This window comes from Streptomyces sp. BPTC-684, from assembly GCF_030028635.1.
GTDB lineage: Bacteria > Actinomycetota > Actinomycetes > Streptomycetales > Streptomycetaceae > Streptomyces > Streptomyces noboritoensis.
The window spans coordinates 2152532-2380052 of record NZ_CP124863.1 but is presented as its reverse complement, the minus strand read 5'-3'; the positions used below and the strand labels follow the sequence as shown (position 1 = coordinate 2380052).

General features: G+C 70.4%; 217 protein-coding genes, 4 tRNA genes and 1 pseudogene (2 of these 222 cut by a window edge). 157 read left to right on the top strand and 65 right to left on the bottom strand.

The features are described from left to right. Positions 1 to 386, bottom strand: the 5' end (the start) of a protein-coding gene (locus tag QIY60_RS10630; protein WP_283142180.1) for a DUF4232 domain-containing protein. It extends 388 nt beyond the left edge of the window; 386 of the gene's 774 nt are visible here — the first part of the coding sequence; the start codon lies at positions 384 to 386; its stop codon lies off the left edge, out of view. Positions 387 to 742: 356 nt separating this feature from the next. Between QIY60_RS10630 and QIY60_RS10625 the strand changes: the two genes are divergently transcribed. Next, a complete protein-coding gene (locus tag QIY60_RS10625) occupies positions 743 to 2119 on the top strand; it encodes a helix-turn-helix transcriptional regulator (RefSeq protein ID WP_283142179.1) in 1377 nt (458 codons plus the stop codon). Between the two features lie 21 nt (positions 2120 to 2140). Here QIY60_RS10625 and argS read toward each other — a convergent pair whose 3' ends face one another. Continuing rightward, positions 2141 to 3901 carry an arginine--tRNA ligase gene (gene argS, locus QIY60_RS10620; RefSeq protein ID WP_283142178.1) on the bottom strand — a complete coding sequence of 587 codons (1761 nt, stop codon included), beginning with the start codon at positions 3899 to 3901 and terminating at the stop codon, positions 2141 to 2143. 191 nt (positions 3902 to 4092) lie between these two features. Between argS and lysS the strand changes: the two genes are divergently transcribed. Continuing rightward, entirely contained in the window at positions 4093 to 5829 is a 1737-nt protein-coding gene (gene lysS, locus QIY60_RS10615) for a lysine--tRNA ligase (protein WP_283142177.1), read from the top strand. Between the two features lie 133 nt (positions 5830 to 5962). On the opposite strand, the gene QIY60_RS10610 is transcribed toward lysS, so the two are convergent. From QIY60_RS10610 to QIY60_RS10600, 3 genes are all read right to left on the bottom strand, one after another. Further along, positions 5963 to 7243, bottom strand: a complete 1281-nt coding sequence (locus QIY60_RS10610; RefSeq protein WP_283142176.1) for a DUF2637 domain-containing protein — start codon at positions 7241 to 7243, stop codon at positions 5963 to 5965. A 136-nt stretch (positions 7244 to 7379) separates the two neighbouring features. After that, positions 7380 to 8135, bottom strand: coding sequence for a DUF3558 family protein (locus QIY60_RS10605; protein ID WP_283142175.1), 756 nt, complete (start codon positions 8133 to 8135; stop codon positions 7380 to 7382). Positions 8136 to 8206: 71 nt separating this feature from the next. Continuing rightward, positions 8207 to 9091 carry a DUF3558 domain-containing protein gene (locus QIY60_RS10600; protein WP_283142174.1) on the bottom strand — a complete coding sequence of 295 codons (885 nt, stop codon included), beginning with the start codon at positions 9089 to 9091 and terminating at the stop codon, positions 8207 to 8209. 235 nt (positions 9092 to 9326) lie between these two features. Between QIY60_RS10600 and QIY60_RS10595 the strand changes: the two genes are divergently transcribed. Then, positions 9327 to 10520 carry an RtcB family protein gene (locus QIY60_RS10595; RefSeq protein ID WP_283142173.1) on the top strand — a complete coding sequence of 398 codons (1194 nt, stop codon included), beginning with the start codon at positions 9327 to 9329 and terminating at the stop codon, positions 10518 to 10520. An 84-nt stretch (positions 10521 to 10604) separates the two neighbouring features. On the opposite strand, the gene QIY60_RS10590 is transcribed toward QIY60_RS10595, so the two are convergent. Together QIY60_RS10590 and QIY60_RS10585 are read right to left on the bottom strand one after the other, a co-directional pair. Next, positions 10605 to 11369, bottom strand: coding sequence for an SDR family NAD(P)-dependent oxidoreductase (locus tag QIY60_RS10590; protein WP_283142172.1), 765 nt, complete (start codon positions 11367 to 11369; stop codon positions 10605 to 10607). A gap of 102 nt (positions 11370 to 11471) precedes the next feature. Continuing rightward, positions 11472 to 11807: a YnfA family protein gene (locus tag QIY60_RS10585; protein ID WP_283142171.1), complete on the bottom strand. Its 336-nt coding sequence runs from the start codon at positions 11805 to 11807 to the stop codon at positions 11472 to 11474. Between the two features lie 67 nt (positions 11808 to 11874). Between QIY60_RS10585 and QIY60_RS10580 the strand changes: the two genes are divergently transcribed. Further along, complete coding sequence (locus QIY60_RS10580; RefSeq protein WP_283142170.1) at positions 11875 to 12513, top strand: hypothetical protein; 639 nt, start codon at positions 11875 to 11877, stop codon at positions 12511 to 12513. A 34-nt stretch (positions 12514 to 12547) separates the two neighbouring features. Here the strand turns inward: QIY60_RS10580 and QIY60_RS10575 are convergent, their stop codons facing one another. After that, positions 12548 to 14041: an FAD-dependent oxidoreductase gene (locus QIY60_RS10575; RefSeq protein ID WP_283142169.1), complete on the bottom strand. Its 1494-nt coding sequence runs from the start codon at positions 14039 to 14041 to the stop codon at positions 12548 to 12550. A 101-nt stretch (positions 14042 to 14142) separates the two neighbouring features. On the opposite strand from QIY60_RS10575, the gene QIY60_RS10570 reads away from it, so the two are divergent. Further along, positions 14143 to 14721: a TetR family transcriptional regulator gene (locus QIY60_RS10570; RefSeq protein WP_283142168.1), complete on the top strand. Its 579-nt coding sequence runs from the start codon at positions 14143 to 14145 to the stop codon at positions 14719 to 14721. Between the two features lie 87 nt (positions 14722 to 14808). Further along, positions 14809 to 15288, top strand: a complete 480-nt coding sequence (locus QIY60_RS10565; protein WP_283142167.1) for a MarR family transcriptional regulator — start codon at positions 14809 to 14811, stop codon at positions 15286 to 15288. Positions 15289 to 15321: 33 nt separating this feature from the next. On the opposite strand, the gene QIY60_RS10560 is transcribed toward QIY60_RS10565, so the two are convergent. The 3 genes from QIY60_RS10560 to QIY60_RS10550 all read right to left on the bottom strand — a co-directional run bounded on the left by QIY60_RS10560 (position 15322) and on the right by QIY60_RS10550 (position 17957). Next, positions 15322 to 16065: a Mut7-C RNAse domain-containing protein gene (locus QIY60_RS10560; protein WP_283142166.1), complete on the bottom strand. Its 744-nt coding sequence runs from the start codon at positions 16063 to 16065 to the stop codon at positions 15322 to 15324. Positions 16066 to 16136: 71 nt separating this feature from the next. Then, a complete protein-coding gene (locus QIY60_RS10555; protein ID WP_283142165.1) occupies positions 16137 to 16976 on the bottom strand; it encodes an NAD(P)H-binding protein in 840 nt (279 codons plus the stop codon). Positions 16977 to 17168: 192 nt separating this feature from the next. Continuing rightward, positions 17169 to 17957, bottom strand: a complete 789-nt coding sequence (locus QIY60_RS10550; protein ID WP_283142164.1) for a metallophosphoesterase — start codon at positions 17955 to 17957, stop codon at positions 17169 to 17171. A 215-nt stretch (positions 17958 to 18172) separates the two neighbouring features. Here QIY60_RS10550 and QIY60_RS10545 point away from each other — a divergent pair, with 215 nt between their 5' ends. Then, positions 18173 to 18604 carry a GNAT family N-acetyltransferase gene (locus tag QIY60_RS10545; RefSeq protein WP_283142163.1) on the top strand — a complete coding sequence of 144 codons (432 nt, stop codon included), beginning with the start codon at positions 18173 to 18175 and terminating at the stop codon, positions 18602 to 18604. 621 nt (positions 18605 to 19225) lie between these two features. Here the strand turns inward: QIY60_RS10545 and mgtA are convergent. The 5 genes from mgtA to QIY60_RS10520 form a co-directional block, all read right to left on the bottom strand. Beyond that, positions 19226 to 21802 carry a magnesium-translocating P-type ATPase gene (mgtA, locus tag QIY60_RS10540; protein WP_283142162.1) on the bottom strand — a complete coding sequence of 859 codons (2577 nt, stop codon included), beginning with the start codon at positions 21800 to 21802 and terminating at the stop codon, positions 19226 to 19228. Beyond that, entirely contained in the window at positions 21786 to 22148 is a 363-nt protein-coding gene (locus QIY60_RS10535; protein WP_283145890.1) for a metalloregulator ArsR/SmtB family transcription factor, read from the bottom strand. Before QIY60_RS10535 ends, mgtA begins: the two co-directional genes overlap by 17 nt. Before the next feature lie 154 nt (positions 22149 to 22302). After that, positions 22303 to 24297, bottom strand: a complete 1995-nt coding sequence (locus QIY60_RS10530) for an ABC transporter permease (protein ID WP_283142161.1) — start codon at positions 24295 to 24297, stop codon at positions 22303 to 22305. An 82-nt stretch (positions 24298 to 24379) separates the two neighbouring features. After that, positions 24380 to 25186 (bottom strand): molybdate ABC transporter substrate-binding protein, encoded by an 807-nt coding sequence (gene modA, locus QIY60_RS10525; protein WP_283142160.1) that lies wholly within the window; start codon positions 25184 to 25186, stop codon positions 24380 to 24382. A 124-nt stretch (positions 25187 to 25310) separates the two neighbouring features. After that, positions 25311 to 25706 (bottom strand): helix-turn-helix transcriptional regulator, encoded by a 396-nt coding sequence (locus QIY60_RS10520; protein WP_283142159.1) that lies wholly within the window; start codon positions 25704 to 25706, stop codon positions 25311 to 25313. A gap of 277 nt (positions 25707 to 25983) precedes the next feature. On the opposite strand from QIY60_RS10520, the gene QIY60_RS10515 reads away from it, so the two are divergent. After that, positions 25984 to 28416: a DNRLRE domain-containing protein gene (locus tag QIY60_RS10515; RefSeq protein WP_283142158.1), complete on the top strand. Its 2433-nt coding sequence runs from the start codon at positions 25984 to 25986 to the stop codon at positions 28414 to 28416. A gap of 50 nt (positions 28417 to 28466) precedes the next feature. Further along, positions 28467 to 28649 (top strand): hypothetical protein, encoded by a 183-nt coding sequence (locus QIY60_RS10510; RefSeq protein ID WP_283142157.1) that lies wholly within the window; start codon positions 28467 to 28469, stop codon positions 28647 to 28649. A gap of 59 nt (positions 28650 to 28708) precedes the next feature. Here QIY60_RS10510 and QIY60_RS10505 read toward each other — a convergent pair whose 3' ends face one another. Then, positions 28709 to 29290: a hypothetical protein gene (locus QIY60_RS10505; protein ID WP_079125728.1), complete on the bottom strand. Its 582-nt coding sequence runs from the start codon at positions 29288 to 29290 to the stop codon at positions 28709 to 28711. 142 nt (positions 29291 to 29432) lie between these two features. Between QIY60_RS10505 and hemL the strand changes: the two genes are divergently transcribed. From hemL to QIY60_RS10465, 8 genes are all read left to right on the top strand, one after another. After that, positions 29433 to 30755 (top strand): glutamate-1-semialdehyde 2,1-aminomutase, encoded by a 1323-nt coding sequence (gene hemL, locus QIY60_RS10500; protein WP_283142156.1) that lies wholly within the window; start codon positions 29433 to 29435, stop codon positions 30753 to 30755. Then, on the top strand, positions 30752 to 31438 hold the full coding sequence (locus tag QIY60_RS10495) for a histidine phosphatase family protein (protein ID WP_283142155.1): 687 nt from the start codon (positions 30752 to 30754) through the stop codon (positions 31436 to 31438). Before hemL ends, QIY60_RS10495 begins: the two co-directional genes overlap by 4 nt. A gap of 263 nt (positions 31439 to 31701) precedes the next feature. Continuing rightward, positions 31702 to 32931 carry a hypothetical protein gene (locus QIY60_RS10490; RefSeq protein ID WP_283142154.1) on the top strand — a complete coding sequence of 410 codons (1230 nt, stop codon included), beginning with the start codon at positions 31702 to 31704 and terminating at the stop codon, positions 32929 to 32931. A 119-nt stretch (positions 32932 to 33050) separates the two neighbouring features. Then, positions 33051 to 33659, top strand: coding sequence for a TlpA disulfide reductase family protein (locus QIY60_RS10485; RefSeq protein WP_283142153.1), 609 nt, complete (start codon positions 33051 to 33053; stop codon positions 33657 to 33659). A 16-nt stretch (positions 33660 to 33675) separates the two neighbouring features. After that, positions 33676 to 34464 carry a cytochrome c biogenesis protein CcdA gene (locus tag QIY60_RS10480; RefSeq protein ID WP_283145889.1) on the top strand — a complete coding sequence of 263 codons (789 nt, stop codon included), beginning with the start codon at positions 33676 to 33678 and terminating at the stop codon, positions 34462 to 34464. A gap of 2 nt (positions 34465 to 34466) precedes the next feature. Next, positions 34467 to 36230 (top strand): cytochrome c biogenesis protein ResB, encoded by a 1764-nt coding sequence (locus QIY60_RS10475; protein ID WP_283142152.1) that lies wholly within the window; start codon positions 34467 to 34469, stop codon positions 36228 to 36230. Continuing rightward, entirely contained in the window at positions 36227 to 37318 is a 1092-nt protein-coding gene (ccsB, locus tag QIY60_RS10470) for a c-type cytochrome biogenesis protein CcsB (RefSeq protein WP_283142151.1), read from the top strand. The genes QIY60_RS10475 and ccsB overlap by 4 nt, the downstream gene beginning before the upstream one ends. A 55-nt stretch (positions 37319 to 37373) precedes the next feature. After that, positions 37374 to 37874: an SRPBCC domain-containing protein gene (locus tag QIY60_RS10465; RefSeq protein ID WP_283142150.1), complete on the top strand. Its 501-nt coding sequence runs from the start codon at positions 37374 to 37376 to the stop codon at positions 37872 to 37874. A 329-nt stretch (positions 37875 to 38203) separates the two neighbouring features. Here QIY60_RS10465 and QIY60_RS10460 read toward each other — a convergent pair whose 3' ends face one another. Further along, entirely contained in the window at positions 38204 to 38482 is a 279-nt protein-coding gene (locus QIY60_RS10460; protein ID WP_283142149.1) for a PLD nuclease N-terminal domain-containing protein, read from the bottom strand. Positions 38483 to 38571: 89 nt separating this feature from the next. Between QIY60_RS10460 and QIY60_RS10455 the strand changes: the two genes are divergently transcribed. From QIY60_RS10455 to QIY60_RS10445, 3 genes are read left to right on the top strand one after another with little or no spacing between them, the layout of a single operon-like run. After that, positions 38572 to 40026, top strand: a complete 1455-nt coding sequence (locus QIY60_RS10455) for a menaquinone biosynthesis decarboxylase (RefSeq protein WP_283142148.1) — start codon at positions 38572 to 38574, stop codon at positions 40024 to 40026. After that, positions 40026 to 40928 (top strand): menaquinone biosynthesis prenyltransferase MqnP, encoded by a 903-nt coding sequence (gene mqnP / locus QIY60_RS10450; RefSeq protein ID WP_283142147.1) that lies wholly within the window; start codon positions 40026 to 40028, stop codon positions 40926 to 40928. Before QIY60_RS10455 ends, mqnP begins: the two co-directional genes overlap by 1 nt. A 38-nt stretch (positions 40929 to 40966) precedes the next feature. After that, entirely contained in the window at positions 40967 to 41704 is a 738-nt protein-coding gene (locus tag QIY60_RS10445) for a UbiX family flavin prenyltransferase (protein WP_283142146.1), read from the top strand. Here the strand turns inward: QIY60_RS10445 and QIY60_RS10440 are convergent. Next, complete coding sequence (locus QIY60_RS10440; RefSeq protein WP_283146147.1) at positions 41701 to 41826, bottom strand: hypothetical protein; 126 nt, start codon at positions 41824 to 41826, stop codon at positions 41701 to 41703. The two genes, QIY60_RS10445 and QIY60_RS10440, sit on opposite strands and share 4 nt — an antisense overlap. A gap of 144 nt (positions 41827 to 41970) precedes the next feature. Here QIY60_RS10440 and QIY60_RS10435 point away from each other — a divergent pair, with 144 nt between their 5' ends. The 4 genes from QIY60_RS10435 to QIY60_RS10420 all read left to right on the top strand — a co-directional run bounded on the left by QIY60_RS10435 (position 41971) and on the right by QIY60_RS10420 (position 44547). Then, positions 41971 to 42420 carry an Lrp/AsnC family transcriptional regulator gene (locus tag QIY60_RS10435; RefSeq protein ID WP_067160265.1) on the top strand — a complete coding sequence of 150 codons (450 nt, stop codon included), beginning with the start codon at positions 41971 to 41973 and terminating at the stop codon, positions 42418 to 42420. A 54-nt stretch (positions 42421 to 42474) separates the two neighbouring features. Further along, on the top strand, positions 42475 to 43653 hold the full coding sequence (mqnE, locus tag QIY60_RS10430) for an aminofutalosine synthase MqnE (protein ID WP_283142145.1): 1179 nt from the start codon (positions 42475 to 42477) through the stop codon (positions 43651 to 43653). 11 nt (positions 43654 to 43664) lie between these two features. After that, the gene (locus QIY60_RS10425) at positions 43665 to 44189 is read left to right on the top strand and encodes a GNAT family N-acetyltransferase (RefSeq protein ID WP_283142144.1); all 525 of its coding nucleotides are present in this window, start codon (positions 43665 to 43667) and stop codon (positions 44187 to 44189) included. Between the two features lie 61 nt (positions 44190 to 44250). After that, the gene (locus tag QIY60_RS10420) at positions 44251 to 44547 is read left to right on the top strand and encodes a DUF4229 domain-containing protein (protein ID WP_283142143.1); all 297 of its coding nucleotides are present in this window, start codon (positions 44251 to 44253) and stop codon (positions 44545 to 44547) included. Between the two features lie 390 nt (positions 44548 to 44937). On the opposite strand, the gene QIY60_RS10410 is transcribed toward QIY60_RS10420, so the two are convergent. Beyond that, a complete protein-coding gene (locus QIY60_RS10410; RefSeq protein WP_283142142.1) occupies positions 44938 to 45144 on the bottom strand; it encodes a hypothetical protein in 207 nt (68 codons plus the stop codon). A gap of 13 nt (positions 45145 to 45157) precedes the next feature. Beyond that, positions 45158 to 46255, bottom strand: coding sequence for a glycosyltransferase family 2 protein (locus QIY60_RS10405; RefSeq protein ID WP_283142141.1), 1098 nt, complete (start codon positions 46253 to 46255; stop codon positions 45158 to 45160). A 477-nt stretch (positions 46256 to 46732) separates the two neighbouring features. On the opposite strand from QIY60_RS10405, the gene QIY60_RS10400 reads away from it, so the two are divergent. Continuing rightward, positions 46733 to 48142 (top strand): cellulose binding domain-containing protein, encoded by a 1410-nt coding sequence (locus QIY60_RS10400; RefSeq protein ID WP_283142140.1) that lies wholly within the window; start codon positions 46733 to 46735, stop codon positions 48140 to 48142. A gap of 70 nt (positions 48143 to 48212) precedes the next feature. Here QIY60_RS10400 and QIY60_RS10395 read toward each other — a convergent pair whose 3' ends face one another. Continuing rightward, positions 48213 to 51521 carry a ricin-type beta-trefoil lectin domain protein gene (locus QIY60_RS10395; protein WP_283142139.1) on the bottom strand — a complete coding sequence of 1103 codons (3309 nt, stop codon included), beginning with the start codon at positions 51519 to 51521 and terminating at the stop codon, positions 48213 to 48215. 624 nt (positions 51522 to 52145) lie between these two features. Between QIY60_RS10395 and QIY60_RS10390 the strand changes: the two genes are divergently transcribed. From QIY60_RS10390 to QIY60_RS10380, 3 genes are all read left to right on the top strand, one after another. Continuing rightward, positions 52146 to 58628: an RHS repeat-associated core domain-containing protein gene (locus QIY60_RS10390; RefSeq protein ID WP_283142138.1), complete on the top strand. Its 6483-nt coding sequence runs from the start codon at positions 52146 to 52148 to the stop codon at positions 58626 to 58628. Continuing rightward, on the top strand, positions 58625 to 58987 hold the full coding sequence (locus tag QIY60_RS10385; protein ID WP_283142137.1) for a hypothetical protein: 363 nt from the start codon (positions 58625 to 58627) through the stop codon (positions 58985 to 58987). The genes QIY60_RS10390 and QIY60_RS10385 overlap by 4 nt, the downstream gene beginning before the upstream one ends. A gap of 320 nt (positions 58988 to 59307) precedes the next feature. Continuing rightward, positions 59308 to 59751 (top strand): RICIN domain-containing protein, encoded by a 444-nt coding sequence (locus QIY60_RS10380; protein ID WP_283142136.1) that lies wholly within the window; start codon positions 59308 to 59310, stop codon positions 59749 to 59751. A 94-nt stretch (positions 59752 to 59845) separates the two neighbouring features. On the opposite strand, the gene QIY60_RS10375 is transcribed toward QIY60_RS10380, so the two are convergent. Continuing rightward, on the bottom strand, positions 59846 to 60757 hold the full coding sequence (locus QIY60_RS10375) for a helix-turn-helix domain-containing protein (RefSeq protein WP_283145887.1): 912 nt from the start codon (positions 60755 to 60757) through the stop codon (positions 59846 to 59848). Positions 60758 to 60896: 139 nt separating this feature from the next. On the opposite strand from QIY60_RS10375, the gene QIY60_RS10370 reads away from it, so the two are divergent. Beyond that, complete coding sequence (locus QIY60_RS10370) at positions 60897 to 61490, top strand: MBL fold metallo-hydrolase (RefSeq protein ID WP_283142135.1); 594 nt, start codon at positions 60897 to 60899, stop codon at positions 61488 to 61490. Here QIY60_RS10370 and QIY60_RS10365 read toward each other — a convergent pair. The 3 genes from QIY60_RS10365 to QIY60_RS10355 form a co-directional block, all read right to left on the bottom strand. After that, positions 61487 to 62413: an alpha/beta hydrolase gene (locus QIY60_RS10365; RefSeq protein WP_283142134.1), complete on the bottom strand. Its 927-nt coding sequence runs from the start codon at positions 62411 to 62413 to the stop codon at positions 61487 to 61489. The two genes, QIY60_RS10370 and QIY60_RS10365, sit on opposite strands and share 4 nt — an antisense overlap. 283 nt (positions 62414 to 62696) lie before the next feature. Next, a complete protein-coding gene (locus tag QIY60_RS10360; RefSeq protein WP_283142133.1) occupies positions 62697 to 63851 on the bottom strand; it encodes a lipase family protein in 1155 nt (384 codons plus the stop codon). A 91-nt stretch (positions 63852 to 63942) separates the two neighbouring features. Continuing rightward, complete coding sequence (locus QIY60_RS10355; RefSeq protein WP_283142132.1) at positions 63943 to 64950, bottom strand: AraC family transcriptional regulator; 1008 nt, start codon at positions 64948 to 64950, stop codon at positions 63943 to 63945. Between the two features lie 95 nt (positions 64951 to 65045). Between QIY60_RS10355 and QIY60_RS10350 the strand changes: the two genes are divergently transcribed. Further along, a complete protein-coding gene (locus tag QIY60_RS10350) occupies positions 65046 to 66671 on the top strand; it encodes an AMP-dependent synthetase/ligase (RefSeq protein ID WP_283142131.1) in 1626 nt (541 codons plus the stop codon). A 100-nt stretch (positions 66672 to 66771) separates the two neighbouring features. On the opposite strand, the gene QIY60_RS10345 is transcribed toward QIY60_RS10350, so the two are convergent. Continuing rightward, on the bottom strand, positions 66772 to 66975 hold the full coding sequence (locus tag QIY60_RS10345; protein WP_008738468.1) for a cold-shock protein: 204 nt from the start codon (positions 66973 to 66975) through the stop codon (positions 66772 to 66774). A 260-nt stretch (positions 66976 to 67235) separates the two neighbouring features. Here QIY60_RS10345 and QIY60_RS10340 point away from each other — a divergent pair, with 260 nt between their 5' ends. After that, positions 67236 to 68084 (top strand): menaquinone biosynthesis protein, encoded by an 849-nt coding sequence (locus QIY60_RS10340; RefSeq protein WP_283142130.1) that lies wholly within the window; start codon positions 67236 to 67238, stop codon positions 68082 to 68084. A 12-nt stretch (positions 68085 to 68096) separates the two neighbouring features. Here the strand turns inward: QIY60_RS10340 and QIY60_RS10335 are convergent, their stop codons facing one another. Then, the gene (locus tag QIY60_RS10335) at positions 68097 to 69149 is read right to left on the bottom strand and encodes an alpha/beta hydrolase-fold protein (RefSeq protein WP_283142129.1); all 1053 of its coding nucleotides are present in this window, start codon (positions 69147 to 69149) and stop codon (positions 68097 to 68099) included. Between the two features lie 210 nt (positions 69150 to 69359). Between QIY60_RS10335 and QIY60_RS10330 the strand changes: the two genes are divergently transcribed. From QIY60_RS10330 to QIY60_RS10310, 5 genes are all read left to right on the top strand, one after another. Further along, positions 69360 to 71123: a serine/threonine-protein kinase gene (locus QIY60_RS10330; RefSeq protein ID WP_283142128.1), complete on the top strand. Its 1764-nt coding sequence runs from the start codon at positions 69360 to 69362 to the stop codon at positions 71121 to 71123. Between the two features lie 141 nt (positions 71124 to 71264). Beyond that, a complete protein-coding gene (gene mqnC / locus QIY60_RS10325) occupies positions 71265 to 72464 on the top strand; it encodes a cyclic dehypoxanthinyl futalosine synthase (RefSeq protein ID WP_283142127.1) in 1200 nt (399 codons plus the stop codon). Positions 72465 to 72480: 16 nt separating this feature from the next. After that, positions 72481 to 73017, top strand: a complete 537-nt coding sequence (locus QIY60_RS10320) for a hypothetical protein (protein ID WP_283142126.1) — start codon at positions 72481 to 72483, stop codon at positions 73015 to 73017. A 296-nt stretch (positions 73018 to 73313) separates the two neighbouring features. After that, positions 73314 to 74009, top strand: coding sequence for a demethylmenaquinone methyltransferase (locus QIY60_RS10315; RefSeq protein ID WP_283142125.1), 696 nt, complete (start codon positions 73314 to 73316; stop codon positions 74007 to 74009). A gap of 19 nt (positions 74010 to 74028) precedes the next feature. Beyond that, complete coding sequence (locus QIY60_RS10310; RefSeq protein ID WP_283142124.1) at positions 74029 to 74940, top strand: glutaminase; 912 nt, start codon at positions 74029 to 74031, stop codon at positions 74938 to 74940. A gap of 321 nt (positions 74941 to 75261) precedes the next feature. Here the strand turns inward: QIY60_RS10310 and QIY60_RS10305 are convergent, their stop codons facing one another. Continuing rightward, entirely contained in the window at positions 75262 to 75804 is a 543-nt protein-coding gene (locus QIY60_RS10305) for a GNAT family N-acetyltransferase (protein ID WP_283142123.1), read from the bottom strand. 100 nt (positions 75805 to 75904) lie between these two features. Between QIY60_RS10305 and QIY60_RS10300 the strand changes: the two genes are divergently transcribed. After that, entirely contained in the window at positions 75905 to 77191 is a 1287-nt protein-coding gene (locus tag QIY60_RS10300; RefSeq protein WP_283142122.1) for a geranylgeranyl reductase family protein, read from the top strand. 93 nt (positions 77192 to 77284) lie between these two features. Here the strand turns inward: QIY60_RS10300 and QIY60_RS10295 are convergent, their stop codons facing one another. Next, positions 77285 to 78121, bottom strand: coding sequence for a C40 family peptidase (locus QIY60_RS10295; protein WP_283142121.1), 837 nt, complete (start codon positions 78119 to 78121; stop codon positions 77285 to 77287). An 818-nt stretch (positions 78122 to 78939) separates the two neighbouring features. On the opposite strand from QIY60_RS10295, the gene QIY60_RS10290 reads away from it, so the two are divergent. The 15 genes from QIY60_RS10290 to recQ all read left to right on the top strand — a co-directional run bounded on the left by QIY60_RS10290 (position 78940) and on the right by recQ (position 97077). Beyond that, entirely contained in the window at positions 78940 to 79299 is a 360-nt protein-coding gene (locus QIY60_RS10290) for an NADH-quinone oxidoreductase subunit A (protein WP_007383963.1), read from the top strand. A 17-nt stretch (positions 79300 to 79316) separates the two neighbouring features. Beyond that, positions 79317 to 79871 (top strand): NADH-quinone oxidoreductase subunit B, encoded by a 555-nt coding sequence (locus tag QIY60_RS10285; protein WP_067163033.1) that lies wholly within the window; start codon positions 79317 to 79319, stop codon positions 79869 to 79871. Next, positions 79868 to 80593: an NADH-quinone oxidoreductase subunit C gene (locus QIY60_RS10280; protein WP_190093170.1), complete on the top strand. Its 726-nt coding sequence runs from the start codon at positions 79868 to 79870 to the stop codon at positions 80591 to 80593. Before QIY60_RS10285 ends, QIY60_RS10280 begins: the two co-directional genes overlap by 4 nt. Beyond that, the gene (locus QIY60_RS10275; RefSeq protein WP_283142120.1) at positions 80593 to 81927 is read left to right on the top strand and encodes an NADH-quinone oxidoreductase subunit D; all 1335 of its coding nucleotides are present in this window, start codon (positions 80593 to 80595) and stop codon (positions 81925 to 81927) included. Before QIY60_RS10280 ends, QIY60_RS10275 begins: the two co-directional genes overlap by 1 nt. Before the next feature lie 26 nt (positions 81928 to 81953). Next, complete coding sequence (nuoE, locus tag QIY60_RS10270) at positions 81954 to 82766, top strand: NADH-quinone oxidoreductase subunit NuoE (protein WP_283145886.1); 813 nt, start codon at positions 81954 to 81956, stop codon at positions 82764 to 82766. Next, the gene (gene nuoF, locus QIY60_RS10265; protein WP_283142119.1) at positions 82766 to 84136 is read left to right on the top strand and encodes an NADH-quinone oxidoreductase subunit NuoF; all 1371 of its coding nucleotides are present in this window, start codon (positions 82766 to 82768) and stop codon (positions 84134 to 84136) included. The genes nuoE and nuoF overlap by 1 nt, the downstream gene beginning before the upstream one ends. Next, a complete protein-coding gene (locus tag QIY60_RS10260; protein WP_283142118.1) occupies positions 84133 to 86685 on the top strand; it encodes an NADH-quinone oxidoreductase subunit G in 2553 nt (850 codons plus the stop codon). Before nuoF ends, QIY60_RS10260 begins: the two co-directional genes overlap by 4 nt. 61 nt (positions 86686 to 86746) lie before the next feature. After that, complete coding sequence (gene nuoH, locus QIY60_RS10255; protein WP_283142117.1) at positions 86747 to 88105, top strand: NADH-quinone oxidoreductase subunit NuoH; 1359 nt, start codon at positions 86747 to 86749, stop codon at positions 88103 to 88105. Next, positions 88098 to 88739, top strand: a complete 642-nt coding sequence (gene nuoI / locus QIY60_RS10250) for an NADH-quinone oxidoreductase subunit NuoI (protein ID WP_283142116.1) — start codon at positions 88098 to 88100, stop codon at positions 88737 to 88739. Before nuoH ends, nuoI begins: the two co-directional genes overlap by 8 nt. Then, entirely contained in the window at positions 88739 to 89551 is an 813-nt protein-coding gene (locus QIY60_RS10245) for an NADH-quinone oxidoreductase subunit J (protein ID WP_283145885.1), read from the top strand. The genes nuoI and QIY60_RS10245 overlap by 1 nt, the downstream gene beginning before the upstream one ends. Further along, positions 89548 to 89847: an NADH-quinone oxidoreductase subunit NuoK gene (nuoK, locus tag QIY60_RS10240; RefSeq protein ID WP_067163047.1), complete on the top strand. Its 300-nt coding sequence runs from the start codon at positions 89548 to 89550 to the stop codon at positions 89845 to 89847. The genes QIY60_RS10245 and nuoK (QIY60_RS10240) overlap by 4 nt, the downstream gene beginning before the upstream one ends. A 14-nt stretch (positions 89848 to 89861) precedes the next feature. Beyond that, on the top strand, positions 89862 to 91745 hold the full coding sequence (gene nuoL, locus QIY60_RS10235; protein ID WP_283142115.1) for an NADH-quinone oxidoreductase subunit L: 1884 nt from the start codon (positions 89862 to 89864) through the stop codon (positions 91743 to 91745). 3 nt (positions 91746 to 91748) lie between these two features. Next, on the top strand, positions 91749 to 93320 hold the full coding sequence (locus tag QIY60_RS10230) for an NADH-quinone oxidoreductase subunit M (protein WP_283142114.1): 1572 nt from the start codon (positions 91749 to 91751) through the stop codon (positions 93318 to 93320). Continuing rightward, entirely contained in the window at positions 93317 to 94972 is a 1656-nt protein-coding gene (nuoN, locus tag QIY60_RS10225) for an NADH-quinone oxidoreductase subunit NuoN (RefSeq protein ID WP_283142113.1), read from the top strand. The genes QIY60_RS10230 and nuoN overlap by 4 nt, the downstream gene beginning before the upstream one ends. 215 nt (positions 94973 to 95187) lie before the next feature. Then, positions 95188 to 97077: a DNA helicase RecQ gene (recQ, locus tag QIY60_RS10220; protein WP_283142112.1), complete on the top strand. Its 1890-nt coding sequence runs from the start codon at positions 95188 to 95190 to the stop codon at positions 97075 to 97077. 33 nt (positions 97078 to 97110) lie between these two features. Here the strand turns inward: recQ and fahA are convergent, their stop codons facing one another. Then, positions 97111 to 98334, bottom strand: a complete 1224-nt coding sequence (gene fahA / locus QIY60_RS10215) for a fumarylacetoacetase (protein ID WP_283142111.1) — start codon at positions 98332 to 98334, stop codon at positions 97111 to 97113. A 181-nt stretch (positions 98335 to 98515) separates the two neighbouring features. On the opposite strand from fahA, the gene QIY60_RS10210 reads away from it, so the two are divergent. After that, complete coding sequence (locus tag QIY60_RS10210) at positions 98516 to 99766, top strand: ATP-grasp domain-containing protein (protein WP_283142110.1); 1251 nt, start codon at positions 98516 to 98518, stop codon at positions 99764 to 99766. A gap of 68 nt (positions 99767 to 99834) precedes the next feature. Continuing rightward, on the top strand, positions 99835 to 101034 hold the full coding sequence (locus QIY60_RS10205; RefSeq protein WP_283142109.1) for an FAD-dependent oxidoreductase: 1200 nt from the start codon (positions 99835 to 99837) through the stop codon (positions 101032 to 101034). Positions 101035 to 101044: 10 nt separating this feature from the next. Here QIY60_RS10205 and QIY60_RS10200 read toward each other — a convergent pair whose 3' ends face one another. Together QIY60_RS10200 and QIY60_RS10195 are read right to left on the bottom strand one after the other, a co-directional pair. After that, positions 101045 to 103042 (bottom strand): CocE/NonD family hydrolase, encoded by a 1998-nt coding sequence (locus tag QIY60_RS10200; RefSeq protein ID WP_283142108.1) that lies wholly within the window; start codon positions 103040 to 103042, stop codon positions 101045 to 101047. 17 nt (positions 103043 to 103059) lie between these two features. Beyond that, positions 103060 to 103569 carry a hypothetical protein gene (locus QIY60_RS10195; protein WP_283146146.1) on the bottom strand — a complete coding sequence of 170 codons (510 nt, stop codon included), beginning with the start codon at positions 103567 to 103569 and terminating at the stop codon, positions 103060 to 103062. 178 nt (positions 103570 to 103747) lie between these two features. On the opposite strand from QIY60_RS10195, the gene QIY60_RS10190 reads away from it, so the two are divergent. After that, positions 103748 to 104758 carry a polyprenyl synthetase family protein gene (locus QIY60_RS10190; protein ID WP_190093190.1) on the top strand — a complete coding sequence of 337 codons (1011 nt, stop codon included), beginning with the start codon at positions 103748 to 103750 and terminating at the stop codon, positions 104756 to 104758. Between the two features lie 9 nt (positions 104759 to 104767). Here the strand turns inward: QIY60_RS10190 and QIY60_RS10185 are convergent, their stop codons facing one another. Further along, positions 104768 to 105334, bottom strand: coding sequence for a hypothetical protein (locus QIY60_RS10185; protein ID WP_283142107.1), 567 nt, complete (start codon positions 105332 to 105334; stop codon positions 104768 to 104770). Between the two features lie 506 nt (positions 105335 to 105840). On the opposite strand from QIY60_RS10185, the gene QIY60_RS10180 reads away from it, so the two are divergent. The 4 genes from QIY60_RS10180 to QIY60_RS10165 all read left to right on the top strand — a co-directional run bounded on the left by QIY60_RS10180 (position 105841) and on the right by QIY60_RS10165 (position 109915). Beyond that, positions 105841 to 107106: a DUF2092 domain-containing protein gene (locus QIY60_RS10180; RefSeq protein WP_283142106.1), complete on the top strand. Its 1266-nt coding sequence runs from the start codon at positions 105841 to 105843 to the stop codon at positions 107104 to 107106. Between the two features lie 137 nt (positions 107107 to 107243). Then, positions 107244 to 108191: an ABC transporter ATP-binding protein gene (locus QIY60_RS10175; RefSeq protein WP_283142105.1), complete on the top strand. Its 948-nt coding sequence runs from the start codon at positions 107244 to 107246 to the stop codon at positions 108189 to 108191. Then, positions 108178 to 109158: an ABC transporter permease gene (locus tag QIY60_RS10170; RefSeq protein ID WP_283142104.1), complete on the top strand. Its 981-nt coding sequence runs from the start codon at positions 108178 to 108180 to the stop codon at positions 109156 to 109158. The genes QIY60_RS10175 and QIY60_RS10170 overlap by 14 nt, the downstream gene beginning before the upstream one ends. A 151-nt stretch (positions 109159 to 109309) precedes the next feature. Further along, positions 109310 to 109915: a TetR/AcrR family transcriptional regulator gene (locus tag QIY60_RS10165; RefSeq protein WP_283142103.1), complete on the top strand. Its 606-nt coding sequence runs from the start codon at positions 109310 to 109312 to the stop codon at positions 109913 to 109915. On the opposite strand, the gene QIY60_RS10160 is transcribed toward QIY60_RS10165, so the two are convergent. The 4 genes from QIY60_RS10160 to QIY60_RS10145 all read right to left on the bottom strand — a co-directional run bounded on the left by QIY60_RS10160 (position 109881) and on the right by QIY60_RS10145 (position 114337). Next, positions 109881 to 110456, bottom strand: coding sequence for an NAD(P)H-dependent oxidoreductase (locus tag QIY60_RS10160; RefSeq protein WP_283142102.1), 576 nt, complete (start codon positions 110454 to 110456; stop codon positions 109881 to 109883). The genes QIY60_RS10165 and QIY60_RS10160 overlap by 35 nt on opposite strands. Before the next feature lie 115 nt (positions 110457 to 110571). Further along, a complete protein-coding gene (locus QIY60_RS10155; protein WP_283142101.1) occupies positions 110572 to 111891 on the bottom strand; it encodes a M28 family metallopeptidase in 1320 nt (439 codons plus the stop codon). 478 nt (positions 111892 to 112369) lie between these two features. Then, entirely contained in the window at positions 112370 to 113257 is an 888-nt protein-coding gene (rarD, locus tag QIY60_RS10150; protein WP_283145884.1) for an EamA family transporter RarD, read from the bottom strand. 222 nt (positions 113258 to 113479) lie between these two features. Next, positions 113480 to 114337: an NAD(P)H-binding protein gene (locus tag QIY60_RS10145; protein ID WP_283142100.1), complete on the bottom strand. Its 858-nt coding sequence runs from the start codon at positions 114335 to 114337 to the stop codon at positions 113480 to 113482. A 106-nt stretch (positions 114338 to 114443) separates the two neighbouring features. Between QIY60_RS10145 and QIY60_RS10140 the strand changes: the two genes are divergently transcribed. Next, positions 114444 to 114836, top strand: a complete 393-nt coding sequence (locus QIY60_RS10140; protein WP_283142099.1) for a helix-turn-helix domain-containing protein — start codon at positions 114444 to 114446, stop codon at positions 114834 to 114836. A gap of 16 nt (positions 114837 to 114852) precedes the next feature. Here the strand turns inward: QIY60_RS10140 and QIY60_RS10135 are convergent, their stop codons facing one another. The 6 genes from QIY60_RS10135 to QIY60_RS10110 form a co-directional block, all read right to left on the bottom strand. After that, positions 114853 to 116808: an APC family permease gene (locus QIY60_RS10135; protein WP_283142098.1), complete on the bottom strand. Its 1956-nt coding sequence runs from the start codon at positions 116806 to 116808 to the stop codon at positions 114853 to 114855. A gap of 60 nt (positions 116809 to 116868) precedes the next feature. After that, entirely contained in the window at positions 116869 to 117918 is a 1050-nt protein-coding gene (locus tag QIY60_RS10130; protein WP_283142097.1) for a 2-oxoacid:ferredoxin oxidoreductase subunit beta, read from the bottom strand. Next, positions 117911 to 119848 (bottom strand): 2-oxoacid:acceptor oxidoreductase subunit alpha, encoded by a 1938-nt coding sequence (locus QIY60_RS10125; protein WP_283142096.1) that lies wholly within the window; start codon positions 119846 to 119848, stop codon positions 117911 to 117913. Before QIY60_RS10125 ends, QIY60_RS10130 begins: the two co-directional genes overlap by 8 nt. Before the next feature lie 250 nt (positions 119849 to 120098). Then, positions 120099 to 120758 (bottom strand): response regulator transcription factor, encoded by a 660-nt coding sequence (locus QIY60_RS10120; RefSeq protein ID WP_283145883.1) that lies wholly within the window; start codon positions 120756 to 120758, stop codon positions 120099 to 120101. Between the two features lie 406 nt (positions 120759 to 121164). Beyond that, complete coding sequence (locus tag QIY60_RS10115; RefSeq protein ID WP_283142095.1) at positions 121165 to 122478, bottom strand: sensor histidine kinase; 1314 nt, start codon at positions 122476 to 122478, stop codon at positions 121165 to 121167. 188 nt (positions 122479 to 122666) lie between these two features. Then, positions 122667 to 123959: a sensor histidine kinase gene (locus tag QIY60_RS10110; protein ID WP_283142094.1), complete on the bottom strand. Its 1293-nt coding sequence runs from the start codon at positions 123957 to 123959 to the stop codon at positions 122667 to 122669. Positions 123960 to 124272: 313 nt separating this feature from the next. Here QIY60_RS10110 and QIY60_RS10105 point away from each other — a divergent pair, with 313 nt between their 5' ends. From QIY60_RS10105 to QIY60_RS10045, 13 genes are all read left to right on the top strand, one after another. After that, entirely contained in the window at positions 124273 to 124671 is a 399-nt protein-coding gene (locus QIY60_RS10105) for an NADH-quinone oxidoreductase subunit A (RefSeq protein ID WP_190092168.1), read from the top strand. A gap of 35 nt (positions 124672 to 124706) precedes the next feature. Beyond that, on the top strand, positions 124707 to 125438 hold the full coding sequence (nuoB, locus tag QIY60_RS10100) for an NADH-quinone oxidoreductase subunit NuoB (RefSeq protein ID WP_283145882.1): 732 nt from the start codon (positions 124707 to 124709) through the stop codon (positions 125436 to 125438). Next, complete coding sequence (locus tag QIY60_RS10095) at positions 125435 to 126745, top strand: NADH-quinone oxidoreductase subunit C (protein WP_283142093.1); 1311 nt, start codon at positions 125435 to 125437, stop codon at positions 126743 to 126745. The genes nuoB and QIY60_RS10095 overlap by 4 nt, the downstream gene beginning before the upstream one ends. After that, positions 126742 to 127710: a complex I subunit 1 family protein gene (locus QIY60_RS10090; RefSeq protein ID WP_283142092.1), complete on the top strand. Its 969-nt coding sequence runs from the start codon at positions 126742 to 126744 to the stop codon at positions 127708 to 127710. Before QIY60_RS10095 ends, QIY60_RS10090 begins: the two co-directional genes overlap by 4 nt. After that, positions 127710 to 128285 carry an NADH-quinone oxidoreductase subunit I gene (locus QIY60_RS10085; protein WP_283142091.1) on the top strand — a complete coding sequence of 192 codons (576 nt, stop codon included), beginning with the start codon at positions 127710 to 127712 and terminating at the stop codon, positions 128283 to 128285. The genes QIY60_RS10090 and QIY60_RS10085 overlap by 1 nt, the downstream gene beginning before the upstream one ends. Next, entirely contained in the window at positions 128282 to 128881 is a 600-nt protein-coding gene (locus QIY60_RS10080) for an NADH-quinone oxidoreductase subunit J (protein ID WP_283142090.1), read from the top strand. Before QIY60_RS10085 ends, QIY60_RS10080 begins: the two co-directional genes overlap by 4 nt. Next, on the top strand, positions 128881 to 129240 hold the full coding sequence (nuoK, locus tag QIY60_RS10075; RefSeq protein ID WP_101389566.1) for an NADH-quinone oxidoreductase subunit NuoK: 360 nt from the start codon (positions 128881 to 128883) through the stop codon (positions 129238 to 129240). Before QIY60_RS10080 ends, nuoK (QIY60_RS10075) begins: the two co-directional genes overlap by 1 nt. Next, the gene (locus QIY60_RS10070; RefSeq protein ID WP_283142089.1) at positions 129237 to 131237 is read left to right on the top strand and encodes an NADH-quinone oxidoreductase subunit L; all 2001 of its coding nucleotides are present in this window, start codon (positions 129237 to 129239) and stop codon (positions 131235 to 131237) included. Before nuoK (QIY60_RS10075) ends, QIY60_RS10070 begins: the two co-directional genes overlap by 4 nt. Before the next feature lie 27 nt (positions 131238 to 131264). After that, positions 131265 to 132821, top strand: a complete 1557-nt coding sequence (locus QIY60_RS10065; protein WP_283145881.1) for an NADH-quinone oxidoreductase subunit M — start codon at positions 131265 to 131267, stop codon at positions 132819 to 132821. Then, positions 132818 to 134446: an NADH-quinone oxidoreductase subunit N gene (locus QIY60_RS10060; protein WP_283142088.1), complete on the top strand. Its 1629-nt coding sequence runs from the start codon at positions 132818 to 132820 to the stop codon at positions 134444 to 134446. The genes QIY60_RS10065 and QIY60_RS10060 overlap by 4 nt, the downstream gene beginning before the upstream one ends. 163 nt (positions 134447 to 134609) lie before the next feature. Next, positions 134610 to 135065 (top strand): MscL family protein, encoded by a 456-nt coding sequence (locus QIY60_RS10055; RefSeq protein WP_283142087.1) that lies wholly within the window; start codon positions 134610 to 134612, stop codon positions 135063 to 135065. Positions 135066 to 135213: 148 nt separating this feature from the next. Next, positions 135214 to 136077 carry a zinc metalloprotease HtpX gene (gene htpX, locus QIY60_RS10050; RefSeq protein ID WP_266982521.1) on the top strand — a complete coding sequence of 288 codons (864 nt, stop codon included), beginning with the start codon at positions 135214 to 135216 and terminating at the stop codon, positions 136075 to 136077. After that, the gene (locus QIY60_RS10045) at positions 136074 to 136463 is read left to right on the top strand and encodes a YccF domain-containing protein (RefSeq protein WP_190092178.1); all 390 of its coding nucleotides are present in this window, start codon (positions 136074 to 136076) and stop codon (positions 136461 to 136463) included. Before htpX ends, QIY60_RS10045 begins: the two co-directional genes overlap by 4 nt. A 217-nt stretch (positions 136464 to 136680) precedes the next feature. Here the strand turns inward: QIY60_RS10045 and QIY60_RS10040 are convergent, their stop codons facing one another. Continuing rightward, the gene (locus QIY60_RS10040) at positions 136681 to 137898 is read right to left on the bottom strand and encodes an amino acid permease (RefSeq protein WP_283142086.1); all 1218 of its coding nucleotides are present in this window, start codon (positions 137896 to 137898) and stop codon (positions 136681 to 136683) included. A gap of 106 nt (positions 137899 to 138004) precedes the next feature. On the opposite strand from QIY60_RS10040, the gene QIY60_RS10035 reads away from it, so the two are divergent. After that, a complete protein-coding gene (locus QIY60_RS10035; protein WP_283142085.1) occupies positions 138005 to 138277 on the top strand; it encodes a GlsB/YeaQ/YmgE family stress response membrane protein in 273 nt (90 codons plus the stop codon). 25 nt (positions 138278 to 138302) lie between these two features. Here the strand turns inward: QIY60_RS10035 and QIY60_RS10030 are convergent, their stop codons facing one another. The 3 genes from QIY60_RS10030 to QIY60_RS10020 all read right to left on the bottom strand — a co-directional run bounded on the left by QIY60_RS10030 (position 138303) and on the right by QIY60_RS10020 (position 140137). After that, complete coding sequence (locus QIY60_RS10030) at positions 138303 to 138968, bottom strand: alpha-ketoglutarate-dependent dioxygenase AlkB (protein WP_283142084.1); 666 nt, start codon at positions 138966 to 138968, stop codon at positions 138303 to 138305. Positions 138969 to 138977: 9 nt separating this feature from the next. Continuing rightward, entirely contained in the window at positions 138978 to 139520 is a 543-nt protein-coding gene (locus QIY60_RS10025; RefSeq protein WP_283142083.1) for a methylated-DNA--[protein]-cysteine S-methyltransferase, read from the bottom strand. Between the two features lie 128 nt (positions 139521 to 139648). Continuing rightward, complete coding sequence (locus tag QIY60_RS10020; protein ID WP_101389577.1) at positions 139649 to 140137, bottom strand: YajQ family cyclic di-GMP-binding protein; 489 nt, start codon at positions 140135 to 140137, stop codon at positions 139649 to 139651. A gap of 192 nt (positions 140138 to 140329) precedes the next feature. On the opposite strand from QIY60_RS10020, the gene QIY60_RS10015 reads away from it, so the two are divergent. Beyond that, positions 140330 to 140411, top strand: a tRNA-Tyr gene (locus tag QIY60_RS10015). A 150-nt stretch (positions 140412 to 140561) separates the two neighbouring features. Here QIY60_RS10015 and QIY60_RS10010 read toward each other — a convergent pair. Both QIY60_RS10010 and QIY60_RS10005 read right to left on the bottom strand, forming a co-directional pair. Then, positions 140562 to 141218: an NAD(P)H-binding protein gene (locus QIY60_RS10010; RefSeq protein ID WP_283142082.1), complete on the bottom strand. Its 657-nt coding sequence runs from the start codon at positions 141216 to 141218 to the stop codon at positions 140562 to 140564. Between the two features lie 187 nt (positions 141219 to 141405). Next, the gene (locus QIY60_RS10005) at positions 141406 to 142674 is read right to left on the bottom strand and encodes an amidohydrolase family protein (protein ID WP_283142081.1); all 1269 of its coding nucleotides are present in this window, start codon (positions 142672 to 142674) and stop codon (positions 141406 to 141408) included. A 564-nt stretch (positions 142675 to 143238) separates the two neighbouring features. Here QIY60_RS10005 and QIY60_RS10000 point away from each other — a divergent pair. The 8 genes from QIY60_RS10000 (at position 143239) to QIY60_RS09965 (ending at position 148286) form a co-directional block, all read left to right on the top strand. Then, positions 143239 to 143311 (top strand) — tRNA-Thr (locus tag QIY60_RS10000). 44 nt (positions 143312 to 143355) lie between these two features. Next, positions 143356 to 143428, top strand: a tRNA-Met gene (locus QIY60_RS09995). 97 nt (positions 143429 to 143525) lie between these two features. After that, positions 143526 to 143690: a 50S ribosomal protein L33 gene (gene rpmG, locus QIY60_RS09990; RefSeq protein ID WP_003956487.1), complete on the top strand. Its 165-nt coding sequence runs from the start codon at positions 143526 to 143528 to the stop codon at positions 143688 to 143690. A 127-nt stretch (positions 143691 to 143817) separates the two neighbouring features. Then, on the top strand, positions 143818 to 144270 hold the full coding sequence (locus QIY60_RS09985; RefSeq protein ID WP_283142080.1) for a MaoC family dehydratase N-terminal domain-containing protein: 453 nt from the start codon (positions 143818 to 143820) through the stop codon (positions 144268 to 144270). Between the two features lie 2 nt (positions 144271 to 144272). Continuing rightward, a complete protein-coding gene (locus QIY60_RS09980) occupies positions 144273 to 144707 on the top strand; it encodes a MaoC family dehydratase (protein WP_283142079.1) in 435 nt (144 codons plus the stop codon). Between the two features lie 86 nt (positions 144708 to 144793). Next, the gene (locus QIY60_RS09975; RefSeq protein ID WP_283142078.1) at positions 144794 to 145360 is read left to right on the top strand and encodes a TetR/AcrR family transcriptional regulator; all 567 of its coding nucleotides are present in this window, start codon (positions 144794 to 144796) and stop codon (positions 145358 to 145360) included. A gap of 79 nt (positions 145361 to 145439) precedes the next feature. Then, positions 145440 to 146924 carry a DHA2 family efflux MFS transporter permease subunit gene (locus tag QIY60_RS09970; RefSeq protein ID WP_283142077.1) on the top strand — a complete coding sequence of 495 codons (1485 nt, stop codon included), beginning with the start codon at positions 145440 to 145442 and terminating at the stop codon, positions 146922 to 146924. A 306-nt stretch (positions 146925 to 147230) separates the two neighbouring features. After that, positions 147231 to 148286, top strand: a complete 1056-nt coding sequence (locus QIY60_RS09965; RefSeq protein WP_283142076.1) for a UDP-N-acetylmuramate dehydrogenase — start codon at positions 147231 to 147233, stop codon at positions 148284 to 148286. 16 nt (positions 148287 to 148302) lie between these two features. Here the strand turns inward: QIY60_RS09965 and QIY60_RS09960 are convergent, their stop codons facing one another. The 3 genes from QIY60_RS09960 to QIY60_RS09950 form a co-directional block, all read right to left on the bottom strand. Then, complete coding sequence (locus tag QIY60_RS09960) at positions 148303 to 148941, bottom strand: NAD(P)-binding oxidoreductase (RefSeq protein WP_283142075.1); 639 nt, start codon at positions 148939 to 148941, stop codon at positions 148303 to 148305. Positions 148942 to 149019: 78 nt separating this feature from the next. Further along, positions 149020 to 150039, bottom strand: coding sequence for an adenosine deaminase (locus QIY60_RS09955; RefSeq protein WP_283142074.1), 1020 nt, complete (start codon positions 150037 to 150039; stop codon positions 149020 to 149022). Positions 150040 to 150161: 122 nt separating this feature from the next. Continuing rightward, positions 150162 to 151388, bottom strand: coding sequence for a pyridoxal phosphate-dependent aminotransferase (locus QIY60_RS09950; RefSeq protein ID WP_283142073.1), 1227 nt, complete (start codon positions 151386 to 151388; stop codon positions 150162 to 150164). 226 nt (positions 151389 to 151614) lie between these two features. Between QIY60_RS09950 and QIY60_RS09945 the strand changes: the two genes are divergently transcribed. The 18 genes from QIY60_RS09945 to tuf all read left to right on the top strand — a co-directional run bounded on the left by QIY60_RS09945 (position 151615) and on the right by tuf (position 172499). Beyond that, a tRNA-Trp gene (locus QIY60_RS09945) sits at positions 151615 to 151687 on the top strand. Between the two features lie 106 nt (positions 151688 to 151793). Beyond that, positions 151794 to 152096, top strand: a complete 303-nt coding sequence (gene secE, locus QIY60_RS09940; protein ID WP_283142072.1) for a preprotein translocase subunit SecE — start codon at positions 151794 to 151796, stop codon at positions 152094 to 152096. Between the two features lie 76 nt (positions 152097 to 152172). Further along, complete coding sequence (nusG, locus tag QIY60_RS09935) at positions 152173 to 153084, top strand: transcription termination/antitermination protein NusG (protein ID WP_283142071.1); 912 nt, start codon at positions 152173 to 152175, stop codon at positions 153082 to 153084. Positions 153085 to 153252: 168 nt separating this feature from the next. Continuing rightward, positions 153253 to 153687 carry a 50S ribosomal protein L11 gene (gene rplK, locus QIY60_RS09930; protein WP_053731185.1) on the top strand — a complete coding sequence of 145 codons (435 nt, stop codon included), beginning with the start codon at positions 153253 to 153255 and terminating at the stop codon, positions 153685 to 153687. A gap of 86 nt (positions 153688 to 153773) precedes the next feature. Continuing rightward, a complete protein-coding gene (rplA, locus tag QIY60_RS09925; RefSeq protein WP_283142070.1) occupies positions 153774 to 154496 on the top strand; it encodes a 50S ribosomal protein L1 in 723 nt (240 codons plus the stop codon). Positions 154497 to 154671: 175 nt separating this feature from the next. Further along, on the top strand, positions 154672 to 155583 hold the full coding sequence (locus tag QIY60_RS09920; RefSeq protein WP_283142069.1) for a hypothetical protein: 912 nt from the start codon (positions 154672 to 154674) through the stop codon (positions 155581 to 155583). A gap of 99 nt (positions 155584 to 155682) precedes the next feature. Further along, positions 155683 to 156651, top strand: a complete 969-nt coding sequence (locus QIY60_RS09915) for a hypothetical protein (RefSeq protein ID WP_283142068.1) — start codon at positions 155683 to 155685, stop codon at positions 156649 to 156651. Positions 156652 to 156930: 279 nt separating this feature from the next. Beyond that, positions 156931 to 157461, top strand: coding sequence for a 50S ribosomal protein L10 (gene rplJ / locus QIY60_RS09910; RefSeq protein ID WP_283142067.1), 531 nt, complete (start codon positions 156931 to 156933; stop codon positions 157459 to 157461). Positions 157462 to 157571: 110 nt separating this feature from the next. After that, positions 157572 to 157955 carry a 50S ribosomal protein L7/L12 gene (gene rplL, locus QIY60_RS09905; RefSeq protein WP_283142066.1) on the top strand — a complete coding sequence of 128 codons (384 nt, stop codon included), beginning with the start codon at positions 157572 to 157574 and terminating at the stop codon, positions 157953 to 157955. A 631-nt stretch (positions 157956 to 158586) separates the two neighbouring features. Further along, positions 158587 to 162072: a DNA-directed RNA polymerase subunit beta gene (gene rpoB, locus QIY60_RS09900; protein WP_283142065.1), complete on the top strand. Its 3486-nt coding sequence runs from the start codon at positions 158587 to 158589 to the stop codon at positions 162070 to 162072. A gap of 99 nt (positions 162073 to 162171) precedes the next feature. Beyond that, positions 162172 to 166071 carry a DNA-directed RNA polymerase subunit beta' gene (locus tag QIY60_RS09895; RefSeq protein WP_266982605.1) on the top strand — a complete coding sequence of 1300 codons (3900 nt, stop codon included), beginning with the start codon at positions 162172 to 162174 and terminating at the stop codon, positions 166069 to 166071. A 110-nt stretch (positions 166072 to 166181) separates the two neighbouring features. Further along, the gene (locus tag QIY60_RS09890; RefSeq protein WP_283142064.1) at positions 166182 to 166466 is read left to right on the top strand and encodes a hypothetical protein; all 285 of its coding nucleotides are present in this window, start codon (positions 166182 to 166184) and stop codon (positions 166464 to 166466) included. 186 nt (positions 166467 to 166652) lie between these two features. Then, positions 166653 to 167081 (top strand): helix-turn-helix transcriptional regulator, encoded by a 429-nt coding sequence (locus tag QIY60_RS09885; RefSeq protein ID WP_283142063.1) that lies wholly within the window; start codon positions 166653 to 166655, stop codon positions 167079 to 167081. A 209-nt stretch (positions 167082 to 167290) separates the two neighbouring features. Then, on the top strand, positions 167291 to 167863 hold the full coding sequence (locus QIY60_RS09880) for a hypothetical protein (RefSeq protein WP_283142062.1): 573 nt from the start codon (positions 167291 to 167293) through the stop codon (positions 167861 to 167863). A gap of 269 nt (positions 167864 to 168132) precedes the next feature. After that, on the top strand, positions 168133 to 168504 hold the full coding sequence (rpsL, locus tag QIY60_RS09875) for a 30S ribosomal protein S12 (RefSeq protein WP_007265893.1): 372 nt from the start codon (positions 168133 to 168135) through the stop codon (positions 168502 to 168504). A gap of 2 nt (positions 168505 to 168506) precedes the next feature. Continuing rightward, a complete protein-coding gene (rpsG, locus tag QIY60_RS09870) occupies positions 168507 to 168977 on the top strand; it encodes a 30S ribosomal protein S7 (RefSeq protein WP_101389595.1) in 471 nt (156 codons plus the stop codon). A gap of 39 nt (positions 168978 to 169016) precedes the next feature. Then, positions 169017 to 171143: an elongation factor G gene (fusA, locus tag QIY60_RS09865; RefSeq protein WP_283142061.1), complete on the top strand. Its 2127-nt coding sequence runs from the start codon at positions 169017 to 169019 to the stop codon at positions 171141 to 171143. Between the two features lie 162 nt (positions 171144 to 171305). Further along, positions 171306 to 172499, top strand: coding sequence for an elongation factor Tu (gene tuf / locus QIY60_RS09860; RefSeq protein WP_101389597.1), 1194 nt, complete (start codon positions 171306 to 171308; stop codon positions 172497 to 172499). Positions 172500 to 172583: 84 nt separating this feature from the next. Here the strand turns inward: tuf and QIY60_RS09855 are convergent, their stop codons facing one another. Beyond that, positions 172584 to 174731 (bottom strand): PIG-L family deacetylase, encoded by a 2148-nt coding sequence (locus QIY60_RS09855; protein ID WP_283142060.1) that lies wholly within the window; start codon positions 174729 to 174731, stop codon positions 172584 to 172586. 912 nt (positions 174732 to 175643) lie between these two features. On the opposite strand from QIY60_RS09855, the gene rpsJ reads away from it, so the two are divergent. From rpsJ to truA, 31 genes are all read left to right on the top strand, one after another. Beyond that, positions 175644 to 175952 carry a 30S ribosomal protein S10 gene (gene rpsJ / locus QIY60_RS09850; RefSeq protein ID WP_003948644.1) on the top strand — a complete coding sequence of 103 codons (309 nt, stop codon included), beginning with the start codon at positions 175644 to 175646 and terminating at the stop codon, positions 175950 to 175952. A gap of 14 nt (positions 175953 to 175966) precedes the next feature. After that, complete coding sequence (rplC, locus tag QIY60_RS09845; RefSeq protein ID WP_067163147.1) at positions 175967 to 176611, top strand: 50S ribosomal protein L3; 645 nt, start codon at positions 175967 to 175969, stop codon at positions 176609 to 176611. 7 nt (positions 176612 to 176618) lie between these two features. Further along, positions 176619 to 177269 (top strand): 50S ribosomal protein L4, encoded by a 651-nt coding sequence (rplD, locus tag QIY60_RS09840; protein WP_067163149.1) that lies wholly within the window; start codon positions 176619 to 176621, stop codon positions 177267 to 177269. Beyond that, on the top strand, positions 177266 to 177586 hold the full coding sequence (gene rplW, locus QIY60_RS09835; protein ID WP_266988295.1) for a 50S ribosomal protein L23: 321 nt from the start codon (positions 177266 to 177268) through the stop codon (positions 177584 to 177586). Before rplD ends, rplW begins: the two co-directional genes overlap by 4 nt. 39 nt (positions 177587 to 177625) lie before the next feature. Further along, the gene (rplB, locus tag QIY60_RS09830; RefSeq protein WP_101389600.1) at positions 177626 to 178462 is read left to right on the top strand and encodes a 50S ribosomal protein L2; all 837 of its coding nucleotides are present in this window, start codon (positions 177626 to 177628) and stop codon (positions 178460 to 178462) included. 12 nt (positions 178463 to 178474) lie between these two features. Further along, positions 178475 to 178756: a 30S ribosomal protein S19 gene (gene rpsS / locus QIY60_RS09825; protein ID WP_266785550.1), complete on the top strand. Its 282-nt coding sequence runs from the start codon at positions 178475 to 178477 to the stop codon at positions 178754 to 178756. A 43-nt stretch (positions 178757 to 178799) separates the two neighbouring features. Then, positions 178800 to 179147 carry a 50S ribosomal protein L22 gene (gene rplV / locus QIY60_RS09820; protein WP_030359020.1) on the top strand — a complete coding sequence of 116 codons (348 nt, stop codon included), beginning with the start codon at positions 178800 to 178802 and terminating at the stop codon, positions 179145 to 179147. Next, on the top strand, positions 179147 to 179977 hold the full coding sequence (gene rpsC, locus QIY60_RS09815) for a 30S ribosomal protein S3 (RefSeq protein WP_101389601.1): 831 nt from the start codon (positions 179147 to 179149) through the stop codon (positions 179975 to 179977). The genes rplV and rpsC overlap by 1 nt, the downstream gene beginning before the upstream one ends. A 5-nt stretch (positions 179978 to 179982) precedes the next feature. Further along, on the top strand, positions 179983 to 180402 hold the full coding sequence (rplP, locus tag QIY60_RS09810) for a 50S ribosomal protein L16 (RefSeq protein ID WP_101389602.1): 420 nt from the start codon (positions 179983 to 179985) through the stop codon (positions 180400 to 180402). Continuing rightward, on the top strand, positions 180402 to 180626 hold the full coding sequence (gene rpmC / locus QIY60_RS09805; protein ID WP_067163159.1) for a 50S ribosomal protein L29: 225 nt from the start codon (positions 180402 to 180404) through the stop codon (positions 180624 to 180626). Before rplP ends, rpmC begins: the two co-directional genes overlap by 1 nt. Continuing rightward, complete coding sequence (gene rpsQ / locus QIY60_RS09800; protein WP_283142059.1) at positions 180626 to 180910, top strand: 30S ribosomal protein S17; 285 nt, start codon at positions 180626 to 180628, stop codon at positions 180908 to 180910. The genes rpmC and rpsQ overlap by 1 nt, the downstream gene beginning before the upstream one ends. Before the next feature lie 98 nt (positions 180911 to 181008). Next, positions 181009 to 181377 carry a 50S ribosomal protein L14 gene (gene rplN / locus QIY60_RS09795; RefSeq protein ID WP_053727611.1) on the top strand — a complete coding sequence of 123 codons (369 nt, stop codon included), beginning with the start codon at positions 181009 to 181011 and terminating at the stop codon, positions 181375 to 181377. A gap of 2 nt (positions 181378 to 181379) precedes the next feature. After that, the gene (rplX, locus tag QIY60_RS09790) at positions 181380 to 181703 is read left to right on the top strand and encodes a 50S ribosomal protein L24 (RefSeq protein ID WP_101389603.1); all 324 of its coding nucleotides are present in this window, start codon (positions 181380 to 181382) and stop codon (positions 181701 to 181703) included. Beyond that, positions 181703 to 182260 carry a 50S ribosomal protein L5 gene (gene rplE, locus QIY60_RS09785; protein WP_101389604.1) on the top strand — a complete coding sequence of 186 codons (558 nt, stop codon included), beginning with the start codon at positions 181703 to 181705 and terminating at the stop codon, positions 182258 to 182260. The genes rplX and rplE overlap by 1 nt, the downstream gene beginning before the upstream one ends. A gap of 5 nt (positions 182261 to 182265) precedes the next feature. Then, positions 182266 to 182451 carry a type Z 30S ribosomal protein S14 gene (locus QIY60_RS09780; RefSeq protein ID WP_004571834.1) on the top strand — a complete coding sequence of 62 codons (186 nt, stop codon included), beginning with the start codon at positions 182266 to 182268 and terminating at the stop codon, positions 182449 to 182451. A gap of 212 nt (positions 182452 to 182663) precedes the next feature. Then, the gene (gene rpsH / locus QIY60_RS09775) at positions 182664 to 183062 is read left to right on the top strand and encodes a 30S ribosomal protein S8 (protein ID WP_101389605.1); all 399 of its coding nucleotides are present in this window, start codon (positions 182664 to 182666) and stop codon (positions 183060 to 183062) included. 21 nt (positions 183063 to 183083) lie between these two features. Continuing rightward, the gene (gene rplF / locus QIY60_RS09770) at positions 183084 to 183623 is read left to right on the top strand and encodes a 50S ribosomal protein L6 (protein WP_101389606.1); all 540 of its coding nucleotides are present in this window, start codon (positions 183084 to 183086) and stop codon (positions 183621 to 183623) included. A gap of 3 nt (positions 183624 to 183626) precedes the next feature. Continuing rightward, positions 183627 to 184010 carry a 50S ribosomal protein L18 gene (rplR, locus tag QIY60_RS09765; protein ID WP_101389607.1) on the top strand — a complete coding sequence of 128 codons (384 nt, stop codon included), beginning with the start codon at positions 183627 to 183629 and terminating at the stop codon, positions 184008 to 184010. A 45-nt stretch (positions 184011 to 184055) separates the two neighbouring features. Next, positions 184056 to 184658 (top strand): 30S ribosomal protein S5, encoded by a 603-nt coding sequence (rpsE, locus tag QIY60_RS09760; protein WP_017239585.1) that lies wholly within the window; start codon positions 184056 to 184058, stop codon positions 184656 to 184658. Next, complete coding sequence (gene rpmD, locus QIY60_RS09755) at positions 184658 to 184840, top strand: 50S ribosomal protein L30 (protein WP_005313525.1); 183 nt, start codon at positions 184658 to 184660, stop codon at positions 184838 to 184840. Before rpsE ends, rpmD begins: the two co-directional genes overlap by 1 nt. Position 184841: 1 nt before the next feature. Then, on the top strand, positions 184842 to 185297 hold the full coding sequence (gene rplO / locus QIY60_RS09750) for a 50S ribosomal protein L15 (RefSeq protein ID WP_067163177.1): 456 nt from the start codon (positions 184842 to 184844) through the stop codon (positions 185295 to 185297). A gap of 213 nt (positions 185298 to 185510) precedes the next feature. Beyond that, positions 185511 to 186824, top strand: a complete 1314-nt coding sequence (secY, locus tag QIY60_RS09745; RefSeq protein WP_283142058.1) for a preprotein translocase subunit SecY — start codon at positions 185511 to 185513, stop codon at positions 186822 to 186824. Next, on the top strand, positions 186824 to 187483 hold the full coding sequence (locus QIY60_RS09740; RefSeq protein ID WP_283142057.1) for an adenylate kinase: 660 nt from the start codon (positions 186824 to 186826) through the stop codon (positions 187481 to 187483). The genes secY and QIY60_RS09740 overlap by 1 nt, the downstream gene beginning before the upstream one ends. 126 nt (positions 187484 to 187609) lie before the next feature. Continuing rightward, positions 187610 to 188455, top strand: a complete 846-nt coding sequence (gene map, locus QIY60_RS09735) for a type I methionyl aminopeptidase (protein WP_101389610.1) — start codon at positions 187610 to 187612, stop codon at positions 188453 to 188455. 163 nt (positions 188456 to 188618) lie between these two features. Then, the gene (gene infA, locus QIY60_RS09730; protein ID WP_003956442.1) at positions 188619 to 188840 is read left to right on the top strand and encodes a translation initiation factor IF-1; all 222 of its coding nucleotides are present in this window, start codon (positions 188619 to 188621) and stop codon (positions 188838 to 188840) included. A gap of 28 nt (positions 188841 to 188868) precedes the next feature. Beyond that, positions 188869 to 188982 carry a 50S ribosomal protein L36 gene (gene rpmJ / locus QIY60_RS09725; RefSeq protein ID WP_003956441.1) on the top strand — a complete coding sequence of 38 codons (114 nt, stop codon included), beginning with the start codon at positions 188869 to 188871 and terminating at the stop codon, positions 188980 to 188982. Positions 188983 to 189185: 203 nt separating this feature from the next. Further along, the gene (rpsM, locus tag QIY60_RS09720) at positions 189186 to 189566 is read left to right on the top strand and encodes a 30S ribosomal protein S13 (protein ID WP_101389611.1); all 381 of its coding nucleotides are present in this window, start codon (positions 189186 to 189188) and stop codon (positions 189564 to 189566) included. A 66-nt stretch (positions 189567 to 189632) separates the two neighbouring features. Then, a complete protein-coding gene (gene rpsK, locus QIY60_RS09715) occupies positions 189633 to 190037 on the top strand; it encodes a 30S ribosomal protein S11 (RefSeq protein ID WP_003956432.1) in 405 nt (134 codons plus the stop codon). Positions 190038 to 190162: 125 nt separating this feature from the next. Further along, positions 190163 to 191185, top strand: coding sequence for a DNA-directed RNA polymerase subunit alpha (locus tag QIY60_RS09710; protein WP_003956430.1), 1023 nt, complete (start codon positions 190163 to 190165; stop codon positions 191183 to 191185). A 172-nt stretch (positions 191186 to 191357) separates the two neighbouring features. Further along, a complete protein-coding gene (gene rplQ / locus QIY60_RS09705; RefSeq protein WP_283142056.1) occupies positions 191358 to 191846 on the top strand; it encodes a 50S ribosomal protein L17 in 489 nt (162 codons plus the stop codon). Between the two features lie 85 nt (positions 191847 to 191931). Further along, complete coding sequence (gene truA, locus QIY60_RS09700; protein ID WP_283142055.1) at positions 191932 to 192795, top strand: tRNA pseudouridine(38-40) synthase TruA; 864 nt, start codon at positions 191932 to 191934, stop codon at positions 192793 to 192795. Positions 192796 to 192953: 158 nt separating this feature from the next. Here truA and QIY60_RS09695 read toward each other — a convergent pair whose 3' ends face one another. Beyond that, positions 192954 to 193811 carry a hypothetical protein gene (locus tag QIY60_RS09695; protein WP_283142054.1) on the bottom strand — a complete coding sequence of 286 codons (858 nt, stop codon included), beginning with the start codon at positions 193809 to 193811 and terminating at the stop codon, positions 192954 to 192956. Between the two features lie 56 nt (positions 193812 to 193867). Here QIY60_RS09695 and QIY60_RS09690 point away from each other — a divergent pair, with 56 nt between their 5' ends. The 4 genes from QIY60_RS09690 (at position 193868) to glmM (ending at position 198387) form a co-directional block, all read left to right on the top strand. Continuing rightward, entirely contained in the window at positions 193868 to 195490 is a 1623-nt protein-coding gene (locus QIY60_RS09690) for an ATP-binding cassette domain-containing protein (protein ID WP_283142053.1), read from the top strand. Positions 195491 to 195895: 405 nt separating this feature from the next. Then, the gene (rplM, locus tag QIY60_RS09685; RefSeq protein ID WP_101389615.1) at positions 195896 to 196339 is read left to right on the top strand and encodes a 50S ribosomal protein L13; all 444 of its coding nucleotides are present in this window, start codon (positions 195896 to 195898) and stop codon (positions 196337 to 196339) included. A 42-nt stretch (positions 196340 to 196381) separates the two neighbouring features. Next, positions 196382 to 196900: a 30S ribosomal protein S9 gene (gene rpsI, locus QIY60_RS09680; protein WP_283142052.1), complete on the top strand. Its 519-nt coding sequence runs from the start codon at positions 196382 to 196384 to the stop codon at positions 196898 to 196900. A 128-nt stretch (positions 196901 to 197028) separates the two neighbouring features. Then, entirely contained in the window at positions 197029 to 198387 is a 1359-nt protein-coding gene (glmM, locus tag QIY60_RS09675; RefSeq protein ID WP_283142051.1) for a phosphoglucosamine mutase, read from the top strand. 84 nt (positions 198388 to 198471) lie between these two features. Here the strand turns inward: glmM and coaA are convergent, their stop codons facing one another. Then, positions 198472 to 199464: a type I pantothenate kinase gene (coaA, locus tag QIY60_RS09670; RefSeq protein WP_283142050.1), complete on the bottom strand. Its 993-nt coding sequence runs from the start codon at positions 199462 to 199464 to the stop codon at positions 198472 to 198474. Positions 199465 to 199585: 121 nt separating this feature from the next. On the opposite strand from coaA, the gene glmS reads away from it, so the two are divergent. Together glmS and QIY60_RS09660 are read left to right on the top strand one after the other, a co-directional pair. Next, positions 199586 to 201433 (top strand): glutamine--fructose-6-phosphate transaminase (isomerizing), encoded by a 1848-nt coding sequence (gene glmS / locus QIY60_RS09665; protein WP_283142049.1) that lies wholly within the window; start codon positions 199586 to 199588, stop codon positions 201431 to 201433. Continuing rightward, positions 201430 to 201798 (top strand): holo-ACP synthase, encoded by a 369-nt coding sequence (locus tag QIY60_RS09660; protein WP_101389619.1) that lies wholly within the window; start codon positions 201430 to 201432, stop codon positions 201796 to 201798. The genes glmS and QIY60_RS09660 overlap by 4 nt, the downstream gene beginning before the upstream one ends. Positions 201799 to 201966: 168 nt before the next feature. On the opposite strand, the gene QIY60_RS09655 is transcribed toward QIY60_RS09660, so the two are convergent. Further along, a complete protein-coding gene (locus QIY60_RS09655) occupies positions 201967 to 203397 on the bottom strand; it encodes an NAD(P)H-hydrate dehydratase (RefSeq protein ID WP_283142048.1) in 1431 nt (476 codons plus the stop codon). A 309-nt stretch (positions 203398 to 203706) separates the two neighbouring features. On the opposite strand from QIY60_RS09655, the gene QIY60_RS09650 reads away from it, so the two are divergent. The 5 genes from QIY60_RS09650 (at position 203707) to QIY60_RS09630 (ending at position 207890) form a co-directional block, all read left to right on the top strand. After that, positions 203707 to 204660: a L,D-transpeptidase gene (locus tag QIY60_RS09650; protein WP_283142047.1), complete on the top strand. Its 954-nt coding sequence runs from the start codon at positions 203707 to 203709 to the stop codon at positions 204658 to 204660. A 41-nt stretch (positions 204661 to 204701) separates the two neighbouring features. Beyond that, positions 204702 to 205853: an alanine racemase gene (gene alr / locus QIY60_RS09645; RefSeq protein WP_283145880.1), complete on the top strand. Its 1152-nt coding sequence runs from the start codon at positions 204702 to 204704 to the stop codon at positions 205851 to 205853. 25 nt (positions 205854 to 205878) lie between these two features. Continuing rightward, positions 205879 to 207090: an alpha/beta hydrolase gene (locus QIY60_RS09640; RefSeq protein WP_283142046.1), complete on the top strand. Its 1212-nt coding sequence runs from the start codon at positions 205879 to 205881 to the stop codon at positions 207088 to 207090. Next, positions 207062 to 207568, top strand: a complete 507-nt coding sequence (tsaE, locus tag QIY60_RS09635) for a tRNA (adenosine(37)-N6)-threonylcarbamoyltransferase complex ATPase subunit type 1 TsaE (protein ID WP_283142045.1) — start codon at positions 207062 to 207064, stop codon at positions 207566 to 207568. The genes QIY60_RS09640 and tsaE overlap by 29 nt, the downstream gene beginning before the upstream one ends. 142 nt (positions 207569 to 207710) lie before the next feature. Further along, positions 207711 to 207890 carry a hypothetical protein gene (locus QIY60_RS09630; protein WP_283142044.1) on the top strand — a complete coding sequence of 60 codons (180 nt, stop codon included), beginning with the start codon at positions 207711 to 207713 and terminating at the stop codon, positions 207888 to 207890. Between the two features lie 140 nt (positions 207891 to 208030). Here QIY60_RS09630 and QIY60_RS09625 read toward each other — a convergent pair whose 3' ends face one another. Next, a complete protein-coding gene (locus tag QIY60_RS09625) occupies positions 208031 to 208615 on the bottom strand; it encodes a hypothetical protein (protein ID WP_283142043.1) in 585 nt (194 codons plus the stop codon). Between the two features lie 135 nt (positions 208616 to 208750). Here QIY60_RS09625 and tsaB point away from each other — a divergent pair, with 135 nt between their 5' ends. The 8 genes from tsaB to QIY60_RS09585 all read left to right on the top strand — a co-directional run bounded on the left by tsaB (position 208751) and on the right by QIY60_RS09585 (position 214679). Then, positions 208751 to 209404 (top strand): tRNA (adenosine(37)-N6)-threonylcarbamoyltransferase complex dimerization subunit type 1 TsaB, encoded by a 654-nt coding sequence (gene tsaB, locus QIY60_RS09620; RefSeq protein WP_283142042.1) that lies wholly within the window; start codon positions 208751 to 208753, stop codon positions 209402 to 209404. A 17-nt stretch (positions 209405 to 209421) separates the two neighbouring features. Next, positions 209422 to 209895: a ribosomal protein S18-alanine N-acetyltransferase gene (gene rimI, locus QIY60_RS09615; protein WP_283145879.1), complete on the top strand. Its 474-nt coding sequence runs from the start codon at positions 209422 to 209424 to the stop codon at positions 209893 to 209895. Next, positions 209895 to 210992, top strand: a complete 1098-nt coding sequence (gene tsaD / locus QIY60_RS09610) for a tRNA (adenosine(37)-N6)-threonylcarbamoyltransferase complex transferase subunit TsaD (RefSeq protein WP_283142041.1) — start codon at positions 209895 to 209897, stop codon at positions 210990 to 210992. Before rimI ends, tsaD begins: the two co-directional genes overlap by 1 nt. Continuing rightward, on the top strand, positions 210989 to 211255 hold the full coding sequence (locus QIY60_RS09605; RefSeq protein ID WP_283142040.1) for a hypothetical protein: 267 nt from the start codon (positions 210989 to 210991) through the stop codon (positions 211253 to 211255). Before tsaD ends, QIY60_RS09605 begins: the two co-directional genes overlap by 4 nt. A 61-nt stretch (positions 211256 to 211316) precedes the next feature. Then, positions 211317 to 212177, top strand: a complete 861-nt coding sequence (locus QIY60_RS09600; protein WP_283142039.1) for a polysaccharide deacetylase family protein — start codon at positions 211317 to 211319, stop codon at positions 212175 to 212177. A gap of 150 nt (positions 212178 to 212327) precedes the next feature. Continuing rightward, a complete protein-coding gene (locus QIY60_RS09595) occupies positions 212328 to 212684 on the top strand; it encodes a YciI family protein (protein ID WP_283142038.1) in 357 nt (118 codons plus the stop codon). Between the two features lie 140 nt (positions 212685 to 212824). Then, positions 212825 to 214075, top strand: a complete 1251-nt coding sequence (locus tag QIY60_RS09590) for an RNA polymerase sigma factor (RefSeq protein ID WP_283145878.1) — start codon at positions 212825 to 212827, stop codon at positions 214073 to 214075. A gap of 112 nt (positions 214076 to 214187) precedes the next feature. Further along, complete coding sequence (locus tag QIY60_RS09585; protein WP_283142037.1) at positions 214188 to 214679, top strand: VOC family protein; 492 nt, start codon at positions 214188 to 214190, stop codon at positions 214677 to 214679. Between the two features lie 7 nt (positions 214680 to 214686). On the opposite strand, the pseudogene QIY60_RS09580 reads toward QIY60_RS09585, so the two are convergent. Continuing rightward, a pseudogene (locus QIY60_RS09580) lies at positions 214687 to 215556 on the bottom strand (NAD(P)-binding domain-containing protein); the annotation flags it as partial. A gap of 167 nt (positions 215557 to 215723) precedes the next feature. On the opposite strand from QIY60_RS09580, the gene QIY60_RS09575 reads away from it, so the two are divergent. Continuing rightward, complete coding sequence (locus QIY60_RS09575) at positions 215724 to 216353, top strand: hypothetical protein (RefSeq protein WP_283142036.1); 630 nt, start codon at positions 215724 to 215726, stop codon at positions 216351 to 216353. A gap of 45 nt (positions 216354 to 216398) precedes the next feature. Beyond that, positions 216399 to 216764 (top strand): hypothetical protein, encoded by a 366-nt coding sequence (locus QIY60_RS09570; protein ID WP_283142035.1) that lies wholly within the window; start codon positions 216399 to 216401, stop codon positions 216762 to 216764. A 70-nt stretch (positions 216765 to 216834) separates the two neighbouring features. Here the strand turns inward: QIY60_RS09570 and QIY60_RS09565 are convergent, their stop codons facing one another. After that, complete coding sequence (locus QIY60_RS09565) at positions 216835 to 218040, bottom strand: class I SAM-dependent methyltransferase (protein WP_349253911.1); 1206 nt, start codon at positions 218038 to 218040, stop codon at positions 216835 to 216837. Between the two features lie 133 nt (positions 218041 to 218173). Between QIY60_RS09565 and QIY60_RS09560 the strand changes: the two genes are divergently transcribed. Then, positions 218174 to 219079, top strand: coding sequence for a polysaccharide deacetylase family protein (locus QIY60_RS09560; protein ID WP_283142033.1), 906 nt, complete (start codon positions 218174 to 218176; stop codon positions 219077 to 219079). 494 nt (positions 219080 to 219573) lie between these two features. On the opposite strand, the gene QIY60_RS09555 is transcribed toward QIY60_RS09560, so the two are convergent. Further along, positions 219574 to 220992 carry an FtsW/RodA/SpoVE family cell cycle protein gene (locus QIY60_RS09555; RefSeq protein WP_283142032.1) on the bottom strand — a complete coding sequence of 473 codons (1419 nt, stop codon included), beginning with the start codon at positions 220990 to 220992 and terminating at the stop codon, positions 219574 to 219576. Between the two features lie 352 nt (positions 220993 to 221344). Here QIY60_RS09555 and groES point away from each other — a divergent pair, with 352 nt between their 5' ends. After that, positions 221345 to 221653 carry a co-chaperone GroES gene (groES, locus tag QIY60_RS09550; protein WP_101389639.1) on the top strand — a complete coding sequence of 103 codons (309 nt, stop codon included), beginning with the start codon at positions 221345 to 221347 and terminating at the stop codon, positions 221651 to 221653. Positions 221654 to 221767: 114 nt separating this feature from the next. After that, positions 221768 to 223396: a chaperonin GroEL gene (groL, locus tag QIY60_RS09545; protein WP_283142031.1), complete on the top strand. Its 1629-nt coding sequence runs from the start codon at positions 221768 to 221770 to the stop codon at positions 223394 to 223396. A gap of 117 nt (positions 223397 to 223513) precedes the next feature. Here groL and QIY60_RS09540 read toward each other — a convergent pair whose 3' ends face one another. The 4 genes from QIY60_RS09540 to QIY60_RS09525 form a co-directional block, all read right to left on the bottom strand. After that, complete coding sequence (locus tag QIY60_RS09540; RefSeq protein WP_283142030.1) at positions 223514 to 224206, bottom strand: ester cyclase; 693 nt, start codon at positions 224204 to 224206, stop codon at positions 223514 to 223516. A 92-nt stretch (positions 224207 to 224298) separates the two neighbouring features. Continuing rightward, the gene (locus tag QIY60_RS09535; protein WP_283142029.1) at positions 224299 to 225327 is read right to left on the bottom strand and encodes a hydroxyacid dehydrogenase; all 1029 of its coding nucleotides are present in this window, start codon (positions 225325 to 225327) and stop codon (positions 224299 to 224301) included. Between the two features lie 131 nt (positions 225328 to 225458). Beyond that, on the bottom strand, positions 225459 to 226232 hold the full coding sequence (locus tag QIY60_RS09530) for an SDR family oxidoreductase (protein ID WP_283142028.1): 774 nt from the start codon (positions 226230 to 226232) through the stop codon (positions 225459 to 225461). A 49-nt stretch (positions 226233 to 226281) separates the two neighbouring features. Further along, positions 226282 to 226962 (bottom strand): MOSC domain-containing protein, encoded by a 681-nt coding sequence (locus tag QIY60_RS09525; protein WP_283142027.1) that lies wholly within the window; start codon positions 226960 to 226962, stop codon positions 226282 to 226284. Between the two features lie 80 nt (positions 226963 to 227042). On the opposite strand from QIY60_RS09525, the gene QIY60_RS09520 reads away from it, so the two are divergent. After that, positions 227043 to 227521 carry the 5' portion of a LysR family transcriptional regulator gene (locus QIY60_RS09520; protein ID WP_190092252.1) on the top strand. It continues 418 nt past the right edge of the window, so the window shows 479 of its 897 coding nt (coding positions 1-479); the start codon lies at positions 227043 to 227045; its stop codon lies off the right edge, out of view.

The window sequence follows — 227521 nt, the reverse complement described above, 5'->3', positions numbered from 1 at the left end:
GTCAGCTTGACGTTGGAGCCGGTGCAGGTGACGCGCTTGGCCGAGCCCGAGCCCGAGCCCGAGCCCGACTGGCCGCCCGACTGCTTGCCGTTCGCCTTGGCGGGCTTGGCGGTGCCCTGGCCGCCGGTGGCCGAGCCCGACCCGCCGGACCCGCCGGTGCCGCCGGAGGTGCCGCCCGTGCCGCCCGTCGTCCCGGCCGAGTCGCCGCCGGTCGTGGCGCCCAGGCGGCCGCCGTCCGTGCTGGAGGTGGCGGGCGCCGAGACGGACGGCTTCGACGCCGCCTTGTCCGACTCCTTCGAACCGGAGTCGCTGCCGCAGGCGCTGAGGGACAGCGCGGCGACGAGGGCGGTGGTCGCGGCGGCGGTGATGCGGAGGTTGGTGCGCATGGTGGATCGAGCTCCCCGTTGGTCGGTGCGTGAGTGGTGCGTGCTGAGCGGTACGTGTGTGGCGTGGGTCAGGTGTGAAGGCTGAGGACCAGCGCGACGACCGTGACCACCGAAGCGGCCAGCATCGCGGCGGCCATCGAGTCCGCCAGGTTGACCCGGATGCGGAATCGCATTGCCTGCTCCCCCGGTGGTGCCGGTGTGGCTGGTTGCTGCACCTACCTTGCGGGCCGGGCGGCGGCGATCGCAATCAGCAGGGGACAATGGGGGAAGCTGGAACGGGGGAACACGCTCTGACCTGGGGAAACTTACTTCCCCTGGAACGCGTTTCCGGGACGGACAGGGGAGGGAAACGGCTCGTGGCTACGGCTGAGTCCGAGGATTTCGCGGCGTTGCTCAGGGAGTTGAAGGACCGTTCGGGACGGAGTTACGGAGTCCTCGCGGGCAAGCTCCACGTGAGTACGTCGACGCTCCACCGGTACTGCAACGGTGACGCCGTGCCCAATGAGTACGCCCCCATCGACCGGCTCGCCCGGCTCTGCGGGGCCACCCGGGAGGAGTCGGTCGAGCTCCACCGCCGCTGGATCCTGGCGGACGAGGCGCGGCGCCGGTCACGGGGTGCGGCAGCGGCGGAGGCGGCGCGTCCGGCTGCGTCGGCGGTGACCGCCGGGACCGAGCCGAAGGCCGCCGGGACCGAGGCCGGAACGAGCCCCGCACCCGAGGCGGAGTCCCCGCTCGCGGCCGCCGGGGCCCCCGAGCCGGAACCCGGGGCCGAGCCGGAAGTCGTCGCCGTGGTCACCGACGCGGGCGCCCCGCGCCGTACGTCCCGTATCACCAAGCGCACCCGCCTCGTGCTCATCGGGGCCGCCGTCGTGGCGCTCGCCGTTCCGGCCGTGGCCGTCGCCGCGCTCTCCGGCGGGTCCGGGGACGACGACGGTGGCAAGAGCTCGGCCGTCGCCGATGCCAAGGAGACCGGGCGCACCCTGCCGAAGGCCACGCCCCCCAAGTCCCCCGCGCCCAGCCCGGACGCCTCCTCCGCGAGCCCGTCCGGCAGCGGCAGCCCGTCCGCCCGCACCCCGTCGGCGCCCGCCCCCCGCAAGCACGCCCCGCCCGCCGCCGACCCGCTCGCCGTCGGCGTCAGCTCGTACCAGTGGGACGGGCCCTGCGGGAAGTTCTACCTGCTCGACCAGAAGCCGGGCTCGGTGCCGAAGCCGCCCGCCCCCGAGGAGAGCCGCCCTTGGGCGGGGCTGCTCGGCGGCGTCGACGGAGGGCACCTGACGCTCCAGCTCACCGCGACCGGCAAGACGGCCGAGTCGGTCGTCATCAACGCCGTGCACGTACGGGTCGTGGACCGCGGGGCGCCGCTCGACTGGACCGCGTACTCGATGGGTTCGGGGTGCGGCGGCGCGGTCACCCCGGGCTTCTTCGACATCGACCTGGACGCGGCCCAGCCGCGCACCAAGCCGGTCGGCGGCACGCAGGGCGAGATGAAGGTGCCCGCCACGGACTTCCCGTACAAGGTGTCCACGACCGATCCGCAGGTGCTCAACCTCGATGTGCACACCGACGCGCACGACGTGACCTGGTACCTGGAGATCGACTGGAGCAGCGGCGACCGCTCCGGCAGGATCCCGGTCTACGACAACGGCAAGCCGTTCCACAGCAGCGCCATCAAGGGCCGCCCGGCCTACGAGTACCGGTTGGACACCAACGTGTGGGAGCGGCTCACCACGTGAGCCGCTCCCACACGGGGTCGATCAGAGGCGCTCGGGCGTCCGGATGCCGAGCAGGGCCATGCCCTGGTGGAGCGTCCGGGCGGTCAGGTCGCACAGGAACAGCCGGTTCTCGACCACGTCCTGCGCCGGGCGCGGCTTGATCACCGGGCACTGGTCGTAGAACGTCGTGAACAGCGACGCCAGCTGGTACAGGTACGCCGCCAGCTTGTGCGGCGCGTACTCGGCGGACGCCTCGTAGACCAGCTCGCCGAACGCGTCCAGGTGCAGGCAGAGGGCCCGCTCCGCCGGGGCGAGTTCGAGCTCCGGGTGTGCGGCAGCGGTGTCGCCCTCGGACTTGCGCAGGATCGACTTGATCCGGGCGTACGCGTACTGGAGGTAGACGGACGTGTCGCCGTTCAGCGACACCATCTGGTCCAGGTCGAACTTGTAGTCCCGGTTCGCCGACGTCGACAGGTCCGCGTACTTCACGGCGCCGATCCCGACGTACCGCCCGTTCTCGACGATCTCCTCCTCGGTCAGGCCCACCTTCTCGGCCTTCTCGCGGACGACCGCCGTGGCCCGCTCGACGGCCTCGTCGAGGAGGTCCTCCAGCTTGACCGTCTCGCCCTCACGGGTCTTGAACGGCTTGCCGTCCGCGCCGAGCACCGTGCCGTAGCCCATGTTGTGCGCGGTGACCTCGTCGCCGAGCCAGCCCGCCCGGCGGGCCGTCTCGAAGACCATCTTGAAGTGCAGCGACTGCCGTACGTCGACGACGTAGATCAGCGACGTCGCGTGCAGGTCCCCGACACGGTTGCGGATCGCGGAGAGGTCGGACGCGGCGTAGCCGAAGCCGCCGTCCGCCTTCTGCACGATCAGCGGCACCGGCTGGTCGTCCTTGCCGCGGATCTCGTCGAAGAAGACCACAAGGGCGCCCTCGGAGCGCACGGCGACACCGGACTCCTCAAGGAGCCGGGCCGTCTCCGGCATCAGGTCGTTGTACGCGGACTCGCCGACGATCTCCTCGTCCCGGACCTCCATGTCCAGCTTCTCGAAGACCGAGTAGAAGTAGACCTTCGACTCGTCCACGAACTGCTGCCACAGCTCCAGGGTCTCCTTGTCGCCCGACTGGAGGGCGACGACCCGCTTGCGCGCCCGCTCCTTGAACTCCTCGTCGGAGTCGAAGACCGCGCGCGAGGCCTTGTAGACCCGGTTCAGGTTCGACATGGCCTGCTCGCCGTCGACCTGGTCCGCCGGGGCCAGCTCGCCCGGGTTCTCGATCAGGTACTGGATGAGCATGCCGAACTGGGTGCCCCAGTCGCCGATGTGGTGCCGGCCGATCGTCTGCTCGCCGGTGAAGTCGAGCATGCCGCGCAGCGCGTCGCCGATGACCGCCGAGCGCAGATGGCCGACGTGCATCTCCTTCGCCACGTTCGGCTGGGCGTAGTCGACGACCGTGACGCCCGGGTTCTCCTTCAGCGGCACGCCGAGCCGGTCGTCGGCGGCGCGGGCCGCCAGCGTCTCGGTGATCGCCTTGTCGGTGAGCGTGATGTTGAGGAAGCCGGGTCCGGAGACCTCGATCTCCTTGATCGCGTCGCCCTGGACCTGGTCGACGACCTTGGTCGCCAGCTCGCGCGGGTTGCCCTTGAGCTTCTTCGCGAGCGCCAGGATGCCGTTGGCCTGGAAGTCGGCCCGGTCGCTTCGTCGCAGCAGCGGGTCGGTGGAGCCGGCCTCCGGCAGGGCTGCCGAGAGGGCGTCCGCCAGGCGCTGCTGGACAGTGGAAGCGAGGGAAGGGACCGAAGCCATGGGTTCCGTTTCCTGTCGGTTGGCCGCTCATATCCGGATCTGCTCCGGGATGCGGGCGGGATGCGTTCAAGCCGATTCTCCCACGCGGGCGTCTTCCGTTTCTCCGGGAAAACCGCGCAACCCCGGAGGCGGTGGTTCCGTCTGGGACAATGGGCGGGCCAGCTTCTTCAAGGCGTACGAGAAAGAAGGACGTGCCGACCGTGGCTCAGAGCAGCACCGAGACCGACTGGGTCTCCCGTTTCGCGGACGAGGTCATTGCCGACTCGGAGCGTCGTGCGCCTGGCAAACCGGTCGTCGTCGCGTCCGGCCTCTCTCCCTCCGGCCCCATTCACCTGGGCAACCTCCGCGAGGTCATGACCCCGCACCTGGTCGCGGACGAGATCCGCCGGCGCGGGTACGAGGTCCGCCACCTGATCTCCTGGGACGACTACGACCGGTACCGCAAGGTGCCCAACGGCGTCCCCGGCATCGACGAGTCGTGGGCCGAGCACATCGGCCGCCCGCTCACCTCGGTCCCGGCCCCGGCCGGCTCCGCGTACCCGAACTGGGCCGAGCACTTCAAGGCCGCGATGACCGAGGCCCTGGCCGAGCTCGGCGTCGAGTACGACGGGATCAGCCAGACGGAGCAGTACACCTCCGGCGCCTACCGCGAGCAGATCCTGCACGCGATGAGGCACCGCGGCGACATCGACGCGATCCTGGAGCAGTACCGCACCAAGAAGGCCCCCGCCAAGAAGGGCCAGAAGCCGGTCGACGAGGCCGAGCTGGAGGCCGCCGAGGGCTCCGGCGCGGCCGCCGAGGACGACGGCACGGGCTCCGCGGGCTACTTCCCGTACAAGCCCTACTGCGGTGGCTGCAACAAGGACCTCACCACGGTCTCGGCCTACGACGACGAGACCACCGAGCTCACCTACACCTGCTCGGCCTGCGGCTTCGCCGAGACCGTCCGGCTCAACGAGTTCAACCGCGGCAAGCTGGTCTGGAAGGTCGACTGGCCGATGCGCTGGGCGTACGAGGGCGTGATCTTCGAGCCGTCCGGCGTCGACCACTCGTCCCCCGGCTCCTCGTTCCAGGTCGGCGGCCAGATCGTCTCGATCTTCGGCGGCGAGCAGCCGATCGGGCCGATGTACGCGTTCGTCGGCATCAGCGGCATGGCCAAGATGTCGTCGTCGAAGGGCGGAGTGCCGACCCCGGCCGACGCGCTGAAGATCATGGAGCCGCAGCTGCTGCGCTGGCTGTACGCGCGCCGCAGGCCCAACCAGTCCTTCAAGATCGCCTTCGACCAGGAGATCCAGCGGCTGTACGACGAGTGGGACAAGCTGGAGGCCAAGGTCGCCGACGGCACCGTGCTGCCCGCCGACGCCGCCGCCTACGCGCGCGCCGCCCGCACCGCCGCCGGTGAGCTGCCGCGCACCCCGCGCCCCATGCCGTACCGCACGCTCGCCTCGGTCGTCGACATCACCGCCGGCCACGACGAGCAGACCGTCCGCATCCTCAGCGACCTGGACCCGGCCAACCCGCTGTCCTCGCTCGACGAGGTGCGGCCGCGGCTCGACCGGGCCGAGGCGTGGATCAACACGCAGGTCCCCGCCGACCAGCGGACCGTGGTGCGCGAGGAGCCTGACACCGAGCTGCTCGCCACGCTCGACGACCAGGCCCGCGAGTCGCTGCGGCTGCTCGTGGACGGCCTCGACGACCACTGGTCGCTCGACGGCCTGACCCACCTGGTCTACGGCGTGCCGAAGGTCCAGGCCGGGTTCTCCCCGGACGCCACCCCCAAGGAGCTCCCGCCGGAGATCAAGACCGCCCAGCGGACGTTCTTCGCGCTCCTGTACCACCTGCTGGTCGGCCGCGACACGGGCCCGCGCCTGCCCACGCTGCTTCTTGCCGTGGGCGCGGACCGGGTGAGGAAGCTGCTGGCGGCGTAGTTTCGCCTGCGGACCGTGCTGGGTTGCTCGCGCAGTTCCCCGCGCCCCTGGTAGTTAGGGGCGCGGGGAACTGCGCGCTCAGCCACAGACGGCCCGCAGACGCACAACGGCACCCCCGCGGAGCGCGCCGCGGCTACGCGATGTGGTCCGCCTCAAGCTCCGCGTGGTAGCGCTGCTTGAACTCCGGCATCAGACGGCGCAGCAGCGCCGCCCCGCGCGGATGCGTCACGCCGTGCCCGTCCGCGAGGTGTATCTCCAGCGCCTCGACGTTCGGATAGTCGCTGAGCTCGTTCACGTACTCGACGAAGACCTTGTACGCCATGTCGGCGAACACGGAGTCCTCCGGCTGCCACGACTCCTCGGCCGCCGTCGGCGCCATGTGCGGCAGGTGCTGCTCGGGCGCGCTGCCCAGCGGACGGGTGCGGCCCGGGCCCGCCGGGACCATCACCGGGGTCGGCTCCAGACCCTCGACGTACTGGGGGTCGTACGTGCCCTCGTACGCCTCCGGGCCGAGCTGCTGGGCGGCGAACCAGGGGCTCTCGGCCGGAACGGTCTCGTCCGGCTGAGGCTGCGGCTGCGGGGCCTGCTGCTCCTGGACCTGCGCGGGTACGGGCGCGGGCACCGGCTCGGGCTGCGGCTCGGGCGTGGGTGCCGCCGGGAGCTCGACCGGCTGGGGGGTCGCGCTCACCACGGGAGTCACCGGCGGAGCCGTGGGCAGCAGCGTCGGCTCGATGCCCGCGGCGGCGAGGCCCGCGGGGCCGGTGTCCGCGAGCGGGACGCCGAACTTGGCGAGCCGCAGCGGCATCAGCGATTCGACGGGGGCCTTGCGGCGCCAGGCGCGGCCGTAGCGGGCCTGGAGGCGGGCGCGGTAGACGAGGCGGTCCTGTTCGAGCTTGATGACCTGCTCGTAGGAGCGCAGTTCCCACAGTTTCATGCGGCGCCACAGCTTGAAGGTGGGGATGGGGGAGAGGAGCCAGCGGGTGAGGCGGACGCCTTCCATGTGCTTGTCGGCGGTGATGTCCGCGATGCGGCCCACGGCGTGGCGGGCGGCCTCGACGGCGACGACGAACAGGACCGGGATGACGGCGTGCATGCCGACGCCGAGCGGGTCGGGCCAGGCGGCCGCGCCGTTGAAGGCGATGGTCGCGGCCGTCAGCAGCCAGGCGGTCTGGCGCAGGAGCGGGAAGGGGATGCGGATCCAGGTCAGCAGCAGGTCGAGCGCGAGGAGCACACAGATGCCCGCGTCGATGCCGATCGGGAAGACGAGGGAGAAGTTCCCGAAACCTTTCTTTTCCGCGAGCGCGCGCACCGCCGCGTAAGAACCCGCGAACCCGATCCCGGCAATGATCACCGCACCCGCGACCACCACCCCGATGAGTATGCGATGCGTGCGCGTCAGCTGCGTCGCGGCCACCCGCGATCCCCCTCCGTTGTCGACAACCGGCGCGCAAAGCCTGGCACATGAACACGGAGTCCTGCCCACAGGGGAGGACAGGACTCCGTATCGAGCCCGGCTCGTTACCGGCCGCTGCTGCTGAAACCGGCTGCCGCTACTGCTTGCCGCCGTTGGCCGTGACCACCGAGGCCACCGCCTCCTTGGCCGCGCCCTGCGCGTCCTTCATCAGATCACCGGCGTCCGGCGCGTCCGCGCCCTGGTAGCCCGCGCCGTTGTAGTCGAGCACGACCACCGCGTTCGCCGTACGGGCCACGATCACCGCGTACTTGAAGTCCTCGTCGGTCTTGTGCAGGTCGTAGCTGATGGCCGTCGCCTCGTCGCCGATGCCGCTGACCGGCGTCGCCTTCACGTTCTTGGCGCCGTCCGCCGCCTTCGTCGAAGTGAGCAGACGGGCGTACTCCTTCGCCGCGCGCTGGTCGCCGCTGCCGATCGCCGCGTCCGAGCCGTACCGCTTGAACGAGACGTCCAGCCAGCGGTACTGCGAGCCCTTCACGCCCTTGTCGTCCAGGCCGTTCCACGAGCAGGTGCCCTGCGAGGCCACGTCCGTCGACTTGCCCGCCGTGCCCGACTTCGACTTCGCCTTCGGCACCAGGTTGTCGATCGTCTTCTCCGCCAGCGCCTTGCACGGGTCGGGCAGCTTGGCGTACTTGGCCGGGGCGACGGACGGCGACGCGGACTGCTTGCCGCTCGGCGTGGCGGCCGAGGACGAGGACCCCGAGTCCTTCTTCTTCTCGTCGCCGCCGGAGTCCGACGAGCAGCCGGCGGCGACGAGCATCACGGGGACGGCGGCGCAGGCGAGCACACGGGCGAGCCGCGTGCGCGGGGCGGTGGCGGGGGCGGGTCGGTGCATGGTTCTACGCGTTCCTTCGCTGGTCGCTGCTGGCTGGTCGCTCATGAGGTCGCTCACTCGGCCCGGCGGGCTCAGTCGCCGAAGAGCTCGGCGAGCTTGGCGGCCAGGGCCTGGGTCTTCTCCTGGAGTTCCTGGCTGTCGGGGGCGGCGGCGTCCGGGGAGCCGGGCTGTTCCGTGTACTCGACGGTCACGATCACATTGGACGTACGGAAGACGACGGTGACGGTACGGCGCTGGGCGGCCGACCCGCTCGCCGTGAGCGCGTCGTCCAGATACGCGGCGTCGCCGAGCCCGGTGAGGATACGCGGCTGGAGCCCGTCGGGGGTGGTGGCGGGCGGGCCGGAGGAGGCGGGCGGGGTGGTGGGGGCGGCGGGGGAGGCGGCCTGGCTCTGGACGCGCAGCCCGGTGGAGGGGGTGCCGGAGGGCTTGCCGCTGGGGGTTCCGCTGGGGCTCCCGTGGGGGGTCGCGGACTTGCCGGCGCCGCCCGGGCGGGGGGTGTCCTTGCCGCCGTCCTTCGGGGCGGGCAGCTTGGCGGCCGACTCCTTCTTCCCGTAGACGGCCTTCGCCCGGTCGTCGTCGCTGACGGCCGGGTCGTACGACACGACCCGCTCGAAGTCGACGTACAGCCGGTGCACCCCGTCCGGCGCCTCGTCCTTCCAGCGGCAGCCCACGCGCCGGTCCGTGTCGTACGTGAGCTCCGCGGCCCCCGCGTACGCCTTCGCCTTCTGGTCGTCCGGCAGGTCGGCGGCGCCCGGCAGCATGTCCTTGAGGACGCCCTTGTTCACGGCCCGGCACGGCTCGGGCAGCGTGCGGTACCGGCCGGGCGGCGCGGCGGCCGCCTTGGGTACGCCCGCTTTGGAGTCCGTGTCGGTGCCGTCGGTGCCGGAGCCCGAGGAGCAGCCCGCGACGAGCACCACGAGGAGCGCCACACCCGGCACGTACGCCTTTCGCTGCACGGTTCCCAGGCTCCTTTCGGGAGAAAAGCGGTTGCCGCCGGAAGGCGGCGGCTGGACACAATGTCTATCGCACGCGCTGCCGTGAACGCCGGTCCACTGTCCTGTTTGTGGTCTTTGGTGACGGTTTTTGCGCACCAGGCGCATGATGGCGCAAAGGAATGTTTCGGGAAAACCAGTCAAATCACCCAACTGGGGTGACTGTGGAGACTCGGGAGACTCGGGGGAACGAGGAATTATGTCGTACGTAGAGGTGCCGGGCGCGCAGGTTCCGATCCGGATGTGGGCGGACCCGGCGACGGTCGAGGACGGCGCGATGCAGCAGCTGCGCAACGTCGCCACGCTGCCGTGGATCAAGGGCCTGGCCGTGATGCCGGACGTCCACTACGGCAAGGGTGCGACGGTGGGCTCGGTCATCGCCATGCACGGCGCGGTCTGCCCGGCGGCGGTCGGGGTCGACATCGGCTGCGGCATGTCCGCGGTCAAGACGTCCCTGACCGCGAACGACCTCCCGGGCGACCTCTCCCGCCTCCGCTCCAAGATCGAACAGGCCATCCCGGTCGGCCGCGGAATGCACGACTCCGCAGTAGACCCGACCCGCTTCTTCGGCTTCGCCACGGCGGGCTGGGACGACTTCTGGGGGCGGTTCGAGGGGGTGGCGGACGCGGTCAAGTTCCGGGAGGAGCGGGCCGTAAAGCAGATGGGAACGCTCGGCTCCGGAAATCACTTCATCGAGTTCTGTCTCGATCAGTCGGATTCGGTCTGGCTGATGCTGCACTCCGGATCCCGGAACATCGGCAAGGAGCTGGCCGACTTCCACATCGGCGAGGCTCAGAAGCTCCCGCACAACCAGGGCCTGGTCGACCGCGACCTGGCGGTGTTCATCGCGGACACCCCGCAGATGGCGGCGTACCGGAACGATCTCTTCTGGGCGCAGGAGTACGCGAAGTACAACCGCGCGATCATGATGGCGCTCTTCCAGGACGTGGTCCGGAAGGAGTTCAAGAAGGCGAAGGTGGCCTTCGAGCCGGTGATCAGCTGCCACCACAACTACGTGGCGGAGGAGCGGTACGACGGCATGGACCTGCTGGTCACGCGGAAGGGTGCGATCCGCGCCGGTTCCGGCGACTACGGGATCATCCCGGGCTCGATGGGTACCGGCTCTTACATCGTGAAGGGCCTCGGTAACGCGGCGTCCTTCAACTCCGCCTCGCACGGCGCGGGCCGCAAGATGAGCCGGAACGCGGCGAAGCGGACGTTCACGACCCGCGACCTGGAAGAGCAGACGCGGGGCGTGGAGTGCCGCAAGGACTCCGGCGTCGTGGACGAGATCCCGGGCGCGTACAAGCCGATCGAGAAGGTCATCGACCAGCAGCGGGACCTCGTCGAGGTCGTGGCGAAGCTGAAGCAGGTCGTGTGCGTGAAGGGCTGAGGCGCTGAGGCGCTGAGGGGCAGAAGGACCGAGGGGGGCGTCGGGCAGTGGTCCGGCGACCCCCTCAGCCGTGGTGCCCGCGGGCTACAGCTCCCGGTGGACCTTCGTGTTGGAGGCCTGGGCTCGGGGGCGGACCACCAGGAGGTCGATGTTGACGTGCGGGGGGCGGGTGACCGCCCAGGTGATCGTTTCCGCTACGTCGTCGGCCGTCAGGGGCTCCGCCACGCCCGCGTAGACCTTCGCGGCCTTCTCGTCGTCGCCGCGGAAGCGGGTCGTGGCGAACTCCTCCGTCTTCACCATGCCGGGCGCGATCTCGATCACCCGGACCGGGCGGCCCACGATCTCCAGGCGCAGGGTCTCGGCGATGACCCGGGCGCCGTTCTTCGCGGCGACGTAGCCCGCGCCGCCCTCGTACGTGGCGTGGCCCGCCGTCGACGAGAGGACGACCACGGTGCCGTCGCCGGACGCGTCGAGCGCGGGCAGCAGGGCCTGGGTGACGTTGAGCGTGCCGATGACGTTCGTCTCGTACATCTGGCGCCAGTCGGCCGGGTCGCCGGTGGCGACGGGGTCGGCGCCGAGCGCGCCGCCCGCGTTGTTGACGAGGACGCCGATGGTGCGGAAGGCGCTCGCGAAGGCGTCCACGGCCGCGCGGTCGGTGACGTCGAGGGCGTACGCCGTGGCCTGGTGGCCCGCCTCGTTGATCTCGGCGGCCAGCGCCTCGATGCGGTCCTTGCGGCGCGCGGTGAGCACCACGCGGTAGCCGGCGGCGGCCAGTTGCCGCGCGGTGGCGGCGCCGATACCGCTGCTCGCGCCCGTGACGACGGCGATGGGGGTCCCGGTGGCGGTCATGGCGTACTCCTCGCGCGAATGATCGGAATGCGGTCAGGATAGGCCGGGCGGGTGTGGGCCGGGCGCTGAGGTCTCCCGTTGCCGGGCAGGGGCGTGCTGTCCTCAGCGGCCGCGTGGCGCGTACACGATGACCGCCATCCCGGCCAGGCAGATCAGCGCCCCGGTGATGTCCCAGCGGTCCGGGCGGTAGCCGTCGGCGACCATGCCCCAGGCCAGCGAGCCCGCGACGAACACTCCGCCGTACGCGGCCAGGATCCGGCCGAACTCGGCGTCCGGCTGGAGGGTCGCCACGAACCCGTACACGCCGAGCGCGATCACCCCCGCGCCGATCCAGATCCAGCCCCGGTGTTCCCTGACGCCCTGCCAGACGAGCCAGGCCCCGCCGATCTCGAAGACGGCGGCGAGGAGGAACAGGAGCACGGAGCGGGCGACGAGCATGGGGACAGCGTGGCACGTATCGGGGTGGCAACCCGGGAATATAAGCCGTTAAAGGTATCTTTCGGGCATGGTTGGGATGCGTAGGGGGCTGAAGCGGTTCGAGCAGTTCAAGCGGCTTAAGCCGTTCACGGGAGTCTCGGTGGGGGTCGCCGCCGCGCTGGTGGCGGTGTGCGGGCCGTCGGCCGGAGTGGCCCATGGCGGCGCCGCGCACGGTGGTGTGGGCGATCCCGTGGGGCGCATGGGTGTCGGGATCGAGCCCGTGCTTGCTTCGCGCGGCGGCCTCGGTGCCGGGGGCGCCCCGGTCGCACCGCCCGTGCCCGGCGCCGAGGCCGATCTCGCCTACCACGGGCACGTCTCCCTCTGGGCCGGGCGCGTCGGTGTGTGGGTCGAGCCGTCGAACCACGGGCCCGCCGCCGTCCCGGACACCACTGTGCGGCTGCGGTTCTCCGCGCCGCTCGCCGGCGCCGAGCAGCTGCCGCCGGGGTGTCTGCGCGGCAGTCCGGAGACCGTGCTGTGCTCCACGGGCGCGATGCGGGCCGCCGGGGCGGGGCGGCCGATCGCGCTGGACCTGCGGGTCGCGGGCAGCCCGGCCGAGGTCGTCGTGAACATCAACACCTCCTGGAGCGGTGGCGCGGGCGACCGCAACCCGGACAACAACACGCACCGGGTGCTGGCGCCCGCCACGGGGGACAAGTACGCGTACTGAGCGGGATTCCGGGGGCCTCGGCCTGTCCAGCTGCTTACGCCCGCCCCGCCGCGACAGCCCTCCGCTCGCCCGTCCAGTGGCGCAGGGCCTCTTCTAGGGCGGCGGTGTCCGGGCTCTCGCTCGCCCACGCCACGTACCCGTCGGGGCGGACCAGGAGCGTGGTGCGGCGGGCGCCGTTCCAGTGCGCCCGTATGAGCCGCCGCGCGGGTGACGTGTGTCCCTCGCCAGGTGTCACCAGGACGAACTCGCCCTCGCGCAGCAGCTCGTACAAGCGGCCCTCCGCCAGCGCCAGGTCGGGGACGCGCGTCCCCGTGAGGCGGTGGGCGCCGCGCCCCGCCGGGTAGGCGATCCCGATGCCGCTGATCCGGCCCATCGCCTTGTCCCGCGCGGGCCGCACCCCGTTCAGCAGGCGGGTCACGAGGGAACGGGCCGTGCGCTGCACGGGGTTGTGCGCCATGGCGAGGCGGACGATCGCGCCGCTGGTGCGCAGCACCGCCGCGCCGACGGGGTGCCGCTCCTCGTGGTAGCTGTCGAGCAGCGCCTCGGGTTCGCAGGTGTCGCCGCGCAGTACGGCGGCGAGCTTCCAGGACAGGTTGGCGGCGTCCTGGATGCCGGTGTTGAGGCCCTGTCCCCCTGCGGGGGAGTGGACGTGCGCGGCGTCGCCCGCGAGGAAGACGCGGCCCGTCCGGTACCGGGGGACCTGGCGCTCGTCGCTGTGGAAGCGCGAGAGCCAGCGGGCGTCGTGCATGCCGTAGTCCGTGCCCAGGGCCTGGCGGGTGATCTCGCGGACGTCGTCGAGGTCGATCGGGGCGCTGTCGGGGACCTGGTGCTTCCTGTTCCACCCCATCACCCGGTGGTAGCCGTCGCCGAAGGGGACGATGAAGGCGAACGCCTCGTCCGAGCCCGCCACGCTGAGCGATCCGGTGGGCTCCTCGGCGAGCTTCACATCGGCCAGCACGATGGAACGGATCACCGAGGTGCCGGGGAAGGGCAGGTCCAGGGCGTGGCGCACGGCGCTGCGCACGCCGTCGGCGCCGACGAGGTAGCGGGCGCGGAGGCGGGACCCGGCGCGGTCGCCGCCTTCCTCGGCTCCCCTCACTTCGGCCGTCACCCCGTCCTCGTCCTGCCGCAGGCCCAGCAGCTCCGTCTCGTGGCGGAACTCCACCCCCGCCTCCCGCGCCCGGCGTTCAAGGAGGCGCTCCACCTCGTACTGCGGTGTCACCAGCAGATACGGGAAGCGCGAGCGCAGGCGGCCGAGGTCGAGGGAGAGGTGGCGGAACAGGCTCATCCGGTCGACCGTCGTGCCGGTGGCGAGCAGCTCGTCCGCCAGGCTCCGGGCGTCGAGCAGCTCCAGGGTGCGGGCGTGGACACCGAAGGCGCGCGTCATCGTGCTCGTGCCGCGCGGGCGGCGCTCTATGAGCGTGACGCTCAGGCCCGCCGCCGCGAGGTCCCCCGCGAGCAGCAGCCCGGTCGGGCCCGCGCCCACGACGAGAACATCGACAGGGGTGGTGTCGGTGGTGCTGTTCATAGCGACCTCCTCGGTGCCAACGCTTGTTGGTCAACGCTTGTTGGCAAATGTAGAGTCGTCGGGTCTGGCGTGTCAACACCTGTTGGCCTACAGTTGTTGACATGACGACCGACGCCCCCGCCGCCGGGCCCCGCCGCTCCGACGCCACCAAGGCCGCGATCCTCGAAGCCGCCCGCGAGCGCTTCGCGGCCGACGGGTACGAGCGCGCGACCATCCGCGCCATAGCCCGTGACGCGGGCATCGACCCGTCGATGGTGATGCGCTACTACGGGAACAAGGAGGGCCTGTTCGCCGCCGCCTCCGAACTCGACCTGCGCTTCCCGGACCTGGGCGCACTGCCGGACAAGCACATCGGGGCCGTCCTCGTCACCCACTTCCTCGACCGGTGGGAGGGGGATGACGTGCTGACCGCGATGCTGCGCGTCGGCGTCACCAACGCGGCCGGGGCCGAGCGGATGCGGGCCGTCCTCGGCGACCAGCTGGGGCCGGTCGCGGCCGGTGTCTGCCCCGACCCCGCCGACGCGCCGCGCCGCGCGGCCCTGGCCGCCTCGCAGATGCTCGGGATGGCGCTCGCGCGGTACGTACTGAAGTTCCCGCCCGCCGTGGAGATGACCCGCGAGGAGGTGGTCGCCTGGCTCGCGCCGACCGTGCAGCGCTATCTCACGGCGGAGACGCCCTGACGCCGCCGCGCGCGTACGCCACCGCGCGGGCAACGGAGTACGTCGGGTCGGCCCCCGGCGGAGGCCCCTGCGTCGTACAATCTCTGCATGCCGCAGAAGAAGGACGGCCGGGCCCGTCTCATGACCGAGCTCGGCGTCGAGTCGCGCCGCTACATGGCCTCGTACGCCCTGTTCAACCAGGCGCTCGCGGACCATCTGCGGCTGCACCCCACCGACCTCCAGTGCCTCAACCTGCTGGGCCTGGAGCCCGGGCCCGTCACCACGGGGCGGATCGCGGAGCTGACCGGGCTCACCACCGGGTCGGCCACCCGGCTCGTCGACCGCCTGGAGAAGGCCGGATACGTCACGCGCAGGCGCGACACCGAGGACCGGCGCAAGGTCCTGGTCGAGGCCGTGCCCGAGCGGATGGCCGAGCTGGGCGCGGTGTGGGGGAAGCTGAACGGGGCGTGGTTCACCATGTTCGACGCGTACGGCGACGGCGAGATCGAGCTGCTCATCGCCCATATGCGGCGGACGGTGGAGCTCTCCGGGGCGCAGATCGAAAGGCTCAGGAGCGGGCGGTTCTGAACCGGCGTACGACTCAGAGGGTCTGACGAGACGTCACTGCCGGCCCGTCGCCGCCCCGCCGAACTCCGCCATCGCGTCCTCGACGATCGCCTCCAGGCGGGCGTGGTGGGCGCCGCGCCAGTACACGCGCTCGCACGCCGTGCACTGGGCGAAGACGTCGTACGCACTGCGCGTCCCGTGTTCCAGGAGCTCGCGGACGGAGTCCTTGTCGGCCTCCCGGAGCGGCGCGTTGCAGGCGGTGCAGCGGGTCCACGGGGCGAGGGCCGGCGCGAACCGCTCCAGCACGTCCCGGAGTTGCTCCTCGGGGCGGTGGCTGTACACGTACGCGCCCGCCCAGAGTTCGCGGCGCCGCAGCAGCCCGCGGTCCCGGGAGAGCAGTACGCGCCGTTCGGTCGCCGAGAGCGTGGCGAGCGCGGGGTCGCCGATGTCCTCGCTCTCGTACGCCGCGTCGACGCCGAGGAGCCGCAACCGGCGGGCCAGCGTGCCCAGATGGACGTCGAGGAGGAAGCGGAGCGGGGCGCCGGGGACCTGCTGGGGGCGCTCGACGGCGTACACCTCGACACTCTCGTCCGCGCGCGGGATGTGCGAGACGGGCACCTCGTGGCCGTCGACGAGCAGTCGGCCGACCTCGGTCAGCGGGACGCCGAGCGACTCGACGACGTGGCCGAGCGTGGACGAGCCGTCCGTGACCACGGCCGTACGCCCCGCGCGGCGCTCCGCCGGGACGAAGAGGTGCAGCTCGGGGGCGAATCGACAGTGGATCTCCGGTCCGTTCACGACGCCAGGATGCCATCGGGTGGCAGGTGGGAGCCACGTATTTGGGCGGGCCGGGGAGGCGTACCGGCGGGCTACGGGCGGAACGCGTCGGCGTTCTCCGCCGCCCAGGCCGCGAACGTACGGGACGGGCGGGCCGTCAGTTCCTCGACGCCGCGCGTGACGTAGTCGGGGCGCCCGTCGTACGAGGCGAAGTAGCCGAGCAGCGCGTCGGCGACCTCGGCGTCCATGTACGCGGCCATCGACTCCTTCCACGCCTCGGGGCTCACCGTCTCGACGGCGATCTCGCGGCCGGTCGCGGCGGCGAGCGCGGCGATCTGCTCGGTGGCGGTGAGGGATTCGGGGCCGGTCAGGTGGTACGCGGCGCCGCGCAGCCGGGGCTCGGCGAGCACCGCGTACGCGGCGTCGGCCACGTCCGCCTCGTGGATGGGGCTGGCCTGGGTGCCGGGGTAGGGGAGGGCGACCGTGCCGGTGGACTTGATCGACCAGGCCCAGCCGGCCGCGTTGCCCGCGAAGGCGCCGGGCCGCAGGAACGTGGCGTCGATGTCCGAGGCCTTCAGGGCCTGTTCGACGGCGAGGTGGTGGCGCGCGATCGGGTTGCCCTCGGCGCCGGCGTACAGGACGGAGCTGGAGGAGAGCAGCACGATGTGCTCGACCCCGGCTGCGTTCGCCTCGGCGAGGAAGGCGCCGATGTGCGCGGGATTGGCGTACAGGAAGACCTGGCGGGCTCCGGCGAGCGCGGCGGGGAAGGTCGCCGGATCGTCGAGGTCGAGCCGTACGGTTTCGACGTCCGGGGGCAGATCGAGCTTCTCGGGGGCGGCGGAGGCGGCGCGCACGGGGGTGCCGGCGGCGCGGAGCAGGGAGATGAGGGTGGAGCCGACGGTGCCGCGGCTGCCGGTGACGAGGACGGTCATGGGTTCGGTTCGCCTTCGGGTGAGGTTCGGGTGAGGTTCGGGTGAGGGAGGTGGGTGGGTTCCCGGTGTGTGGGATGCGTTTCGCAGGAACTGTGTTTCGCAAAATCTGCGTCACGCAGATAAATATCCGCGAAGAAGGCCCACCGGTCAAGTGGATTCCGGTGGGCCTTCGCCGGCGCGTGGCTGCGCGGGTTACTCGGCGGGTTGTGTGTCGGGGCGCTCCACGACCCGGAAGTGGCTCATGATCCGCCGGTCCTCGTCGAGGACGTGGAAGGCGACCCCGGGCGGCGAAACGATGTTGACCAGGTCTTCTCCGGTCTCCCACGGCATCCGCAGCGTCGACGTCACGCCCGGCGCGATCAGCAGCGGCAGTCCGGCGAAGGTGGTCGCGGCGGAGGTGTGGGCATGGCCGACGAGTATGGCGGGCACCTGGGTGCGCCCCGCCAGGAGCTCGGCCAGCCGGTCGGCGTTGGAGAGGTTGATCGAGTCCAGGTACTCGTGGTGGATCACGGTCGGCGGGTGGTGGAAGGCGATCAGCGCCGGGGTGTCGCCGAGCGTGTCGAGCGTACGGGCCAGCCACTCCAGGGTGCTGTCCTCCAGGGCGCCCCCGTCCTCGCCGGGGATCGTCGAGTCGCACATCAGGATCGCGTAACCGCCCACCCGGTGCAGGCGGTTGACCGGTGCGTACGGCTCCGGGGCCGTGCCGCCCGGCTCGCCCGGCAGGTCGAGCAGGCCCTTGCGGTACGCGGCGCGGTCGTCGTGGTTGCCGGGGCAGGTGAGGACCGGTGCGTCGATGCGGGCGAGGAGTTCGGCGGCCTCGGCGTACTCGGCCGGGGCGCCGTGGTCCGCGATGTCGCCGGTGACCAGGACGGCGTCCGGGCGGCGGGACATCGCGTTGATGTACGTGACGACCCGCGCGGCGCGTTCGGCGGCTCGCGCGCCCCCTTCGAGGTGCAGATCGCTGATGTGGGCAAGCAGCACGGGAATCCCCCCTGGATGACCTGATTGACCTGGTTCGCGTGGCGGGTGAGCCACCTGGGTAAGCTCGCGAGCTAATGGTTGAGTCGCTTGCTTCCATTAGGACCCTTGGACTCTAGGGGGTGCCCGGCGGTCCGTACAAGGGCCGATCGCGGGTCGGTGGCCCGGTCCGGGGGCGGCACTGGTCGGCCGGGGCGCGGCGCGCCTACAGTGCTCTGATGAAGATCATCGACCTTGAGCCGGGCGATCCGCGCCTGGTGGACGACCTGCTGCCGGTCCTGCGCGAGCTGCGCCCGCACCTCACCGAGGAACTGTTCGGCGAGATCTACGCCGAGGGGTACGGGCAGGGGCTGCGCTTCTCCGCCGCGTACGGCGAGGACGGGGTGTGCGTGGGCGCGGCCGGGTGGCGGATCGTCGCCACGACGGTCGCGGTGCGCAAGCTGTACGTGGACGACCTGGTGACGGCCGAGGGGGCGCGGTCGCGGGGCGTCGGCCACGCGCTCCTCGCCCATGTCGAGGGGATCGCGCGGGCCGCCGGGTGCACGTCCCTGAACCTGGACTCCGGTACGCACCGGACGGATGCGCACCGCTTCTACTTCCGTGAGCGGATGGCGGTCACGGCGTTCAACTTCGACAAGAAGCTGGGCTGAGGGGCGGGTTGGCGGTGCCCTAGCTGAGGGGCTGCCCTCCGAGCGGCTGCTCCCTGAGAGGCTGTTCTCCGAGCGGCTGCTTCCCCAGGTCGAGGCACCAGTCGTTGGACTTGAGCGGGTGGCCCGGCGGGTACTCGAACTCGACGGGCGACTGTAGGTGGGGGGTGTGACAGTGGGGGTCTTCCCCGCCCCGCCCCTTCCCGAAAGCCCTCCGGCGGGCGGCCGGAGGCTTCGCCCCGGGCCCCGTTCGTCTGCGGGCCGGGGCGAAGCTGGTCGCGCAGTTCCCCGCGCCCCTAAAGACAGAACGGGGCCCGGCCACATTTCAGCCCCTCCGGCGTTTGAGGAGCGGAGCCCTGAAGCGGGGGCAGGGGCCGCAGACCCCGCCCCGCAGGGGCGCGGGGAACTGCGCGACCAGCCACAGACGCCTCGCAGACGAACGGGGCCCGGGGCGAAGCCTCCGGCAACCCACCCACTCCCTGCCCGGGGTCCGGGGCGTAGCCCCGAAGCGGGGTGCAGGGGCCGCAGGCCCCGCGAGGGGGTCTGGGGGCGTAGCCCCCGGGAGAGCCACCTCCGTCCCCACCCACCCCCGGAGGGTTAAGGGAACGGGCGGGGTGGGGGAAATCAGCGGCGGACCCGGCCCCACCACCCCAATCCCCCCGCGTACAACCCCAACACCACTCCCACCAACGGGTAGTACACCGCCGGCAGCGCAGCCATCCCCAGAGCCGTGCCCAGGGGTGTCAGCGGCAGCAGCAGGCCCGTCGCCGCGAGGGCGGACGCCGCCAGGGGGACCGGGCCCCGGCCGCCCCGGCCCGCGCGGAGCAGCAGCATCACCAGCGCCTGAGTGAGCAGGTTCTCCGTGAACCACCCGGTGTGGAACGACGCCTGGCCCTCCGCGTCGCTGCCCGCCCGCACCGCCCACGCCAGCACCGCGAACGTCGCGAGGTCGGCGGCGGCGTTGAGCAGACCGAAGCCCGTGACGAAGCGCAGCACCTCGCGCGGGCGCAGCCGCAGCGGGCGGCGCAGGGCCGCCGGGTCCTGCCGGTCGTACGCGAACGCCAGCTGCGCCGCGTCGAAGCACAGGTTCTGCACCAGGACCTGCGCCGGGAGCATCGGCAGGAACGGCAGCAGCAGCCCCGCCGTCAGCATCGCTATGACGTTGCCGAAGTTGGACGACAAGGTGATCCGCAGGTAGCTGGCTATCGTGCCGCCACTGCGGCGGCCCGCCGCGATCGCGTGGTCCAGGGACGTGAGGTCCTTCGCCGCGAGCACCACGTCCGCCGCCTCGCGCGCCACGTCCACCGCGTCGCGCGGGCAGATCCCGACGTCCGAGGCGCGCAGCGCGGGCAGGTCGTTGACGCCGTCGCCGAGGAAGCCGGTGACATGCCCGCGCTCGCGCAGCACCCGCACGATCCGGGCCTTCTGCCCGGGCGTACAGCGGGCGAACACCGTGGTACGGGCGGCCAGTTCGGCCAGGGCGGCGTCCGTCAACCCGTCGGTCCGCTCGGCGGTGACCACGTCACCCGGCGCCAGGCCGAGCTCGCGGCACGCGCGCGCGGCCGTCCCCGGGTGGTCCCCGGTGAGGACCTTGACCTCGACGCCGCTGCGGGCCAGCGCGGTCAGCGCGGCGGCGGCCGTCTCGGCGGTCGCGTCGCGCAGCCCCACCAGGCCGACGAAGGTGAGCCCGCGCTCGTCGGCCGTCGTGTACGCGCGCGTCCGCGCGGGCCGTTCGCCGAGCGCCACGGCCAGCACCCGCAGCCCGTCGTCGGCGCGGGCGGCGGCGAGCGCGGTGATGCGGGAGCGCTCCCCGGCGCCGAGCGCGCACCGCTCCAGGACCTCCTCGACCGCGCCCTTGACGATCAGGGTGTGGCTGCCGAGGCGGTCCGGGGTGCGGACGACGGCGGTGGAAAGGCGGCGCACCGGGTCGAAGGGGAGGGCCGCGACGGGGTCGTGCTCCAGCGCGTCGAGCCCGCCCGGCAGCCGCTGCTCGGCGGCGTCGAGGAGGGCCTCGTCGAGGGCGTCGGCGGCCGGCACCTCGGCGAGCTGGAGCGTCCACAGGCTGTTGGCGGCCGCCCAGCGCAGCACGTCGGGGTCCTCGGCGCCGGACGCGTCCAGGGCGCAGTCGAGGACCGGGCGGTCCTGGGTGAGCGTGCCCGTCTTGTCGACGCAGACGACGTCGACGGCGCCCAGGTCGTGCAGCGCGGGCAGCCGTTTGACGATCACCTCGTGCGTACGGGCCAGGGTGGCCGCGCCCCGGGCCAGCGCCGTGGTGACGATCACCGGCAGCATCTCGGGGGTCAGCCCGACGGCCACCGCCACGGCGAACGGCAGGGTCTCCAGGCCGCGCCCGCGCAGCGCCGCGTTCGCCATCAGGACGAGCGGCGGCGTGAGCAGCATGAATCTGATCAGGATCCAGGAGATGCCGTACACGGAACGGTCGAAGGCGGTCGTACGGCGGTCACCTCCGCGCACTTTGCCGCGAGCCGCCTCCCCGTGGACCGCCCCGTCCCCGCCGTACGCCGTCGCGAACCGCGTGTCCGCGCCGGTCGCGACGACCACTCCCGTACCGCTGCCGGAGGCCACACTGCTGCCCTGGAAGCACAGCTCCGGGCGGTCGAAGCCGGCCCCGTCCGGGGACGGCTCGTCGGCCGGGTGCTTGCGGACCGGGGCCGACTCGCCGGTCAGCGCCGCCTGGTGCATCGTCAGCCCGGTCGCGCGCAGCAGCCGCAGATCCGCCGGGACCAGGTCGCCCGGCCCGAGCCGGACCACATCGCCCACCACCACCTGGTCCACCGGGATCTCGCGCGGCGCCGGGTCCGCGTCCGGGCCCGCCCGGCGCACCACGGTCGCCGTGGTCGCCACCAGCTCGCGCAGCCCGGCCGCCGAGCGGTCCGCCCGGTACTCGCCGGCCGCCCGCAGGACGCAGCTCACCGCCACCAGGACCGCGATGACGGCCGCCGTGCCCCACGCCGCGACCAGCGCCGACACCACGGCGAGCGAGGCGAGCACCGCCGTGAACGGGTCCCGCAGGCTCCGCACCAGCCGCAGCGGCCAGGACGGGGTGCGCCGGGTGGGCAGCACGTTCTCGCCGTCGCGCGCGAGGCGGGCGTCGGCCTCGGACTCAAGGAGGCCGCGCGGCCCGGATTCGAGCGCGCGCAACACCTGCAGCGGGGTCCGCCGCTCAGGCGCCCAGGTCACGGACGAGTCCCGCGGTCGCGCCCGCCCCGCGCCGGTCGCCCAGGCGCGCCACGAGCCAGCGCACCAGCTCGGCCACCTCCGGGTCGTCCACCAGGTAGACCACCCGGCGGCCCTCGCGGCGGGAGCGGACGAGCCCGGCGAGCTTGAGCTTCGCCAGGTGCTGGCTGACGGCGGGCAGCGCCCCGCCGACGCGCTCGGCGAGCCCGGTCACGTCCGACTCGCCGTGGCTGAGCGCCCAGACGATGTGCAGCCGCGCGGGCGAGGCGAGCAGCCCGAAGACCCCGGCGGCCTCGCCGAGCACCTCGGCGGACGGGTCGGCGGACGCGTCGCCCGACGAGCTGGTCAGCTTCTTCACCGGCGCCTCCTGCCCGTGTCCGTTCCGTACGTACTCGCCCTCGTGATCACGTCACGTACGCGAGGAAGTCAGGCGGCCAGTCTAGGCGGGGCCACTGACAGCGAGCCTTGCCGTCGGCTCCCGCCCCCGTGCCGAGCGGCGCGCTCTACAGCGGTACGAGCGTGACCTCCGTCGCCTTCACGCTCGACCAGACCGCCACGCCCTCCGCGAGGCGCAGCTCGGCCGCGGCCTGCGGGGTGATCTCCGCGACCAGGTCCGGGGCGTGGGGCGAGCCGATCAGGACGCGCAGCCGGCTGCCGGTCGCGGTGATCTCGCGGACCGTGCCGGGCCAGGTGTTGCGGGGGCTGCCGCCGGGCCGGTCGCGGTGGACCGAGACCGACTCCGGCGCGATGATCGCCAACGCGCGGCTGCCGGCGGGCAGTTGCTCGGCCGCGACGATCCGGCCGCCGCCGGGCAGCGCGAGCCCGTCCGCGCCGGCCTCGCCCGGCCAGGCGTTGCGGCCGAGCATCCGGGCCACCCACGGGGAGCGGGGGTGGCGGGTCACCTCGGCGGGCGGGGCGTCCTGGAGGGCGCGGCCGCCGTCGAGCACCAGGACGCGGTCGGCCAGCGACACCGCCTCGACCGGGTCGTGGGTGACGATCAGGCAGACCCCGCCGAAGCCGTCGAGGTGGGTGCGCAGGGTGTGGCGCACGCGCGCGCGGGTCGTCTGGTCGAGGGCCGCGAGCGGCTCGTCGAGCAGGAGCAGCCGGGGCCGGGCCGCGAGCGCCCGGGCCAGCGCGACCCGCTGGGCCTGGCCGCCGGAGAGCTGGCCGGGCCTGCGCTGGGCGAGGCGGCCGACGCCGAGCCGGTCCAGCCACGCCTGCGCCTCCCGCCGGGCCTCGGCGCGTGCGACGCCCTGGGCGCGCAGCCCGTACGCCGTGTTGGCGAGCGCCGTCATGTGCGGGAACAGCGCGCCGTCCTGCGGCACCCAGGCGACCCCGCGCCGGTGCGGCGCCAGGCCGGTGACGTCCTGGTCGCCCAGGCGCAGTGCGGCACGCGCGCGTGGGGTGAGGCCGAGCAGGGCGCGCAGGAGGGTGGTCTTGCCCGCGCCGTTCTCGCCGACGACGGCGATGGTGGTGCCGGGCTTGGCCTCCAGGGTCAGCTCGGTGAACCCGCTGACCTCGGCGTGCAGCGCCCAGCTCCCGGTGGGGGAGGGGGACCAGGGCGCGTCGGTGGGCGCGGGCTCGTCGGACTCGTACGCGCGGCTCTCCTCCGTACCGGGGCTGTCTTCCGTACGTAGTACGGATACGGGACGTACGGACACGGAACGCGTTCCGCCGCCCGTCCAGCGGCCGCGCAGGGCGACCAGGACCGCCATCGCGATGGCGAGCAGCAGCAGGGAGACCGAGGTCGCGGCCTCGGGGGAGTTCTGGAGCAGCAGATAGACCTGGAGGGGAAGGGTCTGGGTGGTGCCCGGGAGGTTGCCCGCGAAGGTGATCGTGGCGCCGAACTCGCCCAGCGCGCGCGCCCACGTCAGCGCGGCCCCGGCGGCCAGGCCCGGCGCGACCATCGGCAGCGTGACGGTCAGGAACACCCGGAACGGGGAGGCGCCGAGGGAGGCCGCGGTCTCCTCGTAGCGGGGGCGCAGCCCGCCGAGCGCGCCCTCCAGGCTGATCACCAGGAACGGCATGGCCACGAAGGTGGCGGCGACGACCGCGCCGGAGGTGTGGAAGGGCAGCGTGATGCCGAAGGTGTCCTCCAGCCACGGCCCGAGCAGCCCGCGCCGCCCGAAGCCGAGCAGCAGCGCCACACCGCCGACGGTCGGCGGCAGCACCATCGGCAGCAGCACCAGCGAGCGCACCAGCGCCTTGCCGGGGAAGTCCACGCGCGCGAGGAGCCACGCCAGCGGCACCCCCAGCAGGAGGGAGAGGCCGAGTGCCCAGAAGGAGACGAGGAGGGACAGTTTCAGCGCCTCGGTGACGCCGGGGCTGCTCAGATGCGTACCGAGGTCGCTCCAGGAGGTGCGGGCCAGGATGCCGACGAGCGGCATCAGCAGGAACGCCACGGCGAGCAGCGCGGGCACCAGCAGGGTGACGGGGGCGCGCAGGCCGCGGGAGCGGGCGCCCGGACTCCAGTGGTGCGACCGGCTGCTGTTCTTCATCGCGGCTTCCTGGGGCTTCCTGGGGTGGTGCGGGGCCGCCCGTTCCGTCCCCCGCTCGGAACGGGCGGCCCCGGCAGGGGGGTTACGGCTTCTGGAAGCCCGCGTCCTGGAGGATCTTCTGCGCCTCGGGGCCGCTGAGCCACTGCACGAACGCGGCCGCCGCGCCGGCGTTCTTGGAGGCCTTCAGGGTGGCGGCCGGGTACTGGGCGACCGCGTTCTGCGCGTCCGGGATCTCCACGGCGTCGACCTTGCCGGTCGCGCCGGCGGCGTCCGTCTTGTAGACGATGCCCGCGTCGGCCTCGCCGAGCTCGACCTTGGTGAGGACGGCCCGTACGTTCGGCTCCTGCGAGACCGGCTTGACGGTGATCTTCTGCGCGTCCAGGACCTTCTTGCTGTAGCGGCCGACCGGCACCTCGGGCGCGGCGAGCACGACCTTCAGCTTGGTGTCGGCCAGGTCCCCCAGCGCGCCGACCTTCTTCGGGTTGCCCTTGCTGGTGGCGATGACCAGCCGGTTCCTGGCGATGACGGTGGCCGCGCCGGTGTCCGACTTGAGGCCGTCCATGGTCTTGGTGTCGGCGGTGACCAGGGCGTCGGCAGGAGCGCCCTGCTTGACCTGGGCGGCGAGCTCCTGCGACCCGGCGAAGGAGAACGTCACCTTGGTGCCCGGGTGCTCCTTCTCGTACGCGGCGCCCGCCGTCTTGAAGACGTCGGTGAGCGAGGCGGCGGCGAGGACCGTGAGCTTGGCCGCCGACGCGCCGGTGGAACTCTTCGCGGTGCCCGGGTCGTTCTTCTTGTTGTCGTCGTCCTTGCCGCAGGCGGCGAGGGGGACGAGCAGGGCGGCGGTGACGACGGCGGCCGCGGCGCGGCGCCGGGCGAGGAAGGGGGCCATGGGGGCGGATCTCCTTGGGTGCTGAGCCGCGCCGGTGACGGCGACGCCGCTGGGAACGTGGACGTGGACGTACTGCGGGGACGTACGGCGACGTCCCCGCGTGGGTGTGTCCTGAGCGGTGTGCTTAAGCGCGGTCGATGTGCACGCTGGTCGACTTCACGCGGGCGGTGGCCTGCATGCCGACTTCGAGTCCCAGCTCCTCGACGGCCTCCCGGGTGAGCAGCGAGACCAGCCGGTGGGGACCGGCCTGGATCTCGACCTGGGCGGCGACGTCGCCGAGCTTCACGGCGGTGACGATGCCCGGGAAGGCGTTGCGGGCGGAGGTGTACGAGACGTCGTCCTCGCCGGTGCCGTTCTGGGCGACCTCGACGGAGAACGCGGCCAGGTCGCGGCCGTCGATGAGACGGCGGCTGCTGTCGTCGCGGTGGGTGGCGACGCGGCCCGCGTCCGCCCAGCGGCGGGCGGTGTCGGGGCTGACCCCGAGCAGGCGGGCGGCCTGGCCGATCGTGTAGGACTGCATGTGCCACAAGATAGGCCAGATCAGGCCGCATTTACAGATGCTTTGGGTGTATGCACATCGCAGATGAGATATCCGATGGAGGAACCTCCAGGGGGAGTACGACCCGGGACGACCGCCCCCCCGACAGGGGACTTTAGTCTCTGTTTGCCATTGCTTTACCTACGCTTGGATCTTGCTCGGTAGTTGAAACCGGATCTTGCTCCCCTGGTCTTCCGTCGCGCCCCCGCGGATGACTGACGGGCGCTCAGGGGGCGGATCGTGATCACGAGGACCGTGCATGTCGCTACGCCGCGGGCGTTCCAGATCCGTTGCCGCGGGCGGGATTTCCACGCTCACCGCACTCGCCCTGCTCGGGGCGGCCGCCCCGGCCGTGGCCGACGAGGGTGGGCCGGAGGGCGCCGCCACACCGGCCGAACTGCTCGACGCCGTACGGGCGAAGAACCCCGTCGGACCTCCGGTGAAGGAAGCCGTCGCGGCCGACTCGGCGCTGCTCGCCGCGCAGGTGTACGGCCACCGGGTGGAGGTCCTGGACCGCAGGACCGAGACGTCCACGACCTGGGCGAACCCGGAGGGCACCCTCACCACGACACTGAGCGGCGGGCCCGTACGGATGATGCGGGACGGCAAGTGGGTCGACGTGGACGCCACGCTGAACAGGCGGGCGGACGGCGCGGTGGAGGCCGAGGCGCACCCCGGCGGGCTGCGTCTGGCCGGTCCCGGCGGGGCCAGGGCCCGGTCGGCGAAGGCCGCAGCCCAGGCCCCGGCCTCGGCCGCGCGCGATCTGATCACCCTCGGCGCGGGCAGCCGGAAGATCGGCGTCCAGTGGAAGGGCGGGCTGCCCGCGCCGGTCCTGGACGGCCCCCGGGCCACCTACCCCAATGCCGTCCCCGGCGCCGACCTGGTCGTCGACGCCACCCGTACCGGCTTCGAGCAGTATCTGAACCTCAAGGAGCGGCCCGCCGACGGCGCCGCGCCGATGACGCTGCCGCTGCGCATCCCGGGTCTGACGGCCACTCAGCAGGCGGACGGATCCGTGGCGTTCACCGACTGCGAGAGCGGCGAGCGGGTCGCCACGATGCCCGCGCCGGTGATGTGGGACGCGCAGGTCGACGAGCTGGGCTGGCCCGGCGACCACTCGGGCACCACCAAGCGCACCGCGCGCTCCTTCATCACCTGGGAGACCGGCCAGTTCGCGGACGCCCTGGTCACCGACGCCAAGCTGGCGCTGTACAACTACCACTCCTGGTCGTGCGAGAAGCGCGGCTGGGAGGTGTGGGCGGCCGACCCGGCCGACACGGGCAGCCGCTGGACCAAGCAGCCCGCGCTCAAGCAGAAGATGGCGACCTCGACGGAGACCCGCAGCACCGCGTGCGGCAACGCGGGCCGGGTGAGCGCGGATGTCACCGAGCTCGCCAAGACCTGGGCGAGCGCCAAGGCGGCGACGGGTTCGGTGGCGCTGAAGGCGGCCGACGAGTCGGACACGTACGCCTGGAAGCGCTTCTACTCCTCGGAGGCCACCGAGGACAAGATCCCGCAGCTCACGGTCACCTTCAACTACCGCCCGAAGACGGGCACCAACCTCCAGGCGGGTACGCCCTTCTACAGCGAGGGCGGCGTCTACAAGGTCAACAGCCTGACGCCGACGCTGAGGTTCACGACGCAGGACGTGAACGAGGACGACGAGGTCCAGGGCACCTTCGAGGTGAAGGACAAGGCGACGGGCGAGGTCGTGGCCCTGTTCAACTCCCCGTTCGTACGCTCCGGTTCGACCGCGTCGGCCAAGGTCCCGGCGGGCAAGCTGGCCACCGGCCGCGCGTACACTTTCCGTACGACGACGTACGACCGCCAGCACTACGCCAACGGCTGGTCGGACCCGGTGACGTTCACCGTGGACACGGCGTGGAAGCCGGGCGCGGCGATCGACGCGTTCGGCGCGGCGAACGCGGCGCTGGAGGCGGCGGACGTGGCCCCGGCGACGACGAGTACCTCTGACTTCGCGGCGATAGCGGAGGCGGCGACGGGCACGGTCACCGTCCCGTGGGACGCGAACGGCAGGATCGAGGTGAAGCCGGACGACATCGCGGCGGTGGGCATCGGCTCGGGCGCGCGGAAGCAGCGGGGCGTCAACGTCAACGGCAGCGTCGTCCACGCGGACGCCGCGTCCCCGGTCGACACGGTCGTCCAGCCCACCCCGGAGGGCGGCAGCCGTACGCTCCAGATCATCAAGAACGCCCAGGCGCCCCGCGAGTACCGGGTCCCGGTGGACCTCCCCCCGGGCGCGAAGCTCCGCCAGGAGCCGGACGGCTCGGTGGTGATCGTCCCGGCGAACCCGGACGAGCCGGTGGCCCCGATCAACGCGCCGTGGGCGAAGGACGCGACGGGCAAGCCGGTCCCGACGTCGTACCGCGTGGAGGGCGACACGCTGATCCAACTGGTCTCGTTCGACGCGACCACGGCGTTCCCGGTCGTGGCCGACCCCTGGTGGAACCCGTTCAGCTGGAACTGGAAGCGGATCGGCAAGAAGGTCAAGAGCGCCGCGAAGAAGTGCGGCGTGGGAGCCCTGGCCGCGTACGTCCCGGTCCAGTCCCACCACGTCTCGGTCAACATCCAGCGCGCGAGGGCGGGCCTGCGGATGGTGAAGTTCGCGGGCGGCCCGTGGGGGTACGTGTCGGTGGCGGTGGCGGGTTGCTTGATGGGCCAACTGTCATGAGCCGGGGACGGTCGGTACTGGGCTGGTCGGGCGAGCCGGGAAACCGTCGGGTGGCAGCGGTCGACTTGACCCTCCTCCTGGCAGTCCTGACAGGCGCGGCACTGCTCTGCATCGCTCTGGGGGCGCCGACGTGGCTGTCCCTGCTGATCGGCGGCGCGATCGGGGCGGCGAGCACGCGACTGCGGGCGGGGGAGCGGATCACCGGGTCCGCGCCCCGGAAGAAGCGGGGCTGAGGGCCGCGGCTGCGGATGCCGCGTGGGGGAGGGGCGCTACCGGGAGCCGGTGGCGCCCCTTACGGCCACACCAGGCAGTACGGCTGATGCCCAGCCTCATGCAGCCGCACAGAAAAGTCCTGCCACTCGTGCAGCAGCTGGTACACGTTGAACGCGTCGCGCGGGCCGCCGCGGTCCGGGACCGTGGACCAGATGAAGGCCGCCGCGCCCACCGTCTCCTCGCCGACGCCCCGCAGCGGGTCCACGACCGTCATCGGGAGCTTGACCACCGCGTAGTCGGGGTGGAGGACCACCAGCTCCAGCGGGGGGACCTTGTGCAGCGGTATGCCCTGGATGCCGGTGAGGACCATCGCGGCCACCGTCTCCGGCTTGATCTTGGTGAACATGCCGCCCATGCCCAGCTCGTCGCCGCCGAGCTCCTCGGGGCGCATCGAGATCGGCACCCGGGCCGCGGTGGCTCCGTCGGGCGCGCCGAAGTACTTGTAGGTCACCCCCACTCGGCCACTCCCGTTTCCCGGACCCGTGACGCGGTCGATCCGTTCGATCCGTTCCTCCGCGTCGCGCCGGTGCCGTCCCCGCCGACGGGCGCGCTCGGGACCCCGGTCATCGGTCCCCTCGCCCAGTCCGCCACCGCGATGCATATCTTTCACCCGATTGCTTGTAGCCCGACTGCTTTGTAGACGGCGCGACCCCCGCCGCGCAACCCGATCATCGTGTCAGTGACCTCCCCCGCCGGGGTGCGGTGAAACACCTGTCCGCAAGAACGTCCGGGCCTCTGCCACCATGGCCTGTGTGAGCTATCCGTACGAATACGACGCCCCAGTTTCGCAGACGCTATTCGACCGCGCGTCCCTCGTGACGCCCGGCGGCGTGAACTCCCCCGTCCGTGCCTTCCGCGCCGTGGGCGGTACGCCCCGGTTCATGGTGTCCGGTACGGGGCCCTATCTGACCGACGCCGACGGGCGCGAGTACGTCGACCTGGTGTGTTCCTGGGGTCCGATGATCCTCGGGCACTCGCACCCGGACGTGATCGCCGCCGTGCAGGAGGCCGTCGCGCGCGGCACCTCCTTCGGTACGCCCGGTGAGGGCGAGGTCGCGCTCGCCGAGGAGATCGTCGCCCGGATCGAGCCCGTCGAGCAGGTCCGCCTGGTGTCCTCGGGCACCGAGGCGACCATGTCCGCGATCCGGCTCGCCCGCGGCTTCACCGGCCGCGCCAAGGTGATCAAGTTCGCCGGTTGCTACCACGGTCATGTCGACGCGCTGCTCGCCGCCGCCGGTTCCGGCGTGGCCACGTTCGGGCTGCCGGACACCCCGGGCGTCACCGGCGCCCAGGCCGGCGACACGATCGTGCTCCCGTACAACGATCTGGACGCGGTCCACGCGGCCTTCCACGCCCACCCGGGCGAGATCGCCTGTGTGATCACCGAGGCCTCGCCCGGCAACATGGGCGTCGTGCCCCCGGCGGACGGCTTCAACGCCGGGCTGAAGGCCGCCTGCGCCAAGAACGGCGCGCTCTTCATCTCCGATGAGGTCATGACCGGCTTCCGGACCAGCAAGGCGGGCTGGTACGGCGTCGACGGCGTCAAGCCCGACCTCATGACCTTCGGCAAGGTCATGGGCGGTGGCTTCCCCGCCGCGGCCTTCGGCGGCCGCGCCGACGTGATGGCCCACCTCGCCCCGGCCGGACCCGTCTACCAGGCGGGCACCCTCTCCGGGAACCCGATCGCCACCGCCGCGGGCCTCGCCCAGCTGCGGCTGCTCGACGACGCCGCGTACGAGAAGGTCGACGCGGTCTCCAGCGAGATCCAGGGGCTCGTCACGGCCGCACTGAGCAAGGAGGGCGTCGCCCACCGGCTCCAGACGGCGAGCAACATGTTCTCCGTCTTCTTCACCCCCGACGAGGTGCGCGACTACGAGGACGCGAAGAAGCAGGAAGCCTTCCGCTTCACCGCCTTCTTCCACGCGATGCTGGCGAACGGCGTCTACCTGCCGCCGTCCGCCTTCGAGTCCTGGTTCGTCTCGACCGCCCACGACGAGCGCGCGATCGAGCGCATCGCGGCCGCGCTGCCCGCCGCCGCCCGTGCCGCAGCGGAGGCCACCGCATGAGCCAGCACCCCGAGGACATCACCGTCGTCCATCTGATGCGGCACGGCGAGGTCCACAACCCCGACGGCGTGCTCTACGGCCGCCGCCCCGGCTACCACCTCTCCGAGCTCGGCCGGCAGATGGCCGACCGGGTCGCCGAGCACCTGGCGGGCCGCGACATCACGCACGTCGTGGCGTCCCCGCTGGAGCGCGCCCAGGAGACGGCCACCCCGATCGCCAAGGCGCACGGCCTCGACCTCGGCACCGACGAGCGGCTGATCGAGGCGGGCAACGTCTTCGAGGGCAAGACGTTCGGCGTCGGCGACGGCGCCCTGCGCAAGCCCGCCAACTGGAAGCACCTCACCAACCCGTTCCGCCCGTCCTGGGGCGAGCCGTACGTCGAGCAGGTCGTACGGATGATGGGCGCCCTCGACGCGGCGCGCGACGCGGCCCGCGGCCACGAGGCGGTCCTGGTCAGCCACCAGCTGCCGATCTGGACCGTGCGCTCGTTCGTGGAGCGGCGGCGGCTGTGGCACGACCCGCGCAAGCGGCAGTGCACGCTCGCCTCGCTGACGTCGTTCACGTACCGGGGCGACAAGATCGTCTCGGTGGGCTACAGCGAGCCCGCCCGCGATCTGGTCCCGGCGCACTTGCTGGCGGGCGCCAAGCCGGTTCAGGGGAAGTCGAAGGCGTTCGGCGCCTAGGGCTTCGCCTTTGAACGGAGTGCGTTGTCCGCGGGCCGTGCTGGGTTGCTCGCGCAGTTCCGTGCGCCCCTGGGCATCCAGGGGCGCAGGGGGCCGTCACCGCCTTGTCACCCTGCGTGCAAGAAAACTGACGACCCGTACGATTTGCGAAGATTTGTATGACCGTACGGAACCATCGCGCACCCACAGGCATCTCAGGTGATGTCCACAGGCTGTGGCCGGTGTGGACACCGGGGACGACGATGCGATGGGGACGAACGGTTATGCGTGGGATCAGTCGAAGGGGAATGCTCGGGCTGGGACTGGGGGCCGCCGCGGCAGTCGGTGTGGCCGGTTGCGGCGGCGACTCGGACGGCGGCAAGGCCGGCAACGGCAACGGCAAGGGCGCCCAGGGCTCCGGCAAGAAGGCGGACGCCAAGCTCATCGGCGACGGCTCCACCGCCGACACCGGCAAGCAGCCGCACCAGCCCGCCAAGCCCGTCCCCCTCGAACCCGGTCAGACCCCGCCGCAGTTCGTGGTCTTCTCCTGGGACGGCGCCGGCGAGGTCGGCAACGGCCTCTTCCCGCGCTTCCTGGACCTCGCCAAGGACCACGGCGCCGCGATGACCTTCTTCCTCTCCGGGCTCTACCTGCTGCCCGAGTCGAAGAAGCGGCTCTACCAGCCGCCGAACAACAAGGTCGGCGCCTCGGACATCGGCTACCTCAGCGACGACCACGTCAAGGCGACCCTCACCAACGTGCGCCGGGCCTGGAACGAGGGCCATGAGATAGGCACGCACTTCAACGGCCACTTCTGCTCCGGCCGCGGCACCGTCGGCAACTGGACCCCGGCCCAGTGGCAGAGCGAGATCGACCAGGCGATGTCGTTCGTCACCAACTGGAAGACCAACACCGGCTGGACCGACGAGGACCCGCTGCCGTTCGACTACAAGCGCGAGCTCGTGGGCGGCCGCACCCCGTGTCTGCTCGGCCAGGACAACCTGCTGCCGACCGCGCAGAAGCTCGGCTGGCGCTACGACGCCTCCTCGCCCGGCGGCACCCAGGTCTGGCCGGTCAAGCGCCACGGCATGTGGGACCTGCCGCTCCAGCAGATTCCCTTCCCGGGGCACTCCTTCCAGGTCCTCTCGATGGACTACAACATCCTCGCCAATCAGTCGAAGAATTCGACCAAGGCGCCGCCGGCGAACTACCCGGGCTGGCGCAAGCAGGCCACCGAGGCGTATCTCCAGGGATTCAAGCGCGCTTACGAGACGAATCGCGCGCCCTTCTACATAGGCAACCACTTCGAGCAGTGGAACGGCGGCATCTACATGGACGCCGTCGAGGAGGCCCTGAAGGGGATGGCGGGCAAGAAGGACGTACGCCTGGTCTCCTTCCGGCAGTACTGCGACTGGCTCGACGTCCAGGACCCGAAGGTCCTCGCGAAGCTGCGTACGCTGGGGGTCGGCCAGAAGCCCGCCGGTGGCTGGAACACGTTCCTCCAGCAGGCGTGAGGCGCGGAGCAGGCACTACGCGTGCGCGGCGCGGCTCTTTAGGCGGCCTTGACAAGGGTCTTTACGGGCACTCAGGGGGGTGCCCAAGATCCCCCAAACGGTCATGCGAAACTTTTCACATGTCCGTGAGTCCTGCCCTTTCCCGTCGCCGCGCCTTCCTGCTGGTCACGGCAGTCGCGGCCACCGGTGCGCTGACCCTCACGTCGTGCGGCTCCGGTGGCACGTCCGGCGGCTCGGGCGACACCAAGTTCGTCACCGGAACCGGCGGCATCTCCACCGTCGCCAAGAGCGGCCGCCACGCCGCGCCCAAGCTCTCCGGCGAGACCGTCGACGGCAAGCAGCTCGACGTCGCCGATCTCAAGGGCAAGGTCGTCGTGCTGAATGTGTGGGGCTCGTGGTGCGCGCCCTGCCGGGCCGAGGCGCCCTATCTCAGCAAGGTCGCCAAGGAAACCCGCTCGAAGGGCGTCGAGTTCGTGGGAATCAATACCCGCGACACCGACAAGGGCCCGGCCGTCGCGTTCGAGAAGCAATTCGACGCGGACTATCCGAGTCTGTACGACCCGATCGGCAAGCTCATTCTCCGCTTCCCGAAGGGAAGCCTGAATCCGCAGGCCATTCCGTCGACCATCGTGCTCGACAAGGACGGAAAGATCGCGGCCCGGGCGCTGATGGCGCTCGACGACAAGAAGCTCCACCAGATGATCGACCCGCTGATCGCGGAGAAGTGATTCCGTGGACGCGTCCCTGACCGTACTCGCCGCGCAGTCGACACTCGCCGCCCAGGCGACGCCCGGTGTGAACGACACGGTCCTGAGCGGGGCCCTGCTCGTCGCCCTGCCGGTCGCCGTGCTCGGCGGGCTGATCTCGTTCTTCTCGCCCTGCGTCCTGCCGCTGGTGCCCGGCTACCTCAGTTACGTCACGGGGGTCACCGGCACCGATCTCGCGGAGGCCAAGCGCGGCCGGATGGTCGCCGGGGCGAGTCTGTTCGTCCTCGGGTTCACCGCCGTCTTCGTCTCCGGCGGGGCCCTGTTCGGCTTCTTCGGCCAGACGCTCCAGGACCACAACAACACGCTCTCCAAGATCCTCGGCGTGCTGATGATCCTGATGGGCGTCTTCTTCATGGGCCTGATGCCCTGGCTCACCCAGCGCGAATTCCGGTTCCACAAGCGGCCGGTGACCGGGCTCGCGGGGGCGCCGATACTCGGCGCCCTCTTCGGCGTCGGCTGGACGCCGTGCCTGGGGCCGACGCTCACCTCGGTGAACGTGCTGGCCATGGACCAGGCGAGCGCCGGCCGCGGAGCCATACTGACCGTCGCCTACTGCGCCGGTCTCGGACTGCCGTTCGTGCTGGCGGCGGTCGCCTTCCGCAAGGCCCTCGGCGCCTTCGGCTGGGTGAAGCGGCACTACGCGTGGGTGATGCGCACCGGAGGCGTGATGATGATCGCGACCGGTCTGCTGCTGCTCACCGGGGCCTGGGCGGAGCTCATCCAGCAGGTGCAGGTGTGGTCCAACGGCTTCCAGGTGGGTGTCTGAACATGAGCAAGACCGAAGCGGCCCCGGAAGAGGCGCCGCGTACGGTGGCGGAACCGACCAAGGCCGAGCGGGCCGCCGACGAGCAGGAACTCGGCGCGGCCGGGTCGCAGCTCTCCACGGCCCCGGCCGAGGACCTGTCGAACGGCCCCGTCGGCATCGGCGTGCTCGGCTGGGCGCGCTGGTTCTGGCGGCAGCTGACCTCGATGCGGGTCGCCCTCGTCCTGCTGCTGCTGCTCTCCCTCGGCTCGATCCCCGGCTCGCTGATCCCGCAGACCAATGTGGACGAGCTGAAGGTCGCCGACTTCCAGAAGCGGCACGACACGATCTCGCCGATCTACGAGAAGCTCGGCATGTTCCACGTCTACAGCTCGGTGTGGTTCTCCGCGATCTACATCCTGCTGTTCGTCTCCCTCATCGGCTGCATCGTCCCGCGCACCTGGCAGTTCGTCGGCCAGCTGCGCGGCCGCCCGCCGGGTGCGCCCCGGATGCTGACCCGGCTGCCCGCGTACACCACCTGGCGCACCGAGGCCGATCCGGAGCAGGTGCGCGAGGCCGCGGCCGCGATGCTGAAGAAGCGCCGCTTCCGTACGCACGTCGTCGGGGACGCGGTCGCCGCGGAGAAGGGCTACCTCCGCGAGGCCGGAAACCTGATCTTCCACGTCTCGCTGATCCTGATCCTGGTGGCGTTCGCCGTCGGCCAGCTCTTCAAGTCCGAGGGCGGCAAGCTGATCGTCCAGGGCGACGGGTTCTCCAACACGCTCACCCAGTACGACGACTTCAAGTCCGGCTCGCTGTTCAAGACGGACGACCTCGCGCCGTTCAGCTTCACCCTGGACCGCTTCGACGCCACGTACGAGCGCAGCGGGCCCAACCTCGGCACCGCCCGCGAGTTCGTGGCGCACGTCACCTACTCCGAGGGCGCCGACGGCAAGCCGAAGAAGAAGGACATCGAGGTCAACAAGCCGCTCGTGGTCGACGGCTCCAAGGTCTACCTCCTGGCCCACGGCTACGCGCCGACCGTCACCGTCAAGGACGGCCGCGGCAAGGTCGTCTTCCACGGCGCCGTGCCGCTGCTGCCCATCGACAACAACATCTCCTCCAGCGGCGCGATCAAGGTGTACGACGGCTACACCGACGCCAAGGGCAAGTGGGACCAGCTGGGCTTCGCCGCGTTCTTCGTGCCGACCTACGGCGGCAAGGGCAACGGGACGATGTTCTCCCAGTTCCCGGCGCTGGACTTCCCCGTCCTCAACGTCGGCGCGTACCACGGAAGCCTCGGGGTCAACTCCGGGCTGCCGCAGAACGTGTACCAGCTCGACACCGACAAGATGAAGCCCTTCAAGGACGACCAGGGCAAGGTCCTCAAGAAGACCCTGCTGCCCGGCGAGACGCTGACGCTTCCCGAGGGCGCCGGGTCGATCACCTTCGACAAGGACGGGATCAAGCAGTGGGCGAGCTTCCAGATCTCCCAGCAGCCCGGCAACGACCTCGCCCTGACCGGCTCGGTCCTGGCGATCGCCGGCCTGGCCGGCTCGCTGTTCATCCAGCGGCGCCGGGTGTGGGTCCGCGCCGTACCCGGTAAGGACGGCGTCACCGTCGTCGAGATGGCGGGGCTTGGGCGGAGCGAGTCCGCGAAGCTCCCCGAGGAGCTGGCCGATCTCGCGGTCACGCTCATTCCAGAGGCGCCGACCGCGCCTGATCCCGCACCTGAGCCCGCCAAGGACCAGGTGGCAGAACCTGCCGAAGCTGAAGGGGCCGAGAAGTGATGCTCGCCGCCACAACCAACGAGAGCCTGGCGCACACCAGTAACTACCTGATCTATTCGGCGATGGCGGTCTATCTGCTGGCCTTCTTCGCGCACATGGCGGAGTGGATCCTCGGCAGCCGCAGCAAGGTCGCCCGCACCGCGGCCGCGCTCACCGCCGACGCCTCTTCGGCGGCGGACTCGGGCACGGTGAAGGTGCAGGTCACCAAGAAGGGCGGCGGCACCGCGGTGCTGGAACGGCCCAAGGTCGTCACCCGCTCCTCGTCCGGCAACCGCGACGTGCCCGACGGGCCGGGCGCGGCGGGCGGCGATGTGAAGGGCGACCTCTACGGCCGTATCGCCGTGTCCTTCACCGTCCTCGCGTTCCTCGTCGAGTTCTCCGGTGTGCTCACCCGCGCGCTGTCCGTGCAGCGGGCGCCGTGGGGCAACATGTACGAGTTCAACCTCACCTTCTCCACTGTCGCCGTCGGTGTGTACGTCACGCTGCTCGCGCTGAAGAAGAACGTGCGCTGGCTGGGCCTTCCCCTGGTCACCTCGGTCCTCCTCGACCTCGGCCTCGCTGTCACTGTCTTGTACACCGCCAGCGACCAGTTGGTTCCCGCCCTGCACTCGTACTGGCTGTGGATCCACGTCTCCACCGCGATCTTCTGCGGCGCGGTCTTCTACGTGGGCGCCGTCGCCACGATCCTGTACCTCTTCCGGGACCGGTACGAGGCGAAGCTCGCGGAGGGCGGCAAGCCGGGCGACTTCGCCACCTCGGTCCTGGAGCGGCTGCCCGCCGCGGCCTCCCTGGACAAGTTCGCGTACCGGGTCAACGCGGCGGTCTTCCCGCTCTGGACGTTCACGATCATCGCGGGCGCGATCTGGGCGGGCGACGCGTGGGGCCGCTACTGGGGCTGGGACCCCAAGGAGGTCTGGTCCTTCATCACCTGGGTCGCGTACGCCTGCTACCTGCACGCGCGCGCCACGGCGGGCTGGAAGGGCCGCAAGGCCGCGACGCTGGCGCTGCTGGCCTTCGGTTGCTGGCTCTTCAACTACTACGGCGTCAACATCTTCGTGAACGGCAAGCACTCGTACGCGGGCGTGTAGCCCTTCACCGCGGCGTGCGCGGGCGCCGCGCGCCCGTTCGGGTGACACTGGTGCCATGACGGATGTGATCCCTCATGGCACCAGTGAGACCCACGACGGCGCCTGGCTCCTCCGCTACGAGCTCCATCTGCCCCACCCGCAGGAGCGGGTCTGGGCGGCCGTGGCCACCGCCGAGGGCCTGCCCGGGTGGCTCTGCGCGGCGGATGTGCTGGAGCCGCGTCTTGGCGGTGCGGTGACGCTGCGCTGGCTGAACGCGGGGCCGGAGGGGGTGCACTCCGGGCACGTCACGGCGTGGGACCCCGATCGGGTCGCCGAGTACACGGTCGATCTCCATGGCCGGATCCGCTTCCATCTGGAGCCCGCGTCCCCGTCGGCGACGGTGCTGCGCTTCACCAACGAGTTCCCCGGGGACGATGCGCTGCGGCTGGACTGCCTGGCGGGGTGGCACAACCACTTCGAGTTCCTGGCGGACGCTTTGGCGGGCCGCCCGAAGGAGTGGTCGACGTGGGCGTCGGGGCGGTGGCAGGAGCTGCGGGGGGAGTACGCGGGGGGTTAGGGCGGCGGGTCCGTGTGCGGGTGGCTGCGCCCTCCGGGCCCGAATCCCCCACCCCGCCCCTCCCCGAAAGCGCTCAGCCGCGCGGCTTGGTTCTTCGGCTGCGGGTGGGTGGGGGCTGGTCGCGCAGTTCCCCGCGCCCCTTGAATGCCGCTGCGCGGCATCCCCGGGGCGCCCCGAAGGGGCGCTTCTAGGGGCGCGGGGAACTGCGCGACCAGCCACAGACAACTCGCAGATGAACGGGGTCCGGGGCGTAGCCCCCGGGAGACGCCTCCGCCCCCACCCACCCCCGGAGGGTTCAGGGAAGGGGCGGGGTGGGGGCTAAAACCCCGCTACGGCTGTGGGTCGTCCTTCGGGGGCCGGTTCAGGCTCGCCAGGAACTCCGGGTTGTCGTCCGGGGCCGTCCAGGTGGGGCCCGGGGCCGGGCGGCGAGGGCGGCCCGCGAACAGCCAGGCGACCGGGCCGATCAGCACCTCGCCGAAGAGCAGGATCACAATGACCCACACCACCTTGGGAAGGCCCCGCACCTCCTCCTCCGGCGTGTTCAGACAGTCGATGAACGCGTAGATCCACAGCGCCAGGACCAGCAGGAACGGCAGATACCTGAGCATGTTCGGGTGGTCCCCCCAGGGAACGGCGGCGGGGCGTCCGGCAGCCCCGGTGACCGGCCCAGGGTAACCGGTGCCCGATACTTGACCCCATGGCTTATGACGATCTTCGCTCGCTCCTGAGGGCGCTGGAGCGCGAGGGCGACCTCATCCGCATCAAGGCCGAAGTCGACCCGTACCTGGAAGTCGGGGAGATCGTCGACCGCGTCAACAAGGCCGGCGGGCCCGCGCTCCTCTTCGAGAACGTCAAGGGTTCGGCGATGCCCTTGGCCATGAACGTGTACGGCACCGACCGCCGCCTCCTCAAGGCCCTCGGGCTCACGTCGTACGAGGAGATCAGCGAGAAGATCGGCGGGCTGCTCAAGCCCGAGCTCCCGCACGGCTTCGTCGGCGTCAGGGAGGCCTTCGGCAAGCTCGGCTCGATGGTCCACGTCCCCCCGAAGAAGGTGAAGGACGCCCCCGTCCAGGAGGTCGTCCTCACCGGCGACGACGTCGATCTGGACGCGCTCCCCGCCCTGTTCACCTGGCCGGAGGACGGCGGGTCCTTCTTCAACCTCGGCCTCACCCACACCAAGCACCCCGAGACCGGCGTCCGCAACCTCGGGCTCTACCGGCTCCAGCGCCACGACAAGCGCACCATCGGCATGCACTGGCAGATCCACAAGGACAGCCGCAACCACTACGCCGTGGCGGCCAAGAAGGGCGAGCGGCTGCCCGTCGCCATCGCCTTCGGATGCCCGCCCGCCGTCACGTACGCCTCCACCGCGCCGCTGCCCGGCGACATGGACGAGTACATGCTCGCCGGGTTCATCCAGGGCAGGCGCGTCGAGATGGTCGACTGCAAGACCGTGCCGCTCCAGGTCCCGGCGCACGCCGAGGTCGTCATCGAGGGGTGGCTGGAGCCCGGCGAGATGCTGCCCGAGGGGCCGTTCGGGGACCACACCGGCTTCTACACGCCGCAGGAACCGTTCCCGGCGCTCACCATCGACTGTGTGACCATGCGTCGGCGCCCGCTGCTCCAGTCCATCGTCGTGGGGCGGCCCCCGACCGAGGACGGGCCGCTGGGGCGCGCCACCGAGCGGTTCTTCCTGCCGCTGCTCAAGGTGATCGTGCCGGACATCGTCGACTACCACCTGCCGGAGTCCGGCGGCTTCCACAACTGCGCGATCGTCTCGATCGAGAAGAAGTACCCCAAGCACGCGCAGAAGGTGATGCACGCGATCTGGGGAGCGCACATGATGTCGCTCACCAAGCTCATCGTGGTCGTCGACGCCGACTGCGACGTGCACAACCTGCACGAGGTGTCCTGGCGGGCCCTCGGCAACACCGACTACGCCCGTGACCTCACCGTCGTCGAGGGCCCGGTCGACCACCTCGACCACGCCTCGTACCAGCAGTTCTGGGGCGGCAAGGCGGGGATCGACGCGACCGCGAAGTGGCCCGAGGAGGGCTACACCCGGGACGGCGGCTGGCCGCACATGGTCGAGTCGGACCCGGACACGGCGGCGAAGGTCGACCGCCGTTGGAAGGAGTACGGGCTCAAGTGATGAGCGCTTCTGCCGCTGCGGTTCCGCAGCCGGGCCGGACCAAAGCCTTTCTGCGCCTGGTCATGATCGAGCACTCGGTCTTCGCGCTGCCCTTCGCCTACATCGCCGCCCTCACTGCGATGTTCCAGCTGGACAAGGACATCCACTGGGGCAAGCTGCTCCTGGTCACCATCGCCATGGTGGGGCTGCGGACGTTCGCGATGGCCTGCAACCGGATCATCGACCGCGAGATCGACGCCCGCAATCCCCGCACCGCCTCGCGCGAGCTGGTCACCGGCGCGGTGACCGTGCGCTCGGCCTGGACCGGCGCGCTCGTCGCCGTCGTCGTCTTCCTCGGCGCGGCCGCCCTGCTCAACCCGCTCTGCCTGGCCCTCGCGCCGATCGCGGTGATCCCGATGGTCGTCTATCCGTACGGGAAGCGGTTCACCAACTTCCCGCACGCGATCCTCGGTCTCGCACAGGCGATGGGCCCGGTCGGCGCCTGGCTCGCCGTCACCGGCGAGTGGTCCGGGGACGCGGTGATCCTCGGGCTCGCCGTCGGCGTCTGGATCGGCGGGTTCGACCTGATCTTCGGCAGCCAGGACGTCCAGGCCGACCGCGCCCACGGCGTGAAATCGGTGCCGGCCCGCTTCGGCGTCCCGGCCGCGCTGTACGGGGCGCGCGCCTGTCACGTCGTCACCACGGCGCTGCTCGTCTGGTACGCGCTGGCGACCGACGCCGGGGCGTTCTTCTGGATCGGCCTGGTGGTCGTGGCGGTGGCGTTCGTCTACGAGCACACGATCGTCAAGCCGCACGACCTCTCCCGCCTCAACCGGGCGTTCTTCACCACGAACGGGTTCATCGGGATCTCGCTCTTCGTCTGCGCGCTCCTCGACCTGCTGGTGCGCGGGCTCTCGGTGTGACCGTTACCGCCCCCGGATGGCCGGATAGGCTCGGACACGTGGAGCAGGTGAACGTACACAGTCAGCGAGAGGCGGCGCCGCGCACGCCCTGGGTCGTCGGGGTCTCCGGCGCGTCCGGGACGCCGTACGCCGCCGCCGTCCTGCGCGGCTTGCTGGACGCGGGCGAGAGCGTGGACCTGGTGGTCTCGCGGGCCTCGCGGCTGACGCTGCTCGACGAGACGGGGATCGCCTTCCGTGACGCGCACTGGCGCGAGGATCTCGCGACGTGGCTGGCGCGGGGGGCGGACGGGAAGCCGGGCACCTTCGAGGTGGACGTGGCGCGCGTACGGCACTGGAGCGCCGGTGATCTCGGCGCCGGGCCGTCGTCCGGGTCGTACCCGGTCAAGGGGATGCTGATCGTGCCCGCCAGCACGGCCTGTGTGGCCGGGGTGGCGCTGGGGCTTTCGAAGGACCTGTTGCAGCGGGCCGCGAGCGTGACGCTCAAGGAGCGGCGCCGGCTGGTGGTCGCGGTGCGGGAGACGCCGCTGAACGGGCAGACGCTCAAGCACCTGGTGGCGCTGGACGAGGCGGGCGCCGTGGTGCTGCCCGCCTCTCCGGCGTTCTACGCGGGGGCGACGCACATCCAGGATCTGGTGGACTTCGTCGCGGGGCGGGTGCTGGATGCGGCGGGTGTGCCGCACAGCTTGTACCGCCGTTGGGAGGGAGAGCTGGGTGGGGGTGCCCCCAAGGTCGAGCGAAGTCGAGACCTAGGGGGAGGCTCTCGGCCTTCCGGTTAGCGCTTCTTGGCGGCGCGCTTCGGAGCGCGGCGCTTCGTCGCGGTGGGCTGGTGGGCACGCGAGCGGTTGGCCAGGTCCTGAAGCTCGCGCATACGGGCGTAGGCCATCTCGATCGTGTACACGGTGTCGACACTCCTGAAAGATCGTCTTTGATCTGCTGGAAAATGATGCAAGCAGCTGAATGATTCGCAGGGCCTCGACCCTGTGTACCTTAGATTCTACACCTAAACTCGCGGTATTGCTGAACAATGGAAGGCTTCAGGCATATGGACGCCGTGGACAGGCAGCTCATCCAGGCCCTGCGGGAGAACGGCAGGGCCTCGTACGCCGAGCTCGGCCGGCTCGTCGGTCTCTCCGGGCCCAGCGTCACCGACCGCATCAACCGTCTTGAGGCGGCCGGGGTGATCACCGGCTACCGCGCCACCGTCAACGCCGCCTCGCTCGGCCTCGGCGTGACCGCCCTCATCGGCATCTCGCTCTCCGACGCCGCCGACCACGAGGACGTCGCCCGCCGGCTGCGCGACCTGGAGGAGATCGAGGACTGCTGGTTCATCGCCGGCGACGACTCGTACATGCTCAAGATCCGCGCCTCGGACGTCGACGGACTGGAGAAGACCATCCGCCGCCTCGGCTCCACCAAGGGCGTCTCGCGCACCCGGACGACGATCGTCCTCTCCACCAAGTGGGAGAACCGGGTCGGCGAATTGCCCGAGTAGTCGGGGGCGTAACGTGGGTGAGGCTGTGTACGGAGATATTTGGGAGGCCGCCGCATGACCGCGTCCATCGCCGATGTGGGCTTCAAGCGCGAGCTGGAGGCGAAGGTCCGGGCCGGTGAGCGGCTGTCCCGCGAGGACGGCATCGCGCTCTACGAGTCGGACGACCTGGCCTGGCTCGGCGGCCTCGCGCACGAGGTGCGCACCCGTAAGAACGGTGACGTCGTCCACTTCAACGTCAACCGGCACCTCAACATGACGAACGTGTGCACCGCGTCCTGCGCGTACTGCTCGTTCCAGCGCAAGCCGGGCGAGAAGGACGCGTACACGATGCGCATCGAGGAGGCCGTCAAGCTCGCCAAGGCGATGGAGAGCGAGAACCTCACCGAGCTGCACATCGTCAACGGGCTCCACCCGTCGCTGCCCTGGCGCTACTACCCGCGTTCGCTGAAGGCCCTCAAGGAGGCGCTGCCGAACGTCGGTCTGAAGGCGTTCACGGCGACGGAGATCCACCACTTCGAGACGATCTCGGGGCTGACCGCGTCCGAGATCCTCGACGAGCTCATCGAGGCGGGCCTCGAATCGCTCACCGGCGGCGGTGCGGAGATCTTCGACTGGGAGGTCCGTCAGCACATCGTCGACCACGCCACCCACTGGGAGGACTGGTCGCGGATCCACCGCCTCGCCCACGAGAAGGGTCTCAAGACCCCCTCGACGATGCTGTACGGGCACATCGAGGAGCCCCGCCACCGCGTCGACCACGTACTGCGCCTGCGCGAGCTCCAGGACGAGACCGGCGGTTTCCAGGTCTTCATCCCGCTGCGCTACCAGCACGACTTCGTGGACATGAAGGACGGCAAGGTCCGCAACCGCCTCCAGGCGCGCACCACGATGGCGACCGGCGCGGAGGCCCTGAAGACCTTCGCGGTCTCCCGCCTCCTCTTCGACAACGTGCCGCACGTGAAGTGCTTCTGGGTGATGCACGGTCTCCAGACCACCCAGCTCGCGCTCCAGCACGGCGCGGACGACATGGACGGCTCGGTCGTCGAGTACAAGATCACGCACGACGCGGACAACTACGGGACGCCCAACAAGCTCACCCGGGACGACCTGCTCGACCTGATCCGCGAGGCCGGGTTCCGGCCGGTGGAGCGCAACACCCGGTACGAGATCATCCGCGAGTACGACGGCCCGGACCCGGCGCTGCGCGAGTCGCCGCAGGCGATGCGGCTCTGAAGGCCGGCTCTGTGGGGCTGATGTTCGAGCTCGACCCGCCGGTCACCCGTGAGCTGCGCGACGGCGTGCTCGCGCTGTGGGCGGACGTGTCGAACGCCGGGGGAGCCGTCGGGTTCGTGCCGCCGGTGTCCGCCGAGGACGTACGGCCCGAGCTCGTGCGGCACCTCGTCGGGATGGCCGAGGGACGCGTCCGGCTGCTGGTCGGGCGCGACGGGGACGGGGCCGTCGCCGCGGCCGCGTTCCTCGCGGCCAACACGCACGCGCTGATGCGGCACTGGATCTGGGCGTACACCGTCATGGTGCACCCCCGCCACCAGGGCAGCGGCTGCGGCCGCGACCTCATGGACGCGGTGGCCGACGCCGCCCGGTCCCTGGACGGGATCGAGGCGATACGGCTGACCTGCCGGGGCGGCGTCGGTCTGGAGCGGTTCTACGCCTCCTGCGGATACAAGGAGGTCGGGCGCGTGCCCGGCGCCATCCGGGTCGCGGACGGGGACGACCGCGACGACATCACGATGCTGCTCCCCCTGAATTGATCGAATAACGGGCGTGCTTCACTAGTCGGGCAGGATCGCCGTACGAGAGAGAAGGTCAGCCGTGAACATCGCCAAGCCGAGCGCAACCGTCCGGTACACCGCGATGCGCGTCGCCGTCTTCGTCGGCTGCCTGGTGTTCGTCGCCGCCCTGGTCCACTTCGGGATCATGCCCGCCGGCCTCGGGGACGCCAACGCGATCTGGGTGGTCCTGCTCGCGCTGGTCCTCTCCGCGCCGCTGAGCTTCGTGCTGCTGCGCAAGCAGCGCGACGAGATGTCGGCGCAGATCGTCACCAAGGTCGAGTCGGCAAAGTCCCGCCTGGAGGCGAACCGCAGCCAGGAGGACGGCGCGGTCCAGTAGCCGGGGCGTACGTAACTCTTTCCCGGGACAGGGGACGAGATAGCCGAACCGGCCGGAGTCTCCAAGCCCCTCGTCTACCTCTGCCTGAACTCCAAGGAAGACCTCTTCACCGCCGTGACCCGGCGGGAGGCCCGTGCGCTCGTGGAGGCGGTACGGGCCGGGGCCGAGCCGACACTGCCCGCCGACGCCCAGCTGTGGGCCGGTCTGCGGACCTTCTTCGTCCAACGTGGCAGGCCTCACCCAGGCCCTGGTGGGCGCGGCTGAGTCCCTGGCGGCTGGGGTCAACGAGACGGAGGACGTCTCGGCGAAGGAGGCGGCGGCGACGCTGATGAACTTCGCTTGGGTGGGGTTGGGGAGCCTGATGTGCGGGGCGCGTTGGTCGCCGTCCACCTAGCCGCGGGCGTGCCTCTGCTCGCCCGCGGCGATGCGCCGGTCGTGTCGGCGGCGGCGGGCGGATGCCGCGTAGGTGAACAGCGATACGGATATGACCACGACGGTGAACGCCAGCAACAGCTGGTCGACGTCGGCCACTTGCGTCAGCGCGTAGGCAATGCCCGCGAGCACCGCGCAGACCCCCAAACCCTTGAGGGAATTCATTTCTCTCCTCGACTCATTTCCACGCGGATACGCGGGTCACATACGACTTCACGATGGATGAGACAAGCCAGTAGCTCCGCACCACGGTGAACACCAGCTCGGGAATGAGCGCGGCCTCGACGAGCATCGCCTTCCAGCCCAGATTCCTCACCCGGAGCGCCGGATAGACGATCCAGAAGGCAAAGAGCAGCAGAAAGACGAGTGGCATGTTGGTGAAGCCTTGCTTGACGGCCATCACCAAGTGGGTCGAACCCCAGCCCAGCACATAGGCGGAGCCCAGGATTCCGAGAATCAGTGTCGTGATGGAGTGCCAGGTGAACTTCGTCCAGCCGCGTCGGCGCAGGGTGTCCACGGTTCCTCGGCTCCACCGCTCGCGCTGCTGGATCAGCTCGCGGAGCGTGGGCATGAGGTCGGTGTACGCGATGCAGAGCTGGTTGGCCGTGACCTTCCAGCCGGACTCCTTGAGTGCCAGCGTGGTCTCGTAGTCCTCGACCAGGTTGCGGTGGTCCTCCCAGAAGACCTGGCCCCGCCAGTCGAGCAGGCTCTGCAGGGCCTCGCTCCGGTAGAACGAACCGGCCCCGGACATGGTGTGGATGTCCTTGCGGTACCGGGCGTTCGCGGCCCGGCCGTACTCGATGATCTGCATCCCGAGGAGGTAGCGCTGCCACGGGTTGCGCCACAGGTCGGTGCGGCCGAGGCAGGCGGCGCTGACGCCGCCGATCTGCGGGTCCGAGGCGATGACGTTGCGGGCCCGCTCGATGAACTTCGGGTGCAGCTCGGTGTCGGCGTCCATCACCAGGACGTGCCGGACCTGGCTGGTCAGCCGCCCTCCGACGGCCTCCCTGAGCCAGTCCAGGCCGTAGTTGAGGGCGCCCGCCTTCTTGTGCGGGTTGTCGTCGAGGGTCAGGACGACCGTGGGCGGCGTCTGCGGGTCGTCCGCGAACTGGTTCGCGTACTCCTCGGTGCGGTCCGTGGAGTTGTTGACCACCACGACGATGAGGTCGGGGCGGCGGCTCTGGGCGGCCAGGGACCTCAGCGAGGTGAAGACGCCGACCTCCTCGTTCCGGGCCGGAACGAGGATCACAGTGTCGTACAGGGCGTTGCCGCCCACCTCTTCGGGGGAGACGCGACCTCTGCGGTGCCGGCTCCGCGACGCGCGCGGGTCCCCAGTGCGCGCGCGGCGGCGCGCAGTAGTGCCCGACAAGGTCTCCCCCACTCAGAAACGAAAGTACAGGCTCCGTTTGGTCTGGACCTGTGAAAGCTCAACGAGAAGGTACATCACGTCCGCGCGCCCGCCCGATCGAGTTCGGCCACGTAGGCAGTTGTTCATCGTTTCGCAATTGAAGGGCCTCGAATCGCTATCCGGCAAAACTGGACAAGTGGGGCACTCTGTCTGCTTACCGCAGGTAAAGCGGTGACCAAGGCCACGTTTGGAAGAGGCCATTCCGTGACCTTTGGTCGGCCGATATTGGCGGCGCGGCCGGTTGGGGGCCGTGGTTACGATGGTGCGGAATACGACCAGCAGTGAATCGGAGCGTCAGTGAGCAGTCCCCGCCGCACTCCCCGTCGTGGGTGGACCGTGCTGAAAATGGTGCTCGTCATGGCGATAGTCGCCGCCGGTGGCACCGCGGCCTATTACCAGTGGGGTTCCGGAGATGGAGATTCCCCCTCCGGATCCGCTTCCGCGGAACTGACCGTTCGTTACCGGAATGACGCCCCCGCCACCGGCGCAACGGCCAAGCCTTGGCTGGAAGTCATCAACAATTCCAAGAAGTCCGTGGCACTGACCGATGTCACCCTGCGGTACTACTTCACGGCGAACGACGCGGCCGCGTACGGAGCCAACTGCGTCCAGACGAGCCTGCGCTGCTCCAACGTCACCCAGAAGATCGGCGCGCTCGCGGGATCGGCTCCCAAGGCCGACCACTACCTCCAGATCGGCTTCACCGAGGGCGCGGGCAGCCTGAAGCCCGGCGGCACCACCGAGGCGATCGGGCTCCAGCTCTACCGCCTCGACCACAAGGCGCTGGACCAGTCGGACGACCGCTCCTTCGACGCCGGGGTTACCCACTACGCGCCCTCGAAGCTGGTCACCGCGTATCTGCGCGGCGCGCTCGCCTGGGGCGAGGAGCCGGGCAGCCGCACTGGGGGCCAGGACCCGGCCGCGCCGACGCCGGTCGCGGCCGCGCCCGAGGGCGTCCTGTTCGACGACTTCCACTACAGCGGTCCCGCGGACCCCGCGCTCGCCTCCAACGGCTGGCGCGTGCGCACCGACGGCGGCGGCCCCGGTATCCGCGGCACCTGGTCGGCCGCCAACGTCAGCTTCCCGGCCGCGACCGGCGGCAAGGACTCGGGGGACAGGGCGGAGCAGGCGCTCCAGCTGCGGGTCACCAGCGACGGGACCAAGGGCGGCACCAAGCAGGCCGAACTCCAGCGCGCGGAGCCCGACTTCTTCACGGGGACCGTCGCCGCCCGGGTCTACTTCAGCGACAAGCCCACCAGCGGCCGCAACGGCGACCACATCAACGAGTCCTTCTTCACCATTTCCTCGATAGGCAAGTCGGAGAAGCAGAGCTACAGCGAGCTCGACTACGAGTACATGCCGAACGGCGGCTGGGGCGCCCCGGGCCCCCGGCTCGACACCACGAGCTGGCGCAGCGGCAAGCAGGGGGACCGGACCACCCGCACCCAGAAGCTGAGCCTCAAGGGCTGGCACACCATGATGATCACTGCGGCGGACGGGAACGTCACCTACTCGGTGGACGGCCGCAAGCTCTTCACCCACGGCGGCAAGTACTTCCCGCGCGAGCGCATGGGCATCCACTTCAGCGCCTGGCTCGTCGACCTCCCCTTCAAGGGGAAGCGCACCTGGGACATGAAGGTGGACTGGCTCTACTGCAAGGCCGGGCAGGCCGTCTCCCTGGCCGAGGCCGAGAAGGCCGCGGCGGGCTTCTCCGGGGCCGGTACGAACTACGTGAACACCCTGCCCAAGTCCTGACCCGCTGAACGGCCGTGCGCCCGCCCCCGGTTGTCCGGGGGGCGGGCGCACGGCCGTTTCAAGGGGAGAGCTAGAACAGCCCCACCAAGTCCTGCACCAGCGCCGCGTCCCCCACGATCGAAGACGTCCCATGCGTCGTCGCCGTGCCCGGGTAGAAGCGCAGGCCTCCCGGGGTCGCCTTGAAGACCGCCCAGAAGTCCGGGGTTTCCTGGCCTGGCGTCGGGACGAACTTCAGGTACGTGCCGGTGTCGACGACCGTGCCCTGGGCGTTGCCCGCGCTCGCGAAGAACGGGATGTTCGTCGACTGCCAGGCGCTCGGGCCGTAGGTGGTGCGGGTGCCGATGCCGTACGTCGTGTTGCCCGAGGTGTCCGTGGCGCGGGTGCCCGGGTACAGGTACAGCTTGCCGTAGTCGGTGCTCGCCGGGTCCGTGGTGACGTGGCGGCCGAGCAGGTCGGGGATGCCGTCGCCGTTCACGTCACCGGGCGCGGTGAAGTCGAAGCGGTCCCAGGACGTGAAGCCGAACTGCTTCGCCGGGAGCAGCTTGTACGAGCCGGGCTCCGCCGCCAGCGGGCCCTCGGCCGTGCCGGAGTACAGCCACATCCCCTCGCCCTCCTGGACGATCAGGTCGGCGCCGGGCATGCCGTCGGCGTCGCCCGGGGCGAGGATCTGGCCGGTGCCCGCCCAGGTGCCCGGGACCGTCCAGTCCTGGGTCGCGTCGCCGTCGCACGCGAGGATCTGGACGGCCGTGGCCTTCACCACGGCGCCGCCCGCCACGTCCAGGCAGCGGCCGGAGCCCTGGTTGAGCAGGGAGCCGTCGCCGCGGTCGAGCCACTGCTGGGCCGGGCCGCCGTCGCAGTCGGCCAGCTGGACCGGCGAGGCGAGGTCGGTGCCCGCGGCGGCCGCGCACTTGCCGAGCACCTTCAGGGCGCCGCCGGTGAGCTGGAAGTCCTGCGCGGCGGTGGCGTTGCAGGTGTAGATCTGGAGCGGGGTGCCGTTGGCGGTGTTCGCCGACTTCACGTCGAGGCAGAGTCCGCCGGGGCCGGTCAGCGGGCCGTTGTCCTTGCCGGCCGGACGCAGCAGCTCCTTGCGCTGGCCGGTGACGGGCACACCGTTGCCGTCGCCGGGGTACAGGTACAGCTTGTTGCCGACCTTGGCGAAGAAGTCCTCGTACCCGTCCATCGTCTGGCCGTCGGTGGCCGCGATGAAGTCGCCCCGGTGGGCGACGCGCGCGCCGTTCCAGCCGCCCGAGGCGACCGTGCGCGCCGTCTTCAGGGTGCCGTCGCCCTTGCCGCCGAGCAGCCGCAGGGTGCCGTCGGTGGCGGTGGCCAGCAGGTCCGACTGCCCGTCGCCGTCGAGGTCGCCCGCCAGGTCGCCGTGGACCCGCCCGGCCGTGTCGTGCACGAACGCGGGGTTGTCGGTGACGATCAGGGTGGTGTCGGTCGGAGCCGAACCGCCGCTGTACGCCGAGGTGTTGCCCGCCTTGTCGTACGCCTCCACGTGCAGCTTGTTGTTGGGCCACAGGCTCGGCTTGACGGTCACCGTGGCGGTGCCGTCGGCGGCCGCCTTCACGTACGTACCGTTGGGGCACTTGAGGTTCGAGACGGACAGCGGCTGGTTGAGCGCGTAGCAGAAGCCGTCGACGCCGCCGGTGTCGGTGTCGGTGGAGGCGAACTTGACCGTACGGTCGGTGCGCGCGGGCACCTCCGCCACGTCCAGGGCGTGGCCGTCGGTGGCGGTGACGGTGGGCTTGGCGGGCGCGGTCTTGTCCACGCCGAAGCCGCAGGCCGTGGTCCACGCCGAGGTGTCCAGGCCGTCACGGGACTGGACGGACCAGGTGTAGCGCTTGCCGGTGGTGAGCAGGGAGCCGTCGATCCGGGCCTGGGCGGTGCCGCCCGCGGTCACCGTCGAGGTGGGCGAGGCGACCACCGCGCCCGTGTCGTAGTCCTTCAGCTGGAAGGCGCCGGTGATCTGGCCGCCCTCCGGGTCGGAGATCTTCGCGGTGAGGGTGAGGCCGGTGTTGCCGACGACCGGGAACGCGGCCGGGTCTGTGGCGCAGGCGACCTGTACGAGCCCGCTCGCGCCGGGCGCCCAGGAGCCCTGGTAGGCGGCCGAGGAGTCGACCTTCGGCGCGGTGTTGTACGTGATCTCCAGGCTCGGGTCGTTCTGGAACTTCTTCCAGCTCTGCTCGTTGCCCTCGAAGTCCTGGCGTGAGCGCAGGCCCAGCGTCATGTCGTTGTCGCCGGCGTCCGCGACCGCCTGCACGGCGGTCTTGATCGTGGCGGCGTCGAAGTCCTCGCCGGCGGCGGCGCACTGGGTCGAGGACCAGCCGTGCGCGAACGTCTTCTCCTGGAGGGTCTGCTTCCAGGCGGGCTGGTTGTTCCAGGTGGTGGAGGAGGAGATGGGGCCGGTCAGGCCCAGCTCCACCGGGGTCTTGGTGCACGACCACGAGTAGCTGTTGAAGACGTTGAACTTGGCCGAGATGATCTTCGATCCGGCCAGGCCCTTGGTGTTCAGCTGGAAGTACGAGCGGGCGGTGCCGTTGGTCGACGTCTCGTGGCCGACCCGGGCGAGCTTGTCGCTGAACGTGCCGCCGTTCCAGTACGCGGTGTTGGCGATCGAGGAGTTGCCCGACTGCTTGTAGGCCATGGCCCAGTTGTTGCGGCCGCCGCCGGAGAAGATCGGGTCGATGACGACCGGGAAGACCGTCTTGGGGTCCTTCAGCATCGCCGCGTCGGGGGTGATCCGCAGCCGGTCGGCGGTGACCTTCGTACCCATCGCCACCAGCTTGGGCGGCGCGGTCTCGGCGGCGGTCGGCCGGGCGCCGCGTACCAGCTGGGCCGCCGCCTGCTTCGGCAGGTGCGAGGAGTCCCACATGGTCGGCGCGGGGGCGCTGAACAGCCGGGCGCCGGAACGGGTGTCGGTGGCCGTCAGATTGCCCTTGGCGTCCGCCTTCAGGCTGGCGCCCGCCGTGTGCAGCGCGAGCGACAGCTCGGCGAGGCGCGGGTTGGCCGCCGCTTCACGGGTCTTGACGATCAGGTGCTGGGCGAAGCCGTCGACGTCGGCGCGCAGGGTGAGGTCGACGCCGGGCAGCACCTCGGGGTAGAGGGCCGTGTCGCCCTCGACGCGGGGCTGCGGCAGCGCGTCCGGCCAGGAGACCGAGAGGGTCCTGCCGTCCTTCGTCATCGTGGCGAGCGGGCCGGTGCCGCCGCCGGAGAAGGAGATGCCGAAGGTGGCGGCGGCCGGGGCGAGGCGGCCGTCGGCGCCCTGCTCCAGCGTGGCGTCGGCCGTGCGCCAGGCGCCGTCGACGCGGGCGAAGGCGGGGCGTACGTACTGGCGCATGGTGAGCGACCCGTCCGGGTTGGCCAGCACCTGCGTCATCTCGTCGCGACGGTCCAGGATCTCGACCTGGCGGCCGGACTTCTTCGCCTGCGCGAGGGCCTGGGCATCGCCCGTACCGGAATTCTCAATTCCGGAAGTGCTGGCTCCGGAAGTGGTAGTTCCGGAAATGACGGTTCCGGAATTGCCAATTCCGTCCACGGAACCCTTGATTCCATGCGCACTTGTCCGGCTCCGCGTGCCGCTGTCGGCGGTCTCGTCCGCAAACGCCGCGTGTGCCGCGGCCAGTTGAACAAGGCCGCCCGCGCCGAGCGCGGCTGCCATCAGCGCGGCCGGCAGCCGTCTGCCCCGGCGCATGTGATGTCCCCTCACCAGTCCCCACCCTCGTATCAGTTAATGCTGCTTGCAGAGCGGGAGCGTAACGCCGGAATAACGTCCGAACTGGCCCCTTCGCACCCTTGGCTGCGCCTTTGAGTACGTATGGTTCGGCGATCGTTCTCCTCTCGTTATATACCCTCCCAACTGCGATGTTCGCACTCCGAATTGTTCTTCCGCCCGTAAATTCCTTGGTGTTAAGTTCCCCCAGGCGCCCCTCCCTTGGGGCGCCTTTTGAGCTGAATACGGAGAGTTGGAGAGTTCCACGTGACTCGTTCAAGGGTGGGGACATTGAGATACGACGAGGACTCGGGAGGGGGCAGACGCCGCCGCGCCACGGCGGCGCTCGGTGCGCTCACGGCGAGCGCGGTGCTGGTCACGCTGCTGCCGAGCGTCGCGGCGGCGGCCGGGAAGGTCGATTTCTCGGTGCGTTCGGTGCAGAAGACGGCCTCGGTGCCGGGCTCCGAGCTGGGCAAGGGCGGTTCCGCCGCCAAGAGCGAGACCGCGCGGCGGCCCTGGCGGGCGCCGAAGGTGACCTGGCCGAAGGCCGGGGACAGCGAGGTCGACCTGGGCGGGGTCGCGGCCGATGCGTTGGCAAAGAGTGCGGCGGGGCGGAGTGTGGCCGGATCGCGTCATGCGGTCGCGCCGGGGAGTCCGGTCGGGGTCGCGCCGCTCGCGCCCAAGTCCCGCGCGGGGGGTGCGCCTGCCAAGGTCCGGGTGCGGATGGCGGACCGGAAGGCGGCGGACCGGCTGGGCCTGGACGGTGTTGTCCTCGGTGTCGCGCGCGACGACGGCAGGGCCGTGCCGGGGCAGGCGTCCGTGCAGCTCGACTATCGCGCCTTTCAGGGCGCGTACGGCGCGGACTGGGCGTCCCGGCTGCGGCTCGTGCAGCTGCCGGCGTGTGCGCTGACGACGCCGGAGAAGGCCGAGTGCCGTACGTTCACGCCGCTGGCGACGCGTAACGACTCCAAGTCCGGGTTGCTCAGCGCCGAGGTCGAGGTAGCGCCGGACGCCGTCGTGGGCGCGGGTAGTGGAGCGGCTGCACGCCGTGGGTCCGCTGTGCCCACCCGTTCCGCCCTTGCGGAACGTATGCCCACAGCGGACGCGGGTGCCTTCACCGTCCTCGCCGCCACCGCCACCCCCGACGGCGCAAACGGGGACTTCAAGGCGACCTCGCTCTCGCCGTCAGGGAGTTGGGCCGCGGGGGGCAACGAAGGCGGGTTCTCCTGGGAGTATCCGCTTCAGGTGCCGCCCGTGCCCGGGGATCTCACCCCCAAGCTCGCCCTCGGGTACTCCTCCTCCGGGGTCGACGGCCGTACCGCCGCCACCAACAACCAGCCCTCCGCTCTCGGCGAGGGCTGGTCGATGGAGATGGGGTTCATCGAGCGGCAGTTCATGGGCTGCAAGGACGACAACGGGACCGGGACGAACGCCCCCGCCAAGTCCGGGGACCTGTGCTGGCGTTCGGACAACGCCGTGATGTCGCTGAACGGGTCCTCGACCCCGCTGGTCAAGACCGGGACCGGTGACGTCTGGCGGCCCGCCGACGACGACGGCAGTCGCATCGAGCGGGTCAAGGGCAGCGCCACCGATACCAACAACGGCGACGACGACAACGAGTACTGGAAGGTGACCACGCTCGACGGCACCCAGTACTGGTTCGGCAAGAACCGCCTCCCCGGCTGGGCCACCGGTAAGACCGAGACGGGTTCTACCTACACCGTTCCGGTCTACGGGAACCACGCCAACGAGCCCGGTCACGCCACCGCCTTCACGGACTCCGTCCGCAACCAGGCCTGGCGCTGGAACCTCGACTACGTGGTCGACCCGCACGGCAACGCGATGGCGCTCTTCTACACCCAGGAGAAGAACGCGTACGCCAAGAACTCCGGCGGCTCCACGACCACCAAGCCCAAGGCGGACGCGAGCTACACGCGCGGCGGCTACCTCGACCACATCGAGTACGGCCACCGCGCCGGGCAGGTCTACGCGGCCCAGCCCGCCGCCAAGGTGAACTTCGCCATGGCCGACCGCTGCCTGGGCACGGCCGCCGACTGCGCCTTCGACAAGGCGCACGCCTCCAACTGGCCGGACACGCCGGTCGACGAGGTCTGCACGGTCGGCGCGGACTGCCTCAACGGTTCGCCCTCGTTCTGGTCGAAGAAGCGGCTGACCTCGGTCTCCACCCAGGTGCTCAAGGGCACGGGCTACTCCGACATCGACACCTGGACCTTCGGCCAGAGCTTCCCCGGCACCGGTGACACCGGCGGCAACGGCCTGTGGCTCGACTCGATCGTGCGCACCGGCAAGGCGGGCGGCACCGCCCTGTCGAACCCGGCGGTGACGTTCGGCGGCACGCTGATGCCCAACCGCGTGGACGCCTCCGAGGGCCGCCCGCCGCTGAACAAGTACCGCATCACGCGGGTGACTTCGGAGTACGGCGGCGACACCCTGGTCGAGTACTCGCCCACCGAGTGCACCTATGCCGCCCCGCCCGCCGAGGCGACCAACACCAAGCGCTGCTACCCGAACTGGTGGACCCCCGAGGGGGGCTCCCAGCCGGTCAAGGACTGGTTCCACAAGTACGTGGTGACCAAGGTGACCGAGGACGACAAGGTCGCGGGCACCGACTCGGAGGTGACCGAGTACGAGTACCTGGGCGGCATCGCCTGGGCCAAGGACACCAGCGAGTTCACCCTCGACAAGCACCGCACGTACAGCGACTACCGGGGCTACGGCAAGGTCCGCACCCGCACCGGCACGTCCAACAGGACGCTGTCGGAGACGACGTATCTGCGGGGCATCGACGGCGCCCAGGTGGCCGACTCCTTCGGCACCCTGTACACCGACGCCGAGCAGTACAGCGGCAAGGAGCTGGAGAGCGCCAGCTACGACAAGGACGGCGGCAAGATCGTCGAGTCGTCGGTGGAGAAGCCGTGGTCGAAGCTGACCGCGACGCAGACCCGCCCGGGCACCACCGATCTGCACGCCTACCAGTCGGACACCGAGACCACCACCGGCCGGTCCCTGATGGACGACGGCAGCTGGCAGACCACGCGCTCCACGGACACCTTCGACGCCTACGGCCAGACCCTCACCACCTCGGACGAGGGCGACCTGGCGGTCTCCGGTGACGAGCAGTGCACCCGCACCAGCTACGTGACCCCGGACACCACCAACTACCTGGTCTCCTACATCGCCTCCGAGCAGAAGACCTCCACCGTCTGCGGCACGGCCCCCTCGGCGGGCACCATCACGGCCGAGACCCGCACCACGTACGACACCAGCGCGTACGGCGCCGCGCCCGTCGCGGGCAAGGCGCTGGCCTCCAGGATCGAGGAGCTCGACCGCTACAACGCCGGCCTGCCGGTGTTCGTCACCACCTCCACCGCGCTGTACGACGCGTACGGGCGGATGACGCAGACCGTCGACGCCGCCAACGCCAAGACCACCACGGCGTACACGCCCCCGACCGGCGCCCAGCCGACGACGGTGAAGACCACCGACAACAAGGGCTTCACCACCAGCGTCGACCTCGACGGGCTGCGCGGGCTCACGGTGAAGGCGACCGACGCCAACGGCCGCGTCACCAGCCAGGAGTACGACGCGCTCGGGCAGCTCACCGCCGCCTGGAAGCCGGGCCGGGTCAAGCCCGCCTCGGCCGACGTCACCTTCTCCTACCAGGTGCGCAACGACGGCCCCACCGCCGTCACCTCCAACACGCTCCTGGAGAGCGGCAAGTACCGCAAGGCGGTCACCCTCTACGACGGTCTGCTGCGCAAGCGGCAGATCCAGACCGAGGCGTACGGCGGCACGGGCCGGCTGATCACCGACAGCTTCTACGACAGCCAGGGCCGCACCTACAAGGACAACGCCGAGTACTACAACGACCAGCCGGTCGCGGCGGGCCTCTTCTCGGTGGCCGACAGCCAGGTCCCGGCGCAGACCGTGACCGAGTTCGACGGCATGGGCCGCGCCACCGCGTCCATCGCGCTCACCAAGGGCACCGAGCGGTGGCGCACGACCACCACGTACGGCGGCAACTGGACGGCGACCGTCCCGCCGAGCGGGGCCACCGCCACGCTGGTGGTCAGCAACGCCCACGACAAGCCGGTCGAGCTGCGCCAGTACAAGGACGGCAACCCGGTCATCGGCGCGAGCGCCGACAAGTACGAGGCGCTGAAGTACACGTACGACACCGCCAACCGCCTCACCAAGGCGGTGGACGCGGCGGGCAACACCTGGTCGGCCACGTTCGACCTGCGCGGCCGCCAGATCACCTCGTCCGACCCGGACAAGGGCGCCGTCTCCACGACGTTCACGCCCGACGGCAAGACGGCGACGACGAAGGACGCCCGGGGCACGGTCCTCGCGTACACCTACGACGAGATCGGCCGTCCCACCAGCCTGCGCAAGGACAGCGACACCGGCCCCAAGCTGGCCGAGTGGACGTACGACACGCTGACCGGCGGCAAGAAGATGCTGAGCTCGTCGACCCGCTGGGACAACGGCAACGCGTACACCACGGCCGTGAAGGGCTATGACGCGGCGGGCCGGGCCACCGGTTCGGTGATCACGGTCCCGGCGGCCGAGGGCAAGCTCCAGGGCACCTACGAGTTCGGCTCCACCTACACGCCGGTCACGGGCCTCGCCAACACCACGGCCTTCCCGGCCGGCGGCGGGCTGCCCGCCGAGACGGTCCGCCAGGGCTACACGGACTACGGCCTGGCGACCACGGTCGGCAACGGCACGGACGTGTACTCGCTGGGCAACCAGTACTCGCCGTCCGGCGACATCCTGCAGACCGTGCTCGGCGCGGTCGGCGCCCGCACGGTCCAGACGTTCACCTACGAGGAGGACACCCACCGGCTCAGCAGCGTGGTCAACGACCGCGAGTCGCAGGGCCCGCAGACCATCGACAACAAGGTCTACGGCTACGACCCGGCGGGCAACATCACCCGCATCCGCAACGACCGCGACGACAAGTCGGTCACCGACACGCAGTGCTTCACGTACGACTTCGCGGCGCGGCTCTCGCACGCGTGGACCGGCACGGACGACTGCGCGCTGAAACCGTCGACGGACGTGCGCCCGAAGGTGGGCGGCGTCGACCCGTACTGGTACTCGTACACGTACGACACGGTCGGCAACCGGGCCTCCGAGGTCCAGCACGACGTCACCGGCGACACCGGCAAGGACGTCCGGCGCGGCTACTCCTACCCGCAGCCGGGCGAGACCCGGCCGCACGGCATGGACTCGGTCGGCATCACCGGCCCCGGGGCGCGCACCGACTCGTTCGAGTACGACGCCTCCGGCAACACCACCCGCCGGGTGACGTCCGCCGGTGACCAGAGGCTGACCTGGGACGCGGAGGGCAACCTCGCCTCCTCGACGATCGGCGGCCAGACGTCCACGTTCCTCTACGACGCGGACGGCTCCCGGCTGCTGCGCCGGGACCCGGGCGCGGTGACGCTGTACCTGGGCGCCGAGGAGCTGACGCTGACGAAGTCCAGCAATTCGGTGAGCGGCGTGCGCTACTACACGGCGGGCAACGCCACGGTCGCGCGCGGCTCGGACGGCTCGATCACCTATCTGCTCGGTGACCACCAGGGCACCGACGAGGTGGCGGTCGACTCGGTGACCCTGTCGGTCACCCGGCGCGCCTCCGGCCCGTTCGGCACCCCGCGCGGCACCCAGCCGCAGACGGGCTGGCCGGGCGACCGGGGCTTCGTGGGCGGCACCGCCGACAAGTCGACGGGCCTGACCCACATGGGGGCGCGCGAGTACGACGCGGCCAACGGCCGGTTCGCCTCGGTGGACCCGGTCATGGACCTGTCCGACCCGCAGCAGATCAACGGGTACGCCTACGCCAACAACTCACCGGTCACCGACAGCGACCCGAGCGGCGCCTTCCACATCGGCAAGATCTTCAAGAAGATCAAGCACGCGGTGAAGAAGATCTTCCACCGGATCAAGCGGATCGTCCGCCACATCGTGCACAAGGTCGCCCACCACATCAGGTCGTCCTACGCACGAGCCCTGCGGGCGATGTGGTCGCACGGCGAGAAGGGCACCCAGTTCGGCCACTTCAACGTGGGCAAGGGGCCCGACCGGGGCATCATCATGATGAAGTTCTTCATCCACACGAAGGACGCGATGAAGATCCCGGGCCTGGGCTACCAGCTGCTGGGCGACAACCGCGAGTACTCGAACGACCCGGACGCGGCCTACCGCATGGTCCTGTTCTGGGACACCGCCACGGGTGACGTGACCTTCAAGGTCTCGCCGTCCCACACCAAGCCGTCGACCAAGCACGTCTCCTCGTACCTGCTGAGCCAGGGCGGCGGCGGTGGCGCGGGCTACGACATCGAGTCCCCGTCGCGGATGATCCCGGCGTACCCGCTGTCGCTCAACGAGTACCCGTCGGAGAGCATCACCGGACGCAACATCGTGAACTACAGCTTCCTCGGCCAGTACCACTCGAACTCGTCCAAGCTGGACCTGGGCATAGCGGGGGTGAACAGTCTGATGCCCCTGTTCTCGGTCGACACACACGTGACGATCGCCGCCAACAAGGGCTCGGTGACGGTGACCCGGAAGGGCGATCACTACCCCGACATGGAGGTCGTCCAGTACCGTCGGTCGCAGAAGCCGCAGGTCGTGGCCCACGACCGGATGGACAACGTCTCCGGTCTGGACTCGATGCCCGGGTACGGCAACAAGGACATGCGGTACTGGAACTCCGCCCAATGCCTGAAGGACCCGCCGAAGTGACCCACGCACCCTGGTTCCCGCGCTGCGCGGCTCGCTACGTTCCGCTCTGCGCGGCCGGCTGGTTCCTCGCGATGGCACTGACCCCGCGAGGGGCGCTCTCCTTCGGGGAGCAGTTGGCGGACGGTGTGAACCTGATGCTGTTCGTGGCGGCGGTCTCGCTGTTCCTGCTCCTCCTCCTGGGCGTGCTCAAGAGGTACGGAACACCGGGCGGCTTCCGCACGGCGGCGGTCTTCCTCCTGCTGATGCCGGTGCTGCCACTGGCACTGGGCGGCGGGGGAGCGCTGTTCGGGATCATGCTCCTCACCCAGGTGGTCTTCGCGACGGCGGTCATGCCGAAGCCGGAGCTGCTGGCGGTGTAGGCGGTTGAGCGAGTGAGGGGCCCGGCGCCGAGGGTGGCGCCGGGCCCCTCTTCGTTTCGGAAGACGGCCGACGGCCGAAGAGGTTCCGGGGCGGGAGCAGTTCCGCTTACCCGCCTTGACGGCGGCGAGCTCGCGGTTTACGAAAACGTGGAGAAGTATCCCGGCCAGCGGGGCCGGAAATACGTGGGTGAATGGCATACCGCCCCGGCCATCCTGAATTGCGCCGTACGTCTTGAAGTCCCGGTTACGGTATGGGCCCACGCCACCTAGGTTGGGGCTCGCTCGATCGAAGCCGTCCCCTTGTACACCCAGGAGGATTCATGGCCGAGACGTTTTTCCTCACCCCCGGCTTGTACGTGATCAAGAACGTCGCGTACGACGACCGCGTGATCGACATCAGCGACGCCCGCACCGAGCCCAACACGCCCATCATCGGTTACTCGTACCACAAGGGTGACAACCAGCAGTGGGAGATCGAGTTCCTGCCGGGCAACGTGTACCACCTGAAGAGCAAGCTCTCCGGCGGGGAGTTCGGTATACCGTTCTTCGCGCTGAGCGAGAAGAAGATCTTCCCGCAGCTCGTCGCCACGCAGCCGTATCCGCAGCAGTGGTCGATCGAGCCGGTCGGCAGCGGCCAGTTCCGCATCCACTTCCCGTACATAGACGGCGTGGTGACCCTGCGCCAGGAGACGGAGAAGACGCAACTCACCATCGAGCCCTGGGAAGGCCGAGAAAACCAGAAGTGGCGCTTCGAGAACGTCTGAGCCTTTTAGCCTGACGGCTCGAAAGGAACAGCGGCTGCGCCGACTTACAAAGTCGGCGCAGCCGCTTTTTTTGTTTGTCGCGGGGCGTACGGGACTAATGCGGCGAGCTTGTGAACGAGCGGCGGTAGGAGCGGGGCGGCACTCCCCGGCGGCGTACGAACTGCTCGCGCAGCACGGCGGCGCTCCCGTAGCCGACCCGGCGGGCGATCTCCTCGACCGGCAGGTCCGTGGTCTCCAGGAGCTCCTCGGCGCTGCTGAGGCGCAGGCCGCGCAGCCAGGCGTGCGGGGTGGTGCCGGTCGCGGCGGTGAAGCGGCGGGCGAAGGAGCGTTTGCTCATCAGGGCACGCCGGGCCAGCTCCGCGACGGGAAGCGGCTCGTGGAGGTGGGCGCGGGCCCAGTCCAGCACCTCGGCGAGCCGTTCGTCCTGGCAGTCCTCGGGGACGGGGGCGGCCAGATACTGGGCCTGCCCGCCCTCGCGGTGGGAGGGCAGCACCATGTCCCGGGCGACCGCGTTGGCCGTCGCGGCTCCGTACTCCCGCCGCAGCAGGTGCAGGCACAGGTCGAAGCCCGCGGCGGCCCCGGCGCCCGTGATCACCCGTCCCTCGTCGATGTAGAGGGCGTCGGGCTCGACGGTGACGTCCGGGTGTCGGCGGGCCAGCAGCTCGGCGAACCGCCAGTGGGTGGTGGCCCGCCGGCCGTCGAGCAGCCCGGCGGCGGCGAGCGCGAAGGTGCCGACGCAGTGGGCCGCGACGAGTGCGCCGCGCTCGTACGCGGCCGAGAGCGCGTCGAGTACGGCGGGGGCGGGCGGCGTACGGAAGTCCGCCCCCGGAAGGGCGATCACCAGATCCGCGGCGGCGAGCCGGTCCAGGCCGTGCGCGATGGCGAGCGGGACACCGAGGTCGGTGGGGACGGGCCCCGGCCGGTCGGCGCACAGGGCGAAGTCGAAGCCCGGCAGCGCCTCCCCGTGCGGGCCGAACACCTCGCTCACGATGCCCACGGCGAGCATGCCGACTCCTGGCGGGACGTACGCGGCGACGGTCGTGAAGGGCGGCACGGGAGCAGTCTGGCACGGCTGGCACGAATCCTGCGATCAGCGGCAGCAGTGCCACTCGTGGGCGGTCGGCCCGCCCGGAAGGATCAAAGCCATGACAGACGCACCGCTCGGCCGCAGCGCCAAGTACACGATCCTGACCACCGGTTACGTCGGCTCCACCGGCCCGGGGGTCGCCGCCACCGTCTCGTACGTGAGGGACGGCGACCGGCACGTGGTCTTCGACCCGGGCATGGTGGCGAGCCGCGACGACATCCTCGGCCCGCTCGCGGAACTGGGGCTCGGCCCCGACGACATCACCGACGTGGTGCTCAGCCACCACCACCCGGACAACACCATGAACGTGGGCCTGTTCGGCCGGGCCCGGGTCCACGACCACAAGGTGGAGTACGTGGGCGACCAGTGGCGCAACCGGGACGCGGAGGGCTACGAACTCACCCCGTCGCTCCGGCTGATCCGCACCCCGGGACACAGCCCCGAGGACATCACGCTCCTTGCGGGCACGGACGCGGGTGTGGTGGCGTTCGCGGGCGACCTGTGGTGGCACGCGGAGGGCCCGGCGGACGACCCGGTGGCCCCGGACCGCGAGGTGCTGCGGGCCTCGCGGGGGCGGGTGCTGGCCGTGGCGGACGTGATCGTGCCGGGGCACGGCGCGCCGTTCGCGCCCGCCGACACCGTGCCGCGCTAGGCCCGCAGCAGTTGCCCGAACTCCGCCAGCATCTGCGTCACCGCCGCGTTCACCGCCTTCGACTTCGTGTCGAAGTTGAGGAAGCCGTGGACGAGGCCGGGGTAGCGGTGTTTGCGGACGGGTACGGCGGCCGCGATGAGCGCGTCCGCGTACGCCAGGCCCTCGTCGCGCAGCGGGTCGCACTCGCCGCAGCCGATCACCGCCGGGGCCAGGCCCTCGTGGCTGGTGGCCAGGAGCGGGGAGGCCGGGGGGAAGTCGGCGGCGGCGGGCTGCTCGGCGAGGTAGAGGCGGATGTCGTTCTCGACCTCGGCGGTGGTGAGGAGGTACCCGGTCGCGTTCTCGGTGCGGGAGGGGTGGGTGTTCTTGCGGCTCATGTCCACGCAGGGGTACGCGAGGAACTGGGCGGCCAGCGGGCGCCCCTCGTCACGGAAGGCGAGGGCCACGCCCGCCGCGAGCCCGCCGCCCGCGCTGTCGCCCGCCACGGCCAGCACCCCGCCGCCGTACTCCGCGAGCGACTCCGCGACGTGGCTGGTCACCGCCACGCAGTCGTCGAACCCGGCGGGGAAGGGGAACTCGGGGGCGAGCCGGTACCCGACGCTCACGACCACCGCGCCCAGGTCCCGGCACATCCGGCGGCAGACCCCGTCGTGGGTGTCCAGGTCGCCGACGATGAACCCGCCGCCGTGGAAGAAGACGACGGTGGGGGCGGGGCCTGACGCCTCGGGCCGGTAGACGCGTACGGGCACGCCCGCGACGTGGTCGTCCGTCACCGAGCCCACCGCGAGGGGCGGGTCCGGCGCCACGGCGAGCGAGAGCATGCGGTTGCCCGCGCGCATCTCCTCGACGGTGGGCGGCGTCTCGGGCGGCGGGCCGTCGACCCCGAACTGCTTCAGCAGGGCTGCGATCTCCGGGTCCATGGGCATGGGGGCAGCATGACGCGGGTGCGTCCGCCGCACGGCTGGGCCGCGCCGCCGCCTGCTCGGATCGGCGGGACGATTCACCCCGGCGGTGGCTTCGCCTGCGGCCGGTGGGGGGCCCGGTGTTTGTCTGCGGACCGTGGTGGGTTGCTCGCGCAGTTCCCCGCGCCCCTGGGTAGTCAGGGGCGCGGGGAACTGCGCGCTCAGCCACATACGGTCCGCAGACGAAGGAGGGTTTAGGGGCGCGGGGAACTGCGCGAGCAACCCAGCATGGTCCGCAGCCGAATGATCAGCAGTTGCCAGCCGTCGGCTTCCCCGCGAACCGGTCGGACAGCCAGTCGGCCGCAGGCAGCGCGCCAACGGTCACCCCACCGATGTGACCGAGCAGCGGCAGCCCGTGCCACGACACCGACGCACCCCGCCCACACCAGTCGGCCCGCAGACCCTCCCCCACCCCGTACGGAATGAGCTCGTCCAGAGTCCCGTGGTACAGGTACACCGGCGCATCCGGCGCCACCGTGCCGAGGCGGGACTCGTTCAGGCGGGCCTGCCAGTCCGCCTGCTCCAGGGGGTTCTTGACCGTCAGGTCGGTGATCTTCTTGAAGGAGCCGATCGTCGAGTCGATCGCCACGCAGTTGGACTTGAAGTAGTCGACGAGCGCCTTGCCCGCCGTATTCAGGTACGTGTCGAGCTTCAGCTCGGGGAAGGCCGCGTCCTGGCCCGCCGCCGCCATGAAGATCAGGCCCGAGCCGAGGCCGCCGTCGTTGGAGTGGGCGACCGCCATGAGGTCGGCCGGGACACCGCCGGTCGCCGTGCCCTTGACCTTGAGCTCGGGCGCGTACGACTTGTGCAGCTCGGCCGCCCAACTGCTGGCCTGGCCGCCCTGCGAGTACCCCATGATCCCGACGGGGGAGTCCCCGGAGACACCGGGGATGCCCAGGCGCTGCGCGGCGCGGGCCGCGTCGAGGACCGCCGTGCCCTCGGCCCGGCCGACGGTGTACGTGTGGTCCCCGGGCGTGCCCAGGCCCTCGTAGTCGGTCACCGCGACCGCCCAGCCACGCTGCACGATCTGGTTGATGAGGGTCGCCTCGATGGTCGTCCCGTACGGGAAGCCGGCGCTCGGCGCGCAGGAGTCGCCCATGCCCACCGTGCCGACGGCGTACGTGACGAGCGGGCGCGGGCCGGTGCGGCCGTCATTGGGCACGATCACCGTGCCGGACACGACGTTCGGGGCGCCCTTGGCGGTGGTGGAGCGGTAAGTGATGTGCCAGGCCTTGGTGTTGGTCCACTGCCCGGGCAGCGGGTGGAACGCGGTGGGCGCGGAGCTCACGACGTCCCCGGGCCGGGCGGCACCGGAGTCGTCGGCCGCGAACGCGGTGGGGGTGGCTGCGGAGAGGAGGAGCCCGGCGGCGAGCACGCCGGTGACTTTGGTTCGGATGGGCATTGCGGCTCTCCCAATGTCCTGTGGGGTGTGGGCAGTTGAGGAGACCGTAGTAACTGACCGGTAGGTACGGCGCTGACCGTATCGCTCACCTTCACTGGCCCAGCCGATACGCCCCCGGCGTCGTCCCCGTCCAGCGGCGGAACGCCCGGTGGAACGAGGTGTCCTCGGAGAAGCCGAGCCGGGCCGCGAGTTCGGCGATCGGCTCGCGCCCCTCGGCAAGGCCCGCGATCGCCGCGTCCCGCCGCACCGCGTCCTTGAGCTGCTGGAACGAGGTGCCCTCGTGCTGGAGGCGGCGCCGCAGGGTGGCGGGGGAGAGGGCGAGCCGGGCCGCCGTCTCGTCCAGCGACGGCAGCCGGGGCGAGGCGAGCAGCGCGCGGCCGAGGTCGCGGTGTACCTGCTCGGCCACCGTCGTCCCGTACGCCCGGCGGCTCAGCAGTTCGAAGGGCGAGCGCCGCAGCATCTGCTCAAGGGCGGCCTCGTCCCGTACGAGCGGCGCGGTCAGCCAGCGCGCGTCGAACACCGCCTCCGTACGCGCCTCCCCGAACCGGACCGGGCAGCCGAACAGCGACGGGTACTCGTCCTTGTGCGGGGGCGGCGGATAGCCGAACGACGCCCGCAGCAGCGGGATGCGGCGGCCCACCAGCCAGCTGCACAGCCGGTGCGAGATGATCAGTAGGCACTCGGTGAGGAACCGGTCCTCGTCCCGCCCGCCGAGGTCGTTGCGCACGGCGAAGACGGCCTCCGGGCCCTCGGCCGTCAGGGCCAGGTCGGGCCCGCCCGGGAAGAGCCGGTAGAACGCGATCCCGCGCCGCATCGCCCCGCCCAGATCGCGGCAGCCGAGCGAGGCGCAACACATCATGGCGAACGTGCCGGGCCGGCTCGGCGCCGAGCCGAGCCCGAGGAACTCGTCCTGGGTCGCCCGGTACAGCGCCCGGAACAGCAGCGCGAACTGCACGGGCGTGACCCGTGCCCGGTCGTCCCCGAGCAGCAGCGGCGGAATGCCGGCGGACTGGAGCAGCGGCACGGTGTCGATGCCGCGCCGCTCGGCGCCGCGCAGCACGGCGCGTACATGGTGCACGGTGATCGTCCCCTTGCCCATGGTCAACGACCGTAGCGGGATTGAGCGGTGCGGTCAGCGGGGGTGACGTTTCCGGTCATCCCCGGTGGCCGAAGGGCGTCCCTACCGTCGGGTACATGACGGGATCCCCGGTACGACCCCCAACCCTGGCCCTCTTCGCGGAGTGGACCGCCGACCGCTACGCGGACCACCCCGCCCTGCGGTTCCGCTCCGGCGACGGCTGGACCTCCACCAGCTACACCGAACTCCGCGACACAGTCCGCCACCTGGGCCGCGCCCTGCTCTCCCGGGGACTCCGCCCCGGCGACCGAGTGGCGATCCTCGCCGAGACGAGCCCCGAGTGGACCCACATCCACCTGGCCTGCCTGGCTGCGGGCGCGGTGGTGGTCCCGATCTATCCCACGGCCGGGGAGGAGGAGGTGGAATGGGTCCTGAGGGATTCGGGGGCGAGGTTCGCGATATGCGAGACGCCGGAACGGTTGCAAGGCCTGGCGGATCTGGAGGCGGTGTGGTGCCTAAAGGGGCGCGGGGAACTGCGCGACCAGCCACATACGGCCCGCACCCAAAATGCAACCCTCGTCGACCTCCTGGCCACCGCGAACGCCGTCCGCCCAGAGGACCCCGCCACCCTGGTCTACACATCCGGCACCACCGGCCCCCCCAAGGGCTGCCGCCTCACCCACGGCAACCTCGGCGCCGTCCAGGACGCCACCCTCCCCCTCACCGAGGGCGGCCCGGGCGACAGGACGTACCTCTATCTCCCCCTCGCCCACCTCCTCGCCCAGCTCATCCAGTTCTCCACGCTCCTGTACGGCGGCGAGCTCTGCTACTTCGGCGGTCGCGTCGAGGACATCGTGGCGGAGCTGGCCGAGGCTCGGCCCACCCACCTCCCGTCCGTACCAAGGCTGTTCGAGAAGGTGCACCAGGGCGTGCTCTCGCTCGCCGAGGAGCTCCACGTCACCGACGAGAAGGAGCTGTCGGACCTGGTGCGGGCGGCCTTCGGCGGCAACCTCCGCTGGGCGCTCACCGGCGGCGCCCCGATCGCCCCCGAGACCCTCGACTTCCTGTGGGCGGCCGGGATCCAGGTGTTCGAGGGGTACGGCATGACCGAGTCGGCCGGAGTGATCACGCTCAACCACCCGGGCGCCGTCCGCCACGGCACGGTCGGCCGCCCCATCGACGGCTGCGAGGTGAGGATCGCCGAGGACGGCGAGGTGCTGGCGCGCGGCGCGAACGTCTTCCCCGGCTACCACGCCAACCCCACCGCCACGGCCGAGACGCTGGACGGGGACGGCTGGCTGCACACCGGCGACCTGGGCGCCCTGGACCCCGACGGCTTCCTGACGATCACCGGCCGCAAGAAGGACCTGATCATCACGTCCGCCGGGAAGAACCTCACCCCGTCCGAGGTCGAGCTCGCCATCGAACGGTCCCGGTTCGTCTCGCACGCGGTGATGGTGGGGGACCGCCGCCCGTACCCCGTCGCCCTGATCACCGTGGACGCGGCCGAGGTCGCGGGGAAGGACGCGGCCGCCGTACGGGCCCTGGTCCAGGAGGCCGTGGACGCGGCCAACGCCCGCGTCTCGCGCCCCGCCCGCATCCGCGCCTTCGCCGTCCTCGACGAGGACTTCACGGTCGAGAGCGGGGTGCTCACCCCCACCCAGAAGGTCCGCCGCAGGGCGGTGACCGAGCGGTACGCACAAGAAATAGAACAACTGTACGAGAGCGTCCGCAACGCCTGATCCCGGCGCCCCGGCAAAGGCAGGAGCCCTGTTCCGTACGTCTCCGTACGGAACAGGGCTCCTTGGGTACTGCTAGTCAGCGATCGCCGACCCGGGCGACTTAGGCCGGGGTGACGTTCTCCGCCTGCGGGCCCTTCGGACCCTGCGTGACGTCGAAGTTCACGAGCTGGTTCTCCTCAAGGGAGCGGAAGCCAGACGCGTTGATCGCGGAGTAGTGGACGAAGACATCCGGGCCGCCGCCGTCCTGGGCGATGAAGCCGAAGCCCTTTTCAGCGTTGAACCACTTGACGGTTCCGGTAGCCATAAGCCCTCCTTGGGCCAAAGGGTTGCCCTGCTCCAGAACCTGCAAACAAGTCTGAAAACTACAAAAGCCTGCGGGTTACATGCTCCGCAGGCTCTGTACTGCAAGGGAAACCAAACTGCAACTTGCGAGGAGCGTAGCACGCGGCATTGGGGCTGCGGTAGAGGGAAAGATCACGTCACCCGGACGTTTGACGGGCCTCTGACGCGCTGACGAACCTACCCGCCGTAGCTGGACAAACAGGACAGGTCTAGTCTCGCGATGTGGACCAAACAACCACCCGGCCACGGGTCGGGCACATCCAGTTCCTCAACTGTCTGCCGCTCTACTGGGGGCTCGCCCGCACGGGCACCCTGCTGGATCTGGAGCTCACCAAGGACAGTCCCGAGAAGCTGAGCGAACAGCTCATCCGGGGGGATCTGGACATCGCTCCGGTCACCCTCGTGGAGTTCCTGCGCAACGCCGACGAACTGGTGGCCTTCCCCGACCTCGCGGTCGGCTGCGACGGGCCGGTCATGTCCTGCGTGATCGTCTCGCAGCTGCCGCTGGACCGGCTCGACGGCGCCCGGGTGGCGCTCGGCTCCACCTCGCGCACCTCCGTACGCCTGGCGCAGCTGCTGCTCGCCGAGCGGTACGGGGTCGCGCCCGACTACTACTCGTGCCCGCCCGACCTCGGCCTGATGATGCAGGAGGCGGACGCGGCGGTGCTGATCGGGGACGCCGCGCTGCGCGCCTCGCTGCACGAGGCCCCGCGCCTGGGCCTCCAGGTCCACGACCTGGGGGCGATGTGGAAGGAGTGGACGGGCCTGCCGTTCGTCTTCGCCGTGTGGGCGACCCGCAAGGACTACCTGGCCCGCGAGCCCGAGGTCGTGCGCGAGGTCCACGAGGCGTTCCTCGCCTCCCGCGACCTCTCCCTGGAGGAGGTCACCAAGGTCGCCGAGCAGGCCGCCCGCTGGGAGGTCTTCGACGCGGAGCTCCTGGAGCGCTACTTCACGACGCTGGACTTCCGCTTCGGCGCCGAGCAGCTCAGGGGCGTACGGGAGTTCGCCCGCCGGACCGGGCCGACCACGGGGTTCCCGGCGGACGTCTCGGTGGAGCTGCTCGCCCGGTGAGCACCGGCACGGTCAGGACGACGGGATCGGGGCCTGCAGCTTGCTGCTGATCCACTGCATGGTCCCGTCGCCCATCCCCTTGATGTAGGTGTGGGCGTTGTGCTTGCCGCCCTGGATCACCTGGAGACGGGTCTTCACCGGGCCCTTGCCGTACTTGGCGATGAAGCCGTTCAGGTTCGCCATGCCGCCCTCCTTGGTGCCGATCTGGAAGGCGAGGTCGACCTCGGGGCCCTTCTTGTCGATCAGGTCCTGGGCGAGCTTCTCCGGGTTGTTCGCCTGCTTCTCGGCCTCGTGGCCGGCCCACAGCGGGGAGTCCGGCACGGTGTCGGGGCCCGAGGCGATCACGGCCTTGAACTGGTCCGGGCGCTTGAGCACCGACTTCAGGCCGACGAAGCCGCCCGAGGAGGAGCCCATGAACGCCCAGCCGTCGCGGGACTTGAAGGTGCGGAAGTTCGCCTTCACGAAGTCCGGCACGTCCTCGGTCATCCAGGTGCCCATCTTGGGGTGGCCCGGTATGTCACTGCCGTCGTAGTAGTACTTCGCGTCCGGGTTGAGGACCGGCATCACCACGACGAACGGGACGCTCTTGCCCTGCTTGGACCACTCGGTGATGCTGCTCTGCAGCTTGAGGTCGGTGCCCATCCAGTAGTTCTTGGGGTAGCCGTTGCCGCCGGGCAGGGCTATGAGCACCGGGAAGCCGCTCTTGGCGTACTTGGGGTCGAAGTACTGCTTCGGCGCCCACACCCATACCTTGCCCGTGAAGCCCGACTTCTTGCCGTGCAGCGTGGTCACGCCGATCTTGGTGCCGTCCTCCAGCGTGTTCTGCGTGGTGAACTGCGCCTTGGGGCCGGTCGGCAGCAGGGTCTTGGACGTGACCTCGGAGGTCTTCTCGTTCGGTGCCTTGTCCTGCCCGGAGCCCGTACCGCCGCTGCCCTTGGGGGCGGGCGCCGACGAGGCGCCCGGGTTGTCGAAGCTCACCGGCTTGCCCTCGTCGGAGCAGCCGGAGACCAGCGCGACAGAGCCGAGGACGGCGGCGGCCATCAGTGCGGTGGTGCGGCGATTCATTCGATGCTCCGAGGTGTTTTGGGATGCTTGGGGCGTTTTCCGACTAACTGCGAGGTTTTCCGTGTGAACTCCGCAGAGAGAGACGACCGGTCGTTCGAATCGGTTCGCCGCCGTACGTCCCGGATCCGGCCCGGCCGAGTGATCCGGCGCACGTCACGCTCTACCCTGCTGTGCGACCGTACTTGACGGCATGGGGGAGAGCAGATCGCGATGCAGCCGCTCGAAGCCGGCGAACCGCGCACCATCGGCGCCTACCGGCTGCTCGGCAGACTCGGTGCGGGCGGCATGGGCCGGGTCTATCTGGGCCGCAGCGCCGGGGGCCGTACGGTCGCCGTGAAGGTGGTCCACCCGCACTTCGCCCTGGACGAACAGTTCCGCGCCCGGTTCCGCCACGAGGTGGAGGCGGCCCGCCGGGTCGGCGGCGCCTGGACCGCGCCGGTCCTGGACGCCGACCCGGAGGCTTCGGTGCCGTGGGTCGCCACCGGCTATGTGGCCGGTCCCTCGCTGGCCCAGGCCGTCACCGCGCACGGGCCGCTGCCCGAGCACGCGGTGCGCGCGCTCGGCGCCGGGCTCGCGGAGGCGCTGGCGGCGGTGCACGCGCTGGGGCTCGTCCACCGCGATGTGAAGCCCTCCAACGTGCTGCTCACCCTCGACGGCCCCCGGCTGATCGACTTCGGCATCGCCCGCGCCACGGACGGCACGGCCTCGCTCACCGCGTCGGGCGTCTCGATCGGCTCGCCGGGCTATATGTCGCCCGAGCAGATCCTCGGCAAGGGCGTCACCGGCGCCGCCGACGTCTTCTCGCTCGGCGCGGTGCTGGCGTACGCGGCGACGGGCGCGCCCCCGTTCCCGGGCGACTCCTCGGCCGCGCTGCTCTACAAGGTGGTGCACGAGGAGCCCGAGCTGGGCGGGCGGCTCGACGGGGAGCTGCGGGCGGCGGTGGACGCGTGCCTCGCCAAGACGGCGGCGGCCCGCCCCGCCCCCGCCGAACTCGCCCGGCGGCTCGCCCCGGACGGCGCGGCCGCGCTGGTCGCGGGCGGCTGGCTGCCGGGGGCGCTGGTGGAGGAGGTCAGCCGGTCGGCGGTGCGGCTGCTCGACCTGGAGCCGGAGGCGCAGGACGCGCAGGCCTCGGGCCCGGTGGCGTTCACCAGCCCGGCGGTGGGGGTGTTCGGGCCGCCGGACGCGTCGTACGGGGCGGGCGCGGGTGTGGGTACCGGTGCTGGTGCTTCGCAGGGCTCGTACGCGTACGGCAATGGCAGTGGCGGTACGCCCGGCGGTACGAGCGGTACGGGTTCCGTCGCCGATGCCGTGCCCGCGCCGCGTACGCCCGAGCCGCCCACCACTCCGCCCCGCGTCTCGCTCTCCGTCGGGACGGCCGTCGAGCCGGGGGAGCGGGGCCGGGGGCGGCGGATCAGCTGCACGGTCGCACTGGCCGTGGCCGGGGCGGTGGCGGCCGCGACGGTCGGCGCCGCGTTCCTCTTCGACCTGATGCCGGGCGGCGGCGACCAGAAGCACGACTCGGCGGCGTCGAGCGGCCCGAGCAGGTCGAGCACACCGGCGGACTCGGGCCCGGGCGCGACGGGCGGCCCGGCGGTGTCGGAGGTGCCGAAGGCGTTCCTCGGCACCTGGAAGGGGCCGATGACGGAGGCCACGACCGGACAGCCGCACGGCGATCTGACGGCGGTGTTCAAGGCGGGCGCTACCGGCGAGGACGTCCTCCGCACCTCCTCCAAGATCACCGTCCTGGGTACGACCGTGGAGTGCTTCGGGGTGGGCAAGCTGGTCTCCGGCACGGCGCAGCGCGTGACGATCGAGGAGCGCACGGACACGACCCGCGAGAACACGGTGGGCCTGTGCACCACCGGCACGGCCACCCTGGTCTTCACCCGCAACTCCGACGGCACGCTCAAGTACGAGTCGAGGGAGATCGGCGCGGGCAACCCGTACGCGACGCTGGTCAAGGAGACGGGCTGAAGGGGGGGGCGGGCTGAAGGGGACGGGCCAGGGGGGGACGGGCTGAACGGCGGGGGTCCCCGGGGCCCCGGACCGAGGCCGGGCCACCCCGCTGGCGTAGGCTGGCGGTCCGTCCGCAACCCTGCCGAAAGGGACACCCCGGTGACTGAGAAGGCCGACCTTCAGTCCGTCCTCGACCGTGCCGCCGCGGGTGGGCGCATCACCCCCGAAGAGGCGCTCGACCTCTACCGCTCGGCGCCGCTGCACGCGCTGGGCGCCGCCGCCGACGCGGTGCGCCGCCGTCGGTACGCCGGGACCGAGCACATCGCCACGTACATCATCGAGCGCAACATCAACTACACGAACGTGTGTGTCACGGCGTGCAAGTTCTGCGCCTTCTACGCGGCCCCCAAGGACACCAAGAAGGGCTGGACCCGCGACCTCGACGACATCCTGCGCCGCTGCGCGGAGACCGTCGAGCTGGGCGGCACCCAGATCATGTTCCAGGGCGGCCACCACCCGGACTTCGGCGTCGAGTACTACGAGAAGCACTTCAGCGCCATCAAGCAGGCCTTCCCGCAGTTGGTCATCCACTCCCTCGGCGCGTCCGAGGTCGAGCACATGGCCAGGATCTCCGGGGTCCCGGTCGAGGAGGCGGTCCAGCGCATCCACGCCGCCGGTCTCGACTCCTTCGCGGGCGCCGGCGCCGAGCTGCTGCCCGCGCGGCCGCGCAAGGCGATCGCCCCGCTCAAGGAGAGCGGCGAGCGGTGGCTGGAGATCATGGAGATCGCGCACGGCCTTGGCGTCGAGTCGACGTCCACCATGCTCATGGGCACCGGCGAGACCAACGCCGAGCGCATCGAGCACCTGCGGATGATCCGAGACGTACAGGACCGCACGGGCGGCTTCCGCGCGTTCATCCCGTACACCTACCAGCCCGAGAACAACCATCTGAAGGGCCGGACGCAGGCGAGCGTCTTCGAGTACCTGCGGATGATCGCGGTCGCGCGCCTGTTCATGGACAACGTCGCGCACATCCAGGGCTCCTGGCTCACCGTCGGCAAGGAGGCGGGCCAGTTGTCGCTGCACTACGGCGCGGACGACCTCGGCTCGATCATGCTGGAGGAGAACGTCGTCTCCTCGGCGGGCGCCAAGCACCGTTCCAACCGCATGGAGATCATCGACCTGATCCGCAAGGCGGGCCGCGTTCCGGCGCAGCGCGCCACGACGTACGAGCACCTGCTCGTCCACGACGACCCGGCGAACGACCCGGTCGACGAGCGCGTCATGTCGCACATCTCGTCCACGGCGATCGAGGGCGGCACGGCCCACCCGGAGCTGAAGCTGCTCGCGTCCAACTGACGCGACGGTTGCTCTAGTGCTGACGATTCACGCCCCCGGGGCGGGCGACTCGGTCGTGGTCGAGGCCTCTGTGGTGGCCGCGATCGGGCCGTACGAGGAGCTGGCGGCGGCGTACCCGGCCGCGCGGGTGCGGCGGTGGCCGGGCGTGCTGCTGCCCGGCCTGGTCAATCCGTACGGGCCCGAGCTCCTTGAGCAGGCGTACCACCCGGATCCCCGCGAGGCCGACGAGCTCGGCGTCGATCCGATGCCGGTGTTCTTCACGGACGAGGTGCGTCTGGGGGCGAGCGCCCGGCGCGGGGTGCAGCGGCTGCTGGCGCACGGGGTGGTGGCGGTTTCGGGGGAGTTGCGGGTGCGGGCGGTGGTGGAGGCGGTGCGGCGGTCGGGCGTGGCGGTGCTGCCGCGCGCGTCCCTTCCGTCCGGGACGCCGTCCCTGGCCGCGGGGGCGGCGTTGCCGCCGCTCCGGGTGGGTGATCCGGCTCGGTTCGCGGTCTTCGACGGGGCGGTGTGTGTGGCGACGGTGCTGGACGGTCGGCTCGTCTACCGCGCCCGTTGATTCCCCCACCCCACCCCTTCCCGAAACTCTCCGAGGGCACTTGTTTGTCTGCGGGCCGGTGGGGGTTGCTCGCGCAGTTCCCCGCGCCCCTGAGATGCGCCCCTCCGGGGCGCCCAGGGGGATTGCCGCGCAGCGGCATCTCAAGGGGCGCGGGGAACTGCGCGACCAGCCCCCACCGGCCCGCAGACAAACACCGGGTCAAGAAGGCGCGCGGCCACCCACCGGCCCGCAGGCGAACGGGGGCGTCCCAGGGGGGCGTGGGCGCCGGGGGCGGAGCCCCCAGGCACAATGAGGGGGTGACCCGCGCATCTCTGGACAAGCAGCCGCACGAAGTCGCCACGATGTTCGACGACGTCGCCGCGAACTACGACCTCACCAACGACGTGCTCTCGCTCGGCCAGGCCCGCCTCTGGCGCAAGGAGGTCGCGAAGGCGGTCGACGCGCGCCCCGCCCAGAAGGTCCTGGACCTCGCCGCCGGCACGGCCACCTCGTCCCTCCCGTTCGCCGCCACCGGCGCGTACGTCGTCCCGTGCGACTTCTCCATCGGGATGCTGAAGGTCGGCAAGGGACGCCACCCCCACCTGCCGTTCACGGCCGGTGACGCCACGAAGCTCCCCTTCAAGGACGACACCTTCGACGCCGTCACCATCTCCTTCGGGCTGCGCAACGTCCAGGACACCGACGCGGCCCTGCGCGAGCTGTTCCGCGTCACCCGCCCCGGCGGCCGCGTGGTCATCTGCGAGTTCTCGCAGCCGACCTGGAAGCCGTTCCGTACGGTCTACAGCGAGTACCTGATGCGGGCGCTGCCCCCGGTCGCCACGGCGGTGTCGTCCAACCCGGACGCGTACGTCTACCTCGCCGAGTCCATCCGCGCCTGGCCCGACCAGCCCGCGCTCGCCGCGCGGCTCCAGCAGGCCGGCTGGTCCAAGGTCGCCTGGCGCAACCTCACCGGTGGTGTGGTGGCGCTGCACCGCGGCTACAAGCCCCAGTAACCCGGCGGGCAGCAGCACCGTGGACTACCAGGCCGTCCTCCACCAGATCGCGGACGACGTCGCGCCCCTCGTCGGGCGCGGCACCCCCGCCGCGTACATCCCCGCCCTCGCCGACGTCGACCCGTCCCGCTTCGGGATGGCCGTCGCGGACCTCGACGGCAAGGTGTACGGAGTGGGGGACTGGCAGCGGCCGTTCTCCGCGCAGTCGATCACCAAGGTCTTCACGCTCGCGCTGGCGCTCGCGCGCGGCGGCGACAGCCTCTGGGAGCACGTCGGCCGCGAGCCGTCGGGCAACCCGTTCAACTCGCTCGTCCAGCTGGAGTACGAGAACGGGATCCCGCGCAATCCGTTCATCAACGCGGGCGCGCTGGTCGTCACCGACCGGCTCCAGACCCTCACGGGGGACGCCAGCAGCGAACTCCTGGAGTTCCTGCGGGAGGAGACCGGCAACCCCGAGCTCGCCTTCGACGCGGTGGTGGCCGAGTCGGAGTCGGCGCACGGCGACCGGAACGCCGCCCTGGCCCACTTCATGGCCTCGTACGGCAACATCGCCAACGACGTGCCGACGCTGCTCGACCACTACTTCTGGCAGTGCGCCATCGAGATGAGCTGCGCGGACCTGGCGCTGGCGGCGCGCTTCCTGGCCCGCCACGGTCTGCGGGCGGACGGCTCCCGTCTCCTGACCCGCAGCGAGGCGAAGCAGATCAACGCGGTGATGCTGACCTGCGGGACGTACGACGCGGCGGGCGACTTCGCGTACCGCGTCGGCCTCCCCGGCAAGAGCGGCGTAGGCGGCGGCATCGTCGCGGTCGTACCCGGCCGCTGCACCCTGTGCGTATGGAGCCCGGGCCTGGACGCGCGAGGCAACTCGGTGGCAGGAGTCGCAGCCCTGGACCGCTTCACCACCCTGACCGGCTTGTCGGTGTTCTGAGTCCTTGCGACTGCGGACCGCAGATGGCCGTTCGCGCAGTTCCCCGCGCCCCTGGCGGGGTTGCCCCCCAAGCTTGGCCGAAAGACGCTCCCCCAAGGGGGTTTAGGAGCGCGAGGCTACGACATTTGCGGCTCCGCCGGGCCTTTAGGGGCGCGGGGAACTGCGCGACCAGCCCACGACGGTCCGCGGACGAAGGGGGGTTTGGGGGCGCGGGGAACTGCGCGAGCAACCCAGGACGGTCCGCAGACGAACCCCGGGCCTAGAAGGGGCGCGCTCAGCCCCCACCGGCCCGCAGACGACCACCGGGCCAAAACGGGGCCCTCACAAGGCCAGCTGGAAGCAATACCCCTCCCGCCCACCCACCGGCGTCACGAACGTCTCCCCCAGCCGCATCCCCAACCGCCGCGTAACCGCCACAGACCGCGCATTCCGCGCGTCCACCATCGCCACCACCCCACCGACCCCCGCCGCCCGCACCCGATCGAGCGTGGCCCGCGCCGCGGCCGTCGCGTACCCCTGGCCCCAGGCGGAACGGGCCAGCCGCCACCCGATCTCCACCTCCCCCACCGGCCCCCACGCGTGCGGCCACGGCTGCGCGCCCGTGAAGCCGAGCACCCGGCCGTCCTCCCCGAGGAGGGTCCAGAGGCAGAACCCCCGCTCCGCGTCGTGCCTGCGCTGCCGCGCCGTCAACTCCTCGTACACCGACAGCTCCGCCGCCCTGCCCCCGTGGAACTCCATGACCTCCGGGTCGTCGAACACCTCGTGCCACGCGTACGCGTCCTCCTCGGTCGGTACGCGCAGCCGTACGACGGGCGGGGACGGCAGCGACTTCTCCTCGGTCGAGTTCTCCTCGGTCGAGCTCATAGCGGGGCAACCCTTCGCGATAACGATCAACAGCCACCCATAGACTGCACATGTCCTGTGCTTTCCGGCATGCCAAATCGAGTCTTCGGGAGAACCCGCTGTGACCGAGCCCCTCTCCGAACACACCGCGGATGTGATCGTCGTCGGGGCCGGCCCCGCCGGATCCACGACCGCGTACTACCTGGCCAAGGCCGGACTCGACGTACTGCTGCTGGAGAAGACCGCCTTCCCGCGCGAGAAGGTCTGCGGCGACGGGCTCACCCCGCGCGCCACCAAGCAGCTGGTCGCCATGGGCATCGACATCTCCGAAGAGGCCGGCTGGCTGCGCAACAAGGGCCTGCGCATCATCGGCGGCGGCGTCCGGCTCCAACTGGACTGGCCGGAGCTCGCCAGCTACCCCGACTACGGACTCGTCCGCAAGCGCGACGACTTCGACGAGCAGCTGGCCCGCCAGGCGCAGAAGGCCGGGGCACGGCTGTACGAGCGGTGCAACGTCGGCAGCCCGATCATCGACGACCGCACCGGCCGCATCACCGGCGTCAACGCCAAGCTGGGCGAGGAGAAGCGGGAAGTCGCCTTCCACGCCCCGCTCGTCGTCGCCGCCGACGGCAACTCCACCCGGCTCTCCCTCGCGATGGGCCTGCACCGCCGCGAGGACCGCCCGATGGGCGTGGCCGTACGCACGTACTTCCACTCGCCCCGCCACGACGACGACTACCTGGAGTCCTGGCTGGAGCTGTGGGACCGGCGCGGCCCCGGCGAGGACCGGCTGCTGCCCGGCTACGGCTGGATCTTCGGCATGGGCGACGGCACCTCCAACGTCGGCCTCGGCGTGCTCAACACCTCCGACTCCTTCAAGGAGCTGGACTGGCGCGAGGTCCTCAAGGCCTGGTGCGCCTCGATGCCCGAGGACTGGGGCTACACCCCCGAGAACATGACCGGCCCGATCCGGGGCGCCGCGCTCCCCATGGCCTTCAACCGTCAGCCGCACTACACCAAGGGCCTGTTGCTGGTGGGCGACGCGGGCGGCCTGGTCAACCCGTTCAACGGCGAGGGCATCGCGTACGCCATGGAGTCGGGGCAGATCGCCGCGGACGTCATCGTCCAGGCGCACGCCCGCGCGACCCCGGCCCAGCGCGAGCTGGCGCTGCACAACTACCCGAAGATCCTCAAGGACACCTACGGCGGCTACTACACGCTGGGCCGCGCCTTCGTGAAGCTCATCGGCAACCCGAAGGTCATGAAGATCGCGACCCAGCGCGGTCTGACCCACCCGCTGCTGATGAAGTTCACCCTGAAGATGCTCGCCAACCTGACCGACCCCACGGGCGGCGACGCGATGGACCGCATCATCAACGGCCTCTCGAAGGTGGCCCCGAAGGCCTGAGGGCCCCTCCTGTACGACTGAGGGCCGGTGCGACCCCTTCGGGGAGCACCGGCCCTTCTGCGCGTCTGTGAGCGCCGGGAGCGAACGCCGGGACTAGAGGACGCGGACCGCGCCGGTCGGCCGGTCCCAGTCCAGGCTGCGCTCGACCACACCGGTCGAGGAGTTCTGCGCACCGACGAACTTGCCGCCGCCCACGTAGATCGCCACGTGGTACGCGGAGCCTGCGCCGCCCCAGTAAAGGATGTCGCCGGCCTGGAGGTTCGAGAGCGAGACCTGGCGGCCCGCGGTCGACTGGTCCTGCGAGACCCGCGGCAGGTCGATGCCCACCTGGCGGTACGCGGCCTGCACGAGGCCCGAGCAGTCGTACGCGCTGGAGCCCGTGGCACCCGACACGTACGCCTTGCCGACCTGCGCCAGCGCGAAGTCCACGATGGTGGCGGCGGAGCCCGTGGCGCTGGAGCTGGAGGACGACGACGTGGTGGAGTTGCTGCCGCCACCGGTCGAGGAGGTGCTCAGGGTGGTGCGCGCGGAGGAGCGGGAGGCGCGCTCGGCGGCGTCCGCCTTCGCCTTGGCCTCCGCCTCGGCCTTCTTCTCCGCCTCGGCCTCGGCCTTGGCGTCCGCGTCGGCCTTGGCCTTCTTGGCGACCTTGGCGGCGCTGGAGGCGGCCGCGTTCTGCTGGGCCTTCAGCTGGAGGTCGGCGGCGACCTGCTGGGTGGCCTCGGCGGAAGCGGCGGCGGTGCTCGCGAGCCCGGTCGTGAGCGTGGGCATCTCGATGGTCTCGGTCACCGGCTCGGCGGCGTGCGCCGGACCCGTGGCGCCTGCCACCGCGATGGTGCTGAGGACGCCACCGGCAACTCCGGCACGGAGCGCGAGCTTGGAGGCGCTGCGGCGGGGCTTCCGGTGGCTGGGTATGTGAGCGGTGTGGGACATGAGGACAACCGCTATCAGGGGTTCACGGTTCCCTTCAAGAAACGTGTGCTGCGCCACAGTTGCGGTCGGAACGGACGAATCCGCTTCCTCCGCGCCCTTATTGACGCCGTAACGGGCAATCCGGTCATGCACGATCACGGCTGTGATCATGTGGTTTTTATAAAAAGTCCGAATTGCCCGTCGCCTACCATCCGTTCACACCGTTGGCCAAGCCCGGTTTTATCGGTGACGGTTTCCTGTGACGCAGGTCACTTCGTATCCGGGTGTCGGCCGTCCCGTGACCGGCCCGTGATCAGCGGGGCATGGGTGGGGCGGGGGATGGGGTCGTCGGGTGATCGGCCCGGGGTCGGTTCTAGATCACTTCGAGCCGACTCCGGACCGATCCCGGACCGACCCGGAGTTCGTGAACGCGTGCACAGGTCCACCCCCGGGCGAAGCTCTCACCCGCACGAGTGAGCCGTGATCCCTTACCACTCGAACGAGTCCATCGCCAATTTGCCTGTAGGGCCCATGTCTTGATAGCGCCGCACCCCTTGCGACCAGCGGTAACAGGAGTGGATGCTACGCCTTGTGATCACTCGGCCGCTTCGGGTGTGAAGATCACTGCTCATCCGACTTGATGATCCTTCGTCAGGTGGTGGAGATCACAAAGCCGTTGGTGTACCCCGTGTCGCAGATCACAGACCGCCGGGCATAGGATGCGGTGCAGTCGGGCTTGTGAACTGCCTCACATGTGCGCGATCTTCGCGTGGCGAGGGGGCGGCAGCGGCGCCCGTGTGCGGTCCAACGGTCAAGGACGACTGGAAGGAGCGAGGAGCGTGAATGCCTACGCGCCCATCCTCGTGCTCGGCGCCCTAGGGGCTGGGTTTGCGATCTTCTCCGTGGTCATGGCCACGCTTATCGGCCCAAAAAGGTACAACCGGGCGAAACTTGAGGCGTACGAGTGCGGCATCGAACCGACTCCCACGCCGGCCGGAGGCGGCCGCTTCCCCATCAAGTACTACCTGACGGCGATGCTCTTCATCGTCTTCGACATCGAGATCGTCTTCCTCTACCCCTGGGCCGTCACCTTCGACGCCCTGGGGGTTTTCGGGCTCGTGGAGATGCTGCTCTTCGTGCTCACCGTCTTCGTCGCCTACGCGTACGTGTGGCGGCGCGGCGGCCTGGAATGGGACTGAGGGGCTGAGGGGCACCTATGGGACTCGAAGAGAAGCTGCCGAGCGGCTTTCTGCTGACCACCGTCGAACAGGCCGCGGGCTGGGTGCGCAAGGCGTCCGTCTTCCCCGCCACCTTCGGCCTGGCCTGCTGCGCCATCGAGATGATGACGACCGGCGCAGGCCGGTACGACCTGGCCCGCTTCGGCATGGAGGTCTTCCGCGGCTCACCGCGCCAGGCGGACCTGATGATCGTGGCCGGCCGGGTCAGCCAGAAGATGGCCCCGGTCCTGCGGCAGGTCTACGACCAGATGCCCAACCCCAAGTGGGTCATCTCCATGGGGGTTTGCGCATCCTCGGGCGGAATGTTCAACAATTACGCGATTGTGCAGGGCGTCGACCACATTGTTCCGGTTGACATCTATTTGCCCGGTTGTCCGCCCCGGCCCGAGATGCTGATCGACGCGATCCTCAAGCTCCACCAGAAGATCCAGGGTTCCAAGCTCGGGGTGAACGCGGAGGAAGCCGCCCGCGAGGCGGAGGAGGCCGCCCTCAAGGCGCTGCCCACCATTGAGATGAAGGGGCTGCTGCGGTGAGCGACGACCGTACTCCCGAGGCGCCGGAGAACGGCGGCCTGCCCGCCCAGCGCGACGACACCGGTGACGTCATCGGCGTACGCAAGGGCATGTTCGGCGCGGCCAACGGCGGCGACACCAGCGGCTACGGCGGTCTGGTGCGCACCGTGACCCTGCCGGGCGCCTCCTCCCGCCCCTACGGCGGCTGGTTCGATGAGGTGGCCGACGAACTCGAAGGCGCCCTGGAGGAGCAGGACCTGCTCCCCGAGAACGCCATCGAGAAGACCGTCGTCGACCGCGGCGAGCTCACCTTCCACATCGCGCGCGAGCACCTCGTACGCGTGGCACGCACCCTGCGCGACGACCCGGCCCTGCGCTTCGAGCTCTGTACGGGAGTCAGCGGCGTCCACTTCCCCGGCGACAAGGGCCGCGAGCTGCACGCCGTCTACCACCTGCGCTCGCTCACCCACGGCCGGCTGATCCGGCTCGAAGTCACCGCCCCGGACAGCGATCCGCACCTCCCGTCCCTGGTCGGCGTCTATCCGACCAACGACTGGCACGAGCGCGAGACCTACGACTTCTTCGGCCTGGTCTTCGACGGCCACCCCGCCCTCACCCGGATCATGATGCCGGACGACTGGCAGGGCTTCCCGCAGCGCAAGGACTACCCCCTCGGCGGCATCCCCGTCGAGTACAAGGGCGCCCAGATCCCGGCTCCGGACCAGCGGAGGTCGTACAGCTGATGAACACCGACAGCGCAACTTCGCGCGCTTCCGCCCGGGAGACGACGGAGGGGACCGTATATACGGTCACCGGCGGCGACTGGGACGAGGTCGCCCGCACCGCCGCCCGCGCCGACGACGAGCGCATCGTCGTCAACATGGGCCCCCAGCACCCCTCCACGCACGGCGTGCTCCGCCTCATCCTGGAGATCGACGGCGAGACGGTCACCGAGGCCCGCTGCGGCATCGGCTATCTGCACACCGGCATCGAGAAGAACCTCGAATTCCGCAACTGGACGCAGGGCACCACCTTCGTCACGCGCATGGACTACCTCATGCCGTTCTTCAACGAGACGGCGTACTGCCTGGGCGTGGAGAAGTTGCTCGGCATCACCGACCAGATCCCCGACCGCGCCTCGGTCATCCGGGTGCTCCTGATGGAGCTGAACCGGCTCTCCTCGCACCTGGTCTGCATCGCCACCGGCGGCATGGAGCTCGGCGCCACCACGATCATGATCTACGGCTTCCGCGACCGCGAACTCATCCTCGACGTCTTCGAGCTGATCACCGGTCTGCGGATGAACCACGCGTTCGTCCGCCCCGGCGGGCTCGCCCAGGACCTGCCCCCGGGCGCGGTGGACCAGCTCCGCGAGTTCGTGAAGACGATGAAGAAGAACCTGCCGGAGTACGACAAGCTCGCCACCGGCAACCCGATCTTCAAGGCCCGTATGCAGGACGTCGGGTACCTCGACCTGACCGGCTGCATGGCGCTCGGCGCGACAGGACCGATCCTGCGCTCCGCGGGCCTGCCGCACGACCTGCGCAAGACCGACCCGTACTGCGGCTACGAGACCTACGACTTCGAGGTCCCCACCGCCGACAGCTGCGACGCCTACGGCCGCTTCCTGGTGCGCCTGGAGGAGATGCGCCAGTCGCTGCGGATCGTCGAGCAGTGCCTGGACCGGCTGGAGCCCGGCCCGGTCATGGTCGCCGACAAGAAGATCGCCTGGCCCGCCCAGCTCGCGCTCGGCCCGGACGGACTCGGCAACTCCCTCGACCACATCAAGAAGATCATGGGCACCTCCATGGAGTCCCTGATCCACCACTTCAAGCTGGTGACCGAGGGCTTCCGGGTCCCCGTCGGACAGGCGTACGCGGCCGTCGAGTCGCCCAAGGGCGAGCTCGGGGTGCACGTCGTGAGCGACGGAGGCACCCGCCCCTACCGGGTCCACTTCCGCGACCCGTCCTTCACCAATCTCCAGGCCATGGCGGCGATGTGCGAGGGCGGCCAGGTCGCCGACGTCATCGTCGCCGTCGCGTCCATCGACCCCGTGATGGGAGGCGTCGACCGGTGACCGAGACCACGCCGACGAGCCTGGGCATGCCCCAGTTGCCCGCGCCCGATTTCCCGGCCGACGTCCGGGCCCGGCTCGAAGCGGACGCCAAGGAGGTCATCGCCCGCTACCCGGACAGCCGCTCCGCGCTGCTGCCCCTGCTGCACCTCGTGCAGTCGGAGGAGGGCCATGTCTCCCGCACCGGGATGCGATTCTGCGCCGAGATGCTGGACCTCACGACCGCCGAGGTGACCGCCGTCGCCACCTTCTACACGATGTACCGGCGCAAGCCCTCCGGCGACTACCAGGTGGGCGTCTGCACCAACACCTTGTGCGCGGTGATGGGCGGCGACGCCATCTTCGACGCGCTCAAGCGCCATCTCGGCGTCGGCAACGACGAGACCACCACCGACGGCAAGGTGACCCTCGAACACATCGAGTGCAACGCCGCCTGCGACTTCGCGCCCGTGGTGATGGTCAACTGGGAGTTCTTCGACAACCAGACCCCCGAGTCGGCCAAGCGCCTGGTCGACGACCTGCGCGCGGGCAGGCCGGTGGAGCCCACCCGAGGGGCTCCGCTGTGCACCTACAAGGAGACCGCCCGGATCCTGGCCGGCTTCCCCGACGAGCGCCCCGGCGCCGTCGCGGCGAGCGGCGGCGCGGGCCCGGCCTCCCTGGTCGGCCTGCGCCTGGCGAAGGGCGAGGCCCCGCATCCGCGCGTGGTCCACCCGCGCGGCGAGGGCCCCCGCGACGAACCCCAGCCCGGCTCCGAGCACTTGAGCTCGCACGATGCACCGCAGCAGACCTCTGCGTCCGACCCCGCGCACCCGGCGGGCCCGGTCGACGAGGAGGGGGAGTGATGACCTTGGCAGCCGAACTGAGTGGGAACGGGAACGGAAGCAGCCCCGAGAAGCTGCTGGCACCCGTTCTGTCGGCCTTCTGGGACCAGCCGGAATCCTGGACCCTGGAGACCTACCGTCGGCACGACGGCTATGAGGGGCTGCGCAAGGCCCTGGCCATGTCGCCGGACGACCTCATCGCGTACGTGAAGGACTCCGGGCTGCGCGGCCGGGGCGGCGCGGGCTTCCCCACGGGCATGAAGTGGCAGTTCATCCCGCAGGGCGATGGCAAACCGCACTATCTAGTTGTCAATGCCGACGAGTCGGAGCCCGGGACCTGCAAGGACATCCCGCTCCTCTTCGCCAACCCGCATAGCCTCATCGAGGGCATCGTGATCGCCTGTTACGCGATCAGGTCGTCGCACGCGTTCATCTATCTGCGCGGGGAAGTCGTCCCCGTACTGCGGAGGCTGCACGAGGCCGTGCGGGAGGCCTACGCGGCCGGCTACCTCGGCAAGGACATCCTGGGCAGCGGTCTCGACCTCGAACTCACCGTGCACGCGGGCGCGGGCGCGTACATCTGCGGTGAGGAGACCGCCCTGCTGGACTCCTTGGAAGGCCGTCGCGGTCAGCCCCGGCTGCGTCCCCCCTTTCCTGCGGTCGCCGGTCTCTACGCGTGCCCCACTGTTGTCAATAACGTCGAGTCCATCGCCAGCGTTCCCGCGATCCTCACTCGCGGAAAAGACTGGTTCAAATCGATGGGGAGCGAGAAGTCGCCCGGCTTCACGCTGTATTCGCTCAGCGGGCACGTCGCCAACCCGGGCCAGTTCGAGGCCCCGCTCGGCATCACGCTGCGCCAGCTGCTCGACATGAGCGGCGGGATGCGCCCGGGCCACCGGCTCAAGTTCTGGACCCCGGGCGGCTCCTCGACCCCGATGTTCACCGACGAGCACCTCGACGTGCCGCTGGACTACGAGGGCGTAGGCGCCGCCGGCTCGATGCTGGGCACCAAGGCGCTCCAGTGCTTCGACGAGACCACCTGTGTCGTACGGGCGGTCACCCGCTGGACCGAGTTCTACGCCCACGAGTCCTGCGGCAAGTGCACGCCGTGTCGCGAAGGCACGTACTGGCTCGTCCAGTTGCTCCGCGACATCGAGGCGGGCAAGGGCGCCATGGGCGACCTCGACAAGCTCAACGACATCGCCGACAACATCAACGGCAAGTCGTTCTGCGCGCTCGGCGACGGCGCCGCCGCGCCCATCTTCTCCTCGCTCAAGTACTTCCGCGCGGAGTACGAGCAGCACATCACGGGCCGGGGCTGCCCCTTCGACCCGGCCAAGTCGACCCTGTGGGCCGACAGCCCGCACCGCACCACGGAGGTGAACGCATGACGGTGACGACTGGCGCTCCCTCCGGCGGCGGAGAGGCGGCGGTACCGCCGGAGGACCTGGTCTCGCTGACCATCGACGGCGTCGAGATCAGCGTCCCCAAGGGCACGCTGGTGATCCGGGCCGCCGAGAAGCTCGGCATCGAGATCCCCCGGTTCTGCGACCACCCGCTGCTCGACCCGGTCGGCGCCTGCCGCCAGTGCATCGTGGAGGTGGAGGGCCAGCGCAAGCCGATGGCGTCCTGCACCATCACCTGCACCGACGGCATGGTGGTCAAGTCGCAGCTGACGTCGCCGGTGGCCGAGAAGTCCCAGCGCGGGGTGATGGAGCTGCTGCTCATCAACCACCCGCTGGACTGCCCGGTCTGCGACAAGGGCGGCGAGTGCCCGCTGCAGAACCAGGCCATGCAGGTCGGTGACCCCGACACCCGCTTCGAGGGCCGAAAGCGCACGTACGAGAAGCCGGTGCCGATCTCGACGCAGGTGCTGCTCGACCGCGAGCGGTGCGTGCTGTGCGCGCGGTGTACCCGCTTCTCCGAGCAGATCGCGGGCGACCCCATGATCGAGCTCCTGGAGCGCGGCGCGCTCCAGCAGGTCGGCACCGGCGAGGGCGACCCGTTCGAGTCGTACTTCTCCGGCAACACCATCCAGATCTGCCCGGTCGGCGCGCTGACCTCGGCGGCGTACCGGTTCCGCTCCCGCCCCTTCGACCTGGTCTCCTCGCCGTCGGTGTGCGAGCACTGCGCGGGCGGCTGCGCCACCCGCACCGACCACCGGCGCGGCAAGGTCATGCGCCGCATGGCGGCCAACGAACCCGAGGTCAACGAGGAATGGCTGTGCGACAAGGGCCGGTTCGGCTTCCGGTACGCGCAGAAGCCGGACCGTCTGACCACCCCGCTGGTGCGCAACGCGGCCGGTGAGCTGGAGCCGGCCTCCTGGCCCGAGGCACTGGAGGCGGCCGCGGCCGGACTCATGGCGGCCAGGGGCCGGGCCGGAGTGCTCACGGGCGGACGGCTGACCGTCGAGGACGCCTACGCGTACGCCAAGTTCGCCCGGATCGCCCTCGACACCAACGACGTCGACTTCCGCGCGCGCGTGCACTCCGCCGAGGAGGCCGACTTCCTGGCGGCGAAGGTCGCCGGGCGCGGCCACCTCACCGGCGAGGGCGTCACGTACGCCTCCCTGGAGAAGGCGCCCGCGGTGCTGCTCGTCGGGTTCGAGGCGGAGGAGGAGGCGCCCGGCGTCTTCCTGCGGCTGCGCAAGGCCTGGCGCAAGCACGGTCAGCGCACCTACTCGCTGGCCACGCATCTGACCCGGGGCCTGCAGAAGGCGGGCGGCACGCTGCTGCCCGCCGCGCCCGGCACCGAGACCGAGTGGCTGGACGCGCTGGCGGGCGGGGTCGGCCTGGACGGCGAGGGCTCGGCCGCCGCCACGGCGCTGCGGGCCGAAGGGTCCGTCATCGTCGTCGGCGAGCGGCTGGCGGCCGTGCCGGGCGCGCTGACCGCGGCCGTACGGGCCGCCGCCGCGACCGGCGCCGAACTGGTGTGGATCCCGCGCCGGGCCGGCGAGCGCGGTGCCATCGAGGCGGGCGCCCTGGCGGCGCTGCTGCCCGGCGGCCGCCCGGCCACCGATCCACGCGCGCGTGAAGAGGTGGCCGCCGCCTGGGGCGTACGCGAACTGCCGCACCGCTTCGGACGGGACACCGGCCAGATCGTGGAGGCCGCGGCCACCGGCGAGCTGGGCGCGCTGCTCGTGGCGGGCGTCGACCCGGCCGACCTGCCGGACCCGGCACGCGCGCGTGAAGCACTTTCCGGGGCCTTCGTGGTCTCCTTGGAGCTGCGGCCCAGCGAGGTCACCGAGCGGGCGGACGTGGTCTTCCCGGTCGCGGCCGTCGCCGAGAAGTCCGGCTTCTTCCTCAACTGGGAGGGCCGGGCGCGGATGTTCGAGGCCGCGCTGAAGCCCGAGCAGATGACCCGGCGCCTGGCGCCCGCCGACGCGCGCGTGCTGCACATGCTGGCGGACGCCATGGACGTGCACCTCGCGCTGCCGGACAACCGCGCCGCGCGCGCGGAGCTGCGGGGCCTGGGCCACTGGGACGGGCCGCGCGCCACCGAGCCGCTGGAGGCCCGCCCGTCACCCGGCCACCACCCCTCATCGACAGGCTTCGCCTGGCCCCAACAACCGGCCCTGCCCCGGCCCTCCGACGGCGAGGCGGTCCTCGCGGGCCACCGGCTGCTGCTCGACCTCGGCACCCTCCAGGAGGGCGACGAGGCGCTGGCCGGGACCCGGCACGCGGCCCTGGCCCGGCTCTCGGCGGCCACGGCGGCCGAGACCGGCGTCAAGGACGGCGACCTGCTCCAGGTGAGCGGCCCCGCGGGCGCGCTCCGGCTGCCGCTGAAGGTCACCGAGATGCCCGACCGGGTGGTGTGGCTGCCGCTCAACTCGACCGGCACCGGCGTGTACGCGGACACCGGCGCGGTCCCGGGCCAGGTCGTCCGCATCGGCCCGGCGGCACAGGACGCCGCCACCGCCGCACCGGAGGTGCAGCCGTGACCGACTTCCCCGTCCGCCCCGCGGCACCGGGCGCCGCCGTCCACGTACCGGAGGTGCGAGCGTGACCCCGACCTTCCTCGCGGCCGAGGACCTCTCCCTGTTCGGCCGCGACCCCTGGTGGCTCATCGCCCTCAAGGCCGTGTTCTGCTTCGCGTTCCTGATGGTGACCGTGCTGTTCTCGATCGTCTGGGAGCGCAAGGTCGTCGCCTGGATGCAGCTGCGCATCGGGCCCAACCGGCACGGCCCCTGGGGGATGCTCCAGTCCCTCGCCGACGGCATCAAGCTGATGCTGAAGGAAGACGTGATCGTCAAGCGGGCCGACAAGGTGGTCTACGTCCTGGCCCCGATCGTCGCCGCGATCCCGGCCTTCATGGCGATCGCCGTGATCCCCTTCGGGCCGTCCGGCAACGAGGTCTCGATCTTCGGCCACCGCACCACGATGCAGCTCACCGACCTGCCGATCGCGATGCTCTACATCCTGGCGTGCGCCTCGGTCGGCATCTACGGGATCGTGCTCGCGGGCTGGTCCTCCGGCTCCACGTACCCGCTGCTCGGTGGGCTCCGCTCGTGCGCGCAGATGATCTCGTACGAGATCGCGATGGGCGCCGCGTTCGCCTCGGTCTTCCTCTACTCGGGGTCGATGTCGACCTCGGAGATCGTCGCCCAGCAGCACGACCGCTGGTACATCGTGCTGCTGCCGGTCTCCTTCATCATCTACGTCGTCACCATGGTGGGCGAGACCAACCGCGCCCCCTTCGACATGCCCGAGTCCGAGGGCGATCTGGTCGGCGGCTTCAACACCGAGTACTCGTCGATCAAGTTCGCGCTGTTCATGCTGGCCGAGTACGTCAACATGGTCACCGTCTCGGCGGTGTCGACCACCCTCTTCCTGGGCGGCTGGCGGGCCCCGTGGCCCGTGTCCACCTTCTGGGAGGGCGCCAACCACGGCTGGTGGCCGATGCTCTGGTTCGTCATCAAGGTCCAGCTGCTGCTGTTCTTCTTCATCTGGCTGCGCGGCACGCTGCCCCGCGTCCGCTACGACCAGCTGATGAAGCTCGGCTGGAAGGTCCTCATCCCGGTCTCCGTCGTCTGGCTGATGCTGGTGGCGACCGTGCGCGCGCTGCGCAACGACGGCCACGACTTCTCCAAGATCGTGCTGTACGTCGGGGGCGCGGTCGTCGCGGTCCTGCTGATCTCGCTGGTCGCGGACGTCTTCCGGGGCCGCGAGGACGAGTCGGCGGCCGAGGCCGCGCCACCCGCGTTCGACCCGATGGCGGGCGGATTCCCGGTGCCGCCGCTGCCCGGACAGACCCTTCCGCCGGTGCCGCGCCGACGCCCGCGCCACGAGCGGGAGTTGGTTGTCAGTGGTGGGTCCGATACTGAGAGTGACCGTGACGGAAGGGAGGACGAGGGTGTCTAAGTCATCGGAACCGGCGGAGCCCGCGGGCTCGGCGGAGTCGTCCGAGGGGAAGTTCCTGAACCCCGTGGCCGGCTTCGGCGTGACCTTCAAGGCCATGTTCAAGAAGCGGCTGACCGAGCAGTATCCGGAGCAGCAGAAGACCACGGCCCCCCGCTTCCACGGGCGCCACCAGCTCAACCGGCACCCGGACGGCCTGGAGAAGTGCATCGGCTGCGAGCTGTGCGCCTGGGCCTGCCCCGCCGACGCGATCTACGTGGAGGGCGCGGACAACAAGGACGACGAGCGCTACTCGCCGGGCGAGCGGTACGGAATCGTCTACCAGATCAACTACGCCCGCTGCATCCTGTGCGGGCTGTGCATCGAGGCGTGCCCCACGCGCGCGCTGACGATGACCAACGAGTTCGAACTGGCCGACAGCAGCCGCGCGAACCTGATCTACACCAAGGAGCAGCTGCTCGCCGGGCTCGAAGAGGGCATGGTCGACTCGCCGCACGCGATCTACCCGGGCATGACCGAGGGCGACTACTACCGGGGCCTGGTCACCGAGGCCGCGCCCGGCACGGTCCGCCAGGTCGCCGTCTCCAAGGGCGAGCAGCCCGCCAATGGGGAACAGCCCGAGGAGGTGGACGCGTGATGCAGCTCGCCGTCTCCGCCACGACGACCTCCACCGGGGAGGCGTTCCAGTTCTGGGTCCTTGCCACCGTCGCCGTCATCGGCGCGCTGTGCACCGTCCTGATGAAGAAGGCCGTGCACAGTGCGCTGTGCCTGGCCGGGACCATGATCATCCTGGCGGTCTTCTACCTCGCCAACGGGGCGTACTTCCTGGGCATCGTCCAGGTCGTCGTCTACACCGGCGCGATCATGATGCTCTTCCTCTTCGTGGTGATGCTGGTCGGTGTCACCGCCGCCGACTCGCTCAAGGAGACCATCAAGGGCCAGCGCGTCTGGGCCGCGGTCTGCGGGATCGGCTTCGGAGTGCTCCTCATCGCGGGCATTGCCAACGCCTCCCTGAAGCACTTCGACGGACTGAAGCAGGCCAACGCGGGGGGGAACGTGGAGGGCCTGGCCGCCCTCATCTTCACCAAGTACGTGTTCGCCTTCGAAATCACCGGCGTCCTGCTGATCACCTCGGCGATCGGCGCGATGGTGCTGACGCACCGCGAGCGCACCGAGCGCGCCAAGACCCAGCGCGAGCTCTCCGAGCAGCGCGTCCGCGACGGCAAGCACCTGCCGCCGCTGCCTGCCCCGGGTGTCTACGCCCGGCACAACGCGGTGGACATCGCGGGCCTGCTGCCCGACGGCACGCCGTCCGAGCTCACCGTCAACCAGACGCTGCGCGGCCGGGGCCAGATCCGCGACGTGTCCAGCGAGGCGCTGTCGGACCTGAAGGCGCTGGAGCAGCGCTCCGCCGAGCGGCTCGGCCGTGAAGAGGAGGCCGCGAAGTGAACCCCGTCAACTACCTGTACCTGTCCGCCCTGTTGTTCACCATCGGCGCGGCCGGTGTGCTCATCAGGCGGAACGCGATCGTGGTCTTCATGTGCGTCGAGCTGATGCTCAACGCCTGCAACCTCGCGTTCGTGGTCTTCTCCCGGATGCACGGCAACCTCGACGGCCAGATCATCGCCTTCTTCACGATGGTCGTCGCCGCCGCGGAGGTCGTCGTCGGGCTCGCGATCATCGTGTCGCTCTTCCGTTCCCGCCACTCGGCCTCGGTCGACGACGCCAGCCTGATGAAGCTCTGAGGGGTCGCTGAATCGTGGAGAACCTGATTGCGCTGCTCATCGCGGCGCCTCTGCTCGGAGCGGCCGTCCTGCTGTGCGGCGGACGGCGGCTCGACGCCGTCGGGCACTGGCTGGGCACGCTGCTCGCGGCCGTGTCCTTCGGTCTCGGTGTGGCGCTCTTCGCCGACATGCTGGGCCGCTCGGCCGACAACAGGGCGGTGCACAAGCACCTGTTCAGCTGGGTTCCGGTGGAGGGCTTCCAGGCCGACGTCGGCTTCCAGCTCGACCAGCTGTCGATGACCTTCGTCCTGCTGATCACCGGTGTGGGCACGCTGATCCACATCTACTCGATCGGCTACATGGAGCACGACGAGAACCGCCGCCGCTTCTTCGGCTATCTCAACCTGTTCCTGGCGGCGATGCTGCTCCTGGTCCTCGCCGACAACTACCTGCTCCTGTACGTCGGCTGGGAGGGCGTCGGTCTGGCGTCCTACCTGCTGATCGGCTTCTGGCAGCACAAGCCCAGCGCGGCGACGGCGGCCAAGAAGGCGTTCCTGGTCAACCGGGTCGGCGACATGGGCCTGTCCATCGCCATCATGGTCATGTTCACCACCTGGGGCTCGTTCGCCTTCTCGACGGTCTTCAACCAGGTGGGCGAGACCGGCTGGGGCCGCAACACCACGGTCGGCCTGATGCTGCTGCTCGCGGCCTGCGGCAAGTCGGCCCAAGTCCCGCTGCAGTCCTGGCTCGGGGACGCGATGGAGGGCCCGACCCCGGTCTCGGCCCTGATCCACGCGGCGACGATGGTGACCGCGGGCGTGTATCTGATCACCCGCTCCGGCGCCATCTTCAACCAGGTGCAGGACGTGCAGACGGTCGTGGTCATCGTCGGCGCGGTCACGCTGCTCTTCGGTGCGATCGTCGGTTGTGCGAAGGACGACATCAAGAAGGCCCTCGCGGGCTCGACCATGTCGCAGATCGGCTACATGATCCTCGCCACCGGCCTCGGCCCCATCGGCTACGCCTTCGCGATCATGCACCTGGTCACCCACGGCTTCTTCAAGGCCGGGCTCTTCCTCGGCGCCGGTTCCGTGATGCACGGGATGAACGACGAGGTCGACATGCGCAAGTACGGCGGCCTGCGGAAGTACATGCCGGTCACCTTCGTCACCTTCGGCCTCGGCTACCTCGCCATCATCGGCTTCCCGGGCCTGTCCGGCTTCTGGTCCAAGGACAAGATCATTGAGGCGGCGTTCGCCAAGGGCGGCACCGAGGGCTGGATCCTCGGCGCGGTCACCCTGCTCGGCGCGGCCATCACGGCGTACTACATGACGCGCGTGATGCTGATGACGTTCTTCGGCGAGAAGCGCTGGAACGAGGAGGAGACGCACCCGCACGAGTCGCCCGGCACCATGACGATCCCGATGATCGTCCTGGCCTTCGGCTCGGTCCTCGCGGGCGGCCTGTTCAGCATCAACGAGTCCTTCGTGAAGTGGCTGGAGCCGGTCACGAGCTTCTCGCACGGCGACTCGCCGGTGAGCGCCGGCGTCGTCACCGCGGCCACCGTCGTGGTGCTGCTGATCGGCGTGGGCCTCGCCTGGGCGCAGTACGGCCGCAAGCCGGTCCCGGTCGTCGCCCCGCGCGGCTCGCTGCTCACCCGGGCCGCCCGCCGCGACCTGCTCCAGGACGACTTCAACCACGTGGTCCTGGTCCGCGGCGGCGAGCACCTCACCCGCTCGCTGGTGTACGTCGACCACACCCTGGTCGACGGAGTCGTCAACGGCACCGCGGCGGGGTTCGGCGGGCTCTCCGGCCGACTGCGCAAGCTGCAGAACGGCTTCGCCCGTTCGTACGCGGTCTCGATGTTCGGAGGTGCGGCGGTGCTCATCGCCGCGACCCTGCTGATGAGGGCGGTGTAAGGCATGTCGTTCCCCCTCCTTACCGCGACGGCGGCGCTCCCGGCGGTCGGCGCGATCGCCACCGCCGCCGTCCCGGCCGAGCGGCGGACCGCCGCCAAGTGGCTGGCGCTGCTGGTCTCGCTCGGCACGCTGGCCCTGGGCGCCGTCCAGCTCGTACGGTTCGAACCGGGCGGCGACCGCTACCAGTTGACGGAGTCCCACGCCTGGATCAAGGACTTCGGCGTCCGCTACGAGCTGGGTGTGGACGGTATCGGGGTGGCGCTGATCGCGCTCACCGCGCTGCTGATCCCGTTCATCATCGTGGCGGGCTGGCACGACGCCGACCCGCTGGAAACGCACAACAGCCGCTGGCGCCCGACCCAGGGCTTCTTCGCCCTTATCCTCGCCGTGGAGGCGATGGTGGTCCTCTCCTTCGAGGCCACCGACGTCTTCCTCTTCTACATCCTGTTCGAAGCCATGCTGATCCCGATGTACTTCCTCATCGGCGGCTTCGGCGACCGGGCGCACGAGCACGGGGACGAGGCGGCGGCCACCCAACGGTCGTACGCGGCGGTCAAGTTCCTGCTCTACAACCTGGTCGGCGGTCTGATCATGCTGGCCGCGGTGATCGGCCTCTACGTGGTCGCCGGGACGTTCTCGCTCGACGAGATCGCGGCGGCGCGCGCCAACGGCTCGCTGGACATGGCGACCAACACCGAGCGGCTGCTGTTCCTCGGCTTCTTCTTCGCCTTCGCGGTCAAGGCCCCGCTCTGGCCGCTGCACACCTGGCTGCCGAACGCGATGGGCGAGGCCACGGCCCCGGTCGCGGTGCTGATCACGGCGGTCGTCGACAAGGTCGGCACCTTCGCGATGCTCCGCTTCTGCCTCCAGCTCTTCCCGGAGGCGTCGAAGTGGGCCACCCCGGTGATCCTGGTCCTCGCGGTGATCAGCATCATCTACGGGGCGCTGCTCGCGGTCGGCCAGCGCGACATCAAGCGCCTGGTGGCGTACGCGTCGATCTCGCACTTCGGCTTCATCGTCATGGGCATCTTCGCGATGACCACCCAGGGTCAGTCCGGCGCCACGCTGTACATGGTCAACCACGGGATCTCGACGGCCGCGCTGATGCTGGTGGCCGGCTTCCTGATCTCGCGCCGCGGCTCGCGTCTGATCGCGGACTACGGCGGGGTGCAGAAGGTGGCCCCGCTGCTCGCGGGCACGTTCCTGGTGGGCGGTCTGGCCACCCTCTCGCTGCCCGGCCTCGCGCCGTTCGTCAGTGAGTTCCTGGTCCTGGTGGGCACGTTCAGCCGCTATCCGGCGATCGGCGTGATCGCCACGCTGGGCATCGTGCTGGCCGCGCTGTACGTGCTGGTGCTCTACCAGCGGACGATGACCGGCCCGGTCAAGGCCGAGGTGCAGGGCATGCCGGACCTCAAGGTCCGCGAACTCCTGGTGGTCGCCCCGCTGATCGCGCTCCTGGTCTTCCTGGGCGTCTACCCGAAGCCGCTGACCGACATCGTCAACCCGGCGGTGCAGCACACCATGTCCGACGTACACAAGAAGGACCCCAAGCCCGTGGTGGAGGCGGCCCAGTGAGCACAGCAGCAGCTGTCCACAGCCTGTGGACGACGGCGGCCGACGGCAAGGTGGACAAGATCCCGGCGCCGCACATCGAGTACGCACAGCTGTCGCCCACGCTGATCGTGGTCGGCGCGGCGGTGGTGGGCGTGCTGATCGAGGCGTTCGTCCCGCGCAAGAGCCGTTACTACGCCCAGGTGTTCCTCTCCGTGATCGCGCTCGCCGCCGCCTTCGCCGCGGTGGTCGCCCTCGCGGCCGACGGATACGGCACGACGAAGGCGCACATCGCGGCGATGGGCGCGGTGGCCGTCGACGGCCCGGCGCTCTTCCTCCAGGGCACCATTCTCCTCGCCTCGATCGTCGCGATCTTCACCTTCGCCGAGCGCCGCCTCGACCCCGAGGCGCACGGCAACCGGGTCGACTCGTTCGCCGCGCAGGCCGCGTCCGTACCGGGCAGCGACAGCGAGAAGGCCGCGGTCAAGGCCGGTTTCACGACCACCGAGGTCTTCCCGCTGGCGCTCTTCGCGATCTCCGGGATGCTGGTGTTCCCGGCGGCCAACGACCTCCTGACGCTGTTCGTGGCCCTTGAGGTCTTCTCCCTGCCGCTGTACCTGCTGTGCGCGCTGGCCCGCCGCAAGCGGCTGATGTCGCAGGAAGCGGCCGTGAAGTACTTCCTGCTCGGCGCCTTCTCGTCGGCGTTCCTGCTGTTCGGCATCGCGCTCCTGTACGGCTACGCGGGCTCGGTGCAGTACGCGACCATCGCGGACGTCGTCGACGGCACGGTCCAGACGGTGGACCCGGCGCTCGCGGGCACCATGGGCAACGACGCGCTGCTGCTGATCGGCGGCGCGATGCTGCTGATGGGGCTGCTGTTCAAGGTCGGCGCGGTGCCGTTCCACATGTGGACGCCGGACGTCTACCAGGGCGCGCCCACCCCGGTCACCGGCTTCATGGCGGCAGCAACGAAGGTCGCCGCCTTCGGTGCGCTGCTGCGGCTGCTTTACGTGGTGCTGCCCGGGATGCGGTGGGACTGGCGGCCGGTGATGTGGGGCGTCGCCATCGTCACGATGGTGGGCGGCGCGATCGTCGCGATCACCCAGACCGACATCAAGCGGCTCCTCGCGTACTCGTCGATCGCGCACGCCGGGTTCATCCTCGCGGGTGTCATCGCGACCAACGCGGACGGCATCTCGTCGGTGCTGTTCTACCTCGGGGCGTACTCGTTCGTGACGATCGGGGCGTTCGCGGTCGTCACGCTGGTGCGCGACGCGGGCGGCGAGGCGACGCACCTGTCCAAGTGGGCCGGGCTCGGCCGCCGCTCGCCGCTGGTGGCGGCGGTGTTCGCGGTCTTCCTGCTCGCCTTCGCGGGCATCCCGCTGACGTCCGGCTTCACCGGGAAGTTCGCCGTGTTCAAGGCGGCGGCGGAGGGGGGCGCGGGGCCACTGGTCGTGGTGGGCGTGATCTCGTCGGCGATCGCCGCGTTCTTCTACATCCGGGTGATCGTGCTGATGTTCTTCAGCGAGCCGAAGGCCGACGGGCCGACGGTCGCCGTTCCGTCGCCGCTGACGATGACGGCGATCGGGGTCGGGGTCGCGGTGACGTTGGTGCTGGGTGTGGCGCCGCAGTACTTCTTGGATCTGGCGGGGCAGGCGGGGGTGTTCGTCCGATAGGCGGGCCGCTCGATACGGCGAAGGGCCCCGGCGCGGGTGAGTGGCGCCGGGGTCCTGGCGTTGCACCACCTGTGGATAACTTTTCCCCCGCCCTGACCTGCGGTTTCGTCTGTGATCGAGCAGGATCTGCCACGACGGCGGCAGGTGGTGTCGGCCCGGCCCCCTATCGTGGCAGGGGTGGCGGAGTTAACGGGACGACGGTGGGGGACGGCGGGATGAACGGGACGGAAGGGACGGTCGTGGAGGCTGAGGAGTCGATGGTCGGCGCGGCGGTCGAGAGCGAGGCGCTGCGGACGCTGAACCGGGTCTTCGGCTACGAGAGCTTCCGCGGCGACCAGGGCGCGGTCATCGAGCACGTGGTGGCCGGCGGGGACGCCGTGGTGCTCATGCCGACGGGCGCCGGAAAATCGCTCTGCTACCAGATCCCGGCCCTGGTCAGACCCGGTACGGGTGTGGTCGTCTCGCCGCTGATCGCCCTGATGCAGGACCAGGTGGACGCGCTGCGGGCGCTCGGTGTGCGGGCCGGGTTCATCAACTCCACGCAGGACTTCGACGAGCGCCGCACGGTGGAGGCGGAGCTCCTCGCGGGCGAGCTCGACCTGCTCTATCTGGCACCGGAGCGGCTGCGCGTGGAGGCGACGCTCGATCTGCTCTCCCGGGCCAAGATCGCGGTCTTCGCGATCGACGAGGCGCACTGCGTGGCGCAGTGGGGCCATGACTTCCGCCCGGACTACCTGGCGCTTTCGCTGCTGGGGGAGCGCTGGCCGGACGTGCCGCGCATCGCGCTGACGGCGACGGCGACGCGGGTCACCCACCGGGAGATCACCGACCGCCTGGTGATGCCGAAGGCGCGCCACTTCGAGGCGAGCTTCGACCGGCCGAACATCCAGTACCGGATCGTGCCGAAGAACGACCCCAAGAAGCAGCTCCTGACCTTCCTGAAGGAGGAGCACGACGGGGACGCGGGCATCGTCTACTGCCTGTCGCGCGCCTCCGTGGAGAAGACCGCGCAGTATCTGAGCGACAACGGCGTGGCGGCGGTGCCGTACCACGCGGGGCTCGACTCGGGCACGCGCGCGCGGCACCAGTCCCGCTTCCTGCGGGAGGACGGCCTGGTCGTGGTGGCGACCATCGCGTTCGGCATGGGCATCGACAAGCCCGACGTGCGGTTCGTGGCCCATCTGGACCTGCCCAAGTCGGTCGAGGGCTACTACCAGGAGACGGGCCGCGCGGGCCGCGACGGCCTGCCGTCCACGGCCTGGATGGCGTACGGCCTGCAGGACGTGGTCCAGCAGCGCAAGATGATCCAGGGAGGCGAGGGCGACGAGGCGTTCCGGCGCCGGGCGGCCGCGCACCTGGACTCGATGCTGGCGCTCTGCGAGACGGCCGGGTGCCGCCGCGCCCAGCTCCTGGGCTACTTCGGCCAGGAAGCCACGGCCGCGAACTGCGGCAACTGCGACACGTGTCTGAACCCGCCCGAGACCTGGGACGGCACGGTGGCCGCGCAGAAGGTGCTGTCCACGGTCGTGCGGCTGGAGCGGGAGCGGCGCCAGAAGTTCGGGGCGGGCCAGATCATCGACATCCTGCTCGGCCGCAAGACGGCCAAGGTGATCCAGTTCGACCACGACGCGCTGTCGGTGTTCGGCATCGGCGAGGAGCTCTCCGAGGCGCAGTGGCGGGGCGCGGTGCGGCAGTTGCTCGCCCAGGGCCTGCTGGCGGTGGAGGGCGAGTACGGGACGCTGGTCCTGACCGAGACCAGCGGCGAGGTCCTCGGGCGCCAGCGCGAGGTCAGGCTGCGCTCGGAACCGGCGAAGCCGGAGCGCGCGCCCCGCGCACGGGGTGCGGCCAAGGCGAAGACGTCCCCGGCCGACTTCCCGGAAGAGGCGGCCCCGCTCTTCGAGGCGCTGCGCGCCTGGCGGGCCGCGCAGGCCCGCGAGCAGGGCGTCCCGGCATACGTGATCTTCCACGACGCGACCCTGCGGGAGATCGCCGTCGCCCGCCCCGGCTCGGTGGAGGAGCTGGGCACGATCGCCGGGGTGGGCGAGAAGAAGCTGGCGACGTACGGGGAGGGCGTGCTGGAGGTGCTGAAGGGGGAGCAGGAGTAGCCGGGGGCGCCGTCGGCGCCCCCGCGCGCCTCGCTAGCCCTCCACGATCCGTCCCGTGACCTCGCCGAGCCCCACTCGGACGCCGTCCGGGCCCGGGGCCCACGCCGTCATCGTGACGACGTCGCCGTCCTCCAGGAACGTGCGCTTGCCGGTGGGGAGTTCCATCGGCTCCGTGCCGTTCCAGGTCAGCTCCAGGAACGAGCCGCGCTGGTCGCGCTCGGGGCCGCTCACCGTCCCCGAGCCGTACACGTCGCCCGTCCGCAGCGACGCGCCGTTCACGGTCATGTGGGCGAGCTGCTGGGCGGCCGTCCAGTACATGCCCGCGAACGGCGGCTCGGCCACCAGCTGGCCGTTGAGCGCGACGGCGATGCGGATGTCGAAGCCGCCCGGCACCTCGGCGTCCGCGTCGTCGAGGTACGGCAGCAGCGGGAAGTCCCGCTCCGGCGGCGCCACCCGGGCGGCCGTCAGCGCCTCCAGCGGGGTGACCCACGCCGAGACCGACGTGGCGAAGGACTTGCCCAGGAACGGGCCGAGCGGCACGTACTCCCAGGCCTGGATGTCCCGCGCCGACCAGTCGTTCAGCAGGAACAGACCGAAGACGTGGTCCTCGAAGGACGCCAGGTCCACCGGCCGGCCGAGGGCGGACGGGGTGCCCACCACGAAGCCCACCTCCGCCTCGATGTCCAGCTTCACCGAGGGGCCGAACACCGGCGCCGGGTCGGTGGGCGCCTTGCGCTGCCCGTGCGGGCGGGCCACGTCCGTACCGGAGACCACGATCGTGCCGGACCGGCCGTGGTAACCGATCGGCAGGTGCTTCCAGTTGGGGGTGAGCGCGTCCCCGTCCGGCCGGAAGATCCGGCCCACGTTGGTGGCGTGGTGCTCGCTCGCGTAGAAGTCGACGTAGTCCGAGACCTCGTACGGCAGGTGCAGGGTGACCGTGTCCAGCGGGTGCAGCAGGGGCTCTATGTCGGGCCGGTGCGCGGGCACCGTCACCCACGCGGTGAGCGCGCGCCGCACATCGCGCCACGCCGTGCGCCCGGCCGCGAGCAGCGGGTTCAGCGTGGGCCTGGCCAGCAGCGCCGCGTACGGGGAGCCGAGCGCGTGCGCGGCGGCCCCCGCGTCCAGGACGTGATCGCCGATGCGGACGCCGACGCGGCGGTGCTCGGGCGCGTCGGGCGTGGAGAAGACGCCGTACGGAAGGTTGTGCGGGCCGAAGGGGTCGCCCTCGGCCAGGTCGAGCGGGCTCTGCTCGGACATCTGTGCCTGCCTCGCTTTCCACGGGTGTGGAGGACACGTTACGTCGGCGATGGTTGCGTAGGCAGTGTCTAAAGAGTTCGCAATGTCCGGAAACTCCGCGTCCGGAAGGGGAGATTCCCCCTTACCGTCCTTGCCGGGACACGAACGCGGCGAGGGGGCCGTGCGTCCTGAGGGGGGACTGGTGTCGAGCAGTAATGCCCTGTTCACGGCCGACCGGACCGTGCCCGCACTGATCGTGAAGATCGGGAACTACCCACTGCACCACGGCGGAGTCGGCGCCATCCGCAGCCTCGGCAGGCTCGGCGTGCCGATGTACGCGATCACCGAGGACCGCTGGACACCCGCGGCGCATTCACGCTATTTGAGCCATGCCTTCGCCTGGCCCACCACCGGTCGGGAGGACCCGGACGCCCTGCTCGACGGGCTGCTGCGGATCGGCCGCCGGATCGGCCGCCCGACCGTCCTCGTGCCGACCGACGAGGAGGCGGCGGTGCTGATCGCCGAGCACCAGAAGGAGCTCGACGGCCACTTCCTCTTCCCGCCCGTGGCCCCGGAGTTGCCCCGCAGGCTCGCCAGCAAGCGCGGGTTGCACGAGCTGTGCGTCGAGCACGGGGTGCCCTCGCCCGCGGCCGCCTTCCCCGACACCTACGATGACGTCGAGGACTTCGCCCGGCACGCCCGCTTCCCGCTGGTCGCCAAGAACCGCGAGGCGTTCGTGCGGCGCGAGCGGCCCGCGGTGCGCGGCACCACCCGCGTCCAGAGCCCCGCGCACCTGCTCGCCCTCGCCCGCGAGTGGGGTGAGCGGCCGGGCGTGATCCTCCAGGAGTACCTGCCGCGCGAGGACGCCGAGGACTGGATCGTCCACGCCTACTTCGACGAGAACGCGGCGCCGCTCGCGCTGTTCACCGGCGTCAAGGTCCGCTCCTGGCCGCCGCACACCGGGATGACCGCCACCGCGTACGTCGTCGACAACCCCGAACTCGCCCAGCTCGCCGAGCAGTTCGTGAAGCGGATCGGCTTCAGCGGGATCGTCGACCTCGATCTGCGCTTCGACCGGCGCGACGGGCAGTACAAACTGCTCGACTTCAACCCGCGGATGGGCGCTCAGTTCCGCCTCTTCGAGAACGAGGCGGGCGTCGACGTCGTCCGCGCCCAGCATCTGCACCTCACCGGCCGCGCGGTCCCCGAGGGCGAGCAGCGGACGGGGCGGCGCTATGTCGTGGAGAACATCGACCTGCCCGCGCTCCTGGCGTACCGGAGCAGCGGCTACACCACCCCGCACGCGCCCGCGCGCCCCCGTGGCACCGAGCTGGCGTGGCTCGCCCGGGACGACCCGAGGCCGTTCTTCACCATGCTCGCCCGCTTCGTACGACCGGGGGCCGAGCACCTGTACCAGCTGTGGCGGAGCTCCCGCCGCGCGATCGCCGAGTAGCCGAGCGGGAGCAGCACCACAGGCACCACCAGCACTTGTGCGCATCACCCTGGGGAGGGGACCTTCACGTGATTCGTCCGGTAGCTGTCATCGGGGCGGGGCCCTACGGTCTGTCCACCGCCGCGCATCTGCGTGGACGCGGCCTCCCGGTCCGCGTCTTCGGCTCGCCCATGGTGAGCTGGCGCGCGCACATGCCCGCGGGCATGGTCCTCAAATCGACGCCGTCCGCGTCCAGCATCGACGCGCCCCGACCCGGCCACACCTTGGTCGACTTCTGCGCCGACACCGGGATCCGGCGGTACGAGTCCGACTGGGACCTCATCGGGGTGGAGGACTTCGCGGCGTACGGGCAGTGGTTCGCCCGGAGGCTGCTGCCGGACCTGGAGGACGTACGGGTGGTCTCCGTGGACCGCACCCGGGCGGGCCGCTTCGAGCTGAAGCTGGACTCCGGCGAGGCCTTCGAGGCGCGCGCGGTGGTGGTCGCGACCGGGCTCGCCGGGCTCGCCCGGATGCCCCGCGAGCTGGCGGCCGCGGTCCCCGACGGCCCGTCCGCCACCGGCCCCGTCTCGCACGCCTCCCAGCACGCCGACCTCTCCCGCTTCGCCGGGCGCGAGGTGCTGGTCGTCGGCGCGGGCCAGTCGGCCATCGAGAGCGCGGTGCTGATGGCGGAGGCCGGCGCGAGCGTACGGATCGTGGCGCGCCGGACCGGGGCCGTCCGCTTCGGCGCCGCCCCCGACCGGCAGCCCCGGCTCAGCCCGAACTCGCCGTTCGGGCGCGCCTGGTCGCTGTACGCGTTCTCGTACCACGCCACCCGCTTCCGCCATCTGCCCGCGCCCACCCGGCACTATCTGGTGCGCAGGGTGCTGGGCCCGCTGGGCGCGTGGTGGCTGCGCGACCGGTTCACCGGCAGGGTCGCGGTGACCGACGGCCGCCGGGTGGTCCGCGCGCGCGTCGAGTCCGGCCGCCCGGTCCTGACGCTGAGCGGCGGCGCCGGCCCCCAGCGCGAACTGGCCGCCGACCACGTGCTGGCAGCGACCGGCTACCGCATGGACGTGGCCGCCCTCGACTACCTCGGCCCGGGCCTGCGCACCCAGCTGTCCACCTCGCGGGGCGCGCCGGTCCTGGACGCGGGGTACCGGTCGACGGTGCCCGGCCTGTACTTCACGGGCCTGCCGGCCGCGTCGTCGTTCGGGCCGGTGATGCGGTTCGTGTGCGGTACCGCGTACGCCTCGCCCCGGCTCGCGGCGTCGGTGGCGGCGGGGGGCTGAAGGGGGCGCGTCAGCCCGCCGTCCGGGGGATGCGCTTCTCCCACGTGCGGTGGAAGACGACCTCCCCGCCGTCCCGGCAGATCACCTCGTCCGAGGTGAGGAAGTCCGCCGCGTCGCAGGTGATCTCGGACCGCGTGGTGATCGTGACGTCCCAGGCCAGCTCCGGCCGGTGCAGCCGGATCGTCCAGTCCGAGCGGGTGCGCGCGGACTGGGGGTCCGCCTCGTCGATCGTGTACGTCTCCAGGGCGTCCTCGGTGAACTCCAGGCCGTCGGGGTAGACCCGCGTACCGCCGTAGCGCGGATCCACCTCCAGGCGCCACTCGCCCTTGGCGACGTCGCGCACGACCAGCCGCTCCGGGCGGGGCTCGTCCAGCGACTCGGGGGAGGCCACGCCGAGCGGCGCCGACTGCTCGGGCTCCTCGAAGGCGATCGCGTCGGCCGTCCGCTCCCGGACCGGCAGGGTCAGGGAGCTGCCGTCCGGTTCGAGCGTGAAGCCCACCGAGTCCGCCTGCGGCCAGATCCACGGCCAGTACGCCGAGGACACCGCGAGGCGGACATGGTGGCCCGGCGGGAAGCTGTGGCCGATGCCGTTGAGGAGAAACGTCACGTCCTGGGTGGCGCCCAGCGGCCAGGCGTCCGCCCGGTCCCGGCCCCCGCGCGCGGAGAGGTTGAGCGCGCCCCGGGTGACCAGCGTGGACGAGCCGTCCGGCGCCACGTCGCAGAGCCGCGCGATCGCCTGCCCGAACGGCACGTCCATGCGCAGCCGCAGCGTCACCTCCGGGCGCCCGAGGACCTCCAGGGGCGGCCCGTCGTCCGGCACCGGGAAGTCGAACGCCGCCGAGTGCGCGTCCTCGGCGCGCTGGTCCGGCGGCAGGTCGCCGTCGTTGCCGAACGGGAAGAAGCGGCCCGCGTCCAGGCCGGTGTGCTGCGGCGAGTCGACCCGGACCGGGGTGCCCCCGAGCGCGTACGCGACGGGGGTGACGTGCGGCGAGGGCCACGCCGGGTCGCCGACCCAGCGCCCGGGCAGCTCCTCGTACACCGTGGCGGGCCGGTGCGACTCGCTGATCCAGGACCGCAGCAGCGGCTCGTCCATGACGCCGCTGTCCTCGCCCTTGAGCCAGTGGTCCCACCAGCGCAGGGTCTCCTGGAGGAAGCCGATGGCCGGGCCCGGCGGCAGCCCCCGGTCCGGGTACTGGTGCGACCACGGCCCGATCAGTCCGCGCACCCGGTCGGCGGGCAGGTGCTCCACCAGGCGCAGCACGGTGTCCCGGTACGGGTCGTGCCAGCCGCCCACCGCGAGCACCGCCGCGCCGATCGCCCCGTAGTCCTCGCAGACGCTGCCGTGCTTCCAGTAGTCGTCGCGGGTCTGGTGCGCCAGCCAGGTGTGGACGTACGGCTCCATGGACTCCAGGCGCGTCAGCCACATGTCCCGCCACCGGTCGCCGACGTAGGCCGGGTCCGGCGGGCGCGCCGTGAACGCCAGCATCGTCGCCGCCCAGGCGTGCATGTCCACGGCGAGGACGGAACCTCCCAGGTAGTGCACGTCGTTGTCATAGCGGTCGTCCGACGAGCAGACCGTGACGACCGCCTTGAGCGGCTCGGGCGAAAGGGCCGCGATCTGGAGGGAGTTGAAGCCGCCCCAGGAGATCCCGAACATGCCGACCTTGCCGTCGCACCAGGGCTGCGCGGCGAGCCACTCGACGACCGCGACCCCGTCCGCGAGCTCCCGCGCGTCGTACTCGTCGCCCGGCAGGCCCTCGCTGTTGCCGTGCCCGCGCACATCGACGCGCACGGAGGCGTAGCCGTGCCCCGCGTACCAGGGATGGCGCTGCCAGTCGCGCGGCGCGGTCCAGTCGGTGAGCCGGTACGGCAGGTATTCGAGCAGCGCCGGCACCGGCTCGTCGGTCACCGGTCGCCAGATCCGTACGTAGAGCAGTGTCCCGTCGGGGAGCGGAATGCGCCCGTCCACGCGGGTGGTCTCGTACGGGAAGTCGGTTCGGATCCGCATGGCAGCCTCGCAGGACCTCAGTGGACGGGGTGCATGGTGCGCTTGAGCCGGGGCGCGGCCGCGATCACCGCGAGGCCGGCCGCCACCGCGATCGCGCCGTTGCCGCCGAAGCAGGCGGCGTGGGAGACCCTTCCGTAGACCTTCACCGCGGGCCGGTGGGGGCTGGTCGCGCAGTTCCCCGCGCCCCTGACGGGCCCCGTCAGGGGCGCGAGCAACCAGAGACGGCCCGCAGGCGAATCACGGTGCTCGGTACGCCAGATGGCCGGCAGTGCGAACTCGGCCGTGTGCAGGCGCCCCGGGCCGAGTCCCGCCCAGGTGGCCCCCTGGGCGGGGACGGCCATCGTGCAGTGGCCGCAGGCGATCAGGACGCCGCCGTACAGGACCGCGCGGTACGGGCCGAGGATGTGGTCCGCCAGGCCGGAGAGCGTCAGCAACCCTTTCGGGTGGCCGAGGGAGGCGTGGTCGTCCCCGGGCGGCGGCAGCTCGGAGCCGGGGTCGGGCACGGTGTCGGTGGTCGTTCCGGACAAAAGGTCCACTCCTGATCGTATGAGCTGATCACGAACATACCGGGGTCCATCGGGCTGTGCGCGGGGGGTGACGGGAAGGCGCCAGCGGTGATCGAACAGCGACCGGATACGCTGACTTGAGTGATGGCAGCGACACATCGACAATCCGTGTGATCGTCAGCAGACAGGAGTACCCCTCGTGACCGTCGTCGGGCCGTTCGGGCTGAGCGTGCGGGACCAGGCTCTTGAAGCCGATGTCCAGACCGGATTGGCGGCAGTCGAGGCGGGCCTGCTCGACGCCACCAAGAGCGAGGTCCCTTTCATCACGGAGGCCGCGCAGCACCTCGTGCGCGCGGGCGGCAAACGCTTCCGGCCGCTGCTCGTGATGCTCGCCGCGCAGTTCGGCGACCCCTACGCGCCGGGTGTCGTGCCCTCGGCGGTGGTGGTCGAGCTGACGCATCTGGCGACGCTCTACCACGACGACGTCATGGACGAGGCCGAGGTGCGGCGCGGGGTGCCCAGCGCCAACGTCCGCTGGGGCAACTCGGTCGCGGTCCTCACCGGCGACTTCCTGTTCGCCCGCGCCTCGCACATACTGGCCGACCTGGGCCCGGAGGCCGTGCGCATCCAGGCCGAGGCGTTCGAACGGCTGGTCACCGGCCAGATCCTGGAGACCGCGGGGCCGCGCGACGGCCGCGACCCGGTGGACCACTACCTCGACGTGCTCGCGGGCAAGACCGGCTCGCTGGTGGCCGTCTCCGGCCGGTTCGGCGCGATGATGTCGGGCGCCGACGAGTCGGTCGTGGACATCCTCACGCAGTACGGCGAGCGGCTCGGCACCGCGTTCCAGCTGGCCGACGACGTCCTGGACATCGCCAGCGACTCGCACGAGTCCGGCAAGACCCCCGGCACCGACCTGCGCGAGGGCATCCCCACGCTGCCGGTCCTGCACCTGCGGGCGCAGGCCGCCCAGTACGGCCGCCCGGAGGACCTGGAGCTCGTCGCGCTGCTCGACGGCGACCTGACGGACGACGCCCGGCACGCCGAGACGCTGCGCCGTCTGCGGGTGCACCCGGCGCTCGAACAGGCCCGCAGGGACACCGTGCGGTACGCGGAGGAGGCCCGCACCACGCTGGCGCCCCTGCCGGAGTGCTACGCGAAGTCGGCCCTGGAGGAGCTGTGCGACGCGGTGGTGCACCGGGCGGGGTAGGGCCCGCGCTCAGTACCCGGAGCCACCCGGCGGGGTCATGACACCACCTGAGGTCGTGCCGCCGCCCGTGTCGGCCGTGGCCTTCTCCCCCGTCGGGGTGATCGCGAACCAGGTGCCTCCGGCGCCCTGTCCGTACGCCTCGCGGGGCTCGTCGTCCTTGGCGTACCGGTAGAGCGGCCAGCCCGCGAGGGTCAGCTGCTCGGTGCCGTCCGGGCGGGTGACCTGGCCGACCAGGGCCTTGTCGATGCCCTTGACGGTCAGCGCGTCGGTGGCGGGGGCCGGGGGCCAGATCGCGGCGCAGGCGGCCAGGCAGTTCGAGTGGGACGGCTTCGCGGTGTCCTTGTCGAAGCGGTAGAGGACGTAGCCGTTGCTGTCGGTGACGACCATGCCGACCTTGTCGATGTCGGCGGCGACGAGCGTGGGGGCGGCCGGATTCGGGGTCGCGGGGGCCGTCGTACCGGTCGACGGCTTCTCGGTCTTGCTGCTGCTGTTGCTGCTTCCGCACCCCGTGGCGGCCAGCGCGAGGACGGCTGTCCCGGCGGCCGCGCCGACGGCGATGCGGTGGACGGTGAGCATGGCGATCCCCTTTGGTGGTGCCGGTTGCTCTCACTCAGGTGTACGGATTCCGGCCCAAAGCGACTCGAACACCCGCTCTGTCAATAGTGTGACCCAGGTCACACTATCGGGTGCTCGGTGACATTGCGCAAGCACTTGCATACCTGGCGGAACGGTGGTGAACCGGACTCGCGGCCGCATCTCGGCCGTGTGCCTGAAGGTCGCTCAGGTCGGAGCGTGCCGAGGTCCGTTGGTGATGGCGGGAAGCAATCCCGCCTGACCTCGGCGGAGTTGACGCTTCTGACAGGTACGCGACGTACAACCCCTACTGGTCGGGGGAGGTTCCGCATGCCGGTGTCATCCCAGAGAGGTACACGAGGTTGCTCCCGAGGGGTGACGCCTGACGGCGGCTGATTTGGTCAGATTGAGAACACCACTCCTGACCAATTCGGGTGAGAATGGCGGCGCGGGGTGGACAGAGCGCAGCACTACGGACGGACGCCGCCGACCACGGAGGTAAGGCACACATGGCACCGAACGACAGCGCACACACCACCGAGGAGGCCAGGGACCTCGTCGCGGGCCGCCGCAAGGCCGCGCGGTATCTGGTCCCGGTCGGGGTGGCGGGGGTGGCGGCCGCGACCATCGGGCTGGTCCCGGCGCTCGCGGCTTCAGGTGACCCGGATCTGCCGAAGATCAGCGCACAGCAGCTCATCGAGAAGATCGCCGCGTCGGACGCCCAGCAGCTCTCCGGCACGGTGAAGATCAACACGGACCTGGGCCTCCCGTCCTTCGGCGGCCTAGGCTCCTTCGCCCCCAAGGGCGGCGGCGGCAAGGGCGGCTCCGCCTCGCCCGACAGCAAGCTGATGGAGCTGGCCTCCGGCTCGCACACCCTGCGGGTCGCGGCCGACGGCCCGGACAAGCAGAAGCTGTCGGTGCTCGACAAGGCGTCGGAGTACAGCGTCGTCCACAGCGGGGACGACGTGTGGGCGTACGACAGCGCCTCGAACGAGGTGTACCACTCGAAGCGGGCCGGCGACGGCAAGAAGGAGCTCGGGGGCGACGCGGCCGAGCGCCACGGCCACCCCGGCAAGGCTCCTGAGTCCCTGCCGACCACGCCCAAGGCGCTGGCCGAGCAGGCCCTGAAGGCGGTCGACCCGACCACCTCGGTGACCGTCGACGGCACCTCCCACGTGGCGGGCCGGGACGCGTACCAGCTGGTGATCAAGCCGAAGCAGTCCGGCACGACCGTCGGCGCGATCCGGATCGCGGTGGACGCGAAGAACGGGGTGCCGCTGAAGTTCACGCTCGCGCCGTCCGGCGGGGGCAAGGCCGTGATCGACGCGGGCTTCACCAAGGTCGACTTCGGCAAGCCGTCCGCCTCGACGTTCGACTTCACCCCGCCCAAGGGGGCGAAGGTCACCCAGGACGACGGCAAGGGACACGACGGCAGGGGACACGACAAGGGCGGCCGGGGCTTCAAGGGCTCGCCGGACAGCGAGTTCAAGGGCGTCAACGTCATCGGGAAGGGCTGGAACTCCATCGCGCGCCTCGACGTTCCAGGAGGTAAGGGCATCCCGACCGCACCTTCCGGCAAGGGCGGCAAGGGTGATGTCCCGCCGGAGGCCCAGAAGTTCCTCAACTCCCTGGGCGACAAGGTCACGGGCAAGTTCGGCTCGGGCACGGTCTTCAAGACCCGCCTGATCAACGCGCTGGTGACGGACGACGGGAAGGTGTTCGTGGGCGCGGTCAACAAGGACGCGCTGGTGAACGCGGCGAACGCGGCGAAGTAGCCGTAGGAGTCGAAGTAGTCAGGGGGAGGGGGGACTTGGGTCCCCCCTCGCAACCCCCACCCCTGTGGGGCACGGGACCACCGGTCCGCAGACGAACGGGGCTCTGGGGCGAAGCACCGGTTACGGGAAGGGGCGGGGTGGGGAACTCTCCATCGGTGATCGAGACCCACGGTCTCAGCAAGCGCTACCGAGGCGGCCAACTGGCCGTCGACGGCCTGGACCTCACCGTCCCCAGCGGCAGCATCTTCGGCTTCCTCGGCCCCAACGGCTCGGGCAAGACGACCACCATCCGCATGCTGATGGGCCTGATCGAGCCGACCTCCGGCACGGCCCGGGTCCTCGGCAGTCCCATGCCCCGCGCGGGGCGCACGGTCCTGCCGCAGGTGGGCGCCCTGATCGAGGGCCCCGCGCTGTACGGCTTCCTGTCCGGCCGCGACAACCTCGTACGGTACGACTCGGCCGACCCGACCGCCGACCCCCGCACCCGCGCGAGCCGGGTCGCCCATGCCCTGGACCGGGTGGGGCTCGCCGCCGCGTCCGGCAAGAAGGCGCGGGCGTACTCGCTGGGCATGAAGCAGCGGCTCGGGCTCGCGGCCGCGCTGCTCCAGCCCCGCAAGCTGCTGGTCCTGGACGAGCCGACCAACGGCCTTGATCCACAAGGTATGCGGGAGATCCGCGCCCTGGTGCGGGAGCTCGCGGCCGACGGCACCACGGTCTTCCTCTCCTCGCACCTCCTGGACGAGATCGAGCAGGTCTGTACGCACGCGGCGGTGATGACCCGGGGCCGACTGGTCGTCCAGGGCGAGGTCGCCGAGCTCTCGGCGGGCAACCGGGGCCGGCTCGCCGTCACCACCCCGGACCCGTCCGACGCCGCCCGGCTGCTCAAGGAGCGCGGGGTCGCGGACGTGACCGTGGACGGGGACCGGGTGACGGGCGAAGTCCCGCCGGACGACGTGGAGCTGGCGGAGCTCAACGCCGCGCTGGTGCACGGCGGCGTACGGGTGAGGGCCTTCGGGGTCGAACGGGCCTCGCTGGAGGACGCGTTCGTGGCACTGACGGGGGAGGGGTTCGATGTCGCGGGCTGAGGTGAACGCAACGGAGGACGTGTCGACGGACGTGTCGACGTCGGCGGCCCCGCCCGGCCCGGGTGCGGCACGAGTTGCAGAAGCCCAGGCCGCCCCGGACGTGCCGGGCACCGACTCCCGGCGGCCCAGCCCCCTCTGGACGCTCGGGCTGTTCCGGTCCGAGCTGGTCACCGTCGTGCGGCGGTGGCGCACCCTCGCGCTGCTCGGGGTGCTGGCGGCGGTCCCGATCCTCATCGGCATCGCCGTGAAGATCGAGACGCGCGGCGGCGGCACGGCCGGTCCCAGCGGCGGTGACGGCCCGGCCTTCATCTCGCAGATCACCAACAACGGGCTCTTCCTCGTCTTCGCGGGGCTCGCCGCGACCCTCCCCGTGTTCCTGCCGATGGCGATCGGCGTGGTCGCGGGCGACGCGATAGCGGGCGAGGCCAACAGCGGCACCCTGCGCTATCTGCTGGTCGCCCCGGCGGGCCGGACCCGGCTGCTGATCGCCAAGTACGCGTCGGTGCTCGCGTTCTGTCTGCTGGCGACGCTGGTCGTGGCGGCGTCCGCGCTCGCCGTGGGCGCGCTGCTCTTCCCGCTCGGCGAGGTCACGACGATCTCCGGCACACAGATATCGTTCGCGGACGGGCTGGTGCGCGCGCTGGCGATCGCCGGGGTGGTGGCCCTGTCGCTGACCGGCGTGGCCGCGCTCGGCCTGTTCATCTCCACCCTCACCGGCAGCGGCGTCGCGGCGATGGCGGCGACGGTCGGCCTGCTGATCACCGTGCAGATCCTGGACCAGATCCCCCAGCTGCACGCGATACACCCGTATCTCTTCCCGCACTACTGGCTGTCCTTCGCGGATCTGCTGCGGGTGCCGGTCTACTGGGACCAGCTGGTGAAGAACCTGGAGCTGCAGGCGCTGTACGTGGCGGTGTTCGGCTCGGCGGCCTGGGCGCGCTTCACGGCGAAGGACATCACGGCCTGAAGAACGGGAGCCGGGAAAGGGAGGGAAAGGACGGTCGTGCGAGCCGACCCCCGTGGCGGCTCGACACGACACGTGCCGTTTCCTTGGCACATTCTTGGAGCAGACCATTCCGCTGTCAATACGCTACGGACCGTCCTCGTAGACTCACCTCGTGACCGAGTCGCCACGTCCCACCCCCAACCCCCGGCGCCGGAGCGAGAGATCGCGCCGCGCGATCCTCTCCGCGGCCCTCGAACTCTGCTCGGAAAACGGCTACGGACGCGTCACGATCGAGGGCATCGCCGCCCGTGCGGGGGTGAGCAAGAAGACGATCTACCGCTGGTGGGCGACGAAGGGCGCGGTGCTCCTGGAGGCCGTGATCGAGGCCGTGGTCAGCACTTCGCCCCTGCCCGACACGGGTGACGTCGACAGGGACATGGTGACGCACGTCACCAGCGTGATGCGGGTCTTCACCTCGCCGGTGATCGGCCCCGCGTACACCGGGATCCTCTCCGAGGTGCTCCACGACGAGGCGCTGGCCGGGGCCGTCAACGAGGAGCTGGTCGGGCCGCGCGTGGCGCTGGTGCACGAGCGGCTGCGCGCCGGGCAGCGCCAGGGCCAGCTCCCGCCGGACGCCGATCTGGAGCTGGCCGTGGAGATGCTGTACGGGCCGCTGTACTACCGGCACGCGCTGAAGCGGCCGTTCCACGACCCGGACAGGATCGCCTCGCTGGTGGCGCACGTCATGCGTGCGTTGCGAGCACCGGCTCCGAGCTGAAGAAGGTCTTGGCGCGGACCGTCGCCTCGGTGTCCTGCCCGATGGTGCCGGGCCGGTTCGCCGAGCCGAGCAGCACGCCGCCCCACCGCATGCTCATGTACGCGGCGGTGTGGCGCAGGGTCCCCACCAGCGGATCGGCCACGGACCGGTCGGCGGTGGCGAGCGCGGTCACGCCCCACATGGTGCGCCCGGCCATCCGCGGCCGGAACTCCAGGCCCGGCACCCGCATCCACCCCGACCAGTGGTCGAGGTAGTGCTTGACGGGGGTCGACACTCCGTACCAGTACAGCGGCGAGGCGATGACGAGGTCGGTCGCCTCCAGGGTCGCGTCGAGCAGGGTCGCGGCGTCCCCGGTCGGGCCGGCGTACAGGCCCTCGCCGTCGTGGCGCCGGTCGGTGAACTCGGGCAGCCGCAGCTGCGAGAGGTTCAGCCAGCGCTGCGGGACGTCGCTCGGCAGCTGCTCGGCGGCCAGCCTGGCCAGCGCCTCGGTGTTGCCGCCGGAGCGCGTACTGCCGAGCAGGAAAAGGAAGTTGCGGGCCATGGTCCCCTCCAGAGAAAAGCATGCGCGTGCAGTATATGCACGCGCATGCTCATTGCGGGAGAGGTGAAACTCCGGCCCGGGGATCGGGGGGCCGGACGGTCAGGCGGTCAGGCGGTCAGAAGGTCAACTTCCAGCTGTTGATGTAGCCGGTGTCCTGCGGCCCCTTGTCCTGCACCTTCAGCTTCCAGGTCCCGTTCGCCGTCTCGGTGGACGCGTTCACGGTGTACGTGGTGTTGATGTTCGGCGTGGAGTCCGACGACGAGTTGTGCAGCCGGTACGCCTTGCCGCTCGGGCCGATCAGGTCGACCACCAGGTCGCCGCTGTAGGTGTGGACGATGTTCACCCCGACCTTGAGCGCGGCGGGCGCGTTGCCCGTACGCCCGGTGACCGAGACCGACGAGGTCACGGCCGCGCCGGGGGAGTCCGGGATGGTCACGTCGGTGGTGTTCTCGTACGTGTCCCCGGTGGGCGGGGTGGTGGTGCCGGTGGACAGCTGCCACAGCGCGTACGCGATGGCGTCGCTGTTGTGGTCGAGCGCGGTGTCGTCGATGTTCGCGCTGGTGTCGCAGGAGGAGTGGTAGCAGGCGTCGAACGCGCGGCCCGCCGTGCCGCCCCACTTCTGGGCCTGGGCCGAGGTCTTGGTGTAGTCGGCGCCGGAGAAGAGGCCGCCGACGCGGATCCCGGCGTTCTTGAACGGCGCGTGGTCGGAGCGGCCGTCGCCCTCCGTCTCGATCTCGGTGGGTATGGAGAGGGTCGCGAAGTAGTCCTTGAAGACCTTCTCCAGGGCCGGGTCGTCGTCGTAGACGAAGTAACCCGGGTTCGGCGAGCCGATCATGTCGAAGTTCAGATACGCCGAGATCTTGCCGCGGTCGGCCGTCGAGAGGCTGTTGACGTAGTACTTCGAGCCGACCAGGCCCAGCTCTTCCGCGCCGAACCAGCCGAAGCGCAGGTGCTTGTCGGGCTTGAGCTGGGCGCGGGAGACGGCGAGCGCGGTCTCCAGGACGCCGGCCGTGCCGGAGCCGTTGTCGTTGATGCCGGGTCCGCCGGTCACCGAGTCGAGGTGCGCGCCGGTCATCACGGTCTGCGAGGTGTCACCGCCCGGCCAGTCGGCGATCAGGTTGTAGCCGGTGGCGCCGGAGGAGGTGAACTGCTGGACGGAGGTGGTGTACCCGGCGGCGTCCAGCTTGCCCTTCACGTAGTCGAGCGAGGCCTTGTACCCGGCCCGGCCGTGGGCGCGGTTGCCGCCGTTGGCGTTGGCTATCTGCTGGAGCTGGGTGAGGTGGGCCTTGACGTTGGCGACGGGTATGTCCGGGGCGGCGGCAGTCGTCGTGGCCTGGGCGGCCGGTGTGGCGAGGCCGAGGCCGAGGGTGGCGACGGCGAGGGCCGCGGTGGCGGCGAGGCCGCTTCTGCGGTGGTTGGTGTGTTTGGTGCGCATGTGGGGGCTCCGTGTTCCGTTCGGGGATGGGACGGAAACGCGAGCCTGATGTTCAGGGAGAGTTTGACTCACCGTCAAGAACGGATTCCGGTCAGAGGTGTCCGCTGGGCGGATGGTGGCCGGATTGCTTCCCCACCCCGCCCCTTCCCTAAAGCCCTCAGCCGGGCGGCTTGGTTCGTCGGCTGCGAGCCGGTGGGGGCTGGTCGCGCAGTTCCCCGCGCCCCTAGAAGCGCCCCTCCGGGCCGCCCAGGGGGATGCCGCGCAGCGGCATTTAAGGGGCGCGGGGAACTGCGCGACCAGCCACAGACGGTCTGCAGACGAAAGGGAGCCGGATGCAGGGGCCGCAGACCCCGCCACCCGGTCCTCCACCGGGATCCGGGGCGAAGCCCAGAGGGGGCGCCGGGGCGGAGCCCCGGCAGGGAACCTCTACTCCTCGCCCACCCTCACCCCCGGAGGCCACGCGGCGGAGCCGCAAATGTCACAGCCGGGAAGGGGCGGGGAGGGGTTCAACCCGCCGGCCCGCCGCCAGCGCCACCCTCCCCCGTCGAGCCGCCCGCAGCGCATCCCACGTAAGCAGCGTCAACGCCAGCCACACCAGCGAGAACCCGGCCCACCGCTCCGCCGGCATCGCCTCGTGGAAGTACAGGATGCCCAGACCGAACTGGAACACCGGTGCCAGATACTGCAGCAGCCCCAGCGTCGACAGCGGAACACGGATCGCCGCCGCCCCGAAGCAGACCAGCGGCGCCGCCGTGACCACCCCGGTCGCCGCGAGCAGCGCCCCGTGCCCGGCGCCGTGGGACGCGAAGGTCGCGTCCCCGCGCGACCCGAGCCACACCAGATACACCAGCGCCGGCAGGAACTGCATCGCCGTCTCGGCGGCCAGCGACTCCAGCCCGCCGAGGTTCACCTTCTTCTTCACCAGCCCGTACGTGGCGAACGACAGCGCGAGGGTGAGGGAGATCCACGGCGGGCGGCCGGCGCCCACCGCCAGGACGACCACCGCCGTCGCGCCGATCCCCACCGCCGCCCACTGCACCGGCCGCAGCCGCTCCTTGAGCAGCAGCACGCCCATCGCGATGGTGACCAGCGGATTGATGAAGTAGCCGAGGGACGCCTCGACGACGTGGCCGGAGTTCACCGACCAGATGTAGACACCCCAGTTGACCGTGATCACGGCCGCGGCGAAGCCGATGAGCGCGAGCCGGCGCGGCTGGCGCACGAGCTCGCCGATCCACGCCCAGCGGCGCAGTACGAGCAGCGCGGCGCCGACGAACACGAGGGACCACACCATCCGGTGGGCCAGGATCTCGATCGCGCCGGCCGGTTTCAGGAGCGGCCAGAAGAGCGGGACCAGCCCCCACATTCCGTAGGCACCGATCCCGTAGAGCAGTCCTGCCCGCTGCTCACCGGCAGCGGTACTCGGTTCCTCGGCCACTGGCCCTCCCGTGCGCGCACGTCGACGCGCGCACGTCGACGGAGTCGAAGGTAGCGCCAGGTGACCGCGCCTGTCATGCCCTATATCCGAAAACGGTCCTGACTGCGGTGTGGCCGATTCCGCCCGCCCGATTCCGCCCGCTCACCCCCGTCAGGCCACCGCCGCCGCGATCGTCTCCGCGATCGGCGTCGTCGGCCGCCCGATCAGCCGCGACAGCTCCCCGGACGTGCCCGCGAGCCGCCCCCGCCCGATCGCCAGGTCCACGTCGACCAGGATCTCGGCGAACGGCGCCGGGACCCCCGCGCCCGTGAGGATGTCGAGGTGCACCTCGGGCGCGACGGCCTGGTACGCGATCTCCTTGCCGGTCGCCCGCCCGACCTCCGCCGCGTACTCCGCGAACGACCACGCCACGTCGCCGCTCAGCTCGTACGTCCGGCCCAGGTGGCCCTCGCCGGTCAGCACCGCCGCCGCGGCCGCCGCGTAGTCGGCGCGGGCGGCCGAGGCCACCCGGCCCTCGCCCGCGTTGGAGACGACCGCCCCGTGCGCCAGGACCGGCTTCAGGTGGGCGGTGTAGTTCTCGGTGTACCAGCCGTTGCGCAGGAAGGTGTACGGCAGCCCCGAGTCGAGGATCAGCTGCTCGGTGGCCTTGTGCTCGTCCGCGAGGCGGAAGTCGGCCTCCGGTCCGCCGAGGATGCCGGTGTACGCGAGCTGCGCCACCCCGGCGTCCTTCGCGGCCGCGACCACGGCGGCGTGCTGCGGCACCCGCTGCCCGACCTCGCTGCCGGAGATCAGCAGCACGCGGTCACCGGCGCGGAAGGCCCCGGCCAGCGTCCGGGGCGCGCTGTAGTCGGCCACCCGCAGCTCCACACCGCGCTCGGCGAGCCCGGCGGCCTTCTCCTTGTCGCGTACGACCGCGGCTATCCCGCTCGCGGGCACCCCCGAGGCGAGCAGCTCGTCGATGACGAGACGGCCGAGGGCTCCGGTGGCTCCGGTGACGACGATGCTCATGACTGCTGACTCCTTGGCTCCCGGGTTCCCGTGCGGAACCCGTGCCACTCACCGTACGGCTGGCGCTAACCTTTCGTAAGTACCCACTTTGAAGTAAGGTACTGGTATGGCAGTAAGTACCCGGTCCGCCGAGGACCTCCGTGAGGCGATGTGTCCGCACCGGCTCGTCCTGGAGCACGTGACCAGCCGCTGGGGCGTCCTGGTCCTGCTCGCGCTGCTCGACCGTTCGTACCGGTTCAGCGAGCTGCGCCGGCACGTCGGCCGGGTCAGCGAGAAGATGCTGGCCCAGACCCTCCAGACGCTGGAGCGGGACGGCTTCGTGCACCGCGACGCCAAGCTGGTCATCCCGCCGCGCGTCGACTACTCGCTGACCCCGATCGGCCGCGAGGCCGCCGAACGCGTACGGGCGCTCGCCGAGTGGACCGGCGTACGGATGGAACAGGTGCAAGAGGCCCGTGCGGCCTACGACGAGGCCCGCGAAGCCAGGCCCACGTCCTAGAAGCCGAGCCCACGGCCTAATCGGGCTGCGGCTCCCGCCCCGCGTCCAGCGACCGCAGCGCCCGCGACACGTCGAACGGCAGCACCGTCACCGCCACCGACGGCAGCTGTTCAAGGGCCTTCGCCATCGCCTCGCCGGTGCCCCGGTGCAGCAGCCTGCCGAGGAAACCGGTGTACGTACGGTGCGGGACCAGCACCGTCAGCCAGGTCCGGCCGTCCTCGGTCGTCCGGGCCGCCAGCTCCTGCATGGCGTGCCGCAGCCGCCGGTCCGGGCAGTCCACCAGCTCCAGCGGCACCGAGGTCGCCGCCGTCGCCTCCCACTGCGCCGAGAGCCGCCGCGCGTGCGCCTCGTCGATCGCGAAGTGGACCGCCCGGATCTCGTCGGGCCGCAGCTCGTGCGCGTACCGCAGCGCCTTGAGCGCCGCCAGGTCCAGGGTCTCCACCAGCACGAAGACCTGATGGCGGCGGCCGTGCGGCAGATCGGCGCCAGGCGCCTGCAAGGTGCCGAGGGCCGCCGCCTCCCGCCGGTACTCGCGGTTGATCCGCGTCAGCGCCCACACCCCCAGCGGGAACACCACGACCACCAGCCAGGCGCCCTCGGTGAACTTGGTGACCGCGAAGATCAGCACGACGGCCGCCGACACCACGGCCGCGAGCCCGTTGACGGCGACCTTCGGCCGCCGGTGCCGCTCGCGCCGCCGCAGGTGGTACGCGGTGAGCCCGGCCCCGGCCATGGTGAACGCGGTGAACACCCCGATCGCGTACAGCGCCACCAGCTTGTCGACGTTGGCGCGGGTGACGAGCAGCAGCGCCAGCGAGACGACGGTCAGCGCGATGATCCCGTTGGAGAACGCGAGCCGGTGCCCGCGCCGGGTCAACTGCCGTGGCAGGAACCGGTCCTCGGCCACGAAGCTCGCGAGGAACGGTAAGCCGGTGAACGGCGTGTTGGCGCCGGTGTAGAGGATCAGCGCGGTCGCGAGCTGCACGAAGACGAGCCCGGCCGTGCCCAGCGCCCCGCCGCCGAACGCGAAGTGGGCCTCCTGTGCGATGACGGTCGGGGTGCCGTCGCTGTACGGCACCGCGTGCGTGAAGTGCGCGAGCGTCGACACACCGAGCACCAGCACGCCCAGGACACAGCTCATCGTGATCAGCGTGCGGCGGGCGTTCCGGCCCTGCGGCTCGCGGAACGCCGAGATGCCGTTCGAGATCGCTTCGAGCCCGGTGAGCGACGACCCGCCGTTGGCGAACGCGCGCAACACCATGAACAGCGACGCCCCGTACAGCCAACCGCTGCCCGCACTGCCGACCGGGATCGCCCCCGCCGCGTGCAGATCGGCGCGCGGCAGCCCGGAGGTGAGCCCGCGTACGACGGAGACGGCGAGCAGCAGCCCGACGGCCGCCATGAACAGATAGGCGGGCAGCGCGAACAGCCGCCCGGCCTCCCGCACCCCGCGCAGGTTCCCGTACGCGAGGAAGAGGACCACCCCGACGGAGATGGGCAGTTGGAGGTGGTCCATGCCGGTCCAGCCGCCGCCCAGCAGGTGCGCCAGCGAGATGATCGCGTTGGTCCCGGCCGACACCTGGACGGCGACGGTCACGATGTAGTCGACGAGCAGCGCCACGGCCGCGATCTGCGCGACGTCCGGCCCGAAGTTCTCGCGCGCCACGACGTACGAGCCGCCGGCCCGCGTGTAGATGGTGACGACATCGCTGTAACAGAGCGTCAGAAGCACCAGGACGAACAGGATCGCCCCGGTCACGGGCATCAGCAGACTGAACGCCGCCGCCCCGACCACCGGCACCAGGACCCGCAGTATCTCCTCGGAACCGTACGCGGACGAGCTGATGCAGTCCGACGCCAGCACCCCGAGCGCGGTGCGGTTGTCCAGCTTCTCGTCGCCGATCCGCTCGGTGGTGAGCGGCTTGCCGAGCAGCCGCCGTTTGACGCGGTACGCGAGACGGTCCATGGGCATATCAGTACGGGTGCCCGGCCGGGGGCCCGCGCAGACTCCCCGGCCGGTCGGCCCTTTGGGTCAGCCCGCGACGGTCCAGGTGTCGTTGCCCGCGAGGAGGGTGCCGAGCTCGCCCTTGCCGCGCTGCTCGATGGCCTGTTCCAGCTGGTCGGCCATCTGGGTGTCGTAGACGGGCCGGTCGACGGAGCGCAGGACGCCGATGGGGGTGTGGTGCAGGGTCTGGGGATCGGCGAGGCGGGAGAGGGCGAAGGCGGTGGTGGGAGACGCCGCGTGTGCGTCGTGGACGAGAACGTCGGCGACGTTGTCGGGGGTGACCTCGACGACCCGCAGGTCGCCGGTGGCGGGGTCGCGGATGACGCCCTTGGTGTGGTCGGTGCCGAAGAGGATGGGTTGTCCGTGTTCGAGGCGGATGACGGCGTTCTGGGCCTGGTCGTTGTCTTTGAGGGCTTCGAAGGCGCCGTCGTTGAAGATGTTGCAGTTCTGGTAGATCTCCACCAGGGCGGTGCCGGGGTGGTCGGCGGCCTGTCGCAGTACTTCGGTGAGGTGTTTGCGGTCGGAGTCGATGGTGCGGGCGACGAAGGAGGCCTCGGCTCCGAGTGCGAGGGAGACGGGGTTGAAGGGCGCGTCCAGGGATCCCATCGGCGTCGATTTGGTGATCTTGCCGACTTCGCTGGTGGGGGAGTACTGGCCCTTGGTCAGCCCGTAGATGCGGTTGTTGAAGAGGAGGATCTTGAGGTTGACGTTGCGGCGGAGGGCGTGGATGAGGTGGTTGCCGCCGATGGAGAGGGCGTCGCCGTCGCCGGTGACGACCCAGACGGAGAGGTCTTGGCGGCTGGTGGCGAGGCCGGTGGCGATGGCGGGGGCGCGGCCGTGGATGGAGTGCATCCCGTAGGTGTTCATGTAGTACGGGAAGCGGCTGGAGCAGCCGATGCCGGAGACGAAGACGATGTTTTCTTTGGCGAGGCCGAGTTCGGGCATGAAGCCCTGTACGGCGGCGAGGACGGCGTAGTCGCCGCAGCCGGGGCACCAGCGCACTTCCTGGTCCGACTTGAAGTCCTTCATGGACTGCGGGGCCTCGGCCTTGGGGACCAGCTTGAGCGCCTCAGACATGGATGGCCTCCTTCAGGGCCGTGGCGAGCTGCTCGGCTTTGAACGGCATGCCGTTGACCTGGGTGTAGGACTGCGCGTCCACCAGGTACTTCGCGCGGATGAGAGTGGCGAGCTGGCCGAGGTTCATCTCGGGGATGACGACCTTGTCGTAACGCTTCAGGACCTCGCCCAGGTTCCCCGGGAAGGGGTTGAGGTGGCGCAGGTGGGCCTGGGCGATGGGTTCGCCCTGGGCGCGCAGGCGGCGGACGGCGGCGGTGATGGGCCCGTAGGTGGAGCCCCAGCCGAGGACGAGGGTGCGCGCGCCGTCGGGGTCGTCGATGTCCAGGTCGGGGACGTGGATGCCATCGATTTTGGCTTGGCGGGTGCGGACCATGAAGTCGTGGTTGGCGGGGTCGTAGGAGATGTTGCCGGTGCCGTCCTGCTTCTCGATGCCGCCGATGCGGTGTTCCAGGCCCGGGGTGCCGGGGATGGCCCAGGGGCGGGCCAGGGTCTGGGGGTCGCGTTTGTAGGGCCAGAAGACGTCGGTGCCGTCGGCGAGGGTGTGGTTGGGGGTGGTGGCGAACTGGACGCGCAGGTCGGGGAGTTCGTCGGTGTCGGGGATGCGCCAGGGCTCGGATCCGTTGGCGAGGTAGCCGTCGGAGAGCAGGAACACCGGGGTGCGATACGTCAGCGCGATCCGCGCCGCATCCAGGGCCGCCTCGAAGCAGTCCGCCGGGGTTTTCGGCGCGACCACCGGGACCGGGGCTTCGCCGTTGCGCCCGTACATCGCCTGCAGCAGGTCGGCCTGCTCGGTCTTGGTGGGCAGGCCGGTGGAGGGGCCGCCGCGCTGGATGTCCACCACGAGCAAGGGCAGTTCCAGGGAGACGGCGAGGCCGATGGTTTCGGACTTCAGCGCGACGCCGGGGCCGGAGGTGGTGGTGACGGCCAGGGATCCGCCGAAGGCGGCTCCGAGGGCGGCGCCGATGCCGGCGATTTCGTCTTCGGCCTGGAAGGTGCGCACGCCGAAGTTCTTGTGCTTGGACAGCTCGTGCAGGATGTCCGAGGCCGGAGTGATCGGATACGAGCCCAGATACAGCGGCAGGTCGGCCTGGCGGGACGCGGCGATCAGGCCGTAGGCGAGGGCGAGGTTGCCGGAGATGTTGCGGTAGGTGCCGGTGGGGAAGGCGCGGGTGGCGGGGGCGACTTCGTAGGAGACGGCGAAGTCCTCGGTGGTCTCGCCGAAGTTCCAGCCCGCCCGGAACGCGGTCACGTTCGCCTCGGCGATCTCCGGCTTCTTGGCGAACTTCTGCCGCAGGAACGCTTCGGTGGCCTCGGTGGGCCGGTGGTACATCCACGACAGCAGGCCGAGGGCGAACATGTTCTTGGAGCGTTCGGCTTCCTTGCGCGAGAGCCCGAAGTCCTTGAGTGCTTCCACCGTCAAGGTGGTCAGCGGCACGGGGTGGAGGTTGTAGGCGTCCAGGGTGCCGTCTTCGAGCGGGCTGGTGGTGTAGCCGACCTTGGCCATGGGGCGTTTGGTGAACTCGTCGGTGTTGACGATGATGTCCGCGCCGCGCGGCACGTCCGCGAGGTTGGCTTTGAGGGCGGCGGGGTTCATGGCGACCAGGACGTTGGGTGCATCGCCCGGGGTGAGGATGTCGTGGTCGGCGAAGTGCAGCTGGAAGCTGGAGACGCCGGGCAGGGTGCCGGCGGGGGCGCGGATCTCGGCGGGGAAGTTCGGCAGGGTCGAGAGATCGTTGCCGAACGAGGCGGTCTCCGAGGTGAACCGGTCACCCGTGAGCTGCATCCCGTCACCCGAGTCACCCGCGAAACGGATGATCACCCGATCAAGGCGCTTGACTTCCTTTTCGCCCGCCGGTTTGCGCTGCTCACCGACGACGGCCTCATCGGCCCCGTCTGCCTGCTCGGCTGGCGTACTGACCTGGCTGGTCACTGAACTGGACCTCCCTGGGACGGGCTGCTCGGGCGCGTCCGGAGAACCGGTCGCTCCAAAGCCCACCCTACGTCGGTAAGGGTCGCCTTCCTTGGATGGATCGCATCCTGGACGCCCTTTTGAGATGGTCCAATGCCCTGGTTTGTCATATTTCAGTCGCCCCCCGGCTCCGTCTGGTAAGACGCCCCTCGCTCGGTCTTTGGTTGTAGGTCTCCGACCCTGCCGACTCGTCTGACAGGGTGTCAGGTGTTCAGGAATTGAGATAGGTCAGCACTGCGAGTACCCGTCGGTGGTCGCCGTCACTTGGGGAGAGGCCCAGCTTCAGGAAGATGTTGCTCACGTGCTTCTCGACGGCGCCGTCGCTCACGACCAGCTGTTTCGCGATCGCGTTGTTGGTACGCCCCTCGGCCATCAGGCCGAGGACCTCGCGCTCGCGCGGCGTGAGACCGGCCAGTACGTCCTGCTTGCGGCTGCGGCCCAGCAGCTGGGCCACCACCTCGGGGTCCAGGGCGGTACCGCCCCGGGCGACCCTTACGACGGCGTCCACGAACTCCCTGACCTCGGCGACGCGGTCCTTGAGCAGATAGCCCACTCCGCGGCTGGAACCGGCCAGAAGTTCGGTGGCGTACCGCTCCTCCACGTACTGCGACAGCACGAGCACCCCCACGCCGGGGTAGAGCTTCCGCAGCAGCACCGCGGCCCGTACGCCCTCGTCGGTGTGGGTCGGCGGCATCCGTACGTCCGCGACCACCACGTCCGGCAGCGCGTTCTGGTCGGCGAGCTCGCCGACGGTCTTGACCAGCGCGTTTCCGTCGCCGACCCCGGCGACGACATCGTGCCCCCGGTCGGTCAGCAGGCGGGTCAGTCCCTCCCGAAGCAGCACTGAATCCTCGGCGATGACGACCCGCACCCTGTCCTCCACGATCTGCAGCCCCCCGGCTCGGTGTTGCTCGGCTGTGCACACCCGACGGCTGTGCCCACCCAGCATCCCAGCATCCGGACCGAGCTGCGCGAAATCCAGAGGGCGGAGCGGGTAAAGAGGGGCGCGGTGTTTGTCTGCGGGCCGGTGGTGGGTTGCTCGCGCAGTTCCCCGCGCCCCTTGAATGCCGCTGCGCGGCATCCCCGGGGCGCCCCGGAGGGGCGCTTTTAGGGGCGCGGGGAACTGCGCGACCAGCCCCCACCGGCCCGCAGACGAGCGGAGCGGGGTGCAGGGGCCGCAGGCCCCGCAACGGGGTCCGGGGGGCGTAGCCCCCGGGAAACCACCTCCGCCCCCACCCACCCCCGGAGGGTTTAGGGAAGGGGCGGGGAGGGGCAACTCACGCCCGCCACGGCAGCTCCGCCGTAACCGTCGTAGGCCCACCCCGAGGCGAATCCACCACCAGAATCCCGTCCACCGCATCCAGCCGCTCCGCGAGCCCCGCGAGCCCCGATCCGCCGTCGACCGACGCCCCACCCTGCCCGTTGTCCGTGACCTGCAGCATCAGCCGGTCCTGAGCCCGCCACACATCCACCCCGGCCCGGCTCGCCCCACTGTGCTTGCTCACGTTCTGCAGCAGCTCGGAGACGGTGAAGTACGCGATCCCCTCGATGGCCGGCACGGGACGGCACGGCAGATCCACCTCCACCTGCACCGGCACCGTGCACCGCGAGGCGACCGACGACAGCGCGGCGTCCAGGCCCCGGTCGGTCAGGACCGCGGGATGGATCCCCCGCGCCAGATCCCGCAGCTCCTGGAGCGCCACCTTCACCTCGCCGTGCGCCGAGTCCACCATCCGCGCCGCCGCCTGCGGATCCTCGGTCAGCTTCTCCTTCGCAAGACCCAGATCCATCGCGAGCGCGACCAGCCGCGCCTGCGCGCCGTCGTGCAGATCCCGCTCGATGCGCCGCAGGTCCGCGGCGGACGTGTCCACGACCACCCCCCGGTCCGACTCCAGCTCCACCACCCGCTCCTCAAGCCGCGACGGCCCGAGCAGCCCGAAGAGGAGACCCCTGTCCACGTACGCGAAGCCCCGGATGATCCACGGCACGGCGAGCGTGACGACCAGGCCGACCAGCACGGTCAGGGTGATCTCGAACGGCGAGTCCAGATAGAAGTCGTGCGTTCCGTCCCCGTACAGCTGGATCCCGTCCTGCCCGGTGTAGGTGGGGAACACCCACTGCCACAGCGGGTACGTCACCAGCCCCCACCCGTACACCCACAGCGTCAGCGAGACCACGAACGAGAACAGCGCCCACGGGAAGTGCAGCACCGAGTACAGCAGGTGGCGCCACGACACCCCGCTCTTCAGCACGGCTCCGATCCAGGCCATCCCCCGCTTGCCCCGCACGGGCTGCGGCGCGGGCACGTCCACGCCGAGCAGCGCGCGCGCCCGCTTGCGCTCCAGCGCGCCGAAGGCCCGGCAGCCGACGAGCCCGGCCGCGAGGACCGGGATGCCGAGGAACGTGATCAGCAGGCCCGCGCTCAGCGACACCATGACGACGGCCCAGGTGAACATGACGATGCTGATCGGCAGGCTGAGCAGCAGATAGCCGAACTCACGGAACGTCCGGGCCTCCAGCGGCGCGCGCAGCGCCGGCGGAAGGAAGTGCTGCCGTGCAGGCCGCCGCCCGTACTCCGTCTCCATGATCATCGGTCCGTCCGTTTCCGTTTCCGCTGATGTACGCGTGGCCGCGTTCTCGTACGTACAAGACTGCTGGCCACGGCCGCCCCGGACCATGGAGCCGGTCACCGTCTTGAACGGGGGGTTTTCCCTACCCCGGCACCCGGCACAAGGCGCCCGGCACAAAGGCACCCGATACAAGGCGCCTCGGCCCGGCCCTACTCCTTCGGCCCCCGCGCCCGCCACGGCAGCTCCGCCGTGACGATCGTCGGGCCGCCCGGCGGGGAGTCGAGCACGAACAGCCCGTCCACCGCGCCGAGGCGTTCGGCGAGACCCGCCATGCCCGTACCCCCGTCGAGCCGCGCGCCCCCGCGCCCGTCGTCCTCGACCTGGATGAGCAGCCGGTCGCCCGCCCGCCACACCTCCACCGAGGCCGCCCGCGCGCCGCTGTGCTTGCTGACGTTCTGGAGCAGCTCGGAGACGGTGAAGTACGCGATGCCCTCGATCGCCGCCGCGGGCCTCTCCCGTACGTCCACCGTCACCTTCACCGGCACCGTGCAGCGCGAGGCGACCGACGACAGGGCGGCGTCCAGACCGCGGTCGGTGAGGACCGCCGGGTGGATGCCCCGGGCCAGGTCGCGCAGCTCCTGGAGGGCGAGTTTGACCTCGCCGTGCGCCTCGTCGACCATCGCCGCCGCCGCGTCCGGGTCCTCCAGGAGCTTCTCCTTGGCGAGGCCGAGCCCCATGGCGAGCGCCACGAGCCGGGCTTGCGCGCCGTCGTGCAGATCGCGTTCGATCCGGCGCAGATCGGCCGCCGCCGTGTCCACGACCACCCCGCGGTCCGACTCCAGTTCGGCGATCCGCCGCTCCAGGTCGTCCGAGGGCGAGAGCAGCCCCCGCACCATCGCCCGGTCGGCGTTGGTGAGCACCCGGGCGACGAACCCGAGCACCGGCCACGCCACGAACAGGCTGACCAGCGTGACGGCGAAGGTCAGCACGCCCCAGGGCAGCCGGATGAACTCGTACAGCACATTGCGCCAGCCCACCGGGTCCTTCAGGCTCGTCCACAGCCAGCGCAGGGCCCCGCCGCGCGCGCCCTTGCGCAGCGCCCGGGCCGGGATCGGCGTGGGCTCGTCGATCCGTACGCCAAGGAGCGCGCGCGCCCGCGCGCGCTCCAGCTTGCCCAGCTGGCGCGCGCCGACCAGACCGACCGCGAGCAGCGGCAGACCGATCACGGTGACCGAGAGGCCGGCGCCGGTGAAGACCAGCACGGCCACGTAGACGAAGCCGATGAGCGCCATCGGCAGATTGGCCAGGAGATGGAGGATCTCCTTCCAGGTCTGCCGGTCGTAGGCGAACCGCGCGGGCGGCAGCCTCTCGTCGTCGTACTGGTCGTACGAGGGGTCGTGCGGCCGGTCGTACGGCTGGTTCTGCGGCCGGTCGGACCGTCGGCCGGGCCGTCGGCCTGATCGGCGGCCCGGCCGCTGCTCGTCGCGGAAGGTGCTGGTCATGAGGGCAAGCCTGCCGGGCCGCGGAGCCCGGCGCCATGGGGTAGCTGGGCCGGTTTCGCCTGGGGAAAACCCCACCCCCGGCGCCGCCCCCGGCATCCCGGGGCGGCGCGCGCCAACGCGATCAGGTCACGCACCTGGTCTTCTTCCGGACACATGAACGGCGTACGCCGGGACGCCGCCGCCCGGGCGTCAGGTGTGCAACCTGCGTGAGACACCTGCTTACGCCGTCCTTAGCAGGGCCTAGACTCCCGTGCGTACAGATCGTCGAACACACTGCAACGAACGCAACGAGGTCAGGGAGCGAGGGGCGGACGTGCCGGAACCGACCGTACGCCAGCTGTCGGCGGACTACTTCCACAGCTATTCGGTCGTCGGACTGCTCGCCGTCGTCGGCGTGCTCTTCGTCGCGGTGGCCTTCGGGGCCGGGCGCCTGCTGCGGCCGGTGGTCCCGACGCCGGAGAAGCTGCTCACGTACGAATGCGGAGTGGACCCCGTCGGCGAGGGCTGGGCGCACACCCAAGTGCGCTACTACGTCTATGCCTTCCTGTACGTGATCTTCGCCGTCGACTCGATCTTCCTCTTCCCGTGGGCGACGGTCTTCGCCGCTCCCGGATTCGGCGCGGCCACGCTGGTCGAGATGTTCATCTTCCTCGGCTTCCTGGCCGTGGGACTGCTCTACGCATGGAAGAAGGGCGTCCTCGAATGGACGTGACGACTCCGGATCCCCCGTCCCTGCCCACGCCGAAGATGGCCGAAAACGGCACGGCGCCCGTGGGAGCCACGGCTGTGCAGGGCCAGCGCCTGGGCGTGCTCTCCCGCCTGGCGCCCGAGCCGATGAAGGTGGTCCTCAACTGGGGCCGCCGCTACAGCCTCTGGGTGTTCAACTTCGGACTCGCCTGCTGCGCCATCGAGTTCATCGCGGCCTCGATGGCCCGCCACGACTTCATCCGGCTCGGCGTGATCCCCTTCGCGCCCGGCCCGCGCCAGGCGGACCTCATGATCGTCTCCGGCACGGTGACGGACAAGATGGCCCCGGCGGTGAAGCGGCTGTACGAGCAGATGCCCGAGCCGAAGTACGTCATCTCCTTCGGCGCCTGCTCCAACTGCGGCGGCCCGTACTGGGACTCGTACTCCGTGACCAAGGGCGTCGACCAGATCATCCCGGTCGACGTGTACGTCCCCGGGTGCCCGCCCCGTCCCGAGGCGCTCCTCCAGGGCATCCTCAAGCTCCAGGAGAAGATCGCCCGCGAGTCCCTGAGCGAGCGCTACGCCACGCAGGCGTCACCGGCGCAGCTCACGAGCGGGCTGGTGACGGCTCCGGCGGCGCCGGGGGCGGCTTCGACGGTGTCGGGGACCGCTTCGACGGTGCCGGGTGCGGCTTCCGTCAATGGGGCTGGCGAGTCCGGTGGGACTGAGGGGGCTTCCGGGGCCGCAGGGGCCTCCGAGGGCGACACACCGACGCCGGGGGCCGCGCAGTGACCGCGTACGACCGTCTGCCCGACGCCGTCACGGAGATCTTCGGCGAGGAGGCCACCGCCGAGGAGGCGTACGGCCTCCTCACCGTCGACGTCCCCGTCGGCTCCTGGATCCCCGCGCTGGAGATCGCCCGCGACAAGCTGGGCTGCACGTACTTCGACTGGCTCAGCGCGGTCGACGAGCCCGGCACCGGCTTCCGCGTCTGCGCGCACGTCGTCTCCCTCGAAGGCCGCCGGGTCCGCCGCCTCCTCGTCCGTACGACCGTGCCGCACACCGCCCCCGTCCTGGCCTCGGCCGTCGACGTGTACGCGGGCGCGGCCTGGCACGAGCGCGAGACGCACGAGATGTTCGGCGTCACGTTCGAGGGCCACCCGAACCTGGTCCCGCTCCTCCTTCCCGACGGCTTCGAGGGCCACCCGCTGCGCAAGGACTTCGTCCTCGCGGCGCGGGTCGCCAAGGCCTGGCCGGGCGCGAAGGAGCCGGGGGAGTCGGAGCACGGCGGTCCCAAGCGCCGCCAGATGCTCCCGCCCGGCGTCCCGGACCCGAACGAGTGGGGACCCCTGAAGGGCCAGCTCCCGCCCGTCGCGGCCCGCACCCCGCGCGCCGCCGGCGACCGCCCGGTCCGCCGGACCCGTACGGTCACGGAGGGCTCCGCGTCCCAGGCCCCGTCGGCGGCGACAACCGAGGGCGCCGCCGCGCCCCCGCGCCGCGCCCGCAGCGCGTCGCAGGGCTCGGCGTCCCAGACCTCAGAAGCCCCTCGGGCCCCGGAGGCCACACCGGTGACCGGGGCCCCGTCCCCGGAGGCCCCCACCCCGCGCCCGCGCCGCACCCGCAGCGCGTCGGAGGGCTCGGCCTCCCAGGCCCCGGAGGCGCCCCAGGCCCCAGCGGCACCTGAGACCCCGGAGGCCACACCGGCCCCGGAGGACGCTCCCGGTACGCCGCCGCGCCCCCCGCGCCGTACCCGCAGCGTGTCCGAGGGCTCGGCCTCGCAGGCCCAGCCGCCGGCCCGGCCCGAGACCACGGCCCCGCCGCGCACCCGCAGCACGGACGCCCCCTGGAACAACCCGCGCCCGGCGTTCGACGACGGGTCGAAAACCCCGGCGGCGCCGGAGCGCACGGAACCCACGCCCGCAGCGGAACCCACGCCCGCAGCGGAGCCCGAGGCCAGGGCGGAGGCCGGGGCTGACGAGCCCACCGAAGCAGCGGAGGCTGCGGAGGCGACCGGGTCCCGGCCCGCCGCATCCGACGGCCGTGACCCCGACACCACCGACCCCGAACCCGACACCCCCGCCGGAGGCGAACCCGCGTGAACGACGCACTCGACGTCGCCCTCCGGCTCCTCGTCGTCTTCGCCGTGTTCCTCGTCCTGCCCCTCGTCATCGGGCAGACCGAGCACAAGGTCATGGCCCATATGCAGGGCCGCCTCGGCCCGATGTACGCGGGCGGCTTCCACGGCTGGGCCCAGCTCGTCGCCGACGGTGTGAAGTTCGCGCAGAAGGAGGACGTGGTCCCGGCCGACGCCGACCGCCGCGTCTTCCAGCTCGCCCCCGCCGTCGCGCTGCTCCCGTACCTCCTCGTCCTGGTCGCGATCCCCGTCGGCCCGAGCGAGGGCGCCGTCGGCCAAGTGGTCGACGCGGGCATCTTCTTCGTGCTCGCCGTCATGGGCGTCGGCGTACTCGGCTCGCTCATGGCGGGCTGGGCCTCGGCCAACAAGTTCTCCCTCCTCGGCGGACTGCGCACCGCCGCCCAGCTCCTCGCGTACGAGCTGCCGATGCTGCTCGCCGCCGCCTCCGTGGCGATGGCGGCGGGCACGGTCTCCCTCCCCGGCATCCTCAACGCCTTCGAGTGGTGGTGGCTGCCCTGGCAGATCGTCGGCGCCCTGGTCTTCTTCATCGCCGGGCTCGCCGAACTCCAGCGCCCGCCCTTCGACATGCCCGTCGCCGACTCCGAGATCATCTTCGGCGCGTACACCGAGTACACCGGCCTGCGCTTCGCCCTCTTCCTCCTCGCCGAGTACGCCGGGATCGTCGTCCTGTGCGGCCTCACCACCGTCCTGTTCCTGGGCGGCTGGCACGGCCCCTTCGGCACCGACGGGCTCGGCTGGGTGTGGACGCTCCTCAAGACCGCGCTCCTCGCCTTCATCGTCATCTGGCTCCGCGTCAGCTACCCCCGGCTCCGCGAGGACCAGCTGCAGAAGCTCGCCTGGACCACGCTCATCCCGCTCGCTCTCGCGCAGATCGCGCTCACCGGCATCGTGAAGGTGGCGATCAACTGATGCCCCCGATCCCAGGTTCCGGCTTGGCCAAGGGCCTCGCCGTAACCCTCCGCACGATGACCAAGAAGACGGTCACCGCGCAGTACCCGGACGCCCAGCCCGAACTCCCGCCCCGCAGCCGCGGCGTGATCGGCCTGTTCGAGGAGAACTGCACGGTCTGCATGCTCTGCGCCCGCGAGTGCCCCGACTGGTGCATCTACATCGACTCCCACAAGGAGACGATCCCGGCCGCCGCCCCCGGCGGCCGCGAGCGCAGCCGCAACGTCCTCGACCGCTTCGCCATCGACTTCTCCCTCTGCATGTACTGCGGTATCTGCATCGAGGTGTGTCCTTTCGACGCGCTGTTCTGGTCGCCCGAGTTCGAGTACGCGGAGACGGACATCCACGAACTCACCCACGAGCGCGACAAGCTCCGCGACTGGATGTGGACCGTCCCAGCCCCGCCCGCCCTCGACCCGGCGGCCGAGGAGCCCAAGGAGCTCGCCGCGGCCCGCAAGGCGGCCGAGAAGCTCGCCGCCGCCGAGGCCGCCCCGGCAGCCGAGGCCACCTCCGAGGCCGGGGAGGGCCAGGCATGATGCTCCTCGCCAGCGGTCACCACCCGGTGCACCACGGCTTCCTCTCCCCGACCGGGGTCGAGATCGCCTTCCTCCTCGTCGGCGCGGTCGCCTTCGGCGCGGCCGTCCTCACGGTCACGACCAAGCAACTGGTGCACGCCGCCCTCTGGCTGGTCGTGGCGCTCGGCGGCATCGCCGTCGAGTACCTCCTGCTCACCGCCGAGTTCATCGCCTGGGTGCAGGTACTGATCTACGTCGGCTCCGTCGTGGTCCTCCTCCTGTTCGGACTGATGCTCACCAAGGCGCCGATCGGCCGCTCCCCGGACGCCGACTCGGGCAACAAATGGGCAGCCCTGGTCGTCGCCCTGGCCGCCGCCGGCTCCCTCCTGTGGGTCGTCGTGGACGCCTTCCGTACGACCTGGATCAACCTCGACGGCCCCGGCCAGGGCTCGACCAAGGTCTCCGGCTCGATCCTGTTCCGCCACTGGGTGCTGCCGTTCGAAGCGCTCTCCGTCCTCCTTCTCGCCGCTCTCGTCGGCGCGATCGTCATGTCCCGCAAGAGCGGCGACGCGAGCGGTGCCCCCGGCGACGCCCCCAGAGACAAGGAGCAGCGCTGATGCACCTGATCTATCCGGCCGTGCTCGCCGTCCTCCTCTTCTGCACCGGTGTGTACGGAGTGCTCGCGCGCCGCAACGCGATCCTGGTCCTGATGTCCGTCGAGCTGATGCTCAACGCCGTCAACCTCAACCTCGTCGCCTTCGACGTCTGGCTGCGCGACACCCTCCACGCCGGACAGGCACTCACCCTGTTCACCATCGCCATCGCCGCCGCCGAGATCGGCATCGGCCTGGCGATCGTCCTGGCGGTGTACCGCAACCGGGGCACCTCGGACATCGACAAGCTCCGCGACACCGCCGAGGGCTCCGGCCCCGACGACCCGGCCGCCCCGGCACAGAAGGCTGAGGCCGCCGCGTGACCACCACGACCCTCGCCGTCCTCGTCCCCCTCCTTCCGTTCCTGGGCGCGGCCGCCGGACTCCTGCTCGGCCGCACCGCCCCCGGTTACGTACGCCCGCTGGCCGTGCTGCCGACCCTGGCCGCGTTCGTCCTCACCGTCGTCGTCGCCGTGGACCAGGGCGGCGGCAAGTCGATCGACGCGTCGAGGCGGCTCACCCCGACCGGGTCCGTCCCGATCGACCTCGCCCTGCACCTCGACGGCTTCGCCGTGCTCGTCGCCGTCCTGGTCGGCCTGGTGGCGACCTGTGTGCAGCTGTATTCGACCGGGTACCTGCGCGACGACCCGCGCTACCCCTCGTACGCCGCTCTCGTCTCCCTCTTCACCTCCGCGATGCTGCTCGTCGTCTACTCCGGCGACCTGATGGTGCTGCTGGTCGGCTGGGAGATCATGGGCATCTGCTCGTACTTCCTGGTCGGCCACTACTGGGAGACCCCCGAGGCGCGCGCCGCCTCCCTCAAGGCCTTCCTGGTCACCAAGCTCGGTGACGTCCCCTTCCTGATCGGTCTGTTCGCGCTGGCCACCGACGCCGGTACGTTCCGGATCACCGGGGTCGTCCAGGCCGCCCTCACCGGCGGGATCGACCACCCCACGCTGATCGCCCTGCTGCTCCTCGCCGGTGTGGCGGGCAAGTCGGCGCAGTTCCCGCTGCACACCTGGCTGCCCGACGCGATGGCGGGCCCGACCCCCGTCTCCGCGCTGATCCACGCCGCGACGATGGTCGCCGCCGGCATCTACTTCGTGGCCCGTCTCCTCCCCGTCTTCGCGGCCTCGGCGGCCGCGATGACCGTGCTCGCCGTGATGGCCGCCGTCACGATGGTCGGCTCGGCGCTGGCCGCCCTCGCGCAGGACGACATCAAGCGGGTCCTCGCCTACTCGACGATCGGTCAGCTCGGCTATATGTCCGGCGCCCTGGCCGTCGGCGACCGCGGCGCCGCCGTCTTCCACCTCCTGTCGCACGGCGCCTTCAAGGCGCTGCTCTTCCTCGCGGCCGGCGTGATCATCCACGCCGCCGGCACCAACTCGCTGTCGGCCATGTCTCGCATGGACGGCCTGGCCAAGCGCATCCCCGACGCGTACTGGACGATGACCGTCGCCCTGCTCGCGCTCGCCGCCATTCCTCCCTTCGCCGGTTTCTTCTCCAAGGAAGCCGTCCTGTCGGCCGCCGAGCACACCGCCCTCGGCGACAGCACGGTCGCCCCGCAGGGCACCGGCTGGATCGTGCTGATCGCCGGTCTGCTCACCGCGCTGCTGACCGCCGCGTACGCCACGCGCCTGTGGCTGATGGCCTTCCGGGGCAAGGGCGCCCCGGCCCCGGACCACGGCCGCCAGCCCCTGGCGATGAACGCCGTGCTCTGGGTGCTCGCGATCCCGTCCATCGGCTTCGGGCTGACCACCGGCTACCTCGACGACTGGTTCGACGGCCACGCGCTCACCCCGGCCCTGACCACCTCGGTGCTCTCGACCGGCGTCGCCCTGGTCGGCGGACTCGTCACGTACGCCACCTGGCGGCACACCAGCGCCCTGGCCGCGCGCACCCCGATCGGCGCGGTCGCCGCCCACCCGGAGGCGGACGGAGGCCTGGTCGAGGAGGAGGCCATCGCCAGCCACACCCCCGCCTACGGTGATATCGCCTCGGCATACGACCCCGCCGACCCGGGCCGACTGCTGCTCGGCCCGCTGCACCGCCACGCCGTCACCGGCTTCCACCTCGACGCGGTCTACCGGACGCTGTTCGTCCGCCCCGTGCTCGCCGCCGCCTCACTGGTCCGCTTCCTGGACCGCGAGGTCGTCGAGACGTACGTACAAGGCGCGGGCGCCCTTCCCCGCTGGCTGGGCGCGGCCGTCCGCAAGGCCCAGACCGGCAATGTGCAGACCTATCTCAGCGCGCTGCTCGCGGGCTCCGCCGTCCTGGCGCTCGTCGCCGTCGTCCTTGCCAACGCCAACGCCGGATCGTGAGCCGTGATTGATATCAGCGCGTCCGTGATGCAGTTCCTTCTCGCGTTCATCGTGGTCGGCCCGCTCGTCGGCGCGGTGGCGGCGCTGCTGCCCGCCCCGCCCGGACTGAAGGGGAAGTCGCCCGGCCAGGCCGTGCTCCGCCACGGCGTGACGGTCACCGGCGCGATCCTGCTCGCGGCGATCGTCCTGGCGCTCGGCTTCGACCGCGACCACCCGTCGAAGATGCAGGCCACGACGGACATCAAGTGGATCCCCACGCTGAACGTGCGCATCCACCTCGGCATCGACGGCATCTCACTCCCCCTTCTCGTCCTGACCGCGCTGCTGACCTTCCTCTGCGCGCTGTACAGCTACTTCAAGATGCCCGCGGGCCCGTCCCCGAAGGCCTTCGTCGCTCTCCTGCTCGTCCTGGAGTCCGGCACCCTCGCCACCTTCGCCGTCCTCGACCTGCTGCTGTTCTTCCTCGCGTTCGAGATGGTCCTCATCCCGATGTACTTCCTGATCGCCCGCTGGGGCGGCGACCAACGGCAGGCCGCCGCCTGGAAGTTCATCCTCTACACCCTGCTCGGCTCCGTCGTCATGCTGCTCGGCCTGCTGCTGATCGGGCTGAAGACCGGCACATTCGACATGGTGGCACTCGCCACTGACAACGGCCGGGGCATGACCACATCGGTGCAGGTCATCGCCGTTTTGGCGATCGGTATCGGGCTCGCGGTGAAGACCCCGATGTGGCCGCTGCACAGCTGGCTGCCGGACGCCCACACCGCCGCGCCCACCGTCGGTTCGGTGCTGCTCGCCGGTGTGCTGCTGAAGATGGGTACGTACGGGTTCGTCCGGATCGTTCTGCCGATCGCCCCGGATGGAATGCACCGGTTCGCCCCGTATCTGGCCGCTTTCGCCGTCGCCGGGATCATCTACGGATCGCTGGCCTGCCTGGCCCTGGCCAAGCGCGGCAACAAGGGCGATCTGAAGCGCCTCATCGCGTACTCCTCGGTCGGCCACATGGGCTTCGTGCTCCTCGGCATCGCGAGCATGACCCCCACCGGCGTCAACGGCGCGCTCTTCGCGAACATCGCCCACGGCCTCATCACCGGCCTGCTCTTCTTCCTGGTCGGCGCCCTGAAGGACCGGTACGGCACGGCCGACCTGGACACCCTCTCCGGCGCGACCGGCGCCGCGCTCTACGGCCGGGCCCCGCGCCTGGGCGGCCTCCTGGCCTTCGCGGCGGTCGCCTCGCTCGGGCTGCCCGGACTCGCCGGGTTCTGGGGCGAGATGCTCTCGATGTTCGGCGCGTTCGACCCCGCCGACGGCCTGAGCCGCCCCGCGTTCCTCACCTTCGTGGCCATCGCGGCCGTCGGCACGCTGCTCACCGCCGCGTATCTGCTCGTCGTCGTCCGCCGCGTCTGCATGGGCACGCCGGGCGCACAGCCCCAGGAGCCCCGGCTCGTGGACGTCCAGGGGTACGAAGTCGCCTCCTGGAGCCCGCTCGTCGCCCTCACCGTCCTCGCCGGCCTCTGGCCCGCGGTCCTCCTCGGCCTCACCGATCCGGCCGTCCACAAGCTCCTCGCAGGAGGCAAGTCGTGACCGTGGCCGCCGCAAGCGCCGCATCCGTCACCGGCGCCGCAAGCGTCGTCCAGTCCGTCGACTGGCTCGCGATCGCCCCGCCGGTGATCACCGCGTCCGTCGCGCTGATCGTGCTGGTCGCCGACCTGTTCCTGCCGCAGCAGCGCAAGCCGCTGCTGGGCGGGCTCGCGATCGCCGGACTCGGCGCCGCGCTGCTCCTCCTGATCCCGCTCCACAAGTCGACGCGCTCGACCTTCTGCCTCACCACCAACCCCGAGGCGTGCAGCTACACCGTCGACCGCTTCACGCTGGTGCTCCAGTTCCTGGTGCTCGGCGGCGCCCTGCTCACCGCGCTGCTTTCGGTGACGGAGCCCACCGGAAGCAAGGAGAAGCTGCCCGCGGGCGAGTTCTGGTTCCTGCTGCTCTCCTCGGCCGCCGGCGCCGCCCTGCTGCCCGCCTCCCGCGACCTGGCCACCCTGGTCGTCGCCCTGGAGGTCGCCTCGCTGCCGGCCTTCGCGCTCGTCGGCCTCAAGCGGGGCGACCGGCTGTCCTCGGAGGCGGCCCTCAAGTTCTTCCTCTCCTCGGTGACCGCGACCGCGGTGATGCTGCTCGGCGTCAGCTTCGTGTACGCGGCGACCGGCACCCTGCACCTCACCGAGATCGCCAACCGTCTCGCCGACGTGCCCTACCAGTTGGACACCGTCGCCCAGACGGGCGTCGCGCTCACCCTGGTGGGCTTCGCCTTCAAGACGGCGGCGGTCCCCTTCCACTTCTGGGTCCCCGACACCTATGTGGGCGCGCCGCTGCCGGTCGCCGCCTATCTGTCGGTCGTCGGCAAGGCCGTCGGATTCTCCGGCCTCATCCTGGTCACCGTCATCGCCTTCCCGGCGTACGCGGACGTGTGGGGCCCGGCGCTCGCGGTCGTCGCCGCGCTGACCATGACCATCGGCAATGTGGGCGCGCTGCGCCAGTCGGCCACGCGCGCGTACAGCGCCATCCGGCTGCTCGCCTGGTCCTCGGTCGGCCAGGCCGGCTACCTCCTGGTGCCGATCGCGGCCGCGGGCTACTCCAGCGACGCCCAGGTCGGCGCGACCGTCGCGTACGCCCTGATGTACGCCGTGGTGAACCTCGGCGCCTTCGCGGTGGCCGCACTGGTCGCCCGTACGCGGCCGCTGAACCGTATCGCCGACTACCGCGGCCTGTACGCCGAGCGGCCGTTCGCGGCGCTCGTGCTCGGCTTCTTCCTGCTCTGCCTGGCCGGTCTGCCGCCGGGCATCATCGGCCTGTTCGCCAAGGTGACGGTCTTTTCGGCGGCGGTCGACGCGGGCCTGGGATGGCTGGCGGTCGTCATGGCGTTCAACGTCGTCATCGCCCTGTACTACTACCTGCGGTGGACCGCCGTACTGTTCCGCGCGCCGGAGGAGGCGGAGGCCGCACCGGAGGCCGCCCTCGCGGAGGTCGCTTCTTCAGAAGGTGCGGCCGAGGGCCCGGGTACCGGTGTGGTGGGTGTCCTCACCACGCGCCCCGTGCGCCTCGCCGTCCCGGCTCCGCTGACGCTCGCCATCGCACTCACCGCCCTGGCGGCCGTCGCCCTCTCGGTCATGCCCCAGATCGCTCTGCACTTCGCGTCCATCAGCCTCTTCTGACCCGGTCGGCCGATGCCCGGCCGGCCCATCGGGGCACCGGTTCGCGCAGCGGGTTTGAACTCTGGCGTCCGGACAGGGCAGTGTCGTACGCGCGTACGTGTGCGCACGCGTGCCCGTACGGCGAACGGCCGGCCGGGCAGCCGGAGACGACTAGGAGCGAGCAGTGCTGAGCGGGTTCAAGGACTTCATCCTTCGCGGGAACATAGTGACGATGGCCGTCGGTCTGGCCGTCGGATCGGCGTTCACCGCCGTGGTCACCGGCTTCAGCACCGCCTTCATCACCCCGCTCATCGGCCTCGCCACCCGGTCGACGGGCGACTTCACCGCGGCGACCTTCAAGGTCGAGGGCGTCGAATTTCCCTACGGGAAATTCATCAGCGCGGCCATCGCCTTCGTGATCACCGCAGCGGTGCTCTACTTCCTCGTTGTCGTCCCGATGATGAAGGTGCAGGCGCGGCTCGACCGCGACAAGCCGGTCGACATCAAGGCCGCCCTGCGCGACTGCCCCCGCTGCTACACCCAGGTCCCGGGCATCAGCACCCGCTGCGCGCACTGCACCAGCGAGCTGGAGCCCGACCCGAAGGCCCTGGAGCTCGCGGGGCTGCCCGCGCCGCGCTGACCCACCCGTACGGAGTAGGGCGCCCTCCAGCGCGCACAAGGGAACCAGCGGTCCTCGTCTGGCGTTGACCAGTACGGGAGCGTCCACTGGAAAGTGGAAGGACCATCAGGCAAAGGGTTCCCCTGCCGCACCATTTGGAGGGCGTACCGTGCACCGCCGGCACAACGGGTTGAGGACCGCCGTCCTTCTCGGAGGACTGTCCGCGCTCATCATCGTCATCGGCAGCTTCTTCGGGCGTACGGGGCTGATCGTCGCGCTGCTCGTGGCGCTGGGCACCAATGCCTACGCGTACTGGAACAGCGACAAACTGGCCCTGCGGGCCATGCGCGCCCGCCCGGTCAGCGAATTCGAGGCCCCGGCGCTGTACCGGATGGTCCGCGAGCTGTCGACGGCCGCGCGCCAGCCCATGCCGCGCCTGTACATCTCGCCGACCCAGGCGCCGAACGCCTTCGCGACCGGCCGCAACCCGCGCAACGCGGCGGTGTGCTGCACGGAAGGGATCCTGCAGATCCTGGACGAGCGGGAGCTGCGCGGCGTGATCGGCCATGAGCTCAGCCATGTCTACAACCGGGACATCCTGATCTCGTCGGTCGCCGGAGCGCTCGCCTCCGTGATCATGTTCCTGGTCAATTTCGCCTGGTTGATCCCGGTGGGCCGGTCCAACGACGACGAGGGCCCGGGCATCGTCGGCATGCTGCTGATCATGATTCTGGGGCCGCTCGCGGCGTCCGTCATCCAGCTGGCGATCAGCCGCTCGCGCGAGTACGAGGCGGACGCGTCCGGCGCCCAGCTGACCGGCGACCCGCTGGCCCTCGCCAGCGCCCTGCGCAAGCTCGACGCGGGCACCAAGCAGCTGCCGCTGCCGCCCGAGCCGCGGATCGAGACCGCGAGCCACATGATGATCGCCAACCCCTTCCGCCCGGGCCAGGGCGTCTCCAAGATGTTCTCGACACATCCGCCGATGGCGGAGCGCATCGCTCGACTCGAACAGATGGCAGGTCGCCGCCCGTGAAGACAATCCTCAACGTCATTTGGCTGGTCCTGTGCGGCTTCTGGATGTTCCTGGGCTATCTGCTCGCGGGTGTCCTGCTCTGCATCACGATCATCGGCATCCCCTTCGGCCTGGCTGCCTTTCGTATAGGCCTGTACGCGCTCTGGCCGTTCGGGTACACGGTTGTGGAGCGGCCGGACGCGGGCGCCGCGTCCTGCATCGGCAATGTGCTCTGGCTGATCCTGGCGGGCTGGTGGCTGGCGCTCGGCCACATCGTCACGGGCTTCCTGCTGTGCATCACGATCATCGGGATCCCGCTGGGCATCGCGAACTTTAAGCTGATCCCGGTCTCGCTGCTCCCGCTGGGCAAGCAGATCGTGCCGACGGACCAGCCGTTCTACCGGTAGACGGACCAGGTTATCCACAGGCAGTCGACGGAGAACATGCAGGTCAGGACCGGTCCGGGGCGAGCGCCGAGTCGATTGTCAGCGGCATGGTCCACCATGAAGCCATGACCGAGAACGAGATGGCGTCCGGGACTTTCCCCGCGGGGTTCAGCGGCCGAATATGAGGCCGCGGCAGGCGTAGCGTGCCGTGGCGTCTCGCTGCGGCCGGTGCGGACTCTCAGCGCCGCCGCACGGCGTACGCGACCGCCCCCACGGCCAGCACCGAGCTGCCCGCCACCACCGACGACGGCGGCAGCGCGAAGGCGAGCAGCAGACACCCGGCCAGCCCGCAGGCCGCGAGCAGCCGCCCGCCGCGGCCCGGACCGAGCGTCCAGGCCGACGCGTTGGCGATCGCGTAATAGACGAGCACGCCGAACGACGAGAAGCCGATCGCCCCGCGCAGATCGGCCGTCGCCGCCAGCACCGCCACCACGGCGCCCACCGCGACCTCCGCCCGGTGCGGCACCCGGAACCGGGGGTGCACGGCGGCCAGCGTGCCCGGCAGATGGCCGTCCCTGGCCATCGCGAGGACCGTGCGCGAGACCCCCAGCACCAGCGCGAGCAGGGACCCGAGCGCGGCGATCGCCGCCCCGGCCCGCACCACCGGCACCAGCGCAGGCGCGCCCGCCGCCCGCACCGCGTCGGCGAGCGGCGCCGACGCCCGCCCCAGCCCGTCCGCGCCCAGTACGGAAAGGACAGCCACCGCGACACAGACATAGACGGCCAGCGCGATGCCCAGCGCCAGGGGAACGGCGCGCGGGATCGTCCGGGCCGGATCGCGCACCTCCTCGCCGAGCGTGGCGATCCGGGCGTACCCGGCGAACGCGAAGAAGAGCAGCCCCGCCGCTTGGAGCAACCCCGCCCCGCCCCCGGACAGCCCGACGTCCGGGTGCCCGGCGGCGGACGACCCCAGACAGGTCGCCACCACCGCCGCGAGGACCGCGAGCACCAGCGCCACGATCGCCCGCGTCAGCCACGCCGACTTCTGCACACCCCCGTAGTTCACGGCGGTCAGCGCCACCACCGCCGCGACCGCCACCAAGTGGGCCTGCCCCGGCCAGACATAGGCGCCCACGGTCAGCGCCATCGCCGCACACGAGGAGGTCTTGCCGACGACGAACCCCCAGCCCGCCAGATAGCCCCAAAACGTCCCGAGCCGCTCCCGCCCGTACACATAGGTGCCACCGGACGCGGGATAGCGGGCGGCGAGCCGCGCCGAGGCCATGGCGTTGCAGTACGCGACGGCCGCGGCCAGCGCCAGCGCGGCCAGCAGCCCGGTCCCGGCCGCGTCCGCCGCGGGGGCGAGCGCGGCGAAGACCCCGGCCCCGACCATCGAGCCGAGCCCGATGACCACGGCGTCGAAGACGCCGAGGGTGCGGCGCAGTTCCTGTGTCATGCGCCGCACCCTAGCCACCGGCGCAACCGCGGCCCGAACGGAGGACGTCTTTCCGTACAACACGACATGACATAAGACGACACCGAACGAAAGGCAGGTTCAGGACATGGGCATCATCAGCTGGATCATCCTCGGCCTGCTCGCCGGAGCGATCGCCAAGATCCTGCTCCCCGGGCGGGACCCGGGCGGTCTGATCGGCACGACCGTCATAGGGATCGCGGGTGCGTTCGTCGGCGGCTGGATCTCGGCCCGCTGGCTGGACCGCCCCATCGCCAACCACTTCTACGACGGCGCCACTTGGGCGGCGGCGGTCGGCGGCTCGCTCGTGCTGCTGATCGCCTACCGCATAGTCTTCGGCAACTCGCGCGACCGCCGCTGAGGCGAACTGCCAGCGGGCAGGCAGGTCAGTCCTTCAGCCCGGTCTCGCGCAGCGTCAGGTTGAGGCGGCCGCCGGGCAGGCCGATGACCGCCGGGTCGCCTGTGCCCGGGAGGACCTTCGGTACGCCGTGGTAGGCGAAGCGTGAGGGGCCGCCGAAGACGAACAAGTCGCCCGAGGCCAGCTCGACATCGGTGTAGGGGCGGCCCCGGTCCTCGGTGTTGCCGAAGCGGAAGAGGCAGCTGTCGCCGATGCTCAGGGAGACCACGGGCGCGCCGGACCGCTCGTCCTTGTCCTGGTGCATCCCCATGCGTGCGTCGCCGTCGTAGAAGTTGATCAGGGCGGTGTCGGGGGAGTAGCCGTCCCCGGCGGCGGGGTCGTCGTACGCGTCGGCCACCGCGGCGCGGCCCAGCGCGGCGAGCCAGTCGGGGAAGGGAGCGACGGGACGGCCGTTCACGTCGTCGGCGGTGCGGGTGTACCGGTAGGGCTGCCAGTGCCAGCCGACGCAGACGGTCTGCACGGACATGACTCCGCCGCCCGGCAGCACGGTGTGCCGGATGGGGACGGGCCCCCGCGCCCACTCCCGGCAGGCGGCCACCAGCTCCCGCTGCCGTTCGGGCGGGAGCCACCCCGGCACGTGCACGGCGCCGGGTGCGACGACGGCGCGCGGCCGGGGGAACAGGGCGTCGCTCATCTGCCGGGGCTAGCGGGGCGTGCGGGGACTGTCGGGGCCGCCGAGTGCCGCCACCAGGGCCCCTTCGAGCCCCAGCAGCTGCTCCTTGCGCTCCAGGCCGCCCGCGTACCCCTTCAGGGTGCCGTCGGAGCCGATGACACGGTGGCACGGGCGTACGACGAGCGCGGGATTGCGGCCGATGGCGGTGCCGACCGCGCGCACCTTCACCGAAGAGGCGCCGATCCGGCGGGCGATCTCCCCGTACGAGGTGGTGGCCCCGTACGGAATGGAGTCCAGCTCCGCCCAGACCTGCCGCTGGAAGTCGGTGCCCGTGCCGGGCGCGTACTCGATGTCGAAGCGGGTCAGCTCGCCGCCGAAGTACGCCCGCAGCTGGCGGGCGATCTCCTCGAAGGCCTCCGGCGCCCGCCGCCAGCCGTCCCGGACGGCGGCGGCGCCCTTCTGGCCGGGCATGGAGAGCGAGACCAGCGCGGTCCCGCCCTTCGCGGTGGCGGACTCCTCACCGACCAGGAGCAGTTCGCCCAGCGGGCTGTCGAGGGTCGCGTAGACCGTCATCGCACGTTCCTTTCCTTGCGACGAGTCCTCACGGACGAGTCCTCGTCTACGAGTCCTCACGTACGAGACCGAGTCTGCGACCCCCGCCCGGCCGGCGCTGGCGGAAATCGGACAGCACGTCCGAGGGGTCAGCGGTAGTTCACGAACTGCAGCGCGAAGTCGAAGTCCTTGCCCTTGAGCAGGGCCTGAACGGCCTGGAGGTCGTCGCGGCTCTTGGAGGAGACCCGCAGCTCTTCGCCCTGCACCTGCGCCTTGACGCCCTTGGGGCCCTCGTCGCGGATGACCTTGGCGACCTTCTTGGCGTTCTCCTGCGAGATGCCCTCCTCGATGGAGGCGAAGATCTTGTACTCCTTGCCGGAGAGCTGCGGCTCGCCGGCGTCCAGCGCCTTGAGCGAGATCCCGCGCTTGACCAGCTTGGTCTGGAAGACGTCGAGGATCGCGTTGACGCGGTCCTCGGAGTTGGCCTCCATCAGGATCTTCTCGCCGGACCAAGAGATCGACGCGCCCACGTTCTTGAAGTCGTAGCGCTGCGAGATCTCCTTCGCCGCCTGGTTGAGGGCGTTGTCGACCTCCTGCCGCTCGACCTTCGAGACGATGTCGAAACTGGAGTCGGCCATGTCCTGTGGCTCCTTGTATCGGGTGCGTGGGGGTACGGCCTGGCTGCCGAACCGCTGCCCCAAAGCCTAGCCACCCATGCCCGCGCGAAGCGCTGATCAATCGGGTGGCGAAGCACCCCCGGGCATCAGGTATCGTTTACGTCGTTGCCAGGGAGCACCGCGAAAGCGGGACCTCCACCGGCGACATCCCATGGCGGTGTGCCCGAGTGGCCAATGGGAGCGGACTGTAAATCCGTCGGCTTAGCCTACCCAGGTTCGAATCCTGGCGCCGCCACGCGATGTGAGACCCCCGTTGAACTGCGGAAACGCAGTTCGGCGGGGGTCTTCTCGTTGTGCCTGGGGCGGGCATCCGAGGCCTTCGCCGTGCGGCCGGTGTGATCTTCCCGTCGTTCGCCCCGGACCCCAGCCCTCCCCCAAGAGCCCCTCAGTTCCCCGCCACGTCCTTCACCGCCACCGTCACCGGCACCGACCCGCTGATCGCCTCCAGGGTCAGGCCTGCCGTGGCGGGGGTGTCGATCAGTTCGGCCAGGAGCGCGGCCACGTCGTCGCGGGGGATGGGGCCGCGGCCCGTCGAGGCGGCCAGGGTGATCAGGCCCGTGCCGGCGTCGTTCGTGAGCATTCCGGGGCGCAGGATCGTCCAGTCCAGGCCCGGGCGGGCCCGTACCGCCTCGTCGGCCGAGCCCTTGGCGCGCAGATACGCGTCGAAGATCTCGTCGCCCTCGTGGCGCGGGTCCGCGCCCATCGAGGAGACGACCAGGTAGCGGCGTACGCCCGCCCGCTCCGCCGCGTCGGCGAAGAGGACCGCCGCCGCGCGGTCCACCGTCTCCTTGCGGGCCGCGTCGCTGCCCGGGCCCGCGCCCGCCGCGAAGACCGCCGCGTCGGCGCCCTCCAGGGCGGCCGCGACCTCGCCCACGGACGCCGACTCCAGGTCTAGTACGACGGGCTCGGCGCCCGCCGTCCGCAGGTCGTCCGCCTGCTCCGGCTTGCGGATGATGCCCGCGACCTCGTCCCCGCGCGCCGACAGCAGCCGCTCCAGCCGCAGCGCGATCTGACCATGGCCTCCTGCGATGACAATGCGCATGTTCACGACCGTACGCCGGTGCGCTGCCCGGCGCGCCCCCGCGAGCCCCTTCGGGTGCCCCGCCCCGCCCGGCCTGTGCGCCGTCCCTGCTGGGTCTGTGCCGCCCCCCGCCGGGCCCGCGCCGACCCCACCGGGCCCGCGCCGCCCCCACCCGACCCCCGCCCCACCAACCCGCATCCAGCCGCCCTCACCCCCCGGAATCCGCCCGCCCCTGCCGCGGCAGATCCAGCGCCACCGCCGCCGCCGAGTCGCAGTACTCCCGTACCGCGCTCGTCCGGGCCACCACCCGGCCGCGGTGGATCACGATGCGGCTGTACGCGAGGGACAGGACGCCCGCGATGCGTTCGCCGCGGACCGCCAGGAGCTCCGCCGGGAAGCCCGCCTCCACGCGGACCTCGGGCAGGCCCATCGCCTCCCGGGCGGCCGTGCTCACCGCGCCGTACGCGTCCTCGGGGCGCAGGCCCGCCTGGGAGGCGAGGAGGTACGCGGCCTCCAACGGGTCGCCCCGGCCCACCGGGTTGGCGAGGTCGCGCAGCGCGCCGCTGCCCGCCGCCACGCGCACGCCCGCCGCCTTCAGCATCCTTACGGGCGGCATGCCCTGACGGGCCGTTCCATGACGCTCAGTCATGCCGCAGCCGCCCTGCGGCAGGCAGACCACCGCGACGCCCGCCGCCGCGAGCTGGTCCGCCGCCCGCGCCGCCGCCTCGTGCGGCAGCCGGGACAGGCCCGCGCAGGGGCCGATCACCACGCTCGGGCGCAGCCCGGCGGTCATCGCCGCGAGCCGGGCCAGGCGCGCCGGGTCGTCACCGTCCGTGTGCAGGTCGACCGCGCAGCCGTGCTCGGCGGCGATCTCCAGGACCGCCTCCGTGTACCCCGCAGGGTCCGGGTCGAGGTCCGGGCAGCCGCCGACCACCGACGCGCCCATCTTCACCGCGTCCCGCAGCATCGCGAGACCGTCCGCGCCCGCCGCGCCGGTCAGCAGCCGGGGCACCGCCACCACGTTCAGCTCGGCGAGCCCGCGCAGCGAGCGGCGGGTCTGCAGGGCGGCCTCCAGCGGCTCCAGGCCCCGTACGTCGTCGATCCGCACGTGCGAGCGCAGCGCGGTGGCGCCGTGGCCGAGCTGGAGCAGGGCGGCCTCGGTGGCGCGGCGCTGGACGTCCTCCGCCGCGTACGAGACCGGGCCCTCGGGGCCGAACGCGGTCAGCGCCGTGTCGCTGTGCGCGTGCGGCTCGGCGGGGGCCGGGAGCAGCAGGAAGCCGTTCAGGTCGACCTTGGAGAAGTGCGCGGCGAGGCTGCCCGCCGTCCCGACGGCCTCGATGCGGCCGCCGCCGAGCCGGACGTCCACGGTCCGGCCGTCGGCGAGCCGGGCGCCGGACAGCAGGAGCGTGGTGGCGGCCTCGGCGGGGCCGTCCCCGGTGCCGGGGGAGTGGGCCGGCTGCGAGTGGCTGTCGGACATCGCGCTCCAGGTGGTCCTCGGGGCCCCGCGGGGCCTTCAGGGCAAGATCACGCAGCGTGAGCCGAGCCTAGGGCCTGCCCGGTGGATCTGGTCGGCACGCGGGGGTTGGCGCGCCCTCCCCCAAAGCCTGAAGGGCCAGTGGGGGGACCCCGGCCGCGTTGTCGTCGGTTGCCATGGCTCGGCCATGGCGCCCTCCTCCGCCTCGCGGCATTGGGGTCTCCCCTGCTCGAACGAAGTCGAGAGCTTGGGGAAGCGCCAGACCCCGCTCAGCAGCACCGGAACGGCGCCCCGGAGCCAACCGGGTCCACCGGACCGACCCTAGGGGCGCGCCCCGCGCGCATCGAGGAGGAGCGCAATAGTCGTACCGGTGTGCCCACGAGTGGCGTACGGGACGCCTGGGGCCGGGGAGGGCGGAAGTGGTTCGCCATCGGGTCCCACCCGCCTCCGGACCCCCATGAGCCCCCTGCGGGAGCCGCCCCGCGGCGGCCGTCCGACGGCTCCGTGGCGGCCCGGCGAAACGGATTTGGGCGATCGGCGGCCGACCGTGTAATGTCTTCATCGCTCGCCCCAATAGCTCAGTCGGTAGAGCGTCTCCATGGTAAGGAGAAGGTCTACGGTTCGATTCCGTATTGGGGCTCTGGTGAGAGGGTCCCCGCCCACAAGCGGGGACCGGATCATCAAAGCGGTGTAGCTCAGTCGGTAGAGCAAGCGGCTCATAATCGCTGTGTCACCGGTTCAAGTCCGGTCACCGCTACTTTAAGTAGCAACAGTAGCCGATTGTGGGGTCGGTCTCCCGATCGGCTACTCTTTTATGCGTTCATCCGTCTACCCGTCCGTCAAGGAGCACTCACGTGGCTGCCACCGACGTCCGCCCGAAGATCACGCTGGCCTGCGTGGAGTGCAAGGAGCGGAACTACATCACCAAGAAGAACCGGCGTAACAACCCGGACCGTCTTGAGATGAAGAAGCACTGCCCGCGCTGCAACTCGCACACCGCGCACCGCGAGACCCGCTAATCACGGGTTTAGCACTCAGGCTCGTACGAGAGGCCGTTCCCTGTTACGGGGGGCGGCCTCTCGTCGTATCCCGTTCCGCAGGTCACCAAGCAAGTCCGTAGATCACCAAGCAGGAGGTTGCGAGCCCATGGCGCTCGACCAGTCCTTCGTGGGGCGGACCTATCCGCCCACCGCGCCGTACGAGGTCGGCCGGGAGAAGATCCGCGAATTCGCCGAGGCGGTGGGGGACGCCAACCCCGCGTACACCGATCCGGAGGCCGCCAAGGCGCTCGGGCACCCCGATGTGATCGCGCCGCCGACCTTTGTGTTCGCCATCACGTTCAAGGCCGCCGGCGATGTCATACAGGACCCGCAGCTGGGCCTGGACTACAGCCGGGTCGTGCACGGCGACCAGAAGTTCGCGTACAAGCGCCCGGTGCGCGCGGGGGACCGGCTCACCGTGACCTCCACCATCGAGGCGATCAAGTCCCTCGCGGGCAACGACATCCTGGACATCCGTGGCGAGGTCCACGACGAGGCGGGCGAGCACGTCGTGACCGCCTTCACCAAGCTCGTGGCCCGCGCGGCCGAGGGGGAGTGACGATGAGCGCCAAGATCCGTTACGAGGACGTGGAGACCGGCACCGAGCTGCCGGCGCAGTCCTTCCCCGTGAGTCGCGCCACACTCGTGCAGTACGCGGGCGCCTCGGGCGACTTCAACCCGATCCACTGGAACGAGAAGTTCGCCAAGGAGGTCGGGCTGCCCGACGTCATCGCGCACGGCATGTTCACCATGGCGTCGGCGATCCGGGTGGTCACCGACTGGGTGGGCGACCCGGCGGCGGTCGTCGAGTACGGGGTGCGCTTCACCAAGCCGGTCGTCGTGCCGAACGACGAGGCGGGCGCGCTCGTCGAGGTCAGCGCCAAGGTCGCGGCCAAGCTGGACGACGAGGCGAAGACGGTCCGGGTCGACCTGACGGCTATGAGCGCGGGCCAGAAGGTGCTCGGCATGTCGCGCGCGGTGGTCGCGCTGGCGTGAGCCCGTGGAACGGCCGCCGGGGCGGGAAACCGGCGGCCGTTCCGCAGGGGTTGCGAAGTTAGTTATTGGCCACTAACTTTAGATTCATGGTCAGGATGAGTGCGGAGGAGCGGCGCGAGAGCGTCGTACGGGCGGCGATGAGTGAGTTCGCTCACCGCGGCTACTACGGGACGTCCACCGAGGCGATCGCCAAGCGGGTGGGTGTCTCGCAGCCGTATCTGTTCCGGCTCTTCCCGAACAAGCCGGCGATCTTCCTCGCGGCGATGCACCGCTGCATGGAGGACACCGTCCGGATGTTCGCCGAGGCGTCCGAGGGGCTGCGCGGCGAGGAGGCGGTGCACGCGATGGCGAACGCGTACACCAACGTCATCGCGGAGGAGCCGGAGCGGCTGCTCATGCAGATGCAGGTGTACGTGGCGGTCGCCGCGGCCGAGGCGGCGGGCGACCACACCTTCGGCGAGGCCGTCCGGCGGGAGTGGATGGAGCTGTGGGACGCGGTGAGCATCCCGCTGGAGGGCTACAAGGACACCACGACGTTCCTGGCGTACGGGATGCTGATCAACACGCTGGTGGCGATCGGGTTCCCTCCCGATCACCGGGTGTGGGAAGAGATCTATCCGTCCGCGCGGGCGAAGGGCCGGCTGGAGAAGTAGGCCCCTTCGCGGGGCCGGGTGCGGCGCACCCGTATGGGCGCGAAAGTTAGTAACTGATAACTAACAACAGGGGAAAGTGATGTCCGAGCAGGAGCACGAGCTGCGGGAACACGAGCAGCGGGTACCCGAGCGGCAGCAAGGAACGGCCCGGCGCGGGGGCGCGGTCTGGGCACTCGTCATCACCAGCGTCGCCGGGTTCATGGCGGCGCTCGACAACCTCGTCGTCACCACCGCCCTGCCGTCGATCCGCGAGGACCTGGGCGGGGCGCTGGACGATCTGGAGTGGACGGTCAGCGCGTACACCCTCACCTTCGCCGTCCTGCTGATGTTCGGGGCGGCGCTGGGGGACCGGTTCGGGCGCCGCAAGCTCTTCATCACCGGGCTGACGATCTTCACCGGCGCGTCCGCCGCGGCGGCCCTCGCACCCGGGATCGACGGTCTGGTCGCGGCGCGGGCGGTCCAGGGCGTCGGGGCGGCGATCATGATGCCGCTGACGCTCACGCTGCTCACGGCGGCGGTGCCGGCCGCGAAGCGGGGCCTGGCGTACGGGATATGGGGCGCGGTCAACGGCCTCGCCGTCGCGAGCGGGCCGCTGATCGGCGGCGCGCTGACCGAGCACTTCTCCTGGCAGTGGATCTTCTGGCTGAACGTTCCGCTCGGCGTGCTCGTCCTGCCGCTGGCGCGGCTGCGGCTCGCGGAGTCGTACGGGAGCGGGGCCCGCCTTGACATCCGCGGCACGGTGCTCGCCAGCGGCGGCCTCTTCGGGATCGTGTACAGCCTGATACGGGGCAACGTGGACGGCTGGAGCAGCCCCGTCGTGCTGACGGGGCTCGTGGCGGGGGCGGCGCTGCTCGGCGCGTTCGTGTGGCACGGGATCGTCAGCGAGGCGCCGGTGCTGCCGATGCGGCTGTTCCGGAGCCGGGCGTTCGCGGCGATCAACCTGTCCAGCCTGCTGATGTACGTGGGGATGTTCGGCTCGATATTCCTGCTCAGCCAGTTCCTGCAGGGCGTCCTCGGCTACTCGCCGACCGAGGCGGGGCTGCGGATGCTGCCGTGGACCGCCATGCCGCTGCTGGTCGCGCCGGTCGCGGGCATCCTGTCCGACCGGATCGGGGGACGGCCGGTGGTGACGGTGGGGCTCGCGCTCCAGGCGATCGGGCTCGCGTGGTTCGCCCTCATCCTGTCGCCGGACGTGTCGTACGGGGCGCAGCTGCCGGCGCTGGCGGTCAGCGGGGTCGGGATGGCGCTGTACTTCGCGCCGGCCGCGAATCTGGTGATGTCGAGCGTGCGGCCGTCCGAGCAGGGGATCGCGTCCGGGGCGAACAACGCGCTGCGGGAGGTGGGCGGGGCGCTGGGTGTAGCCGTCCTGGCGGCGGTGTTCTCCGCGCAGGGCGGGTACGGGTCGGCGTCCGCCTTCGTGGACGGGCTGCGGCCTGCGCTGTGGGTGGGGGCGGGGGTGGTCGCGGTGGCGGCGGTCAGTGCGGGGTGCCTGCCGCGGGCTTCTGTGGCGGGGGTGGATGCGGCTTCGGCCGGGGCGGCTCGGGAGGATGCGCTGGTGGGGTGAGCCCCGCCCCGCCGGGGTGGGTGGGGTGAAGGCGGCTCTCCCGGGGGCTACGCCCCCGGACCCCTGGGCGGGGCCTGCGGCCCCCTGCCCCCGTTCGTCTGCGGACCGTGCTGGGCTGGTCGCGCAGTTCCCGCGCCCCTAAAAGCGCCCCTCCGGGGCGCCCCGGGGATTGCCGCGCAGCGGCATTCAAGGGGCGCGGGGAACTGCGCGACCAGCCCCCACCCACCCGCAGGCGAATGCCACCCCGGGCCGGGGCCTTCGGGGCTGCGCCCCGGACCCCCGTTTGGCTCCCCGTACCCTGGACCCGTGCACGTACTTCACGACGCCCCCCTCGCCCCCCTCACCACCTTCCGGCTCGGTGGGCCGGCCGAGCGGCTGGTGACGGCCGTCAGCGATGACGAGGTCGTCGCGGCCGTGCGGGAGGCGGACGACGCGGGGACGCCGTTGCTCGTCATCGGGGGCGGCAGCAATCTCGTCATCGGGGACAAGGGGTTCGCCGGGACCGCCCTGCGGATCGCCACCAAGGGGTTCGAGCTCGACGGGACGCGGCTCGAAGTGGCCGCGGGTGAGGTCTGGAGCGACACCGTCGCCCGGACCGTGGAGGCCGGGCTCGCCGGGATCGAGTGCCTGGCCGGGATCCCCGGGTCCGCCGGGGCCACCCCCATCCAGAACGTCGGCGCGTACGGCCAGGAGGTCTCCTCCACCATCCGCGAGGTCGTCGCGTACGACCGGGGCGAGGGGCGTACCGTCGTCCTGGCCGCTGACGAGTGCGAGTTCTCCTACCGGCACAGCCGGTTCAAGGCCCTGCCCGACCGGTACGTCGTCCTGCGCGTCCGGTTCGAGCTCGAAGACGCCGACGGGCTCTCCGCGCCCATCAAGTACGCCGAGACCGCCCGCGCCCTCGGCGTCGAGCCCGGCGACCGCGTCCCGGCCGCCACCGCCCGCGAGACCGTCCTCAAGCTCCGGGCCGGCAAGGGCATGGTCCTCGACCCGGACGACCATGACACCTGGTCTGCCGGGTCCTTCTTCACCAATCCGATTCTGGGGGAGAGCGAGTACCGGGCTTTCCTCGCCCGTGCCGCCCAGCGGCTCGGTGGTGACGTCTCGCCGCCCGCCTGGGAGCTCGGCGGTGGGCTCACCAAGACCTCCGCCGCCTGGCTCATCGACAAGGCCGGGTTCACCAAGGGGTACGGGTCCGGGCCCGCCCGGATCTCCACCAAGCACACCCTCGCCCTCACCAACCGCGGCGGCGCCACCACCGAGGACCTGCTCGCGCTCGCCCGCGAGGTCGTCGCGGGCGTGGAGCAGGCCTTCGGGGTGACGCTCGTCAATGAGCCGGTGACCGTCAACGCCGAGATCTGACCCGTACGTACGCGGGTCAGTACGAGACGCAGACCCCCTGCTTCACCGTGGCCTGGTCGTCGATCATTCCCAGCATCGCGTCCGCCACGTCCGCCCGCCCGATCGAGCGCGCGCTGCGGGGGGTCGCGCCCACGGCCGTGCGGTAGGTGCCCGTCCTCGGCTTGTCGACCAGGCGGACCGGGCGTACCGCCGTCCAGTCCAGGGCCGAGGCGGCCAGCACGGACTCGGCGCGGCGCAGGTCCTCGTAGACGTCCTTGAAGACGCGCGTGACGATCGTCAGCGTGAGGCGGTCGAGGAACGGGTCGTCCGGCGCCTCCGGGCCCACCGGGCCCGCGCTCACCATCAGCAGGCGGCGGGTGCCCTCCGCGTCCATCGCCTTCACGATCGAGCCGGTCAGGCGGGCCGTGATGCCCGCCGCCGCGTCCGCCCGCTTGTTCGCGCCGAGGCCCGACAGCACCGCGTCCCGGCCCGCCACCGCCGGGCGGAGGGACTCGGGGTCGGCCAGGTTCCCCCGGACCACCTCCAGGCCCGCGCCCGTCACCGCGAACCGTCCCGGGTCCCGTACCACCGCCGTCACCTGGTGTCCGGCGGCCAGCGCCTGGCGGACCACCTCCGACCCGATCCTGCCCGTCGCACCGAAAACCGTGAGCTTCATTTGCGTCACCCTCCCCTGGTGGATTGGTAATTACTCAGCCAGCAGGCCTATGAACCTCGGCCAAGGGTGCCTGACGCCTCACGCCGCCAGCCAGGAATCCACCCCCGCCAGCAGCTTCGCCTTCGTCTCCTCCGGCGCCGCCGAACCCCGCACCGACTGCCGTGCCAGCTCGGCCAGTTCGGCGTCGGTGAAGGCGTGGTGGCGGCGGGCGATCTCGTACTGGGCGGCCAGCCGGGAGCCGAACAGGAGCGGGTCGTCGGCGCCCAGCGCCAGCGGCACGCCCGCCTCGTACAGCGTGCGCAGCGGGACGTCCTCGGGCTTCTCGTAGACGCCCAGGGCGACGTTGGAGGCCGGGCAGACCTCGCAGGTGATCCCGCGCTCGGCGAGGCGCTTCAGCAGCCGCGGGTCCTCGGCGGCGCGCACCCCGTGGCCGATGCGGGTGGCGTGCAGGTCGTCCAGGCAGTCCCGGACGGACGCGGGGCCGGTCAGCTCGCCGCCGTGCGGCGCGGCCAGCAGACCGCCCTCCCGGGCGATCGCGAAGGCGCGGTCGAAGTCCCTCGCCATGCCCCGGCGTTCGTCGTTGGAGAGGCCGAAGCCGACCACGCCCCGGTCCGCGTACCGCACGGCCAGACGGGCCAGCGTGCGGGCGTCCAGGGGGTGCTTCATCCGGTTCGCCGCGACCAGGACCCGCATGCCGAGGCCCGTCTCGCGGGCGGCCGACTCGACCGCGTCCAGGATGATCTCCAGGGCCGGGATGAGCCCGCCCAGCATCGGCGCGTACGACGTCGGGTCGACCTGGATCTCCAGCCAGCCCGAGCCGTCCCGCACGTCCTCCTCGGCGGCCTCGCGCACCAGCCGCTGGATGTCCTCGGGGGCGCGCAGACACGAGCGCGCGATGTCGTACAGGCGCTGGAAGCGGAACCAGCCGCGCTCGTCGGTGGCCCGCAGCTTCGGCGGCTCGCCGCTGGTCAGGGCGTCGGGGAGGTGCACCCCATACTTGTCGGCGAGCTCCAGCAGCGTGGTGGGGCGCATCGACCCCGTGAAGTGCAGGTGCAGATGGGCCTTCGGCAGGTCAGTTACGTCGCGAACGTGCTCCATTGGCCGATCTTGCCGCACCCCCGGCCCGTCCGACAGCCCCTTTCCCCGATCGGGACCTTGCCCGAACGCAGGAACGGCCACCGACTCACGTGAGTCGGTGGCCGTTCCTCGCGGGGCGCGGGTCAGTCGCGCGCTTCCGCCAGCAGCTTCTGGATCCGGGAGACGCCCTCGACGAGGTCCTCGTCGCCCAGCGCGTACGACAGGCGCAGATAGCCCGGGGTGCCGAAGGCCTCGCCCGGGACGACCGCGACCTCGACCTCGTCCAGGATCAGCGCGGCGAGCTCGACGGAGGTCTGCGGGCGCTTGCCGCGGATCTCCTTGCCGAGCAGGCCCTTCACCGAGGGGTACGCGTAGAACGCGCCCTCGGGGGTCGGGCAGACCACGCCGTCGATCTCGCTGAGCATCTTCACGATGGTCTGGCGGCGGCGGTCGAAGGCCTTGCGCATCTCGGCGACCGCGTCCAGGTCGCCGGAGACCGCGGCGAGCGCCGCCACCTGGGAGACGTTGGCCACATTGGACGTGGCGTGCGACTGCAGGTTGGTCGCGGCCTTGATGACGTCCTTGGGGCCGACGATCCACCCGACCCGCCAGCCGGTCATCGCGTACGTCTTGGCGACGCCGTTGACCACGATGCACTTGTCGCGCAGCTCGGGCAGGAGCGCCGGCAGCGACACGGAGACGGCGTCCCCGTAGACCAGGTGCTCGTAGATCTCGTCGGTCAGCACCCACAGGCCGTGCTCGACGGCCCAGCGGCCGATCGCCTCGGTCTCGGCCTCGGTGTAGACCGAGCCGGTCGGGTTGGACGGGGAGACGAAGAGGACGACCTTCGTCTTCTCCGTACGAGCGGCCTCCAGCTGCTCGACCGAGACCCGGTAGCCGGTGGTCTCGTCGGCGACGACCTCGACCGGGACGCCGCCCGCGAGGCGGATCGACTCCGGGTAGGTGGTCCAGTACGGCGCCGGGACGATGACCTCGTCGCCCGGGTCCAGGATCGCCGCGAACGCCTCGTAGATCGCCTGCTTGCCGCCGTTGGTCACCAGGATCTGGGACGGGTCGACCTCGTAGCCGGAGTCGCGCAGGGTCTTGTCGGCGATGGCCTTCTTGAGCTCGGGCAGGCCGCCGGCCGGGGTGTAGCGGTGGTACTTCGGGTCGTGGCAGGCGGCGGCGGCCGCCTCGACGATGTAGTCCGGGGTCGGGAAGTCGGGCTCACCGGCGCCGAAGCCGATCACCGGGCGCCCGGCGGCCTTGAGGGCCTTGGCCTTGGCGTCGACGGCGAGGGTCGCGGACTCGGAGATCGCGCCGATGCGCGCGGACACCCGGCGCTCGGTCGGAGAGGTTGCAGCGCTCATACGGCCCATCGTCGCAGACCTGCCGTGCCCCGGGCACACCGGTTTCATGGACCGGACGGGGCAGTTGCACAGGCCGTTCGGCACGTCCGCGCGGAGCCGTCGGGAGCTATCTGTTCGACGCCGGGCCCCGGACCACGTACACTCACCTGTCGTTGGCCTCCACCAACCGATCCACTCCGGGCACTCGGTGCACTCGGTCGGATGCGGTAGGTTGGGGGAACCACAAAGGGTCGTAGCTCAATTGGTAGAGCACTGGTCTCCAAAACCAGCGGTTGGGGGTTCAAGTCCCTCCGGCCCTGCTACACACACCTTCGCCAGGATGTGTGCGCATGTACGTACTTCTATGCACCGCCGTGCGGCTCCACCGGGCGCGGCACGGCCACGACCCGGAATCAGGTGAGAAGCGTGACGGACGCCGTGGGCTCCATCGACATGCCTGATGCCCAGGACGAGGCCTCCGCGTCTGCGGACCAGGACTCCAAGAAGAAGGCCCGCAAGGGCGGCAAGCGCGGCAAGAAGGGCCCCCTGGGCCGTCTCGCGCTCTTCTACCGCCAGGTCGTCGCCGAGCTCCGCAAGGTGGTCTGGCCGAGCCGCAACCAGCTGTCGACGTACACCACCGTGGTGATCGTGTTCGTCGTCATCATGATCGGCATCGTGACCGTGATCGACTCCGGATTCCAGCACGTCGTCAAGTACGTCTTCGGCTGATCCGCTGCGTAAGGGCGCCCACCCGGCGCCTTTTTCGCATTGTTCCACCCATCTGTAGCCAGGAAGAAGCAGCCACGTGTCTGACCCGAACCTGAACGACGACGCCATCGAGTCGGCGGAGTCCGTGGAGGACCAGATCGACATCGTCGAGGCGGCGGACGCCGTGGACCCGGACGAGGTTGAGGCTGCGGACGCCGACGCGGGTGAGGCGGCCGAGCAGGCGGCGATCCACGTCGAGGACGAGGACGAGCTGGAAGCCGCCGAGTCCGAGGACGAGGACGCCGACGAGGCCGTCGAGGCTGAGGACGCCGCTGACGAGGACGAGGTCGACGAGGACGCCGAGGAGGCTCCCGCGGAGCCCGCCGCGCCCGTCGACCCGGTCGAGGCGCTCCGCCAGGAGCTGCGCGGCCTGCCCGGCGAGTGGTACGTCATCCACACCTACGCCGGTTACGAGAAGCGCGTGAAGGCGAACCTCGAACAGCGTGCCGTCTCGCTGAACGTCGAGGAGTTCATCTACCAGGCCGAGGTGCCCGAGGAAGAGATCGTCCAGATCAAGAACGGCGAGCGCAAGAACGTCCGGCAGAACAAGCTGCCCGGTTACGTTCTCGTCCGCATGGATCTGACGAACGAGTCCTGGGGCGTCGTCCGCAACACCCCGGGCGTCACCGGCTTCGTGGGCAACGCCTACGACCCGTACCCGCTGACCCTGGACGAGATCGTCAAGATGCTCGCCCCGGAGGCCGAGGAGAAGGCCGCCCGCGAGGCCGCCGAGGCCGAGGGCAAGCCGGCTCCGGCCCGCAAGGTCGAGGTCCAGGTGCTCGACTTCGAGGTCGGCGACTCGGTCACCGTCACCGACGGCCCGTTCGCCACGCTCCAGGCCACGATCAACGAGATCAACGCCGACTCGAAGAAGGTCAAGGGCCTCGTCGAGATCTTCGGCCGCGAGACCCCGGTCGAGCTCAGCTTCGACCAGATCCAGAAGAACTAGTTCTTCCGGACCACACGTCTTCCGAACAGGTCAGACGGGCTCTTCAAAGCCCGTCTGACCTGCTCGGTTTTTAGCCGCGCAGCTATACCCGTTATCGTTGTGCGGTATGCCTGCATCCGGATGATCGGATGCCAGGCGGTTCACTCTCACTAGGACCCGGAGAGAGCAATGCCTCCCAAGAAGAAGAAGGTCACGGGGCTTATCAAGCTCCAGATCAACGCCGGTGCGGCGAACCCGGCCCCGCCGGTCGGCCCCGCGCTCGGTCAGCACGGCGTCAACATCATGGAGTTCTGCAAGGCCTACAACGCGGCGACCGAGTCGCAGCGTGGCTGGGTGATCCCGGTGGAGATCACGGTCTACGAGGACCGCTCCTTCACCTTCATCACCAAGACTCCGCCGGCCGCGAAGATGATCCTCAAGGCCGCGGGTGTGGAGAAGGGCTCCGGCGAGCCGCACAAGACCAAGGTCGCGAAGATCACCGAGGCCCAGGTCCGCGAGATCGCCACGACGAAGCTCGCCGACCTGAACGCCAACGACCTGGACGCCGCGTCCAAGATCATCGCTGGCACCGCCCGTTCCATGGGCATCACGGTCGAGGGCTGATCCCAGCCTTCCCCGTAGTACCCAGTGGTAGGGCCAAGCGCTGGTCCGCACCACGACTCCACGCCTGAACAAACACAGGAGCAGAAGTGAAGCGCAGCAAGACTCTCCGCGCTGCGGACGCCAAGATCGACGCGGACAAGCTCTACGCCCCGCTCGAGGCCGTCCGTCTCGCCAAGGAGACCTCCTCGACCAAGTTCGACGGCACCGTCGAGGTCGCCTTCCGCCTGGGTGTCGACCCGCGCAAGGCCGACCAGATGGTCCGTGGCACCGTGAACCTCCCGCACGGCACCGGTAAGACCGCCCGGGTCCTGGTCTTCGCGACCGGTGACCGTGCCGAGGCCGCGCGTGCCGCTGGCGCCGACATCGTCGGCTCCGACGAGCTCATCGACGAGGTCGCCAAGGGCCGTCTGGACTTCGACGCCGTCGTCTCCACCCCGGACCTCATGGGCAAGGTCGGCCGCCTCGGCCGCGTGCTCGGTCCGCGTGGTCTGATGCCGAACCCGAAGACCGGCACGGTCACCCCCGACGTCGCCAAGGCCGTCGAGGAGATCAAGGGCGGCAAGATCGAGTTCCGCGTCGACAAGCACTCGAACCTGCACTTCATCATCGGCAAGGTGTCCTTCGACGACGCCAAGCTGGTGGAGAACTACGGCGCCGCTCTGGAGGAGATCCTCCGTCTGAAGCCGTCCGCCGCCAAGGGCCGGTACATCAAGAAGGCCACCATCACCACCACGATGGGCCCCGGCATCCAGCTCGACTCCAACCGCACCCGCAACCTCCTCGTCGAGGAGGACCCGGCCGCGGTCTGAGCCTGACGGCTCGCATCGGCTGATCCAAGAAGCCGGGCCCCGCACCTCTTCGGAGGTGCGGGGCCCGGCTTCTTTTGTCGCAACCGCGTCCCAACAGCCTTGGGCGCGCGCGGTGTTGTCGTACCCCTGCGCTACCGTCGACGAAGCAAGGGAAAAGGTATTCGAGGGGGAACGCATGAACACCAGGTCCGTACGGCGTACGTGTATCTCGCTGGTGGCCGTCGGTGCGGCGCTCTCGGGGCTCGCCGCCTGCGGTGGCTCCGACGGCGGGGACAAGAAGAGCGCGCCCGCCAAGGAGCAGCACAAGGCCGGGTCGGACTTCAGCCCGGTCGCGGCCCTCCAGGCGGTCCAGAAGAAGACCGACGGGGTGGGCTCGGCCAAGGTCGAGATGACGATGTCCATGGGCGCCGTGATGGGCCTGGAGGGCGGCGGCACCCTGGCGTGGGGCGACGGGACGACCGGCGCCATGCGGATGAAGTACACCCAGGGCACCATGGCGCAGACCATGAAGCAGATCGGCGCCGAGAGCATCGACGCCCGCTATCTGCGCGACGCCTACTACGCGAACATGGGCCCCGAGTTCGCCAAGACCCTCGGCGGCAAGCACTGGATCCGTTACGGGTACGACGACATGGCCAAGCTGATGGGCCCCGCCGGCGCCGTCATGAAGGACCAGATGCAGAACTCGACGCCCCAGCAGGGCGTGAAGGTGCTGCTCGCCTCCGGCGACGTCAAGAAGGTCGGCACCGAGGAGGTCCGCGGCGTCAAGGCCACGCACTACTCGGGCACGGTCGACATGGCCAAGATGGTGGACCGCAGCTCGGGCCTGGACGCGAAGACGCTGGAGGGGTTCAAGGCCCAGATGGCCAAGAGCGGCATCACCACCGACACGGTCGACATCTGGGTGGACAAGGACGACCTCCTGGTCAAGAAGACCGAGCGCGCCGCGACGAAGAACGGCGAGATGAACACCACGGCCTTCTACTCGGACTACGGCGTCAAGGTCTCGGCCGAGGCCCCGGCGGCCTCCGACACCGTGGACTTCACCTCGCTGATCAAGCCCAAGCCGTCGCAGCAGCAGTCGTAACCCGCACAACAGCAGACATAATCCGTCCCACCTGTCACAGCGTTGGGTTACCGTGCAGGTGATCGAGAACGCGACACGGGGGAACGAGGGGTGGGGTACATGACCAGGTCCGGATGGACGCGGGCGGCGCTGGCGACGGCGACGGCCGCCGTGGTGGTGGCCGGGGCCGCGGGCTGCGGCGGCGACGACAAGAAGGCCGACGGCGCGGGGGGCGCCAAGAAGGCCGCCGCCGCGCCGCAGTCCCGTACCGCCGCGTCGCAGGTGCTCGCGGCGGCGTACAAGAAGACCGCCGCCGCCAAGTCCGCGAAGGTCCGGATGAGCATGTCGACGCCCGCTTCCATGGGGGCGGGCGCGGAGAAGACCGAGACCACCGGCGTCATGGCCTGGAACCCGACGGCCATGGACCTCACCGTGACGTCCTCGGCGACCAAGGGCATGGCGGGTGCTCCCGAGAAGACCCGCATGCTCTGGGTGAACAACGTCATGTACGTGGACATGGGCTCCATGGGCGAGTCGGCCAAGGAGTTCGGCGGCAAGCGCTGGATGAAGTTCGACCTGACCTCGCTGGCCAAGCAGTCCGGCAAGGAGCAGCTGGTCAAGCAGATGACGGCCGGCATGGAGAACATGAACCAGGACCCGGCCCAGCAGCTCGCCCTGCTGCTCGACTCGCCGAACCTGAAGCACCTGGGCGCCGAGCAGATCGACGGCGTCTCCTCCGAGCACTACAAGGGCACGCTCACCATCGCCGAGATGATGAAGAGCAACAAGATGCTCGACACCCTGAAGCCGGAGGAGCGCGAGCAGCTCCTGACCAACATGAAGAAGACCGGGGTCCAGGGGTACGACACCGAGGTCTGGGTCAACGCGGACGGCTACCCGGTCCGCATGGACGTCAACATGAGCAGCCCCCAGGGCAAGGTCGTCACGTCCACGCACTACTCGGACTACGGCGCCAAGGCCCAGGTCACGGCCCCGCCCGCGGGCGAGACCGCGGACCTGATGGAACTGCTGAAGGGCCTGGGCGACCTGGCCAAGAACGGCGGGACCGGCGGCCTCGGCGGCGCCTGACGGCCCCGCCCGGCCGTCCCGTACGACCGGATTTGCTCGATCCGCCACCTGTCGCGTACGCTTCCACAGAAGCCAAAGACCGCTGGTCGTTGCCGTGCCTTCGCAAGAAGGGGCGGTGGCCGAAGGATCCGCTGCATGCGGACGACCCGCGCAGGTGACTGTGGAAAGTTCCCGGACTCGTTCCGGTCGAGCTACGCCCCGTGCACTTGCGCCGGGGCGTTTTTTATGTCGCGGCCCCTTTTGAGCGGTCCTCATCACCCGGAAGGAGGCCGACGCACTATGCCGACGCCCAACAAGGCTGCCGACGTAGCCGAGCTTGAGGACAAGTTCCGCAGCTCCAACGCCGTCGTGCTGACCGAGTACCGGGGTCTCACCGTGGCGCAGCTCAAGACGCTGCGTCGTTCGCTCGGTGAGAACGCCCAGTACGCCGTGGTGAAGAACACGCTGACCAAGATTGCGGCCAACAACGCCGGGATCACCTCGCTCGACGACCAGTTCACTGGTCCGACGGGTGCCGCCTTCATCACCGGTGACCCGGTGGAGTCGGCCAAGGGTCTTCGTGACTTCGCCAAGGAGAACCCGAACCTCATCATCAAGGGCGGTGTCCTTGACGGTAAGGCGCTGACCGCCGATGAGATCAAGAAGCTCGCGGACCTCGAGTCCCGCGAGGTTCTGCTCAGCAAGCTGGCCGGCGCGTTCAAGGGCAAGCAGTCCCAGGCTGCCTCGCTCTTCCAGGCGCTGCCGTCGAAGTTCGTCCGCACTGCGGAGGCTCTTCGCGCCAAGCGCGCCGAGCAGGGCGGTGCCGAGTAATTCGGCTCGCGCATTGATCCGCGCCGCCTAGTGCGCGGGTCGTAGCGGGCCGTTACGCCCGCCTCTATATACAACCGGCACCTGCCGAATTAGTGGAAGGATCGCCCATCATGGCGAAGCTCTCTCAGGACGACCTCCTCGCCCAGTTCGAGGAGATGACCCTCATCGAGCTCTCCGAGTTCGTGAAGGCCTTCGAGGAGAAGTTCGACGTCACCGCCGCCGCGGCCGTCGCCGTTGCCGGCCCCGCCGCCGGTGGCCCCGCCGCCGAGGCCGAGGAGGAGAAGGACGAGTTCGACGTCATCCTCACCGGTGCGGGCGACAAGAAGATCCAGGTCATCAAGGTCGTGCGTGAGCTGACCTCCCTGGGCCTGAAGGAGGCCAAGGACCTCGTCGACGGCACCCCGAAGCCGGTCCTCGAGAAGGTCAACAAGGAGGCCGCTGAGAAGGCTGCCGAGTCCCTCAAGGCTGCCGGTGCGGCCGTCGAGGTCAAGTGACCTTGTGAGTCTTCTGCCACGCGCCGGTAGGCGCAAATCTGGCAGGGCTTGCGCGTGACGTCCACGGACGTGTAACGCGCACACACCGAAGGGCGATCATCCATCCGGGTGGTCGCCCTTCGGCGTACCCGGGATCGCCGTGACGGCGTCCTTGCGCGGGGGGCGACAGGGAGTATGGTGATCATCGCCGTACGCCCCGTGTACGCCTCGTAGCCGTACGAGCCGCAGCGGAGCGATCCCCGCGGAGCTGAGGGGTCTTGACGAACCGCACGCAGCGCGCAATTCTCAGGACGCGTCGTCACAACGATCCGGATCCGAGGCATGGATCGACGGCGAAGAGGGCAGTATCGATGTGCGCCGTCACGGCGCGTGGCTTGCCGAGGTACTGAGAAGAACAATGAGGGTCGCGAAAAATCCGCCCTGGACATCAGTGGGCCGAGTGGCTACACTGTCCCTTTGCGCTGCCTGTTAGCTGCCCCCTGCCCGTCACCAGGGGCATGCCCTCGCTTGAGCATCGTTGATTGAACTGCCCTGACCTGGCCTTTCAGCCTCAATCAGGAAACGTCTCTCTCTGTGCCCTCGTGGGACCGGTACGCGCGTAGTGAGTCCGAGCCCTCGGAAGGACCCCCTCTTGGCCGCCTCGCGCAACGCCTCGACCGCCAATACGAACAACGGCGCCAGCACCGCCCCGCTGCGCATCTCCTTTGCAAAGATCAAGGAGCCCCTCGAGGTTCCGAACCTCCTTGCGCTGCAAACCGAGAGCTTTGACTGGCTGCTCGGCAATGCCGCTTGGAAGGCTCGCGTCGAGGCGGCTCTGGAGAACGGACAGGACGTCCCCACCAAGTCCGGTCTGGAGGAGATCTTCGAGGAGATCTCCCCGATCGAGGACTTCAGCGGGTCGATGTCGCTGACCTTCCGCGACCACCGTTTCGAGCCCCCGAAGAACTCGATCGACGAGTGCAAGGAGCGCGACTTCACGTTCGCGGCCCCGCTCTTCGTCACCGCCGAGTTCACCAACAACGAGACCGGCGAGATCAAGTCCCAGACGGTCTTCATGGGCGACTTCCCGCTCATGACCAACAAGGGCACCTTCGTCATCAACGGCACCGAGCGTGTCGTGGTGTCGCAGCTCGTGCGCTCGCCGGGTGTCTACTTCGACTCCAACATCGACAAGACGTCCGACAAGGACATCTACACGGCCAAGATCATCCCGTCCCGGGGTGCCTGGCTGGAGATGGAGATCGACAAGCGCGACATGGTCGGTGTCCGCATCGACCGCAAGCGCAAGCAGTCCGTCACCGTCCTCCTCAAGGCTCTCGGCTGGACCACCGAGCAGATCCTGGAGGAGTTCGGCGAGTACGAGTCGATGCGCGCCACCCTGGAGAAGGACCACACCCAGGGCCAGGACGACGCGCTGCTCGACATCTACCGCAAGCTGCGCCCGGGCGAGCCGCCGACGCGCGAGGCCGCTCAGACGCTGCTCGAGAACCTCTACTTCAACCCGAAGCGCTACGACCTCGCGAAGGTCGGCCGCTACAAGGTGAACAAGAAGCTCGGCGCGGATGAGCCGCTGGACGCCGGCGTCCTCACCACGGACGACGTCATCGCGACCATCAAGTACCTGGTCAAGCTGCACGCGGGCGAGACCGAGACGGTCGGCGAGTCGGGTCGGAACATCGTCGTCGAGACCGACGACATCGACCACTTCGGCAACCGTCGTCTGCGCAACGTCGGCGAGCTCATCCAGAACCAGGTCCGTACGGGTCTGGCGCGTATGGAGCGAGTCGTCCGCGAGCGGATGACGACCCAGGACGTCGAGGCGATCACGCCGCAGACCCTGATCAACATCCGGCCGGTCGTCGCCTCCATCAAGGAGTTCTTCGGCACCAGCCAGCTGTCGCAGTTCATGGACCAGAACAACCCGCTGTCGGGTCTCACCCACAAGCGCCGTCTGTCGGCGCTCGGCCCGGGTGGTCTCTCCCGTGAGCGGGCCGGCTTCGAGGTCCGTGACGTGCACCCGTCTCACTACGGCCGTATGTGCCCGATTGAGACCCCTGAAGGCCCGAACATCGGTCTGATCGGTTCGCTCGCCTCGTACGGCCGCGTCAACGCGTTCGGCTTCATCGAGACGCCGTACCGCAAGGTCGTCGAGGGCCAGGTCACCGACGAGGTCGACTACATCACGGCCGACGAGGAGGACCGCTTCGTCATCGCGCAGGCCAACGCCGCGCTCAACGACGAGCTCCAGCTCACCGAGGCCCGCGTCCTCGTCCGCCGCCGCGGCGGCGAGGTCGACTACGTGCCGCCGGCCGAGGTGGACTACATCGACGTCTCGCCGCGCCAGATGGTGTCGGTCGCGACCGCGATGATCCCCTTCCTCGAGCACGACGACGCCAACCGTGCCCTCATGGGCGCGAACATGATGCGTCAGGCAGTGCCGCTGATTAAGTCCGAGGCGCCGCTCGTCGGCACCGGCATGGAGTACCGCTGCGCCACCGACGCCGGCGACGTGCTCAAGGCCGAGAAGGACGGTGTGGTCCAGGAGGTCTCCGCGGACTACATCACCATCGCCAACGACGACGGCACGTACACCACGTACCGCCTGCACAAGTTCTCCCGCTCCAACCAGGGCACCTCGGTCAACCAGAAGGTCGTCGTGGACGAGGGCGCGCGGATCATCGCGGGCCAGGTCCTCGCCGACGGTCCGGCGACCGAGAACGGCGAGATGGCGCTGGGCAAGAACCTGCTCGTGGCGTTCATGCCGTGGGAGGGTCACAACTACGAGGACGCGATCATCCTGTCGCAGCGCCTCGTGCAGGACGACGTCCTCTCCTCGATCCACATCGAGGAGCACGAGGTCGACGCCCGTGACACCAAGCTCGGCCCCGAGGAGATCACCCGGGACATCCCGAACGTCTCCGAGGAGGTCCTCGCCGACCTCGACGAGCGCGGCATCATCCGTATCGGTGCCGAGGTCGTCGCCGGCGACATCCTCGTCGGCAAGGTCACGCCCAAGGGCGAGACCGAGCTGACGCCGGAGGAGCGCCTGCTGCGCGCGATCTTCGGTGAGAAGGCCCGCGAGGTCCGTGACACCTCGCTGAAGGTGCCGCACGGCGAGACCGGCAAGGTCATCGGCGTCCGCGTCTTCGACCGTGAGGAGGGCGACGAGCTGCCGCCGGGCGTGAACCAGCTGGTTCGTGTCTACGTGGCGCAGAAGCGCAAGATCACGGACGGTGACAAGCTCGCCGGCCGTCACGGCAACAAGGGTGTCATCTCCAAGATCCTGCCCATCGAGGACATGCCGTTCCTCGAGGACGGGACCCCGGTCGACATCATCCTCAACCCGCTCGGTGTCCCGTCCCGAATGAACCCGGGACAGGTCCTGGAGATCCACCTCGGCTGGCTCGCCAGCCGCGGCTGGGACGTCTCCGGTCTGGCCGACGACTGGGCCCAGCGCCTGCAGGCCATCGGCGCCGACCAGGTCGCCCCCGGCACCAACGTCGCGACCCCGGTCTTCGACGGTGCCCGTGAGGACGAGATCGCCGGTCTCTTCGAGGCCACGATCCCGAACCGCGACGGCGACCGCCTGGTCCTGCCGTCCGGCAAGGCCAACCTGTTCGACGGCCGCTCCGGCGAGCCGTTCCCGGACCCGATCTCGATCGGGTACATGTACATCCTCAAGCTCCACCACCTGGTCGACGACAAGCTGCACGCCCGCTCGACCGGTCCGTACTCGATGATCACCCAGCAGCCGCTGGGTGGTAAGGCCCAGTTCGGTGGCCAGCGCTTCGGTGAGATGGAGGTGTGGGCGCTGGAGGCATACGGCGCCGCGTACGCCCTCCAGGAGCTGCTGACCATCAAGTCCGACGACGTGACCGGCCGTGTGAAGGTCTACGAGGCCATCGTCAAGGGCGAGAACATCCCCGAGCCCGGCATTCCCGAGTCCTTCAAGGTGCTCATCAAGGAAATGCAGTCGCTCTGCCTCAACGTGGAGGTGCTGTCCTCGGACGGCATGTCCATCGAGATGCGCGACACGGACGAGGACGTCTTCCGCGCTGCGGAGGAGCTCGGTATCGACCTGTCCCGGCGCGAGCCGAGCAGCGTCGAAGAGGTCTGACGGGTCTGGTGGGGGGCTCTCCCTGAGAGCCCCCCACCGTCCCCGGACCCCCCTCAGACCATCTTGAAGAATCGACCCCGAAAGAGGGATTGACGACAAGTGCTCGACGTCAACTTCTTCGACGAGCTGCGGATCGGCCTCGCCACTGCTGACGACATCCGTCAGTGGTCCCACGGTGAGGTCAAGAAGCCGGAGACCATCAACTACCGCACCCTCAAGCCCGAAAAGGACGGACTCTTCTGCGAGAAGATCTTCGGTCCGACCCGGGACTGGGAGTGCTACTGCGGCAAGTACAAGCGTGTCCGCTTCAAGGGCATCATCTGTGAGCGCTGTGGCGTCGAGGTCACGCGCGCCAAGGTGCGCCGTGAGCGGATGGGCCACATCGAGCTTGCCGCTCCCGTGACCCACATCTGGTACTTCAAGGGCGTCCCCTCGCGCCTTGGCTACCTGCTCGACCTCGCGCCGAAGGACCTCGAGAAGGTCATCTACTTCGCCGCGTACATGATCACGTTCGTGGACGAGGAGCGCCGTACGCGCGACCTGCCGTCGCTGGAGGCCCACGTCTCCGTCGAGCGTCAGCAGATCGAGAACCGCCGCGACTCCGACCTCGAAGCCCGCGCCAAGAAGCTCGAGACCGACCTGGCCGAGCTCGAGGCCGAGGGTGCCAAGGCCGATGTGCGCCGCAAGGTGCGCGAGGGTGCCGAGCGCGAGATGAAGCAGCTGCGCGACCGCGCGCAGCGCGAGATCGACCGTCTGGACGAGGTCTGGTCGCGCTTCAAGAACCTCAAGGTCCAGGACCTCGAGGGCGACGAGCTGCTCTACCGCGAGCTGCGTGACCGCTTCGGCACGTACTTCGACGGCTCGATGGGTGCCGCTGCCCTGCAGAAGCGCCTGGAGACCTTCGACCTCGACGAGGAGGCCGAGCGCCTCCGCGAGATCATCCGTACCGGCAAGGGCCAGAAGAAGACCCGTGCGCTCAAGCGCCTCAAGGTCGTCTCCGCGTTCCTGCAGACCAGCAACAGCCCCAAGGGCATGGTGCTCGACTGCGTCCCGGTCATCCCGCCGGACCTTCGCCCGATGGTGCAGCTGGACGGTGGCCGCTTCGCGACCTCCGACCTGAACGACCTGTACCGCCGTGTGATCAACCGCAACAACCGTCTGAAGCGTCTGCTCGACCTCGGTGCCCCCGAGATCATCGTGAACAACGAGAAGCGGATGCTCCAGGAGGCGGTCGACGCCCTCTTCGACAACGGCCGTCGCGGTCGCCCGGTCACGGGTCCCGGCAACCGTCCGCTGAAGTCCCTCAGCGACATGCTGAAGGGCAAGCAGGGTCGATTCCGTCAGAACCTTCTCGGTAAGCGTGTGGACTACTCCGCGCGTTCCGTGATCGTCGTCGGTCCGCAGCTGAAGCTGCACCAGTGCGGTCTGCCCAAGGCCATGGCCCTTGAGCTCTTCAAGCCGTTCGTGATGAAGCGCCTGGTCGACCTGAACCACGCGCAGAACATCAAGAGCGCCAAGCGGATGGTCGAGCGCGGCCGCACGGTCGTGTACGACGTCCTCGAAGAGGTCATCGCCGAGCACCCGGTTCTGCTGAACCGTGCGCCCACGCTGCACCGCCTCGGCATCCAGGCCTTCGAGCCGCAGCTGGTCGAGGGCAAGGCCATCCAGATCCACCCGCTCGTCTGCACCGCGTTCAACGCGGACTTCGACGGTGACCAGATGGCCGTGCACCTGCCGCTCTCCGCGGAGGCGCAGGCCGAGGCCCGCATCCTGATGCTGTCCTCGAACAACATCCTCAAGCCCGCCGACGGCCGTCCGGTGACGATGCCGACGCAGGACATGGTCCTGGGTCTGTTCTTCCTCACCACCGACGGCGAGCTCCGTGACACCAAGGGCGAGGGCCGCGCGTTCGGCTCCACGGCCGAGGCGATCATGGCGTTCGACGCCGGCGAGCTCGCGCTGCAGTCGCCGATCGACATCCGCTTCCCGATCGGCACCGTCCCGCCCCGTGGCTGGACCCCGCCGGTCGAGGAGGAGGGCGAGACGACCTGGCAGCAGGGCGACTCGTTCCGGCTGCGCACCTCCCTGGGCCGCGCGCTCTTCAACGAGCTGCTGCCCGAGGACTACCCGTTCGTCGACTACTCGGTGGGCAAGAAGCAGCTCTCCGAGATCGTCAACGACCTGGCCGAGCGCTACCCCAAGGTCATCGTGGCGGCGACGCTCGACAACCTGAAGGCGGCGGGCTTCTTCTGGGCGACCCGTTCCGGTGTCACCGTGGCCATCTCCGACGTCGTGGTCCCCGAGGCCAAGAAGGCGATCGTCGCGGGCTACGAGGCGCAGGACGAGAAGGTCCAGAAGCAGTACGAGCGCGGTCTGATCACCAAGGACGAGCGCACGCAGGAGCTCATCGCGATCTGGACCAAGGCGACCAACGAGGTTGCCGAGGCGATGAACGCGAACTTCCCGAAGACGAACCCCATCTTCATGATGGTTGACTCGGGTGCCCGAGGAAACATGATGCAGATGCGTCAGATCGCGGGTATGCGTGGTCTGGTGTCGAACGCGAAGAACGAGACCATCCCGCGTCCGATCAAGGCGTCCTTCCGTGAGGGCCTCACCGTTCTGGAGTACTTCATCTCCACGCACGGTGCCCGTAAGGGTCTGGCGGACACCGCCCTGCGTACCGCCGACTCGGGTTACCTGACCCGTCGTCTGGTGGACGTCTCGCAGGACGTGATCATCCGTGAGGAGGACTGCGGCACCGACCGCGGCCTGAAGCTGAAGATCGCGGTCAAGGGCGAGGACGGTGTGCTCCGCAAGACGGAGGACGTCGAGACCTCGGTCTACGCCCGCATGCTCGCCGAGGACGTCGTCGTCGACGGCAAGGTCATCGCGCCGGCCAACGTGGACCTCGGTGACGTGCTCATCGACGCGCTGGTCAACGCGGGCGTCGAGGAGGTCAAGACCCGCTCGGTCCTGACCTGTGAGTCGGCCGTCGGCACCTGTGCCTTCTGCTACGGCCGCTCGCTGGCCACCGGCAAGCTGGTCGACATCGGTGAGGCGGTCGGCATCATCGCCGCCCAGTCCATCGGTGAGCCCGGTACCCAGCTGACGATGCGTACCTTCCACACCGGTGGTGTGGCCGGTGACGACATCACCCAGGGTCTGCCCCGTGTCGTCGAGCTCTTCGAGGCCCGTACGCCCAAGGGTGTCGCCCCGATCTCGGAGGCGGCCGGCCGCATCCGGATCGAGGAGACCGAGAAGACCAAGAAGATCGTCGTCACCCCGGACGACGGCAGCGACGAGACGGCGTTCCCGATCTCGAAGCGTGCCCGTCTGCTGGTGGGCGAGGGCGACCACGTCGAGGTGGGCCAGAAGCTCACCGTGGGTGCCACCAACCCGCACGACGTGCTCCGGATCCTCGGTCAGCGCGCGGTCCAGGTCCACCTGGTCGGCGAAGTCCAGAAGGTCTACAACTCGCAGGGCGTGTCGATCCACGACAAGCACATCGAGATCATCATCCGGCAGATGCTGCGCCGCGTGACGATCATCGAGTCCGGCGACGCGGAGCTGCTGCCGGGCGAGCTCGTCGAGCGCTCGAAGTTCGAGACCGAGAACCGTCGGGTCGTGACGGAGGGTGGCCACCCGGCCTCCGGCCGTCCGCAGCTGATGGGTATCACCAAGGCCTCGCTGGCGACGGAATCCTGGCTGTCGGCCGCCTCCTTCCAGGAGACGACCCGAGTCCTGACGGATGCGGCGATCAACGCCAAGTCCGACAGCCTCATCGGCCTCAAGGAGAACGTCATCATCGGTAAGCTCATCCCGGCCGGTACGGGTCTGTCCCGCTACCGCAACATCCGGGTCGAGCCGACCGAGGAGGCCAAGGCCGCGATGTACTCGGCCGTCGGCTACGACGACATCGACTACTCGCCGTTCGGCACGGGCTCCGGCCAGGCCGTTCCGCTGGAGGACTACGACTACGGTCCGTACAACCAGTAAGGCGTACGTCTGAACCGAAGGGCGCCCACCCCGTTTCACACGGGGTGGGCGCCCTTCGGCGTATCGTGGGTGGCCCTTGTCGAACGCATATTCGAAAGGCGGTCCGGCCCATGGTGATGAGCGCCCAGGAGCAGCTGGTCGAGGTGGTGGTGGCCGCGGTGGAAGTGGCCGCCGAGGCGGGGGAGTCCGGTACGTACACCGCCGATGTCGGCCGGACGCTCGGGGCGGTCGTGGCCAAGGTGGGGGCGCGGATCGCCGTCGACGGGGAGGCGCGGGGGTTCTCCAGCGGGTGGCGGGAGGCGATGGCGTTCGTGTCCGGGGGCGGCGCGGACGGCGGGGCGCGGGTGGTGCGGATGCCGGTGCGCGGGGGAGAGGGCGAGGTCACTCCGGGGTGAGGCGTACGGGTCCGGGGAGTTGCGGGGGCGCACGCTGACCGCGTGCGAGCGTGCGCGCAAATTGGGAGGAGAGCGGCAAGGCCCGGAATCTTGGCACAAAATCCTTACAGCGCTGGCCGGGTGAGCCATTAATTCCTTGCGCGCAAGCGCGATAGTCTGGTCCTTGCCGCGGAGGAGGCGATCACCATGACCACCAGCGAGCTGGACCGGTTCGCGACCTGGATCGAAGACCTGATCCGTCGGCGCGGCTTCGACATCGACAGCCCGCGCGGTGGTGGCAGGTCGCGCCTCGCCGACGAGGCCGGGGTGCACCGGGCCGCCGTCACCCGTCTGCTGCAGCGCCAGAGCATGCCGGACCTGGAGACCACGCGGCGCCTTGCGCATGTGCTGGAGGTGCCGGTACGGGAGATGCTGATCCGGTCCGGGCGGCTCACGGAGGACGACTTGCCGCTGCCGTCGCTCCGGGCGGGCGGATCCGTGACGCCGTGGCAGCTGACCCTGGAGGAGGCTGCCGTCGGGCTCGGCGTGCCGCCGGAGCAGCGGGCCATGTTCATCAAGGTGGCGGGGCAGTTCCTGCCGGACGCGGCGTCCCGGGGGTCGGTGGAGTCCCGCTAGGCGCGGCCGGGGATTCGGCTGCGGACCGTGCGTGGCTGGTCGCTCCCCCAAGCTCTCAACTCTGTTCGAGCAGGGGGGACCCCCATCGCGGCGGAGCCGCAAGATGTCACAGCCCCGCGCCCCTGAGGCCCCGCCCAGTAAGCTGGCACGGCCTGTCCCAGTTCTCATGGGCGGGATTGGCAGCGATGGGACGCGAGAGAGAGCCGTGCATGGCTGAGAGCGACGGGTTCTCCCCCCGTCCGCCGGACGACCGCCCCGGCGACCCCTCGCACCGCACCCCGTACGACCGCCCGGAAGGCGTCTCCCCGGGCGCTGGGCCGCCCGCGGACCTGCCGCCGCTGCCGGACGACCTTCCCGGGCTGCTCGCCTCCTTGGGGACCCATCTCGAACGCCACTCCGCCGAGGAGCTGGTCGTCCTGCTCCGCGACGAGCTGGAGCGGCGCGAGCTGCGGGCGTACGCGGCGGGCTGGCGCGACGCCGCCGCCCAGTACCAGCGCGCCCTGGACGAGACCGCCTCGGCCGCCAGGGCGCGGAGCTTACGGAGAGTGGGCCGCCGGCCCGGCCGGGGCGAGGTGATTCCGCTGCGGCCCCGCACCCCGCCGGACGAGGAGGAGGTGTCCGGCGCCGAGGAACCCGAGCCGCCCCCCGACGCCCCGCCCGGCACGCCGGGCCTCGTGCCCAAGAGTCCGCATTCCCGGGTGCCGACCATCCCCCGGCTGGCCGCGCCCCGGCGGGAACGGGGCCGGGGAGCCGCCGAGTCGCCGGACGAGGGCCCCGGGTGAGACGCGTCTCACCGGGTCCGCGGGGTGTCCCGCGTGTGGGTATTTGTTTTGACCCAAGTCGATGAGGTAGGTACGCTCAGACCTTGTGCCTGGGGTGTGCCTGGGCTCCCCTGCGTGCCTACGTCCGCAGGACGAGCCAGATACGGCCACCGCAATCTGCGCCTCTCCGTTCCCACGGCGAGACCCCGCAGTATTCGACACACCCGACCGCGTGGGTCGGCGACGTTCCAGGTTAGTTTCACCAACGGCACACAGAAACCGGAGAAGTAGTGCCTACGATCCAGCAGCTGGTCCGGAAGGGCCGGCAGGACAAGGTCGAGAAGACGAAGACGCCCGCGCTTGAGGCCTCGCCCCAGCGTCGTGGCGTCTGCACGCGTGTGTTCACGACCACCCCGAAGAAGCCGAACTCGGCGCTGCGGAAGGTCGCGCGTGTGCGTCTGACCTCCGGCATCGAGGTCACGGCCTACATTCCGGGTGAGGGACACAACCTGCAGGAGCACTCGATCGTGCTCGTGCGTGGTGGCCGTGTGAAGGACCTGCCGGGTGTTCGTTACAAGATCATCCGCGGTGCGCTTGACACCCAGGCTGTCAAGAACCGCAAGCAGGCCCGCAGCCGCTACGGCGCCAAGAAGGAGAAGTAAGAATGCCTCGTAAGGGCCCCGCCCCGAAGCGCCCGGTCATCATCGACCCGGTCTACCAGTCTCCTCTTGTCACGTCGCTGATCAACAAGATCCTGCTGGACGGCAAGCGCTCCACCGCCGAGCGCATCGTCTACGGCGCCATGGAAGGCCTCCGCGAGAAGACGGGCAACGACCCGGTCATCACGCTGAAGCGCGCGCTGGAGAACGTCAAGCCGTCCCTCGAGGTCAAGTCCCGCCGTGTCGGTGGCGCGACCTACCAGGTTCCCGTCGAGGTCAAGCCGGGTCGTCAGTCGACCCTGGCGCTGCGCTGGCTCGTGGGCTACTCCCGCGCCCGCCGCGAGAAGACCATGACCGAGCGCCTGATGAACGAGCTTCTCGACGCCTCGAACGGCCTTGGTGCGGCCGTCAAGAAGCGCGAGGACACGCACAAGATGGCCGAGTCCAACAAGGCCTTCGCGCACTACCGCTGGTAGTCGCAACCCACATCGAGACCGAGAGAAGACTGAGCCGATATGGCTACCACTTCGCTTGACCTGGCCAAGGTGCGCAACATCGGCATCATGGCCCACATCGACGCGGGCAAGACGACCACCACCGAGCGAATCCTGTTCTACACCGGTGTTTCGTACAAGATCGGTGAAGTCCACGACGGCGCTGCCACGATGGACTGGATGGAGCAGGAGCAGGAGCGCGGCATCACCATCACGTCCGCCGCGACGACCTGCCACTGGCCGCTCGAGGACGTCGACCACACCATCAACATCATCGACACCCCGGGTCACGTGGACTTCACGGTCGAGGTGGAGCGTTCGCTCCGCGTCCTCGACGGTGCCGTCACCGTGTTCGACGGTGTCGCCGGTGTGGAGCCGCAGTCCGAGACGGTTTGGCGTCAGGCCGACCGTTACGGCGTGCCGCGCATCTGCTTCGTGAACAAGCTCGACCGCACCGGCGCCGAGTTCCACCGCTGCGTCGACATGATCGTGGACCGCCTCGGCGCGACCCCGATCGTGATGCAGCTGCCGATCGGTGCCGAGGCCGACTTCAAGGGCGTTGTGGACCTGGTCCGCATGAAGGCCCTGGTCTGGTCCGCGGAAGCGACCAAGGGCGAGATGTACGACGTCGTCGACATCCCGGCCACGCACACCGAGGCCGCTGAGGAGTGGCGCGGCAAGCTGGTCGAGACCGTCGCGGAGAACGACGAAGAGATCATGGAGCTCTTCCTCGAGGGCGTCGAGCCCACCGAGGAGCAGCTGTACGCCGCGGTCCGTCGTATCACCATCGCGTCCGGCAAGGGCGGGGACACCACGGTGACCCCCGTCTTCTGCGGCACCGCGTTCAAGAACAAGGGCGTCCAGCCCCTGCTCGACGCGGTCGTGCGCTACCTGCCTTCGCCCCTGGACGTCGAGGCCATCGAGGGCCACGACGTCAAGGACGCCGAGGTCGTCGTCAAGCGCAAGCCGTCGGACGACGAGCCGCTGTCGGCCCTCGCGTTCAAGATCGCGAGCGACCCGCACCTCGGCAAGCTCACCTTCATCCGGATCTACTCCGGTCGCCTGGAGGCCGGCACCTCGGTGCTGAACTCCGTCAAGGGCAAGAAGGAGCGCATCGGCAAGATCTACCGCATGCACGCGAACAAGCGTGAGGAGATCGACGCGGTGGGCGCCGGCGACATCGTCGCCGTCATGGGCCTGAAGCAGACCACCACCGGTGAGACGCTGTGCGACGAGAAGAACCCGGTCATCCTGGAGTCCATGGACTTCCCGGCGCCGGTCATCCAGGTCGCCATCGAGCCCAAGTCCAAGGGTGACCAGGAGAAGCTGGGTGTCGCCATCCAGCGTCTCGCGGAGGAGGACCCCTCCTTCCAGGTGCACTCGGACGAGGAGACCGGCCAGACCATCATCGGTGGTATGGGCGAGCTCCACCTCGACGTCCTCGTCGACCGTATGCGTCGCGAGTTCAAGGTCGAGGCGAACGTCGGCAAGCCGCAGGTCGCGTACCGCGAGACGATCCGCAAGGCCGTCGAGCGTCACGACTACACCCACAAGAAGCAGACCGGTGGTACCGGTCAGTTCGCCAAGGTGCAGATCGCGATCGAGCCCATCGAGGGCGGCGAGGCGTCGTACGAGTTCGTGAACAAGGTCACCGGTGGCCGCATCCCCCGGGAGTACATCCCGTCGGTGGACGCGGGTGCGCAGGAGGCCATGCAGTTCGGCATCCTGGCCGGCTACGAGATGACCGGCGTCCGCGTCATCCTTCTCGACGGTGGCTACCACGAGGTCGACTCCTCCGAGCTCGCGTTCAAGATCGCCGGCTCGCAGGCCTTCAAGGAGGCCGCGCGCAAGGCTTCCCCGGTGCTCCTCGAGCCGATGATGTCCGTCGAGGTCACCACGCCCGAGGACTACATGGGTGAAGTCATCGGCGACATCAACTCCCGCCGTGGCCAGATCCAGGCCATGGAGGAGCGCAGCGGCGCTCGCGTCGTGAAGGGCCTCGTGCCCCTCTCGGAGATGTTCGGCTACGTCGGAGACCTCCGCAGCAAGACCTCGGGTCGCGCAAGCTACTCGATGCAGTTCGACTCCTACGCCGAGGTTCCGCGGAACGTCGCCGAGGAGATCATCGCGAAGGCCAAGGGCGAGTAACTCTTCCGAGTTCAATCGCTTTAGGCTTGTCACCGGAGTCCGGGCGGGCATTCGCCGCAATGCGAGAGTATTGCGGCGAATGCCCCCGGCCCCGGCATCCCAGCAAAGATCACCTGGCGCCGATGAAGCAAGGCGTACAGAACCACTCCACAGGAGGACCCAGTGGCGAAGGCGAAGTTCGAGCGGACTAAGCCGCACGTCAACATCGGCACCATCGGTCACATCGACCACGGTAAGACGACCCTCACGGCCGCCATTACCAAGGTGCTGCACGACGCGTACCCGGACCTGAACGAGGCCTCGGCCTTCGACCAGATCGACAAGGCTCCCGAGGAGCGCCAGCGCGGTATCACCATCTCGATCGCGCACGTCGAGTACCAGACGGAGTCGCGTCACTACGCGCACGTCGACTGCCCGGGTCACGCCGACTACATCAAGAACATGATCACGGGTGCGGCGCAGATGGACGGCGCCATCCTCGTGGTCGCCGCCACCGACGGCCCGATGCCGCAGACCAAGGAGCACGTGCTCCTGGCCCGCCAGGTCGGCGTTCCGTACATCGTCGTCGCCCTGAACAAGGCCGACATGGTGGACGACGAGGAGATCCTGGAGCTCGTCGAGCTCGAGGTCCGTGAGCTCCTCTCCGAGTACGAGTTCCCGGGCGACGACCTGCCGGTCGTCAAGGTCTCGGCGCTCAAGGCCCTCGAGGGCGACGCCGAGTGGGGCCAGACCGTCCTCGACCTGATGAAGGCCGTCGACGAGTCCATCCCGCAGCCCGAGCGTGACGTCGACAAGCCGTTCCTGATGCCGATCGAGGACGTCTTCACGATCACCGGTCGTGGCACCGTCGTCACCGGTCGTATCGAGCGTGGTGTCCTCAAGGTCAACGAGACCGTCGACATCATCGGCATCAAGACCGAGAAGACCACCACCACGGTCACCGGCATCGAGATGTTCCGCAAGCTGCTCGACGAGGGCCAGGCCGGTGAGAACGTCGGTCTGCTCCTCCGTGGCATCAAGCGCGAGGACGTCGAGCGCGGCCAGGTCATCATCAAGCCGGGTTCGGTCACGCCGCACACCGAGTTCGAGGCCCAGGCGTACATCCTGTCCAAGGACGAGGGTGGCCGTCACACGCCGTTCTTCAACAACTACCGCCCGCAGTTCTACTTCCGTACGACTGACGTGACCGGCGTGGTGACCCTCCCCGAGGGCACCGAGATGGTCATGCCGGGCGACAACACCGCCATGACGGTCGCGCTGATCCAGCCGGTCGCCATGGAGGAGGGCCTCAAGTTCGCCATCCGTGAGGGTGGCCGGACCGTGGGCGCCGGCCAGGTCGTCAAGATCACGAAGTAATTCGTGTTCTGACCTGGTAGCTCACATCTGAGCACCAAGAGAGGGCCCCGCACCGAAAGGTGCGGGGCCTTTTTCTTGCGCGTTTCAGCCCGCGGCCCGGACCGGAGGAGCTCCTGCCGACCCGAGCGCCCACACCCACGGCGCCCCGTCCACACCGAGGCCTACGGCGACCGGCCCGCGCGCGGTGAGGTGCAGGGTCGGGGCGTCGACCGGGACGGCGCCCTGCGTACGGGTGCGCCGCTCACCCTCTACGAGGGCCTGCACCCGCCCCTTGGCGTCCTTGCCGAGTACGACGAGCCCGTCCTTGGGCGACAGGAGCGCGCCGACGGGCCCGTACCCGTCGAAGGCGGAGGGCTCGGGGGAGCGGCCGGTCCCGTCGGCGCGTACGGAGACGAGCCGGGGGTCGGCGGGGGCCAGCCCCTTGCCCTTGGTCTTCCGGGGATCGGTGAGCGTGCGGTAGAGCAACTGCACACCCCCGTCGGGCAGGCCAACGGCGGTGGGCGCGTCGACGGCGAGCGGGAGGCGGGGTCCGCGCTTGACGTACGCGAGGGGCTCGCCGGGCGCGTCCTGGGTCCAGTGGTGGACGAAGTCGTAGCCGGGCGCGAAGACGTGCACGCGTCCCTGGGCGTCGACGGTCGCGCCGAGCCCGTCCTGCACGGTTTCCCCGCCGAGGGCGAGCCAGGGGCCCCACTGGCCGCCGCTTTCGCGCACGCGCGTACTGACGCCCTTGTCGGCGTTGCGTACGAAGAGGTGGACGCGGCCGTCGGGGGCGGCGACGGCGACGGGGGAGCCGATGCGGCGCCCCCGGTCGTCGCCCAGTTCCGGATTCCCGAGTCCGCGCCAGGCCCGGAAGGCGCCGCCGGCGGAGGCCTGCTCCAGGAGGACGACCTCCCGGGTGTTGGCGCCGGAGCGCCCGGCTATCGCGGCGAACCGCACCCCGAAGAGCAATTGCCGCCCGTCCTTGAGCGCGGCCCCGCCGAGCACGGGCGCGAGCGGCCCGCCGCCGAGGTCGTCCGCCGCCCCGAACCGCCCGCTGCCGGGCGCGGTCTCCCGCCACCGCACGGCACGCAGCCCCAGCACCCCGTAGGCGGCGAGCCGCCCGTCGGGCTCGTTGCCGACGGCAGGCCGGGGCCCGGGGAAGCGGTAGTGGGTGGAGCGCACCCACCCCTTCCAGTTGGTGAGCGGCCGCTTCCCGCCGACGTTGTAGTCCCCGCAGCCGCCGGGGTTGCCGCACCGCCAGTCGGGGGCGCCGCCGTAGGGCTTGAGGTGGGCGGCCTTCTCGGCGAGGACGGCGGGAGGGAGGTTCTTGGGCCAGTGCCGGTTGTAGTAGGCGCGGTAGGAGGTAACGGCGAACCCGGGCACGCCTTTCCGGTCCCGGGTGGCCTGAGCGACGTACCGGACCATCCCCGCCCAGGCGAAGGAGGCGGCGGCGGTGTGATCGGCGTGGTCGGCGTACCCCGGCTGCTCGCTGTCGTGCTGGCGGGCCTTCTCGGTGCTGTGCTGGATGTCGGGGTCGGGGTCGAGGGTCTGGACGAGGGTGGGGGCGTACGTGTCGAGCAGCCCCGCGATGACCTCGACGAGTTCGTCGTACGTGTACGGGGCGGCCGCGCGCAGCGGCGACCCCTCGGCGATGACGACGGGCAGGGACAGTGCCCGGTCCTCCCAGAGGCTGGGCAGCCCCATGCGGCCGCCGCGCAGGGTGTGCATGGCGGTGTTGACGAAGACGAGCTCGGCGTGGCGGCCGTTGTGGACGAGGGTGTTGACCTCGGCGCGGTGCCCGCCGCGCAGGTCGAGTACCGACTTCTGCCAGGGGGTGAAGAGAGGCAGCCCGAGAAGGGAGGCATAGGCCTGCCGCAGCCCCTGATGCCGGGCGGACGAATAAGCGGCCTTGTTGTAGATCCGATCGGAGGGATCGCTCACCACCCGGTTGTCCCCATTGGCCTCCCCGCCGGTGAGATACACGCTGACGATCTTCGCCCCGCCGTCGAGTGCGTGCTGGGTGTCGGGGTTCATGAAGTACAGGTCGTCGTCGGGGTGCGCCACGATCTGCATCAGCACGGCCCGCCGCCCGGCGGACACGGGCTGGCCCGGGGCGGCGGTGGGGTTGTCGCTGCGGTGCCGCTGGCTGGAGGGGACGGAGCAGGCCCCGACGGCGGCGGCGAGCCCGGCGGTGGCGGCGGTACCGAGGACGGCGCGTCTGCTGGGGCGCCGATGCCTGAATGCTCCGAACACGTGCGTTCCCCGTCCCGTCCGCTGTCTCCGTGCGCTCTTTGTCCGGTCGCCGAACTAGACGGGGGGAATGGGGTGGCGGTTGCTCGGGGGAATTCGATTATGGGGCGATGTGAATAGTGGTCAGGATTCCGTTGAATGCAGTTTTCTTTTTCGTCACTTTCTCTTTCCCCGGACGGGTCGGACGGACGGCTCGCCGTTACGCGTACCGGGGCAGGCCGTCCGTGGGGATGGCCATGCCGCCCAACTGGCCCTAAAGCGCGCAGAGTTGGCGCAGATCACCCGCGTGGGTGATGGGGGAGGCTGGAGGGGTTGGGTGGGGTGTTTTCCCTCCGGGACGGAAAGCGCCTCGGCGGCTCACGGCGGCCGGGCGGCGGCTGCGGGTGAGCGGCGGCAGGGCCGATGTCATGCCGGGCGGGGGTCCCGGCCCCGTACGCACGCGTCCTCGGGCGGCACCCCGCCCCCCGCACGTGCATGCCCCCCTGTGACGTGGGGTACGATCCTCGGCTCGATTGGCCAGGCCAGGTCCCCGTGTGGCAGACTGTCGGGGTTGCTCGGTTGAGTGCCGATGCTGCGCGCCTCCCGCCGGGAGGACCGGAAGCGAGTCCCACAGTACTCGTCGCCCTATCTGCCGCCTGCGGCAGCGCTGGGGCGGACGTACGGGAATCTTCCGGGAAGTGTCAGCGGGGCTCCAGCCAGGCGCCCGGTGGGTGTTCTGCCCCCGACTGCTCTTCACTGAGCACGCTCTTCATTGAGCACAGCGCGGTCCCACGGCCCGCATCCCCTTGGTTGGGAAATCCCTATGGGATTTCTGCGTAGAGGGAGTGCGACACGCCCGACCGCGTGGGTCGGAGACAGAGTCGGTAGAACCCCCGGGTTCCAGAGCGTTACGAGACAAAGGACTACTAGGTAGCCATGGCGGGACAGAAGATCCGCATCCGGCTCAAGGCCTACGACCACGAGGTCATCGACTCCTCGGCGAAGAAGATCGTCGAGACGGTGACCCGCACTGGTGCGTCGGTCGCGGGCCCGGTGCCGCTGCCCACTGAGAAGAACGTGTACTGCGTCATCAAGTCGCCGCACAAGTACAAGGACTCTCGCGAGCACTTCGAGATGCGCACGCACAAGCGGCTCATCGACATCCTCGACCCCACGCCGAAGACGGTTGACTCGCTGATGCGCCTCGACCTTCCGGCCGGTGTCGACATCGAGATCAAGCTCTGAAGGGACGGGCCGAGATGAGCAAGAACATCAAGGGCGTCCTGGGCGAGAAGCTCGGCATGACGCAGGTGTGGGACGAGAACAACCGCGTTGTTCCGGTCACCGTCGTCAAGGCCGGGCCGTGCGTCGTGACGCAGGTTCGCACCAACGACGTCGACGGCTACGAGTCGGTCCAGATCGCCTTCGGCGAGATCGACCCGCGCAAGGTGAACAAGCCCCTCAAGGGCCACTTCGCCAAGGCCGACGTGACCCCGCGCCGCCACCTGGTGGAGCTCCGCACCCCTGACGCCAGCGAGTACACGCTGGGCCAGGAGATCACTGCCGAGGTGTTCGAGTCCGGCGTCAAGGTCGACGTCACGGGCAAGAGCAAGGGCAAGGGCTTCGCCGGTGTCATGAAGCGTCACAACTTCAAGGGCCTGGGCGCCGGTCACGGTACCCAGCGCAAGCACCGCTCGCCCGGTTCCATCGGTGGCTGCGCCACCCCTGGCCGTGTGTTCAAGGGCCTCCGCATGGCGGGTCGCATGGGCAACGAGCGTGTGACCACCCAGAACCTGACCGTCCACGCCGTTGACGCCGAGAAGGGTCTGCTGCTCATCAAGGGCGCCGTCCCCGGCCCCAACGGTGGCCTCGTCCTGGTCCGTACTGCGGCCAAGGGGGTTTGAGGAACCGATGAGCACCATTGACATCCTTTCGCCGGCTGGCGACAAGGCCGGGACCGTCGAGCTCCCCGCGGAGATCTTCGACGCGAAGACCAGCGTTCCGCTGATCCACCAGGTCGTCGTCGCTCAGCTCGCGGCTGCCCGCCAGGGCACGCACAAGACCAAGACCCGCGGTGAAGTCCGTGGTGGTGGCAAGAAGCCTTACCGCCAGAAGGGCACCGGCCGCGCCCGTCAGGGTTCGACCCGCGCGCCGCAGTTCGCCGGCGGTGGCGTCGTCCACGGCCCGCAGCCGCGTGACTACTCGCAGCGCACCCCCAAGAAGATGAAGGCCGCCGCCCTGCGCGGTGCCCTCTCCGACCGGGCGCGCCACTCCCGCATCCACGTCGTCACCGGCGTGGTCGACGGTGCGGTGTCCACCAAGGCCGCCAAGACGCTGTTCGGCAAGATCTCGGAGCGCAAGAACCTGCTCCTGGTCGTCGACCGCGCCGACGAGGCCGCGTGGCTGTCCGCCCGCAACCTGCCCCAGGTGCACATCCTGGAGCCGGGCCAGCTGAACACGTACGACGTGATCGTCTCCGACGACGTGGTCTTCACCCAGGCCGCTTTCGAGTCCTTCGTGTCTGGCCCCCAGACCGCTGAGACCGAAGGGAGCGACGCCTGATGTCGGCGACCGTTACCAGCAAGACCTTCACCGACCCGCGCGACCTGCTGATCAAGCCGGTCGTCTCGGAGAAGAGCTACGCGCTGCTGGACGAGAACAAGTACACGTTCATCGTCGCGCCCGGCTCCAACAAGACCCAGATCAAGCAGGCCGTCGAGGCGGTCTTCGGGGTCAAGGTCACCGGGGTCAACACGATCAACCGTCAGGGTAAGCGCAAGCGCACCAAGACCGGTTTCGGCAAGCGCGCTGACACCAAGCGCGCCATCGTGACCCTCGCTGAGGGCGACCGTATCGACATCTTCGGCCAGGCCTCCTAACGGAGCGCCCTGGTCCGAATATCGGACGAGGACTGAGAAATGGGTATCCGCAAGTACAAGCCGACGACTCCGGGCCGTCGTGGCTCCAGCGTCGCCGACTTTGTCGAGATCACGCGGTCCACGCCGGAGAAGTCGCTGGTCCGCCCCCTGCACAGCAAGGGCGGCCGTAACAACACCGGTCGTGTGACCGTCCGCCACCAGGGCGGTGGCCACAAGCGCGCCTACCGAGTGATCGACTTCCGTCGTCACGACAAGGACGGCGTGCCGGCGAAGGTCGCTCACATCGAGTACGACCCCAACCGCACCGCGCGCATCGCGCTCCTGCACTACGCGGACGGCGAGAAGCGCTACATCATCGCCCCCCGTGGCCTGAGCCAGGGCGACCGTGTCGAGAACGGCCCGGCCGCCGACATCAAGCCCGGTAACAACCTGGCCCTTCGCAACATCCCGGTCGGTACCACGATCCACGCGATCGAGCTCCGTCCCGGTGGTGGCGCCAAGTTCGCCCGCTCCGCCGGTGCCTCCGTGCAGCTGCTGGCGAAGGAGGGCACGATGGCCCACCTTCGTATGCCGTCCGGCGAGATCCGTCTGGTCGACGCCCGCTGCCGCGCCACGATCGGCGAGGTCGGCAACGCCGAGCAGTCGAACATCAACTGGGGCAAGGCCGGCCGTATGCGCTGGAAGGGCGTTCGCCCGACCGTCCGCGGTGTCGCGATGAACCCGGTTGACCACCCGCACGGTGGTGGTGAGGGCAAGACCTCCGGTGGTCGCCACCCGGTCTCGCCGTGGGGTCAGAAGGAGGGTCGTACTCGCTCGCCGAAGAAGGCATCGAGCAAGTACATCGTCCGCCGCCGCAAGACGAACAAGAAGCGCTAGGAGCGGGTTTAGATGCCGCGCAGTCTCAAGAAGGGGCCCTTCGTCGACGGACACCTCATCAAGAAGGTGGACGTACAGAACGAGGCAGGCACCAAGAACGTCATCAAGACCTGGTCCCGTCGCTCGATGATCATCCCGGCCATGCTGGGTCACACCATCGCGGTGCACAACGGCAAGACCCACGTCCCGGTGTTCGTCACCGAGTCGATGGTCGGCCACAAGCTCGGCGAGTTCTCGCCGACTCGCACCTTCCGCGGCCACGTCAAGGACGACCGGAAGTCGAAGCGCCGCTAACGCGGGGTGGAAACCGACTATGACTTACACCGAAGGGACAACCATGGAAGCCAGGGCCCAGGCGCGGTACATCCGCGTCACGCCCATGAAGGCCCGCCGCGTGGTGGACCTCATCCGTGGCATGGATGCCACGGAGGCTCAGGCGGTCCTGCGTTTCGCCCCGCAGGCCGCGAGCGTGCCGGTTGGCAAGGTGCTGGACAGCGCCATCGCCAACGCCGCGCACAACTACGACCACACGGACGCCTCTTCGCTGTTCATCAGCGAGGCGTTTGTGGACGAGGGTCCGACCCTGAAGCGGTTCCGTCCGCGTGCTCAGGGCCGTGCCTACCGGATCCGTAAGCGGACCAGCCACATCACCGTGGTCGTCAGCAGCAAGGAAGGAACCCGGTAATGGGCCAGAAGGTTAACCCGCATGGGTTCCGGCTCGGCATCACCACGGACTTCAAGTCCCGTTGGTACGCCGACAAGCTGTACAAGGACTACGTCAAGGAAGACGTCGCCATCCGTCGGATGATGACGTCCGGCATGGAGCGCGCCGGCATCTCGAAGGTTGAGATCGAGCGCACCCGTGACCGCGTGCGGGTGGACATCCACACCGCGCGTCCGGGCATCGTCATCGGCCGCCGTGGCGCCGAGGCCGACCGCATCCGCGGCGACCTCGAGAAGCTCACGGGCAAGCAGGTCCAGCTGAACATCCTCGAGGTCAAGAACCCCGAGATGGACGCTCAGCTGGTCGCGCAGGCCGTTGCCGAGCAGCTCTCCTCCCGCGTCTCCTTCCGTCGCGCCATGCGTAAGAGCATGCAGGGCACGATGAAGGCCGGCGCCAAGGGCATCAAGATCCAGTGCGGTGGCCGTCTCGGCGGCGCCGAGATGTCCCGCTCGGAGTTCTACCGCGAGGGCCGTGTGCCCCTGCACACGCTCCGCGCGAACGTGGACTACGGCTTCTTCGAGGCCAAGACGACCTTCGGCCGCATCGGCGTGAAGGTCTGGATCTACAAGGGCGACGTCAAGAACATCGCCGAGGTCCGCGCCGAGAACGCCGCGGCCCGTGCGGGTAACCGCCCGGCCCGTGGTGGCAACGAGCGTCCGGCCGGCCGTGGTGGCCGTGGCGGCGAGCGTGGCGGTCGCGGCCGCAAGCCGCAGCAGGCTGTTGCTGCCGAGGCCCCCAAGGCCGAGGCCGCTGCCGCCGCTCCGGCTGAGAGCACCGGAACGGAGGCCTGACCGACATGCTGATCCCCCGTAGGGTCAAGCACCGCAAGCAGCACCACCCCAAGCGCCGCGGTATGGCCAAGGGTGGTACGACGGTTGCGTTCGGCGAGTACGGCATCCAGGCCCTCACGCCGGCGTACGTGACCAACCGCCAGATCGAGGCGGCTCGTATCGCGATGACCCGCCACATCAAGCGTGGCGGCAAGGTCTGGATCAACATCTACCCGGACCGCCCGCTCACGAAGAAGCCTGCCGAGACCCGCATGGGTTCCGGTAAGGGTTCTCCGGAGTGGTGGATCGCGAACGTGCACCCGGGTCGGGTCATGTTCGAGCTGTCCTACCCGAACGAGAAGATTGCTCGTGAGGCGCTCACCCGCGCTGCTCACAAGCTCCCGATGAAGTGCCGCATCGTTCGGCGCGAGGCAGGTGAGGCGTGATGTCGGCCGGAACCAAGGCGTCCGAGCTGCGCGAGCTGGGCAACGAGGAGCTTGTTGCCAAGCTCAGCGAGGCCAAGGAAGAGCTGTTCAACCTCCGCTTCCAGGCGGCGACCGGTCAGCTCGAGAACCACGGTCGGCTCAAGTCCGTCCGTAAGGACATCGCCCGGATCTACACCCTGATGCGCGAGCGCGAGCTGGGCATCGAGACGGTGGAGAGCGCCTGATGAGCGAGAAGAATGTGACTGAGACGACTGAGCAGCGCGGTTTCCGCAAGACCCGTGAGGGTCTGGTCGTCAGCGACAAGATGGACAAGACCGTCGTCGTCGCTGTCGAGGACCGTGTGAAGCACGCGCTGTACGGCAAGGTCATCCGCCGTACGAACAAGCTCAAGGCGCACGACGAGCAGAACGCTGCCGGCGTCGGCGACCGCGTCCTCATCATGGAGACGCGTCCGCTGTCGGCGACGAAGCGCTGGCGCATCGTCGAGATCCTCGAGAAGGCCAAGTAATTTCCTGAGCTTTTGCTCAGGATCAGTTCCGCCAGGCTCGGCCGGGGCTTGAGAGATCAAGCCCCGGCCGGGAACCGGCAGACGATCAGGAGATAGACGTGATCCAGCAGGAGTCGCGACTGCGTGTCGCCGACAACACTGGTGCCAAGGAGATCCTTTGCATCCGTGTTCTCGGTGGCTCCGGTCGCCGCTACGCGGGCATCGGTGACGTCATTGTCGCCACCGTCAAGGACGCGATCCCCGGTGGCAACGTGAAGAAGGGCGACGTCGTCAAGGCTGTCGTCGTGCGCACCGTCAAGGAGCGTCGTCGTCAGGACGGCTCGTACATCCGCTTCGACGAGAACGCGGCCGTCATCCTCAAGAACGATGGCGACCCCCGCGGCACCCGCATCTTCGGCCCGGTGGGCCGGGAGCTGCGCGAGAAGAAGTTCATGAAGATCATCTCGCTCGCGCCGGAGGTGCTGTAAGCATGAAGATCAAGAAGGGCGACCTGGTCCAGGTCATCACCGGTAAGGACAAGGGCAAGCAGGGCAAGGTCATCGCGGCCTTCCCCCGCGAGGACCGCGTCCTGGTCGAGGGTGTCAACCGGGTCAAGAAGCACACGAAGGCCGGCCAGACCGCTCGCGGTTCGCAGACCGGCGGCATCGTCACGACCGAGGCGCCGATCCACGTCTCCAACGTCCAGCTGGTCGTTGAGAAGGATGGCAACAAGGTCGTCACGCGTGTCGGTTTCCGCTTCGACGAAGAGGGCAACAAGATCCGCGTTGCCAAGCGGACGGGTGAGGACATCTGATGGCTACCACCACGACTCCGCGTCTGAAGACGAAGTACCGCGAGGAGATCGCGGGCAAGCTGCGTGAGGAGTTCTCGTACGAGAACGTCATGCAGATCCCCGGCCTCGTCAAGGTCGTCGTCAACATGGGTGTGGGCGACGCCGCCCGCGACTCCAAGCTGATCGACGGCGCCATCCGCGACCTGACCACGATCACCGGCCAGAAGCCGGCCGTGACGAAGGCCCGGAAGTCCATCGCGCAGTTCAAGCTGCGTGAGGGTCAGCCGATCGGCTGCCACGTCACCCTCCGCGGTGACCGCATGTGGGAGTTCCTGGACCGTACGCTGTCGCTCGCGCTGCCGCGTATCCGTGACTTCCGTGGTCTGTCGCCGAAGCAGTTCGACGGCCGTGGCAACTACACCTTCGGTCTCACGGAGCAGGTCATGTTCCACGAGATCGACCAGGACAAGATCGACCGTACCCGGGGTATGGACATCACCGTGGTCACCACGGCGACCAACGACGAAGAGGGCCGTGCGCTCCTCCGTCACCTCGGCTTCCCGTTCAAGGAGGCGTAAGCGAGATGGCGAAGAAGGCTCTCATCGCGAAGGCTGCCCGTAAGCCCAAGTTCGCTGTGCGCGCGTACACCCGCTGCCAGCGCTGTGGCCGGCCGCACTCCGTGTACCGCAAGTTCGGCCTGTGCCGCGTCTGCCTTCGTGAGATGGCTCACCGTGGCGAGCTGCCGGGCGTGACCAAGAGCTCCTGGTAAACCCCGTAATTTCGGGTTTTTCCGGAGTCTCTCGGTAAGCAAAGGGTGGGCGGAGGCCCTCCCCTCCATGGCTTAGGCTAGGAGGGTTGGGCGTCCGCCGCCCGTACGACTTACTACGCCGTAGGTCCCCGCGCCGCACCCGTCCCGCCCATGTGTGGGGAGAGGGATGGCGCATACAGGAAACCCCGGCGAGAGAGGCCGAAGGCCAATTCATGACCATGACTGATCCGATCGCAGACATGCTCACGCGTCTGCGTAACGCGAACTCGGCGTACCACGACTCCGTCGTGATGCCGCACAGCAAGATCAAGTCGCACATCGCGGAGATCCTCCAGCAGGAGGGCTTCATCACCGGCTGGAAGGTCGAGGACGCCGAGGTCGGCAAGAACCTCGTCCTCGACCTGAAGTTCGGGCCGAACCGTGAGCGCTCCATCGCGGGCATCAAGCGGATCTCGAAGCCCGGTCTGCGTGTGTACGCGAAGTCCACCAACCTGCCGAAGGTGCTCGGCGGCCTGGGCGTGGCGATCATCTCCACGTCCCACGGTCTGCTCACCGGCCAGCAGGCGCAGAAGAAGGGCGTGGGTGGGGAAGTCCTCGCCTACGTCTGGTAGTCGGGAACGGAGGAAAAGCTAATGTCGCGAATCGGCAAGCTCCCCATCCAGGTTCCCGCTGGTGTGGACGTCACCATCGACGGCCGCACGGTCACGGTCAAGGGGTCCAAGGGCACCCTGACCCACACCGTCGCCGCGCCGATCGAGATTGTTAAGGGCGAGGACGGCGTTCTGAACGTCACCCGTCCCAACGACGAGCGTCAGAACAAGGCCCTGCACGGCCTGTCCCGCACGCTGGTGGCGAACATGATCACCGGCGTGACCCAGGGATACGTCAAGGCGCTCGAGATCAGCGGTGTCGGTTACCGCGTCCAGGCGAAGGGCTCCAACCTGGAGTTCGCGCTCGGATACAGCCACCCGATCACCATCGAGGCTCCCGAAGGCATCACCTTCAAGGTCGAGTCGCCCACGAAGTTCTCGGTCGAGGGCATCGACAAGCAGAAGGTCGGCGAGGTCGCGGCGAACATCCGCAAGCTGCGGAAGCCCGACCCGTACAAGGCCAAGGGCGTCAAGTACGCCGGCGAGGTCATCCGCCGCAAGGTCGGAAAGGCTGGTAAGTAAGCCATGGCATACGGTGTGAAGATCGCCAAGGGCGACGCTTACAAGCGTGCCGCCAAGGCGCGCCGCCACATCCGCATCCGCAAGCACGTGTCGGGTACGGCGGAGCGTCCGCGCCTCGTCGTGACGCGTTCCAACCGCGGTATCACCGCTCAGGTCATCGACGACATCAAGGGTCACACCCTGGCGTCGGCGTCGAACCTGGACGCTTCGATCCGCGGCGGCGAGGGTGACAAGTCCGCGCAGGCCAAGCAGGTCGGCGCCCTGGTCGCCGAGCGCGCCAAGGCCGCCGGTGTCGAGGCCGTCGTGTTCGACCGTGGTGGCAACAGGTACGCCGGGCGCATTGCCGCTCTGGCTGACGCCGCCCGCGAAGCCGGGCTGAAGTTCTAAGCCCCGGTTCCGGGACTAACGGACGTAACAGAGAGAGGTAATCCAATGGCTGGACCCCAGCGCCGCGGAAGCGGTGCCGGTGGCGGCGAGCGGCGGGACCGGAAGGGCCGTGACGGTGGCGCTGCCGCCGAGAAGACCGCGTACGTTGAGCGCGTTGTCGCGATCAACCGCGTCGCCAAGGTTGTCAAGGGTGGTCGTCGCTTCAGCTTCACCGCGCTCGTCGTGGTGGGTGACGGTGACGGCACCGTAGGTGTCGGTTACGGCAAGGCCAAGGAAGTTCCCGCGGCCATCGCCAAGGGCGTCGAGGAAGCCAAGAAGAACTTCTTCAAGGTTCCCCGCATCCAGGGCACCATCCCGCACCCGATCCAGGGCGAGAAGGCGGCCGGCGTTGTCCTGCTGAAGCCTGCTTCCCCCGGTACCGGTGTTATCGCCGGTGGCCCGGTGCGCGCCGTCCTGGAGTGCGCCGGCGTTCACGACATCCTGTCGAAGTCGCTCGGCTCCGACAACGCGATCAACATCGTGCACGCGACCGTGGCGGCCCTCAAGGGCCTGCAGCGTCCCGAGGAGATCGCGGCCCGCCGCGGTCTGCCCCTCGAGGACGTCGCCCCCGCGGCTCTGCTTCGTGCGCGTGCCGGGGCGGGTGCGTAATGGCCCGCCTCAAGATCACGCAGACGAAGTCGTACATCGGCAGCAAGCAGAACCACCGCGACACCCTGCGTTCGCTCGGGCTCAAGCGCCTGAACGACGTGGTTGTCAAGGAGGACCGTCCCGAGTTCCGCGGCATGGTGCACACCGTCCGCCACCTCGTGACGGTTGAGGAGGTCGACTGACATGGCGGAGAACAAGCCGCTGAAGGCCCACGACCTCCGTCCCGCCCCGGGCGCCAAGACCGCCAAGACCCGTGTGGGTCGTGGTGAGGCGTCGAAGGGTAAGACGGCCGGCCGTGGTACCAAGGGTACGAAGGCCCGTTACCAGGTTCCGGAGCGCTTCGAGGGTGGCCAGATGCCCCTCCACATGCGTCTTCCGAAGCTGAAGGGCTTCAAGAACCCGTTCCGCACCGAGTTCCAGGTCGTGAACCTGGACAAGCTCGGCGCCCTCTACCCCGAGGGTGGCGAAGTCACCGTTGCCGACCTGGTCGCCAAGGGTGCCGTGCGCAAGAACAGCCTCGTCAAGGTCCTGGGCCAGGGCGAGATCTCCGTGGCGCTGCAGGTGACGGTCGACGCCGTCTCCGGCTCCGCCAAGGAGAAGATTGCCGCCGCCGGCGGCACCGTCACCGAGCTCGTCTGAGACAGTTCGTTGGCCTGAACATCCGACCGGGGATGCCCTCTCAAATGGGGCATCCCCGGTTGGTCGTTCCTAGGGGGGCAGGGTCGCCGGTAAGGTGGCGTGCACTGTCTAAGTTTCCGTGCGGTATGCCGTCCGGTTCCTCTGACTCATTCCGTATTCGTCGATCCTCAAGACCGTCACCTCGCACCAAGCGCGGGGGTCGCAGGAGGCACCGTGCTCACCGCGTTCGCCCAGGCGTTCAAGACGCCTGACCTGCGCAAGAAGCTGCTCTTCACGCTCGGCATCATCGTGCTCTACCGGATGGGGACGCACGTCCCGATCCCCGGTGTGAGCTACAAGAACGTTCAGATCTGTGTGGACCAGGCGCAACAGGGCAACAGCCTCTTCGGCCTGGTGAACATGTTCAGCGGCGGCGCGCTGCTGCAGATCACGATCTTCGCGCTGGGCATCATGCCGTACATCACGGCGAGCATCATTCTGCAGCTGCTGACCGTGGTGATCCCGCGCCTGGAAGCCCTCAAGAAGGAGGGTCAGGCCGGCACGGCCAAGATCACGCAGTACACGCGTTACCTGACGGTCGCCCTGGCGATCCTGCAGGGCACCGGCCTGGTGGCCACCGCCCGCTCGGGTGCGCTGTTCAGCGGCTGCCAGGTCGCCAGCGAGATCGTGCCGAACCGCTCGATCTTCACCACCATCACGATGGTCGTCACGATGACCGCCGGCACCGCCGCCGTCATGTGGCTCGGTGAGCTCATCACCGACCGCGGCATCGGCAACGGCATGTCGATCCTGATGTTCATCTCGATCGCCTCCAGCTTCCCCACCTCGCTGTGGGCCATCAAGAAGCAGGGCCACCTGGCGCAGGGCTGGATCGAGTTCAGCACCGTCATCCTGGTCGGCCTGGTCATGGTCGCCCTGGTGGTCTTCGTCGAGCAGGCGCAGCGCCGCATCCCGGTCCAGTACGCGAAGCGCATGATCGGCCGCCGTTCCTACGGCGGTACCTCGACCTACATCCCGCTGAAGGTCAATCAGGCGGGTGTGATCCCCGTCATCTTCGCGTCGTCGCTGCTCTACATCCCGGCGCTGGTCGTGCAGTTCTCCAACTCGACCTCGGGCTGGGCGACCTGGATCAAGGACAACTTCGTCAAGGGCGACCACCCGTACTACATCATCAGCTACTTCCTCCTGATCGTGTTCTTCGCCTTCTTCTATGTGGCGATCTCGTTCAACCCCGAGGAAGTCGCCGACAACATGAAGAAGTATGGTGGCTTCATCCCGGGTATCCGGGCTGGTCGACCTACTGCTGAGTACCTGAGCTATGTGCTCAACCGGATCACCTGGCCGGGGTCGCTGTATCTGGGACTGATCGCGCTCGTACCGACGATGGCGTTGGTGATCTTCGGGGCCAACCAGAGCTTCCCGCTGGGCGGGACAAGCATCCTCATCATCGTGGGTGTGGGTCTGGAGACCGTGAAGCAGATCGAGAGCCAGCTCCAGCAGCGCAATTACGAAGGGTTCCTCCGCTGATGCGAATCGTCCTCGTCGGGCCGCCCGGTGCCGGCAAGGGAACGCAGGCCGCGTTCCTCGCCAAGAACCTCGGGATCCCGCACATCTCCACGGGCGACCTCTTCCGTGCCAACATCAGCCAGGGCACGGACCTGGGCAAGCAGGCCAAGTCGTACATGGACGCCGGCAACCTGGTGCCGGACGAGGTCACCATCGGGATGGCCAAGGACCGGATGGCGCAGCCGGACGCCGAGAACGGCTTCCTGCTCGACGGGTTCCCGCGCAACGTGGTGCAGGCCGAGGCGCTCGACGAGGCGCTGAAGGCGGACGGCATGAAGCTCGACGCCGTCCTGGACCTCGAAGTCCCCGAGGACGAGGTCGTGAAGCGGATCGCCGGCCGGCGCATCTGCCGCACCGACTCCGCCCACGTCTTCCACGTCACCTACAACGCGCCGAAGGCCGAGGGTGTCTGCGACATCTGCGGCGGCGAGCTGTACCAGCGCGGTGACGACACCGAGGACACGGTCCGCAAGCGCCTCGAGGTCTACCACAGCGAGACCGAGCCGATCATCGACTTCTACCGGGCCCAGGGCCTGGTCGTCACGATCTCCGCGCTCGGCAAGGTCGACGAGGTCACGGAGCGCGCGATGCACGCCCTGAAGGCCGAGAAGACCGCCTGACTCGCGGTACGCAGTTGAACGGCCGCGGCGCCCCTCCGGGCGCCGCGGCCGCTGCCGTGTCCGGGCCCGGGTGCCCGTATCGTTGACGTAACCCCCGTATCCGTACTGAGAAAGGCGTCAGCCGCCATGGTGGAGATCAAGACCCCCGAGCAGATCGCGAAGATGCGCGAGGCGGGACTGGTCGTCGCCGCCATCCACGCGGCGACCCGCGAGGCGGCGGTGCCCGGCGCCACGACGAAGGACCTGGACGAGGTCGCCCGCAAGGTGATCGCCGAGCACGGCGCCAAGTCGAACTTCCTGGGGTACGGCGGCTTCCCCGCCACCATCTGCACCTCGGTCAACGAGGTCGTCGTCCACGGCATCCCGGACGAGAAGACCGTCCTGAAGGACGGCGACGTCATCTCCATCGACGCCGGCGCGATCATCGACGGCTGGCACGGCGACGCGGCCTTCACGGCCTTCGTGGGCTCCGGTCACGCTCCGGAGCTGATCGAGCTCTCCCGGGTCACCGAGGAGTCGATGTGGGCCGGCATCGCGGCGGTGAAGAAGGGCAACCGCCTGGTGGACGTCTCCCGGGCGATCGAGAGCTACATCCGCCGCCAGCCGCGCCCGCCGAAGGGCAAGTACGGGATCATCGAGGAGTACGGCGGTCACGGCATCGGCTCCGAGATGCACATGGACCCGCACCTCCTGAACTACGTGGACAAGCGCCGCCTGCTCGGCCGCCACAACCCGAAGCTGGTCCCGGGCTTCTGCCTGGCCATCGAGCCGATGGTGTCCCTGGGCACGCCCCGCACCGAGGTGCTTGAGGACGACTGGACGGTCATCACGACCGACGGCACCTGGTCTTCCCACTGGGAGCACTCGGTGGCGCTGACCGAGGCGGGCCCGATCGTCCTGACCTCCCCGGACTGCGGCAAGGCGAAGCTGGCGGAGTACGGCGTGACGACGGCGCCCGACCCGCTGGGCTGACCTGCCCCGTGTTGTCCGCTTAACGATCTACTGTTGAGGGCAAACTCCCCTGATTCGTCTTTTCGGGTGCCCTGACGTAGACTGATGCGTCGGCTCTCGTGTACCCGTGTGTCCGCACACGATCGCGGGAGTCGATCAAGGTAGCCGATTCGAAAGGCGAAGCGTGGCCAAGAAGCAAGGTGCCATCGAAATCGAGGGCACCGTGATCGAGTCCCTCCCGAACGCCATGTTCAAGGTGGAGCTCCAGAACGGTCACAAGGTCCTCGCGCACATCAGCGGCAAGATGCGGATGCACTACATCCGCATCCTCCCGGATGACCGGGTCGTGGTGGAGCTCTCTCCGTACGACCTGACGCGTGGCCGGATCGTCTACCGGTACAAGTAGATCTCACGACCCGGAGAACCTGAATCCCATGAAGGTCAAGCCGAGCGTCAAGAAGATCTGCGACAAGTGCAAGGTGATCCGCCGTCACGGCCGGGTCATGGTCATCTGCGACAACCTGCGCCACAAGCAGCGCCAGGGCTGACGCACGCCGACCGACCTGCATTTACGCAGTTCTTCGCGCGACGCACGTAATACGTACATACGCAGAGCCCGTCGGGCCGTTCTTCCACGGTTGACGACACCTCCGGCGGGGGCCGGGGACCCGGACGTACCACCTCTCAGCAGAGACGGTCGGCGGTCGGGAGTGGTTCTGCGGAAGACCCCCGAACACACAGGAGCCATTGAATGGCACGCGTTTCCGGTGTTGACATCCCGCGCGAAAAGCGCGTGGAGATCGCACTCACCTACGTCTTCGGCATCGGCCGCACCCGGTCCAAGGAGATCCTCTCCTCGACCGGTGTGAACCCGAACACCCGCGTTCGTGACCTGGCCGAAGAGGACCTGGTCAAGATCCGCGAGTACGTGGACGCCAACCTCCGCACCGAGGGTGACCTCCGCCGCGAGATCCAGGCCGACATCCGCCGCAAGGTCGAGATCGGCTGCTACCAGGGTCTGCGCCACCGTCGTGGCCTCCCGGTCCACGGTCAGCGCACCAGCACGAACGCCCGTACCCGCAAGGGCCCGCGTCGCGCGATCGCCGGCAAGAAGAAGCCGGGCAAGAAGTAGTCCTCAGCGGACGCTTGACCACACGGTCTTCGCTGTAGGACCGACCACCTCCCGTAGGAGATATAGATGCCCCCCAAGGGTCGTCAGGGCGCTGCCAAGAAGGTGCGCCGCAAGGAAAAGAAGAACGTCGCTCACGGGCACGCCCACATCAAGAGCACGTTCAACAACACGATCGTCTCGATCACGGACCCCTCGGGCAACGTGATCTCCTGGGCGTCCGCCGGCCACGTCGGCTTCAAGGGCTCCCGCAAGTCGACTCCGTTCGCCGCGCAGATGGCCGCCGAGTCGGCCGCCCGCCGCGCGCAGGAGCACGGCATGCGCAAGGTCGACGTCTTCGTCAAGGGTCCGGGCTCCGGCCGTGAGACCGCGATCCGCTCCCTCCAGGCCACTGGCCTCGAGGTCGGCTCGATCCAGGACGTCACCCCGACGCCGCACAACGGCTGCCGTCCGCCCAAGCGCCGCCGCGTCTGACGCACTGCGCTTGACCTGTGGTTTTCGGGCGGTACGGCTCTTCGGGGCCGTGCCGCCCGTACCCTTGCAGTACGTAGTACCCCGAGGGCGTCAAATAGTGGGCGCCCACGACTGAAGGAACACACATGCTTATCGCTCAGCGTCCTTCGCTGACCGAAGAGGTCGTCGACGAGTACCGCTCGCGGTTCGTGATCGAGCCGCTGGAGCCGGGCTTCGGCTACACCCTCGGCAACTCGCTGCGCCGCACCCTCCTGTCCTCGATCCCGGGCGCCGCTGTCACCAGCATCCGGATCGACGGCGTTCTGCACGAGTTCACCACCGTGCCGGGCGTCAAGGAGGACGTGACCGACCTCATCCTCAACATCAAGCAGCTGGTCGTCTCCTCGGAGCACGACGAGCCGGTCGTGATGTACCTGCGCAAGCAGGGTCCGGGTCTGGTCACCGCCGCCGACATCGCGCCCCCGGCCGGTGTCGAGGTGCACAACCCCGACCTGGTCCTCGCCACGCTGAACGGCAAGGGCAAGCTGGAGATGGAGCTGACCGTCGAGCGCGGTCGCGGCTACGTCTCCGCCGTGCAGAACAAGCAGGTGGGCCAGGAGATCGGCCGTATCCCGGTCGACTCCATCTACTCGCCGGTGCTCAAGGTCACGTACAAGGTCGAGGCGACCCGTGTCGAGCAGCGCACCGACTTCGACAAGCTGATCGTCGACGTCGAGACCAAGCAGGCCATGCGCCCGCGTGACGCCATGGCGTCCGCCGGCAAGACCCTGGTCGAGCTGTTCGGTCTGGCCCGCGAGCTCAACATCGACGCCGAGGGCATCGACATGGGCCCGTCCCCCACGGACGCCGCCCTGGCCGCCGACCTGGCGCTGCCGATCGAGGAGCTTGAGCTCACCGTTCGGTCCTACAACTGCCTCAAGCGCGAGGGCATCCACTCCGTGGGTGAGCTCGTCGCCCGCTCCGAGGCCGACCTGCTCGACATCCGCAACTTCGGTGCGAAGTCGATCGACGAGGTCAAGGCGAAGCTGGCCGGCATGGGCCTCGCGCTGAAGGACTCGCCTCCCGGCTTCGACCCGACGGCTGCGGCTGACGCCTTTGGGGCCGATGACGACGCGGACGCGGGCTTCGTCGAGACCGAGCAGTACTAAGAGCTCGGGACCGATCGCCGGTTCTTGGGTGCGGGTGCGCTGTGGCTTGTCGCGCAGTTCCCCGCGCCCCTTCCAGGACCCTTCGGGGGCCTGGATCTCCGACGGGCGACCGCCCGCTCGGATACTGACCTTGGTACCTGATACGGCCAGGGCAGACACCTAGGAGAAAACAATGCCGCGTCCCGCAAAGGGTGCCCGTCTGGGCGGCAGCGCCGCGCACGAGCGTCTGCTTCTCGCCAACCTGGCGAAGTCGCTGTTCGAGCACGGCCGCATCACGACGACCGAGGCCAAGGCCCGCCGCCTGCGTCCGGTCGCCGAGCGCCTGATCACCAAGGCGAAGAAGGGCGACATCCACAACCGTCGCCTGGTGCTGCAGACGATCACCGACAAGGGCATCGTCCACACCCTCTTCACCGAGATCGCGCCGCGCTACTCGGAGCGTCCGGGTGGTTACACCCGTATCACCAAGATCGGCAACCGCCGTGGTGACAACGCGCCGATGGCCGTGATCGAGCTGGTCGAGGGCGAGATCGCCAAGAAGGCGACCGTCGCCGAGGCCGAGGCCGCCGCGAAGCGCGCCGTCAAGGAGGCCGACGAGGCCAAGGCCGTCGAGGCCGAGGTCGAGGACGCCGCTCCGGCGGAGGAGTCGAAGGACGCGTAAGCGTTCCGCAGACCGACGGACGGGTCCGTTCCCTTCGGGGGACGGGCCCGTTCCGTTTTCCCGCCGCTCTGAGAGGATCTGTTACGTGAGTGATGAGGTGGAGCCCGGCCGGGTCCGGGTGCGTCTTGACCTGTCGTACGACGGCAAGGACTTCTCCGGCTGGGCCAAGCAGCCCAGTGGCCGGCGGACGGTCCAGGGCGAGATCGAGGGCGCGCTGCGCACGGTGACGCGTTCGGACCGGACGTACGACCTGACGGTCGCCGGGCGCACCGACGCGGGCGTGCACGCGCGCGGACAGGTGGCCCATGTCGACCTGCCGGAGGACGTGTGGGCCGAGCACCGCGAGAAGCTGCTGCGGCGGCTCGCCGGGCGGCTGCCGCACGACGTCCGGATCTGGCGGGTCGCGGAGGCCCCCAGCGGCTTCAACGCGCGCTTCTCCGCGATCTGGCGGCGGTACGCGTACCGGGTGACCGACAACCCCGGCGGCGTCGACCCGCTGCTGCGCGGCCATGTGCTGTGGCACGACTGGGAGTTGGACGTCGAGGCGATGAACGCGGCCTCGGCCGCACTGCTCGGCGAGCACGACTTCGCGGCGTACTGCAAGAAGCGCGAGGGCGCCACCACCATCCGTACGCTCCAGGAGCTGTCCTGGGTGCGCGGCGAGGACGGCATCGTCACGGCGACCGTGCGGGCGGACGCGTTCTGCCACAACATGGTCCGCTCGCTGGTGGGCGCGCTGCTGTACGTCGGTGACGGGCACCGGGGCGTGGAGTGGCCGGGCAAGGTGCTGGCGGCGGCGGTACGGGACTCGTCGGTGCACGTGGTCAAGCCGCACGGGCTCACCCTGGAGGAAGTCGGCTACCCGGCCGACGAGTTGCTGGCGGCGCGGAGCCGGGAGGCGCGGAACATGAGGACGTTGCCGGGTTCCGCGGGGGCGGGGTGCTGCTGAGCCCGGGGTTCGTCTGCGGGTGATCGGTGGCTGGTCGCGCCCACGCGGCGGAGCCGCACAATGACACAGCCCCGCGCCCCTTAAATGCCGCTGCGCGGCATCCCCTTAGGAGCGCGGGGAACTGCGCGAGCAACCCAGCACGGGCCGCAGACGAAAGCCTAGGCAGGCGGGGCCGTCGCTGCCGCCTGGGCTTGGGACTCGCCTCGGGCGACTATCTGGCGGAACGTGAATTCGGCCAGGTCGTCGCCCGCGGCGAAGGCGTTCTTGTCGCCCTTGGTGACGCTCTTGCCGTTGGTGTAGCCGCTGATGCTGAAGTACGCGTACCGGCCGTGCGAGTTGGCGAGGTTGCGGCAGACCGCGTGGCCGCCGTCGCAGAAGCCGGGGACGCCTTCGCCCGCGAGCGGGGAGAGGCCGATGCCCGCCTGCTGCTTGGCGCGCAGCGCCTTCGCCTCGGTCTCGAAGGTGGCCACGCCTATGGTGACGGCGACGCCGTCCCGTACGTAGGTGGCCCGGATGACCTGGTCGCAGCCGTTGGACGTCAGGGCCGAGCCGAGCGAGCCGCGGGTCGCGGCGGCGCAGTCGGTGGTGCGGGCGGTGGGGCCCTTGGTGTAGGTGCGGTCGCCCATCTTCAGCGTCTTGCCGGGGAAGAGCGTGTCGGCGCTCAGCGGCGCCTTGTCCTTCTTGGCGCTGGATATGAAGTCGTGCGGGTTGGGCGGGGGCGGCGGCGCCACCGACGAGAACGACGGCTGCGGCTCGGCGGTGCCGCTGGGCAGCGTCTGCGGCGAGGGCAGCTCGCTCGCGGACTTCCCGTCGGCGCCGTCCTTGGAGTCACCGGTGCTGACGATGGCCACGGCGACGATGGCCACCACCGCCGCCGTGGCCAGCGCCCCGCCGCCGATCAGCAGCCAGCGCTTCTTGCGGCTGCGCGCCGCGGCCTCGTCGGCGAGCGCCGCCCAGTCGGGTGTGCCGCCGCTGTCCCCCGGGCCCCATGCGGGTCCCCCTTGCCCAAAGCTCATGGCGCGCATCTTAATTCGGTTGTGGGTACGCGTACGGGGTGGGCGACAATCCGCGTATGGGACATGTAGAGGCCGCACACCTGGAGTACTACCTGCCGGACGGGCGGGTCCTGCTCGGCGACGCGTCGTTCCGGGTGGGGGAGGGTGCGGTGGTGGCCCTGGTCGGGGCGAACGGCGCCGGCAAGACGACCCTCCTGCGGATGATCTCCGGCGAGCTCCAGCCGCACGGCGGGACCGTCACCGTGGGCGGCGGGCTCGGGGTGATGCCGCAGTTCGTGGGCTCGGTGCGGGACGAGCGTACGGTCCGTGACCTGCTGGTATCGGTGTCTCAGCCGAGGATCCGGGAGGCGGCGGCCGAGGTGGACCGGGCCGAGCACCTGATCATGACGGTCGACGACGAGGCCGCGCAGATGGCGTACGCGCAGGCGCTGAGCGACTGGGCGGAGGCGCGGGGGTACGAGGCCGAGACGGTCTGGGACATGTGCACGATGGCCGCGCTGGGCGTTCCGTACGAGAAGGCGCAGTTCCGGCAGGTGCGCACGCTCTCCGGCGGCGAGCAGAAGCGGCTGGTCCTGGAGGCGCTGCTGCGCGGTCCGGAGGAGACGCTGCTCCTGGACGAGCCGGACAACTATCTGGACGTGCCGGGCAAGCGCTGGCTGGAGGAGAAGCTGAAGGAGACCCGTAAGACGGTCCTCTTCGTCTCCCACGACCGCGAGCTGCTCTCCCGGGCCGCCGACAAGATCGTGAGCCTGGAGCCGAGCCCGGCGGGCACGGACGTGTGGGTGCACGGCGGCGGCTTCGCCACGTACCACGACGCCCGCAAGGAGCGGTTCGCCCGCTTCGAGGAGCTCAAGCGGCGCTGGGACGAGGAGCACGCGCGGCTGAGGGCGCTGGTGCTGCGGCTGCGCAACCAGGCGGCGATCAGCCCGGACATGGCGTCGCGGTACCGGGCGATGCAGACCCGCTTCAAGAAGTTCGAGGAGGCGGGGCCGCCGCCGGAGCCGCCGCGCGAGCAGGAGATCTCGATGCGGCTGCGCGGCGGACGCACCGGCGTCCGTGCCGTGACCTGCGAGAACCTTGAGCTCACGGGGCTCATGAAGCCGTTCTCGCTGGAGGTCTTCTACGGGGAGCGGGTGGCGGTCCTCGGGTCGAACGGCTCCGGGAAGTCGCACTTCCTGCGGCTGCTCGCGGGGGACCCGACGGTGGCGTCCACGGGTACGTGGAAGCTGGGGGCGCGGGTGGTTCCCGGCCACTTCGCGCAGACGCACGCGCATCCGGAGCTGCTCGGCCGCACGCTCGTCGACATCCTGTGGACGGAGCACGCGAAGGACCGGGGCGGGGCGATGTCGGTGCTGCGGCGGTACGAGCTGGAGCGCCAGGGGGACCAGGCCTTCGAGAAGCTCTCCGGCGGGCAGCAGGCCCGCTTCCAGATCCTCCTGCTGGAGCTGGCGGGGACCACGGCGCTGCTGCTTGACGAGCCGACGGACAACCTGGATCTGGAGTCGGCGGAGGCGCTTCAGGATGGGCTTGAGGTGTACGAGGGCACGGTCCTGGCGGTGACCCATGACCGGTGGTTCGCCCGGTCCTTCGACCGGTATCTGGTGTTCGGGTCGGATGGGGTGGTGCGGGAGACGGCGGAGCCGGTCTGGGACGAGCGCCGGGTGTCCCGGGCGCGGTAAGCCCCCCACCCCGCCCCTTCCCGAAAGCCCTGGGCGGGCGGCCTGGTGCTTCGGCTGCGGACCGTGCTGGGTTGCTCGCGCAGTTCCCCGCGCCCCTAGGTGGTCAGGGGCGCGGGGAACTGCGCGCTCAGCCCCCACCGGCCCGCAGACAAACCCCGGGCCCCCGACCCCGCCGCACCGGTTTTGACCCGCACGGGGCAGCCCGGGTATTCTTCTGGTTCGTTATGCGTATTGGCTTGGTCGTTCTCACGCGAGGGGCCATTACGTATACGTAGGTTCTCTGGAGCAGTTACCAGTGGCTCGCATACGGGCAGCGTCCCCGGCATTGTGAGTCCCAGCTGCATGATCGCTTCAGGGTGCAATGTGTCTGGTACCCCATCCACTGAAGAAGCGAAGGCTACGACCGTGCGTACGTACAGCCCCAAGCCCGGCGACATCACTCGCCAGTGGCACGTCATTGACGCCCAGGACGTCGTCCTGGGCCGTCTGGCGACGACCGCTGCCAACCTCCTCCGTGGCAAGCACAAGCCTGTGTATGCGCCCCACATGGACATGGGTGACTTCGTCATCATCATCAACGCCGACAAGGTTCACCTGTCCGGCAACAAGCGCGAGCAGAAGCTGGCCTACCGCCACTCCGGCTACCCGGGCGGTCTGCGCTCGGTGCGCTACGACGACCTGCTGGCGAACAACCCGGAGAAGGCCGTCGAGAAGGCCATCCGCGGCATGATCCCCAAGAACTCCCTGGGCCGTCAGATGCTCTCGAAGCTGAAGGTCTACTCGGGCGACCAGCACCCCCACGCTGCCCAGCAGCCGGTGCCGTTCGAGATCACCCAGGTCGCGCAGTAGTTCCGGCCACCCCCTAAGACGAAAAAGAATCTGAGGAGCATCGTGGCCGAGACCACTGTCGAGACCCCCATCGAGGGCGACGAGACCTACGACGCCGTGACCACCTTCGAGTCGGAGGTGCCCGTCGAGGGCGAGTACACCACCGAGTCGCTGGCGTCCCGCTTCGGCGACCCGCAGCCGGCCGCCGGCCTGGGCCGTCGCAAGAACGCCATCGCCCGCGTCCGGATCGTCCCGGGCACCGGCAAGTGGAAGATCAACGGGCGTACGCTCGAGGACTACTTCCCGAACAAGGTCCACCAGCAGGAAGTCAACGAGCCCTTCAAGGTGCTCGAGCTCGACAACCGCTACGACGTCATCGCCCGCATCGCGGGTGGCGGCGTGTCCGGCCAGGCCGGCGCCCTGCGCCTCGGCGTGGCCCGTGCGCTGAACGAGGCGGACGTCGAGAACAACCGCCCGGCGCTGAAGAAGGCCGGCTTCCTCTCCCGCGACGACCGTGCGGTCGAGCGCAAGAAGGCCGGTCTCAAGAAGGCCCGCAAGGCCCCGCAGTACAGCAAGCGCTAAATCGCGCCTGCCGCCTGTACGGCTCTCGTCCGCCCCGGCAGCACTCTTGGTGCTGCCGGGGCGGCGTTGTTTTTGCCAATGGTGGGCGCCCGGGTGCGGCGCCTGGTGGATCTCAATGGAGGACAGCAGTGGGACGACTCTTCGGCACGGACGGTGTACGCGGTGTGGCCAACGCGGATCTGACGGCTGAGCTCGCGCTCGGCCTGTCGGTCGCGGCGGCGCACGTACTGGCCGAGGCGGGTACCTTCGCGGGCCATCGGCCCACCGCGGTGGTCGGGCGCGACCCCCGCGCGTCCGGGGAGTTCCTGGAGGCCGCGGTCGTCGCGGGCCTCGCCAGCGCGGGCGTCGACGTGCTGCGCGTCGGTGTGCTGCCGACCCCGGCCGTGGCGTACCTCACGGGCGCGCTCGGCGCGGACCTCGGCGTGATGCTCTCCGCCAGCCACAACGCCATGCCCGACAACGGCATCAAGTTCTTCGCGCGCGGGGGCCACAAGCTCGCCGACGAGCTGGAGGACCGCATCGAGCGCGTGTACGAGCAGCACCGCACGGGCGAGCCGTGGGAGCGGCCGACCGGCGCCGGCGTGGGCCGCGTCCGTACGTACGAGGAGGGCTTCGACAAGTACGTCGCCCACCTCATCGGCGTGCTGCCGAACCGTCTCGACGGTCTGAAGGTCGTCCTCGACGAGGCGCACGGCGCGGCCGCGCGGGTCTCGCCGGAGGCGTTCACGCGGGCCGGGGCCGAGATCGTCACGATCGGTGCCGAGCCGGACGGGCTCAACATCAACGACGGCTGCGGCTCGACCCACCTCGACCTGCTGAAGGCCGCCGTCGTCGAGCACGGCGCCGACCTCGGCATCGCGCACGACGGCGACGCGGACCGCTGCCTGGCCGTCGACGCGCGGGGCGACGAGGTCGACGGCGACCAGATCCTCGCCGTGCTCGCGCTGGCCATGCGCGAGGCGGGCACCCTGCGGGGCAACGCGGTCGTCGGCACCGTCATGTCGAACCTCGGCTTCAAGATCGCCATGGAGCGCGAGGGCCTCCAGCTGGTCCAGACGGGCGTCGGCGACCGGTACGTCCTGGAGTCGATGAAGGAGCACGGCTACGCGCTGGGCGGCGAGCAGTCCGGCCACGTGATCATCCTCGACCACGCGACCACCGGCGACGGCACGCTCACCGGTCTGATGCTGGCGGCCCGCGTCGCCGCGACCGGCCGCACCCTGGCCGACCTCGCGGGCGTCATGGAGCGTCTGCCGCAGGTCCTGGTCAACGTGCCGGACGTCGACAAGTCCCGGGTGTCCACCTCGGCCGAGCTGACCTCCGCGGTCACCGAGGCCGAGCGCGAGCTGGGCTCCACCGGCCGGGTGCTGCTGCGCCCGTCGGGCACCGAGCCGCTGGTGCGCGTGATGGTCGAGGCCGCCGACATCGACCAGGCGCGGTCGGTGGCGGGCCGCCTGGCGGACGTGGTGAAGTCCGCGCTGGGCTAGGCCGGTCGCGTACTCCGTACGCCCAACGAGCGGGCCCGCCGGGGGAGTTCCCCCGGCGGGCCCGTTTGCTTTGTGGTCCGCTCGTCACAGCTTGCGGAGCGAGAGCTTCTGGACCTTGTGGTCGGGGCCCTTGCGGACGACGAGGGTGGCGCGGCCGCGGGTGGGGGCCACGTTCTCCACCAGATTGGGCCGGTTGATGGTCCGCCAGGCGGTGCGCGCGTAGTCGAGCGCCTCCTCCTCCGAGACCTGGGTGTACTTGCGGAAGTACGAGGACGGGTCCTGGAAGGCCGTCTCGCGCAGCTTGCGGAAACGATTCAGGTACCAGGTCTCGATGTCCTCGGTCCGGGCGTCCACGTACACGCTGAAGTCGAAGTAGTCGGCGAGGCCGACCCGGGTGCGGCCGTCCTGGCCCGGCAGGGCGGGCTGGAGCACGTTGAGGCCCTCGACGATGAGGATGTCCGGGCGGCGCACGGTCAGCACCTCGCCGGGCACCCGGTCGTAGATCAGGTGCGAGTAGACGGGCGCGGTCACCTCGTCCTTGCCCGCCTTGATGTCCGCGACGAACCGGGTCAGCGCGCGCCGGTCGTACGACTCGGGGAACCCCTTGCGCGACATCAGGCCGCGCCGCTGGAGCTCGGCCATCGGATAGAGGAAGCCGTCGGTGGTGACCCGCTCCACGCGCGGGTGCTCGGGCCAGCGGGCGAGCATCGCCTGGAGCAGCCGGGCCACCGTGGACTTGCCGACGGCGACCGATCCGGCGACGCCTATGACGAACGGGGTGCCGCGCTGCGCGCCGTGCCCGTTCTTGCCCGCGTCGCCCAGGAACGTGTTGAGGGCGCCCCGCAGCTCGGCGGTGGCCTGCACGTACAGGTTGAGGAGCTGGGACAGCGGCAGATAGACGTCCCGTACTTCGTCCAGGTCGATGACGTCGCCGAGCCCGCGCAGCCGCTCCAGCTCCGCGGCGGTCAGCGGCAGCGGCGACTTGTCGCGCAGCGCGCTCCATTCGCTGCGGGACAGGTCGACGTAGGGGGTCGAGTCCGCTCGGTGTTGGGCGCTTCGTGGCGGCGAAGTGATCACAGGCCCATTGTCGGGGCTGGCGGCCGGATGTGGGGGGTGGGGTGGGTCACGCGGCGGACCGCCCGGGGCGTGGCCGCGCGAGTGCCCCCGATTCGCGGCCGTACGGCCGTAGGCTGCCGCCATGTGCGGAATCGTCGGGTACGTGGGAGCGCAGTCAGCGCTCGATGTTGTCATCGCCGGGCTGAAGCGGCTCGAATACCGGGGCTACGACTCGGCCGGGGTCGCGGTCCTCGCCGACGGCGGGCTGGCCGCGGCCAAGAAGGCAGGCAAGCTCGTCAACCTGGAGAAGGCCCTGGTGGACCGGCCGCTGCCGAGCGGCGCGACGGGCATCGGGCACACCCGCTGGGCCACCCACGGCGGGCCGACCGACGCCAACGCCCACCCGCACCTCGACAACGCGGGCCGGGTCGCGGTCGTCCACAACGGGATCATCGAGAACTTCGCGGCGCTGCGGGCCGAACTGGAGGAGCGCGGGCACGCGCTGGCCTCCGAGACGGACACCGAGGTCGTCGCGCACCTGCTGGCCGAGGCGTACTCCTCGACCGAGGACCTCGCGGAGGCGATGCGGCAGGTGTGCCGCCGCCTTGAGGGCGCGTTCACGCTGGTCGCGGTGCACGCCGACGAGCCGGACGTGGTGGTCGGGGCGCGGCGGAACTCCCCGCTGGTGGTGGGCGTTGGAGAGGGTGAGTCCTTCCTCGCCTCGGACGTGGCCGCGTTCATCGCCCACACGCGGTCCGCGATCGAGCTGGGCCAGGACCAGGTCGTGGAGCTGCGGCGGGACGGTGTGTCGGTCACCGACTTCGACGGGGCTCCCGCACAGGTGCGGTCGTACCACGTGGACTGGGACGCGTCGGCCGCGGAGAAGGGGGGCTATGACTACTTCATGCTCAAGGAGATCGCCGAGCAGCCCAAGGCCGTGGCCGATACGCTGCTCGGCCGGATCGACGCCGAGGGTTCGCTGACGCTCGACGAGGTCCGCATCCCGGTCTCGGTGCTGCGCGAGGTCGACAAGGTCGTGATCGTCGCGTGCGGTACGGCGTACCACGCGGGCATGATCGCCAAGCTGGCGATCGAGCACTGGACGCGGATCCCCTGCGAGACGGAGCTCGCCAGCGAGTTCCGCTACCGGGACCCGATCCTCGACCGGCGCACGCTGGTGATCGCGATCTCGCAGTCCGGCGAGACCATGGACACCCTGATGGCGCTGCGGCACGCCCGCGAGCAGGGCGCGAAGGTGCTGGCGATCTGCAACACCAACGGCTCGACGATTCCCCGCGAGTCCGACGCGGTGCTGTACACGCACGCGGGCCCGGAGGTCGCGGTCGCCTCCACCAAGGCGTTCCTGACCCAGCTGGTGGCCTGCTACCTCGTCGCTCTGTACCTGGGCCAGGTGCGCGGGACGAAGTGGGGCGACGAGATCCGGGCGGTGATCCGGGACCTGGCGTCGATCGCGCGGGACGTCGACCAGGTGCTTGAGACGATGGAGCCGGTGCGGGAGCTGGCGCGGTCGCTGGCGGCGAAGAACACGGTGCTGTTCCTGGGCCGCCATGTGGGCTATCCGGTGGCCCTTGAGGGCGCGCTGAAGCTCAAGGAGCTGGCGTACATGCACGCGGAGGGGTTCGCGGCGGGGGAGCTGAAACACGGCCCGATCGCGCTGATCGAACCGGACCTGCCGGTGGTCGTCGTGGTCCCCTCGCCGCGCGGCCGCTCGGTGCTCCACGGCAAGATCGTCTCCAACATCCAGGAGATCAGGGCGCGGGGGGCGCGGACGATCGTGATCGCGGAGGTCGGGGACGAGGCAGTGGTGCCGTACGCGGACCATCTGATCCGCATCCCCGCGACGCCGACGCTGCTCCAGCCCCTGGTCGCCACGGTCCCGCTCCAGGTCTTCGCCTGCGAGCTGGCCACGGCGCGGGGCAACGAGGTCGACCAGCCGCGCAATCTGGCGAAGTCGGTCACCGTCGAATGATCATCGGGGTGGGGATCGACGTGGCGGAGGTCCAGCGCTTCGGGGAGTCCCTGGAGCGGACGCCCGGCCTGCTCCAACGCCTGTTCGTGGAGCAGGAGTTGCTGCTGCCGAGCGGCGAGCGCCGGGGCACGGCGTCCCTCGCGGTCCGCTTCGCGGCGAAGGAGGCCCTGGCGAAGGCCCTGGGCGCGCCGGCGGGGCTGCACTGGACGGACGCGGAGGTGTACGTGGAGGAGAGCGGGCAGCCGCGGCTTCGGGTGCGGGGGAGTGTGGCGGCGCGGGCGGAGGCGCTGGGGGTTCGGGGGTGGCATGTTTCGCTCAGCCATGATGCGGGGGTGGCGTCGGCGGTGGTGATCGCGGAGGGGTGACGTCCCTTCTGCCCGGTGTGCGTCTGCGGGCCGTCTGTGGCTGGTCGCGCAGTTCCCCGCGCCCCTGAAAGCGCCCCTGCGGGGCGCCCAGGGGATGCCGCGCAGCGGCATTTAAGGGGCGCGGGGAACTGCGCGACCAGCCCCCACCGGTCCGCAGACGAACCAGGCTCAGGCGTAGACGTCTCGCCAGGCGTGCGCCAGGGACGACGCGACGGCTGATGCCGTCAGGGGGGCCGCGTTCGCGGCGTGGCGGGCGGACAGGCCGTGGAGGTACGCCGCGACCGAACCCGCGTCCCGGGCGGTCAGGCCCGCCGCCAGCAGGGAGCCGGCCAGGCCGGACAGGACGTCGCCGCTGCCCGCCGTGGCGAGCCAGGGCGTACCCGTCGGGTTGACCCGGACGGGGGCGCGGCCGCCGGGATCGGCGACGAGGGTGGTCGAACCCTTGAGGAGGACGGTCGCGCCGTACCGGTCCGCCAGCTCCCGTACGGAGTGGAGCCGCGCGGCCTCCACCTCGGCCCGGCTCACCCCGAGCAGCGCCGCCGCCTCCCCGGCGTGCGGGGTGAGCAGCGTCGGCGCGGTCCGGGCCCGTACGACCGACGGGTCCAGGCCCCGCAGCCCGTCCGCGTCGACCAGCACGGGAACGTCCGCGGCGAGGACCTCCTCGACTCCGGGGGCGTCTCCCAGGCCCGGGCCGACGACCCAGGCCTGGACGCGGCCCGCCTTGGCCGGGGGGCCCGCCGAGACCAGCGTCTCGGGGAAGCGGGCGATGACGTCGTCGGCGGCGTGCCCGACGTACCGGACGGCCCCCGCCCCGCCGTGCAGCGCGCCCGCCACCGCGAGCACGGCCGCGCCGGGGTAGCGCGCGGACCCGGCGACGATGCCGAGGACCCCGCGCCGGTACTTGTCGCTCTCGCCCGCCGGCACCGGCAGCAGCTGCGCCACGTCGGCGTGCTGCAGCGCCTCGCAGTCCGGTACGGAGGGGAGGTGGGGTTCGAGGCCGATGTCGACGAGGCGGACGGCGCCGGTGTACGCGTGCGCGGGGTCGACGAGCAGGCCCGGCTTGTACGCGCCGAAGGTGACGGTCGCATCGGCGTGCAGCGCCTCCCCGAGGACTTCCCCGCTGTCGGCCTCGATCCCGCTGGGGAGGTCGACGGCGACGACGAGGGCGTTCGAGCCGCGGGCCGCGCGGGCGACGGGGACGGCGTCGGGGCGCAGGCCGCCGTGGCCGCCGATGCCGGTGATGCCGTCGAGGACGAGGTCGGCGGCGGCGAGCACGTCGTACGGGTCGTCGGCCACGCGTCCGCCCGCGCGCAGGAACGCGGCGAGGCCGGCGGGGTGGGCGCGGTCGGGGGCGAGCAGTACGGCGCTGACGCCCGCGCCGCGCCGGGCCAGGCGGGCCCCGGCGTACAGCGCGTCGCCGCCGTTGTCGCCGCTGCCCGCGAGGACGACGACGCGGGCGCCGTACACCCGGCCGAGCATGCCCGCGGCGGCTGCGGCCAGCCCGGCGGCGGCGCGCTGCATGAGCGCGCCGTCGGGGAGCCGCTGCATCAGCTCCTGCTCGGCGGCGCGGACGGTCTCGACGCGATAGGCGATACGCATGGCCCCACCCTTCCCAATCCCGCCCGTCCGTGCCACCCAGGTACTGGGCCCGGTGTGCGTCTGCGGGCCGTCGGTGGTTGCTCGCGCAGTTCCCCGCGCCCCTAAAAGCGCCCCTGCGGGGCGCCCAGGGGATGCCGCGCAGCGGCATTTAAGGGGCGCGGGGAACTGCGCGACCAGCCACAGTCGGCCCGCAGACGAAGCACCCGGCTGCCCGCCAGGGCTTTCGGGAAGGGGCGGGGTGGGGGAAACCAAACCTGCCCACCCGCGCGGCACCCCCCACACCCCACCCCCCACCGCTTCGCTGACCCCATGACCGAACGACACCCCCGCACCGCCCCCCACACCCCCCGCCCCGCCCGCCGCAAACGCCTCGCCGTCTACCTCGTCCTCGCCACCTCCCTCACCCTCTGCGGCGCCGCCTACCCCATCCCCCCGCACCCGGGCCCCGGCCCCGCCCCGGAGCCCGTCCCGGACAGCCCCGCCCCCGCCGACGTCCTCGTCCCGGGGGAGCCGAGGGAGCCGGGGCAGGTCGCGTATCTCATGGACACGCCCGACCAGGTGCTGCCGCCGCTCGTGTACGAGCCCACCGCCGCCGAGGAGGCCGTCGAGCCCGCGGAGCCCGCCGCGGGCGTGGAGCGGCTCGTCGAGTACGTGCCCGGCGACGAGGTCGGCGCCGTCGCGTGCAGCCGGCAGGCGGGCCCGTACCAGCGACAGGTCGAGCGGTGGCTGAAGCTGGCGATCGACGGGAAGCAGTCCGCCGCCGACTGCGCCGCGATCCGCCGCTTCCAGACCGACCACGGCATCCGGCCGAACAACGGCTTCGCCGGCCCCACCACCTGGGGCACCATGCGGCTGCTCTCCGCCCGGGCCAACCCGAATGCCGCCGGCCGCTGCCCCGTCCGCAGGAGCCGGATCGCCTGCGTCGACCTCGACCGGCAGATCATGTGGGTGCAGAACGGGAGGAAAGTCACCTTCGGGCCCGTCGCCGTCCGCAGCGGGCGGCCCGGGTACGCCACCCGTACCGGCACCTACCCCGTCTACTGGCGGCACAAGAACCACTGGTCGACCATCTACAACGCGCCCATGCCGTACGCCCAGTTCTTCAGCGGCGGACAGGCCTTCCACGCCATTTACGACAACATCTACTCCACCGGCGGATCGCGCGGATGCGTCAATCTGACCTACTCGGACGCCAAGCGGCTGTGGGGCGCGCTCGCCCAGGGTGACCCGGTCCACATCTGGGGGCGCAGGCCCGGCGCCTGAGCCGGGGGCGCAGCTCTGAGAGACTTGGCGCGATGACCGCGATGACTCAGACAGTGCACACCCGAGCCCGCGCCGAGATCGATCTGGCCGCCCTGCGCGCCAACGTCCGTGCGCTGCGTGCCCGTACCCCCGGCGCGCAGCTCATGGCCGTCGTGAAGGCGGACGCGTACGGGCACGGCGCCGTGCCGTGTGCCCGGGCCGCGATCGAGGCGGGCGCCACCTGGGTCGGCACCGCCACCCCGCACGAGGCCCTGGCGCTGCGCGCGGCCGGGATCGGCGGGCGGATGCTGTGCTGGCTGTGGACGCCCGGCGGGCCCTGGCGCGAGGCCGTCGAGGCCGACATCGATGTGTCGGTGAGCGGGATGTGGGCCCTCGAAGAGGTCGTCGAAGCCGCTCGTGCCGCCGGGCGCGTGGCCCGCATCCAGCTCAAGGCCGACACCGGGCTCGGGCGCAACGGGTGCCAGCCTGCCGACTGGCCCGAGCTCGTCCAGGCCGCCCTCGCCGCCCCCGAGGTCCGTGTCACGGGCCTGTGGTCGCACTTCGCCTGCGCCGACGAGCCCGGCCACCCCTCCATCGCCGCTCAGCTCACCCTCTTCCGCGAGCTGGTCGCGTACGCCGAGAAGGAGGGCGTCGAGCCGGAGGTGCGGCACATCGCCAACTCCCCGGCCACCCTCACCCTCCCCGAGACGCACTTCGACCTCGTACGGACCGGGATCGCCATGTACGGGATCTCCCCGGCGCCCGAGCTCGGCGCCCCGGGTGACTTCGGGCTGCGGCCGGTGATGACGCTCGCCGCGTCCGTGGCGCTGGCCAAGCAGGTCCCGGCGGGCCACGGCGTCAGCTACGGGCACCACTACGTCACCCCGCGCGAGACGACCCTCGCCCTCGTCCCGCTCGGCTACGCCGACGGCATCCCGCGGCACGCCTCCGGGCGCGGGCCGGTGCTCGTCGGGGGACGGGTGCGGACGGTGGCGGGCCGGGTCGCCATGGACCAGTTCGTCGTCGACCTCGACGGGGACACCGTCGAGGAGGGCGCGGACGCGATCCTGTTCGGGCCCGGCGACCGGGGCGAGCCGAGCGCCGAGGACTGGGCGCGGGCCGCGGACACCATCGCGTACGAGATCGTCACCCGGATCGGTTCGCGGGTGCCGCGCGTCTATCTCAACGAGCTCGACGAGAATTCCGACAGCTGAACCGCGGACCACGAGGAGCGGCACGGTGAGCGAGACCAGCACGGGGGACGCGGCGCGGGCGGCCGTGGGCAGCTGGCGCCGGGCGGGTCTGGCCGGGGCCGCGATAGGCGTGGTCGCGGCGGGGGCCGCCGCCGGGGTCGCGGTCGAGCGGCTCACCGTCGGGCGCGGCATGCGCAAGAAGGCCCGCCTCGCGCTGGACGCGGCGGGGCCGTACGGCGCGCTGCGCGGCACGCCGGGGCGCGCGTACGCCGACGACGGCACCGAGCTCTCCTACGAGACCGACGAGGCCGAGCCGTCCGCCAAGGCCAACGGGGCGCGCAAGCGGCGGCTGTTCGGCCGCAAGGCGCCCGCGCCCGTCACCGTCGTCTTCTCGCACGGCTTCTGTCTGAGCCAGGACGCCTGGCACTTCCAGCGGGCCGCCCTGCGCGGGGTCGTGCGGACCGTCCACTGGGACCAGCGCAGCCACGGCCGCTCGGCGCGCGGCGAGGCGCAGATGCTGGGCAAGCCCGTCACCATCGACCAGCTGGGCCGCGACCTCAAGGCGGTGCTCGACGCGGCCGCCCCCGAGGGGCCGCTGGTGCTGGTGGGGCATTCGATGGGCGGCATGACGGTGATGGCGCTCGCCGACCAGTACCCGGAGCTGATCCGCGACCGGGTCGTCGGCGTCGCCTTCGTCGGCACGTCCTCGGGCAAGCTCGGCGAGGTCAGCTACGGGCTGCCGGTGGCGGGGGTGAACGCGGTGCGCCGCATCCTGCCCGGCGTGCTGAAGGCGCTGGGCTCGCAGGCGGAGCTGGTGGAGCGGGGCCGTCGGGCCACGGCCGACCTCTTCGCCGGGATGATCAAGCGGTACTCGTTCTCCTCGAAGGACGTGGACCCGGCGGTGGCCCGGTTCGCGGAGCGGATGATCGAGGGGACGCCGATCGACGTGGTGGCGGAGTTCTACCCGGCCTTCGACGACCACGACAAGGAGGCGGCGCTCCAGATCTTCGCCGAGGTGCCCGCGCTCGTCCTGGCCGGCGACCGCGACCTCGTCACGCCCAGCTCGCACAGCGAGTCCATCGCGGACCTGCTGCCCGACGCCGAGCTGGTCATCGTGCCCGACGGCGGGCACCTGGTGATGCTGGAGCACCCCGAGACGGTCACCGACCGCCTTGCGGACCTGCTGGTGCGGGTCGGCGCGGTGCCGGAGGCGACTAACGTTGGCACGTATGGAAGCACCGCACAGCCAGGCCACTGACGCCACGACCCGGCTCACCCTCGACTCCCCGGCCGAGATGCAGGAGTTGGGCCGCAAGATCGCCAAACTGCTCCGCCCGGGCGACCTCGTCCTGCTCACCGGTGAGCTCGGCGCGGGCAAGACGACGCTGGCGCGCGGCCTCGGCGAGGGCCTCGGGGTGCGCGGCGCGGTGACCTCCCCCACCTTCGTGATCGCCCGGGTCCACCCGTCCCTGACCGGCGGCCCGGCCCTGGTGCACGTGGACGCGTACCGGCTCGGCGGCGGTCTGGACGAGATGGAGGACCTGGACCTCGACGTCTCGCTGCCGGAGTCGGTGGTGGTCGTGGAGTGGGGCGACGGCAAGGTGGAGGAGCTCTCCGACGACCGGCTGCACGTGGTCATCGACCGGGTGGTCGGCGAGACGGACGACGACCGCCGGGTGGTGACCGTGACAGGTCTGGGCACGCGGTGGTCGGGAGCCGGGATCGACGGCCTGTAGCCGCCCGTGGCGCGTGGGAGACGTACGTTCCGACAAGCTGTCGGCAAAATGTTGCGCGGGTCCCACCGGGCGTGGTCACATGGTAGAAGGGACCTGGTTAGGTCTGCCTAACCACGCCTTCTCCAGGAGCCGGGAGGCCGCCATGACCGTGTCGGAGCGCGAAGCGCAGCCGCGGGGTGCGCAAGGTGTGTCCATGAGCGATCTGCTGGCCTCCTGCGCGGCAGCGAGCGCCGTCTCGACCCCGCCGAATCCGGCGGAGCCGGACGAGGAACGGTCGCCGGCCAAGGCCGAGGAGAAAGGCGTGCGGCGCGACGCCGCTTAACTCTTTCGGGTGTAACTGACGGTACGGGTGCGGCAGTGCGCCCTCAGGGGCGCGGGGCCGTGACGATTTGCGGCTCCGCCGCGTGGGCGCGACCAGCCACAGACGGCCCGCAGCCGAATTACCGCACCCCTGGCGGAGCCCTACGGCACCACGACGATCTTCGAGCCGATCGTGGCGAACGTCCACAGCGCGTTGCCGTCCTCGCGCTTCATCCGGATGCCGCCGGTGCGCTTGCTCGGGTCGGGGCTCGCCACCTTGCCGTTGACCGCGGCGCTGAAGCCGATCGTCACGGAGTCGACGGTGGCGAACCGTACGACGTGCTCGATCGGCACCCCGTCCGAGCCGGGGACGGACGCGGCCCGCGAGGTCACCGCGTAGTTGCCGGGCTTGGGGCTGACCGTCGACGGCATGACCTCGAAGGTCTTGGGCGGCAGGCCCTTGAGGGTCTTGGTGCCGACCAGCCAGACGCGCTTGGCGCTCAGCGAGTAGACGACGCGCGGGCCGACGCCGGAGTTCGCCGGCAGCGCCGTCACGTTCTTCTCGGGCGCCTTGCCCTTGGGCGGCACGGCCGCCGAGGAGCTCGGGGCGGGCGAGACGGTGGTGCCCGGCGCGGCCAGATCGGCCTTCGACGGCGCGTTCGCCGACGCCTGGTAGGCGAGGAAGCCGACCACCGCGAGCGCGGCCGCGGTGAGCCCGGCCACGAATCCCGAGCTGCTCCTTGCCACCTGGCTGGCCCCTTTCGTACGTACAGGCTTACGGATGTGTACAAGCCTGCGGTCATATCTGCGGCTGACGGTAGCAGCCGGGGGCGGCCGGGGACGGACGCCGTGCCCCCGGCGCCGTGGCCGTAGGCTGTTCGCGTGCTCTTGCTCGCCGTTGATACCGCCACCCCCGCCGTGACCGTCGCCCTGCACGACGGCACGGACGTCGTCGCCCAGACCAGCCGGGTGGACGCCCGGCGCCACGGGGAGCTGCTGCTGCCCGCCGTCCACCAGGTGCTCGGGGACGCCGGGCTCACGCTCGACGCCGTCACGGACCTGGTCGTCGGGGTCGGCCCCGGCCCGTACACGGGACTGCGCGTCGGCCTGGTGACGGCCGCGACCTTCGGCTCGGCGCTCGGGGTGCCCGTCCACGGCCTGTGCACGCTCGACGGCCTCGCCTACGCCTCCGGCATCGAGGAGCCGTTCGTCGTCGCCACCGACGCGCGCCGCAAAGAGGTCTACTGGGCCCGCTACGACGACTTCCGCACCCGGGTGAGCGAGCCGTCCGTCGACCGGCCCGCCGACATCGCCGAGCAGGTCGCCGGGGTGCCGGTGGTCGGCGCGGGCGCGGGCCTGTACCCGGAGGTGTTCCCGGACGCGCGCGGCCCCGAGCACCAGTCGGCGGCGGCGCTGGCCTCGCTGGCGGCGGAGAAGCTCGCGGCGGGCGCGGAGTTCCTGGCGCCGGTGCCGCTGTACCTGCGCCGCCCGGACGCGCAGGTGCCCAAGAACTACAAGGTGGTCACCCCCCAGTGAGCGTGGTGCTCCGCGAGATGCGCTGGTGGGACATAGAACCGGTGCTCGCGCTCGAACACGAGCTGTTCCCCGAGGACGCCTGGTCGGCGGGGATGTTCTGGTCGGAGCTCGCGCACGCCAGGGGGCCGGGCGCCACCCGGCGCTATGTGGTCGCCGAGGACGAGTCGGGCCGGCTGGTCGGCTACGCGGGCCTCGCGGCCGCGGGCGGCCTCGGTGACGTCCAGACCATCGCCGCGGCCCGCGACCAGTGGGGCACGGGCCTGGGCGCCCGGCTCCTGACCGACCTGCTCAAGCACGCCACCGCCTTCGAGTGCGACGAGGTCCTGCTCGAAGTGCGGGTGGACAACACCCGGGCCCAGAAGCTCTACGAGCGCTTCGGCTTCGAGCCGATCGGATTCCGGCGGGGCTACTACCAGCCGGGCAACGTCGACGCGCTCGTGATGCGCCTGATCGTCCAGGAACACGACCGAGGAACAGAAGAGACTGACTGATGGCTGACGAACCGCTGGTACTCGGCATCGAGACCTCCTGCGACGAGACCGGCGTCGGCATCGTGCGCGGCACGACGCTGCTCGCCGACGCCGTCGCGTCCAGCGTGGACACCCACGCCCGGTTCGGCGGCGTGGTGCCCGAGATCGCCTCGCGCGCGCACCTGGAGGCGATGGTCCCCACCATCGAGCGCGCCCTGAAGACGGCCGGGATCTCCGCCAGGGACCTCGACGGCATCGCGGTGACGGCGGGCCCGGGCCTGGCGGGCGCGCTGCTCGTCGGCGTCTCGGCCGCCAAGGCGTACGCGTACGCCCTGAACAAGCCGCTGTACGGCGTGAACCACCTGGCCTCGCACATCTGCGTCGACCAGCTGGAGCACGGGCCGCTGCCCGAGCCCACGATGGCGCTGCTGGTCAGCGGCGGCCACTCCTCGCTGCTGCTCGCGCCCGACATCACCGCGGACGTCCGCCCGATGGGCGCGACGATCGACGACGCGGCGGGCGAGGCGTTCGACAAGATCGCGCGCGTGCTCGACCTGGGCTTCCCGGGCGGCCCGGTGATCGATCGGCTCGCCAAGGAGGGCGACCCGAAGGCGATCGCGTTCCCGCGCGGACTGAGCGGCTCGCGCGACCCGGCGTACGACTTCTCCTTCTCGGGGCTGAAGACGGCCGTGGCCCGCTGGATCGAGGCGAAGCGGAACGCGGGCGAGGAGGTGCCGGTGCGGGACGTGGCCGCCTCCTTCCAGGAGGCCGTGGTCGACGTCCTGACCCGCAAGGCCGTCCGGGCCTGCAAGGACGAGGGCGTGGACCACCTGATGATCGGCGGCGGCGTCGCGGCCAACTCGCGGCTGCGGGCGCTCGCCCAGGAGCGGTGCGAGAAGGCGGGCATCCGGCTGCGGGTGCCGCGGCCCGGGCTGTGCACGGACAACGGGGCGATGGTGGCGGCGCTCGGCGCGGAGATGGTGGCGCGCAACCGGCCCGCCTCGGACCTGGACCTGTCGGCGGACTCCTCGCTGCCGGTGACGGACCCGCACGTGCCGGGCACGGGCCACGACCACGACCACGTGCACGAGGTCAGCAAGGAGAACCTGTACCCGTGACGGTCGCCCTGATGTGGGAGGCGCGGGCGGTCCAGGGCCGCGGCGGGGAGCTCCTCGCCTGGGCCCGGGCCCAGCCGCTGCCGTACGCGCCGGTGCGCCGGGAGGTCTTCGCGGCGCCCCAGGACCGGGTGCTCGTGATCACCTGGTGGGAGGCGGCGTACGACGCGGAGCTGCCCGAACTGCCCGAGCCGGACGGCGAGTTGGTGACCCGGGCCGTGCACCGCTGGCGCTTCGAGTCACTCGGGGTGGAACCTCCGGCCTGAATTCTGCATCGATCTGTACGCAGAGGGCGTATCGGTCGGCGGTTCGGGGTTGGTTCACACAGTGGGTAAGAAGAGCGCGGCAGCGGCGGCACTGGTTCTGTCCGGGGTGCTGCTCGCCACGGGCTGCTCGTCGTCGGACGGCTCCGGCGGCGGCCCGGCCAGGACCGGCGGCAGCGGTACGGCGCCGACGCCCTCCGCGCCTGCCTCCGGCCCGGCCCAGGGCGCCGAGGACGGCGCCGCGAGCGCGGCCGCGTACCGGAAGTGGGGCCTCAAGCCGCTGCCCGCCGCTCCGGCGCCGCCCGCGCGCAAGCCGGTGCAGGCGAAGCCGGGCGAGGTCCCGGTGATCAGCGACATCCCCACGAAGGAGAAGGTCGTCTTCGTGACCTTCGACGACGGGGCCGAGAAGGACCCCAAGTTCGTGGAGATGATGCGGGACCTGAAGATCCCCTTCACGATGTTCCTCACCGACGCGGCGATCAGCGCTGACAAGGGCTACTTCAAGCCGCTCCAGCAGCTCGGCAACGCGATCCAGAACCACACGTTGACGCACCCCAACATGCGGACCGAGAGCGGCGCCCAGCAGCAGCACCAGATATGCGGCCAGCAGGAGAAGCTGACCAAGGAGTACGGCAAGGCGCCCCGGCTCTTCCGGCCGCCGTACGGCAACTGGAACGAGGGCACGCGCGCGGCGGCCAAGGCGTGCGGGATCCAGTCGATCGTGCTGTGGCGCGAGTCGATGCAGATCCAGAACATGCAGTACCAGCGCGGCGACAAGAAGCTCCACCCCGGCGACATCATCCTGGCCCACTTCCGGGGCAAGAGCGAGCTCAAGGGCCACACGATGACCGAGATGACGGCGAACATGCTCCGCCACATCCAGGAGCAGGGCTTCGCGGTGGCGCGCCTGGAGGACTACGTCTAGAAAAAAAGTGGGGCGGATTTCCTCCCGCCGTGTCGAATCCGGGCCGGGCCGTTCGACGTAAGGGTGAGAGGCGGGGAAACGGCCCCGCAGCCACGGGGAACGGCCCCGCCGCCACCCTTCCGGACTTCCGGACGTTCCGAGGAGAACACCATGCCGCGCTACCTGTCGATGGTCCGCATCAACGAGGCCGACGCCCCCGCCGAGGGCCCCAGCCCCGAGCTGATGGAGCGGATGGGCAACCTGATCGAGGAGATGACCAAGGCCGGGGTGCTGCTCGACACCGCCGGGCTCGCCCCCACCGCCCAGGGCACCAGGGTCACCTGGTCCGGCGGGAAGCTCTCGACGACCGACGGCCCGTTCACCGAGTCGAAGGAGGTCGTCGGCGGCTACGCGCTCATGCAGTGCAAGGACAAGGCCGAGGCGATCGAGTGGACCAAGCGGTTCCTGACGATCCACGAGGAGCACTGGACGGTCACCTCCGAGCTCCGGGAGATCGTCGAGGGCTGAGAGCCTGTCGGCGAACCCCCGCCTGCCAGACGCCGCCCGGCCCGCCCTTCGGGCGGACGACGGGGGTTCGCCGACAGGCTCTGAGGCCGCGTCCCCGGCCCGGCGCCGATTGCCGCCGGGCCGCGCGGGTGCTCTCATGACTGCCCGTGAGCACAGAAAAGGACGCGGTCGAGGCCGTCTTCCGGATCGAGTCCCCGCGCGTCATCGCCGCCGTCGCCCGGATCGTCCGCGACGTCGGCATCGCCGAGGAACTGGCGCAGGACGCGCTGGTCGCCGCCCTGGAGCGGTGGCCCGAGACGGGGGTACCGGACAACCCGGGCGCCTGGCTCACGGCCACCGCCAGGCACCGGGCCGTCGACCTGGTGCGCCGCCGCGAGACGTACGCACGCAAGCTCGCCGAGATCGGCCGCGACCTCGACGAGGCCGTGGCGGAACCGGAGTTCGCGGCCGCCGAGGACCCGGACGCGATCGACGACGACCTGCTCCGGCTGATCTTCACCGCCTGCCACCCGGTGCTCTCCACCGAGGCGCGCATCGCCCTGACGCTGCGGCTGCTCGGCGGGCTGACGACGGACGAGATCGCCCGCGCCTTCCTCGCCCAGGAGCCGACGGTCGCCCAGCGGATCTCCCGCGCCAAGCGGTCGCTGGCCAGGGCGGGGGTGCCGTTCGAGGTGCCGTACGGGCCGGAGCGCGCCGAACGGCTCGCGTCCGTCCTGGAGGTCATCTACCTGGTCTTCAACGAGGGGTACGCGGCGACGGCCGGCGACGACCTGGTGCGCCCGGCGCTGTGCGAGGACGCGCTGCGACTGGTACGGGTGCTGGCCGGGCTGATGCCCGAGGAGCCCGAGGTCCACGCGCTGGCCGCGCTCCTGGAGATCCAGGCGTCGCGCACCAACGCGCGCACGGACGCGACGGGCGCCCCCGTGCTGCTCGCCGACCAGAACCGCTCCCGCTGGAACCGGCTGCTGATCCGGCGCGGCTTCGCGGCGCTGACCCGCGCGGGCGAACTCGGCGGCGCGCCCGGCCCGTACGCGCTCCAGGCCGCCATCGCCGCCTGTCACGCGCGGGCCGCCTCGTACGAGGAGACCGACTGGGCGGCGATCGCCGCGCTCTACCGGCGGCTCGCGGCGATCGCCCCCTCCCCGGTGGTGGAGCTGAACCGGGCGGTCGCGGTGTCGATGGCCGAGGGCCCCGGGGCGGGCCTGGCGATCGTGGACGCCCTCGCCGCCGACCCGGCCCTGCGCGCCTACCACCTGCTGCCGAGCGTCCGGGGCGACCTGCTCGAACGCCTCGGGCGTACGGAGGAGGCCCGCGCGGAGTTCACCCGCGCGGCGGAGCTGACGCGCAACGAACGCGAGCGGGAGCTGCTGCGGGCGCGTGCGGCGGGCTGAGGTCCGGGCGGCGGACGCGGGCCCGGCGATGAGTTTCCCGTACGGCCCCGGTCTACCTTCCGGACCCGACGGCAGCCGCGCCGGAGGGCCGGTCGAGAGGGAGGCAGCACCCATGTCCGCTCAGAAGATCACGACGTTCCTGTGGTTCGAGGACAAGGCCGAGGAGGCCGCGCGGTTCTACGTCTCCGTCTTCGGCGGGGACTCGCGGATCGTCGAGACCACGCGGTACCCGGAGGCCGTCCCGAACCAGGGCGGCTCGGTGATGACGGTCGTCTTCGAGCTGGCCGGCCAGCAGTACACGGCGCTCAACGGCGGCAAGCAGAACTGGTCCTTCAACGAGTCCATCTCGCTCTCCGTCGACTGCGGGTCCCAGGAGGAGGTCGACGACCTCTGGGCCAAGCTGACCGCCGACGGCGGCGAGCCGGGGCCGTGCGGCTGGCTGAAGGACAAGTACGGCCTGTCCTGGCAGATCGTGCCGCGCTATCTGAGCGAGAGGATCAGCGCGGACGAGGACCGGGCGGCGGTGAACCGGATGGTGGGCGCGATGATGAAGATGGGGAAGCTGGACGTGGCGGCGCTGAAGGCGGCGTACGAGGGGGAGTGAGGGCCGCTCACGGCCGGTGGAGCAGCTCCACCACACCGGCCAGGTCCTCGTCGCCGTGCCCGTCCGCGACGCGGCGGCGCATCAGGTCGAAGAGCGGGGCGAGCAGTTCGGTGCTCACGCCCTGGGCGCGGCCGAGGCCTTCGAGCGTGTCCTGGGCGACGACCTGCATGGCGAGGTTGGACCCGGTCGACGCGTACGTGCCCTTGGCGGTCTGGGCCGCCATCTGAGGCAGGACGCCCGTCATGGCGTGCAGCCACGGGACGAGCAGCGCGGTCGTGAACTCCTCCACGTCCGCGCCCGCCGACCGCACCAGCGCCGCCGACTGGAGGAACCCGGCGAACATCCCGTACATGCCGGTCAGCATGGCCAGGTCGTGCAGCGGGGCGCGGCCCGCGTCCTCGCCGAGGTGGACCGCGCGGCCGAACACCTCCAGCACCTCGCGGTGCGCCTCGAAGGCGGGCGTGGAGCCGCTGTAGAGCACGAGCGCCTCCGGGCGGCCGATCATCGCGGGGACGGCCATGATGCCGCCGTCGAGGTAATCGGCGCCCAACGCCCGTACCTTGTCGGCCAGTTCGCGGGCCTCGTCGGGCGACCCGTTGGTGAGGTTGACGACGACGCGCCCGCGCAGGGCGTCCCGGGCGGCGTCCACGAGGGCGTGCACATCGGCGTACCCGAGGACGCAGAGGACGACCACGTCGGCGTCCCGGGCTGCCTCGGCGACGCTCCCGGCCCGCAGCGCCCCGCGCTCGACGAGAGGGTCGGCCTTGGCCGGGGTGCGGTTCCAGACGGTGGTGGTGTGCCCGGCGGCGAGGAGGGCGTCGGCGAGGGCGGTGCCCATGGCGCCAAGCCCGACGACGGAAACGGAACTCATGGCGGGGTCTCCTTGGAGGGGGTGGTGGGGTGGGGCGGAATCGCCGTGGGTTCGAGTCTCATAGGACGCGCCGGGGCCGACAAGTACCGACTTTTAAGTGCGTACTTACCGAAAAGTGCGTACGGGTTGGTACGCGGGCGGGGCCCCGGGCAGCCGCCGGTAACCTCGTGCTCATGTCACCCCGCACGCCCCTGCCGCCACCCCCGCCCCCGGTCGAGATCCGTGCCTGGCCCGACCGGAACGCCCTGCTCGCGGACCGCGCGGGCGTCCTGAACGACCTGGTGGCACGGCAGTTGGGGCCGGGGCGGATCGCGGCGCACTGGGGCTGGGCGGTGCTGCTCGCCACCGGCTGGGCGTTCGTGGGGACGGCGGTGATCGCGTTCACCGAGTCGCTGGACGTGCTGTCGATGCTGTTCGGTGTGATCTGCCTGGTGATCGGGTTGGGGGCGGTGGTGCCGACGGCGGTGGCGATGGTGGCGGGCCTGCGCAGGGATGCGAGAATTCGCCAACTGCTTTCCCAATGGGCCGAGTTGGACCGCCACCCGGTGGCGGACTCCGGGCTGCGGGCCCCCGGCCTGAGCCTGGCGTGGCTGCTGCCGGGCGGGCTGATGTGCGCGCTGGGCCTGTTCGTGTGCGTGACGGTCCCGGCGGCGGCGCGGCCGGGCGACGACACGTACGGCACGGTGGTCCTGACGATGGGCCTGGGCCTGGTGTGCTGGCTGACGGGCCTGATCGCCGTCACCAAGGCGCTGGCCCACCGCCGCTGGGCCCTACGACTCCTGCCGCCCGCGCACCTATCCTGAACGCACGTGCGTACGCCGCACGGTCTCAGGGGGAAAGGCGACAAAATGGAATGGTACTGGTGGGTCCTCATAGTCTTCTGGATGGGAGGCTTCGGCTGGGCGGCCGACACGGGCCGCACGGCCCTGCGCACCCGCCACGAGCGCAAGCTCGAACGCCTTGAGGCGGCCAAGCGGGAGCGCCTCGCCCTTGAGGCGGCCAACCGCCCCCCGGAGCCGGTCTGCGGCTGCACCCACCACCTCGCCAAGCACGACAAGCGGGGCAAGTGCCACGAGCGCGTCGAGGTCCCGACCGCGTGGGACGAGTCCAAGCACCCGGTCCGCTACGAGTCGGGCCAGTGCAACTGCCAGCAGTACGTGGGGCCGCAGCCGCTGTCCCAGGTGTTCGCCGAGGAGCTTACGGACTTGGCGTAGAAGGGGGATCGCTCCCCAGGGTGCCGCCGGGGGCGGCCGTGAGTGACCGCTGTGTGCGGTCGCGCGGGGGTCACTCCCGTGCTGCCGGCCGTCCGATCAGCATCGTCGGGGCCCCCGCCACCCGCGTCAGGAACACCGTCGCCGAGGCCCGTCCCTGGAGCTTCATCTTGCGGCGCAGTTCCTCCGGTTCGACCGCCGAGCCGCGCTTCTTGACCGTGAGGACGCCGACCCCGCGCTCCCGCAGCAGGGCCTTCAGCTTCTTCATGTTGAAGGGGAGTTCGTCGGTGATCTCGTACGCGGTGGTGAACGGCGACTCGTACGGCTCGTCGCTCGTCACGTACGCGATGGTCTCGTCGACGAGGCGGCCGTCGCACGCCGCGACGATCTCGGCGACGAGGTGGGCGCGGATGACGGCGCCGTCCGGCTCGTGCAGATAGCGGCCGACCGGGCCGACCGGCGGTGCCGGGAGCGGTGCGGAGGTCCACAGGGTGGCCTCGGCGGGCAGGAGCGTGGCGCGGACCGAGCCGGGCGTGCGGGTGTGCAGGGGGGCGTGCGCGCCCCCGAACCACAGCACCGCCTCCTTCACGTCGCCGCCGTCCGAGATCCACTCGGCCTCGGCCTCCGGCGGGACCGACTCGTGGGGGATGCCGGGGGCGATCTTCAGGGCGGCGAAGGGGGCCTTCAGGGCGGCGCCGACCGCCCAGGAGAGGGGAGGCGAATACGCCTCGGGATCGAAGATGCGGCCTCGGCCGCCTCGCCGCGCCGGGTCCACGAACACCGCGTCCCACCCCGACGTGTCCACGTCGGTCACGTCCGCGCACCGCACCTCGATCAGCTCCGTGAGGCCCAGCGCCGCCGCGTTGGCGCGGGCGACCTCCGCCGTCAGCTCGTCGCGGTCCACCGCGAGGACGGAGATGCCCGCCCGGGCGAGCGCCAGCGCGTCGCCGCCGATGCCGCAGCACAGATCGGCCACGCTCCGTACGCCCTGGGCGGCGAAGACCCGGGCGCGGTAGGCGGCCACCGAGGAGCGCGTGGACTGCTCGACGCCGTTGGGCGTGAAGAACATCCGGTACGCGTCGTCCGCGCCGAACTTCGCGACCGCGCGCTGGCGCAGCCGCGCCTGGGCCAGGGCCGCCGAGACCAGCTCGGGTGCGTACGTGCGGCGCAGCCGGGTCGCCACCGCCAGCTCCTGGGACGGGTCGTAGTCGCGGAGCGAGTCCAGCAGGCCCGTGCCCTCGGGGGTGAGCAGGGCGCGGAAGGTGTCGAGGTCGTTCACCCGCCCCATTGTGGGCCAGGCGGGGGACGGTGCGCGTCCGGTGGCGGTGTCGCCTCCGGTATACCGCCCCGCACTGACAGGATGCGGCGGCATGCAGCTTGTACGACAAAAGGAATATTTGAGGCGCATCGGCATGCCGAAGGCGCCGCTCGTTCTGGTGGCCGGGCTCGTCGTCACCGCGCTCGCCTCCGGGTGCGCCGCCGAGGACGCCCGCACCGGCCGGCCCGGCGGCGGCCCGGCCGCCGGGCCGCAGGCGCCGCAGGCCTACGACAGCGACGCCGCCCGCGCGCTCGCCGGCTACTCCGCCCAGCTCAAGGAGGCGCAGGCCGCGCGGGTCGTCGCGGCCAAGAAGTGGAAGCTGGCCAAGGTGCCGCTGGCCGCGCCCGCGCCGCCCGCCGTCAAGCCGAAGATCGCCAATCGGCCCGGCTTCGAGACGGACGGCGGCGACTCGCTGCCGCCCGTCTTCACGACCGTGCCGACCAAGGACCGGATCGTCTTCCTCACCATCGACGACGGGGCCGAGAAGGATCCGGCGCTGCTGCAGATGATGCGGGAACTGCGCATCCCGTACAGCGCGTTCCTCAGCGACTACCTCGTCCGCACCGACTACCCCTACTTCAAGCGGATGCAGGGGCTGGGCGTCACGCTCAACAACCACACGCTCAACCACCGCTATATGCCCGGGCTCTCGTACGAGGAGCAGCGGCACGAGATCTGCGACCAGCAGGACAAGATCGAGAAGTGGGCGGGGAAGCGGCCCCGTCTCTTCCGGCCGCCGTACGGCAACTACAACGAGGACACGCTGCGCGCGGCCCGGTCGTGCGGGGTCAAGGCGGTGCCGCTGTGGGCGGCGGAGGCGTTCCCCGACCACATGGAGTGGCGCGAGTGGGACCGGGATCTGCATCCCGGGGACATCGTGCTCACGCACTTTCGGGGGCGGGAGGACTGGAAGGGGACGATGCCGGAGATGATTCGGCAGGTGATGAGGGTGATTACGGAGAAAGGGTATGCGGTGGCTCGGTTGGAGGACTACGTCTGAGCCCGGCGCGGCATTTTGCCCCACCCCGCCCCTTCCCTAAACCCTCCGGGGGTGGGTGGGGGGTTGAGGTGGCTCTCCTGGGGGCTACGCCCCCAGACCCTTGGGCGGGGCCTGCGGCCCCTGCACCCCGCTTCGGGGCTCCGCCCCGGACCCCGTGCAGGGGGTGGGTGGGTTGCCGGGGGCTGCGCCCCGGACCCGTTTGTCTGCGGGCTGTTTGTGGCTGGTCGCGCAGTTCCCCGCGCCCCTTAAGTGCCGCTGCGCGGCAATCCCCTGGGCGCCCCGGAGGGGCGCTTCCAGGGGCGCGGGGAACTGCGCGAGCAACCCAGCACGGTCCGCAGGCAAACACCGGGTCGATAAGGGGCGCGGGGAACTGCGCGAGCAACCCCCGCCGGCCCGCAGACGAGCCCCGGGCCAAAAGGGGCGCGGGGAACTGCGCGACCAGCCGCCGATCACCCGCAGACGAAGCGCACCGCACCAGCACGCCCCCGCGAGGATCACCCCGCCCGCCGCCTCCCCGCGCTGTCGCTCACCCGGATCAGCAGCGCCACCATCACCCAGTTCGCCACCAGCGACGAACCCCCCTTCGCCAGGAACGGGAGGGCCTTGCCCGTGAGGGGGATCAGGCCCGTCACGCCGCCGACCACCACGAACACCTGGAGGGCGAGCGCCGCCGCCAAGCCCGTCGCCAGCAGCTTGCCGAACGCGTCGTGGGCCGCCAGGGCCGTCCGCAGGCCCCGCTGGACCAGCAGGCCGTACAGCAGGAGCACCGCCATCACCCCGGCCATGCCCAGCTCCTCCCCGACCGTCGTCAGGATGAAGTCGCTGCGGCCCGCGAAGCCGACCAGTTCGGGGTGGCCCTCGCCCAGGCCCGTGCCGGTCATCCCGCCGCTGCCGAAGCTGAAGAGGCCCTGCGCCAGCTGGTCGGAGACCAGGCCCGGCGGGCGCTTCTCCGGTGGCAGGAAGACGTCGAAGGGGTGCAGCCACGCCACGATCCGGCCCTTGACGTGCGGCTCGGTCGAGCCGACCACGTACGCCCCGACCGCCGCCATCAGCACCCCGCACACGATCCAGCTGGTGCGCTCGGTCGCCACGTACAGCATGACCACGAAGAGGCCGAAGAAGATCAGCGACGTGCCCAGGTCGCGTTCGAAGACCAGCACCAGCAGGCTCAGCACCCAGATCGCCACCAGCGGTGCCATCTGGCGGCCCGGCGGCAGCCGGACGCCCAGGACCTTTCGGCCGGTGAGCGCCAGCGAGTCGCGGTGGACCACCAGATAGCCCGCGAAGAACACCGTGATCATGATCTTCACGAACTCGCCGGGCTGGAGCGAGAACGGGCCCAGGAGGATCCAGCGCTTGGCGCCGTACGTGTCCGCGCCGAAGAACGACGGGGCCATCAGGAGGACCAGCGCCACCGCCATCGAGACGTAGATGTAGCGCTGGAGGCGGCGGTGGTCGCGCAGCAGCGCCACCGTCAGCAGACAGCCCGTCAGTCCGATCACCGTCCACACCAGCTGCCCCGACGCGGTGGGCGCCGACTTGAACGCCTTCGCGTACGCCGGGTCGAGCCGGTACAGCAGCACCAGGCCGAGCCCGGACAGGAGCACCGCGAGCGGCAGGATCAGCGGGTCCGCGTACGCCGCGAACCTGCGTACGGTCAGATGCCCGGCCAGCGAGATCAGCGTCATGCTCACCGCGAACTCGGCGGTGGCGCGCGGAATCCCGCCGGTCAGCGCCGCCGAGACGCAGGCGTGGCCGCCGACCGTGACGACCACGACCAGCGCGAGCAGCAGCGCCTCGGTGCGGCGGCGCGCGGACGCCAGCGCCCGCCCCGGCCCGCCCTCGACGGGGGCGTGGCCGAATTCGCCGTCCGTTCCGGGCTCGGCTCCCGTACCCGTACGCATCGTCCTCATCGGCCCGACCCTAAGGACCCTTTCGCCCGGATGGCGAGGGTTCTCCCGAAGAACTCATGTCGCAAAGTCCACAGGGGTGTGGACGAACCGGACAGGTGAATTCTTCGTCGGGACGGATCGGGAGCGGCCCGCGAGGGCCGCCCCGCACCCGTCGGGATTCGGCCGCCACGGCCCGCGGCTTGGCACTCCGCTTGACCGAGTGCTAATCGCCGTCCTAGTCTCGGCTCTGGCACTCCCCATCGGAGAGTGCCAACACAGCGACGGGCAGGTCCGGCACCCGCGACGACGGATCCACCTGGTCGCCACCTCAGACAGTTAACCCCGTGAGATCTCCGAAGGGGGAGGTCGGATCGTGACGACCGCCAGCTCCAAGGTTGCCATCAAGCCGCTCGAGGACCGCATTGTGGTCCAGCCGCTCGACGCCGAGCAGACCACGGCCTCCGGCCTGGTCATTCCGGACACCGCCAAGGAGAAGCCCCAGGAGGGCGTCGTCCTGGCCGTGGGCCCGGGCCGGGTCGAGGACGGCAAGCGCGTCGAGCTCGACGTCGCCGTCGGCGACGTCGTGCTCTACAGCAAGTACGGCGGCACCGAGGTGAAGTACAACGGCGAGGAGTACCTCGTCCTCTCGGCTCGCGACGTGCTCGCGATCATCGAGAAGTAATTCATCTCGAAGCGAATGCTTCTGAGCTGCGCCCCTGGCCACCCCGCTGACAGCCGGGCGGCGAGGGGCGCAGTTTTCGTATCACCGAGTTTCCGAGAGGGCTGAACCGCTCCCATGGCGAAGATCCTGAAGTTCGACGAGGACGCCCGTCGCGCCCTTGAGCGCGGCGTCAACAAGCTTGCCGACACTGTGAAGGTGACGATCGGCCCCAAGGGCCGCAACGTCGTCATCGACAAGAAGTTCGGCGCCCCCACCATCACCAACGACGGTGTCACGATCGCCCGCGAGGTCGAGCTCGACGACCCGTACGAGAACCTGGGCGCCCAGCTCGTGAAGGAGGTGGCGACCAAGACCAACGACATCGCGGGTGACGGCACCACCACCGCCACCGTGCTGGCCCAGGCGCTGGTCCGCGAGGGCCTGCGCAACGTCGCCGCCGGCGCCTCCCCGGCCGCCCTGAAGAAGGGCATCGACGCGGCCGTCAAGGCCGTCTCGGACGAGCTGCTCGCCACCGCGCGCCCGATCGAGGACAAGTCCGACATCGCCGCCGTGGCCGCGCTCTCCGCGCAGGACACCCAGGTCGGCGAGCTCATCGCCGAGGCGATGGACAAGGTCGGCAAGGACGGTGTCATCACCGTCGAGGAGTCCAACACCTTCGGCCTGGAGCTGGAGTTCACCGAGGGCATGGCCTTCGACAAGGGCTACCTCTCCCCGTACATGGTCTCCGACCAGGAGCGTATGGAGGCCGTCCTCGACGACCCGTACATCCTGATCAACCAGGGCAAGATCTCCTCGATCCAGGACCTGCTGCCGCTCCTGGAGAAGGTCATCCAGGCCGGCTCCTCCAAGCCGCTCCTGATCATCGCCGAGGACGTCGAGGGCGAGGCCCTGTCGACCCTGGTCGTCAACAAGATCCGCGGCACGTTCAACGCCGTGGCCGTCAAGGCCCCGGGCTTCGGCGACCGCCGCAAGGCGATGCTCCAGGACATGGCCACCCTCACCGGTGCCACCGTCATCGCCGAGGAGGTCGGCCTCAAGCTCGACCAGGCCGGTCTGGACGTGCTGGGCTCGGCCCGCCGCGTCACGATCACCAAGGACGACACGACCATCGTCGACGGTGGCGGCAGCCACGAGGAAGTCGTCGGTCGCGTCAACCAGATCAAGGCCGAGATCGAGTCCACGGACTCCGACTGGGACCGCGAGAAGCTCCAGGAGCGCCTCGCGAAGCTCGCCGGCGGCGTGTGCGTGATCAAGGTCGGCGCCGCCACCGAGGTGGAGCTGAAGGAGAAGAAGCACCGTCTGGAGGACGCCATCTCCGCGACCCGCGCCGCGGTCGAGGAGGGCATCGTCTCCGGTGGTGGCTCCGCGCTCGTCCACGCCGTCAAGGTCCTGGAGGGCAACCTCGGCCTGGCCGGCGACGAGGCCACGGGTGTCGCGGTCGTCCGCCGCGCCGCCGTCGAGCCGCTGCGCTGGATCGCCGAGAACGCCGGCCTGGAGGGCTACGTCATCACCTCGAAGGTGGCGGAGCTGGAGAAGGGCAACGGCTTCAACGCCGCCACCGGTGAGTACGGCGACCTGGTCAAGGCCGGCGTCATCGACCCGGTCAAGGTGACGCGCTCCGCCCTGGAGAACGCCGCCTCCATCGCCTCCCTGCTGCTCACGACCGAGACCCTGGTCGTCGAGAAGCCGGCCGAGGAAGAGGGCGACGCCGGTCACGGCCACGGTCACGGCCACAGCCACTGACCTGCGGTGACACGCTGACGTCCGACGACGTGTGAAGGCCCCCGCTCCCGGGTGTTTCCGGGAGCGGGGGCCTTCCCTGTTGTCCGTACGCGTCTCAGGCGGCTGTACGTACGTGCCTCAGACGGCGCCGAGCTGCTTCATCAGGCCCAGCGCGTCGTAGTGCCACCAGCCTTCCTTGATCTTGCCGTCCTTGCAGCGGAAGACCGTGGTGCCGGTCATGGTGCACACCTTGCCGGTGGGCGCGATGCCCATGAAGTCGCCCTTGTGGGTGCCGGTCCAGGTCCACAGCGTCACCACGTCGTCGCCCTCGCAGATCTGCCGGTCGAGGGAGAAGGTGAACTCGAACGCGTTCCGCCACGAGCTCACGTCCTGGCGGATGACGTCGGCTCCGACGACGGTCTCCTCGTCCTTGATGATGTCGTGGTCGGTGTAGTCGGCCGCGAACACCTCGTCGACGGCGTCGAGGTTGCCCCCGATGGCGATCTCGTGGAAGAACCGGCGGACGGTTGCGGCGTTCAACTGCTCGTCGCGGACCACGTCGAGGTCGGTGAAGGTGGGCATGCCGTCGCAGAGAGCCACCATCTCCTCGAAGATACGGTTCGTCTCCGGGAGGTTGGAGTTCGCCATGGCCTCGTCGTACGAGGCGAATTCGACGACCTCGACGAAGTGCGACCCGTCGGCGCGGTCCTTGCCGATGAGGCCGCGCGTGGCGGTCCGCTTGCCCTTGGTCTGTTCGACCCAGCGGTCCATGAGCCGGTCCAGGTCGTCGTACCGCTCGGTCTTGAAGTCGATTATCTGTGCGAATTTCATGGCGTCTCCCTCGGCTGTGGTCGGGCTGCGGGCGGGCTGCTGTCCACATGGGAATACGTCCAGTTTAGTGTGATTCGACCAAGCCGGGCCGTTCAGGCCGAGTGGCGCAGGGCCGCCGCGTGGACGGGGTCCGCGAACGGCTTCCCGGCCGCGAACCGCTCCACCTCGTCCAGCGCCAGGTCCGCCATCCGGTGCAGCTCGTTGCCGAGCGAGCCGGCGATGTGCGGGGTGAGCAGCACGTTGGGCAGGTCGTACAACGGGCTCTCGCGGGGCGGGAGTTCGGGCTCGGTGACGTCCAGTACGGCATGGAGGCGGCCGGAGAGGAGCTCGCCGAGCAGGGCGGCCCCGTCCACCAGGGAGCCGCGCGCGGTGTTGACCAGGGTCGCCCCGTCCGGCATCGCGGCGAGCTGACGGGCGCCGATCATGCGCTCGGTGGCCGGGAGCTGCGGTGCGTGGACGGAGACGACGCTGCTGCGGGCGCACAGCTCGCCCAGGTCGACGAGCTCGACGCCCAGCCGGGCCGCCCCGTCTGCGTCGACGTACGGGTCGTGCAGCAGCACCCGGAAGTCGAAGGGGCGCAGCAGTTCGATCACCCGGCGGCCGATCCGGGAGGCGCCGACCAGGCCGACCGTCCGCTGGTAGTTGCCGGTGCCGTCCCCCTCGCGCAGCCAGTCGTGCGGGGCGCGCAGCTCCGCGTACCGCCGGGCCGAGGCCAGGACGCGCTTGCCCGCGAAGAGGATCGCGGCCAGCGTGTACTCGGCGACCGGCAGCGCGTTGGCCGCCGCCGCCGAGGTCACCGCGATGCCCCGCTCCCAGCACGCCTCGGTGATGTGGTGCTTCACCGACCCGGCGGCGTGCACGACGGCCCGCAGCCGGGGCGCCGAGGCCAGCACCTCGGCGGTGAGCGGCGGCGCGCCCCAGCAGGTCAGCAGCACGTCCGCCTCGGCGAGCGCCGCCGCCACGGCCGGTGCGGGCGAGGCGAGTTCGTGGGCGACCAGGTACGGGTCGGTACGGGCGAGCGCGGCGAGGCGGACGCGGTGCCGCTCGGCGAGCAGCCGCTCGGCGATCCCGGGGCCCATGGCGAGGAGGACGGCGGGGCGGTTGTCAGTGGCGTGGCGCATGGTGGAACTCGGGCTCCTCACGGGGGAGTTGTCCATGGGTAACCGGCTGCGCGCGCGTTCCGGCCCGCGCTCACAGATGGCCATGCTGGACGGGACCGCCGGGGGCGGCCCGTCCGCAGGGGACAACCGCCTCACTGAGGGCCGTACTTGCGGCCCGTCCGGGACGTGACGCCGCCCAGGAGACCGCGCGGGGCCAGCTTCACCACACCCATCAGCGCCTTGTAGCGCGGGTCCGGGATCGAGAGCGTCTTCCCGCGCGCGAGGTCGGAGAGCGCCGCCGACACCAGCTTGTCGGGGTCCAGCCACAGCCAGCCGGGGATGTTGTCGGTGCCCATCCCGGCCCGCTGGTGGAACTCCGTCCGTACGAAGCCCGGGCACAGCGCCATCAGCCGCACCCCCGACCCCGCCAGGTCGCGCGCCGCGCCCTGGGTGAACTGCGCGATCCACGCCTTGGACGCGCCGTAGGTCCCGCGCGGCACGAACGCGGCGACCGAGGCGACGTTGACGACCCCGCCGCGCCCGCGCTCGCGCATGCCCTCGGTCGCGGCAGCCGTCAGCCGCAGCACCGCTTCGATGTGCACCTTCAGCATCTTGAGCTCGTCGGCCATGGACACGTCCAGATAACGGCCCTTGTTGGCGAACCCCGCGTTGTTGACCAGCAGGTCGACAGGCTTGCGGGGCTCCGCGAGCCTGTCCTCGACCGCCGCGATGCCGTCCTCCGTGGACAGGTCGGCGGCCAGCACGTCGACCTCCACGCCGTGCCGGTCGTGCAGCTCGGTGGCCTGCTCCCGCAGCCGCTTGCCGTCACGGGCCACCAGCACCAGGTCGTGCCCGTCCCTGGCCAGCCGCCGCGCGAACGCGGCCCCGATTCCCGCCGTCGCTCCCGTAATCAGTGCAGTCGTCATACGCGCACGTTAATGCCCACAGGTGACAGCGGTGTGACGGCCTGTCCGGTCAGGAAGCCCGCCGGGCGGCCTGCTGCTCCATGTACTTGCGTACGGTGTCGTGGGACTCCGGAGGCATCGCCTCGCCCGCCGCCAGGGTGCGCGGCAGCAGCTCCCGTTCGGTGGTGAACGCGCGGAACCAGAACGCCACCGACACCTCGTGCGCGGGCCGGTGGACGACCTCGATCGCGTCGCCCGCGCGGATCTCGCCCTCCTCGATCACCCGGAGGTAGGCACCGGGGGCCTTGGCCTGGGTGAACCGCTTGACCCACCCCCGCTCATCCAGGGCGCCCGCGAACGTACGGCAGGGAATGCGCGCACAGGAGACCTCCACGACCACGTCCGGCCCTATCCGCCAGCGCTCGCCGATCCGGGCGTCGCTGACGTCGATGCCGTACGTGGTGAGGTTCTCGCCGAAGATCCCGCCGGGCAGCTCGCGGCCCAGCTCCTTCTCCCAGACGTCGAGATCCTCGCGCGCGTAGGCGTAGACCGCCTGGTGGTCGCCGCCGTGGTGGCGCTTGTCGCACACGTCGTCGCCCGCGACCCCGCTGGCACCCACGCCCTTGGGGCCGGGCCGGAAGATCCGTACGGGGCCCTCCACCGGGCGCTTGCCGATGCCGGTGAGGCCGCCCTCGGCGTCGGTGTAGTCGACGACCGTGGCGCGCCCCGCGTTCACAGACAGAAGCTTCATGAGCGCACGCTAACCCGAACTGTCTCAAAGCAGCTACTCGATATCCCGCGCGATCTCCAAGCACCCCTTATGCTCGGAGGGTGATCGAGGCCCGCCATCTCCGCGTCCTGCGCGCCGTCGCCGCCACCGGCTCCTTCTCGGCGGCCGCGCGCGAGCTCGGCTGCACCCAGCCCGCCGTCAGCCAGCAGATGAAGGCCCTCGAAACGTCCGCGGGCACCCCGCTGCTCATCCGCACCGGCCGCGAGACCCGGCTCACCCAGGCCGGCGAGGTCCTGGTGCGGCACGCCTCCGGCATCCTCGCGGGCCTCACCGCCGCCGAGGAGGAGGTCGCGGCCATCGCGGGCCTGCGCGCGGGCCGGGTCCGGCTCGTCTCCTTCCCCAGCGGCTCCTCCACCCTGGTGCCCAGCGCACTGGCCGCACTGCGCGCCGCCCACCCCGGCACCCGGGTCTCCCTGGTCGAGGCCGAGCCGCCGCGCTCGGTGGAGATGCTGCGCGAGGGCGACTGCGACATCGCGCTCGCCTTCCGGTACGGGGCGGCCACCGCGGAGGAGTGGGACGA

Bases quoted from the DNA above. Each gene is read 5' to 3' on its own strand.
- rarD (WP_283145884.1), bottom strand. From the start codon at position 113,257: ATGTGGGGGCTGGTCCCGCTCTTCTGGCCGCTCCTGAAACCGGCCGGC.
- QIY60_RS10605 (WP_283142175.1), bottom strand. From the start codon at position 8,135: ATGCACCGACCCGCCCCCGCCACCGCCCCGCGCACGCGGCTCGCCCGT.
- rpsK (WP_003956432.1), top strand. From the start codon at position 189,633: ATGCCCCCCAAGGGTCGTCAGGGCGCTGCCAAGAAGGTGCGCCGCAAG.
- argS (WP_283142178.1), bottom strand. From the start codon at position 3,901: ATGGCTTCGGTCCCTTCCCTCGCTTCCACTGTCCAGCAGCGCCTGGCG.
- QIY60_RS09575 (WP_283142036.1), top strand. From the start codon at position 215,724: ATGTCACCCCGCACGCCCCTGCCGCCACCCCCGCCCCCGGTCGAGATC.
- QIY60_RS10180 (WP_283142106.1), top strand. From the start codon at position 105,841: ATGGCACCGAACGACAGCGCACACACCACCGAGGAGGCCAGGGACCTC.
- rplJ (WP_283142067.1), top strand. From the start codon at position 156,931: ATGCCGACGCCCAACAAGGCTGCCGACGTAGCCGAGCTTGAGGACAAG.
- alr (WP_283145880.1), top strand. From the start codon at position 204,702: ATGACTCAGACAGTGCACACCCGAGCCCGCGCCGAGATCGATCTGGCC.
- rplK (WP_053731185.1), top strand. From the start codon at position 153,253: ATGCCTCCCAAGAAGAAGAAGGTCACGGGGCTTATCAAGCTCCAGATC.
- QIY60_RS10565 (WP_283142167.1), top strand. From the start codon at position 14,809: ATGCCGCAGAAGAAGGACGGCCGGGCCCGTCTCATGACCGAGCTCGGC.
- rplC (WP_067163147.1), top strand. From the start codon at position 175,967: ATGAGCAAGAACATCAAGGGCGTCCTGGGCGAGAAGCTCGGCATGACG.
- glmS (WP_283142049.1), top strand. From the start codon at position 199,586: ATGTGCGGAATCGTCGGGTACGTGGGAGCGCAGTCAGCGCTCGATGTT.
- QIY60_RS09690 (WP_283142053.1), top strand. From the start codon at position 193,868: ATGGGACATGTAGAGGCCGCACACCTGGAGTACTACCTGCCGGACGGG.
- QIY60_RS09655 (WP_283142048.1), bottom strand. From the start codon at position 203,397: ATGCGTATCGCCTATCGCGTCGAGACCGTCCGCGCCGCCGAGCAGGAG.
- QIY60_RS10355 (WP_283142132.1), bottom strand. From the start codon at position 64,950: ATGGGCAAGGGGACGATCACCGTGCACCATGTACGCGCCGTGCTGCGC.
- QIY60_RS10080 (WP_283142090.1), top strand. From the start codon at position 128,282: ATGATGCTCCTCGCCAGCGGTCACCACCCGGTGCACCACGGCTTCCTC.
- QIY60_RS10520 (WP_283142159.1), bottom strand. From the start codon at position 25,706: ATGCAGTCCTACACGATCGGCCAGGCCGCCCGCCTGCTCGGGGTCAGC.
- QIY60_RS09975 (WP_283142078.1), top strand. From the start codon at position 144,794: ATGGTCAGGATGAGTGCGGAGGAGCGGCGCGAGAGCGTCGTACGGGCG.
- QIY60_RS10475 (WP_283142152.1), top strand. From the start codon at position 34,467: ATGAGCAAGACCGAAGCGGCCCCGGAAGAGGCGCCGCGTACGGTGGCG.
- QIY60_RS10370 (WP_283142135.1), top strand. From the start codon at position 60,897: ATGACAGACGCACCGCTCGGCCGCAGCGCCAAGTACACGATCCTGACC.
- QIY60_RS10335 (WP_283142129.1), bottom strand. From the start codon at position 69,149: ATGAATCGCCGCACCACCGCACTGATGGCCGCCGCCGTCCTCGGCTCT.
- QIY60_RS09535 (WP_283142029.1), bottom strand. From the start codon at position 225,327: ATGCGCCACGCCACTGACAACCGCCCCGCCGTCCTCCTCGCCATGGGC.
- QIY60_RS09980 (WP_283142079.1), top strand. From the start codon at position 144,273: ATGAGCGCCAAGATCCGTTACGAGGACGTGGAGACCGGCACCGAGCTG.
- QIY60_RS10285 (WP_067163033.1), top strand. From the start codon at position 79,317: ATGGGACTCGAAGAGAAGCTGCCGAGCGGCTTTCTGCTGACCACCGTC.
- mqnE (WP_283142145.1), top strand. From the start codon at position 42,475: ATGACCGCGTCCATCGCCGATGTGGGCTTCAAGCGCGAGCTGGAGGCG.
- QIY60_RS09970 (WP_283142077.1), top strand. From the start codon at position 145,440: ATGTCCGAGCAGGAGCACGAGCTGCGGGAACACGAGCAGCGGGTACCC.
- QIY60_RS09585 (WP_283142037.1), top strand. From the start codon at position 214,188: ATGTCCGCTCAGAAGATCACGACGTTCCTGTGGTTCGAGGACAAGGCC.
- QIY60_RS10065 (WP_283145881.1), top strand. From the start codon at position 131,265: ATGCAGTTCCTTCTCGCGTTCATCGTGGTCGGCCCGCTCGTCGGCGCG.
- QIY60_RS10040 (WP_283142086.1), bottom strand. From the start codon at position 137,898: ATGACACAGGAACTGCGCCGCACCCTCGGCGTCTTCGACGCCGTGGTC.
- QIY60_RS10455 (WP_283142148.1), top strand. From the start codon at position 38,572: ATGGCTTATGACGATCTTCGCTCGCTCCTGAGGGCGCTGGAGCGCGAG.
- rimI (WP_283145879.1), top strand. From the start codon at position 209,422: ATGCGCTGGTGGGACATAGAACCGGTGCTCGCGCTCGAACACGAGCTG.
- QIY60_RS10530 (WP_283142161.1), bottom strand. From the start codon at position 24,297: ATGAAGAACAGCAGCCGGTCGCACCACTGGAGTCCGGGCGCCCGCTCC.
- rpsG (WP_101389595.1), top strand. From the start codon at position 168,507: ATGCCTCGTAAGGGCCCCGCCCCGAAGCGCCCGGTCATCATCGACCCG.
- QIY60_RS09630 (WP_283142044.1), top strand. From the start codon at position 207,711: ATGACCGTGTCGGAGCGCGAAGCGCAGCCGCGGGGTGCGCAAGGTGTG.
- QIY60_RS10435 (WP_067160265.1), top strand. From the start codon at position 41,971: ATGGACGCCGTGGACAGGCAGCTCATCCAGGCCCTGCGGGAGAACGGC.
- QIY60_RS10010 (WP_283142082.1), bottom strand. From the start codon at position 141,218: ATGCGCATTGTCATCGCAGGAGGCCATGGTCAGATCGCGCTGCGGCTG.
- QIY60_RS10580 (WP_283142170.1), top strand. From the start codon at position 11,875: ATGGTTGGGATGCGTAGGGGGCTGAAGCGGTTCGAGCAGTTCAAGCGG.
- QIY60_RS10135 (WP_283142098.1), bottom strand. From the start codon at position 116,808: ATGCCCATGGACCGTCTCGCGTACCGCGTCAAACGGCGGCTGCTCGGC.
- QIY60_RS10115 (WP_283142095.1), bottom strand. From the start codon at position 122,478: ATGATCATGGAGACGGAGTACGGGCGGCGGCCTGCACGGCAGCACTTC.
- QIY60_RS10460 (WP_283142149.1), bottom strand. From the start codon at position 38,482: ATGCTCAGGTATCTGCCGTTCCTGCTGGTCCTGGCGCTGTGGATCTAC.
- rpmJ (WP_003956441.1), top strand. From the start codon at position 188,869: ATGAAGGTCAAGCCGAGCGTCAAGAAGATCTGCGACAAGTGCAAGGTG.
- QIY60_RS09955 (WP_283142074.1), bottom strand. From the start codon at position 150,039: ATGGAGCACGTTCGCGACGTAACTGACCTGCCGAAGGCCCATCTGCAC.
- rplX (WP_101389603.1), top strand. From the start codon at position 181,380: ATGAAGATCAAGAAGGGCGACCTGGTCCAGGTCATCACCGGTAAGGAC.
- map (WP_101389610.1), top strand. From the start codon at position 187,610: ATGGTGGAGATCAAGACCCCCGAGCAGATCGCGAAGATGCGCGAGGCG.
- hemL (WP_283142156.1), top strand. From the start codon at position 29,433: ATGGCCTGTGTGAGCTATCCGTACGAATACGACGCCCCAGTTTCGCAG.
- QIY60_RS10035 (WP_283142085.1), top strand. From the start codon at position 138,005: ATGGGCATCATCAGCTGGATCATCCTCGGCCTGCTCGCCGGAGCGATC.
- nuoK (WP_101389566.1), top strand. From the start codon at position 128,881: ATGCACCTGATCTATCCGGCCGTGCTCGCCGTCCTCCTCTTCTGCACC.
- QIY60_RS10595 (WP_283142173.1), top strand. From the start codon at position 9,327: ATGTCGTACGTAGAGGTGCCGGGCGCGCAGGTTCCGATCCGGATGTGG.
- nuoF (WP_283142119.1), top strand. From the start codon at position 82,766: ATGACCTTGGCAGCCGAACTGAGTGGGAACGGGAACGGAAGCAGCCCC.
- QIY60_RS10110 (WP_283142094.1), bottom strand. From the start codon at position 123,959: ATGACCAGCACCTTCCGCGACGAGCAGCGGCCGGGCCGCCGATCAGGC.
- QIY60_RS09890 (WP_283142064.1), top strand. From the start codon at position 166,182: ATGGTGATGAGCGCCCAGGAGCAGCTGGTCGAGGTGGTGGTGGCCGCG.
- rpsC (WP_101389601.1), top strand. From the start codon at position 179,147: ATGGGCCAGAAGGTTAACCCGCATGGGTTCCGGCTCGGCATCACCACG.
- QIY60_RS10305 (WP_283142123.1), bottom strand. From the start codon at position 75,804: ATGAGCTCGACCGAGGAGAACTCGACCGAGGAGAAGTCGCTGCCGTCC.
- QIY60_RS09525 (WP_283142027.1), bottom strand. From the start codon at position 226,962: ATGAAGCTTCTGTCTGTGAACGCGGGGCGCGCCACGGTCGTCGACTAC.
- QIY60_RS10025 (WP_283142083.1), bottom strand. From the start codon at position 139,520: ATGACGGTCTACGCGACCCTCGACAGCCCGCTGGGCGAACTGCTCCTG.
- rplR (WP_101389607.1), top strand. From the start codon at position 183,627: ATGGCATACGGTGTGAAGATCGCCAAGGGCGACGCTTACAAGCGTGCC.
- QIY60_RS09560 (WP_283142033.1), top strand. From the start codon at position 218,174: ATGCCGAAGGCGCCGCTCGTTCTGGTGGCCGGGCTCGTCGTCACCGCG.
- QIY60_RS10590 (WP_283142172.1), bottom strand. From the start codon at position 11,369: ATGACCGCCACCGGGACCCCCATCGCCGTCGTCACGGGCGCGAGCAGC.
- rplP (WP_101389602.1), top strand. From the start codon at position 179,983: ATGCTGATCCCCCGTAGGGTCAAGCACCGCAAGCAGCACCACCCCAAG.
- QIY60_RS10200 (WP_283142108.1), bottom strand. From the start codon at position 103,042: ATGCGGATCCGAACCGACTTCCCGTACGAGACCACCCGCGTGGACGGG.
- QIY60_RS09660 (WP_101389619.1), top strand. From the start codon at position 201,430: ATGATCATCGGGGTGGGGATCGACGTGGCGGAGGTCCAGCGCTTCGGG.
- rpsE (WP_017239585.1), top strand. From the start codon at position 184,056: ATGGCTGGACCCCAGCGCCGCGGAAGCGGTGCCGGTGGCGGCGAGCGG.
- QIY60_RS10490 (WP_283142154.1), top strand. From the start codon at position 31,702: ATGCGTGGGATCAGTCGAAGGGGAATGCTCGGGCTGGGACTGGGGGCC.
- QIY60_RS10020 (WP_101389577.1), bottom strand. From the start codon at position 140,137: ATGGCCGACTCCAGTTTCGACATCGTCTCGAAGGTCGAGCGGCAGGAG.
- groL (WP_283142031.1), top strand. From the start codon at position 221,768: ATGGCGAAGATCCTGAAGTTCGACGAGGACGCCCGTCGCGCCCTTGAG.
- fahA (WP_283142111.1), bottom strand. From the start codon at position 98,334: ATGTCCGAGCAGAGCCCGCTCGACCTGGCCGAGGGCGACCCCTTCGGC.
- QIY60_RS10275 (WP_283142120.1), top strand. From the start codon at position 80,593: ATGAACACCGACAGCGCAACTTCGCGCGCTTCCGCCCGGGAGACGACG.
- QIY60_RS10155 (WP_283142101.1), bottom strand. From the start codon at position 111,891: ATGCGCACCAAACACACCAACCACCGCAGAAGCGGCCTCGCCGCCACC.
- modA (WP_283142160.1), bottom strand. From the start codon at position 25,186: ATGGCCCCCTTCCTCGCCCGGCGCCGCGCCGCGGCCGCCGTCGTCACC.
- rplV (WP_030359020.1), top strand. From the start codon at position 178,800: ATGGAAGCCAGGGCCCAGGCGCGGTACATCCGCGTCACGCCCATGAAG.
- rpsQ (WP_283142059.1), top strand. From the start codon at position 180,626: ATGAGCGAGAAGAATGTGACTGAGACGACTGAGCAGCGCGGTTTCCGC.
- QIY60_RS10350 (WP_283142131.1), top strand. From the start codon at position 65,046: ATGACGGGATCCCCGGTACGACCCCCAACCCTGGCCCTCTTCGCGGAG.
- QIY60_RS09920 (WP_283142069.1), top strand. From the start codon at position 154,672: ATGAACACCAGGTCCGTACGGCGTACGTGTATCTCGCTGGTGGCCGTC.
- QIY60_RS10575 (WP_283142169.1), bottom strand. From the start codon at position 14,041: ATGAACAGCACCACCGACACCACCCCTGTCGATGTTCTCGTCGTGGGC.
- rpsH (WP_101389605.1), top strand. From the start codon at position 182,664: ATGACCATGACTGATCCGATCGCAGACATGCTCACGCGTCTGCGTAAC.
- rplE (WP_101389604.1), top strand. From the start codon at position 181,703: ATGGCTACCACCACGACTCCGCGTCTGAAGACGAAGTACCGCGAGGAG.
- QIY60_RS09695 (WP_283142054.1), bottom strand. From the start codon at position 193,811: ATGAGCTTTGGGCAAGGGGGACCCGCATGGGGCCCGGGGGACAGCGGC.
- QIY60_RS09885 (WP_283142063.1), top strand. From the start codon at position 166,653: ATGACCACCAGCGAGCTGGACCGGTTCGCGACCTGGATCGAAGACCTG.
- QIY60_RS09530 (WP_283142028.1), bottom strand. From the start codon at position 226,232: ATGACGACTGCACTGATTACGGGAGCGACGGCGGGAATCGGGGCCGCG.
- QIY60_RS10330 (WP_283142128.1), top strand. From the start codon at position 69,360: ATGCAGCCGCTCGAAGCCGGCGAACCGCGCACCATCGGCGCCTACCGG.
- QIY60_RS10380 (WP_283142136.1), top strand. From the start codon at position 59,308: ATGGCCGAGACGTTTTTCCTCACCCCCGGCTTGTACGTGATCAAGAAC.
- QIY60_RS10360 (WP_283142133.1), bottom strand. From the start codon at position 63,851: ATGCCCATCCGAACCAAAGTCACCGGCGTGCTCGCCGCCGGGCTCCTC.
- nuoB (WP_283145882.1), top strand. From the start codon at position 124,707: ATGGCCGAAAACGGCACGGCGCCCGTGGGAGCCACGGCTGTGCAGGGC.
- QIY60_RS10170 (WP_283142104.1), top strand. From the start codon at position 108,178: ATGTCGCGGGCTGAGGTGAACGCAACGGAGGACGTGTCGACGGACGTG.
- QIY60_RS10245 (WP_283145885.1), top strand. From the start codon at position 88,739: ATGCAGCTCGCCGTCTCCGCCACGACGACCTCCACCGGGGAGGCGTTC.
- QIY60_RS10185 (WP_283142107.1), bottom strand. From the start codon at position 105,334: ATGCTCACCGTCCACCGCATCGCCGTCGGCGCGGCCGCCGGGACAGCC.
- QIY60_RS10230 (WP_283142114.1), top strand. From the start codon at position 91,749: ATGTCGTTCCCCCTCCTTACCGCGACGGCGGCGCTCCCGGCGGTCGGC.
- QIY60_RS10005 (WP_283142081.1), bottom strand. From the start codon at position 142,674: ATGTCCGACAGCCACTCGCAGCCGGCCCACTCCCCCGGCACCGGGGAC.
- QIY60_RS10030 (WP_283142084.1), bottom strand. From the start codon at position 138,968: ATGAGCGACGCCCTGTTCCCCCGGCCGCGCGCCGTCGTCGCACCCGGC.
- QIY60_RS10395 (WP_283142139.1), bottom strand. From the start codon at position 51,521: ATGACGCAGGTGCTGGCCAACCCGGACGGGTCGCTCACCATGCGCCAG.
- QIY60_RS10545 (WP_283142163.1), top strand. From the start codon at position 18,173: ATGAAGATCATCGACCTTGAGCCGGGCGATCCGCGCCTGGTGGACGAC.
- rpsM (WP_101389611.1), top strand. From the start codon at position 189,186: ATGGCACGCGTTTCCGGTGTTGACATCCCGCGCGAAAAGCGCGTGGAG.
- QIY60_RS10295 (WP_283142121.1), bottom strand. From the start codon at position 78,121: ATGTCCCACACCGCTCACATACCCAGCCACCGGAAGCCCCGCCGCAGC.
- QIY60_RS10130 (WP_283142097.1), bottom strand. From the start codon at position 117,918: ATGTCTGAGGCGCTCAAGCTGGTCCCCAAGGCCGAGGCCCCGCAGTCC.
- rpsJ (WP_003948644.1), top strand. From the start codon at position 175,644: ATGGCGGGACAGAAGATCCGCATCCGGCTCAAGGCCTACGACCACGAG.
- rplQ (WP_283142056.1), top strand. From the start codon at position 191,358: ATGCCGCGTCCCGCAAAGGGTGCCCGTCTGGGCGGCAGCGCCGCGCAC.
- QIY60_RS09950 (WP_283142073.1), bottom strand. From the start codon at position 151,388: ATGAGCGCTGCAACCTCTCCGACCGAGCGCCGGGTGTCCGCGCGCATC.
- QIY60_RS10345 (WP_008738468.1), bottom strand. From the start codon at position 66,975: ATGGCTACCGGAACCGTCAAGTGGTTCAACGCTGAAAAGGGCTTCGGC.
- QIY60_RS10410 (WP_283142142.1), bottom strand. From the start codon at position 45,144: ATGAATTCCCTCAAGGGTTTGGGGGTCTGCGCGGTGCTCGCGGGCATT.
- mqnP (WP_283142147.1), top strand. From the start codon at position 40,026: ATGAGCGCTTCTGCCGCTGCGGTTCCGCAGCCGGGCCGGACCAAAGCC.
- QIY60_RS09650 (WP_283142047.1), top strand. From the start codon at position 203,707: ATGACCGAACGACACCCCCGCACCGCCCCCCACACCCCCCGCCCCGCC.
- QIY60_RS10140 (WP_283142099.1), top strand. From the start codon at position 114,444: ATGGCAGTAAGTACCCGGTCCGCCGAGGACCTCCGTGAGGCGATGTGT.
- QIY60_RS10260 (WP_283142118.1), top strand. From the start codon at position 84,133: ATGACGGTGACGACTGGCGCTCCCTCCGGCGGCGGAGAGGCGGCGGTA.
- QIY60_RS09985 (WP_283142080.1), top strand. From the start codon at position 143,818: ATGGCGCTCGACCAGTCCTTCGTGGGGCGGACCTATCCGCCCACCGCG.
- QIY60_RS09960 (WP_283142075.1), bottom strand. From the start codon at position 148,941: ATGAAGCTCACGGTTTTCGGTGCGACGGGCAGGATCGGGTCGGAGGTG.
- QIY60_RS09555 (WP_283142032.1), bottom strand. From the start codon at position 220,992: ATGAGGACGATGCGTACGGGTACGGGAGCCGAGCCCGGAACGGACGGC.
- QIY60_RS10465 (WP_283142150.1), top strand. From the start codon at position 37,374: ATGACGGATGTGATCCCTCATGGCACCAGTGAGACCCACGACGGCGCC.
- rpmD (WP_005313525.1), top strand. From the start codon at position 184,658: ATGGCCCGCCTCAAGATCACGCAGACGAAGTCGTACATCGGCAGCAAG.
- fusA (WP_283142061.1), top strand. From the start codon at position 169,017: ATGGCTACCACTTCGCTTGACCTGGCCAAGGTGCGCAACATCGGCATC.
- QIY60_RS10495 (WP_283142155.1), top strand. From the start codon at position 30,752: ATGAGCCAGCACCCCGAGGACATCACCGTCGTCCATCTGATGCGGCAC.
- tsaD (WP_283142041.1), top strand. From the start codon at position 209,895: ATGGCTGACGAACCGCTGGTACTCGGCATCGAGACCTCCTGCGACGAG.
- QIY60_RS10085 (WP_283142091.1), top strand. From the start codon at position 127,710: ATGCCCCCGATCCCAGGTTCCGGCTTGGCCAAGGGCCTCGCCGTAACC.
- QIY60_RS09740 (WP_283142057.1), top strand. From the start codon at position 186,824: ATGCGAATCGTCCTCGTCGGGCCGCCCGGTGCCGGCAAGGGAACGCAG.
- QIY60_RS09915 (WP_283142068.1), top strand. From the start codon at position 155,683: ATGACCAGGTCCGGATGGACGCGGGCGGCGCTGGCGACGGCGACGGCC.
- QIY60_RS10485 (WP_283142153.1), top strand. From the start codon at position 33,051: ATGTCCGTGAGTCCTGCCCTTTCCCGTCGCCGCGCCTTCCTGCTGGTC.
- QIY60_RS10585 (WP_283142171.1), bottom strand. From the start codon at position 11,807: ATGCTCGTCGCCCGCTCCGTGCTCCTGTTCCTCCTCGCCGCCGTCTTC.
- recQ (WP_283142112.1), top strand. From the start codon at position 95,188: ATGAACGGGACGGAAGGGACGGTCGTGGAGGCTGAGGAGTCGATGGTC.
- QIY60_RS09880 (WP_283142062.1), top strand. From the start codon at position 167,291: ATGGCTGAGAGCGACGGGTTCTCCCCCCGTCCGCCGGACGACCGCCCC.
- QIY60_RS09710 (WP_003956430.1), top strand. From the start codon at position 190,163: ATGCTTATCGCTCAGCGTCCTTCGCTGACCGAAGAGGTCGTCGACGAG.
- rplF (WP_101389606.1), top strand. From the start codon at position 183,084: ATGTCGCGAATCGGCAAGCTCCCCATCCAGGTTCCCGCTGGTGTGGAC.
- QIY60_RS10365 (WP_283142134.1), bottom strand. From the start codon at position 62,413: ATGCCCATGGACCCGGAGATCGCAGCCCTGCTGAAGCAGTTCGGGGTC.
- QIY60_RS10555 (WP_283142165.1), bottom strand. From the start codon at position 16,976: ATGACCGTCCTCGTCACCGGCAGCCGCGGCACCGTCGGCTCCACCCTC.
- rplL (WP_283142066.1), top strand. From the start codon at position 157,572: ATGGCGAAGCTCTCTCAGGACGACCTCCTCGCCCAGTTCGAGGAGATG.
- QIY60_RS10570 (WP_283142168.1), top strand. From the start codon at position 14,143: ATGACGACCGACGCCCCCGCCGCCGGGCCCCGCCGCTCCGACGCCACC.
- rplD (WP_067163149.1), top strand. From the start codon at position 176,619: ATGAGCACCATTGACATCCTTTCGCCGGCTGGCGACAAGGCCGGGACC.
- QIY60_RS10160 (WP_283142102.1), bottom strand. From the start codon at position 110,456: ATGGCCCGCAACTTCCTTTTCCTGCTCGGCAGTACGCGCTCCGGCGGC.
- QIY60_RS10145 (WP_283142100.1), bottom strand. From the start codon at position 114,337: ATGAGCATCGTCGTCACCGGAGCCACCGGAGCCCTCGGCCGTCTCGTC.
- rplO (WP_067163177.1), top strand. From the start codon at position 184,842: ATGGCGGAGAACAAGCCGCTGAAGGCCCACGACCTCCGTCCCGCCCCG.
- rpsS (WP_266785550.1), top strand. From the start codon at position 178,475: ATGCCGCGCAGTCTCAAGAAGGGGCCCTTCGTCGACGGACACCTCATC.
- nuoE (WP_283145886.1), top strand. From the start codon at position 81,954: ATGCCCCAGTTGCCCGCGCCCGATTTCCCGGCCGACGTCCGGGCCCGG.
- QIY60_RS09595 (WP_283142038.1), top strand. From the start codon at position 212,328: ATGCCGCGCTACCTGTCGATGGTCCGCATCAACGAGGCCGACGCCCCC.
- tsaE (WP_283142045.1), top strand. From the start codon at position 207,062: ATGGAAGCACCGCACAGCCAGGCCACTGACGCCACGACCCGGCTCACC.
- rpmC (WP_067163159.1), top strand. From the start codon at position 180,402: ATGTCGGCCGGAACCAAGGCGTCCGAGCTGCGCGAGCTGGGCAACGAG.
- QIY60_RS09780 (WP_004571834.1), top strand. From the start codon at position 182,266: ATGGCGAAGAAGGCTCTCATCGCGAAGGCTGCCCGTAAGCCCAAGTTC.
- QIY60_RS10505 (WP_079125728.1), bottom strand. From the start codon at position 29,290: ATGCATCGCGGTGGCGGACTGGGCGAGGGGACCGATGACCGGGGTCCC.
- QIY60_RS09570 (WP_283142035.1), top strand. From the start codon at position 216,399: ATGGAATGGTACTGGTGGGTCCTCATAGTCTTCTGGATGGGAGGCTTC.
- QIY60_RS10400 (WP_283142140.1), top strand. From the start codon at position 46,733: ATGGTGCTCGTCATGGCGATAGTCGCCGCCGGTGGCACCGCGGCCTAT.
- rplB (WP_101389600.1), top strand. From the start codon at position 177,626: ATGGGTATCCGCAAGTACAAGCCGACGACTCCGGGCCGTCGTGGCTCC.
- QIY60_RS09540 (WP_283142030.1), bottom strand. From the start codon at position 224,206: ATGAAATTCGCACAGATAATCGACTTCAAGACCGAGCGGTACGACGAC.
- QIY60_RS10375 (WP_283145887.1), bottom strand. From the start codon at position 60,757: ATGCTCGCCGTGGGCATCGTGAGCGAGGTGTTCGGCCCGCACGGGGAG.
- QIY60_RS10515 (WP_283142158.1), top strand. From the start codon at position 25,984: ATGTCGCTACGCCGCGGGCGTTCCAGATCCGTTGCCGCGGGCGGGATT.